General features: G+C 44.5%; 197 protein-coding genes and 4 tRNA genes (1 of these 201 cut by a window edge). 70 read left to right on the top strand and 131 right to left on the bottom strand.

Going from position 1 to position 230686, the window contains the following annotated elements; all coding sequences use genetic code 11:
* The 9 genes from DXX93_RS05100 to murJ form a co-directional block, all read right to left on the bottom strand.
* On the bottom strand, positions 1-377 hold the 5' portion of the coding sequence (locus DXX93_RS05100) for a pilus assembly PilX N-terminal domain-containing protein (protein ID WP_116007126.1). 97 nt of this gene lie to the left of the window's left edge; 377 of the gene's 474 nt are visible here — the first part of the coding sequence; it begins with the start codon at positions 375-377; its stop codon lies beyond the left edge, outside the window.
* The gene (locus DXX93_RS05095) at positions 368-1366 is read right to left on the bottom strand and encodes a PilW family protein (RefSeq protein WP_116007125.1); all 999 of its coding nucleotides are present in this window, start codon (positions 1364-1366) and stop codon (positions 368-370) included. The genes DXX93_RS05100 and DXX93_RS05095 overlap by 10 nt, the downstream gene beginning before the upstream one ends.
* 13 nt (positions 1367-1379) lie before the next feature.
* Complete coding sequence (gene pilV, locus DXX93_RS05090; protein ID WP_116007124.1) at positions 1380-1916, bottom strand: type IV pilus modification protein PilV; 537 nt, start codon at positions 1914-1916, stop codon at positions 1380-1382.
* Positions 1917-2265: 349 nt separating this feature from the next.
* Complete coding sequence (gene ispH, locus DXX93_RS05085; RefSeq protein ID WP_116007123.1) at positions 2266-3195, bottom strand: 4-hydroxy-3-methylbut-2-enyl diphosphate reductase; 930 nt, start codon at positions 3193-3195, stop codon at positions 2266-2268.
* 8 nt (positions 3196-3203) lie between these two features.
* Entirely contained in the window at positions 3204-3632 is a 429-nt protein-coding gene (gene fkpB / locus DXX93_RS05080) for an FKBP-type peptidyl-prolyl cis-trans isomerase (protein WP_116007122.1), read from the bottom strand.
* A 48-nt stretch (positions 3633-3680) separates the two neighbouring features.
* Positions 3681-4196 (bottom strand): signal peptidase II, encoded by a 516-nt coding sequence (gene lspA / locus DXX93_RS05075; RefSeq protein ID WP_258872591.1) that lies wholly within the window; start codon positions 4194-4196, stop codon positions 3681-3683.
* Between the two features lie 78 nt (positions 4197-4274).
* Positions 4275-7091 (bottom strand): isoleucine--tRNA ligase, encoded by a 2817-nt coding sequence (gene ileS / locus DXX93_RS05070; RefSeq protein ID WP_116007120.1) that lies wholly within the window; start codon positions 7089-7091, stop codon positions 4275-4277.
* Positions 7092-7237: 146 nt separating this feature from the next.
* Entirely contained in the window at positions 7238-8185 is a 948-nt protein-coding gene (gene ribF, locus DXX93_RS05065; protein ID WP_116007119.1) for a bifunctional riboflavin kinase/FAD synthetase, read from the bottom strand.
* A 100-nt stretch (positions 8186-8285) separates the two neighbouring features.
* Positions 8286-9875 carry a murein biosynthesis integral membrane protein MurJ gene (gene murJ, locus DXX93_RS05060; protein ID WP_116007118.1) on the bottom strand — a complete coding sequence of 530 codons (1590 nt, stop codon included), beginning with the start codon at positions 9873-9875 and terminating at the stop codon, positions 8286-8288.
* Positions 9876-10224: 349 nt separating this feature from the next.
* Between murJ and rpsT the strand changes: the two genes are divergently transcribed.
* From rpsT to DXX93_RS05040, 4 genes are all read left to right on the top strand, one after another.
* On the top strand, positions 10225-10485 hold the full coding sequence (rpsT, locus tag DXX93_RS05055; protein ID WP_116007117.1) for a 30S ribosomal protein S20: 261 nt from the start codon (positions 10225-10227) through the stop codon (positions 10483-10485).
* A gap of 481 nt (positions 10486-10966) precedes the next feature.
* Positions 10967-12652 carry a dipeptidyl-peptidase 3 family protein gene (locus tag DXX93_RS05050; RefSeq protein WP_116007116.1) on the top strand — a complete coding sequence of 562 codons (1686 nt, stop codon included), beginning with the start codon at positions 10967-10969 and terminating at the stop codon, positions 12650-12652.
* 277 nt (positions 12653-12929) lie between these two features.
* Positions 12930-14531 (top strand): GMC family oxidoreductase, encoded by a 1602-nt coding sequence (locus DXX93_RS05045; RefSeq protein ID WP_116007115.1) that lies wholly within the window; start codon positions 12930-12932, stop codon positions 14529-14531.
* 84 nt (positions 14532-14615) lie between these two features.
* A complete protein-coding gene (locus tag DXX93_RS05040; protein ID WP_116007114.1) occupies positions 14616-15116 on the top strand; it encodes a TlpA family protein disulfide reductase in 501 nt (166 codons plus the stop codon).
* A 28-nt stretch (positions 15117-15144) separates the two neighbouring features.
* Here the strand turns inward: DXX93_RS05040 and DXX93_RS05035 are convergent, their stop codons facing one another.
* On the bottom strand, positions 15145-16332 hold the full coding sequence (locus DXX93_RS05035; protein WP_116007113.1) for a tetratricopeptide repeat protein: 1188 nt from the start codon (positions 16330-16332) through the stop codon (positions 15145-15147).
* A gap of 640 nt (positions 16333-16972) precedes the next feature.
* Between DXX93_RS05035 and DXX93_RS05030 the strand changes: the two genes are divergently transcribed.
* The gene (locus DXX93_RS05030) at positions 16973-19042 is read left to right on the top strand and encodes a methyl-accepting chemotaxis protein (protein WP_116007112.1); all 2070 of its coding nucleotides are present in this window, start codon (positions 16973-16975) and stop codon (positions 19040-19042) included.
* Between the two features lie 200 nt (positions 19043-19242).
* Here the strand turns inward: DXX93_RS05030 and DXX93_RS05025 are convergent, their stop codons facing one another.
* From DXX93_RS05025 to DXX93_RS05015, 3 genes are all read right to left on the bottom strand, one after another.
* Complete coding sequence (locus tag DXX93_RS05025; protein ID WP_116006901.1) at positions 19243-20424, bottom strand: IS4 family transposase; 1182 nt, start codon at positions 20422-20424, stop codon at positions 19243-19245.
* A 315-nt stretch (positions 20425-20739) separates the two neighbouring features.
* Positions 20740-22536 carry an acyl-CoA dehydrogenase C-terminal domain-containing protein gene (locus DXX93_RS05020; protein WP_116007111.1) on the bottom strand — a complete coding sequence of 599 codons (1797 nt, stop codon included), beginning with the start codon at positions 22534-22536 and terminating at the stop codon, positions 20740-20742.
* 215 nt (positions 22537-22751) lie between these two features.
* A complete protein-coding gene (locus DXX93_RS05015; protein WP_116007110.1) occupies positions 22752-23177 on the bottom strand; it encodes a DUF3010 family protein in 426 nt (141 codons plus the stop codon).
* Positions 23178-23464: 287 nt separating this feature from the next.
* Here DXX93_RS05015 and DXX93_RS05010 point away from each other — a divergent pair, with 287 nt between their 5' ends.
* The 5 genes from DXX93_RS05010 to DXX93_RS04990 all read left to right on the top strand — a co-directional run bounded on the left by DXX93_RS05010 (position 23465) and on the right by DXX93_RS04990 (position 26950).
* Positions 23465-24094 carry a TetR/AcrR family transcriptional regulator gene (locus DXX93_RS05010; protein ID WP_116007109.1) on the top strand — a complete coding sequence of 210 codons (630 nt, stop codon included), beginning with the start codon at positions 23465-23467 and terminating at the stop codon, positions 24092-24094.
* A 252-nt stretch (positions 24095-24346) separates the two neighbouring features.
* Positions 24347-25072, top strand: a complete 726-nt coding sequence (locus tag DXX93_RS05005) for an SDR family NAD(P)-dependent oxidoreductase (protein ID WP_116007108.1) — start codon at positions 24347-24349, stop codon at positions 25070-25072.
* The gene (locus DXX93_RS05000; protein WP_258872590.1) at positions 25053-26009 is read left to right on the top strand and encodes an amidohydrolase family protein; all 957 of its coding nucleotides are present in this window, start codon (positions 25053-25055) and stop codon (positions 26007-26009) included. Before DXX93_RS05005 ends, DXX93_RS05000 begins: the two co-directional genes overlap by 20 nt.
* A 136-nt stretch (positions 26010-26145) precedes the next feature.
* The gene (locus DXX93_RS04995) at positions 26146-26697 is read left to right on the top strand and encodes a DinB family protein (protein WP_116007106.1); all 552 of its coding nucleotides are present in this window, start codon (positions 26146-26148) and stop codon (positions 26695-26697) included.
* Positions 26698-26752: 55 nt separating this feature from the next.
* Positions 26753-26950, top strand: coding sequence for a DUF4177 domain-containing protein (locus DXX93_RS04990; protein WP_116007105.1), 198 nt, complete (start codon positions 26753-26755; stop codon positions 26948-26950).
* Positions 26951-26978: 28 nt separating this feature from the next.
* Here the strand turns inward: DXX93_RS04990 and DXX93_RS04985 are convergent, their stop codons facing one another.
* From DXX93_RS04985 to DXX93_RS04920, 14 genes are all read right to left on the bottom strand, one after another.
* Positions 26979-27362, bottom strand: a complete 384-nt coding sequence (locus DXX93_RS04985; RefSeq protein ID WP_116007104.1) for a hypothetical protein — start codon at positions 27360-27362, stop codon at positions 26979-26981.
* A gap of 140 nt (positions 27363-27502) precedes the next feature.
* Positions 27503-28765: an amidohydrolase family protein gene (locus DXX93_RS04980; RefSeq protein ID WP_116007103.1), complete on the bottom strand. Its 1263-nt coding sequence runs from the start codon at positions 28763-28765 to the stop codon at positions 27503-27505.
* A 13-nt stretch (positions 28766-28778) separates the two neighbouring features.
* Positions 28779-30161: an amidohydrolase gene (locus DXX93_RS04975; RefSeq protein WP_116007102.1), complete on the bottom strand. Its 1383-nt coding sequence runs from the start codon at positions 30159-30161 to the stop codon at positions 28779-28781.
* A 255-nt stretch (positions 30162-30416) separates the two neighbouring features.
* Positions 30417-31004 (bottom strand): protein-methionine-sulfoxide reductase heme-binding subunit MsrQ, encoded by a 588-nt coding sequence (gene msrQ, locus DXX93_RS04970; RefSeq protein ID WP_116007101.1) that lies wholly within the window; start codon positions 31002-31004, stop codon positions 30417-30419.
* A gap of 70 nt (positions 31005-31074) precedes the next feature.
* Positions 31075-32091 (bottom strand): protein-methionine-sulfoxide reductase catalytic subunit MsrP, encoded by a 1017-nt coding sequence (msrP, locus tag DXX93_RS04965; protein ID WP_116007100.1) that lies wholly within the window; start codon positions 32089-32091, stop codon positions 31075-31077.
* 198 nt (positions 32092-32289) lie between these two features.
* Positions 32290-32685 (bottom strand): glutaredoxin family protein, encoded by a 396-nt coding sequence (locus DXX93_RS04960; protein ID WP_116007099.1) that lies wholly within the window; start codon positions 32683-32685, stop codon positions 32290-32292.
* Between the two features lie 25 nt (positions 32686-32710).
* A complete protein-coding gene (locus DXX93_RS04955; RefSeq protein WP_116007098.1) occupies positions 32711-33259 on the bottom strand; it encodes a DUF2058 domain-containing protein in 549 nt (182 codons plus the stop codon).
* A gap of 205 nt (positions 33260-33464) precedes the next feature.
* Positions 33465-35759: a xanthine dehydrogenase family protein molybdopterin-binding subunit gene (locus DXX93_RS04950; RefSeq protein WP_116007097.1), complete on the bottom strand. Its 2295-nt coding sequence runs from the start codon at positions 35757-35759 to the stop codon at positions 33465-33467.
* 2 nt (positions 35760-35761) lie between these two features.
* Complete coding sequence (locus DXX93_RS04945) at positions 35762-36277, bottom strand: (2Fe-2S)-binding protein (RefSeq protein WP_116007096.1); 516 nt, start codon at positions 36275-36277, stop codon at positions 35762-35764.
* A gap of 203 nt (positions 36278-36480) precedes the next feature.
* Complete coding sequence (locus DXX93_RS04940; protein WP_116007095.1) at positions 36481-37155, bottom strand: nucleotidyltransferase family protein; 675 nt, start codon at positions 37153-37155, stop codon at positions 36481-36483.
* Positions 37152-38165, bottom strand: coding sequence for an XdhC family protein (locus DXX93_RS04935; protein WP_116007094.1), 1014 nt, complete (start codon positions 38163-38165; stop codon positions 37152-37154). Before DXX93_RS04935 ends, DXX93_RS04940 begins: the two co-directional genes overlap by 4 nt.
* Positions 38166-38241: 76 nt before the next feature.
* Positions 38242-38652: an iron-sulfur cluster assembly scaffold protein gene (locus DXX93_RS04930; RefSeq protein WP_116007093.1), complete on the bottom strand. Its 411-nt coding sequence runs from the start codon at positions 38650-38652 to the stop codon at positions 38242-38244.
* A gap of 43 nt (positions 38653-38695) precedes the next feature.
* Positions 38696-39958 (bottom strand): aminotransferase class V-fold PLP-dependent enzyme, encoded by a 1263-nt coding sequence (locus DXX93_RS04925; RefSeq protein ID WP_147302641.1) that lies wholly within the window; start codon positions 39956-39958, stop codon positions 38696-38698.
* A gap of 554 nt (positions 39959-40512) precedes the next feature.
* Positions 40513-40863, bottom strand: a complete 351-nt coding sequence (locus DXX93_RS04920) for a hypothetical protein (RefSeq protein ID WP_116007091.1) — start codon at positions 40861-40863, stop codon at positions 40513-40515.
* Between the two features lie 351 nt (positions 40864-41214).
* On the opposite strand from DXX93_RS04920, the gene DXX93_RS04915 reads away from it, so the two are divergent.
* The gene (locus DXX93_RS04915) at positions 41215-43584 is read left to right on the top strand and encodes a penicillin acylase family protein (protein WP_116007090.1); all 2370 of its coding nucleotides are present in this window, start codon (positions 41215-41217) and stop codon (positions 43582-43584) included.
* Positions 43585-44053: 469 nt separating this feature from the next.
* Complete coding sequence (gene pheA, locus DXX93_RS04910; RefSeq protein WP_116007089.1) at positions 44054-45229, top strand: prephenate dehydratase; 1176 nt, start codon at positions 44054-44056, stop codon at positions 45227-45229.
* 98 nt (positions 45230-45327) lie between these two features.
* Here pheA and DXX93_RS04905 read toward each other — a convergent pair whose 3' ends face one another.
* Together DXX93_RS04905 and DXX93_RS04900 are read right to left on the bottom strand one after the other, a co-directional pair.
* Entirely contained in the window at positions 45328-48420 is a 3093-nt protein-coding gene (locus DXX93_RS04905; protein WP_116007088.1) for an efflux RND transporter permease subunit, read from the bottom strand.
* A complete protein-coding gene (locus tag DXX93_RS04900; protein ID WP_116007087.1) occupies positions 48421-49491 on the bottom strand; it encodes an efflux RND transporter periplasmic adaptor subunit in 1071 nt (356 codons plus the stop codon).
* Positions 49492-49755: 264 nt separating this feature from the next.
* Here DXX93_RS04900 and DXX93_RS04895 point away from each other — a divergent pair, with 264 nt between their 5' ends.
* Both DXX93_RS04895 and DXX93_RS04890 read left to right on the top strand, forming a co-directional pair.
* Positions 49756-50457, top strand: a complete 702-nt coding sequence (locus DXX93_RS04895; RefSeq protein ID WP_116007086.1) for a hypothetical protein — start codon at positions 49756-49758, stop codon at positions 50455-50457.
* 104 nt (positions 50458-50561) lie between these two features.
* Positions 50562-51188 (top strand): hypothetical protein, encoded by a 627-nt coding sequence (locus DXX93_RS04890; RefSeq protein WP_147302640.1) that lies wholly within the window; start codon positions 50562-50564, stop codon positions 51186-51188.
* Between the two features lie 93 nt (positions 51189-51281).
* Here DXX93_RS04890 and DXX93_RS04885 read toward each other — a convergent pair whose 3' ends face one another.
* The 19 genes from DXX93_RS04885 to DXX93_RS04795 all read right to left on the bottom strand — a co-directional run bounded on the left by DXX93_RS04885 (position 51282) and on the right by DXX93_RS04795 (position 73782).
* Complete coding sequence (locus DXX93_RS04885; protein WP_116007084.1) at positions 51282-51914, bottom strand: thioredoxin family protein; 633 nt, start codon at positions 51912-51914, stop codon at positions 51282-51284.
* 502 nt (positions 51915-52416) lie between these two features.
* Complete coding sequence (locus DXX93_RS04880) at positions 52417-53265, bottom strand: FAD:protein FMN transferase (protein WP_181902146.1); 849 nt, start codon at positions 53263-53265, stop codon at positions 52417-52419.
* A gap of 48 nt (positions 53266-53313) precedes the next feature.
* Complete coding sequence (locus DXX93_RS04875; RefSeq protein ID WP_116007082.1) at positions 53314-54537, bottom strand: DUF3570 domain-containing protein; 1224 nt, start codon at positions 54535-54537, stop codon at positions 53314-53316.
* Positions 54538-54570: 33 nt separating this feature from the next.
* Positions 54571-55326 (bottom strand): DUF4266 domain-containing protein, encoded by a 756-nt coding sequence (locus DXX93_RS04870; RefSeq protein WP_116007081.1) that lies wholly within the window; start codon positions 55324-55326, stop codon positions 54571-54573.
* Positions 55326-55835, bottom strand: coding sequence for a TlpA family protein disulfide reductase (locus DXX93_RS04865; RefSeq protein WP_220347552.1), 510 nt, complete (start codon positions 55833-55835; stop codon positions 55326-55328). Before DXX93_RS04865 ends, DXX93_RS04870 begins: the two co-directional genes overlap by 1 nt.
* Positions 55836-55992: 157 nt before the next feature.
* Positions 55993-57282 (bottom strand): TadE/TadG family type IV pilus assembly protein, encoded by a 1290-nt coding sequence (locus tag DXX93_RS04860; protein ID WP_116007080.1) that lies wholly within the window; start codon positions 57280-57282, stop codon positions 55993-55995.
* 1 nt (position 57283) lies between these two features.
* Positions 57284-57832 carry a tight adherence pilus pseudopilin TadF gene (gene tadF / locus DXX93_RS04855; RefSeq protein WP_116007079.1) on the bottom strand — a complete coding sequence of 183 codons (549 nt, stop codon included), beginning with the start codon at positions 57830-57832 and terminating at the stop codon, positions 57284-57286.
* The gene (locus tag DXX93_RS04850; protein ID WP_116007078.1) at positions 57822-58298 is read right to left on the bottom strand and encodes a TadE/TadG family type IV pilus assembly protein; all 477 of its coding nucleotides are present in this window, start codon (positions 58296-58298) and stop codon (positions 57822-57824) included. The genes tadF and DXX93_RS04850 overlap by 11 nt, the downstream gene beginning before the upstream one ends.
* A complete protein-coding gene (locus tag DXX93_RS04845) occupies positions 58295-59242 on the bottom strand; it encodes a tetratricopeptide repeat protein (RefSeq protein WP_181902145.1) in 948 nt (315 codons plus the stop codon). The genes DXX93_RS04850 and DXX93_RS04845 overlap by 4 nt, the downstream gene beginning before the upstream one ends.
* Positions 59243-59277: 35 nt before the next feature.
* Positions 59278-60186 carry a type II secretion system F family protein gene (locus DXX93_RS04840; protein ID WP_116007076.1) on the bottom strand — a complete coding sequence of 303 codons (909 nt, stop codon included), beginning with the start codon at positions 60184-60186 and terminating at the stop codon, positions 59278-59280.
* 2 nt (positions 60187-60188) lie between these two features.
* Positions 60189-61139, bottom strand: a complete 951-nt coding sequence (locus tag DXX93_RS04835; protein WP_116007075.1) for a type II secretion system F family protein — start codon at positions 61137-61139, stop codon at positions 60189-60191.
* Positions 61140-61142: 3 nt separating this feature from the next.
* A complete protein-coding gene (locus tag DXX93_RS04830) occupies positions 61143-62489 on the bottom strand; it encodes a CpaF family protein (protein ID WP_116007074.1) in 1347 nt (448 codons plus the stop codon).
* On the bottom strand, positions 62489-63745 hold the full coding sequence (locus DXX93_RS04825; protein ID WP_116007073.1) for a MinD/ParA family protein: 1257 nt from the start codon (positions 63743-63745) through the stop codon (positions 62489-62491). Before DXX93_RS04825 ends, DXX93_RS04830 begins: the two co-directional genes overlap by 1 nt.
* 5 nt (positions 63746-63750) lie before the next feature.
* Entirely contained in the window at positions 63751-64431 is a 681-nt protein-coding gene (locus DXX93_RS04820) for a CpaD family pilus assembly lipoprotein (protein ID WP_116007072.1), read from the bottom strand.
* A 9-nt stretch (positions 64432-64440) separates the two neighbouring features.
* Positions 64441-65856: a type II and III secretion system protein family protein gene (locus tag DXX93_RS04815; RefSeq protein ID WP_116007071.1), complete on the bottom strand. Its 1416-nt coding sequence runs from the start codon at positions 65854-65856 to the stop codon at positions 64441-64443.
* Positions 65846-66814 carry a Flp pilus assembly protein CpaB gene (cpaB, locus tag DXX93_RS04810; RefSeq protein ID WP_116007070.1) on the bottom strand — a complete coding sequence of 323 codons (969 nt, stop codon included), beginning with the start codon at positions 66812-66814 and terminating at the stop codon, positions 65846-65848. The genes DXX93_RS04815 and cpaB overlap by 11 nt, the downstream gene beginning before the upstream one ends.
* A 203-nt stretch (positions 66815-67017) precedes the next feature.
* On the bottom strand, positions 67018-67500 hold the full coding sequence (locus DXX93_RS04805) for an A24 family peptidase (protein WP_116007069.1): 483 nt from the start codon (positions 67498-67500) through the stop codon (positions 67018-67020).
* Between the two features lie 179 nt (positions 67501-67679).
* A complete protein-coding gene (locus tag DXX93_RS04800) occupies positions 67680-67880 on the bottom strand; it encodes a Flp family type IVb pilin (RefSeq protein WP_116007068.1) in 201 nt (66 codons plus the stop codon).
* A 133-nt stretch (positions 67881-68013) separates the two neighbouring features.
* Positions 68014-73782 carry a hypothetical protein gene (locus tag DXX93_RS04795; RefSeq protein WP_116007067.1) on the bottom strand — a complete coding sequence of 1923 codons (5769 nt, stop codon included), beginning with the start codon at positions 73780-73782 and terminating at the stop codon, positions 68014-68016.
* A gap of 286 nt (positions 73783-74068) precedes the next feature.
* On the opposite strand from DXX93_RS04795, the gene DXX93_RS04790 reads away from it, so the two are divergent.
* Entirely contained in the window at positions 74069-76282 is a 2214-nt protein-coding gene (locus DXX93_RS04790; protein WP_147302639.1) for an esterase-like activity of phytase family protein, read from the top strand.
* 156 nt (positions 76283-76438) lie between these two features.
* Here the strand turns inward: DXX93_RS04790 and tyrA are convergent, their stop codons facing one another.
* The 8 genes from tyrA to DXX93_RS04750 all read right to left on the bottom strand — a co-directional run bounded on the left by tyrA (position 76439) and on the right by DXX93_RS04750 (position 85614).
* Positions 76439-77566: a bifunctional chorismate mutase/prephenate dehydrogenase gene (gene tyrA / locus DXX93_RS04785; RefSeq protein ID WP_116007065.1), complete on the bottom strand. Its 1128-nt coding sequence runs from the start codon at positions 77564-77566 to the stop codon at positions 76439-76441.
* 179 nt (positions 77567-77745) lie between these two features.
* Positions 77746-78828, bottom strand: a complete 1083-nt coding sequence (locus DXX93_RS04780) for a 3-deoxy-7-phosphoheptulonate synthase (RefSeq protein WP_116007064.1) — start codon at positions 78826-78828, stop codon at positions 77746-77748.
* Positions 78829-79349: 521 nt separating this feature from the next.
* Positions 79350-80606, bottom strand: a complete 1257-nt coding sequence (gene glyA, locus DXX93_RS04775) for a serine hydroxymethyltransferase (RefSeq protein WP_116007063.1) — start codon at positions 80604-80606, stop codon at positions 79350-79352.
* A gap of 277 nt (positions 80607-80883) precedes the next feature.
* On the bottom strand, positions 80884-81504 hold the full coding sequence (locus tag DXX93_RS04770) for a hypothetical protein (protein WP_116007062.1): 621 nt from the start codon (positions 81502-81504) through the stop codon (positions 80884-80886).
* A complete protein-coding gene (locus DXX93_RS04765; protein ID WP_258872589.1) occupies positions 81504-82118 on the bottom strand; it encodes an RNA polymerase sigma factor in 615 nt (204 codons plus the stop codon). Before DXX93_RS04765 ends, DXX93_RS04770 begins: the two co-directional genes overlap by 1 nt.
* A 77-nt stretch (positions 82119-82195) precedes the next feature.
* Complete coding sequence (locus DXX93_RS04760; RefSeq protein WP_116007060.1) at positions 82196-83371, bottom strand: ABC transporter permease; 1176 nt, start codon at positions 83369-83371, stop codon at positions 82196-82198.
* Entirely contained in the window at positions 83371-84108 is a 738-nt protein-coding gene (locus DXX93_RS04755; protein ID WP_116007059.1) for an ABC transporter ATP-binding protein, read from the bottom strand. Before DXX93_RS04755 ends, DXX93_RS04760 begins: the two co-directional genes overlap by 1 nt.
* A gap of 9 nt (positions 84109-84117) precedes the next feature.
* Positions 84118-85614, bottom strand: a complete 1497-nt coding sequence (locus tag DXX93_RS04750; RefSeq protein ID WP_116007058.1) for an alpha/beta hydrolase — start codon at positions 85612-85614, stop codon at positions 84118-84120.
* A gap of 225 nt (positions 85615-85839) precedes the next feature.
* On the opposite strand from DXX93_RS04750, the gene DXX93_RS04745 reads away from it, so the two are divergent.
* Positions 85840-86280, top strand: a complete 441-nt coding sequence (locus DXX93_RS04745) for a hypothetical protein (protein ID WP_116007057.1) — start codon at positions 85840-85842, stop codon at positions 86278-86280.
* Positions 86281-86408: 128 nt separating this feature from the next.
* A complete protein-coding gene (locus tag DXX93_RS04740; RefSeq protein ID WP_116007056.1) occupies positions 86409-86627 on the top strand; it encodes an EF-hand domain-containing protein in 219 nt (72 codons plus the stop codon).
* Positions 86628-86845: 218 nt separating this feature from the next.
* On the opposite strand, the gene DXX93_RS04735 is transcribed toward DXX93_RS04740, so the two are convergent.
* Positions 86846-88282, bottom strand: a complete 1437-nt coding sequence (locus tag DXX93_RS04735; protein WP_116007055.1) for an NAD-dependent succinate-semialdehyde dehydrogenase — start codon at positions 88280-88282, stop codon at positions 86846-86848.
* A 356-nt stretch (positions 88283-88638) separates the two neighbouring features.
* Here DXX93_RS04735 and DXX93_RS04730 point away from each other — a divergent pair, with 356 nt between their 5' ends.
* Positions 88639-89181: a cytochrome b gene (locus DXX93_RS04730; protein ID WP_116007054.1), complete on the top strand. Its 543-nt coding sequence runs from the start codon at positions 88639-88641 to the stop codon at positions 89179-89181.
* Between the two features lie 98 nt (positions 89182-89279).
* Positions 89280-89837: a YceI family protein gene (locus DXX93_RS04725; RefSeq protein ID WP_116007053.1), complete on the top strand. Its 558-nt coding sequence runs from the start codon at positions 89280-89282 to the stop codon at positions 89835-89837.
* A 282-nt stretch (positions 89838-90119) separates the two neighbouring features.
* Here the strand turns inward: DXX93_RS04725 and DXX93_RS04720 are convergent, their stop codons facing one another.
* From DXX93_RS04720 to DXX93_RS04705, 4 genes are all read right to left on the bottom strand, one after another.
* Complete coding sequence (locus tag DXX93_RS04720) at positions 90120-90476, bottom strand: DUF1289 domain-containing protein (RefSeq protein WP_116007052.1); 357 nt, start codon at positions 90474-90476, stop codon at positions 90120-90122.
* A 206-nt stretch (positions 90477-90682) separates the two neighbouring features.
* Entirely contained in the window at positions 90683-92239 is a 1557-nt protein-coding gene (locus DXX93_RS04715; protein ID WP_116007051.1) for a SulP family inorganic anion transporter, read from the bottom strand.
* Between the two features lie 254 nt (positions 92240-92493).
* A complete protein-coding gene (locus DXX93_RS04710; protein WP_116007050.1) occupies positions 92494-93162 on the bottom strand; it encodes a GntR family transcriptional regulator in 669 nt (222 codons plus the stop codon).
* Positions 93163-93711: 549 nt separating this feature from the next.
* Complete coding sequence (locus DXX93_RS04705) at positions 93712-95298, bottom strand: sensor histidine kinase (RefSeq protein WP_181902144.1); 1587 nt, start codon at positions 95296-95298, stop codon at positions 93712-93714.
* A 323-nt stretch (positions 95299-95621) separates the two neighbouring features.
* Here DXX93_RS04705 and DXX93_RS04700 point away from each other — a divergent pair, with 323 nt between their 5' ends.
* The 4 genes from DXX93_RS04700 to DXX93_RS04685 all read left to right on the top strand — a co-directional run bounded on the left by DXX93_RS04700 (position 95622) and on the right by DXX93_RS04685 (position 99565).
* Positions 95622-97142, top strand: coding sequence for a DNA-3-methyladenine glycosylase 2 family protein (locus DXX93_RS04700; RefSeq protein WP_116007048.1), 1521 nt, complete (start codon positions 95622-95624; stop codon positions 97140-97142).
* 17 nt (positions 97143-97159) lie between these two features.
* Positions 97160-97639, top strand: a complete 480-nt coding sequence (locus DXX93_RS04695; RefSeq protein ID WP_116007047.1) for a methylated-DNA--[protein]-cysteine S-methyltransferase — start codon at positions 97160-97162, stop codon at positions 97637-97639.
* 180 nt (positions 97640-97819) lie between these two features.
* On the top strand, positions 97820-99058 hold the full coding sequence (locus tag DXX93_RS04690; protein ID WP_116007046.1) for an NADH:flavin oxidoreductase/NADH oxidase family protein: 1239 nt from the start codon (positions 97820-97822) through the stop codon (positions 99056-99058).
* A 108-nt stretch (positions 99059-99166) separates the two neighbouring features.
* Entirely contained in the window at positions 99167-99565 is a 399-nt protein-coding gene (locus tag DXX93_RS04685; protein ID WP_181902143.1) for a hypothetical protein, read from the top strand.
* A gap of 101 nt (positions 99566-99666) precedes the next feature.
* Here DXX93_RS04685 and trmB read toward each other — a convergent pair whose 3' ends face one another.
* The 3 genes from trmB to DXX93_RS04670 all read right to left on the bottom strand — a co-directional run bounded on the left by trmB (position 99667) and on the right by DXX93_RS04670 (position 101476).
* The gene (gene trmB, locus DXX93_RS04680; protein ID WP_116007045.1) at positions 99667-100389 is read right to left on the bottom strand and encodes a tRNA (guanosine(46)-N7)-methyltransferase TrmB; all 723 of its coding nucleotides are present in this window, start codon (positions 100387-100389) and stop codon (positions 99667-99669) included.
* 130 nt (positions 100390-100519) lie between these two features.
* A complete protein-coding gene (locus tag DXX93_RS04675; protein ID WP_116007044.1) occupies positions 100520-101062 on the bottom strand; it encodes a GNAT family N-acetyltransferase in 543 nt (180 codons plus the stop codon).
* A gap of 78 nt (positions 101063-101140) precedes the next feature.
* Positions 101141-101476 carry a 50S ribosome-binding protein YggL gene (locus tag DXX93_RS04670; RefSeq protein ID WP_116007043.1) on the bottom strand — a complete coding sequence of 112 codons (336 nt, stop codon included), beginning with the start codon at positions 101474-101476 and terminating at the stop codon, positions 101141-101143.
* 176 nt (positions 101477-101652) lie between these two features.
* Between DXX93_RS04670 and mutY the strand changes: the two genes are divergently transcribed.
* From mutY to DXX93_RS04655, 3 genes are all read left to right on the top strand, one after another.
* On the top strand, positions 101653-102744 hold the full coding sequence (mutY, locus tag DXX93_RS04665) for an A/G-specific adenine glycosylase (RefSeq protein ID WP_116007042.1): 1092 nt from the start codon (positions 101653-101655) through the stop codon (positions 102742-102744).
* Between the two features lie 114 nt (positions 102745-102858).
* Complete coding sequence (locus tag DXX93_RS04660; protein WP_181902142.1) at positions 102859-103731, top strand: substrate-binding periplasmic protein; 873 nt, start codon at positions 102859-102861, stop codon at positions 103729-103731.
* Between the two features lie 380 nt (positions 103732-104111).
* Positions 104112-105080 carry an IS30 family transposase gene (locus tag DXX93_RS04655; protein ID WP_116006822.1) on the top strand — a complete coding sequence of 323 codons (969 nt, stop codon included), beginning with the start codon at positions 104112-104114 and terminating at the stop codon, positions 105078-105080.
* Positions 105081-105093: 13 nt separating this feature from the next.
* Here the strand turns inward: DXX93_RS04655 and DXX93_RS04650 are convergent, their stop codons facing one another.
* On the bottom strand, positions 105094-106260 hold the full coding sequence (locus tag DXX93_RS04650) for an IS4 family transposase (protein ID WP_181902141.1): 1167 nt from the start codon (positions 106258-106260) through the stop codon (positions 105094-105096).
* Positions 106261-106571: 311 nt separating this feature from the next.
* On the opposite strand from DXX93_RS04650, the gene DXX93_RS04645 reads away from it, so the two are divergent.
* The 8 genes from DXX93_RS04645 to DXX93_RS04610 all read left to right on the top strand — a co-directional run bounded on the left by DXX93_RS04645 (position 106572) and on the right by DXX93_RS04610 (position 110768).
* Positions 106572-107165, top strand: a complete 594-nt coding sequence (locus DXX93_RS04645; RefSeq protein WP_116007039.1) for an HD domain-containing protein — start codon at positions 106572-106574, stop codon at positions 107163-107165.
* A 97-nt stretch (positions 107166-107262) separates the two neighbouring features.
* Positions 107263-107538 carry an oxidative damage protection protein gene (locus tag DXX93_RS04640; RefSeq protein ID WP_116007038.1) on the top strand — a complete coding sequence of 92 codons (276 nt, stop codon included), beginning with the start codon at positions 107263-107265 and terminating at the stop codon, positions 107536-107538.
* Positions 107539-107565: 27 nt separating this feature from the next.
* Positions 107566-107856, top strand: a complete 291-nt coding sequence (locus DXX93_RS04635) for a TMEM165/GDT1 family protein (RefSeq protein ID WP_220347551.1) — start codon at positions 107566-107568, stop codon at positions 107854-107856.
* 252 nt (positions 107857-108108) lie between these two features.
* Positions 108109-108184 (top strand) — tRNA-Phe (locus tag DXX93_RS04630).
* Between the two features lie 87 nt (positions 108185-108271).
* Positions 108272-108347, top strand: a tRNA-Thr gene (locus DXX93_RS04625).
* A gap of 136 nt (positions 108348-108483) precedes the next feature.
* Positions 108484-108559: transfer RNA gene (locus DXX93_RS04620), tRNA-Phe, on the top strand.
* Positions 108560-108646: 87 nt separating this feature from the next.
* Positions 108647-108722 (top strand) — tRNA-Thr (locus DXX93_RS04615).
* Positions 108723-109196: 474 nt separating this feature from the next.
* The gene (locus DXX93_RS04610; RefSeq protein WP_258872588.1) at positions 109197-110768 is read left to right on the top strand and encodes an ATP-binding cassette domain-containing protein; all 1572 of its coding nucleotides are present in this window, start codon (positions 109197-109199) and stop codon (positions 110766-110768) included.
* 79 nt (positions 110769-110847) lie between these two features.
* Here DXX93_RS04610 and DXX93_RS04605 read toward each other — a convergent pair whose 3' ends face one another.
* Positions 110848-111765 carry a LysR substrate-binding domain-containing protein gene (locus DXX93_RS04605; RefSeq protein WP_116009836.1) on the bottom strand — a complete coding sequence of 306 codons (918 nt, stop codon included), beginning with the start codon at positions 111763-111765 and terminating at the stop codon, positions 110848-110850.
* Between the two features lie 463 nt (positions 111766-112228).
* Here DXX93_RS04605 and DXX93_RS04600 point away from each other — a divergent pair, with 463 nt between their 5' ends.
* The 4 genes from DXX93_RS04600 to DXX93_RS04585 all read left to right on the top strand — a co-directional run bounded on the left by DXX93_RS04600 (position 112229) and on the right by DXX93_RS04585 (position 117014).
* On the top strand, positions 112229-114640 hold the full coding sequence (locus DXX93_RS04600) for a TonB-dependent receptor (RefSeq protein WP_116009835.1): 2412 nt from the start codon (positions 112229-112231) through the stop codon (positions 114638-114640).
* A gap of 84 nt (positions 114641-114724) precedes the next feature.
* Positions 114725-115114: a hypothetical protein gene (locus DXX93_RS04595; protein WP_116007036.1), complete on the top strand. Its 390-nt coding sequence runs from the start codon at positions 114725-114727 to the stop codon at positions 115112-115114.
* 1 nt (position 115115) lies between these two features.
* Positions 115116-116720 (top strand): PepSY-associated TM helix domain-containing protein, encoded by a 1605-nt coding sequence (locus DXX93_RS04590; RefSeq protein WP_116007035.1) that lies wholly within the window; start codon positions 115116-115118, stop codon positions 116718-116720.
* Positions 116721-116723: 3 nt separating this feature from the next.
* A complete protein-coding gene (locus DXX93_RS04585; protein WP_116007034.1) occupies positions 116724-117014 on the top strand; it encodes a DUF3325 domain-containing protein in 291 nt (96 codons plus the stop codon).
* Between the two features lie 159 nt (positions 117015-117173).
* On the opposite strand, the gene DXX93_RS04580 is transcribed toward DXX93_RS04585, so the two are convergent.
* Together DXX93_RS04580 and DXX93_RS04575 are read right to left on the bottom strand one after the other, a co-directional pair.
* The gene (locus DXX93_RS04580; RefSeq protein ID WP_116007033.1) at positions 117174-117716 is read right to left on the bottom strand and encodes a nuclear transport factor 2 family protein; all 543 of its coding nucleotides are present in this window, start codon (positions 117714-117716) and stop codon (positions 117174-117176) included.
* A gap of 381 nt (positions 117717-118097) precedes the next feature.
* Positions 118098-118607: an acyloxyacyl hydrolase gene (locus DXX93_RS04575; RefSeq protein ID WP_116007032.1), complete on the bottom strand. Its 510-nt coding sequence runs from the start codon at positions 118605-118607 to the stop codon at positions 118098-118100.
* 376 nt (positions 118608-118983) lie between these two features.
* On the opposite strand from DXX93_RS04575, the gene DXX93_RS04570 reads away from it, so the two are divergent.
* Positions 118984-119976 (top strand): septation protein IspZ, encoded by a 993-nt coding sequence (locus tag DXX93_RS04570; RefSeq protein WP_116007031.1) that lies wholly within the window; start codon positions 118984-118986, stop codon positions 119974-119976.
* 66 nt (positions 119977-120042) lie between these two features.
* Here DXX93_RS04570 and DXX93_RS04565 read toward each other — a convergent pair whose 3' ends face one another.
* Positions 120043-120936 (bottom strand): LysR family transcriptional regulator, encoded by an 894-nt coding sequence (locus DXX93_RS04565; protein WP_116007030.1) that lies wholly within the window; start codon positions 120934-120936, stop codon positions 120043-120045.
* Positions 120937-121148: 212 nt separating this feature from the next.
* Here DXX93_RS04565 and DXX93_RS04560 point away from each other — a divergent pair, with 212 nt between their 5' ends.
* On the top strand, positions 121149-122138 hold the full coding sequence (locus DXX93_RS04560; protein WP_116009834.1) for a zinc-dependent alcohol dehydrogenase family protein: 990 nt from the start codon (positions 121149-121151) through the stop codon (positions 122136-122138).
* A gap of 284 nt (positions 122139-122422) precedes the next feature.
* Here DXX93_RS04560 and DXX93_RS04555 read toward each other — a convergent pair whose 3' ends face one another.
* The gene (locus tag DXX93_RS04555; RefSeq protein ID WP_116007029.1) at positions 122423-127069 is read right to left on the bottom strand and encodes a hypothetical protein; all 4647 of its coding nucleotides are present in this window, start codon (positions 127067-127069) and stop codon (positions 122423-122425) included.
* A gap of 1328 nt (positions 127070-128397) precedes the next feature.
* On the opposite strand from DXX93_RS04555, the gene DXX93_RS04545 reads away from it, so the two are divergent.
* The 3 genes from DXX93_RS04545 to DXX93_RS04535 all read left to right on the top strand — a co-directional run bounded on the left by DXX93_RS04545 (position 128398) and on the right by DXX93_RS04535 (position 131174).
* Positions 128398-129270 (top strand): LysR family transcriptional regulator, encoded by an 873-nt coding sequence (locus DXX93_RS04545; RefSeq protein ID WP_116009833.1) that lies wholly within the window; start codon positions 128398-128400, stop codon positions 129268-129270.
* A 283-nt stretch (positions 129271-129553) separates the two neighbouring features.
* Positions 129554-130102, top strand: a complete 549-nt coding sequence (locus tag DXX93_RS04540; RefSeq protein WP_116007027.1) for a hypothetical protein — start codon at positions 129554-129556, stop codon at positions 130100-130102.
* A gap of 343 nt (positions 130103-130445) precedes the next feature.
* Complete coding sequence (locus DXX93_RS04535; protein WP_116007026.1) at positions 130446-131174, top strand: YebC/PmpR family DNA-binding transcriptional regulator; 729 nt, start codon at positions 130446-130448, stop codon at positions 131172-131174.
* A gap of 189 nt (positions 131175-131363) precedes the next feature.
* Here DXX93_RS04535 and DXX93_RS04530 read toward each other — a convergent pair whose 3' ends face one another.
* Positions 131364-131900 (bottom strand): nuclear transport factor 2 family protein, encoded by a 537-nt coding sequence (locus tag DXX93_RS04530; protein WP_116009832.1) that lies wholly within the window; start codon positions 131898-131900, stop codon positions 131364-131366.
* Positions 131901-132089: 189 nt separating this feature from the next.
* Entirely contained in the window at positions 132090-132977 is an 888-nt protein-coding gene (locus DXX93_RS04525; RefSeq protein ID WP_258872587.1) for an alpha/beta hydrolase, read from the bottom strand.
* 380 nt (positions 132978-133357) lie between these two features.
* Between DXX93_RS04525 and DXX93_RS04520 the strand changes: the two genes are divergently transcribed.
* Entirely contained in the window at positions 133358-134260 is a 903-nt protein-coding gene (locus tag DXX93_RS04520; RefSeq protein WP_116007024.1) for a helix-turn-helix transcriptional regulator, read from the top strand.
* Between the two features lie 50 nt (positions 134261-134310).
* On the opposite strand, the gene DXX93_RS04515 is transcribed toward DXX93_RS04520, so the two are convergent.
* Positions 134311-136884 carry an EAL domain-containing protein gene (locus DXX93_RS04515; protein WP_181902140.1) on the bottom strand — a complete coding sequence of 858 codons (2574 nt, stop codon included), beginning with the start codon at positions 136882-136884 and terminating at the stop codon, positions 134311-134313.
* 247 nt (positions 136885-137131) lie between these two features.
* Here DXX93_RS04515 and DXX93_RS04510 point away from each other — a divergent pair, with 247 nt between their 5' ends.
* The 3 genes from DXX93_RS04510 (at position 137132) to DXX93_RS04500 (ending at position 142037) form a co-directional block, all read left to right on the top strand.
* Positions 137132-138154 (top strand): LacI family DNA-binding transcriptional regulator, encoded by a 1023-nt coding sequence (locus tag DXX93_RS04510; protein ID WP_116009831.1) that lies wholly within the window; start codon positions 137132-137134, stop codon positions 138152-138154.
* Positions 138155-138490: 336 nt separating this feature from the next.
* Positions 138491-140830, top strand: coding sequence for a TonB-dependent receptor (locus DXX93_RS04505; protein WP_116007022.1), 2340 nt, complete (start codon positions 138491-138493; stop codon positions 140828-140830).
* Between the two features lie 112 nt (positions 140831-140942).
* Entirely contained in the window at positions 140943-142037 is a 1095-nt protein-coding gene (locus DXX93_RS04500) for an alkaline phosphatase D family protein (protein WP_116007021.1), read from the top strand.
* A 98-nt stretch (positions 142038-142135) separates the two neighbouring features.
* Here the strand turns inward: DXX93_RS04500 and DXX93_RS04495 are convergent, their stop codons facing one another.
* The 8 genes from DXX93_RS04495 to DXX93_RS04460 form a co-directional block, all read right to left on the bottom strand.
* Complete coding sequence (locus DXX93_RS04495; protein WP_116007020.1) at positions 142136-143596, bottom strand: MFS transporter; 1461 nt, start codon at positions 143594-143596, stop codon at positions 142136-142138.
* 200 nt (positions 143597-143796) lie between these two features.
* Complete coding sequence (parC, locus tag DXX93_RS04490) at positions 143797-146094, bottom strand: DNA topoisomerase IV subunit A (RefSeq protein WP_116007019.1); 2298 nt, start codon at positions 146092-146094, stop codon at positions 143797-143799.
* 215 nt (positions 146095-146309) lie between these two features.
* Complete coding sequence (locus DXX93_RS04485) at positions 146310-147671, bottom strand: GGDEF domain-containing protein (protein ID WP_116007018.1); 1362 nt, start codon at positions 147669-147671, stop codon at positions 146310-146312.
* Complete coding sequence (locus tag DXX93_RS04480) at positions 147662-149512, bottom strand: tetratricopeptide repeat-containing diguanylate cyclase (RefSeq protein WP_181902139.1); 1851 nt, start codon at positions 149510-149512, stop codon at positions 147662-147664. Before DXX93_RS04480 ends, DXX93_RS04485 begins: the two co-directional genes overlap by 10 nt.
* Positions 149513-149951: 439 nt before the next feature.
* Positions 149952-150401, bottom strand: a complete 450-nt coding sequence (locus tag DXX93_RS04475) for a VOC family protein (protein ID WP_116007016.1) — start codon at positions 150399-150401, stop codon at positions 149952-149954.
* Between the two features lie 104 nt (positions 150402-150505).
* Positions 150506-151732 carry an organoarsenical effux MFS transporter ArsJ gene (arsJ, locus tag DXX93_RS04470; protein ID WP_116007015.1) on the bottom strand — a complete coding sequence of 409 codons (1227 nt, stop codon included), beginning with the start codon at positions 151730-151732 and terminating at the stop codon, positions 150506-150508.
* The gene (locus tag DXX93_RS04465; RefSeq protein ID WP_116007014.1) at positions 151722-152729 is read right to left on the bottom strand and encodes an ArsJ-associated glyceraldehyde-3-phosphate dehydrogenase; all 1008 of its coding nucleotides are present in this window, start codon (positions 152727-152729) and stop codon (positions 151722-151724) included. Before DXX93_RS04465 ends, arsJ begins: the two co-directional genes overlap by 11 nt.
* A 190-nt stretch (positions 152730-152919) precedes the next feature.
* Positions 152920-153576 carry a CPBP family intramembrane glutamic endopeptidase gene (locus tag DXX93_RS04460; RefSeq protein WP_116007013.1) on the bottom strand — a complete coding sequence of 219 codons (657 nt, stop codon included), beginning with the start codon at positions 153574-153576 and terminating at the stop codon, positions 152920-152922.
* Between the two features lie 159 nt (positions 153577-153735).
* On the opposite strand from DXX93_RS04460, the gene DXX93_RS04455 reads away from it, so the two are divergent.
* The 4 genes from DXX93_RS04455 to DXX93_RS04440 all read left to right on the top strand — a co-directional run bounded on the left by DXX93_RS04455 (position 153736) and on the right by DXX93_RS04440 (position 157842).
* The gene (locus tag DXX93_RS04455) at positions 153736-154254 is read left to right on the top strand and encodes a PepSY-associated TM helix domain-containing protein (protein WP_116007012.1); all 519 of its coding nucleotides are present in this window, start codon (positions 153736-153738) and stop codon (positions 154252-154254) included.
* Positions 154255-154458: 204 nt separating this feature from the next.
* Entirely contained in the window at positions 154459-155991 is a 1533-nt protein-coding gene (locus tag DXX93_RS04450) for a cryptochrome/deoxyribodipyrimidine photo-lyase family protein (protein WP_116007011.1), read from the top strand.
* Positions 155992-156158: 167 nt separating this feature from the next.
* On the top strand, positions 156159-156755 hold the full coding sequence (locus DXX93_RS21100; protein WP_116007010.1) for a type IV pilin protein: 597 nt from the start codon (positions 156159-156161) through the stop codon (positions 156753-156755).
* 322 nt (positions 156756-157077) lie between these two features.
* The gene (locus DXX93_RS04440) at positions 157078-157842 is read left to right on the top strand and encodes a substrate-binding periplasmic protein (RefSeq protein ID WP_116007009.1); all 765 of its coding nucleotides are present in this window, start codon (positions 157078-157080) and stop codon (positions 157840-157842) included.
* Positions 157843-158049: 207 nt separating this feature from the next.
* Here DXX93_RS04440 and DXX93_RS04435 read toward each other — a convergent pair whose 3' ends face one another.
* The 11 genes from DXX93_RS04435 to rpsP form a co-directional block, all read right to left on the bottom strand.
* Complete coding sequence (locus DXX93_RS04435) at positions 158050-158868, bottom strand: SDR family oxidoreductase (protein ID WP_116007008.1); 819 nt, start codon at positions 158866-158868, stop codon at positions 158050-158052.
* Between the two features lie 26 nt (positions 158869-158894).
* Positions 158895-159611 carry an enoyl-CoA hydratase/isomerase family protein gene (locus DXX93_RS04430; RefSeq protein WP_116009830.1) on the bottom strand — a complete coding sequence of 239 codons (717 nt, stop codon included), beginning with the start codon at positions 159609-159611 and terminating at the stop codon, positions 158895-158897.
* A gap of 221 nt (positions 159612-159832) precedes the next feature.
* Entirely contained in the window at positions 159833-160804 is a 972-nt protein-coding gene (locus DXX93_RS04425) for a fumarylacetoacetate hydrolase family protein (protein WP_116007007.1), read from the bottom strand.
* A gap of 94 nt (positions 160805-160898) precedes the next feature.
* Complete coding sequence (locus tag DXX93_RS04420; protein WP_116007006.1) at positions 160899-161948, bottom strand: AraC family transcriptional regulator; 1050 nt, start codon at positions 161946-161948, stop codon at positions 160899-160901.
* Between the two features lie 332 nt (positions 161949-162280).
* Positions 162281-162565: an SCP2 sterol-binding domain-containing protein gene (locus DXX93_RS04415; protein ID WP_116007005.1), complete on the bottom strand. Its 285-nt coding sequence runs from the start codon at positions 162563-162565 to the stop codon at positions 162281-162283.
* Positions 162566-162598: 33 nt separating this feature from the next.
* Positions 162599-163462: a TauD/TfdA dioxygenase family protein gene (locus DXX93_RS04410; RefSeq protein WP_116007004.1), complete on the bottom strand. Its 864-nt coding sequence runs from the start codon at positions 163460-163462 to the stop codon at positions 162599-162601.
* 407 nt (positions 163463-163869) lie between these two features.
* Positions 163870-164592, bottom strand: coding sequence for a VWA domain-containing protein (locus DXX93_RS04405; RefSeq protein WP_116007003.1), 723 nt, complete (start codon positions 164590-164592; stop codon positions 163870-163872).
* 350 nt (positions 164593-164942) lie between these two features.
* Positions 164943-165296 (bottom strand): 50S ribosomal protein L19, encoded by a 354-nt coding sequence (rplS, locus tag DXX93_RS04400; protein ID WP_116007002.1) that lies wholly within the window; start codon positions 165294-165296, stop codon positions 164943-164945.
* A gap of 12 nt (positions 165297-165308) precedes the next feature.
* Positions 165309-166082 (bottom strand): tRNA (guanosine(37)-N1)-methyltransferase TrmD, encoded by a 774-nt coding sequence (trmD, locus tag DXX93_RS04395; RefSeq protein WP_116007001.1) that lies wholly within the window; start codon positions 166080-166082, stop codon positions 165309-165311.
* Positions 166083-166100: 18 nt separating this feature from the next.
* Entirely contained in the window at positions 166101-166622 is a 522-nt protein-coding gene (gene rimM / locus DXX93_RS04390; RefSeq protein WP_116002289.1) for a ribosome maturation factor RimM, read from the bottom strand.
* A 37-nt stretch (positions 166623-166659) separates the two neighbouring features.
* Complete coding sequence (gene rpsP, locus DXX93_RS04385) at positions 166660-166908, bottom strand: 30S ribosomal protein S16 (RefSeq protein ID WP_044835858.1); 249 nt, start codon at positions 166906-166908, stop codon at positions 166660-166662.
* A gap of 549 nt (positions 166909-167457) precedes the next feature.
* Here rpsP and DXX93_RS04380 point away from each other — a divergent pair.
* From DXX93_RS04380 to DXX93_RS04370, 3 genes are read left to right on the top strand one after another with little or no spacing between them, the layout of a single operon-like run.
* Positions 167458-168837: an OprO/OprP family phosphate-selective porin gene (locus tag DXX93_RS04380; protein ID WP_181902138.1), complete on the top strand. Its 1380-nt coding sequence runs from the start codon at positions 167458-167460 to the stop codon at positions 168835-168837.
* 28 nt (positions 168838-168865) lie between these two features.
* A complete protein-coding gene (locus DXX93_RS04375; RefSeq protein ID WP_116006999.1) occupies positions 168866-169774 on the top strand; it encodes a phosphate/phosphite/phosphonate ABC transporter substrate-binding protein in 909 nt (302 codons plus the stop codon).
* Positions 169774-171984: an EAL domain-containing protein gene (locus DXX93_RS04370; protein ID WP_116006998.1), complete on the top strand. Its 2211-nt coding sequence runs from the start codon at positions 169774-169776 to the stop codon at positions 171982-171984. Before DXX93_RS04375 ends, DXX93_RS04370 begins: the two co-directional genes overlap by 1 nt.
* 18 nt (positions 171985-172002) lie before the next feature.
* Here DXX93_RS04370 and ffh read toward each other — a convergent pair whose 3' ends face one another.
* On the bottom strand, positions 172003-173379 hold the full coding sequence (ffh, locus tag DXX93_RS04365) for a signal recognition particle protein (protein WP_116006997.1): 1377 nt from the start codon (positions 173377-173379) through the stop codon (positions 172003-172005).
* 138 nt (positions 173380-173517) lie between these two features.
* Between ffh and DXX93_RS04360 the strand changes: the two genes are divergently transcribed.
* From DXX93_RS04360 to DXX93_RS04350, 3 genes are all read left to right on the top strand, one after another.
* Positions 173518-174624 carry an SO_0444 family Cu/Zn efflux transporter gene (locus tag DXX93_RS04360; protein WP_116006996.1) on the top strand — a complete coding sequence of 369 codons (1107 nt, stop codon included), beginning with the start codon at positions 173518-173520 and terminating at the stop codon, positions 174622-174624.
* A gap of 101 nt (positions 174625-174725) precedes the next feature.
* The gene (locus DXX93_RS04355) at positions 174726-175526 is read left to right on the top strand and encodes a cytochrome C assembly family protein (protein ID WP_116006995.1); all 801 of its coding nucleotides are present in this window, start codon (positions 174726-174728) and stop codon (positions 175524-175526) included.
* Between the two features lie 89 nt (positions 175527-175615).
* Positions 175616-176899, top strand: coding sequence for an HlyC/CorC family transporter (locus DXX93_RS04350; protein ID WP_116006994.1), 1284 nt, complete (start codon positions 175616-175618; stop codon positions 176897-176899).
* 1098 nt (positions 176900-177997) lie between these two features.
* On the opposite strand, the gene DXX93_RS04345 is transcribed toward DXX93_RS04350, so the two are convergent.
* Entirely contained in the window at positions 177998-178435 is a 438-nt protein-coding gene (locus DXX93_RS04345; RefSeq protein WP_116006993.1) for a hypothetical protein, read from the bottom strand.
* Between the two features lie 543 nt (positions 178436-178978).
* On the opposite strand from DXX93_RS04345, the gene DXX93_RS04340 reads away from it, so the two are divergent.
* Positions 178979-179857, top strand: a complete 879-nt coding sequence (locus DXX93_RS04340) for a hypothetical protein (protein ID WP_116006992.1) — start codon at positions 178979-178981, stop codon at positions 179855-179857.
* A 103-nt stretch (positions 179858-179960) separates the two neighbouring features.
* Here DXX93_RS04340 and DXX93_RS04335 read toward each other — a convergent pair whose 3' ends face one another.
* From DXX93_RS04335 to DXX93_RS04310, 6 genes are all read right to left on the bottom strand, one after another.
* Entirely contained in the window at positions 179961-181280 is a 1320-nt protein-coding gene (locus tag DXX93_RS04335; RefSeq protein WP_116006991.1) for a tetratricopeptide repeat protein, read from the bottom strand.
* A 9-nt stretch (positions 181281-181289) separates the two neighbouring features.
* Positions 181290-181835 (bottom strand): energy transducer TonB, encoded by a 546-nt coding sequence (locus DXX93_RS04330; RefSeq protein ID WP_374188938.1) that lies wholly within the window; start codon positions 181833-181835, stop codon positions 181290-181292.
* 123 nt (positions 181836-181958) lie between these two features.
* On the bottom strand, positions 181959-182372 hold the full coding sequence (locus DXX93_RS04325) for an ExbD/TolR family protein (RefSeq protein WP_115999293.1): 414 nt from the start codon (positions 182370-182372) through the stop codon (positions 181959-181961).
* 27 nt (positions 182373-182399) lie between these two features.
* Positions 182400-182927 carry a MotA/TolQ/ExbB proton channel family protein gene (locus tag DXX93_RS04320; protein WP_116006989.1) on the bottom strand — a complete coding sequence of 176 codons (528 nt, stop codon included), beginning with the start codon at positions 182925-182927 and terminating at the stop codon, positions 182400-182402.
* 2 nt (positions 182928-182929) lie between these two features.
* Positions 182930-184321: a MotA/TolQ/ExbB proton channel family protein gene (locus DXX93_RS04315; RefSeq protein WP_116006988.1), complete on the bottom strand. Its 1392-nt coding sequence runs from the start codon at positions 184319-184321 to the stop codon at positions 182930-182932.
* A 17-nt stretch (positions 184322-184338) separates the two neighbouring features.
* Positions 184339-185139: a DUF3450 domain-containing protein gene (locus DXX93_RS04310; RefSeq protein WP_116006987.1), complete on the bottom strand. Its 801-nt coding sequence runs from the start codon at positions 185137-185139 to the stop codon at positions 184339-184341.
* 383 nt (positions 185140-185522) lie between these two features.
* On the opposite strand from DXX93_RS04310, the gene DXX93_RS04305 reads away from it, so the two are divergent.
* Together DXX93_RS04305 and DXX93_RS20920 are read left to right on the top strand one after the other, a co-directional pair.
* Positions 185523-185999: a hypothetical protein gene (locus DXX93_RS04305; RefSeq protein ID WP_116006986.1), complete on the top strand. Its 477-nt coding sequence runs from the start codon at positions 185523-185525 to the stop codon at positions 185997-185999.
* Between the two features lie 316 nt (positions 186000-186315).
* On the top strand, positions 186316-186441 hold the full coding sequence (locus DXX93_RS20920; protein ID WP_258872586.1) for a hypothetical protein: 126 nt from the start codon (positions 186316-186318) through the stop codon (positions 186439-186441).
* A 97-nt stretch (positions 186442-186538) separates the two neighbouring features.
* Here DXX93_RS20920 and DXX93_RS04300 read toward each other — a convergent pair whose 3' ends face one another.
* The 7 genes from DXX93_RS04300 to DXX93_RS04270 form a co-directional block, all read right to left on the bottom strand.
* Positions 186539-187552: an MBL fold metallo-hydrolase gene (locus DXX93_RS04300; protein WP_116006985.1), complete on the bottom strand. Its 1014-nt coding sequence runs from the start codon at positions 187550-187552 to the stop codon at positions 186539-186541.
* A 163-nt stretch (positions 187553-187715) separates the two neighbouring features.
* Positions 187716-188759, bottom strand: a complete 1044-nt coding sequence (locus DXX93_RS04295; protein WP_181902137.1) for an MBL fold metallo-hydrolase — start codon at positions 188757-188759, stop codon at positions 187716-187718.
* Positions 188760-189072: 313 nt separating this feature from the next.
* Positions 189073-190029 (bottom strand): SDR family NAD(P)-dependent oxidoreductase, encoded by a 957-nt coding sequence (locus DXX93_RS04290; protein ID WP_116006984.1) that lies wholly within the window; start codon positions 190027-190029, stop codon positions 189073-189075.
* A gap of 289 nt (positions 190030-190318) precedes the next feature.
* Entirely contained in the window at positions 190319-191173 is an 855-nt protein-coding gene (locus tag DXX93_RS04285; RefSeq protein ID WP_116006983.1) for an AraC family transcriptional regulator, read from the bottom strand.
* Between the two features lie 21 nt (positions 191174-191194).
* A complete protein-coding gene (locus DXX93_RS04280; protein WP_116006982.1) occupies positions 191195-191692 on the bottom strand; it encodes an SRPBCC family protein in 498 nt (165 codons plus the stop codon).
* 185 nt (positions 191693-191877) lie between these two features.
* Positions 191878-194556, bottom strand: coding sequence for a TonB-dependent receptor domain-containing protein (locus DXX93_RS04275; RefSeq protein WP_116006981.1), 2679 nt, complete (start codon positions 194554-194556; stop codon positions 191878-191880).
* A 159-nt stretch (positions 194557-194715) separates the two neighbouring features.
* Entirely contained in the window at positions 194716-197448 is a 2733-nt protein-coding gene (locus DXX93_RS04270; protein ID WP_116006980.1) for a hypothetical protein, read from the bottom strand.
* 723 nt (positions 197449-198171) lie between these two features.
* Between DXX93_RS04270 and DXX93_RS04265 the strand changes: the two genes are divergently transcribed.
* Both DXX93_RS04265 and DXX93_RS04260 read left to right on the top strand, forming a co-directional pair.
* Positions 198172-198603 carry a cytochrome b562 gene (locus tag DXX93_RS04265; protein WP_116006979.1) on the top strand — a complete coding sequence of 144 codons (432 nt, stop codon included), beginning with the start codon at positions 198172-198174 and terminating at the stop codon, positions 198601-198603.
* A 26-nt stretch (positions 198604-198629) separates the two neighbouring features.
* On the top strand, positions 198630-199280 hold the full coding sequence (locus tag DXX93_RS04260; RefSeq protein ID WP_116006978.1) for a cytochrome b/b6 domain-containing protein: 651 nt from the start codon (positions 198630-198632) through the stop codon (positions 199278-199280).
* Positions 199281-199490: 210 nt separating this feature from the next.
* On the opposite strand, the gene rpoS is transcribed toward DXX93_RS04260, so the two are convergent.
* From rpoS to DXX93_RS04210, 10 genes are all read right to left on the bottom strand, one after another.
* Positions 199491-200417, bottom strand: coding sequence for an RNA polymerase sigma factor RpoS (gene rpoS / locus DXX93_RS04255; protein WP_116006977.1), 927 nt, complete (start codon positions 200415-200417; stop codon positions 199491-199493).
* 74 nt (positions 200418-200491) lie between these two features.
* A complete protein-coding gene (locus DXX93_RS04250) occupies positions 200492-201331 on the bottom strand; it encodes a peptidoglycan DD-metalloendopeptidase family protein (RefSeq protein WP_116006976.1) in 840 nt (279 codons plus the stop codon).
* Positions 201332-201392: 61 nt separating this feature from the next.
* Positions 201393-201974: a YqaA family protein gene (locus tag DXX93_RS04245; protein ID WP_116006975.1), complete on the bottom strand. Its 582-nt coding sequence runs from the start codon at positions 201972-201974 to the stop codon at positions 201393-201395.
* Positions 201971-202633, bottom strand: coding sequence for a protein-L-isoaspartate(D-aspartate) O-methyltransferase (locus DXX93_RS04240; protein ID WP_116006974.1), 663 nt, complete (start codon positions 202631-202633; stop codon positions 201971-201973). Before DXX93_RS04240 ends, DXX93_RS04245 begins: the two co-directional genes overlap by 4 nt.
* A complete protein-coding gene (surE, locus tag DXX93_RS04235; protein ID WP_116006973.1) occupies positions 202630-203382 on the bottom strand; it encodes a 5'/3'-nucleotidase SurE in 753 nt (250 codons plus the stop codon). Before surE ends, DXX93_RS04240 begins: the two co-directional genes overlap by 4 nt.
* A 30-nt stretch (positions 203383-203412) precedes the next feature.
* A complete protein-coding gene (gene truD, locus DXX93_RS04230) occupies positions 203413-204498 on the bottom strand; it encodes a tRNA pseudouridine(13) synthase TruD (protein WP_116006972.1) in 1086 nt (361 codons plus the stop codon).
* Between the two features lie 22 nt (positions 204499-204520).
* A complete protein-coding gene (gene ispF / locus DXX93_RS04225; protein ID WP_116006971.1) occupies positions 204521-205012 on the bottom strand; it encodes a 2-C-methyl-D-erythritol 2,4-cyclodiphosphate synthase in 492 nt (163 codons plus the stop codon).
* Entirely contained in the window at positions 205012-205785 is a 774-nt protein-coding gene (gene ispD, locus DXX93_RS04220) for a 2-C-methyl-D-erythritol 4-phosphate cytidylyltransferase (RefSeq protein WP_116006970.1), read from the bottom strand. The genes ispF and ispD overlap by 1 nt, the downstream gene beginning before the upstream one ends.
* A gap of 15 nt (positions 205786-205800) precedes the next feature.
* Complete coding sequence (gene ftsB / locus DXX93_RS04215; protein WP_116006969.1) at positions 205801-206097, bottom strand: cell division protein FtsB; 297 nt, start codon at positions 206095-206097, stop codon at positions 205801-205803.
* Between the two features lie 105 nt (positions 206098-206202).
* Positions 206203-206859 carry a hypothetical protein gene (locus DXX93_RS04210; RefSeq protein ID WP_116006968.1) on the bottom strand — a complete coding sequence of 219 codons (657 nt, stop codon included), beginning with the start codon at positions 206857-206859 and terminating at the stop codon, positions 206203-206205.
* A gap of 207 nt (positions 206860-207066) precedes the next feature.
* Here DXX93_RS04210 and DXX93_RS04205 point away from each other — a divergent pair, with 207 nt between their 5' ends.
* The 3 genes from DXX93_RS04205 (at position 207067) to DXX93_RS04195 (ending at position 208632) form a co-directional block, all read left to right on the top strand.
* A complete protein-coding gene (locus DXX93_RS04205) occupies positions 207067-207444 on the top strand; it encodes a GntR family transcriptional regulator (RefSeq protein ID WP_116006967.1) in 378 nt (125 codons plus the stop codon).
* Positions 207445-207455: 11 nt separating this feature from the next.
* Positions 207456-208331, top strand: coding sequence for a hypothetical protein (locus DXX93_RS04200; protein WP_116006966.1), 876 nt, complete (start codon positions 207456-207458; stop codon positions 208329-208331).
* 100 nt (positions 208332-208431) lie between these two features.
* Positions 208432-208632, top strand: coding sequence for a hypothetical protein (locus tag DXX93_RS04195; RefSeq protein WP_116006965.1), 201 nt, complete (start codon positions 208432-208434; stop codon positions 208630-208632).
* Positions 208633-208755: 123 nt separating this feature from the next.
* Here DXX93_RS04195 and guaA read toward each other — a convergent pair whose 3' ends face one another.
* Both guaA and guaB read right to left on the bottom strand, forming a co-directional pair.
* Positions 208756-210333, bottom strand: coding sequence for a glutamine-hydrolyzing GMP synthase (gene guaA, locus DXX93_RS04190; RefSeq protein WP_116006964.1), 1578 nt, complete (start codon positions 210331-210333; stop codon positions 208756-208758).
* A gap of 208 nt (positions 210334-210541) precedes the next feature.
* The gene (gene guaB, locus DXX93_RS04185; RefSeq protein ID WP_116006963.1) at positions 210542-212014 is read right to left on the bottom strand and encodes an IMP dehydrogenase; all 1473 of its coding nucleotides are present in this window, start codon (positions 212012-212014) and stop codon (positions 210542-210544) included.
* Between the two features lie 173 nt (positions 212015-212187).
* Here guaB and xseA point away from each other — a divergent pair, with 173 nt between their 5' ends.
* On the top strand, positions 212188-213540 hold the full coding sequence (xseA, locus tag DXX93_RS04180; protein ID WP_116006962.1) for an exodeoxyribonuclease VII large subunit: 1353 nt from the start codon (positions 212188-212190) through the stop codon (positions 213538-213540).
* A 68-nt stretch (positions 213541-213608) separates the two neighbouring features.
* Here the strand turns inward: xseA and DXX93_RS04175 are convergent, their stop codons facing one another.
* The 12 genes from DXX93_RS04175 to iscX form a co-directional block, all read right to left on the bottom strand.
* Positions 213609-214289, bottom strand: a complete 681-nt coding sequence (locus DXX93_RS04175; protein WP_116006961.1) for a PilZ domain-containing protein — start codon at positions 214287-214289, stop codon at positions 213609-213611.
* Positions 214290-214518: 229 nt separating this feature from the next.
* On the bottom strand, positions 214519-215982 hold the full coding sequence (gene der / locus DXX93_RS04170; protein ID WP_116006960.1) for a ribosome biogenesis GTPase Der: 1464 nt from the start codon (positions 215980-215982) through the stop codon (positions 214519-214521).
* A 440-nt stretch (positions 215983-216422) separates the two neighbouring features.
* Positions 216423-217625 carry an outer membrane protein assembly factor BamB gene (bamB, locus tag DXX93_RS04165; RefSeq protein ID WP_116009828.1) on the bottom strand — a complete coding sequence of 401 codons (1203 nt, stop codon included), beginning with the start codon at positions 217623-217625 and terminating at the stop codon, positions 216423-216425.
* A 24-nt stretch (positions 217626-217649) separates the two neighbouring features.
* Entirely contained in the window at positions 217650-218297 is a 648-nt protein-coding gene (locus DXX93_RS04160; RefSeq protein WP_116006959.1) for a YfgM family protein, read from the bottom strand.
* A gap of 9 nt (positions 218298-218306) precedes the next feature.
* Entirely contained in the window at positions 218307-219581 is a 1275-nt protein-coding gene (gene hisS, locus DXX93_RS04155) for a histidine--tRNA ligase (RefSeq protein ID WP_116006958.1), read from the bottom strand.
* 110 nt (positions 219582-219691) lie between these two features.
* Entirely contained in the window at positions 219692-220816 is a 1125-nt protein-coding gene (gene ispG / locus DXX93_RS04150; protein WP_181902136.1) for a flavodoxin-dependent (E)-4-hydroxy-3-methylbut-2-enyl-diphosphate synthase, read from the bottom strand.
* Positions 220817-220840: 24 nt separating this feature from the next.
* On the bottom strand, positions 220841-221821 hold the full coding sequence (locus tag DXX93_RS04145; RefSeq protein WP_116006956.1) for a RodZ domain-containing protein: 981 nt from the start codon (positions 221819-221821) through the stop codon (positions 220841-220843).
* A 6-nt stretch (positions 221822-221827) separates the two neighbouring features.
* Positions 221828-223471, bottom strand: a complete 1644-nt coding sequence (pilW, locus tag DXX93_RS04140; protein WP_116006955.1) for a type IV pilus biogenesis/stability protein PilW — start codon at positions 223469-223471, stop codon at positions 221828-221830.
* A 278-nt stretch (positions 223472-223749) separates the two neighbouring features.
* Positions 223750-224907 carry a bifunctional tRNA (adenosine(37)-C2)-methyltransferase TrmG/ribosomal RNA large subunit methyltransferase RlmN gene (locus DXX93_RS04135; protein WP_116006954.1) on the bottom strand — a complete coding sequence of 386 codons (1158 nt, stop codon included), beginning with the start codon at positions 224905-224907 and terminating at the stop codon, positions 223750-223752.
* Between the two features lie 400 nt (positions 224908-225307).
* The gene (gene ndk / locus DXX93_RS04130) at positions 225308-225739 is read right to left on the bottom strand and encodes a nucleoside-diphosphate kinase (RefSeq protein WP_116006953.1); all 432 of its coding nucleotides are present in this window, start codon (positions 225737-225739) and stop codon (positions 225308-225310) included.
* A gap of 226 nt (positions 225740-225965) precedes the next feature.
* Complete coding sequence (locus DXX93_RS04125) at positions 225966-227657, bottom strand: NAD-dependent malic enzyme (protein WP_116006952.1); 1692 nt, start codon at positions 227655-227657, stop codon at positions 225966-225968.
* Positions 227658-228089: 432 nt separating this feature from the next.
* Positions 228090-228290, bottom strand: coding sequence for a Fe-S cluster assembly protein IscX (iscX, locus tag DXX93_RS04120; RefSeq protein ID WP_116006951.1), 201 nt, complete (start codon positions 228288-228290; stop codon positions 228090-228092).
* Between the two features lie 265 nt (positions 228291-228555).
* On the opposite strand from iscX, the gene DXX93_RS04115 reads away from it, so the two are divergent.
* The 4 genes from DXX93_RS04115 (at position 228556) to DXX93_RS04100 (ending at position 230654) form a co-directional block, all read left to right on the top strand.
* Positions 228556-228798: a DUF2164 domain-containing protein gene (locus tag DXX93_RS04115; RefSeq protein WP_116009827.1), complete on the top strand. Its 243-nt coding sequence runs from the start codon at positions 228556-228558 to the stop codon at positions 228796-228798.
* A 147-nt stretch (positions 228799-228945) separates the two neighbouring features.
* Positions 228946-229428 (top strand): DUF3429 domain-containing protein, encoded by a 483-nt coding sequence (locus DXX93_RS04110; protein WP_181902135.1) that lies wholly within the window; start codon positions 228946-228948, stop codon positions 229426-229428.
* A gap of 2 nt (positions 229429-229430) precedes the next feature.
* Positions 229431-229871 carry a thiol-disulfide oxidoreductase DCC family protein gene (locus DXX93_RS04105; protein WP_116006949.1) on the top strand — a complete coding sequence of 147 codons (441 nt, stop codon included), beginning with the start codon at positions 229431-229433 and terminating at the stop codon, positions 229869-229871.
* Between the two features lie 33 nt (positions 229872-229904).
* A complete protein-coding gene (locus tag DXX93_RS04100; protein ID WP_258872584.1) occupies positions 229905-230654 on the top strand; it encodes an SDR family NAD(P)-dependent oxidoreductase in 750 nt (249 codons plus the stop codon).
* Positions 230655-230686: the final 32 nt, after the last annotated feature.

Raw genomic sequence — 230686 nt, 5'->3', positions numbered from 1 at the left:
AAGTTACATTTCACTATTTCTGTTGATGAGGCCAGCTTGCTATGTGGGCAATCAGGTAAGGAGTTATTAAAGTTGCGATTCGTTATTTGCAGCGAGTCAACCGTTACCGACTTCACTGAGCTAACAGGCAAAGGAATGGGAAAACTTTGCCGTGTGAATAAATTGGTACCACTGGTAATTTGGTTGGCAATCACCTCATCGGTGGCACTAATCGCTTCTTGATTGGCGATTAATTTTTCTTGGCTAGCGCCCGACATTTTTATGTCAGCCGTTGAGTTAAGCATCAATGCAGAAGCAACGGCAGTGAGTGAAATTAAAAATACTAAAGCAACAATTAGCACTACGCCTGCTTGCTGTTGCAAACGGTTTAGTCCCATACTTTTACCCCTTTGTTATATAAGCTAATCGTTGAGCTAAATAACATTCGCCTAAAGTTATCACCTGGAGCCGTGTATTTGCCATCAGTATCATTGCCCATGTGATAAACCACATTGTTGGTATAATCATTGTCTGGCTTTAAGTCTCGAACGAGGACATAAATTTTTACCGCCAGAATTTCAACACTTCCGTCATCCCATAAACGGCCAGTACCTGAGCCGCTGTCATTCATATCATTTGCTGAAACAAACGCATTAACCGCGCCATCTAGGTCAGTATCAACACCAAACATAAAACGTATCTTTTCAACACCATCAAGCAAGGGCTGATTAACCATTTTGGCAGGAGAAAGCGAGATGGCTTTTAAGGTGGGAATAGTGACCGAGCCTTGTTTTTGGTCGGCAACGTAATAAATGTGATGTTGGTATTCATGAATTTGCGCATCGCTAATTGCTGGCGCAGGAATCGCCGTTTGCCCCGTAACAATGTGGGCTTCGGTGTAGTTACTCACCAGATAAAAACTTTGTGCATTACGCTGCGCATTAGTAACACTGTTCGTTAATGTGCGTTTGATTTGTAATATGTCTGACTCTTGAGTATTGCGCGTAGCATCGTTAATACAGCCTAAATTATTCGCATCACTGGTTGTTGTGCTCCACAGTGTTCTAAAATGACCATTCGCCGTAGGAAAAGTACCGTTATTTAGCCCTTCGCCAGTGCATTCTAGTGTTGGAGGCATAGGGATTGTCCTCAAATTACTGGTGCTAGGCGATGTCATTAACTGACCAAAATAACCTTGCCTCATTAAATCATCGCTCAACAGGCTAATCGCAAAGCGACCAGTTTCCTGTAATATCCCATAGCGAGAGGTTTCATCGGACGTGGTTCTCATACCAACAAATACCGATAACACCCCTGAAAAAATAACCAAGCCAATGACTAGGGTGATCATCACCTCGACAATATTAAATCCTTTGTGCTTATGCATATATGCTAACTATTTAAAATAAATAAGTTGTTAATTGAATCTGACGTCGGCTGCTATTGACTGTTGAACCACCGCAGCTGCCACCTGCATCTGATGTCTTCGTTTTACCGTCCCACACAATTGTCACTGTGACTTGCTGATTATTGTGCACTATGCACCCGACCGCATTTATCAGGCCACCAACATTTTTGTTACTTTCGACGGCTTCAGCGCCTCTGATCATCTCTGTCCATTCGTAAAGGTCGTACGTACGTAATTCGGCAGGTGTGCATGATGTCGCTTGAGTTTGACAAGACGGACTGGGCTTAGTTAACGAAGCTGCACCGTAAACCCCCTCATAACCTTCGAGAATTAATCCGTCGGCATTATTGTTGCGCATTCGTTCGATAATATCTTGTGCCAGCGCAGAGGCTAATGAACGTTGCATCGCATCAAAGCTGCCTTGCTTGGCGTTTGTTTGTAAGGCAATCGCCCCCAAAACGCCAGTGACAAGAATAAACAATGCAACTAGCACCTCGATTAAGGTCATACCTTTTGATTTAGTAATCATCTAGTCCCCTTGCTTGGAGAACACTCAAGAAATCGACTAACGAGTTAGAAAGGGGAGCGAAGAGATTTCTTCGCAAAAGAAGATACTGGCGATTTATTGCAGCAATAAATACCAGAGAAAAGCCAACATATGTGTTAAATATCACCTTAGTGAACATCATTAACCCATACCTATTTCCATATAATGGGTAGAGGTGACGTTCGCATGTCACTGCACAGTTACTACCCACGGTTGCGTTTAAAGTTATCGCAAATCCGAAACTGCGATCGAATTGTGTAACTTGTTAGATTAAGTTTTTATTATAGCTTAACCTCGTACAATGCTGATTAACTTTTATCCAACCCGAAGATTAACGCAATTCAACGGGAACGGCAAACACTATGTTTTCTTCACGGCCAGGATGTTCGATAACCTCATGACCGCCATAGGATTTTAATTGCTCGATAACTTGTTTCACTAGCACTTCTGGCGCAGAAGCACCGGCCGTTACCCCTACTTTACGTGTACCTTTTAGCCAGTTTTCATCAATGTCTTTGGCGGTATCGATGAGGTAAGAAGTGGTACCGATCTTTTCTGCCAATTCTCGTAAGCGATTTGAATTCGAGCTGTTTTTGGCACCAACCACTAGCAGTAAATCAACCTGCTCCGCAATTGACCTGACGGCGTCTTGGCGATTTTGTGTGGCATAGCAGATGTCATCTTTGCGCGGCCCTTCAATAGCGGGATATTTAGCCTTCAACGCATCAATGACATCGCTGGTATCATCAACCGATAAAGTGGTTTGGCTACAGTAGTGCAAAGCATCGGGGTTCTTTACTTCCAAAGCGGAAACATCTTCCGGTGATTCCACGAGATAAATACCGCCTTCTGCACTGTCATACTGCCCCATAGTCCCTTCAACTTCAGGGTGACCAGCATGCCCAATGAGTACACACTCAACTCCCTTGCGGCTAGCGCGAGAAACTTCCATATGTACTTTAGTGACCAGCGGACAAGTCGCGTCGAATACTTTCAAACCGCGATCTTTCGCTTCTTTGCGAACCGCTTTCGACACGCCATGGGCACTAAAGATAACGGTGGCATCGTCAGGTACTTCGTGAAGTTCATCGACAAAAACTGCGCCGCGATCTTTTAAGCCATTGACAACAAATTTGTTGTGAACGACTTCGTGACGCACGTAAATCGGTGCATCAAATAAATCGAGCGCGCGGTCGACAATGCTGATAGCGCGATCTACACCGGCACAAAAGCCACGCGGGTTTGCTAAGATAATTTCCATCAAAATACCTATTTAATTTCGACCACGTCAATGACGAAAGTAACGTCTTGCCCAGCCAAAGGGTGATTAAAATCAACCGTGACAGATGCGCCAGATACTTCGGTGACCATACCAGGCACTTCACCGCCTGGCGTTGTAAAAGTAATGATACTGCCAACTTTGGCTGGAGTATCGGCATCAAATTTATTGATATCTACATAATGTACATTGTCAGGGTTCTTTTCGCCAAACGCGTCTTTGGCGGCAAGCGTGAATTCTTTACTTTCACCTGCTTGCATCCCCAGTAATTGCGCTTCAAAGGCAGGAGAAATACTTTGATCACCCATGTTAATAATCGCAGGTTTATTATTCACTTTAGTACTATCTGCGGCAGAGCCATCTGATAACTTCATCGTGATATGAGCCACTAGGCTAGAGTCTGCGGTAATTTGTGTCATTTGCTACTTCTTTTGTATTAACTATTTCTGATTGCTTGCTGTGATGTTCTACTTGCTGCTTTCTTCTTTGCTGGTTTGACCAAAAAAGGAGTCATAAATCATCAAAGCTGCGCCAACGAATATCACTGAGTCGGCAATGTTAAATGCAGGCCAGTGAGATTTTCCTACGTAAAAATCAAGAAAATCGATGACATAGCCAAACAATACACGGTCAATTAAGTTACCAAGCGCACCGCTGAGCATTAATGCAAAGCCAACGCCTAAAATACGATTTGACGCAGGCGTTTTGGATAACCAATAGATGAATAACCCACTTGCCAAAGCGGCTATTGCTGTGAAGAACCATCGCTGCCAACCACCTTGATCGGCTAAGAAGCTAAATGCCGCCCCTTCGTTATGCACGTAGGTCAAATTAAAATACGGCATCACCGCAATGCTTTCGTACAAATTAAAAGTGCCAGCAACCCAGTGTTTGGTCACTTGATCAATAATGAGAAAGAGTACAGTAAGCCACAGCCATTTGAGCCCTGTCGACGAAAAAGGTGATGATGAAGAAAAACTCACTACAATATTCCTTGAACGAATAAATCTATCGATAGAAGAAAATAAACCGCTGAAATTCAGCGGTTTATTATGGAAGTGTTACGCGAACTGTCGCTGCTCACCATCGCCATCAACGTTAGTGACACAACGTCCACATAGCTCAGGGTGTGCTTCAACCGCGCCAACATCGTCAGTAAAGTGCCAACAGCGATCACACTTAGTACCTGCTGATTGCGCAACGGCTACTGATAAGCCTTCCAGCTCAGTGGCAACCGCTTCGCCAGGCGCGGCGTCAGTTGAAATTGTCGCGCCAGAGGTGATTAGTACAAAGCGCAGCTCGTCACCTAACTTCGCAAGCTTGTCGGCAAGTTCAGCTTGTGCATATAAAGTCACTTGCGCTTCAAGTGCTTTACCCACTTTCTTATCTTTACGAGCGGCTTCCAATGCTTTGTTAACTTCTGCACGTACTAATAAAATGTCGTTCCAGTAATCGTCACTAAGCTCGCCATCATTAGTGATGCCAGCAATATCTTCGAACCATACATCAGTGAATACAAACTCATCACGCTCACCAGCAGCTGGAGCAGGCAATGCTTGCCAAATTTCTTGTGCAGTGAATGACAAAATAGGTGCCATCCAACGCGTCATCGCTTCAGCAATTAGGTACATTGCGGTTTGACATGAACGACGTGCATGGCTGTCAGATTTTGCCGTGTATTGACGATCTTTAATGATGTCTAAGTAGAAACCGCCGAGTTCGGTTGTACAGAAATTCATTAACTTATGTACCACTTGGTGGAACTCGTATTCATCATACGCATTGACGATTTCTGCTTGCAGTGCTGCGGCTTTAGCTACCACCCAACGATCCAACGCCACCATATCTTCAACGGCAACTGAATGCTGAGCGGGTTCGAAACCATTAATGTTGGCTAACAAGAAGCGTGACGTGTTACGAATACGACGATAAGCATCCGCTTGGCGCTTAAATATTTCGTCCGATACGGTAATTTCTTGCGTGTAGTTAACCGAAGCCACCCACAAGCGAAGAATATCTGCGCCTAGCTTATTGGTGATCTCTGATGGCGTGATCACATTGCCTAATGACTTAGACATTTTCTTGCCGTCAGCATCTACGGTAAAACCATGGGTTAACACGGTTTTGTATGGCGCAGTGCCATTAATGGCCATCGCAGTTTTTAATGACGACTGGAACCAACCACGGTGCTGATCAGAGCCTTCTAAATATAAGTCTGCTGGGTAACCTAACTCTTCGCGTTGTGCCATAACAGAGTAGTGAGTCACACCAGAATCGAACCAAACGTCTAAGGTGTCTGTTACTTTGCTATAAGCATCAGCGTCATCGCCTAATAAGTCACTAACTTCTAGGTCGAACCATGCATCCATACCCTGCTTTTCAACAAGCTTGGCCACTTCCTCAATCAAACGCGGCGTGTCTGGGTGTAAGGCTTGTGTTTCTTTGTGAACAAACAAGGCAATTGGCACACCCCAAGTACGTTGGCGAGAGATACACCAGTCAGGGCTCGACTCTAACATTGAATCAATGCGTGCACGGCCCCAGTCAGGGATCCACTGCACGCCTTCCACCGCACCTTGAACTTCTTCACGCAGACTGTTCTTAGTCATGCTCACAAACCACTGAGGCGTCGCACGGAAAATTAGTGGTGTTTTCGTTCGCCAACAATGTGGATAACTGTGAGTAAACTTGTCTTTAACAAGCAAGTTGCCATGCTCAGCAACCACATCAATTACTTTCTCATCCACTTTGTAGACGTGCTCACCCGCAAATAACTCGACATTACTGCGGTAAATACCGTTATCGTCTAAGTAATTTAACGTTTCGATGTTATATTGTTTGCCAACATTGAAATCTTCGACACCGTGATCTGGTGAGGTATGCACACAGCCAGTACCCGCATCAGTCGTAACATGATCACCTAAAATAACAGGCAATTTGCGCTCGTAGAACGGATGGTTCACTTGCAAGTGTTCTAGTGCAGCGCCACTTACGCGACCAACAATGGCGAAATTTTCAACGCCTGCGCGTTCCATCACGCTTTCATGTAATGCTTCAGCGACTAACAAACGTTCTTCGCCTGCTTGCACAATAACGTAATCTAACTCAGCATTAACGCTCACGGCTTGGCTAGATGGTAATGTCCACGGCGTTGTTGTCCAAATGACAACAGAAATTTTGCCGCTACCTGATAGATCTGACACAAGCTCTGCTAGCGCAGATTCATCAGCAACTGGATATTTAACATCGATAGAGAAAGACACTTTGTCAGCGTACTCAACTTCCGCTTCGGCAAGCGCTGAGCCGCCAACAACGCTCCAATAAACGGGTTTAAAGCCCTGTTGTAAGTGACCATTTTCCGTGATTTTGCCGAGCGCGCGAATAATGTTGGCTTCGGTTTCAAAATCCATTGTTAGGTACGGATTTTCCCAATCACCGAACACACCTAAGCGCTTAAAGCTCTCGCGCTGACCATCAACTTGTTTTGCCGCGTATTCACGACATTTCTTGCGAAATTCCGCAGCTGAAAGTTTGTGACCTGGTTTGCCAAATTTCTTTTCTACGACTAATTCAATCGGTAAACCGTGGCAATCCCAGCCAGGTACGTATGGCGAGTCGAAGTCAGATAAGGTTTTTGCCTTAACAATAATATCTTTAAGAATTTTGTTTACCGAGTGACCCAAGTGAATGTCACCATTGGCGTAGGGAGGGCCGTCGTGCAAAATAAATGACTTCTTACCTTTTTTCGCCGCTCTAATTTTGCTGTAAAGGCCTTTGTCAGCCCAGTCTTTCAGCATTTGTGGTTCACGATTTGCCATGTTTCCACGCATTGGGAAACTGGTATCTGGCAAATTTAAGGTATGTTTGTAATCACTCATTTATGTCGATATCCGTTAATTCAAATCTGGTCAATCTAACTATGTTGTTCAATGTGCTTAGCCTTAATTGTTACCCTAGCTCAGTGATTTGTTGGGTAATAAGCACTAAGTCTCTGTTTGAGACGCTAACTTAGCCTTGTACTCGGTTAGCTTTTTACTCGTTTAGCTATGTACTCAGTTACATAGCGACGTGCCTGCTGGCTGTCTTTGTCTATCTGTTCGGTTAGCTCCGGCAAAGAGTTAAACTTGCGCTCAGCGCGCAGTTTTTCCAGCAACACGACTTCAAGAATCTGGCCATACACATCTTGGTTAAAATCAAAAATATGCACTTCAAGTTGCTGCCTAATACCCGCGACTGTTGGTCTTGAGCCAATATTGGCGACACCAAAATGTTTGTCTGTTGCCGTATTTACTTGCACCGCATATACGCCTGATACTGGTGACACGCGGCGCTTGAGCTTGATATTCGCCGTTGGAAAACCTAATTCTCGGCCGCGTTTATCACCGTGAAACACTCGACCATGAATTGAGTAAGCACGCCCTAGCATCACTTGCGCATCAGCCAATCTGTCTTGCTCAAGTGCTTGGCGAATTTCTGTGCTACTGATGCGGCAGTCGTCTAACTTAAAGCTGGCGGTATCGGAAACGCCAAAGCCAAATTTTTCACCGGCTTTCGTTAACATGGCAAAATCACCCGTGCGATTTTTACCAAAGCGAAAATCATCGCCAATAATCAAATGCTTGATACCAAGCTTGTCAACAAGTAACTGCTCGATAAAGTATTCAGCTGTTTGACTGGCAAACGCGCGATTGAAATTGACGCAAATTAATCGTTCAACGCCAAGCTCTGCGAGCAAAGCGTATTTGTCTCTTAATCGAGTGAGTCGTGCGGGTGCCGTAACTGGGCTAAATAACTCTTGCGGCTGCGGTTCAAACACCATCACAGCAGGCACGCAATTTAACGCCTTGGCCTGCTTAATTAAAGCTTTGATAACGCGTTGGTGCCCTAAATGAACACCATCGAAATTACCTATGGTTAATACACAGCCGTGATCAGCTGCTTTAATGTTGTGAATTCCGCGAATTAACTGCATTGAGCGATTCAATCTTTTTGCTAAAGAGTTATCAGCAACTTAGCCTATCTAACCTAAAAAACCGACGAATTATATATTAGTCTTAGTAAAGAATCAGCATTTAACGTGCAGAAATCGGGCTATTTTTCTCAACCTTAAAATCACTGAGTTTGACGCGCATTGCCCACAGTAAAGCGAAGTAGACAATAACTCCTGCGGCAATTAAGCCACTCACCTGCCCCAATTGCTGTAAAAAAGTCATGGCAAACCAGTGGTTTTGGCTCGGCTGCAAGTAAACAATAACGCCAGCCATGAGCGCAGAAGCCAGTATTAACTTGCTGAAAAACCACTTAGTTGCCACTGGAATGTTAAACACACCACTCTTTTTCAATCCCCGGTACAGTAAAAATGCATTCAGTGTAGCGGACAAGGTGGTCGCCATTGCCAAGCCAACATAACCAAAAAATGGCGCCAGCATCAAATTGAAAGCCATGTTGGCCACCATAGCAATAATGCCTATTTTAACGGGAGTCTTAGTGTCCTGACGCGAATAAAAGCCCGGTGCAAGCACTTTAATAAACATAAAGCTCACTAAGCCTGACAAGTACGCATAAAGGGCATAAGACACTTGCAAGACATCATTTTGGCTAAATTCACCGCGCATAAACAGCAGCATAATAATTGGCTGAGCAAGCACCATAAGCCCTGCCAATGCGGGCATCCCCATCAAGCAAACCACACGCAGTCCCCAATCTATCGTGGCTGCGAATTCTGCTTTATTCTCTCTGGCGTGAAGACCAGAAAGGCTCGGCAAAATAACCGTGGCAATGCCAATGCCGAAGAGCCCAAGCGGAAATTCTAGTAAGCGATCGGCGTAATAAAGCCAACTAATAGAGCCAGTCACTAAGAAACTGGCAATCAAGGTGTCTAACAATAGGTTAATTTGTGTGACAGACACGCCAAACAAAGCCGGCACTATCAGTTTGCGAATTTTAGCAACGCCTGGCGCATGCCACGCCCATTTGGGTTTAACCAGTACCCCGGCGCGATATAAAAACGGTAATTGAAATAAAAACTGAACTAAGCCACCTAAGAATACCCCCCAAGCTAGGGCGTAAGCTGGCAGCTCAAAATAAGACCCCAAGAAAATTGCACTGGCGATAATACAAACGTTAAGCAAAACTGGTGTAAATGCAGCAGCAGCAAATTTCCCTAGCGTATTGAGCACCGCCCCAGCTAACGCCGTTAGGGTGATAAACCACAAATAAGGGAAAGTGATTTTTAGTAATGCCGCAGCCAATTCAAACTTTGCGCCTTGCTCGCCACCTTGCCACCAATCTAAGAACCACCCAAACCCGAACAAAGCAACAATCACTGGCGACGCTATCATGCCGAATAACGTCACTAGGGAAACAACAACGCCGAGTGTACCTGACACCTGAGCGATAAGTTTACGGGTCTCGTCAGTGCCATTTTTCTCATCAATTGCTTGATATTCACTGAGCACAGGCACAAAAGCTTGAGCAAACGCACCCTCGGCAAACAAACGCCTTAGAAAATTTGGAATCTTATTGGCAAAGAAGAATACGTCAGCGCCTGCACCTGTCCCCATAAAGTTAGCAATAACCACATCGCGCACTAACCCTAGCACTCGGGAGATCATGGTCATCGCACTGACAATAATGCCTGACTTAATTAGTTTTTTACTCAAACTGTTTGCTCGAAAAAAGAAGTGACAAAAAAGAAATATTATGACGGTAACGCAAAGTGTTAAACAAGCAGAGAATCTTTTGTTTATTGCTAGCGTGCTAATTAAGCTATTTCAGCCCAGCTAAGCGCAACAGCGCTAAAAGCAGCGCAATTAACGAAACTATTCCACGTAAACCACTATGATCAAACCGATAAATAAATGGTGTCTTAATTGAAGTGAGTATTTAATTTAACGGTAATTAATAAACCTGATAATATTTATCGCTAAATTAATTGACAATTCCTCAGAAAAAAGGCATATTTTGCCGCCTTAAATTTAGGCTATATTTTATCACATTTAGGAGTTCACCTTGGCTAACTCAAAGCAAGCTAAGAAACGCGCGGTACAATCTGAAAAGCGCCGTCAACACAATGCAAGCCGTCGTTCAATGATGCGTACTTTAGTTAAAAAAGTAATCGCTGCAATTGAAGCCGGTGACAAAGAATTGGCAACAAAAGAATTCGCAGCTGCGCAACCGATCTTAGATCGTTACGCAACTAAAGGTCTTATCCACAAAAACAAAGCTGCTCGTAGCAAGAGCCGTTTAAGCGCTGCTATCAAAGCACTTTAATTTGTTTTTGTAGACGCTTTCTTATCTTATAAAGATAAAGCGATTTAAAAAACCGGCAACTCAGCCGGTTTTTTTATAACTGTACTTTTCTAACTCTGCACACATTAATACCAATTGAATTAATTAATTGATCAATTCAGAGCGCTGTCAGCGGTGGGAGAACAAGCCAAATTTTTGTTGATATAGTTGTTCTACATCTCATCAATTTGGCGCAGTTATCGCGACGCTGACACGCTCCCAAAGGGCGAGTTTAAAAGGCTCATATGCGGCGTTATTGATTTTGACAAGGGAATAACCATTCTCTGCAATCAATGCCTTGCCTCTAAGCCTTTTAATTCTCGCTGAATGATTAAGTAGTTATTTCAATTGGTATAAGAGTTAGCGACAGCGGTATAACAAGTAACGCTTCATTCAGAATAGTTGCACCCGACACTATTTTTTCCTACTCTTTTTGCCGTTAATGATCATGAGAATTTCCCAAATGAATCCACATTCAAAAACACGAAACAAAGCTAAACTCAGCAAACTCGCAGCGGTTGTCCTAATGGCCACCTCAGCACTTACCGCCTGTGGTGACAACACCGCCAACACTGAACAAACGCCAGCGTTAGTTGACAATTACGAGAACCGATTAGACATCTATAAAACGGTTACGCTAAATGCTGATTTAAACCACTTGTCTGACAATCAAAAACACATGCTGTCACTACTGATTGATGCTTCTAAAATTATGGACGATCTGTTTTGGAAACAAGCCTTTGGTCAAGACAAAACCGCTTTTCTCGCTTCATTGAGCGATCCAAAGGTTCGTGCTTTTGCCGACATTAACTACGGCCCTTGGGATAGATTAGCTGGCGATAAAGTGTTCTTAACAGGCTTTGAAACCAAGTCTCATGGCGCACAATTCTATCCTGCCGATATGACTAAGGCAGAGTTTGAACAAGCAGAATTTTCGGACAAAAATGGCCTGTACTCTATTGTTGAGCGCGATGCTAATGGCAAGTTAACGTCAACAGCTTACTCAGAAATTTACAGCGATGAGATCAACCGTGCAGCAGCTATTCTTGAAAAAGCAGCTGGCTTTGCCGACAACAAAGAGTTTGCCAACTATCTTACGATGCGCGCCAATGCACTGCGCAGCGATGACTATCAAGCATCAGACTTCGCTTGGATGGACATGAAAACCAATCCAATTGACGTCGTCATTGGGCCAATTGAAACCTATGAAGATCAGCTCTTTGGTTACCGCGCTGCGTTTGAGTCTTATGTCCTTGTGAAAGACCTTTCTTGGAGCGAGCGCCTAGCCAAATACGCCGCTTTCTTGCCTGAGCTACAACGCGAATTGCCCGTGGCGAAAAAATACAAGCAAGAAACACCGGGCTCAGATGCCGATTTAAATGCCTATGATGTGATTTACTATGCGGGCCACTCAAACGCAGGTAGTAAAACCATCGCGATTAACCTGCCTAACGATGAAGAAGTACAGTTAGCCAAAGGTACACGCCGCCTACAACTTAAAAACGCAATGCGCGCTAAGTTTGACGCCATTATGCTCCCTATCGCTGACGAGCTAATCGTGCCAGCGCAGCGCAAACACCTTACCTTTAATGGTTTCTTCGCCAATACCATGTTCCACGAAGTAGCACATGGTTTAGGGATTAAAAACACCATTAATGACCAAGGTACGGTTCGCCAAGCATTAAAAGAGCACGCATCTGCACTGGAGGAAGGCAAGGCAGACGTACTAGGTCTTTATATGGTTAAGCAGTTACTGGCTAAAGGTGCAATTACTCAAGGTACGCTAGAAGACTACTATGTTACCTTTATGGCGGGTATTTTCCGCTCAGTGCGTTTTGGCGCGAGTTCCGCTCACGGTAAAGCAAACATGGTGCGCTTCAACTACTTCCAAGAGCAAGGCGCATTTAGCCGCAATGCACAAGGACAGTACAGTGTTGATATGGCCAAGATGACAAAAGCCGTAGATTCTTTGTCGGAGCTGATACTCACGTTACAAGGTAATGGCGACTACGCAGGCGTTGATCAGTTAGTCAAAGAAAAAGGCCTGATTAAAGAAGATTTGGCAGCCAGCCTAGCGAAGCTTGAAGCGGCAAATATTCCAGTAGATATCGTGTTTGAGCAAGGTAAACAGGTACTGGGTTTAAATTAGCCATAACATGTTAGCTAACACCTTGGTTAACTTTCTAACCTTACCAGGTAATGGTTAACAGCTGACAACAGTAAGTCCTATCAAGCCGAAGCCTAGCTTCGGCTTTTTATTTCTCTTTTTACTTTTCCCTCAAGCGCTCTACTAGTGATTTTCGCTTTCAATCAAACGAACGCAGAATAGTGCTCGCAATATCCCCATAAATTCTGTATATAAAAAGCACAATAAGAAGAAAAAACAAAAGAACCTTAAATTACAACGAAAATACAACAGGTGAACAATGGAAAGTTACGATTTCGTCATCGTTGGGGGAGGCTCTGCTGGCTGTGTGCTGGCCGATAAGTTATCTGCATGCGGGCAATTTCAAGTATGTTTAGTAGAGGCTGGCCCAAAAGACAACTCGCCGTTAATTCATGTGCCGCTCGGAACAATTGGCCTGATGCGCAGCAGCAAATACAACTGGCTATATGATTCCGCACCGGAAGCAACGCAGAACCAACGACAGATATTTAACCCAAGAGGCAAAACACTCGGCGGTAGTAGTTCAATTAACGCTATGCTCTATGTTCGCGGTCAAAAAGAAGACTATGATGCATGGCGAGATATGGGTAATGAAGGTTGGGGCTATGATGACGTGCTGCCTTATTTCAAAGCGACTCAGCACCAAGAGCGTGGCGCAGATGAGTATCATGGTGTAGATGGCCCGCTTAATGTTGCAGAATCAAGGTGTAAATTACACGTATTTGATAAATTTATTAGCTCTGCTGCTAATGCTGGCTACCCCGTTAACAACGATTTTAATGGTCAGTCGCAAGAAGGTGTTGGTTACTACCAAGTGACCCAAAAAGATGGCCAACGCTGTAGCTCTGCCAAAGCATTTTTAACGCCAAATCTTGCTCGCCCTAACCTAACGGTGTTAACCGATGCTATGGTTGAAAAAGTGCTGTTTGAAGAGAAAATTGCGGTTGGCATCCGCGTAAAACATCAGCAAAAGTGGCAAGAAATTGTCGCCCATAAAGAAGTGATTCTTAGTGCTGGCGCATATAACTCGCCTCAGTTACTGATGCTCTCTGGTGTTGGCCCCAAAGCAGAGTTAGCAAAACACAATATTCCGTTAGTGCATGAATTGGCAGGAGTTGGCCAAAACTTACAAGAGCATGTCGACGCTATTGTACTCAATGAGTATCAAGACACCGATGGCATTGCCTTTCGCCCAACAGCAATGGCAAAGCTTGCCCCCAGTGCCCTGCAATATTTCACCAAGCGAGAGGGGGTACTGACCAGTGCGGCAGCCGAAGCAGGGGGATTTATCAAAACCGATGAAACACTCGAACGGCCAGATATTCAATTGCACTTTATGCCCTTTGCCATGGACGATCATGGACGAAATTTGAAAATGTTGTGCCGCTATGGCGTAGCCATGCATGTTTGCTTGTTAAGGCCAAACAGCCGAGGACAAGTGACCTTATTTGGCAATGCCCCGCACTTACACCCCAAAATTGAAATTAACATGCTTGCTGATCCTGATGATCAGGCGATTATGGTCGCTGGGGTACGAAAAGTTCGTGAAATTTTCGCCCAACATCCACTTGCAGGGCTACTTGGCAGCGAGATTTATCCGGGAGCAAGCGCTACTTCAGATGAAGATATCCTGAGTTTTCTCAGAGAAAGAGCCAATACCATTTATCACCCAGTCGGTACCTGTAAAATGGGTCAGGATGAGATGGCGGTAGTAGATAGTTCGCTGAAAGTGCACGGTTTAGCATCGCTGCGCGTGATTGACGCTTCCATTATGCCGACGCTAATCAGCGGTAATACCAATGCGCCCACCATAATGATCGCCGCAAAGGTTGCTGACACTATACTCGCACAATACCAATAAATTTATTGACTGGGATTGAATGAATAATGTCACTTGCATGGTCTAGTGACATTATTACTACATTACGTCAATTTCAGGATAGCTATGAAACTCCACTCTCTCTGGTTTGCAGCCAGCCTTTTTTTGCTAACGCTTAATAACGCGTTTGCAGAGCAAAAAACGTCGTCAAATACACCGTCAAATATTGTGCCTGACTGGCAATTAACCATGCAAAATGGTGAGCCAATCAATTGGCAAATGTTTGAAGGCAAGCCCGTCATTTTGCACTTTTGGGCAACCTGGTGTCCTTACTGCAAGCGACTGCAGCCCAAATTGGTCGAATTAGTCGAAAAACATCCTAACGTGATATTGGTCGGCATTAGCTTTAATGAAGACAGTGACGCGACGCCACAAGATGTATTGGAAGAACGCGGTTACACATTTAAAACCGCCGTAAATGGTGAAAAAGTTGCACAGCAGTACGGTGTTGCCGGCACGCCAACGACTTTCTTTATCAAACCCAATGGCGAAGCCATTTTTAAGTACGTTAATTCAGACATCAACGACCCTCGTCTATTAAAAGCGACACAAGTGATTGCCGAATAATAGCTATTAATCTTATCAGCCAATAATTTTATTGGCTGATATCTACTTTATCTGGCAACGTATTTCGGCCGTACAGTTTATATTTCAACTGACGTCGTTCCGACGGCTTGTAGGTCCAATCCAGTGCTTTCGCAATGACGTTTTTTGCTCTTGTTTCCTGACCTTTCGCCATGTAAACCTGATACAAGCCAATGTAAGCCTCATTGACATATGGCGCCAGTTCAATCGTGCGATTAAAAAATTCGATGGCTTGGCGATAGTTACCTTGCTGCTGCGCTAAATACGCCTGATTCAGCCAGCTATATGGGTTGGGATCTTCAAGTTTCGCCATTTTTGCTTGTAGCCCATTGGCTTCTTCACCGCGATGCTGCATAGCCAGCAAAGTTGCATAATTACTCAGTAAAGAAAGATTGTTTGGTGCGAGTTTCATGGCAAAATCATAAATTTGCTCTGCTGTGCGCTCATCTCCTTGACGGCGATGAATAACGGCAAGAAGATTCATGACTTCGACACTAGTGTCGTCATATTGATAAGCCGTAATAGCGTTAGCAAAGGCGCGTTCAAGATCACCTACCACTAGTGCATCAGAAGCAATATTTTTGTAGTACATAGCAACAAACTGATGATATGTAAGGTAACGACTCTTAATGTTGCTTGATGCAGGAAAGTAATCAATAACGACACCAGCATTTGAAAAAATAGCACTCAGTCCTCCTTGGCTAGGTGCGGCAAATAACTTGGTTTGCACATGGATTGATGAAAACACCAAATTATTCTGCTTTTCAAATACCGGTAAGGTCAGTACTTCACGAAACGCTAAATCGACATCCACTAAACGCGCCAATGCTGTGGTAAGAATAGCTAAGCTCATGCAGTTACCCTGCAAACTATTCATCGCTTGCGATGCGGTGTAGGTTTCTCCGTAATAGGTAAAGTTAGCGACCTTATTAAGAAGGTAATCACTAATGATTTGGTGCTTATCTTCACCTTGCGCTAGCGCTTTGTTGTAATAAGCCAGAAATTGCTGCTGTTGCTCAGTGCTAAGACTAAACAGCTCTTGTTCGGAAGTGATGTCAACCGTTTGGTAGTTAAACAGGTGATAGGCTATCGGCAACGCTTGCCCTGTGTTTGCCTGGCTGGCTTGATTGGTCTGATAAGCCTGATGACTACAGCCATAACTCCATATAATCAGTATCAGTACAATTAAACAACGCATTATCACTCCTTAGATGCCAACCGCAAATTAACCATACTGGTTAGCGGCAAAGAGATCTACTAAATCTTTCGTTGCTCTATTAATGAGTTGCTCTATTAATGGATAGCTCCTTGGTGCTGTTTTCTTAACCCCAAGAAAAAGAGAATGAAAAATAGCAAGGGGCGATAGGGGCATTTCTTACCGTAAAAAAGGGAAAGGAAAAGAAAGTCAATCGTTCAGTATGAAAAATAGCCGCAACAAGAAGCCAAAAACCTGTTCTATATCAAACTAGCGATGATTTCATCCGAAATTGATGGATTTATTATGAAGATCATTGGTTTATTTAGGTTATATTCGTGTTAACGGATTGTTAATTTTAGATCTAGCTAAAGTTGTTTCCACCAGCCTTAGCAATTACATAATTAGATAGGAGTTAATTATGATCTACCATTGCCTCAGTACAGATATCTATATAACCAAGCACAACTTAGGCTTAGACACGTTTTCAAACTCAATAACGATTGAGTAATCGGCTATCGAAAAGCGCTTCGTTAGCCTTCTAGCGCTAAGTAAGTCTGCTATCAACGTAAATTACCGTTTAGCACTAGCAGCATATCACCTAGCCATCATCTCTCGAAAATACAAGGAATAGGAAATTACTATGAATCTCAGTATCAAAGCAAAATTAATGCTACTAGCTGGTGCCGCTATGCTTACCATGGGAGTTATTTTTATCGTTGAAGTCATCTCGACGAAAAACACTGTCTTGCAAAAAGAATATGAAAATGTGGGTCAGTCGGTCAGACACAGTTTGCAAAGAGGCCTGCAGGCGCAAGCGGATACTGCCACCCAATCTGCCCATATTTTCTATCAACAGGCACAACTTGATCAGCTCAAACAAGAGCTTGGCGACGAAATCAAGCTACTCCACCAAACACTTCTCTCGATTTATCAGGCCAGTGAGTCTAAAACATTAGCCAAAGATCGGGTTTACGCATTTCTTAACCATTATCGCTGGGGTGATAATCGTTATGCTTATAGTTTCGACGTGGACTCCATTGTTTACCAAACTCACGCGCTTGACCCTTTATTAATTGGTGAAAGCGCCAAAGATTTAACAGACAATAACGGTATGTATTTCGGTCGTGATATTGTCAATTCCGCATTAACCCATGACATTGGCTTCACCCGATATGCTGACCTTAATCCTAAGAGTAAGCAAGTAGAAGATAAGCTTGCCGTTGCTATGCTGGTTAAACCATTGAATATAGTGATCAGCACTGATGAATATATTTCCAACCTACAGGCTGACAAGCAAGCAAGTGCTTTGGCGATGATACTGCAAGCACGGTATGGCGAAAGCGGCTATTTTTGGGTTCAGGATAGCCAAGGGGTGTTCTTAACTCACCCCAATAAAGCACTGATCGGCACGAGCATCGCCAATACCCAAAAAATCGCCGAACAGATAAAAAATAAACAAGAAACCTTTATCGACATGCCGTTCACCAACCCGGCAACAAACCAGCCTGAAAATAAAATTTCTTATGCCCGTAAAATATTTCCAGACTGGGGCTGGGTGATTGCCACTGGTACTTATGAAACCGAGATCAAGTCGGCACAAACCCAGTTAACGCAAGCAACAAAAACCGTTTTTGCCGAGAAAACCCAGCAGAGCATTATCATGATGGTGTTCGTAACCTTGCTAACCTTTGCTTCATTGATTTGGTTTATTAACAAAACCATTACTAAGTTAGCCTTGTTAAATGACCGCATCAAAAGTTTATCAAGTGGTGAGGCCGATTTAACCTCGCGCATAGCGATAACCAATAAAGACGAAATTGGTGCTATCGCCTCATCGATTAATGACTTTATTGTCTACTTGCAAAATATGCTACGCGAGCTTAGTGCATCCTCTAACCATATCACCCAAAACATAGATGAACTGTCTGAACAATCTGAGCGCAATCACCAAGCGCTAAACCTGCACGCAAATGAAACAGAGCAAGTCGTTACAGCGATTACTGAAATGAGCGCCACCGCCAATAGTGTCGCCGAGAATGCCTCGCAATCGGCTCACAATACGAATTACGCCGAGCAGGAGGCGACAGAAGCCAAACACTTAGTAAACTCGACAACGGCGAGCGTTGAGCAGTTGATGATGGAAATCGAACAAGCAGCTGTGAATATCAACACCATGAATGACAACACCCAAGAAATAGTCAACGTTTTGGGTGTTATTGGTGATATTGCCGCTCAAACTAACCTATTAGCTCTTAATGCCGCAATCGAGGCCGCTCGTGCTGGTGAGCAAGGCCGAGGCTTTGCTGTCGTAGCCGATGAAGTGCGCGCCCTCGCCTCGCGCACGCAAGCCAGTACCGAAGAGATCGGTCAGATCCTTACTAAAGTGCAAACAGACGCCAGCAATGCCGTTAGCGCAATGCAAGCCACTCAAGCGAGCTGTCAATTAGCCTCTGACAATACCGCTAAAGTCTCGTCAAGTTTATCGACCATGACCAGCGCTATTGTTGAAATTAATGACTTGAATAGCCAAATTGCGACAGCTGCTGAGCAGCAAAGTGTCGCAACGGAAGAAGTCAGTCAAAATATGAGTAATATTCGATTGGTTGTTACCGATTTAACACAAAGTGGTAAGCAAACAGTTACGAACAGCCAAGCCTTAGCGGCAAGCAATCAACAGCTGGCTGGCTCAATCAGCCAATTTAGGGTTTAAACTGGTGAAAGATGGTCAAGCTAGCTTTGGGCACTAACACGAATAATACCAATTGAAATAACTACTTAATCATTCAGCGAGAATTAAAAGGCTTAGAGGCAAGGCATTGATTGCAGAGAATGGTCGTTCCCTTGTCAAAATCAATAACGCAGCATATGAGCCTTTTAAACTCGCCCTTTGGGCTGAGGGATCCCCATTTATCATACAATGATTATCTTGTTGTAGTCGTTAATGAAATTTAACCAACTCCTTTTGATAAACCTCTTTGTTAACTGGTGAGGGCATTGTTTGACAATATTTTTGGCGAGTGACAGAAATGAAAGCACGCGCCGCTTTCTCACGGTATTTGCTTGGAACCTAAAGTGCCATTTTCTTCTTTCTGCTTCAAAGCCAATAAGCCAGAGTACCAAGCTTGCTACACAAGCGATAAGGCACAGTATGCTCATCCGTTTAATGCCCATCGTTCGACTAAACCGCCAAGAAAAACCATACTGCTCACTTTTGTCATCTCTAAAGTTTTGCTCTATTTGCATACGTTTAGCGTACAAATTGATTACTTCGCGACTTGTTAGCTCGGCATCAGATGTCGCGATGAGCCAAGGTTCATGAGCAAGGTTGCGGTACATTTTATCATCCTTAGTAAAGCGGCTTTTCCCGCGTCGGCCTCTGTGCTCACCTTGATAAAGGTGCAGGCTCGCTTGGCACCCCGTTTTGCTGTGTTGCGTTAACCTTGCGCTCCCTAAATTTTTAGGTGTACAACTGGCGTCCTTTCTTAACTGCGCTAAGGTTTGCCATTGCGTTGGCTGCTGTTTCAATTGGCACTTCATTGTACCTCGCAGTCGACCAATAAAATCCCATCCGTGGGCAAGTACTTCGGCATACCAAGGTGTTAAAAAGCCGCCGTCAGATGTGATATACACTTTCGCATGCCCCGCCAATATGTGACTTAATCGTGAGAGAAACAATTGATGAGTGGTACGGGTTTCCTTATCCTTTTCTTCAACAACCATGTTGTAGAGCGTCATTGAGCGACCATCGACCAATAAACTAGCGCGTAACAAATGATAATTTGAGCCACAGCACCCACTCCAGTCGACAGCAATGACTAGGTATGGCAATTGGCTTATAACGGGCTTGGCAAGCGCACGGTAAATGTCAATAAGCTCTCGTTGTAAGTGGTCATTGTTTAAAAATCTGTCGATTCGTTTAATTTTGTTTTTACTGAACGCTTTTCCTTCGAGGTGTCGACCTATATCAGTGAGAGTTAACCGATTCGAGTCAATTAACGCATCGGCACTGAGCATTAAGGTTTTCATGCGTGCGCGATTGAAGGAAGATAGCGTATTTTTAAAGTAGTTGTGGCATAGTGATTTTACAGGCATAACAGTTGTCCTTATTGTGTTTGGCGATTCAATAAGATCACAAATTGTTATGCCTGTCACTTTTTGGGGATTCCTCAGCCCTTTGGGAGCGTGTCAGCGTCGCGATAACTGCGCCAAATTGATGAGATGTAGAATAACTATATCAACAAAAATTTGGCTTGTTCTCCCACCGCTGACAGCGCTCTGAATTGATCAATTAATTAATTCAATTGGTATAATTTAAGCACCCAACATATGTAAGGTAAAAATGATAAGAGTATAAGAAAGGCCAGCGAGATGCTGGCCTTTTAGATCGTATTTAACGCTTACAACGCATTAGAATAAAAATTCTTCTTCGTCGTGTGCCATCATGCTCGCCGCACCGTTTTCGATACATGCTGCATGGCCTTGTGCACGAGGCAGGATACGTGCGAAGTAGAAGCGAGCAGTTTTGATTTTCGCTTCGTAAAACGCTTTGTCTTCTGTACCTTCAGCTAACTGAGTGAACGCAACCTTAGCCATTTTCGCCCAGAAGTAGGCAAGTGTTAGGTAACCTGAGTACATTAAGTAATCAACTGATGCTGCGCCAATTTCATCTGGGTTTTGCATCGCTTTCATACCAATTTCTTGGGTCATTTTCTGCCAGTTAGGTGCAATGGTAATCATTGGCTTAACAAACTCACTCATTTGCTCATCTGTTACATTCTCTGTACAGAACTGAGTCACTTCAGCAGCGAATGGCTTAATCATTTCGCCTTTTGAGCCTAAGATCTTACGCGCAAGTAAATCTAGTGCTTGAATACCAGTGGTGCCTTCGTATAAACAGCTGATCTTAGTATCACGCATCAACTGCTCCATGCCCCATTCCTTGATGAAGCCATGACCACCAAATACTTGTACACCGTGGCTGGTACACTCTAAACCTAACTCAGTTAAGAATGCTTTGGCGATTGGTGTTAATAATGCTAGCTTGCTTTCTGCTTCGGCACGCTTTGCAGGATCTTTTTCAGCTTCAACAATATCAACGAGCTGAGCTAAGTAACCATTTAACGCTCGGCCACCTTCTGCAATTGATTTTTGCGTTAACAGCATACGACGAACGTCTGGGTGAACGATAATCGGGTCAGCTGGGCCATTCGGGTTCTTAGCACCAGTTAGTGAGCGCATTTGTAAGCGATCTTGTGCGTAAGCTAATGAGCCTTGGAATGCAGCATCAGCTGCCGCAACACCTTCATTAGCAACACCTAAACGCGCAGCGTTCATAAAGGTGAACATACAGTTCAAACCACGGTTGACTTCGCCAATTAAGTAACCTTTGGCGCCATCGAAGTTAATAACACAAGTTGCATTCGCGTGAATACCCATCTTGTGCTCAATTGAGCCACAGTTTACGCCGTTGCGATCAGCTACTTCACCGTCAGCAGTGACATTGAACTTAGGTACAACAAATAATGAGATACCTTTGGTACCTTCTGGAGAACCTGGCACACGTGCAATTACGATATGTACAATGTTGTCTGATAAATCGTGCTCACCGGCAGAGATAAAAATCTTGGTGCCCGTAAGTGAGTATGAACCATCGTCATTTAACTCAGCTTTAGTGCGTAACATACCTAAGTCGGTACCACAGTGTGGTTCAGTTAAACACATGGTACCAGTCCAAGTCCCGTCAACTAGCTTAGGCATGAACATCGCTTTTTGCTCATCAGAACCGTGCGCTTCTAAAGTTGCTAACGCACCGTGACTTAACCCCGGGTACATTGCGAAACTGTGGTTTGCAGCAGAAAGGAACTCACCAATTGCCGTGTTAATGGAATGAGGTAAACCTTGACCACCGTGCTCAACTGGTTGAGATAGTGTCGGCCAGCCACCTTCTACGTATTGTTGATAAGCTTCTTTAAAGCCATCAGGTGTTGTAACAACACCGTCTTCCCACTTACAACCTTGCTCGTCGCCTGATTGGTTAATAGGTGCAATGACTTCTTCTGTAAATTTACCAGCTTCAGCCATGATTGCGCTAACCATATCTGGTGTTGCGTCTTCATAACCCAAGTTTTGGTAATGAGTTTCACAATCTAACAACTCTTGCATCACGAACTGCATATCACGCAGTGGAGCTTTATATTCTGGCATTGTCGTTTCCTCAATTTGAATCCCAACACTAACTGGTCGGACTTGTTAAACCCTAACATTTTAACAAGGTTCGTAGCCAATTTAAAAGCACAAACTCAACTTCTATTTCCAATATAACCGCGGTTTATAAATGGCTATTGGAGCGGTTTATATAGTTGCTCGTCGTTTACTTCGTTGCTGCTGCGAAACTCGCTTTTGTGCTAATGCACTGAATGTTATTTCCCTTCAAAAAACGCAAACACAGTTTCAAAAGCCGTTTGTTGGAACTTTTTCAATCCTGTATCGCGAAAATCAATACCCACTTGGCTTTTTGCCAACGTGTTTTTCACAAAACTACCTGAAACTATATCAACCTTGAGCGTGTCAATTAGTTGAATCGCGGCTTCAAGTTTAAAGCCAACAGGCCCGCCTGCGAACTTGCCTTTTAGCGCGCGCCCTTTAATCACCACTTGTTCAACTTGGTAGTCTTCCATCAACTTCTTAAACGCAAATTGAAATTTTTGTACTTGCTCAGCATCGCCTGCGTCATCAATAGAAACCTTTGCAACCCGCAACTGCGGTAAGTCGTACAGTCCATCTGCCAACGACATTACGCATACAATTGCATCATTACCTTTAAGCTCAACACCACATACTTTCATTGTCTTTATCCCCATGCATTAAACGGCGCTATTATGCTCTTGTCTTAGTGGGAAGGACAGTAATTTCATAGATTACGTACAATATCGAACAATGGTTTGAAGTATTTGCACTAAATATGTACAAACATCCTCTTTAGTCGCTCGACTTAGCCAAATAGTTGCCTTAGACTGCTAGCACAAGTAAGAGTACAGTACTCTGCTAAGCCTTAATTTTTAAGATCAAGTAGCCGAAAGAAATAGCAGTAATCTAATGCCTAAGACAGGCTAAATTCCCCGAGAGAGAAAGTATGCAAGCAGATTCAATTATTGAAGCCAAACAAGTACGAAGTCAGCAAACTCAAAAGAAGCTACTCGACGCGCTCAATAGTTGTCTAAAACAAGACTTTTTTGAGCATATTAGTATTGCACAAATCACTGAAAATGCAGGGGTCTCTGTAGGGACATTTTATCGTCGCTTTAAAAACAAAGAGGCGTTGTTGCCCTATTTATATCAAGACTTCGGTACTCAACAACGGGACTGGGTACTGGCACTAACAACAGAGAAACAGGCGACACTAGCACAGCAAATTACCTATATTGTCGAAAATTGTTGCCATTTTTTATCCAACAATGCCGGTGTACTGAGAACCTTACACCTGAATGCACGCTTATACCCAGAAATATTGCCCACCAGCCAACTCAATGAACGTTCGCAGGAATATCGCGAAATTGCAGCGATGTTAATGCAACATGCACAAGAGATAACGCATCGTTCACCGCAAATGGCTTGTGATATGGCAACGTTTATGATGATCAACGGCCTAATCGAAAAAATACTATATGGCGATCTAACACCCGCAATCGCTTCGCCATTGGCAATGGAAGAACATTGCCAACAGCTCAGCGCGATGCTCCTCAGCTACTTAACTCAGCAGTAGTTTGGGCAACAGCTGACAATAAGCCGGTAACTCTTCTCACTCTAGGTAAAAGCGCTTTAGTCTAATCCCCTTGGTGAATAAAAAACCAATTACAAGTAGAATACCCCTGCTTAGTTAGCCATAAATCAAGCTGATAGAGACTAGCTAGGCTAGCGAGCCGACAATGCTGAATTTAATGACACTAGCATAAGACAATTTCTTGACTTGGCCATATATAGACACAAACAAAATAGACACAAACGAGATATTAACGTGAAGAAAACTTGTATTATTACTGGCGGTAGCTCAGGCATTGGCTTGAGCATTGCGAAAACCTTTGTCAAGGAAGGTTACCAAGTCTTTAACCTTGATATTCAAGCAAGTGAATATGGTCACTTTATTGAGTGCGATGTCACTGATATCGCGGCAGTAAAGGATGCGGTCGATAAGTTGGGACGCCAACACGGCATTGATGCACTGGTTTCCAACGCTGGCATTCATTTCTCAGCCAATATCGAAGATACCAGCGAAGCTGACTTAACGCGTGTTTTCAATATCAATGTCAAAGGCGCCTATGCTGCCACACAGGCATGTTTACCCTTTATGCGTGAGCAACAAAGTGGCTCAATTATTTATATTGCCAGTGATCAAGCGGTTGTTGGCAAGCGCAACTCATTTGCCTATAACTTGTCAAAATCTGCACTCGCGTCAATGGCGCGCACAACCGCGCTTGATTATGCCCAATACAATATCCGTGCTAATGCCGTTTGCCCTGGCACGATAGAAACGCCGCTCTATCACAACGCGATTAATCGCTATGTCGAACAATCTGGCGCCGATATCAACCAAGTCCATCAAGAAGAGGCAGCCCTGCAACCACTTGGCCGCTTGGGACAGCCTCAAGAAGTTGCCGAGTTAACGCTATTTTTAGCATCGGATAAAGCCAAATTTATTACTGGCAGCTTGCAAGTCATTGACGGTGGCTACACCGCGCAATAAGCCAAGTCATTCATTAAACATTATGCGTATTATCGACCCTCACCTGCACTTATTTGACCTAGATTGCGGTGATTACTCTTGGCTAAAACCTGAAAACCCGCCATATTGGCCAGATAAACAAATAATTACCCGCAATTTTGACTGCTCGGCACTCACACTAGAGCAGCCGTTTTCACTCGCGGGCTTTGTCCACATCGAAGCAGGGTTTGATAATAATCAGCCTTGGCGCGAGATCGCCTGGCTTGAAAAGACGGTATCCTTGCCATTTAAGTCAGTAGCAACGATCGATTTGAGCGCTGAGTTACCGTCTTATTGTGAAACACTAGCTAAACTCAATACATTTAGCTCTGTGGTTGGGGTTAGACACATTCTTGATGAAAGCGCAGAAGCTATTCTTGAGCAGGCTAACATAATCGAAAAGTTCAACATGTTAGCTAACCTAGGCCTGCATTTTGAGCTACAACTGTCATTGGCGGACTCGGCAGCCCAGAGCCTACTCTCTGCTATCTTAGATCGCGTGCCCAATCTGCGCATTATGATTAATCACGCAGGTTGGCCCAGCCTAGATATTACTCAAGATACCAGCTGGCAAGCAGGTGTTCAGCGCCTTGCTCGCTATGACAATATCGCCATTAAATGCTCTGGCTGGGAAATGACAGCGCGTGACTACTGTGCACATTGGCAACAGCAAGTCATTGATTACGCCATTGCTTGCTTTGGCCGCCATCGTGTGATGCTGGCAAGTAACTTTCCGCTTTCATTATTCTCAAATTCATACCAAGCGCTATGGCAAGGTTATTGTGACATACTCAAGCAAAGCCATCTGTCTAATGAAGTGCCTAATAAAGTGTCGAATAACGTGCCGAGTGAAGTCGTAAATCAACTGTGTTTTGAAAATGCTTATACTTGGTATGGGTTCAATTCACAAAAACGCTAAACTGCCGCACAATAGTGCAAACAAGGAACTAGAAACACGACAAATTCTGGCAATGCAACATCAAGGGTAATGACCTCAATTCGAGCTTTTTCAAGCGAACTCGAACATTAATTTAACAAGGATATTTGTCATAACCATGAGTCTACCGAAAAATTTTCAAATGATGGCGCACTATAATCAACGCATTAACCGCCAGCTATTAACGATTTGCCGCCAGCAACCGGGCGCACTCCTCAATCAACCGACAGGCTCATTTTTCGAGACGATTATCGACTATTGGAACCACTTGCTTTTTGGCGATTTGATTCTCCTCGGTCGCTTGGCTGACAACCGCATTGCCAACTTTTCTCCGGAAATACTTGCAGGGCTCCCGACTCCTCAGTCGCCGACAGACCGTTATTTTGAGTCACTCGATGAACTCATAGATGCAAGACAACAGCTAGATCAACTCATCATCACCTTCTGCCAACAGCTGACTGAGCAAGACTGTACAACCCATATTCGCTATACAACGACAGAAGGCGATGAGATCAGTAAACTTGCTGGTGACGTTATTCAGCACCTTTTTAATCACCAAACACACCACCGTGGTCAGCTCACTTGTGTGATGAGCCAATTTGGTATTGACTATGCTTGTATGGACTTACCCGTTGTGGTCAGTGAAGGTAGCGCTGTTAGTGCTAATTAAACGATTAGTTAAACTAACCCAATACAGAACAAGGTCATAAAAAAGGAAATAAGCGATGCAACTGTACGAGTACAAAATCATAGATTCGAGTGATGTCAAAAGCGCGGGGATGTTTAAAGGCAAAAAACGAGAAGATCTTGAAGCATACCTCAACGAGCTTGGCTTGCAGGGATGGGAGCTTGTTAATGTCGATTTTCGCGAGCTAGAAGGTGAATTCGGCTTTTCAGGAATAATGAAAAAGGCGATTACTTAGCGGTACTGACTGAGCCGGCCTAACACACTTAATCGACACTAAGTAGGGCTTGAGCTTGAGTTAGCGCCTCTTCCATCGTGTATAAGTACTTCATATTGGCATATGTCGCCTGATGCTGGTCTAGAATTGCTTTGTTCAAGGGTCGAGGCGCGACAATGATCAAGTGCTTGCATTTATGCGCGAGGCTCCATTCTTGAATATCCTTGAGTGCATCCATCAGTGCTAAACCACCGCCTTCAAACTCTGTCGTATCGACAATACGAATCCATGGAGAATCCAATATTGGCTCGGCATGTCGCTGAATATCATCAAAGTACTGCCAAACACCTTCAACATTCCACACGCCTCTCATCGTGCAGTGCATGATGTTGTCGGTAACAGAGATTTGATAATCACAATGAGGCTTAAACATAACGACTAGTTCACAGCTTGGACACTTGTGTGTCAAATGTTATAAAAAATGGCGATAAAAAGAAATCGACAAGAAACAAAACCCTCATGATTAAATTAATGAGGGTTTTACGTTTCATTTAACTATCGTGTTACTCAGCGTTACTTAGTGTATGCTCTTGGCATTTCACTGGTTGCCATGTAACGATCACGCAGTTTGTCTTGGCGGCTTTCAAGCACTTGCTGCTCACCGTCAATCCAAATTTGCTCTGCACTTGTGCTTAGCTCAAATGGGTCTGCACTCCACAGGACAATATCGGCAGGTTTACCAACGGCAATTCGACCTGTATCTAAGTTAAACGCATCAGCGACATTAGCGGTTACCGCAGCCAGCGCCGCGTCGTAGTCCATACCATTAGCAACCGCATTACCCGCGTCAAAACGCAGTTGGTGCGCGTTGTGCGAATCACCACTAACGGTCAACACAACGTTAACGCCAGCTTTGTGTAGCAAGCCTGCATTTGCTAAACCTACGTGTAATGAATCAAAACTCCCCGGCAGGTTCCGCAGTGCGCCCATAACAACTGGCACTTTAGCGCTAGCAAGTTGCTCAACCACTAATGGCGCATCTGCTGCACCAAGTAACACTAGATCCAAATTAAAGCGCTGTTTAAGCTCAAGTACCGCCAAAATATCGGTGGCACGATCAACGTGCACTAGTAATGGTTTGTCACCATTAAGCACGGCATTAATGGCTTGCTCGCTGCGCTTAGGCGCTTTTTTATCTTTGTCTTTAGCGTTTTTCTTGGCCATTTTTTCCGCTTTATCTAGCGCTTTTTGAGCATCTTCTAACTTATTGGTAAGTGCTTGTAAGTTAGTCGCTCGTGAGCCCTTTGACTCACTGCCAAGCTCGACTAACACGCCATTTTTCGGGCTGTAAACACTATCAAACTCACCATTTAACTTAGCGGCAAAGGTTTGACCTTTAAACATGTCATCACCGCCATTTGGCGCGCTAACATTGCTGGTAATGCCTGCTTTGCGCGTAAACGCAATTAAGCTAGATTTTGGATTAAAGGCAAGGCTTGGATCAAAAGTAATATCCGCTTTTTTCGCATCTGCATCGCGGCTGCGCGCGACAGCACTCACTTCAACCAAGCCAATTTGGTTCATTGAGCTAATCAAACCAGGCGTTACCACCTTACCTTGAGCATCAATAATGTGGTCGGCATCCAATGTTGCAGGGTTAATAGCCGCAATAACGCCGTTGTCGATAACCAGCGTCGCGTTTTCCAATACACCTGCGTCGGTTACAGTGTGAACTTTTGCATTGGTAATCGCGATACTTGCTGCATTCACCGATGATGCCGCTGCTAACGCTAAGGCAATGAATGATGTTTTAAATGATGTATTTCGTAATTTCATAATCTTGCCTCCCTTATTCCTGACCCAGCATAAAATCACTTTGCGCTTGATACTTGTCATCGAAGCGATCGTAAACTTTAGCACCGTCAACAAATACTTGCTCAGCCAATGCGTAGACACTAAATGGGTTGGTATTCCAAATCACGACATCAGCGTTTTTACCTTGTTCAAGGCTACCGGTTTTATCGTCGATACCCAGCGATTTAGCGGCATTGCTCGTGATCCAGCGAATGGCATCCGCTTCCGTTAACGCGAAGCCGTTTTCGTTTGCGCGGTACAACACTTTCGCTGCTTCCTGGTTCAAGCGCTGAATAGTCGTGCCTGAATCTGAGTGAACAACGGCACAAGAGTTCATCGCCGCATCAACCATAGCAACGTTTTCCTCAACCATATCATAGGCTTCCATCTTAAAGCCCCACCAATCTGGCCACATGGCTGCACAGTTACCGTTTTCTCCCAGAATATCGGCAATCTTGTATGCTTCAACAGCATGATGGAAAGTACCTGAGTGGTAGTTAAATTCTTTACCTAAATCTACCATCATCGCCATTTCTTCGGCTTTGTAGCAGTGATTGTGAATTAAGATATCGCCATCAAGCACGCCTTTTAACGTATCTAGCTCAATATCGCGAACTGGGGCTTGTGGGTTTTTACCGGCGGCATAGTCTGCTTCATATTTTTCCCAAGCGCGCTTGTACTCTGTTGCCTCAGCCCAAGCCATACGGTAGCCCGCCATGTTCCCCATGCGCGTACCCGGTGCTTCTTTACGGCCACCATAAACACGCTTAGGGTTTTCACCACACGCCATTTTCAAACCATAGGGCGCTTCTGGGAACTTCATGCCTTGCATCGTATGGCTCGGCACGTTTTTCAAGGTAACACCTCGGCCGCCGAAGAGGTTAGCGGAGCCAGGTAAAATTTGCAGTGTCGTAACACCACCAGCGCGGGCTGCGTGAAACCCTGGGTCTTGCGGCCAAACACTGTGCTCAGCCCACACTTCTGACGTATTGGGCGCAGTCATTTCGTTGCCGTCGGCATGTGACTCAACCGAAGGGCTTGGATAAACACCGTAGTGAGAGTGCACATCAATTACCCCTGGTGTTACCCATTTTCCTTGCGCATCGACCACAGCAGCACCATCGGCAGCTAGGTTTTGCCCAACTTGGCTAACTGTACCATCCACCAATAACACATCGGCATTGTCTAAACGCTCGCCATTACCAATAAGGACGGTTGCATTTTTAATCAAGGTAGTTTGCTGTGGTAACACTTGGTAAGTGCTTGGGTATGGGTTCTTATCGAAGGTGACCTTGGCGTCTTGTTGCTCAGACTGCATACAGCCACTAAGCGCAATAGAAACCGCTGCCATCACCAATGAGGGCATCAATTTTTTCATGGTTATTCCTGAGTTTTGCTCTTTTTTGCGCGCTTTTTACTAAGTCGCAAAGAGCCTATTATTTTGATAATGGATCAACGCACAACAGTATATTGAAAAAATGTTAACAACAAGGGATGTGCGACGAGTTTTAGTAATATTTGCGACCAGTTGCGCTTTTCTTCGACAATCGCAGCGCTTAACCAGAAAACAGGGGAAACCAGCAGTTTGAAGTGTTGCTTTAATAGCTCGCAACTATGCTTAGCTAAAATGAGCTTAGCTACGCTTAAACAACCAGCGACGAATGCGATCTTTACGCAGCGATAGCAACCAAACTAACGCGATAGCATAAAGCCCAGGTTCGTAGATATCTGATTTGATTGACCAGTAAAAGTGCACCCAAATCGCAACTGCAGCAATGTAAACCCAGTTGTGGAGCTGCTGCCAGCTTTTGCCCATTTTACGCTTGATTTTACCCAGTGATGTAACTGCAAGTGGCAACAAAATAGCGAAAGCAAACATACCCACAGTAATATATGGACGGTCTATCACTTCATCGATGAACAAACGCCAGTCAAACTGTAATTCAAAAAATAAGAAGTTCAATAAATGCAACGCGGCATAGGTAAATGCCCACAAACCTAGTAAGCGTCTAAATTTAAGCAGCACAGGCTGTTTAAAGCGCTTTGCTAAAGGAGTGATCGCGAGCGAAATTAACAAAATATTAAGGGCACCAATACCGGTAAAGTGAATCACCCGCTCAACGGGATCAGCGCCTATCGCATCAGTTATCGCGCCATAATAAAGCCATACAAGTGGCAACGCTGCGGCTAAATGAACAAGGGTTTTAACTACTGCAATCATCTAAAACACTCTGGTGCTTAACGTGTTGAAACGTTGAAGTTTTGAATCGACTAAAAATGTAAAAAGCGCATTAGTAATAACGCGCTAAATCCATGTTTTTATACAGGTGGGCAACTTCTTCGCCGTAACCATTAAACGGTAAGGTCGCAATGCGATTGCGTGCAAACAAGCCGCCCGTGGTGATTCGGCGCTCACTCGCTTGGCTCCAACGAGGGTGTGATACTTCTGGGTTAACATTGGCGTAAAAACCATATTCATTCGGTGCCAGAATATTCCAAGTCGTTGGCGGCATTTTTTCAACTAACCTAATGGACACAATTGATTTAATACTCTTGAAGCCGTATTTCCATGGCACAACAAGGCGAATTGGCGCCCCATTTTGTGGCGGTAGGGTTTTACCATACAAACCAACACTCAGCATGGTCAGTGAATTCATCGCTTCGTCTAACCGCAGACCTTCCACATAAGGGTAATCAATACCACCACCAATACGGCGGCTGCGTTGCCCGGGCATTTGCTCGGGATCATACAAGGTTTCAAAGGCAACATATTTAGCCTTGGCGGTTGGCTCGGCCTGTTTAATCAAATCCGCCAGCGAGAAGCCAATCCACGGCACAACCATCGACCAAGCTTCAACGCAGCGCAAACGGTAAATACGCTCTTCTAGTGGGAATTTTTTGAATAAATCATCATAGTCTAACGTGATAGGTTTGCTCACTTCACCACTCACCGTTAGCTGCCAAGGGTTTACTCTTAGCCCTTGTGAATTTCGTGCAGGATCACTTTTATCGAGACCAAACTCATAGAAGTTGTTGTGACTGGTCACTTTAGCTTCTGGTGTGAGTAGCTCTTCTGTTGGCTGTGCTTTTTTAAAATTGAGCGCTTGTTGGCTAAAGGCTTTATCATCTGAAGAGCCCCAAAAATCCAATGGCGCAGCGCTTGCTGAACGCGCAACCGACTGGCTTAATAACGTACCTGCGCCAATATAGCCCATCGACTTTAAGAGTTGGCGACGATTAACGTAAACCTGCTCGTTGGTCACATCATTTTCGGTTAATTGATAAGACTTTTTAGATTTGATCAGCATACAACCTCCAGATACAACAATGCTGACATTAGCCAGCACTGTTAACTTGACTCGACCTAAAATTTAGGTGCTTATGGCAATTGTAGACCGCACATTATCGAATTAATTTTCATTTGCTTAAATTAATTCGTATGGCAACGCTGAGGTAACTCAAGCGTTGCTTCAAACCAATCATGGTTTTGCCGACAACAGGGCTATCTATGCCGCGGTTGCCGTTGACGCACTACCTTGTTTCACTAGATTTTCAAGGTACGCGATGATGTCGTTCGATTCGTACATCCATTCAACCTTATTGTCGGCATGCGTGATTTTCAAACACGGTACGGTTGGCTTACCACCGCCGTTAACCAACTCTTCGCGCACGGCGTAGTTATTATCTTTGATGTTCATCAGCGGTAGCTCAATACCTTCACGCTTCATGGCGCGACGTACTTTGACACAGAACGGACAAGTAGGTAGATGATATAAGCTTAAATTTTTCGTTAGCTCGGCAATTTCTTGTTGACGCTCAGCGCTTAATTTCGGTGACTTAGGTTGAGTGAGAAAATTCACTAAAATCACCACTCGGCCAATCAACCAGCGTAATAGTTTCATATATTTACCTTAATTTAGATTTCGTTTACCACATTAAATCATCTGGAATTTGATAAGCGGCATAGGGATCGTCTTCATCGACGGCAGCTTCCACTTTGTCGTTACTCAGCAAGACAACAGCATCATCGAGGGTAGCAAGTTTATCTGCGGTTTCTTTCGTCACGACATAAGTGATGTCGTCTAAGCCACAAATGGATAAACGGCCATTGACCAGCGCCTTTTGCGTTAACGCATTAACCAAGAGCTTTTTCACTGTCGTACCAAAGGTATAGTTGTATTCAACCTCGCCTTCGATACCTTTGACTTGATGATGCGTTAATATTTGCAATATGCGCTGGTGTAGCTCTTTAGCCGCTAGCTGCTGTTGTTTTTCAGCGTTTAAGGCTGCGTCTTTCGCTAACTTTTGCTCTTTTTGCTTGGCAATGTCCTGTTTCACTTGCTCTTGCATCGTCGCTTCAACTTGCGCACCACTGCGTTTTTGCTTGTTCTTTTTGCGCTTGTCACTGTTCGCTTGTCGCGCTTTTTGCTTGGTTGTTAAACCAGCTTTAAGTAGCTGATCTTGCAATGAGGCCATAACCTATCTTTACCTTGTCAATCCGAATAAATGATTCATTTCAAAATGCTGGGGCTAAGTGTACAAAATTCGAATCTTCTGTGCGACAAGTGCCGTGTAAAATTTGGTTATAATCAATTTGCAGACAAAAAAGCCAGCGTAGTTGCTGGCTTAATTATTTGAACGTTGATCAGGTGATTGAGTCAGGCGCTCAAGTCACGTGAGCTTACACAATGCCTTGTTTCGCCAGTGGTAGTTCTCGATGGCGCTTGCCCGTCAGTGCAAAAATAGCATTGGCTATCGCAGGCGCTACCGGAGGTACACCTGGCTCACCAACACCGCCCGGAGGCGCATCGTTCTCAACAATGTCAATTTCAGTCACTGGCGTATCTGCCATACGTGCAACCGGGTAATCGTGGAAGTTAGTTTGCTTAATCACACCATCTTTGGCAGTAAGTTCGCCATAAAAAGCAAGTGAAATACCAAACACGGCGGCGCCTTCCATTTGTGAACGAATACGCTCAGGGTTAACCGCTGTTCCGCAATCGACGCTAAACCACATATTGTCAACTTTGATTTTACCGTTTTGCTCGCTCACTTCTGCCACACACGCAACATACGTAGCAAAACTGCGATGTACAGCAATGCCCAAAGCTTTGCCTGGTTTACGTGGTTTATCCCAGTGGGCCATTTTGGCAACGCGATTGACGACATTTTTGTAGCGCGCAGTATCAATCGGGTATTGCTTGATATCTGAGCCGTAGTTGCCGTACTCGGCATTTTGCGCAGCGAGATCGATATGGCGATCATCGCCTAGCAAGCTAAGTAAGTAATCTTTCGGGTCTTTTTGAGCCTCGTGAGCAAGCTCATCCGCAAATGAGCATACCGCGAATGCTTGGTTAATATTAGTGACCGAGCGCAGCCAACCAATACGGGTATGGGCGGTAGCTTTGCCTGCTCCACATTGCACATTAGCAATATCGTAAGGCATGTCAATTAAGCCCAAGTCCGCTTCAAAGGCAATAACATCAGCACCTTTTGCAAAGGTTGAACTGATCGTTGGCAATGCGACATTGTGCTGCCAAGCTGTGACTTGATGATTAGCATCAACACCGGCTTTAAGTTTCTGATAGCTTACTGCGTGGTAATAACCGTTTTGAATTTCATCTTCACGGGTCCAGCATACTTTCACTGGCTTGCCTCGCAGTTTTGACATCATCGCAGCTTCAACAATAAAGTCAGGTTTTGACTTACGACCAAAACCACCACCGAGCAAGGTCACGTTAATATTTACCTTCTCTGGTGGCACGTTGAGCAACTGGGCCACTGTACCTTGTGCTGACTGCGGCGTTTGTGTACACGCCCAAATATCGAATACGCCTTCGTGATAGTGTGCTGTCGCCGCAGGAGGCTCCATCGGCACATGAATTAGCTCAGGTACGTAATAATCAGCAGCGAACACTTTATCTGCACTTGCTAGTGCGGCCTCGACATCACCGGCTTTTCGCAATATCGCACTAGGCGCATCACAACTGGCAGCGAGTGCTTTTTTATAAGCCTCAGACTCATAATTGGCGTGCTCACTATTCTCCCACTCTATGACTAACGCTTCGCGACCTTGCATGGCGGCCCAAGTGTTTTTAGCAACCACAGCCACACCGCCCAGAGGCTTGAACAGTGGCGGCTCCTCCAAGTTCTCAAGCGCAATGACATCAATCACACCCGGTACTTTTTTCGCCTTACTTGCGTCGAACTTGACGAGTTTAGAAGCCAATACGGGTGGACGTGCGATGACCACATATTCCATATCTGGCAGCTGTACGTCATAACCATAGGTAGTATTGCCCGTCGCGATATCATAACCGTCAACCAATGGGATGTCGGATTTGCCAATAAAGTTAAACTCGGCTTTGCTTTTAAGCTTCAACGAGATTGGATCTGGCACTGGCAACGTGGCTGCAACCGCCACTAAAGAACCAAAACTAGCGGTTTTGCCCGTCGGTTTGTGAACTATTTTATTGGCTTTGGCATAACACTCTGCCACAGGCACTTGCCATTGATTTGCCGCTGCTTGCTCAAGCATAGTACGCGCGGTGGCACCAGCTTCTCGCAGTGGCTGGTAGAAGTTGCGAATTGAGCGCGAACCATCGGTGTTTTGGCTACCGTACTTTTTGTCACCTAAGCCTTGAATAACTTCAATTTTTTGCCAGTCAGCTTCAAGTTCATCAGCCACTACCATAGGGATACTGGTGCGAATGCCCTGCCCCATTTCTGAACGATGAACAATAATACCAACGGTGTCATCAGCGTTAATATGCACATAGACACTTGGCTCAAATTTAGTGGCAGCAGGTGCGGCGAATGCCTTAGGCAAGCCACTGACTTGAGGAAAGTTTACCGCTAACACCAAGGCGCCAGAGCCTAAGCCTAAACTTTTTAGAAATGAGCGACGACTGACATTTTCAACATGATTGTTGCTTGCTCGGTTAGTTGCTTGATTCTTTACCTTATTCTCAGCCATGGTTACGCTCCTTTTTTGCCAGTAGCGCCAACATCAACGGCTAGATCAGCCGCATTAGCTGTAGTAGTAGATAAGTCCGCTGCTAAGTGAATCGCCTTTTTGATACGTTCATACGTGCCACAGCGACAAATATTACCGCTCATCGCTTGTTCTATTTGCTCGTCATTCGGCGTTGGGTTATTCGCTAACAAAGCGGCGGCTGACATCATTTGCCCTGATTGGCAGTAACCACACTGCGGCACATTAAGCGTTTGCCAAGCCTGTTGAACAGGATGCTCGCCATCATTAGAAAGCCCTTCAATTGTGGTAATTTTTTGCCCGTTAACCGCTGCAACAGGTGTGGCGCAAGAGCGCACGGGTTGGCCGTTTAAGTGAACGGTACAAGCACCGCACAAGCCTTTACCACAGCCGTATTTAGTGCCTGTATAGTTGAGGATATCGCGTAGCGCCCACAATAGCGGCATATTTTCATCATCGCTATATTGGTGTGCGCGACCGTTTACGTTTAAGGTGATCATGTGTGCCTCCTAGATACCTTGATACCAATCCGCATAAATAGCTCTGAGCTGAACATATTATTATGCGGATTGGTATTACTACTCAGTCAATCAATATGACTTTGTTTTTATGTAATTGTTTTTATTTCTATTATTTAATTTTTTAGACTAACGACAAGCCTACTTTGACTGTCATAACTATACGCCAAAATAAGCAAAAGTGTTTACGCTTTGCGTTGAGTCTGCAATTTTTTCAGTTGTTCCGGCGTGTCTACGTCTGCTTTCGCGTTAGGCATTGCTATTTTTTTAACGGCTGATGGGGTGTGCGCATGCAGCTTAGCCACAACAAATTTTGCACCTTGCTTAGCTTGCAATAGTTTCAACTCACTAAAAACGGATGATGAGAAAACCACGGGTGGGCCAAATTCAGTCTTGGTTTGCATAGGTTGCTTGGGCTGCGAAATGTCTTGCGACAATTCTTGCTCTGCTTCTGGCCAGCAACTCACTGTTACAGCCTGCTCACCCACTCGGTGGGCAGCCCATAATTTAACAAGATCCTGTTTGCTTAGCTGCCACTGATCAACCAATAAGATCATTGCATTGTCTGCACCTTCAACCGCGCTGACACCACAGGCAATGGATGTTCCCATTCCCAAGTGCCAGTGCGTATTTTCCACCACATTTACAGGCCAAGCGCCAAGCATTTCCCGGTATCGATGCGCTTCACAGCCGATAACCACAGTAACGTGTTGAGCCATTGAAAGCGCCAGCTTTAGTTGGCGTATCAATAAAATATCGCCCCCTAGTTCGATAAGTTGCTTAGGTTGGCCTAAACGCGAAGAACTTCCGGCGGCTAAAATGACTATAGCTAGCTCATTGTTGTCGTGCTTTGAGGTCATTGTTTTCGAAAAGTACTCGGTAATTCACAGGCATTCAGTAGATTTCTTTTGGCTAAGCTAGCTGCGTTTTGTTGCTGGATCTCACTAACAATCGACAAAGCAATCGCTTGCGGACTGCGACCGCCAATTGGCAACCCAACGGGGCCAAAAACACGACCCGCAACATCAGCAGCTTTCATATCAAGTGCCGACAACAATTTATCTCGACGTCCGACAGGGCCTAATAAGCCAATATATGGAACAGCCGTTTGCAACAAGCAAGCGAGATAGTTTTGATCAAATGCTAAGTTATGGGTCATCACCACGGCAGCGTCAATGCCTTGGAAATCTGTTTCGCTGGCTTTTTCCGCTCTTAATTTCACTTGCCTGATATCTGCAGAAAAGTTCATTCGAGATAGAGCATTATCACGATGGTCAAAAACCGTGACATGCCAGCCCATTTGCAGTGCCATCTGTGCAACTGGTACAGCGTCTGGTCCCGCTCCAACAATTGCTATGGATACTGGAGGTGTGACGGGGATGGATAGCCAGCGCTCATTTAAACGCTCCGGCGATGCTTGGTGATCAGCAAGGTAGCGGCCAATAGGGAAATCACTTGGCTGGTCGTAGGGTGGTATCGCCAATAAATAACGGCCGGCTTTGTGCGCTTTTACATCGCCGAGTAGCTCAACGAAGCCTAGGTAGTTATTTTCAGCGGTAAGCGGCAACAAGGCGATATCAATGGCGCCTTCGCAGCCTAGCCCTAACCCCCAGAGTAAATCGGCGTCAGCCATTAAGTCATACTGAATCAACTTTGGTGCTAGATCGTTAAAAACGGATTTTGAATGTAAAACGATATCCGCTTCCAAGCAGCCACCACTGAGCAGCCCAGTGCACTGACCCTGCTCATCAATCAGCATCATAGTGCCCGCTTTGCGATAAGTTGCCCCTTGTGTTTTGACAATAACCGCCAAAACACAGCGGTTATCAGGGTGAAAGTTATTGATCAGGTCTTGCCAGTTTTCTTGCATAATCTTTATATTCAGGGCTTAGCGGTTATCGTCAAGCATTTAGTTTAGGTTTTAGGTGCTATTGGGGGTAATAAGGTTAGTCGCAGGAAGCCAAGCAAACTTGCGCAGTTTGCCATGGTAACAAAGCGCACTGTAAACGAATGGGAAACGCATAAACGGAGTTAAGCGGTTCAAGCAAACCGACTAACGGTTTTTGCTCCGCCAAATCGCTATGCTTTTCATCAAGTAATCGCTTGGCTTCTGTTAGCGAGCAATTAGCCAGTGTTTGACACATGATAGAGGCGGAGGCACGGCAAATAGCGCAGCTATCGCCTGAAAAATTGAGGTTATCGAGCATGTTATTGGATATTTCAAAGGCGACGGTAATTTCATCGCCACAAGCAGGGTTATAACCTTCTTGCTGATGCGTTGGCTTAATATCAGTCTCAAACCCGTAAGGGTTTTGATGATGCGCTAACATGGCTTGTTGATATAACGCTGAACTCATTCGCTGCTCATTCTCATGCACTTTTTCATGTTTAAATACTTTATTAATTATCTATACCAAACAGGGTAATCGCTTTTTTTATCGCTTTAATCAGCGCATCAATATCGCGCTGATCATTGTAAAGTCCTAATGATACTCTTACGCAGGAATTCACGCCAAGGTTTCGCAGTAAAGGCTGTGCGCAGTGGTGTCCTGCTCTGACAGCAACATGACACTCAGACAGTACTGTTGCTAAATCGTGACTATGGATTCCACAGACATTAAATGCCACGATTGGAGTGGCGTTAGGCGTTAGTAATTGCACTGCATCTATTTGATTAAGCTGGCGATATAATTCATTGCTCAGCGCTTCAAGGTAGGCTTCGCTGCCATCACACCGTGCTTGTTCGAGATAGTTTATCGCTGCTGATAATGCCAACAGTGCTTGACTGTTGAGACTGCCCGCTTCCAGCTTGCGCGCGCCATCTAGCCAAGTTGCGCTATTTTCTGTCACTTTTTGAACAATGCCACCGCCGAGCACAACGGGCACCATCGCTTTTAACGCATCGTCAGCGACATACAAGACCCCCGCGCCGTATCCCGCATAAAGTTTATGACCGGAAAACGCGTAGAAATCGCAACCTAGCGCGTCAACATTCAATGTGTGGTGAGCAACGTACTGGGCTCCATCAACTAAAAGCTTGGCACCAAAGGTTTTAGTCAAAGCTGCAATCTGAGCAATGTCGTTAACTGTGCCTAACACATTTGACATGTGATTAAGCGCAACTAGCTTAGTATTATTGTCTAACTGTTTTGCAAGCTCAGTTAGGTCTACCCGAGCGTTTTCACATAGTGGAACAACGCGTAACTGCGCCCCTAACGCTGCTGCTAATTGTTGCCAAGGCAAAAAGTTTGCGTGATGCTCAGCAACCGAAATCACAACATTGTCGCCCGCTTTCATTACATGTCGCAAATACCCTTGCGCTGCCAAGTGTATTGCTTGCGTCGTATTACTCGTAAACACGATATTATCGCGACTCCCGGCACCGATAAAATTAGCAACCTTGTCTCTGACCTGTTCAACCCCAGCTGTTAAATTCGCACTCAGTGAATAAAACCCGCGATGGCTATTGGCGTGCTGGAATTGTTGGAAGTGTAAAGTCGACTCAACGACTGTTTGGGGTATCAAACAAGTTGCTGCACTATCTAGGTAGTGCAGTGGTTGTTCGGCCTGAGGTAGCTGTTGCTGATAGCCAGCACACAGTTTTGCGTTCTTTTGACCGTGAGTAAACATGGCAAAATCGCTGCGCCACCTATTATTAGGCATAGCTGTTGCCGTGCTCGATGAGCGAGTTTGATCAGTTTGCTTGTCCACAAAATCCGCTTACTAGTGATGCAAAAAATTATTTAGACCGATCAGTATACCTAACTTTCGATCCTGATAAACAATTGATTGCGATAATGAGGGTTGTCGGGAGCTTCGCATGAGCTAAAAACGTTATCCACGATGAATGAGTGTAAAGGGCGTTTATAACAACTAGCTATGCAGGGAATTAAAACATCACCTCATCCAAACGACAGGTAACGAATGCTAGAGCACAAGCAGCAATAGCTGGTAATACAGTTTACGCCAGCTGAGCCAACTTAACGTTGATAGCAGCGCCAAAACATTTACATCCCCTTACCTCTGCTCGTCACCCTAGTCATAACAGCATGTAATTGCCACTACTTGGGTAATAACGCACTTATGTAGTAAGGAGTGAGTAAAGTTTATGTCGCCTTTATCTAATCCGAGTAACTATATTCTTTTTCACAGTATTTCTACTAGTGCCTAGAGATAACTGTACTCTTTACCACTGAAAAATTGTCACCGAAAAATTGTCACTGAACAAGCTTGATATAGTTAGGATCTTGTTGCGCTGCTTTGCGCTTTTTCGGTTTCTTGACTTTTACTTCACGAGTTACTGAGTTGCCTTCTTGGTATCTATGATAAGAAAAATTATCTAGTCCAAGCATTTCAGTAAAGCGATAGAAAGTCATAAAATCGTCTTTGGTAAACTCTTCGCCATCTTTGGTAACCAAGCCATCAATATACATAGAATCGCCATTGATATTACAGTTGGCAATAGCACCATACGGCTTACCGTACTCTTCGACCTTGAGTGCTCTTACCATCTTTAGTTCGAAACACCAGTCACCTAATTGAATGTAGCGGTTAACATTGTCTGACATGCAAACTCCCGTTATTGTTATTTTCTTTGCGTTAAAAGTGTTAGCGTTTAGCTACTAGCTAAAGAGCTCCTTTCTACAAACAACCCATCCGTGAATACTCAAGTTACATAGAAACAATATGCAACCTAGCAATTGCGCACTACATTTACGTGACAGTGGGTCACATTATGACATTTGCCTTGCCATTAGTCCCACTGAAACTTTGATTATTTTTTAAACTAAGCAAAAACACCAACTTATGTCAATTTTTTGTAAGAAAAATTGATGCTTTTAATGATTTTTCCGTGCATATCGCGACCAGTCACAGTAATCTAAATTCAAGTTGATCTTCCAAAATAACAATAATTACTAATGAACAAACTCAAACCTTATTTGTTGGGCACGGCCATATTATTGGTGTTTATTCTCGCTACGGCTTCCGCGTGGATTTACAGCAAAATATACAATGCCTTGCCTCAACTTGAAGGAAAGACTGCGCTGTATGGATTAACTAATAAGGTTGAAGTGGAGCGCGATGATTATGGCATAGCGACTATCAAAGCAAAGAGCCGCATCGACGCAGCAATGGCATTGGGTTTTGTCCATGCGCAAGAGCGTTTCTTTCAGATGGACTTACTGCGCCGCAACTCGGCTGGTGAACTTTCCAGCCTGTTTGGGGAAATTGCTCTAGATTATGATAAAAAAATTCGCGTTCACCGCTTTCGCGAGCGAGCTCGAACCATTATTAACACGCTTCCAAAAACAGAATTCGAACTGATTAAAGCCTACACTCGCGGGGTAAACCAAGGTCTTGAGCGCCTTGGTGCCAGCCCATTTGAATATCTACTGTTGCGCCAGTCACCTGTGCTTTGGCAAGAAGAGGACACAGTGCTTAGTGTCTTTAGCATGTACTTAGACTTGCAGTACCCAGATGGCGCACGCGAATTGAGTTTATCGGTGATGAGTAAGGCGTTACCAGCTGCGCTTTTTCATTTTCTAACCCCAAAGGGTACGCAATGGGATGCCGCAATTGATGGCACTCAATTCCCACAAGCCCCCATGCCCGCTAGTTTTCCATCATTGGCCTCGGTTGACACAGGGTTTAAGCAACACAATACCAGCGAGCAACACTTTGTGGGCTCAAACAACTGGGCGGTTTCGGGAGCGCTAACCCAAACAGGCAGTGCCATTGTCGCTAACGATATGCACTTGGGAATTCGCGTGCCAAATACTTGGTATCGCGCTTCGCTCGAATACCGCACCGATAAAGGCAAAGCGATTAAGGTGACAGGCGCAACACTACCCGGTACCCCCAATATCGTTGTTGGTAGTAATGACCACATTGCTTGGGGCTTTACCAATAGTTATGGCGACTGGAGCGATGTGATTACGCTAAAAACAAATCAGGACAAAAGCCAGTATTTAACCCCTGATGGTTATCAAGCCTTTAGCGAACACCGCCATATGATTGCTATCAAAGACAAAAAATCGATTGAAATACAAACCCAAGAAACCATTTGGGGGCCGATAATAGGTGAAGATGCAGACGGTAACTTGTTGGCTTACCGCTGGGTTGCCCACGATAACAATGCCGTCAATTTAGCCCATATCAAGCTTGAATCGGCAACTAACGTATCGCAGGCTATCGCCATAGCAGCCACAGCAGGTATACCCGCCCAGAATTTAATGGTCGCCGATCGTCATGGCGACATTGGTTGGACGATTATGGGGCAAATTCCAGTTAAACAAGGTGCGATGGGCTCATTACCTAAAGATTGGTCAACCGGCGTCTACCACTGGAGCGGCTATTTAGCAGCGAGTGACTACCCGAAAGTGATTTCTCCTGCAGAGCAACGTTTGTGGACCGCCAACTCTCGTGTCGTTGGCGGCGATATGTATCAGCATATTGGTAATGGCGGTTATGCACTTGGCGCTCGCGCCCAGCAAATCCAAAAACGCCTGTTTGAGCAGCAAGAATTCGACGAGCAAACATTGTTAAATATTGCGCTTGATACTCAAGCCATCTACCTCATTCGCTGGCAAACACTCCTGCTCGACCAAGTAATAACCGAGCGCGAAGTAACTAACAATCCGTTGTGGCAAGAAGCCAAGTCTTTCATCGCACAAAAGCCTTTGCAGGCCAGTGTTGATTCAGTTGGCTACCGCATTGTCAAAACATTCAAAACAGCTGTAAAAACCCGGGTTTTCTCAACGTTAATAGACCATTTATCAAAGCAAGACCCTAACTTTTCAGCCAAGACAATACGCAATTCGCTTGAAGAGCCGCTATGGCAACTGGTAACGAAACAACCCGCGGGTTTCTTAGCGCCAAATATCAGCTGGCAGGCACTATTTAAAGAGTCGTTAAACCAAACACTTGCTGAAATGACTCAAGAACAGGCGCTCGCTGATGCCACATGGGGGCAATTGAATGCAGCAGAGATCAAACATCCACTGGCAAGCGCGATCCCAGTATTTGGTAAAATGCTAAACATGCCTGCCGAGCCGCTGGCTGGCGATGGCTTTATGCCTCGTGTTGATGGCGGCAGCTTTGGCGCTTCTGAGCGTATGATTGTATCACCGGGGCATGAGGAAAACGGTATATTTCACATGCCAACCAGCCAAGCGGGTCACCCGTGGAGTCCTTATTTTGGCAAGGGTCACAGCGATTGGGTTGAAGGCCGACCTAGCCCATTTTTACCTGGGCAAAGCCAATATCAGCTGAGCTTAGTACCATATTAACTGTGAGGTAAAGAGTGTTAAGCAAAGTGTTAACTAAAATGCTTAGCTAGACGTTTTCTGCTTGTTTTTCGGAACGTTTTCCAGAGCGCTTTTCTGAACAGCCAAGTATATAAACATTTAAATGCTGACTGAAACAAGAGCAAAACAAGCCAATTAACCGCGATAATGATGTAGCAACGGTCATCAAGGGCATAAAGGTTCTCATCAAAAATAGTGCTTGAACTCTACAACCAGTGCCGATACATTAAAGCGATGAACACAACAAACGTTATAAAAAACTCATCTCTTGGCTTTTCGTTTTTTAGCCTGTTTTTTATCCTCTCTCGTTGAGGAGCGTTTTTTGTGGCAAAAATAACCCGAAAAACCTCCACTACGGAGGTTTTTTTTTACCTGTTTTCAAGTCAATTTATTTAACGTTAAACAGTAATCAGTCAAACCACAATCAGTAAGTAAAGGTAAAGGAGTCAACGTGGCGCAATCATTAGACCTAAACGAAATTAGAGCACAAATCACAGAAACCGATCAGCAGCTGCTCGAGCTCTTTGCCAAACGTCGTGCCCTGACCCTCAATGTAGCCAAAAGCAAAGCTCACCAAGTGCGCCCAGTACGAGATCAACAGCGCGAGCAAGAATTACTTATCCGTTTGATCAAGCAAGGTAAAGCACTAGGCTTAGATGCCCACTACGTCACCAGTGTCTTTCAAACCATTATTGAAGACTCGGTACTCAATCAACAAGCATACCTACAAACGCTGACGAACCCGAACTTACAAGTGCCTATGGTCAGTGTTGCGTTCTTAGGTAACAAAGGCTCTTACAGTTATTTAGCCAGCCACCGTTACTTTTCGCGTCGAGCGGAAAAAATTATCGAATCGGGTTGTCAAAGCTTTGCCGATATTATGCAGCAAGTCGAAGCAGGACATGTTGATTACGGCATGCTGCCGATTGAAAACACGAGCTCAGGCAGTATCAATGAAGTGTATGACCTGCTGCAACACACGAATTTAGCCGTTGTGGGTGAAATCACTCAGCCAATCGAGCATTGTCTGCTTACTGCGGTTAACACCCGACTTGAAAATATTAAAACCATCTACGCTCATGGTCAGCCGTTTACGCAATGCAGTAACTTCCTTGATAAACAGCACGAAATGCGTATTGAATATTGTGATAGCACCGCCGATGCCATGGCAAAGGTTTACGAACTACAAGATGAAACAGTGGCGGTCATTGGCAGTGAGGAAGGTGGTCATTTGTACCAGTTACACGCGCTGGAAAAATCGATCGCCAATCAAAAAGAAAATCACAGTCGCTTTATTCTAGTTGCGCGTAAACCTGTGGACGTCGCCGAGCAGATTCCAGCAAAAACAACCTTTATTCTTGCCACAGGTCAAAAGCCCGGTGCACTGGTAGAGTGTTTATTAGTGCTTAAAGAAAAAGGCATTAACATGTGTAAACTGGAATCTCGCCCAATTCAAGGGCGTCCATGGGAAGAAATGTTCTATATCGATGTTGAAGCCAACTTAAAGTCTGCGGCAATGCAAGAAGCCATCACAGAGTTAAACGAGCTCACTAAATTTATTAAAGTACTGGGCTGTTATCCAATTGAGCATATTTCGCCCACCAGTGTTCCAGCCGCTGCTATTTAATACTCAATAACGCTTCTTGCGTATAAAAACAAAGGCACGCTAATTAGCGTGCCTTTTCGTTTCTAGTCGATTGAACTGTTAACGCAGGTTATTACCGCTTAACTTTGCTCTTGCTGTTTTAACTGATCTAGCTCTTGTGCAATAGCCTCTGGCGAGCCTGTGTTACGGCACAACCAATAATAAGCACTTGGCACAACGAATAAGGTAAATAAACTCGCCAGCGATACCCCAGCAAAGATCACCACGCCAATAACCATGCGACTTTCATGGCCTGGGCCTTCCGCCAGTACGAGCGGAATTGCACTTGTCACTGTGGTAAATGTGGTCATCACAATAGGACGTAACCGTTGCTGTGAGGCATGAATAAGCGCTTGCTCAAATGCCTCCCCCTTGTCGCGTAACTGGTTGGCAAACTCAACAATCAAAATGCCGTTTTTCGCGGCCAAACCAATTAACATCACAATCCCAATTTGGCTGTAAATATTCAGGCTCATCCCCATATATTCCAAACCAGCTAAGGCACCAACCAGCGCAAGTGGCACAGTTAACAGGATCACAAATGGGTGTACGAAGCTTTCAAACTGGGCTGATAAGACAAAGTAAGTGATCAACAATGCCAATGCGAAAATAAACAAAATTGACGTGCCAGACTCTTTTAACAGTAGCGACTGCCCTTTGTAGTCTACTTGGGCTTCATCAGGCAATTCGTCGCGCACCACTTGATTTAAAAAGTCCAGCGCATCACCTAATAAGTAGCCATCAGCCAAGTTTGCCGTAATCGTCACACTGCGCAATCGGTTATAGCGATTCAAGCGTGACGAAGTGGCATTTTCTTTGATGGTAATTAAATTAGACAATGGAATAAGCTCGTTGGTTTCGCGCGAGCGCACATAGACATTATTGATGTCTGTTGGGCTAGCAAAATCAGCTTCGTCCCCTTCCAAAATAACATCATACTCTTCACCACGATCAACAAAGGTCGTGACTCGGCGCTGGCCCAGCATGGTTTCCAAGGTTTTTCCAATATCACCAATAGGTACGCCTAAGTCGTAGGCACGATTGTGATCTATTTCAACCAATAACTGAGGGAAGGTTTCTTTATAATCACTTTGCACACTTTGCAGATTCGGGTTTTCTTGCGCACGAGCGACCACAATATCACGCCACTTTGCCAGCTCTTCATAGGTATTGCCCTGGATCACAAATTCCACTGGCTGGCTATTGCCCGAGCCACGTAAGCCTTGTCGCATAATGGCAAAGGCACGTACATCGGTTACATCTGACAATTCACCGTTCATGCGGCCAGCAAACTCTACTGTCGAAAACGCTCGCTCATCCCACTTAGGCAAACCAACAATCGCAATCCCGCTAGAGCCGCCAAAGCCAGGAACACGTACTAACACGCGATCAAGCTCGCCGCGTTCTTTATATGCCAGCAACTTGCTTTCGATTTGCTGCATATTCTTGACATTGCTTTCGTAGCTAGCGCCTTCAGCGCTATTCATAATAATGAATAAATCACCGCGATCTTCTTTCGGCGTATACTCATTGGGTAGCTGTAAAAACAGGCTATATACAGCGTAGAGCGAAGCAGCGACAATCGCGATAAGTAGCAAAGGCTGTTTAATAGAGCTTTTAAGCGCATTGGCATAACTTGCTTCTAGCTTGCCAAATCCCTTATCTAATAGCTGACCAAACGAGGAACTGCGCTGGCGGTGTTTTAGCATTTTTGAACACAGCATAGGGGTTAGCGATAAGGCGGTGATACTAGAGAAGACAACCGCAGCAGCAATGGCTAACGCGAACTCCGTAAATAAGCGTCCCATATTGCCGGAAATAAATATCAAAGGAACAAATACCGCAACCAATACGAGCGTGGTTGCCACCACCGCAAACGCAACTTCACGGCCACCTTCATAGGCTGCCATTAGTGGCGTTTGCCCTTGTTCAATACGGCGATAAATATTCTCTAAAACAACAATTGCGTCATCGACCACTAAGCCAATGGCCAACACTAAGGCAAGTAGGGTGAGCAAGTTGATTGAGAAACCCAAAGCCGAAAGTGCCATCATCGAGCCAATTAAGGCAACTGGTACAGTCAGCGCTGGAATAATCGTGGCACGAATATTACCGAGGAATAAGAAGATCACCAAAATCACCATGAGCATAGCGATAAACAAGGTGTTGTAGACTTCGTCAATCGAGCCTTGAATGAAAACCGACGAGTCGTAACTGTTTCTAATGGTGGTGCCAATAGGCAAAGACTCGCGAATTTTCGCCATCTCTGCACGTGCAGCGTTGACCACATCAAGCGTGTTGGCTTTCGACTGTTTAATAATCCCTAAGCCGACCATGTTCTTACCATTGCCGCGGAACATGTTTTCATCGTCTTCCGCTGCAACTTCAACACGAGCCACGTCAGCTAATCGCACTAATTCGCCATCGCTACCTTTGGCAACGACCATACGCGCAAAATCATTTTCTGAACGATAGCTGCGCTCGACCCGAATAGAAAAATCACGGTCAACCGACTCAATTTCGCCCGCTGGTAGCTCTACGTTTTGCGCGCGCAAGGTGGTTTCAATATCGTCAACGGTAACGCCCCGTGCCGCCATCGCCACGCGGTCGAGAAAAACTTTCATTGCATATGTGCGGCCACCGCCAACGCGTACTTGGGCAACCCCATCAACAACGGCAAAACGGTCAACAATATAACGCTCTGCATAGTCAGTAAGCTGCAAGGTACTCATAGTGTCACTTTGCATGACAAACCAAACAATGACGTTCGCATCGCTGTCTGATTTAAACACTTCTGGCGGATCAGCTTGCTCTGGCAGTTGCCTTAGGGCGCGAGAAATACGGTCGCGCACATCATTGGTCGCGGCATCAATATCGCGATCAAGTTCAAACTCAATGCTAATGCTAGAGCGCCCTACCCGACTGGTTGAAGTGATATTTTTCACCCCTTCAACACCACTGATACGATCTTCGAGTAGCTGGGTTATTTTCGTTTCAATAATGGCCGCAGAAGCGCCGGGATAAGAGGTATTGATACTGACTACGGGCGGGTCAATATCTGGGTATTCACGCAGCGGCAATAAGAAAAACGCAACAACACCGAAGGTAACAATCAGTAAATTGACAACAGTTGCAAAGACCGGACGCTTAACCGATAAATCAGATAAAATCATCTACGATGGCTCCTGTGTTTTCGGCTCAATCACCTTCACATTAGTGCCATCTCTCAGTTTTAGCGCACCCTCGACAACAACTGATTCATTTTCGTTTAAGCCACGGGTGATCTCGACTAGGCCAGGTTTGCGGCGGCCGACGCCAACTTGTTTGCGCACCGCTTTGCCATCAGCAATGACAAAGACAAAATGATCGTCCTCAATCGGAATAATGGCACTTTCTGGCACTTGCAGCACTTGCTCGACACTGCGCTCAACATTAATCGTCAGTAACATCCCCGCACGCAGGGCGTAGTCGGCATTTGGAATTTCAGCACGTACTTTCACCATGCGCGTGGCATTGTCAATACGTGGGTCAACCGAGATAATCTTACCAGCAAAGACCTTATCATCATAAGCAGTATTGGTTGCTTCAATCATCTGCCCTGTGGCGATCGTGGTGTAGAAACGCTCTGGTACCGAAAAATCAACTTTCACAGTACTCAGATCATCTAAAGAGGTGATGACATCGCCTGACTGCACATAAGCGCCTACACTAATTTCGCGAAAACCAAGTACCCCATCAAATGGCGCGGTAATGGTTAACTCGTTGAGCTTGGTGCGCGCACTTAACAGTTGTGCCGCAATCGCTTTGGTTTGCGCTTCTTGCTGGTCAACTTGCGATTTAGAGGTCGCGCGTTTTGTTAACAAGTCTTGAAAGCGATTAAGCTGAGCAACAGACTCTGCAAGGTTCGCTTCTAGCTCGCGCACTTTGGCCGCTTCCTCTTGATTGTTTAAGCGCACCAAAATATCACCTTTGCGCACAATCGCGCCGTCTTGAAATGAAACCTCGTCCACCAAATCAGAATAATTTGAAGTGATCAGCACTTGCTCGTTTGCACGAGCATTGCCTAGGGCTTCAATGACATCTTTAAACTCAGCCGTTTGAGCAACTGCGGTTTTAACAGGCACCACACGCTGACGAGGCTTTTGCTGACCTTGCTCTTGTGGCCAATTAATGTAAACAATGAGCGCAACAAGCAAGCCAAGGATAAAAATAAAAGGTAAACGACTTTTTATAGAGCTAGACATAACAACATAAACATGAAAACTTAATCGTGAAAATATACCGGAGTTCAAGTTCGGCAACGATGTTATTCATCTGAAAATATAGGACGTTAAGCGTAAAACCGTTAATCGCCCGCGATGAATGGGTAGCAACAAGCCAATACAAACGCTTTGCGAGTCAATACCTGCCATGCTAGACCAGACAAGTTACGCGCTAATTTCAACTCGCTTATAAATCGGGCTTAGGTTTATAATTCAACTACTTGTTATTTGATTTAAGTTAAGAACGTGAATAAACCAGCCGCTTTAGCCTTAGCTGCATTTGCCATTTTAGGCACCCTGATGTGGTACGCTGCCAGCAATTCAATGGCGCAATACCTTGCTGAATACCAAGCAAAAATAACGATGCAATTGCCAGTTGGCAGTCACTTCTCGCTAGGCGATTTAGCGGTTAATGCCAGTGAAGACTCCGGCGCGCTAACAAGTCTTAACCTGCGACTTCCCCTCGACACTAATAACCAGAGCAATGCCCAAAACCATCAAGTAAAAAGTACCGCTATTGAGGACGAAGCGCTCACATTCGCTATTAGTCATATTGGTTGGCAATACGAAAAGCGCAGTCTGAAAAAAGCCGTGGTACAAGTGACACATATGACCATCGACAGCGTGTCAATGACCCTGCCGCAAGCGCATGCTGACGCTTGGCTAACTCAGTTATCAACGCAACTAGAGCAACTAATTACGACAGCAGTCGCTCAGCAAGTGGGGTTAATGGGGCGTCAAGAATTTAAACTTAACATCAATCAGCTTACATTAGACAAGCTCTTCATCACCTTAACGACTGATGGCGAGCCCAGCCAAGAAGTTATCGGACAGCAATTAGCGTTGAATCACCAACAATTGGCCGATGAACAACAAATGAGTATCACTGTCGCTTATGCGTTACAGGCAATTGCCAAAGAAGCCAAACAGCAAGTGCTAAGTCATTAATTGATGTGACCAAGGCTTGTAATCAAGCCGTTGCAATGCAATGCTAACTGACCTAACCGCTGACGATGATAAGAACTAAAAGGACGAGTTGGATGCACAAGAGTATGAACACACGTAAGTTAACAACAGGCTTATTCTCGCGAATGCTCTGCTTCATTGTGGTCGCCATCAGCATTAATGCTCACGCCCAGCGCATTGGCACAATCAATGGCAATGAAATTACCCCTTACCTTGGCTATATGTTTGGCTCAGATATCGGCGCAAGTGACGGCAGTGACATTGCAATGTCAGACGACGCCCACCTAGGTATTGCGTTTTCGTGGCATGATTCGCCCAATGGCCAAGGACAAGTGCTTATCAACTACGTCAAACACGATTTTGCCAACCAGCTTGACAATAGCACCGAAGACTTTACCTTGCTTTACGCCCATTTTAGCGGCGTTGCCCTATTTCGCCAGCAAAACTATGTCACGACCTTTTCATTAGGGCTCGGGGGGACGTACATGGATAGCGATTATGAAAGTGGCCTTTACCCGTCAGCAACCATAGCGATTGGTACTCGCTATGAGTTTTCACCAACATTTGCCTTGGTTACTGAGCTTAGAACATATGCAACATTGACAGATGACGATGATGACTTCTTCTGTGAAGGGGCAATTTGCGCGGCAGAGTTTGATGACACCTTGTACATTGACAGCTCTATTTCTATTGGTATAGCGTTTGCGTTCTAGATCTAAACGACGTCAACAAACAACTTGTTCAAAAAGGCCAATCTTGCGATTGGCTTTTTGCTTATTGAGTCTTGGATTACCTACCGCCAATGTCTATTTCACTAAAGCCACGATATCAGAGATAAGGTCTGCTTTGGGTCGCTCAATTATGCGACCTAGCTCTTTGCCGTTGCGCTTAACAATAATGGTTGGTGTGTATTTTACGCCATGGCTCGCAGCTCTGCCCTGCGGCTCTTGCTTTCGAATATCAAGAGCAATCAAAGCAACAGCGACATTTGCATTAGCGCTCATTGCTTTCAGTAGCCGAGGGACTTCTCGCTGGCTGTCGTGGCACCAAGCGCCAAAATAGACATCAAGGCTAATATCGCTCGACAAACTTTTAACTTGCGCTACTTGCGCTTGGCTTAGCTGGAAGGCGTCATAGCCCTTGGCAAAATATGGGTGTTTGTCGAATAACTCACTTTGGGTTAAATCCCCAACGGCATATGGGCTTGGGTTACCCGAAGATTCGCTGCCGTGCCCAGAGCCTACTTGAATATTAGATGACTCGGTATTTGTGCTATTACACCCGCCCAGCACACCAAGCGTTAATGTCGCCGTCAATGCTACAGCTAATGTCGACCAAATGGGGTTAACGGATTTATTGGGTTTTGTGGATTTACTCAGTTTTGTAGGTTTGGTAAATTTTTTGGAAAGTAGATTGTTATCATATTGAATCGGCAGCATAAAAACTCTTTATTATTTCTTTATTATTGTTACTGGCTTATGCTGCCATTGTAGCGTTATTTTATTTCGTTTGCCTTAACTAACATGCCTTTACTTTCCGCTAAGAAGATGTCGGCATAATCACCAAACCAGTCGGCAACCTGAGCAAACATAGTAACAAACGCTTCCTTGTCGCCCTATTCAACACCTTCAAACAACTCAAATAAGCGATAAGCAAAACGTGGCTCGCCTTAACGTAATTAGCTACTTAACCTCAGGTTTGGATAATAAATAGTGAATAACAAATCAATTCAAATACTTATCTTCATCGTTATCTTCTAGCGAGAAATTTTTGCTGATATTAAGGCAAATTTGCGCGTCAATAGCGAGTCTCGGCTTAGGTTCCAACGTCGCTCTATCTCCCCCATCCTTGGGGTCGTCTTGCAAGTAAATTCAACGCTGGTAGCAGTAAAAATAGCCGCTCGAAGCACATTGGTTATCCAGAGCCGAGGTTATTTAATCGTCAACAAATAAAGTCAGCCCCCTGGCGCACTTGTAGTTCTTGATCAACAAACAAACTGGCAATGGTTCTAGGTATTACTAGCATTGGCTCAATCGCTAAAGCGGTACTATAAATGCCACTTAACAAGACACTATGGCTCAATACAGAGGCACTTAACACTTGGCGACTGACGCCGTCTCTAGCCAAGATATGCGAGCGGCTTTGTTGGCCACAGAAAAACGCCCGTTCACTATGGCCTGAGGTGGTAAACGCCTGATTATACAAAGGCAGTGTACAAACAATTTGCCCTTGCTCAACAGGGTTAGCTAGGGCGATGCGAAATTGATTACCATCACTTTTTAGCCCCCAACTAATAATATCCCCGCCAAAGTTGATCAACCCGCCCTCAACACCTTGTTGACGGCAAATCAAAGCGGCTTGATCGACGGCATATTCTTTAATCACACCACCTAAATCAAGCTGGGTATCTGCACAGCAAAAGGTTAATAAAGGCCCATCGAGTGACCAAACCTCAATGCCCATCGCTGGCTGGCAACGGCTAAATAAAGCTTGATAAGACAGTTCAGGCGCTTGTTGCGCTAAAGCCTTAACTGTGCCAACGGTAATATCGAACAAACTATTCGTCGCTTGTGACAGTTGGTGAACTTGTGACAATACCTGCGCCGTTTCTTTATCAAGATTCACACTCGACATTTTGCGCTGATTAATCGTTTGATTGAGCCAAGAGTCTGCTTGATAAAAGTTATACTTTTTCGCCAAACGTTGGGTGTTAGCCTCTACCAACTTCGCAACACGTTCAAGTTGCTGTTGACACTTGCCAACTAAGGTGAGTTGGCAAGGCACAGTCATGGAGTGAAACCTATATGAATACATTTTTAACTAACATTTGTCTTACAGCTAAAACGAATAGGTCATTCCTGCAACATACCACTTGGCGCCAAACTGATTGGTTTGTTCATAGTCGGTTGCCGAGATATCAAACTGCCAGTGCTGAGAAACTTGGTAGCTCACTGCCAATGAATAAGTTTGTGCATTATAGTCCCCCAAACGCACATCATTGCTAGCAAAACCCGTTGGCGCAAAGGCTGGCAATTCTTGATTAGGGTTACGATAAAAATCGGCAGGCGTTTGCTGATACCAGGTCACTTTGGGGTTAATAAAGAAGCCATCAAATACTTCATAAGCAATTGACGCTTCAACCGTGTGAGAATCAATTCCCCAAGTATCATTATAATAACGGTAACTAAACTGACTGGTTAACCAAGGTTGGTATTGATACGCGCCACTAATTTTGGTGCCGTAAGCGTTACGTGTATCTGGTCGACTATCAGCAGCGACAAACACTTCATTCGCTTCGAAATTGTCATTCGTGTTGATATCCACGTAACGCAATACGGTTTGGTAATGATTACTTAGATAACCATCATCTCGGTTCGCAAACACTTTGATATCAAGCGTTGCCGTTGGGGAAATCACTTGGGTAAAACCAATTTCAATACTTGCTAAGTTAAGCTTCTCTTCGGTACGTGTGCGATAGCCAGTACCAAACACTAAGCTTTCATCATCTAAATATGAAATGCCGAAGTTCATTGAACGATTCTTAAATTTATCTAAATAGACGAGATAAGAAAAAGAGCCACCAAGGCTTTGGTAATCATCTTCATCCGAATAAGAGAGTCCCCACGTCCATTCATTGCGGTACTCATCACGCACCGTCAAAGCAGCATTGGTAGACTTGCGTGTATCTTCTAGTTCAACCCGAGTCACACGATAACGATCTGGCTGAAAGGCATAACCCAATAAGGTTTGATCTGTGAGTGCTTGCCCTGCGGTTAAGGTTTCTTGACGTAAAATTAACTCTTCGTTAGTGACCCCGCTTGCATCATTAATTTGCCAAGCTGGCGATGCCCCAGAAACCGAATCATAGCCAAGCGATAAATCTAAGCTGTAATCAACGCCAAAGTCGACTTTAATGGCAAGCACAGTATCAGCAACATCAACACGCTCATCTTTTTCGCTATAATCCATATGGTGCAAAGAAATACTCTGCTCTGCTTGCACTGCGGCTGATGCTAGCGCACTACAACCTATCACACCTAAATGCTTTTTAGCATTATTCATTTATAACCTCTTATTATCCTAAAATTTCAACAACTACTTACAACCGCAGCCACCACCAGCAACACCATCACCACCTGAACTTCCCTCTTTGGAGAGAAAAACTTTCTTGGTAAATTTTGTATGTTCTGGGCTTATACCTGTTGGGCTCATCACAGGCTCAGCTAAACGTGCCTTTTGCCATGGTTTGACGGCTTCAATATCAAAAAGGGTATCTAACCAGCTAAAGGCACCAGCCAAGAGCTCTCCTAGAGGGCTAACATCTCGTGGCTCATTATCAGCGAACGGCTGTGGTGTTTTAGGTTGAGCTGGAGTATCTGTCACTAACGGAGCAAGAGGCCTAAACGGGTTAAGCGGCGCAGCAGCGATTGAATTTCTCGTACTGTTTACCGTACTGCCTTGCGCATTAGCAGTTTTCTGGTCAGTATGAGTCGCACTAATAGCTGTTTGGCGACTTGGTTGTCGAGTTGCTTGCAAATCAGTTTGCTGATGAACTTGGTTAATCACATCGCGAACAACGTTCGTAACTCTAGGCAGTTGCACACTACTCCCTGTCGTTACAGCGCTTTTACCGACAGCACTTTTACCGAGAGTAATGACCTTAACGACTTTGCCTGTCGACTGCACAGCGGTTTCATCTTGTTGGTGAATAATAATGGGCTGCGCCATTGAATAGCCGCTGATTGACCATAAACTCGCCAATACCAAACTAGTCGCCAGCGGTTTCATTCCGTGTTGCTTGAATTGGCTCACTCGCACTTTGTTGGAAAAAGTATTTATCGCTATCAACATTATTGGCCTCGTAACGTCGCTAAATCATTGATCACCACTTGACCAATATCAGGAATCGCCCCAAAACGTACGCCAAGTATTTGATTGTTATAAACATAATAAAGTGCAGGCATGCCAAGTGGTTCAAAGGCTGATATCACCTGTTGGTTTTGATCCATCACCACAGGAAATTTAAGCTGCATTTGTGCTAAAAACTGCTCTGCTAAGACCAATTCTTCATCCACTTCAACGCCGACAAAGGCCACTTGTGGATCGTTTAAGTGTTGCGATAATTCGTTAATTTCAGGTAACTCAATACGGCATGAAACACACCATGAGGCAAAAAAATCAACCACAGTAATTTTATTTGGATCAAGCGCCATTTGCTCAGCAATGTGTTCAGGGACTTTATCGCCACGTTCAAGTGCCTGTACGGGAAAAACCGCCATACAGCAGAGTAAAAAACAAGCAGTTAAGCGTTGCCCGTACTGATGAATAAATTGATTAATTAATGGAGTAATTACGTTCATTTTTCTCTCTAATGTTTCTTAAAAGTAAGTTCTATCTGGGTTCATGAGGGCATTTTCTAGGTTCACTTTCTGGGCATACTGCTCAGGCACAAGAGCTCGCTGATAGCTAATGATTTACTTTAGCTAAAGGCTTACTAAGGCCTCACTAAACATTGCGCTAGCGCACTAACTTCACGCGCTGCTGACCATTAGTAACCCCTGCATCTGCGAGTATTTCCGTCATTAGTGTTGGGAAATCAGCTAAATCCCGTATATGACTATTATCGTTAATACATCTGTCCAAATTTGCGCCATGTTCATAATCACCGATGCGTAAGCTATACATGGCAATGCCTTGTCGTTTGATCGTCTCGCAAAAATCAAAAAGCATTAACCTGGAAAAGTCGCCAGAAGGGCTTTCATTGGTACCTGGAATGCCAGAAGAATCTGATGCATCGCCGATAAAAACCATCGCTTTACGGCTACCTTCGCGCACCTCAGTACCCGCTTGCCACGCGGCTAACCAATTATCTGCTAACATACGCGCGCCAAAAACAACGCTGTGGTGAATAGCGGTATAGTGGCTATCTGCTCTTTGGTGTTGATTAATTCGGTCTCTAATTTTATTCAGATCCGTGGTTAACGGCACAGCAGCTATATCTGGGCATTCCCCTAAATAAGCATTAGCCTTATCAATATTTTCGATATGTAGTAGTGTTTGATAATCACGAAATATATCGTCAGGAATATCGGGTAAATGAGGCTGTAACTGGCCATTAGCATCACGGTAATAACTCATTGCACTGACACAGCGAATGCGATTTTGTGATGCTGGCAACCAGTCGACATTTTCGACCGCAACATAAGCGCTAAATGGCAATAAGCCCAAGCGCACATTACCACTAGAAAAGTTTTTCTGGATCTCTGAAACCACTTGATTTATCTGATATTTAGTATAACCAGTACTTCCAGCTTGAGAGCCCGACAAGTCAACAATTAAGGCAATATCAAAGCGACCGCTCTTTTGGCCTGTCGCTGCTCCTTGATTGCTCACCTGGAGGTTTTTAGCTAATGCTTGATTGCCAAAACTTGGCATTGTTTGGCTGGTTAATAAGCGATAATCGCCATCAGCACGAGTTAAATTAAGTTGTGATAAATTGGTTGGTCGCAAACCATTAAATTGGCGAATCACCGCTTGCGCGCTAGGTAAATCTCGTTGATTATCAGTCGCCTGCCGCTGTGCCAAAAATATCGCCGCAGATTCGGCCGCGTTACCTAGCTGGCTTTGCTGAATTAACGCGTAGCTATATGTTAGCGCCAGTCCGATAAACAACACCAATACTGGTAAGACAATCGCTGTTGCGATCGCCACAACACCTTGTTGTGGTGCTAAACGAACTTGGCTATTTAACCGCTTGGCTTGCTTAGCTTGCTTAAACTGGTTTGTTTCATTAGGAAATAACGACATGCTAACGTTCCACCATCACACTGCTGGCATATAAGCGAGTAAACGCTTGTGAGCCTGAAAAACGGGCAAAAAAGCTGAAACCGGTTAACGGTTGGCATAGTTCGATCAGATATAACACTTGTTCTTGATCTTCGTTGGGATCATCAAGCGTCTGGTACAATGCGCGTAGCTCATCCGGTGTTTTTTGTTGGCAGCCACTGCCTGAGGAAAACCCTTGATAACCATTGTTGGCTGAGCCAACTCGTGCCACTTCATGCACACTGACGCCGAGTTGCGGATCGCCCACTAAGCGCTTAGCAATCGTTAACAGCTCGTCTAGCTGGCTTTGCGCAAGCGCTTGTTTTTGGCCAGCTTGATCCACATAAAACGCTTGGCGATGAGCAATCATATTAACCAAACTATAACTTGTGCGGTTTAACTGTCCTTGCAGTATTAAGTAACGACTTAAATCGAAAAACACTAAGATAACCGCAATAACAACAGGTAACACAATGGCAAATTCAAGCGCAGCAGCACCGCGCTGACGGCAAGGATTAACGCTAGTTTTCATGTTTTACCACCACTTGCGAGCGAAAGCTGACTTGTCGTAACCAAGGCGAGATTGCTTGAAATTGATAGTCCAGTTGATAGCTGACTAAAGGCGCACTTATCGCACCGCTAGGCTGGTTATTGGCCAGTGCGGTCGGCGAACTATAAGCCCCTAGCTGAGTCACCGTTAACTTGCTCTTGGTGAAGGAAATAACTTGCTTATTCGTCATTGCACTGACAAGTAACTGCTGAAAATTACTCGCACTAGCCGCCGTTAACTTGACCTCACGACTCGCCTCTGCCAACGCATGATCTAGGCTCACTCTGATCAGCAGTCCTCGAACAAAATCAAAGCAGCTGATCACCACAAACAGCAACAGCGGCAAAACGATGGCAACTTCAATAGCTACACTGCCTTGTTGCTGCCTTTGCTGCTGGCATATCGTGAAGCCTTGCTTACCTCGTTGTTGAAACTTCCAAGCCGTCACTCGTTGAGTTCCTCAACAGGCGTTACTAGCCTTGGTACTAGCGCGTTAGTATTAGTGCTAGCACCTGCTTTCACTTGCTCAAAGTATTTGATGTTCTGTGCGATTTCATCTGGCGTTAAATCAACGGCTAAAACCTGCTGCGCTTGTCCCACTTTATCGAGCTTAACTAATGCCAAAGCCAAGTGTTGACGCATTTTAGCGCTACTTTGTCCTTGCCGATAAAGCGGATAAAGTAAATTAGCCCCCTGCTGGTATTGCTGCTGTAACATATGGTTTAACGCCAAGTTACTGATATAACCCGGTTGATTTGGCGTTAACTGTAACGCCTGTCGAAACTGCTGCTCGGCAACGTCATACCCTTGTAACCAACTGGCAGCAACGCCAAGGCCATTGTAACTTTGCGCTAACTGCTGTTTTTGTGCAGGTGATTGAGTTGCAACGCTTTCGGCTAAATTAACCGCTTGCTGTAACGCCTGTTGCGCCGCTGGGTATGCTTGCAGATCTAAATAAGCGAGTCCTAAAGTTTGCCACAGTAATTGCGACTCGTGATGACTTAACTCGCTTTTGCGCTCTGCTTGTGCTTTATCATCACTCGATATGTCAGCTTGCTCTGGTGCAGGAGATAACTCAGGTAATAGCCTAGGCGAGAGCTCAACGTTAACAAATGGCGTTAACACATTGATCGCCAATTGCGCCTGTTTAGCTTGTCGATAAGTTTGCGCCAAGGCTAACGCATATTCAGCATTAGTTGGCTCACTGGCCAGTAACTTACTGAACAATCTCGCACTCGTTTTCAAATCACCACTTTGTCGTGCAATTTCCGCTAACCGTTGATCCGATAATGCGTTCATCGGCACGCTATTGGTTGCCTGTTGGTGCTTATCACGAGATGGTTCGAGCGGTGTTATTTTGCAGCCAGTTAACAGCACGAATGTCGTTATCATTAAGCCGCTCTTGGCTCTTTTTGCGCTTAGTAACATTAATTAAGCTCCTTTAATGCCACCAACAACTGGAAACCAATTGGCGCTAAAATAATGATCAACAAGGGCAAAAATACTAACAGCAACATAGGTAAGGTAATTTTGGCGGATAGCTTACCGACTTTTTCTTCTAACGTGAGTTTGTTCAATTGGCGCATTTCTGTGGCGAAATTTTTGAATGTTTGTGCGAGCGGGCTACCAAACTTTTCAGCCTGTTTAACGGCAGCAATTAATGAGGTCATCTCAGCAGAGGGACAACGTTTGGCAAGATCGTCAAACGCCACTTCGCGATCTGGGTTAACCTTTAATTGCTCTAAAGTTTGTTGCCATTCTTGTGTTAATACAGGATAAACATCGTCAAGATGCTCACTTACCATCGCAAGGCTACGTTCAAAAGTAGCCCCTGATTCAAGACAAATCGAAATTAAATCCAAGCTATCAGGTAACGCCTTTAAAATTTCTTTCTGGCGATTTAACGCCACTTGTTTAAGGTAGTGATCAGGTAATAAATTGGCGACAAAAGCTAGGCTCGCAATCACAAACCAACTTGAATTATTCGGATCGTTACTACTCATTGCTAGCCAAGTAATAGTGGCAACAAGGGCTGCTAAACCCAGCTTACTTGCAATTAAATAGCGTACCGCCTGCTTTTGATAAAAGCCAGCCTCACTGAGTAAGGCGCTTAACTTGGCAATTTCTTGGTTGTCATTTTGCTGGTTATTAAACAGCGCGCCTTGCTCAAAGCTACTGCTTTCTTGCTCGAGGTACTCACTAAAACGTTGATTGAGCTTAAGCTTACTGCGATGGCGCAGTAAAAATAGCCAAGAGCCTGCCAAGCCAGCAAGAAATAAGCATAAACTCAGCCACCATAATTGGCTTTGCCAAACCGGATGTGAAAATAGTGCCATGCTTAATCAACCTTAGTCATACGATTAATTAGCCACAGACCAAATACTATGCTTGCTAACGCGTAGCCAGCAATCCATTGGCCCGTTTGGTGGTAACGTAAGTAATCAAACGCCGATGGCATTTGGTAGTAAAAAAACAATAAAAAAAGCACAGGTAAACAAGCTATCACCTTTGCCGACACTCTCGGCTCAGCAGTCATCGCTAGCACACGTTTATGATGGCTTTTACGTTCGTGAATATTGGCCATCAACTGATGTAGCACTTGCGCTAACTGGCCACCTGATTGCTGGTTAAGCAGCAAACACACGCTAAAAAATTTAAAGCTGGGCTGTTGTACCTTAATGCCAGCTTGGCTTAATGCCTGATCTAATGTTGCCCCAATGGCTAACAAATCAGTAATTTCAGCAAACACTTGCTGTACTCGGTGTTGACTTTGCTCTTTCGCTTGCAGCAGAGCCGCGTTAACCGACAAGCCAGCACTAACCGCACGGCTCACGGTCGCAACCGCATGTGGAAAGTCTTGCTCAAAATCACTATTTAAGCGCTTTAATTGCCATTGATATAAGCCGTTAAACAGCAATACATTGACACTGATCAGTAAGCTTAATTGCGCTAGCCAAGGCCATGCTTGCCCTAATTTAAGCACGGTAAAAACGGTGATCAGCATTAACACCATAAAGGTCAGTATCAACTTAGGATGAAATACATCACCAAGGCGAACCCATAACCGGTATAACCAAGCTTTTATCCCCGTTTCCTGCAGTGAGGTCTTAAATAATGCTTGTGCATCACTGGTGGCCAAGGCACTTTGTCCAGCGCTTAAATAGTGTGATAAGCGCTGTTGTTGACGGTTAACTAACTTGTGTTGATAGAGCAGATAAGCGAGCAAGCTCACCAAAACCACGATGAGCAAGAGTAAGCAAAACAATAAACTCGACGTGCTTAATAACATAATTTAAGCCGCCTCCAAGAGCTTCATCACCACGTGCTCAAGCCCGAAATAGCGGATCTTATCTAGGCAACGGGGCAAGTGTTGATGACTAATATAGCGGCCATTGAGTTTACCGTTATGCAGCTCGCCCTGAGCTTGGTAGCTAAATAACGGGTGTAACTGAATTTGATCCCCTTCAATACCAACAATTTCATCAATACTAACAATACGGCGAACACCGTCTCGCATACGCTCGACATGGACAATCAAATCAATTGCGGCGTTAATTTGGCGTTTTAAGGCAACGGCAGGCAAATTCGACTGCGCCATCAATAACATGTTTTCCAAGCGCACTAAGGCATCAACGGCGGAGTTAGCATGCAGCGTCGACATTGAACCATCATGGCCAGTATTCATCGCTTGCATCATATCAAAGGCTTCGTTGCCACGAACCTCACCGACAATAATGCGATCAGGTCGCATCCGCAGCGCATTTTTCAGCAGTTGACGCAAACTCACTTCTGCCGTTGCTTCGATACTTTTCGGGCGCGATTCTAAGGTCACCACATGACTTTGCTGTAAGCGTAATTCAGCCGCATCTTCAATGGTGATCACCCGCTCGTTATTATCAATTTGTTGCGATAAGGCGTTAAGCAGCGTAGTTTTACCTGCCCCTGTCCCGCCTGAGACCAAAATATTCAGACGACAATGGCTAGCCACTTCTAAAAACGTGGCCATCTCAGCAGATAAGCTGCCGCTGTCCGCTAAATCGCTTAACCCTAAACTTTGCTTACTGAATTTACGGATCGAAATACAAGTACCAGATAAGCTCAGTGGCGGAATGATAATGTTCACTCGGCTACCATCTGCCAAGCGCGCGTCAACCATAGGATTCGTTTCGTCAACACGGCGCCCAATACTCGACGCAATGCGACGCGCAACATGCAATAAATGGTTTTCATCACGAAATTTCAGGCTGCTTAAACTCAGCTTACCTTCACGCTCGACATATATTTGTTGATAACCATTGATCAACACATCATTAACCGATTCATCTTCAAGCAAGCCCTGCAGTGGCCCAAGTCCCAACATATCCGCCAGAATGAGTTCTGCTACTTGTTGCTGTGCTTGATAATTCAACGGTAAGCGTTGCTGATTAGCAATGCTGGTGACCGCTTCTAAAATGCGCTCAGCCAACTGCTCAGCGCTTAGTTTAGTGGCAACGCCTGCTTCAATAGTGGTAAAAATATGATTGCGAACAATATCGTAACTGGCTTCATCGACAATGTTTTGCGGTTGTTCACTGCCAGCAATTACACTGTCTTGTGGCTGTTGCTGCGCATTAACGAGCTGTTTTTTTTGACCAAACATTAGAAACGCTTCCTCAATCTCGCCAGTAGTGAAGGTTTGGCAACTTGCCCTTGCCCCCAAATATCGGCTAACAGCTCTGCTAAGGCACGACTAAACGGGTTATTGGCGGTTAACAATGAACTCCCTAAGTCGGCCGCTTGAGTAACCGCTTTTGGCGCGTATGGCAAGATATGATCAAAGGGTTGGCCTAATTGACGCGTCATTTCTTCAACCGACAACATGATCTCTTTGTGTGGGTGAATATAATTGAGCACTAAGATCAAACGTTGCCCGTATTGGCGATCACTCGTGAGGTTTAAGATCGCTTTCGCTTGCCTTAACCCCGCTAAACTTGGTTGGCACACTAACACTTTGGTGTCGGCCGCAAGCCAAACATCAAGCATGCCCGGCACGGCAAATAACTGGCTGGCCAGATCCCATACTAAATAGTTATAGTGTTGGCCAAGTTGCTTTGCTAGGCGCTGATAGCTGCTGGCATCGAAGGTTTGCTGTTGGCTGAGTGATTTGAGCAGAAATAACCGTTCTGCGACTTGGCTACAACTGCGTTCAATAAAGAGTTTGTCCACTTGCTGTTGACCGCTTAGCAAGTTCATTAAACCAAAGCCTGCATTGGCACCTAACAGCAAGTCTAAATCACCACCGTAACTGTTAAGATCAGCGGCCAGCGTTTGCGCACCTTTAGCCGCTAAACCACGACTGATATTGGCCACTAGGGTGGATACGCCAACCCCGCCACCACAGCCAGTGAACACTAATTGTTGTGCACTGCGCTCTTTGCTACTTGCTTGGCCAAATGCTTGGCCAATCACATCCGCTAATTGCTGATGATTAATCGGCTTGGTCAGGTAATCATCAATTCCTAAGTTTTTAAAAGCTCGGTATAAGTCAATGCTATTATCTGTGCCCAATAAAATCACTCGTGTATCTGGCTGACAGACATTGGCAAGCTCAGACATGCGCGTTAATGGATCGCGTTCAGCACTAATATCCACTAACAGCACTTGCGGTGATGCTTGCTGGCTTAAATACTGAACCGCTGAATTTAAATTACCGGCTAATACTTTGCTTTTGTCACTTGCCAGTAACGCATAAGAAGCTAACAGTTTTTCAATTGCCAGCAAGCTCGTTTGATCATCAATAAAGGCAAGCAATTCAATATTACTAGCCATTGCTTGCTCTTTACTGGCGACGCTTTGCTCTGCGGTGCTTGCCGACTCTTGAGCCACATGGGTAAATGTTTGATGGGTGACGCTCATGTTATTTACCTCTCAAAAAAATCAGTCGTGTTAGTATCTGCCGCAGCTGTCTCACCCGTGCGGTACTTTTGTATTGCGTTAATCGCCTTCACACCATCGGCGCCAGCAAGCTGGCGACCGCGAATAAGCTGCACGGGATCGGGTAAACTAAGCGCCAAATTGTGCTGTGTTGCGCAACCAATGCGCACCTTTTGCTGTGTTTGGCAGGGCTGGCTCGCCACTTGAAAATACTCACTCACCATCTTTACCTGCTGACTCGGCAGTTGCTCATTGGCCAAAAAGCGGCGATTGTCAGCAGTAATGCCTTGCATCGACAGCAGTTTATCAAGCTCATCGGCAATAGGTTGTAGGCTCGCTACATTGGCTGAAACAGCGATCCGTTGCTTGTAACGACCACCTTGTTGCTGGATAAAACGATTGATTTGATAGCGCTGTTGTTCCGTTAATTGGCGATCCTTTAATTGACGATCATTGAGAGTTAACTGCAACTCGCTATTAACCAGCTCTAGTTGTTGTTCGCTCGCGCCTGGTTGGGCTGAGGTTTGAGCCGAGCTTTGTGCATAAGCTCGGTAGCTATCAAGCGCTGGCGACACCGTATCTGGTAAATAACTACAACCCGACGTCATGGCTAATGCTGCACAGGCCAAAACAGCTTTTGTATCAAAAGAAAATAACACGTGTTTCATCACCGTCTCCTAGTAGTAAAAGCCGCTATCGCCAAATAGCTTAGGTTTATCTTGTTCAATCAACACTTTATGCTGCTGCGTTGGTGAAGCGCTTGACCATGACAAGTTTAATAGTCGCTCTAAATCACTGTACGGCTGGTAATTATCGGTCGGTAGGTTGAAGTGATTTTCTTGGCTTGGCTCAACAATAAACGCCTCAGCAATAATCACTAACTCGGTTTCTTGTTGCTCAAATGCCGTTGATCTAAATAAGCTACCAATCACAGGTAAATCCCCTAGAAATGGAAATTTACGCACCGAATTACTTTCATCATTCATTAATAACCCCGCCAGCATAAAGCTCTCACCACTGGCCAATTCAACGGTCGTTTCCGCTTCACGTGTGCTAATGCCGGGAATGGTAATATTATTGAAAGTAAAGCCGTTATTAGCGTCTAAGCTGCTTACTGTTGGTGCCAAACGCAAACTAATGCGTTGATCGCTTAACACGGTTGGCGTGACCTCTAAGGCAACACCAAATTTTTTAAATTCAATGATCACATCGCCGTTGCGGGTTTGACTGATCGGTACTGGGTACTCACCACCGGCTAAAAATGACGCGGTTTCCCCTGATACTGCCGTTAAGTTTGGCTCTGCCAATAGCTTAGCGGCGCCTTCTGTGGCTAACGCATCTAACATCACAGAGTTAGTATTGAGCTTGATGCCGGTAATATCTTGAATAAAATCGTTAACATTCAAGCTGGCCACATCGTCGGCGCCATTGGACCACACCGCCCCCTGCGCTGGCGTAAGTCCCCAAAATTCACTGCCGGGGCGTAGCCCCAAACGGGTCGTTACTTGGCGTGATACTTCCGCTAAGCGCACGCGAATATTCACTTGATTAGGCGAGGTTACCGTTAATTGATTAATCACTAAGCTCGATGCTTGCTGATCGCCGTTACTGGTTTGAATACCTGCGCCTTCGTTGCCATTACTAACTAAATAACTGTTCGTCAGTTCAATGATATCTTGTGCCATCATCGCCGAAGGTACTTGACCACGAACAATTAACTGTTGGTTATTCCCCACCACCTCGACACTGGCTTGCGGGTAAAGCTGAGTAATTTGCTGGTTTAAACTGGCGGTATCATAACCGACAACGATGTCATCTTGATAAATCACTTGGCCGTCATTGCCAAGTGCATAAAGGCTGGTTTTGCCGGGACTTAGTGCGAAAACAAACAATTTATCAGCACTGGGCACCTGATAACTGGCGACCTTATCATCGGCGATAAACACAGTTTTTGCTTTGCTCGGTAATTCAATTAACTGGCCTTCACTGACGTGTAAGTCGAGTGCCATTGAGGCGGTTGACAATAGCGCACTGGCTAGACCTATAGGCAAAGCTAAAGCGTTAGCAATTAACTTCATTGCATTAGAAGACATTATCGTCACCACCGGTTTGTTCTAGTTTTGTTGATAACATTAAAGATTCGTTTTTGACTAAAGTTTCTGAGTGATCGCCTTTGAGTAAGTTAACAATCTCGGTGCGCTCACCTAACTCAGGGATCATTTGTTCAAAGGCAACAGGCGTATCAAGCGCTGCCATTGTTTGTTGCTCGCTTGGGCTCTGGCTTAGCTGCTGGCTTAAGTGCTTACTGACGAGCGCTAAGCTAAGTTGGCCAAGTTGCTGGGCAATTAACAGCTGGCCCGCTTGTTCACTGCTCACTTCAACCGTGACCGTGCTGTGTTCATTAAACCTATTTTGATGACTTGCTTGGCTTGAATTGCTTGCGTGGCTCTTATCGTCTTCATCAACAACGGCAAGCGTGCTAACGGTGCGGTCAACCGCTAACAGTTTCACGTTCGACACTAGCTTACGTGCCGACGCTGACACTTGATAACTAAAGTCTTTTTTACTGCGACCCAGCTTGTGATAAAACAACACATCAACGTGATCACCGGGGTTGACTAGGCCAGCAATGGCTGACTGCGCATCCACTTTTAAGGCAATACCGCGCTTATTCGGCGCTAAGGTCAGGGCTAAATATTCACTGTCACTGGGCAAGACGATAGCGTCACTGCGCAAAAATTCACCTTTGGCAAGCGGGTAAGCAGCTAACGCATTGTCGATAGCTGCCGAGTTAAAGGTACTTTGGCTAAAAACGCCGACCAAAGTAGCGGCCTGCTCAGCAGATATCGGTTGCCAGCTCAGCTGATTTGATTGAATAGCTTGCCCGGCGGGGATGTGCTCACTAACCGTTAACACTGACACTTGCGGCTGCGCTTGTACGACAGGCTTAGCGGGTTGGCTTTGGCTGACTAAGCTTAATTGCCAATAAATGCCAACAATACCTAACGCAGTAAGCAGTAAAGTAAAATAAATAATTCGACGATTTAACATGATTGATATATCACTAATAGTTATGGCAACAGTGGGCGCAGCGCTTTAGGCAGTAGCAAGGGCTAAGGCCAACGCCAGACCAACTGAAGACATGTAATAATTTGTTCTCGGTAAACAGAAAACCCACATTGACCTGATAAGCGCGGCGACTCGGTCTTAACCGTTAACCCGCTATGTTTGCCAAAGCAGTTTATAAAAAGCCGTTAACCGCAGGCCATTAATAAAAGGCCAGCACTGGCAATCGCAACGCCATAAGGCAAGGTGTTGATAACACGCAGTTGTTGCCTGCGGGCATAGCCGTTATAAACCAGCACCGAGACCGCTAACACACCGCCTAACAAGTTAAACGCCACAACAAAGTCAACCAGCTGCTCAGGGCTAAACCCAAGGCTTAACGCCACAATCAGCTTGACATCACCAGCGCCAAGCCAGCCGAGTGCAAATACAGCTACCCCAATCATCAGTAATAACGCGGTTAATAACAGCGTGATAGTGGCACTGGCAAATGAACTGACTAAGGCTAATTTTGTTAAGCTAACCAGCAACACACTTAACGATAAGCCATTAGGTATGCGCCGATAACGCAAGTCAAAATAACCGGCACTGACTAACAAAACGCTAAGTGCTATGGCTAAAAACCCTATGGCTAAAGAACCTGTGGCTAACAACCCTGAAGTTAACAACATAGTGTTAAAAGCGCTGAGGTTTGCAGCATAGAGTTAGTAACAACATCTTTAAAACCAACAGCATTAAAAATAAAAGCGCTAACGCTTATCATTTATTTCAAATACGAAAAAGCTAACAATCACAGGGTACTCACTTGCGGAGCAGTTACCGAATACTAGCGTAGCGCTTAGCAGCCGAACTAGTTACCACTGCTGCTATCATTATTAAGCCCTTCTAAAGCCGTTTTCATGGCATTGAAAGTTTGCTCAATAACGGATGAAATACCGTCGTTACCAGTAAATACTGTGACCAGTAAACCAATAATGATGGCCGCTAACACGGCGTATTCAATGGCAGAAATGCCATCTTCTTGAGAGAGGAATTGTTTAAGAAAATTCATATAACTACAACCTTAAAAATAACAATGCGAATGATAACACTTACCATTAACACAAAAAAGAATAAATACTTGTAAAATGACGTTTAATTAAGGTTGCCAAGGGTACTTGGCAACCTTAGTTAATTGGTTTTATCTATAGCTTACACACAGCCCGGGCAAACGAGATTGGACGTCCTCTGTCTTCGGCTTGCCAGCGTCCATATTTCTCATTCAGCAAGAAATTGGGTTCTTTTAAGTAAAAGTAATGTCCAAGGGTCGGGTCAACCCCCATAGCGCTGACGAAAGCCCGTATTGAACTATGGTTGGCTAGTAGAGGATCATCTTTACTCAGCAGCGTACAATCACTTTCACTTGGGCGACTGTCATAATCACGAGAGTCATAACACCCGCCTTGATATTTAATATTCGGCGCGCTACAGACCAATACGGTATAGGCTTTAGCCGAGGCTAACGCCCCCCCCGCTGGCACGAGATCCGTTGCTTTAACCCGCACTTTGACATCGCCAGCATCAATGGCGTTATTACCGACATCAATCGGCTTAGCACTAGCGTCTTGCCAGCTTCCTCCATCATTAGTGCTGTACTCATAATCAGTGGCTTGAGTAAAGTTAGCAACATAGGTCCAGTCAAAGGTATTGGCGCCATCATCTTCCACCGGATTAGTCGGCGCGGCGGGTGCCGTGACAGTTACCATACGGGTTTGCGCGGTATGAGTACTGTCAGCAATGGCGGTCTTGGCGTAAGCCTGCCCTGACGTTTTAAAGCTGACCGCATAAGGGTCATTGCTGCTGTCTTGACTTGATGACCAATATTGGTAGCGGTTTGCGGCATCATCAAAGGCGGCTTGTTGTCCTTGGTGCTTGGGAAAGTTCGCCGCACTTTCGATATTGGCTTCACCAGTCAGCACTTGTTGATTAGTTAACTGGGCATAGGCAATTAAGAAGACAGTATAGCCATGGCCGCTCTGTTCAATTCGCCAACCTGAATTTTTAATATTAATGGCGTAATAACCACGACCAAACGTTTCTTTATTGACCCAATAAATATTACGCAAGTCATTACGGGCATTCGCGTCACCTAAGCTCGTTAAAAACGAAGCAGCTTTAGCATCATTAAATAACCCCTGCCAAGTACTTTCATCGGGCAATTGCCAAGTAATATTACCAAGGTTTGAGAGGCTACTCGGTAACCCTGGTAAGGTCTTAGCGGTCGCCCAATCGATCTTGGCACTACCATCACGACCACGATGTGCCGTCCAAAGACGGTTATTGGCTTTATCGTACCAGTAATGGAAGTCACTGGCGCTATCGGCTAAGGCATTACCTTGGCTATCAAGTTTAGCAAAGTCACTAATCGTTACGGGTTTTAAGGTCGCCAATTGTGGCTCGCTCGGTAGCTGCCAAGCCGTGTTGCCACAGATTTCTTGGCCGTTATAGTAAGCTTTGATATCACCGCTACTGGTGCCATTGGCAACGGCTAAGGTGACATCGTCTTTACCATCAGCCGCGCCGTCTTGTAATAGCGCCCAAACGGTACGGGTTTTCGCTTTGGTATCAAGCAAACAACGCCAGCCTTGGTTAGCCGCCGTCGCACTGTCAATAAAGTGACCGGCCCAGTCTAGTTTGGCAAATCGGCTATTAGTGATAGTGGCATCCGCTTGGCTGATTAACACGCCGTTAGCACCAGTACTGGCATTAGTAAACGCGGTTTTTAGCTGTGCTGGTGCGCCGTTAATTAACCCTTCAAGCGCGCTAATTTGGCTGGTTAAGCTGTTAACCGCATTTTGTACCGTGGTTTTATTGGCCGAGCTATCGGAGCTATTATCGACAATGGCTTTAGCCAGTGCAGCTTTAGTTTGCTCGGCAAGCGTTAGCAGGCCATCAAGTAACGCTGCTTGCTCGGCAAGTAGCTTGGCTTTGGCTCGTAGCGCCGCACCTTCCAAACTCGCTAAGGCGGTTACAGCATTATTGTAAGCGGTAATACCTTGCGTGACTTGGGTGATCTTGCTTTGCTGCGCGGTTAATACGTCCAATAAGGCTGAGCTTACCGCTGTGTATTGCTTGGTATTGGCTGCCTCTTGGCCGGCCAGACGACCGTTGCTCGCATTCGCTTTGACCCTAACTTTCACATCACCTACTGCAATCGCGACATTACCCACTATGGTCGGGTTGGCCGTTGCCGTTTGCCAAGCGTTGCTATTGATTTTTACCTCGTAATCACTAGCCGCGCTAAAGCCGCTGACAATTTGCCAACCAAACTGGTTTTTGTCGTCATCCTGAACATTTACCGTTGGCGCAGCAGGTTGTGGTGGTTTCACCGTATATGCTTTAGTGTTTTTGGCAATCACACCGGCCGGTCTTCGCTTGGCGGTGTCTTCTTTGACGCGCACCTGAATAGCACCAATGGCATAGGCTTTGTCCGTTAAGGTAATGGTAGTACTGCTCGCCTGCGCCCAATCCGCCGTCTCAATTTTCACTTCGTAATCGGCAATATTATTAATGCTGGATACTTTGCTAAACGTCAGCGTATTGGCGGCATCGTCTTGACCTGTGATGCTTGGCGCACTTGGCTGCGCCTGTGCTGGGGTATTGGTAAAGGCTTGATCTATCACCAGTGACGCACCAGCGTTATTCTTATTGGTACGCGCTTTGACACGAATGTGAATTTTGTTCGCGCTGAGATCAATATTGCCAATCTCAATACGGCGATTGCTCACCGCCTGCCAGTTGCTACCTCCGTCTTTACTGTATTCATAAAGGCTGGCTTGGTCATAACCTGAGACGTAGGCAAATTCAACATAGTCTTTACCCCAGCTATCATCAATCCCGGTGCGATTTGGCGCTGATACGGCATTGTCAAACTTATTAAAGGCTTGCGTGCTACTTAATATCGCCCCAGCCGGACGACCACTGCTGCTGTCAGCTTTGACCCTGACTTTCACTGCGCCGCTCTCAATATTGATATTACTCACCGAATGCGGGTTAGCCGATGCCGTTTGCCAACTGCCGCCGCTAATTTGCAGCTCGTAGTCGCTGGCACTGGTAAAGCCTTGGACATTGGTCCAGCCAAAGGTATTGGCAGTGTCATTAACCACGCCATTGGTTGGCGCTACTGGCACAGCCACTTTGGTATAGGCAGTGGTATTTTTTAGCACATCACTTGCGGGTCGGCCATTGGTGGTATCTTGTTTGACGCGCACTTGCACTTGATCTTTGGCGTAAACTTTATTTTCAAGCGCCAATGGCTTAGCCGTTACCGCACTAAAGTTAGCCCCAGCATCGACTGAGTATTCATAGTCGCTGCTGTTGGTAAAGCCGCTTGTAAAGGTCCAATCAAAGGTATTGGCCGCGTCGCTGACCACACCACTGGTCGGCGCTGCCGGCTTAGCTGGCGTTACCGTATACTCCTTGGTGCTAGCTAACACCTGCCCAGCCGGACGACGGGTTGATGAGTCAGCGCTAACACGCACTTGAATTTTGCCACTGGCATAGTTGAGATCTTGCAGCACAATAGGCACTGCTGTGACTGGCTGCCAGTTGCTACCGCCATCCACTGAGTATTGATAATTACCTGCGGCGCTATAACCGGATACTAAGGTGAAGCTAAAGGTGTTATCCGCATCGTTAACCACCCCATTAGTTGGCGCAGCCGGTGCTGCAGGCGTTGGCGCTGGTGTCGGTGCTGGCGTTGATGGCGCAGGCGTTGGTGCTGGCGCAGGGGTTTGGGTAAAGGCACTAGTACTGGCCAAGGCATTACCGGCCGGACGATTGTTACTGCTGTCTGCTTTTACGCGCACTCGCACTGCCCCGCTCGCGGCATTAATATCGCCGACACTGTATGGATTCGCGCTCGCCGTTTGCCAGCTGCCGCCGTTGATCTGCACTTCATAATCACTGGCGCGGGTAAAGCCGGTGACATTGCTCCAGCCGAACGTATTGTTGGTATCATTGACGACACCATTGCTTGGTGCAGCTGGCGCACCGAGTTTTTTGGTAAACGCCGTTTGGTTAGCAAGTATGCCACCGGCTGGGCGACCAAGGCTGCTATCCGCTTTAACGCGCACTTTTAGGGCACCGGCGGCGATATCGATATTGCCAACGACATAGGGATTGCTGTTCGCCGTTTGCCAGTTGCCGCCATTGAGTTGAATTTCATAGTCTGAGGCACGGCTAAAGCCAGACACTGGCGCCCAGCCAAAGGTATTATCATCGTCGTTGACTACGCCGCGGCTCGGCGCCGCTGCAGCTAGTGGTGCTCTGGTATATGGCGCTGGGTTGGTTAATGTTGCGCCTGCTGGTCGGCCAGTGGTGTCGTCAGCTTTGACGCGTACCGCAACCGTACCAATATTGTAGTTTAAATCAGGAATTGCCAGCGGCTTGGCCAGTACATCATTCCAGTTACTGCCGCCGTCAAGCGAGTATTCATAGCTGCTAACCGTGTCAAAACCTGTGACGGCACGCCAGTCAAAAATATTGACTAAGTCATTGACAACTGGATTAGCAGGAGCGGCTGGCGCAGCAGGCGTAACCGTGTAGGCTTGGCCATTCGCCAATACCGCACTGGCCGGGCGACCCGTTGACGGGTTAGCACTCACTCTCACTTGGATATCGCCAGCGGCATAAGCAAGATCGCCTAGCTGTGCGGGGTTAGCCGTTGCTTGTGACCAAGTACTACCGCCATCAACAGAGAGTTGGTAATCTTGAGGTCGCGTAAAACCGTCAACATACTGCCAGCTAAAGGTGTTGATACGGTCATTTATCGCACCTCCTGTTGGCGCATCTGGCGCTGATGGCGTTGGGCTAAAGGCTTGTGCATTACTTAAGGCACTACCAGCACTGCGGTTACCATCTTCACTTGCTTTAACACGCACTTGCACACTACCGACGGCATAATCTTCATCGGCCAGTTGCAGTGGCTTTTCATCAATGTCTAACCAATTAATACCGCCGTTTAATGAGTATTCGTAGTCACTGAGCGATTGATAACCCGGCACGACTTGCCAATCAAAGGTATTGTTTAGGTTGTCGACAACGGCTTGACTTGGCGCTGCTGGTACGATCGGAGCCACTTGCTCATTGGCAATTTCTTCATTGCTAACCGCAATATCTGGCGCGGCTTGTTGAATATTGTCAACAATATCCTCAGTGGATACTGGCTCTTGTGCTGGTGTTGCCGCCATGGTTTTATCGACCTGCTCAACGACCATAGGTAACACTGAGTCGGCCACTTTTGTCAGGAATAAGTCGGTAACTTCCTCCTCATTGCTATCGTCGCCACCGTTCTCTATCGACTCTTTTAAACCAGTTGCCATGACCTGAGTTAACACTTGGTTAACCACCTGAATACGTTCAAATTTCTCTTTTTCTTGCGCTGGTAAGGCATCGTTATTGGCCGCCTCGACAAAGTCGACATAGAGATCGTCTTTGCTCGTAACGTCCAGTAACTCCATCACCTCTTGCTCAGCTTGTTCAAGCGTTTTGCCCGACTTTTGGCGCATTTTCACCATAGTAGTCACAGGTGAAACAACTTCAGGTTTATCAACATCACCTAAGAGATAAAATGAGTCACTGACAAATTCATCTGGGGTATCTAAGTCAATGGTCACGCCGGGAATCGCTTTGACTAAAATTGACGCACTGGTGTCTAGTGAGCCAGGTAGGTCAAGGGTGTAATTGCCTTGTTCGTCAGTGACCGTACGATACTCGTTATCATCACACTGATAGTTTTGGTTAAGATCCAAACACACTTGCGCTGCCGCTAAGTAACCATCAATAGCAAGCCCTGATATTTGCTTATTAGGCTCAGGGGTGGGTGGTTGCACGGGATCTGAACCGTTATCCCCGCCACATGAATACAAACTAACCGAAATAATTGAGGCGAGTAGCCCCTTAGAGAATTTCATTAATGACTCCTACTGCATTAAATCCAGAGTAAAAATACAAGAAAAACTGAACACGAGATGGACATTCATTACTAACCAAGCACCTAATAAATCAGGAAATATCAAGTAGCTGTCCAAATTTTGGTTTGCGATAGTAAATGATAATGATTATCATATCTATCACTTTTTACGATCTCATTATTATTTATTTAAAAAGTTGTTAAAAACGACTGTCATGGTGCTTGCCATTGCTGTCGTTTTTACATTTTTGTTAATGCTCAAGAAAAATTTTGTTAAAGAGAGAGAAATGTCGACGAATAGTTTTAAGGTTTGGAAGTTAATGATTGCTGGCAGTATAACTAGCTCACTAGTTATCGGATGCGGTTCAGATAGCAACGATGCAGAAATTGCAGAGTTAAAGCAACCGCAATACTCATTAGCTCAGCCAAAGTGTTTAGATAGCAACCTAAATGGCCATTGTGATATAGGTGAACAAGAGGTTACGAACGATAATATTGCCAGTATTCAGTCCGCCAGTCCTTTAGTGGCTAATTACCCTGAATTTACCTTAACCGCCCCTACTGGCAGTTCGCTAGTGACCCCATTTACCACACTGATCAACAATGAAGTGATGTTTAACCCAGAAGTGAATGGCAGCATAGACCGAGCAAAGCAATACTTGACGCGGAAACTCGGCATTGACTTTAGCCAGCTTGATACCCTCGACGGGCCGCAAGAGGCAGCAGATGAGATTATTAACTCATTAAAAAGTGCTGAGCGCCAAAGAGCGAAACAACACAATGCTTACGTAGCCATTGCTGGCGCGACCGAGCAAATGGTGTTTGCCAACAGCTTCGCGGTTGAGACAAGCTCAGAGCAGCTGCACAAGTTATATCACTCAGTCTCCATTAAAGATGTATTTGTACTGGCGACAAATCAACAAAATCAGCAAAACAGTATCGCGCAATTTGATTTACACCCAATCACTGGCCGCATTATTCTGGCCACTGCGGACAATAACTTAATCAGTTTAAACGCTAATAATGGCGAATACGCGGCAATTACGCAAAATCAGCAAACAACTCAACCACTGAGTAACTTGGTCGCAAGTCGCGCTAATATCACTAATGGTTTTAATGCTTTTGATGGCGGTGATGACGATGACGACGATTATTGTGATTATCGCTATCAAAGCAGCGCGCGCGCCAACACATCTGGCTTTAACGCTTATGATGGTGGTGATGATGACGATGATGATTGTGATCACATCAATGGCGGCAATAGCGCGCCGAATATCATTAACATCAGACAAATAAAGCAGCACAGAAATGATAATAATTTCTACTTGTTGACGTCACAAGAATTAGCCAGCGCCACAGAGCTTTGTCAAGCGCAAGGGGAATATGGTGCATTTTTATCATCGGTTAATTCAGGCGTTAACTCTGGCGCCAGTAGCGCGACAGCTGCGCCACAAGCAAAGAAACGACCAGCCATTGATGCCTATTCTGGCGCGACTGGTGGCCCGATTGAACCGCAACTTCCGGTGCCGCCAATCGATCAAAGTGATGCTGCCTGCTACAACAATGGTTTAATTGCGATGGCCGTGACACCTGATTCATCAACTTTGGTATTAGCCAATCGTGAACAGACTGGACAAACCCTTTATCGTGTTAATGGTGATACCCTACAACCAACCCAAGACTTTGCCTATGCACTGGAAAACTTTGCGCGAGTTAACCAGTTAACCATCAGCAATGATGGTAAATTAGCAGGCTTTACGGATGTAGCGACTGGCATGTTAACCCTAGTGGATTTAGATAGCATGACCACTAAAGCCACAGCTAAACAAGCAGATGTACAATTGCAGGCTGTTGAATTTATAGGTAATGATAGACTAGCATCTGCCCAATTAGGAACGGAAAAACTCTTTATTTATCAAGTAAATAATGATGAACTAACACTAACGGATACCGTTTCCATTGGCCACAATATTGACAGCTTATCTGTTAACGATAACCAATTTATTGCCGTGGCAGATCAACAGCAGATCTCTGTTGTTAACTTTGAAAACAATGAGTTCACCATTAGCCAGCAATTAACTGGCTTAGGCCCACAAATTCAAAAAGTCGCGGTACTTGACAATAAAGTGGTGTATACCAATGGTCAAAATACATCGAGCTTACAGCCTAGTGCGAATCAGCTTAATTATGTCACCTTTGGTGGTGAAATGGGCTCTCCACTACGTGTCGCGCAAAAGCTACTGACGACAGGGTTAGTCATGGCTGAGCGCATTGGCGCTGATTACTGGCGAACAGGAAATTTAACACTGCCTAAGGATTTGACCAGCTACGGCATTGAGGGGATTAACATTACTTGGTCAACCAACCAACCTACTCATATCAACCTTGATACTGGCCAAGTTAGCGCTAGTTTACCAGCCAATAGTGTTGTTAGCGCAGAGATCACAGGAACGTTCCGTTATGAACCAGTAACCATTGTTAAAGAATTTAATGTGTTTTAATTAAAAAACTCTATCTGAGCTAACGAGCATCAAATTAACACGTTAGCCTAACCCCCTCTCCCTCTAGAGAGAAATAAAAAACAGGTCCGAATAATGGACCTGTTTTTTATTGTATTTACGTTAAAATAACTTGTGATGCGCAAAAAGCTGTGTCTGCTATTTAATCTCGTTTGCCTTAACCAACATGCCTTTACTTTCCGCTAAGAAGATGTCGGCATAATCACCAAACCAGTCGGCAACCTGAGCAAACATAGTAACAAACGCTTCTTTGTCCCCCATTTCAACATCTTCCAATAGCTCGAGAAAGCGATACGCAAAACGTTTCATCATGGCGATATTGTCGCTATTTGAGAAAATAATATCGGAATACAGTTCAGGGTTTTGCGCAAACAAGCGGCCCACCATGATCAGCTCTAATCGATAGATCGGCGAACTCATATCCACTAGCTGCTGCAGGTCGACTCCTTCTGTCATCAAATGATAGCCGTAAGCGATCGTTGAGAAATGGCGCATAACCTGTACCATTGCCATTGCACGGTCGTGTTCATTTGCTGAGACGGGGTAAATGTTAGCGCCCCAAACAGTGAATTGATCCAATAACCACTGATATTGCGCTGCGCTGCGGCCTTCACAAGAAATTATTGTCTGCTTGATCAAGCTACCAACATCAGGGCCAAACATCGGATGCAAACCAACTACTGGCCCGTTGTGCACTTTAAGCATTTCGTAAAGCGGAGACTCTTTGACACTGGTCACATCCGCTAAAACACAGGATGCTGGCAAGTTTTTAAGCTGTTGAATAATCATGGCAGTAAAGCGGATCGGCACAGCAACAATCACTAAACTGGCATTGGCTAAGACCTTTTCGCTAAGCTCCCAGTCATCTTTTTCGATCACTCTTACTGCGTATCCAGAGCGGTTAAACAAATCAACAAAAATACTGCCCAGTTGGCCGCGACCACCGATAACAACTACGTCACCACAATCAGGATTAACACAGCGATAGCCGCTTTCATCTTGGCTTGAATATGAATCTTGCATGATACGGCGCAAGATATCTTGCACAAGATCAGGGTTAACACCTTGCTCAGCTGCTTGCAAGCGACGTTGCTCAATTAAGCTGGCTTCGCGATCTGGGGCATAAATTGGCATCCCCACTTCACTTTTTAACGCCCCTACACGGCTGGTGACTTGTCGGCGCTTAGCCAATAATTGCACTAGCTCACTGTCTAACTGATCAATTTCGGCGCGACATTGGGCAAGCGCTTCGGTGATATCTTTCATAGGCTTATCAGTGTTAACTCGTCTGAGTTTTTAGTTTTAGACTTTAGTTTTTCGCTGCTGCGCTTAGTTGTGCATCAGCCTTGTAAATGTACGGCGAAGTCATATTAGCTTAACGTTAATTAAACCCTTAGTAGCACTTCGCCTAATGCAGCGATTTACTGCGAATATTGGCTAACGCTTTACGCAATGCGCGCCTTTAGCACTGAAGCGAGTTTAGCGTCAGCTTGTTCAAACAGCGCTGCAGTGGTTGCAAAATCAATACATGCATCAGTGACCGATACACCGTACTTCAATTCATCTTTCGGTAAGTTGGCGCTTTGGTTACCAGCGTTAATATGGCTCTCCAACATAATACCAATAATTGACTTATTACCTTCGCAAATTTGGTTTACCACGTTGTCAGCAACCAGCGGCTGGCGGCTGTAATCTTTATTTGAATTACCATGGCTGCAGTCAATAACGATTGCAGGTTCCAATTTTTGGCTCACTAGGTCTTGCTCACACAAAGCAACGTTTACTGAGTCGTAGTTTGGCTGCTTACCACCGCGCAAAATGACATGACCGTCAGGGTTACCCGATGTTTTAATCAGCGCCACTTGACCTTGCTTGTTAATGCCCATAAAGCGATGTGAAGAAGCGGCTGAATGCATCGCATTAATTGCCACATCTAAGCTACCATTTGTACCGTTTTTAAAACCGATAGGCATAGATAAGCCACTCGCCATTTCACGGTGTGTTTGTGATTCTGTGGTCCGAGCGCCAATCGCTGACCAGCTAAATAGCTCTGCTAGGTACTGAGGGCTGATTGGGTCTAACGCTTCAGTTGCCAGTGGCAAACCAAGTTCAGTTAAGAACAACAGTAATTCACGTGCTTTGCGCAAACCCGTTTCAACGTCAAATGAACCGTCCATATGAGGGTCGTTGATCAAACCTTTCCAACCAACGGTTGTTCTTGGCTTTTCAAAGTAAACACGCATCACAACAAACAAGCTGTCTTGGTATTTGTCGTGCATCGCTTTTAAATGGCGCGCGTATTCCTTTGCGGCTTCAATATCGTGAATTGAACAAGGCCCGCTGATCACTAATAGACGGTGATCTTTCTTGTGAATAATATTTGAAATGGTGCGGCGTGACGCCTTAACAAATTCGCGACCTTCTTCACTTAAAGGCAAGGCTTCGCGAAGTTGCTCTGGTGTGATCAATACCTCTTCGGCATTAACGTGAATGTCGTTCAAGGTTTTTACATGTGGTTGTGTGCCCATAATCGTGTCCGGTGAAATCGTTATTTTAAATAAATATAGAGTAAAGGGGTCAGTAAGCAACGCGTTAAGCGCCTAAATTAAAGGCTTTGCGTAAGTTGTGCTTACCTGATGAATGAGGTAAAGCAGTAATATCGATAACTGGTAAGCATCTTGTTAATACTCATCTTTTTGCCATAAAAGTAATTGATTCAGGCAGTGTGCTATCAGTGTTAGCGTTGCCAACTTAAAGCGCTCTCGTGCTAATTGAACGGGGGATTTATTGCCTTATTTCAATTAACCTTGCATTTACAGGCTTTTGAGTGATTTTCTACTCTTTATTGCCGCTTTTTGCTTAGTTTGTATTTGGCGATAAAGCTGCCCTAAGCTAAGTTGACGTCATCATAGCCACCACAATTTCAATTGTAAAGTTTTATTTTCACCTAATGTAAACTTATTCTTACACCATAAATCAAGGTCGTAAAATCCACGCATAAAAAAGGTCACCTAAGTGACCTTTTCTAGTTGAAATGTTAGCTAGATGATTATGCGTATACCGGGAAACGAGCACAAATTTCCTGTACTTGCTCACGTACTTTAGCATTGACTTCGTCGTTGTCGATATCGTCAAGAATATCGCAAATCCAACCAGTTAACTGCTTAGTTTCTTCCACGCCAAAACCACGGCGAGTAATTGCTGGTGTACCCAAGCGCAGACCAGATGTCACAAACGGTGAACGAGGATCATTCGGTACAGAGTTTTTATTAACCGTAATGTGTGCACGGCCAAGTGCGGCATCGGCATCTTTACCTGTGATGTCTTTATCGATTAGATCTAACAGTAATAAGTGGTTTTCCGTACCATTAGAGACCACTTTGTAACCGCGCTCTTGTAGCACTGATACCATTGCTTTTGCGTTGTCTAAAACACCTTGTTGGTACGCTTTAAACTCTGGTTGTAATGCTTCTTTAAATGCCACCGCTTTAGCAGCGATTACGTGCATTAATGGGCCACCTTGACCACCAGGGAATACGGCTGAGTTAAGCTTTTTATAAACATCTTCATCACCACAACCAGAGACGATTAAACCGCCGCGTGGGCCAGCTAATGTTTTGTGAGTAGTGGTCGTTACCACATGTGCATGTGGGACAGGGTTTGGATATAAACCTGCGGCAACAAGACCCGCAACGTGTGCCATATCCACCATAAAGTAAGCGCCGACTTTGTCTGCAATTTCACGCATACGCGCCCAATCAACAACACCAGAGAACGCCGAGAAACCGCCGATAATCATTTCCGGCTTGTGCTCTAACGCCAAACGCTCCACTTCTTCGTAATCAATATCGCCGGTTTCAGGATGTAAACCGTATTGGATAGCTTCGTATAACTTACCAGAGAAGTTAACGTGTGAACCGTGCGTTAAGTGACCACCGTGTGCCAAGCTCATACCTAACACTTTTGCACCCGGTGTAACAAGGGCTTGGAATACCGCTGCGTTGGCTTGCGAGCCCGCGTGTGGTTGCACATTGGCGTAGTCTGCACCAAACAATTGCTTGGCACGCTCAATGGCTAATTCTTCTGCTTTGTCGACATACTCACAACCGCCGTAGTAACGCTTACCCGGGTAACCTTCGGCGTATTTGTTGGTTAATTGCGAACCTTGAGCTTCTAGTACGCGTGGGCTGGTGTAGTTCTCTGATGCAATAAGTTCGATGTGTGCTTCTTGGCGCGCCACTTCGTCTTGCATTGACTGCCATAATTCCGCATCGAAATCAGCAATATTCATATCCCGAGTCAGCATGTTTTATCCTCTACAGTGATAACTTTGATAATGATTTTGAGGCAGATTATTCTGCCCGAACTAGGACAATTTGTACACGATAAAGCAGCGAAATTTAACCGCTTATTTATTCCAATATATACGATAACAACAACTTGGTTATATACGATATATGGAGGTAGTTGCGCACTAATGTCCTAAGCTGCATAACTCAGTTAACTATAGTGAATTAATAAACAATAAAAAAGAATTAAATTCAGCCTAAGCAAGAAAAAACAAAATTAAAAACAAACAACAATTATTCATTTAATATTTTATTTATATTCTCAAGTTCTTTGACTCTTTTGCGTTTATAAAGGTAGGCGCCAACAACCATCACCGTAAGCAAGCCGTTAGCAAACAAAAACATTGGTAGCATGTTGTCATCTTGGGTTTTTGATACTTCCCAAAGGTACCAATTCATGACGGGGGCAAGCAGATAACAACTCACAATCCATAGCTTCGCGTATTGTATTGCTCCTTTGACACCACTGATATTTTTCTCAAAAACCTGTTCAGGATCACTGGCGTCCATACGCCAAGTTTTAATGCGAATTTTAAACTCTATAATCGTATAGATAAGCGAGCCAAACGCAGCAAATGCAATGTAAATAATGCTAGGCCAATCGCTTTCTTGCTCGGTAAATAAATGGGCGAGAATGGAAAACAGGCTAACAGTGGCAAGCACATCAAACCCCAAGATAGCTTTAGCCGCTAGCGTCCGCTTTTTGAGCTGTTTAACCAGCTTCGTCATATCAACCTTTTCGTATGGTTGAGACTGCCAGTCTTCAACTAACGTTGACCATTGCTGATCAAGTAGGTCGTTCTCAGCAACTTGCTCACTGCTCATTTGGGCTTGTTCTAGTTGTTCGTCGCTCATTAGCCCTCCAATAATTTCATTAGGGCTGACTTAGCGCGCTGCAGGCGCACACCAACGAGGTTGACACTTATCGATAATATTTCCGCCATTTCTTGATAGCTCATACCTTCTAGCGCCAGAGTCACTATCTGTTGCTGTTCAAAGTTCAATTGTCGAATGGCTTGTCTCAGGCGCTGCTGGCGTTGTGCTTTATCGAGCGATTGATAAGGTGTAGAGCCGTTATCGGCAAGTGGCTGATCATCGAGTTCGCTATCGGCTTTGACCGTGCGAACTGCTTTGGCAACATGGGTGGCAAGAATATTGTGGGCGATTTTGGCGACGAAGGTCTTTACTGCCGCCTGCCCTTTAAATTTCGGTAATGCTTGCCAAATATTTAAGGCGATTTCTTGAAACAACTCTTCTTGAATCGCGGGTTTAGCCTCAAAGCCGATAATCATGTGTTTTAGCATTTTTTCATGCGCATTCATCCATTGCATGAAGGTGTGCTGATGGCTCAAAAGACTTTCCTTATGATGACTATTCGTTTGCTGGCGAGCGCCGTCACTGCCGCTCGACGTCCCCTCAGCCGAAGCTCGGGGCTCATCAAACATAGTGTTAGCAACTAACGGTATCATAAGAAAAATCTCTGAGCTATGCGAAACAAACTAAGCGAAACAAACTAAGCGAAACAAGTTAAGTTAATCCCTAAGGACTAACTTAACGCCATAACCACTTTTTCTGACTTGAGCTTTTGTGCAAGCGTCATCACCAATACTGCAGCGAGTGCAATTGTTGTTACGCTAGTGAAGGCAAATGCCGTCCAGTTAATTGCCAGCCCTTTAAACATGTCTTCAATAATGATGGATTGACCAGCAACTGGCAGCCAATCTAGCCATAAAGGTCGGTCGTCAATAAACATCAAGATAAAAGGAATAAAGGCAGGTAGCATAATCAGCATAGTAACGGTTGATTGTGCCTCTTTAAAACTTTTTGCTTGGAACGAAAAGAATAGCTGTAGCGCCGCCGCCAAAATACAAACAGGAATAAGCAAGGCCAGCAAGGCGATAAACATACCAGCGTCAATGCTAAAGGTTGCGCCTATTTTTGAGAGATCGACAAAGCCAACAGTTATCGAGGTAACTACTAACATCAGGACAATCGATAAAATTGAAATAGACGCAGCGCAAGACAGCTTAGCGAGCACGATTTTGGTGGTACTCACTGGCTGGCAAAGCAACATTTCTAATACGTTACGCTCACGCTCGCCGGCACTAGAGTCGATTGCAATTGATAGGCCCGACATAAAGGCCCCCATCAAGAGGTACAAGCCTAGCATAGTGCTGATCATCATGGCGTTACTACTTGGCTGAGCGCGATCTTGCTCAACCAAATTCAGCGGCTGCAATATACGCACATCAACACCACGCATCACTAAACGCTTGTAACCAATGGTCCTAGCGTGATCTGTGATGACATCTTTAATCCGGCGAATTGGCGCTAAACTCGGTTTATCACTGTAATCAGCGTTGAGTACCACATCAATAATGTTACCTTCAACCATGTCTTGGCCGTAGGTTTCAGGAATGGTGATTTTAATACCGCGCTCTTGCCAGATGCGCAAGTCGTCCTCTTTGGACTCAGACAACGGCAAGATATTTTCATCAGTAAACTCTTTAACGAGTTTAGGGGCGTACTCCGCACCAACAATCTCGGCATAAACGGGTGGCGTTTCAACCAGCTCTTTGATCATAGTTTTCGACAACACCATAATCATCACTGGTGCCAGTAGCGACATACTAAACGCGACCATCATGGCGCGCTTGTCGCGAAACGCTTCTTTAAACTCTTTTACTATCAGGGCCCTCAATTGGCCAAATGCTGCACTCATTAGGCTGCCACTCCTTCGTCTGAACCAATTAATTTAACAAACGCCTCTTCTAGCTGGCTTTCACCGGCTAACTGGCAAAGCTCTTCTGGTGTACCTTCGGCGGCCAGTCGGCCATTAGCCACAATCACCACGCGATCACACAAGGCTGCCACTTCTTGCATCACATGCGATGAAAACAAAATGCAATGTCCTTGCTCTTTAAAACGACGTAAATAATCCCGTAAAATTCGCGTACTCATCACGTCTAAACCACGTGTTGGTTCGTCTAGCACAAAGTTTTTAGGCTGATGTACTAGCGCTTGCGCCAAGGTCACTTTCATGCGTTGACCTTGTGAGAAGCCCTGTGTTTTTCGATGCGCCAACTCTTCCATTTCAAGATCTTTAAGAATTTGCTCAATTGCCATTTTCTTTTTTGCGCCCGATAAACCGTGAATACTGGCAAAATAATCAATTTGCTCATATGCCGTTAAGCGTTCGTATAAACCAAACTTATCAGGGAAAATACCCAGTTGTGCACGCGCTAAAATAGGTTTTTGCAGCGCACTAATACCATCAATGGTGGCAACACCATCATCGGCTTTTAGCAGACCATAAAGGGTGCGTAAACAAGTGGTTTTACCGGCGCCGTTTGGCCCCAGAATACCGGTAATTTCGCCGTCATTGGCGGTAAAAGACAAACCATCTAATGCCTTAACGGTTTTACCAAAGGTTTTGTGTAAATTTTCAACTTTGATCATGCTCGTTCCTTACATATTGCCGTTAAGACTGGTCATAAATGTTTCTGCTGGTAACTCAGCTAAACAGCTTGCGTCCAGGCCTTCTAAATCAAGTTCGTCAATAAACTTGGCGACTAAACCAACCCCACAGTCGTTAACTGCCACAATGTGTGAAAGGTGCTCGGCGACAATATGGCGGCTGTTTGCCAGCATTTGGTCGGCACGTTCACCATTTTCTGGCGGCGTGACCGGATCTAACTTGCCAGAGAGGATCAACGTAGGGATATCGCTGCGAATTGGCTCGTAGAAGCTAGCATCAGGGCGATATTTTGGCCATAACGGACAAACTAAACGTACGCCGCGATGGCTAATATTGCGGGCAAAGCCATTGTTGGCGTCTGCTTGCCAGTCTTGTTCCGCAATTAAGGGGAAGTCTTCATTACAGGCAATATTCATTAGCAAATTAGAATAAACCGAGCCTCGCGGCTGCTTTTCGTCACCTGCTGCCAGCACACCAACAAACGGCATAAAATTTCCTTGTGCCGCTTGGTTAATGACTAAAGGCATAATACTGCGCCCTTCTAAGCTATACAGTTGCAGTTGAATCGTGGTCACAAATTTTTCAACATCAATGACTAATTTGGTTGGTGTACCTAAACGCGGATGTGCAATTGTAAGCTCAACAGGTTTTACTACTAATTGGTTAAAGACTTTTTGATAGTCTTCATCAAGGTTGGGGAACGCTTGCTGACAGCTTTCTTCCGCTTGGCAATTGCTCAATAATAATTCGTAAGAACGGGCACCACTTTGTCCAAACAAACCGATGCGCATGTCAAGCGGTGCAACACTGTCAAGCACGACACTGTTCAGGCTTTGCGGGAACATACGCATATAAATTAATGCCGCACGAGTGCCGTAAGAGCCGCCATAAATATTGATTTTATCGTGACCTAACGCCGCTCGAACGGCATCAAAATCTCGAATCGCATTTTCGGAATTATACTGGCTAAGGTCTTGATTAAATTCAGCAATGCAATCTTGCACTTCACTTACTTCAAAATCAAAAGTCAGTGACTCGTAAACACTTTTTGCGGTGAATGCTTCATCGTGACATTTGAGCTGTGACGATTGGCCAGTACCTCGTTGATCCACCAAAATAATGTCGTGGGTTTTACGCACTTCATAAAAGCGATTACGCAACATTGCAGAAAGCTCCGTCGCCGCTTGTCCCGGTCCACCCGCTAAAAACATCAAAGGAATTTTGTTGTTAGAATTATCGATTGCTGACAGCACGGTAAAGTGCAGATCTATTTGCTGGCCAGACGGTGCTTGATAGTTCTCTGGTACGGTTAGCGTGCCGCATTGAATTTGTTCTTTGATACCATCTATATGGCAGTTTTCCAGCGATAATTTGCTCGACTGGGTGGTAAGTTGCTCGCTATCTGCGGCTAAAGACAACATCGAGCTGGTCAACAGACCAGATGCCAATAAGGCTGAGCACACGGCTTTTCGTTTTGCTTTCCACATTATTGTTATCAATCCCTTTATTAAATTAATTTCGGGTTAGCCTTGCTAGCCCGGCTTAGTAAAAATCGCCTAACTCATTAGAATAATTAAGTGACTGTGCAACTCAGTCTCACTATTTTGAAATTTATTACAAACTTTTTTTATTTTGTATTTTTACCTCAAAAAAACAGTCAACTAATCTTAATGTCATAAGCGTTTAATCGTTGCGATAGCACAGAGCCTGAAATGAAAGTGATTGAAAAAAAAGATTTGCTGATTGTCTCTAGCTACCCCTACAAGGTAGCCGTTACTTGTTTGCTATTTATTTTCGGTACGCTCTATATCAGCCAGTTCCAGCCACTATCTTTTAATGCGTTATCAATTGGCTTCGTTGTTCCCAGTTTGTTGTTATTGGTTTTAGACTTTAAGTTGTCGATTTTTGACCTGACTAACCAACAATTGTTGATTAGCCAATTCTCAATTAAAGGCAAGCGCCGAACATTGCTCGCATTTGACGATATTGTGCAAATTAGGGCGAATAGCGGCAATGGCTATGCAAACCACAACGGCGTGGTCGGTGTGATAGCCCACAACCAATTTTATGCGCTGACAGCGTTAACCGATAGCAACCGTAAACAACAACGAGTATTAGCGAATAAGCTGCAGACTTTAATTGCTAATGGGTAGCTTTTTTAGATTTTTGGCACTTAACTAACTGCTACGACCATTGAGAAAAATTAAAATAATTCATTCCATTATGGATGAAGACACGATAAAGTCTTAACTCTGTTTTTGACTGGCGTTAAGGGAGTGTTATGGAACTTAACCAGTGGGTAGACGAATTATTTGAAGTGTTTGATGAAGACCGCGATGGCGTGATTAATCGCACCGAATTCGTTGAATTAATTGACTGTTTATTACAAGACAAAGGCATTCGCATGTGCGAAAGCATCTTCAAACGATTTGATAAAAATCATGACAACGCGATTTCCAAAGAAGAGTTGCGTGAAATGGTCATTGAACTAGCGTTATAACCCTTTTCCCATATCGCTAATAATGCCCTATTTGTTTTGCTTCGCTAGCGTATCTATCGAAGCAAAATTTACTGAGCATTGCTAAAAAAGCTAGGCGTTACAGCTTTATCCCCCTGCCATATTGTCAATACTCAAGCTTAACGCTCCGAGCTAGACCAACCGCTCATTTGAACAAGTTGGCCAATTCGCAACAACTGCTAGTAAACAAGCACAGACTGTTAAATATTCCCTAAACACATGTACTTGATTGACAGATAATCATCTAGCCCGTATTTAGATCCTTCTCGACCAAAGCCCGATTGCTTAATGCCACCAAATGGCGCAACGGCATTAGAAATAGCGGTTTCATTAATGCCAACCATACCAAACGCTAATTGCTCGGCGACACGCCATACACGGCTAATACTCTCGGTGTAAAAATAAGCGGCAAGTCCAACCTCAACACTGTTCGCACTTGCAATAACCTCGTCTTCGTCATCAAATCCAATAATTGGTGAAATCGGACCAAAGATTTCCTCACTAGCAACCGGCATCTCAGTGGTAACATCAGTTAATACCGTAGGTTCGAAGTAACACTCACCCAATGCAGATACTTTACCACCCGCGGCAACCTTTGCGCCCAAGCCCACACTGGTATCAACTATGTCTTGCATGCGGTTAGCGGCTTGTGGCGAAATCACAGGGCCGATGTTTGTATTTTCTCGCAAGCCATCACCTAGTTTTAGATTGTTCACGGCGTTAACATAAAGCTCAGTAAACTTAGCCATGACACTGTTGTGCACATAAATACGGTTAGTACAAACACACGTCTGACCGGCATTGCGATATTTTGACTGAATGGCGCCTTTTACCGCTAATTCAATATCCGCATCTTCAAAAACAATAAATGGCGCATTGCCACCAAGCTCCATCGACACCTTTTTCACACTTTGGCTACACTGGCTCATTAAAATTTTGCCAACGCGAGTGGAGCCGGTGAAGGTAAACTTGGCAATTTTAGGGTGCGTGGTTAACACCTCACCCACCGCTTGTGCTTGCTCAGAAACAACTACATTAAATATGCCTTCGGGTATGCCCGCTTGTTCAGCTAAAGCAGCTAGCGCCAGCGCAGATAATGGGGTTTGCGGATCGGGTCTAACAACAAATGAACAACCCGCAGCAAGTGCCGCAGCGGCTTTGCGCATGATCATAGCGCTTGGAAAATTCCAAGGGGTGATAGCACTGACCACGCCAACGGGCTGTTTAATCACCATAAGCCTTTGATTGTCGATCGTTTGAGGGATAACGTCACCGTAGACTCGCTTGCCTTCTTCGGCAAACCATTCTAAAAACGAAGCGGCGTATTGAATTTCCCCCTCCGCTTCCGACAATGGCTTGCCCTGTTCGAGCGTTAATAATCTCGCCAAGTCTTTTTGATGGGTGAGAATAAGTTCAAGCCAGGCTTTTAACAGCGTTGCGCGTTGCTGAGCTGTTTTCTTTGACCACGATGAAAGTGCAGCGTGTGCGGCTTCAACAGCATCAATAGCCCCTTGAACACCAGCATCATATACTTGGATAATTTGTTGATTGTTGGCCGGGGTATTGACAGAAAATAACTGCTCACCAGACATCCATTGACCAGCGATGTATGAACATTGACGAATAAGATTATCCATAGAAAGGCTCTTAGTTGAAAAACACGTAAAGAGAAATAATATTGATATTTTATCGTTAGATGGCAAGGGATAACAGCTAGGCACTAATCTAAGTTATAACACGAGCGATATTGATACATTAAACAAGCTGCATAAATATAGCGCCATGGCTAACTTACCGTTCGCAAGTAACACTTTACAATTAATTTACACTTGAGTTCGTGAAACCTATGAAAAAAATCAGATAAGATAATATTGTTTTAATGTAGGACGAGAACCGTCGACTCATTTGAACGAGCCTAGTTGCTCAGCTAAATTACCGTAAATGGTTTTCACCAGCAAGGTGTAGCCATAAGCCCAATAATAATGAGAGTTAGATGCCACAATTAAAAAACAGTAAAGCGCAGTACGGTATTATTGCTAAAGCCTTTCATTGGCTGAGCGCCATTGTCGTTATTGGCTTATTTGGCGTAGGTTGGTGGATGGTCGATTTGAATTACTACAGCCAGTGGTATCAAACTGCCCCGCATTGGCACAAAAGTATCGGTATTTTGTTACTTATTGCCACGCTAACTCGTTTGGTGTGGAAAGCGCTAACACCTTCACCATCGCCATTAGCGACACAGTCCCCTGTCGAACAAAAAGCCGCCAAATTCGCTCACTACTTACTATATGCGCTAATGTTAGTGATTATGCTAAGTGGTTACCTGATCTCAACCGCCGATGGCCGGGCTATTGCAGTGTTTAATTGGTTTGAGGTTGCAGCACTTGGCGAACTGTTTTCAAACCAGGCAGACATCGCTGGCGTAGTACATGAGTATTTGGCTTATACCCTTATTTTACTTGCGCTACTACATGCGCTAGCGGCGTTAAAACATCACTTTGTTGACAAAGATGATACGCTGCGTCGTATGCTCTAGCTGTGCTCGAGATTGCAAGGGCAGTAGTAGAAACATTGCTTGGAATAAATCGCACTTATAATGTGCTAATAAAACACAATTAATAACAGGAAACCCCCATGAAAAAACTCGCTCTAGCGGCACTATTAAGTGCTGCAACGACTCTACCAGCAATGGCTGCTGACTACATTGTTGATACCCAAGGCGCACATGCGTCTATTAACTTTAAGGTAAGCCACTTGGGTTACAGTTATGTCATAGGTCGCTTCAACAAGTTCTCTGGCAATTTTAGCTACGACGCAAATAAAGTGGCTGACAGCAAAATTATGATCAACATCGACACAACTAGCGTTGACTCTAACCATGCTGAGCGCGACAAGCATATCCGTAACGATGACTTTCTTGATGTTAACAAATTTGGCAGCGCTAAATTTGTCAGCAGTAAAGTTGAAGATCTGGGCAATGACAAACTCAAAGTTACTGGCACATTAACCTTGCAAGGTATGGACAAAGAAATTGTTATCGACGCAGTAAAAATTGGTGAAGGTAAAGATCCTTGGGGTGGCTATCGCGTTGGCTTTGAAGGCTCGACCAAAATCGCAATGAAAGACTTTGGCTACAAAATGGATTTTGGTGATATCACGTTTGACTTACATATTGAAGGTAAACGCCAATAGCCTAAGCTAGCGGCCAAATCCCTATTAAGCCTTATCAAATCGATAAGGCTTTTTATTGCTGAACTATTTGCTGAGCTATGAATATTAATTTTCAAGTAATAGTCACTGCGCTAGTTGCTCAAGCGCCTATTCAGCCAATGCGATGAGTAGAGTATATGAAGAAATTAGTATTCGTTGTCACAGACAATGATAAATATCCAATTGGAGCGTAATAAAACACAGGCATCAAATACTTAGCTGTACATTTAACGTTAACCTTAACCTTAACCTTAAATGATAAGGCTATAACTCAAAGTCGCCAAAATCCATATCTTCATTACTTGATAAGGCTTGGCTTGATGTGGATTGCTTAGGTGCAGCATGTTTTGGTTGAGGATCTAACAAGGAAGGTTGAACAATGGTCTCAGTTTGCTCTGTTGATATGGTGTCAGGTGAAGGCTGGATGGGTTGTTTAGCTTTGTCTTTGCGTTTTTTACGCTGAACACAGCGTTTGATGACTTTTTGCTTATCATCAGAGGATAAGCTGATCCACTGCTGGCGCTCTTCACGAGTGCGAAAACAACCTTTGCAGTGCCCTTTATCGTCTGACTGGCATACGCCAACACAAGGGCTTGGGACGTCAAAAAACTCTAATTGCATACGGTATCATTACTTTGCTTTGAGCAGTGGCCTGAGCATTGGTTTGCTATTGGTTTGAGCATTGGTTTGAGCATAGTTTTGAGTATTACCTTGCGCAGCAATCAAGCTGCTATACCCGCCTAACATCTCGTATTTAGGCAAGTATAGCAAGCGAAACATCAATGCTATTCGCTAAGCTAGTAGAAGCTCAGGAAAGCTAGCAAAGTTTAGGCGAGCTTATCGCTAGCAATGTGATAATCAGGGTCTTCAATCACATTGACTTCAACCAGATCGCCAGCTTTTTCCAATAGCTGCTTACACTCAGCACTCAAGTGAACCAAGTGCATTGTTTTGCCGCGTGCAATATAACGCTCGGCCAGCGTATCAATAGCTTCAATCGCTGAGTGGTCGGCAACACGAGAGTTTTTAAATTCAACAATGACATCGTCCGAGTCATTTTCCATATCGAATTGATCAAGGAAGCTTGAAACTGAACCAAAGAACAATGGGCCATTCACTTCGTAAACGGTTGAACCTTTATTGTTCTTAGAGCGAATCACGTTAACGTGTTTCGCGTGTTCCCAGGCAAATACAAGCGCCGAAACAATCACACCAACAATAACCGCAACGGCTAAGTCAGTCGCCACCGTAACACCTGAAACCAGCACGATAACAAAGGCATCGGCTTTGGGTACCTTGCGCATAATACGGAAGCTAGACCACTCAAAGGTACCAATGACAACGATAAACATAACACCTACGAGCGCCGCCAGTGGAATTTGCTCAATCAAGCTTGAAGCGAACAAGATGATACCGAGTAAACCTAGCGCCGCAGTGATACCCGATGCACGGCCACGACCACCAGAGTTTACGTTGATCATTGATTGGCCAATCATGGCACAGCCGCCCATCGCCCCGAAGAAACCATTTACTGTGTTTGACGCACCTTGTGCAATACACTCTTTGTTACCGCGACCACGTGTACCAGTAAGTTCATCAATCAAGGTTAATGTCAGTAGCGATTCAATTAAGCCAATCGCCGCTAGCACTAATGCAAATGGGAAAATAATGCGCAATGTTTCAAACGTGAATGGCACTTCTGGAATGGCAAATTGCGGTAAACCACCTGCAATGGTTGCTGCTGGGTCGTTGGTCATATCGCGCACGTAATCAACAACAGTGCGAGCATCTAAATCCAGGCTTTGCGCCAATAAGGTCACCACGATAATCGCCACCAAAGAAGATGGTACGGCTTTGGTGAGCTTAGGTAAGAAGTGGATAATTGCCATGGTTAAAACAATCAAACCGGCCATGGTTGCCAGCTGATTCCCCTGCATCCACACGAAAATACCTTCTTCATTTGCGACTTTGAACTGGCCAAGTTGGGCAAGGAAAATCACAATCGCAAGGCCGTTAACAAAACCAAGCATAACCGGATGAGGCACTAAGCGAATAAACTTACCGAGTTTAAATATCCCGGCGAGAATTTGTAAAATACCAGTCAAGACGACAGTGGCAAATAAGTACTGAACGCCGTGCAGTGCAACTAGGCTAACCATGACAACAGCCATCGCGCCAGTAGCACCAGAAATCATACCTGGACGACCACCAAAAACTGAAGTGATAAGTCCCACCATAAAGGCGGCATAAAGGCCGACAAGTGGCTCCACACCAGCAACAAAGGCAAATGCAACTGCCTCAGGTACCAATGCCAATGCCACGGTCAAACCTGATAGAACATCATTTTTCAGGCTTGAAACCTTACTCGCATGAATTTCAAACATCGTATTCTCGTGTAAATTAGTTAGTGAAAAGTGAAAAGGCTTGCGAACTCCCTTGTTTGATCAACAAAGGTAGTTAACAACCAGCAAACACACCAGATAGTGCTGAGCAAACAACCGTTGCTTTTAGGCCGTCTAGTCTTGGATGCTGGTCTTTTTAAGGGCGAGAATAGTATAGATTTGTATGAAAAATGTCAATTGCCGCGAACGTTAGTAATTACCAACAAACACAGCTAACAACATGATATTAAAACTTTTTATTTATTTCCTTTTTCCCGAGCGATTAAAAACGCTTTAATTTCATCGCGCGATCCTAAAATGTGCTGTTTCAATAAATCAACAGCCTCGTCAACCTTACGCAATTGACACAAACGCAGTAAATCATTGTGCTCAGATTCCGCCTTAGAAATACCGCCAGCCCACAACAGGTGCATGCGAATATAGCGATCGGCATTCTTGTTTAGCGTATCAACTAAGTCTTGAGTTTGCGGGCGCTGGGCTGCTGAATACAAGCAGTTGTGATAATCAGAATTGAGCTGGCTCCAGGTATTGGCAGCGTTTTCTTTACCAAGGGCATTATCTAATTTCGCCAGTAGCAGCTGTGCTTGCTCTAGGTCTTCGTCAGTTAAGTTAGGTATTGATGCAGCGAGTAAATCAGCTTCTAGCATTGCCCTTAACTCAAATAATTCGTCGACTTGATCAACATTTAGCTCAGTTGCCGTAGCGCCTTTGTGTGGTTCAAATGAGGTTAACCCCTCAGCTTCTAACTGCAGTAGTGCTTCCCGCACAGGAATGCGGCTAACATTTAACTCTTCCGCCAAAGCGGCTTGTCGAAGCGGCTGTCCGGCAGTAATTTCACCACTGAGGATTTTCTCTCGAATGGTTTCAACGACCAGTTGTGTTCGAGTTTTGTATACGATAGCCATGTTAATTTTCCTTAATTATGTTCCATTAGTATAAAGATGGTATTTTGAATACAAAAGTTCCGTAGAACTTTTATATCGTTGTGAAGAAAGTAAGAGAGTCAATATTGGAAGGATTAACCAAAAATCTAGGATAATACCAACTGAAATAACTACTTAATCATTCAGCGAGAATTAAAAGGCTTAGAGGCACAGGTTATATGCTCCATGCATAACCTAAGTACCTACATCCATGTAGGCAAGGCATTAATTGCAGAGAATGGTCGCTCCCCTTTTTTGCATGAAAAGCAAAATTAATAACGCAGCATATGAGCCTTTTAAACTCGCCCTTTGGGAGCGTGGCAGCATCGCGATAACGGCGCCAAATTGATGAGATGTAGAACAACTATATCAACAAAAATTTGGCTTGTTCTCCCACCGCTGACAGCACTCTGAATTGATCAATTAATTAATTCAATTGGTATAACTATGCGCACAATTGTTTTTAACGAGACGAATGCGCCATATACGTCAACAGTGCCAATCACATTATCGCGTCACAGCAAACTTTGGCTACGCAATTGACTCCCGAATAACAGCGCTTTCAACGTACTCAACCGGTACTTTCACTTTAAAGCAACAACCAGTCTCAACGTCAGGGCAGGTAATCGTTCCCCCCAGTTTTGAGTGCACTAAATTAAATACAATATTCAACCCTAGTCCAGAGCCACCTTGTCCACGTTTGGTGGTAACAAAGGGGTCAAAAATAGTTTTTTTCACCTCGGCACTAATACCGTGGCCGTTATCTTGATAAAGCAGCGTAAGGTAACCGTTATTTTCAGTGAACTTAATTGAGATGTTGCCATCATCACGCCCTTCAAAGCCATGAATATGAGAGTTCATTAAAAAGTTGGTCAGAATTTGGTTCCAAGCACTTGGGAAAGTAACAAACTCAAACTGCTCGTCTAGCTCGATATTAATGTTGTACTTCTTGCGTTTGAACATAGTTTTTACTGTGTTCACCACATCATTAACATGCTGAGCTAGGTTAATTCTCAGCTCGGGATCGGTATGCTGCTCAACCGCCACCGACTTAAAGCCGCGGATTAGCTCTACAGACTTGTCTAAACTGCGTTCAATTATTTGCTGATACTCACAGAGCAAATCCAATGTGTCAGACAATTGCGACTTGGTAAGCTCTTGGTCTTCTACCGCTTTTTTCAGCGCATCTACTTTCTCTTTAAGCGCCGTAATTGACGTTACACAAATACCAAGTGGCGTATTTACTTCGTGAGCAACACCCGCAACTAACTGCCCCAGTGACGCCATTTTTTCCGATTGAACCAGCTGATCTTTCGCCAGTGTTAGATCGTCAAGCGACTGCTGTAATTGCGCATTGCTTTCCTGCAACTTGGCAGTGCGGTCAAATACTTTTACTTCCAGTTCACCGTTAAGGCTGAGCAGTGCATTTTCGGCTTCTTCCAATTTAACAATGTCATCCTTGATACGAATTCGCATCTTATTTATCGCATCAACTAAGATATCTAACTCATCTTTGTTTTTACGACGACCGTCTAAGTGCAGACTAACGTCTAAGTTATCCGTGGCAAGTTGTTGAGCATAATCGGTAATGCGGTAGATGTGGCGAGCAACAAGCAAATGGCCAACAAGCATGATGACAAAGATGACAACAAATATTTTCATTGTTTCTGTGGCGATAATAACGCCCGCTTTTTGCCATAAGCGTTGATAGATGTCAGCGTAGTTGGCATAAACTTCCAGCACACCTATTTCATTGTCGCCGTAGTTGATTTGATACTGGCGAAATAGTTGCTGTACCGTGTTGCTCTCGTCACCAACATCGTAAGTGCTACCTAAATCTGTTATTACCTTGACATACACTATGTCAGGCAGATCGGCGATACCTTTGATTTGCTGCTCCATCAATGACTTATTAAAGTCCCATAAACTGGTTGCCATTGAAGGGATATAACTGGTTTCAATATTGTTGAAGCGCTGCTCTAGGCGCAAAAGGGAGTCTTTGTAATCTGAATAGAGCTGAATGCCTGTAGAGACCAGCGACAAAAGCACACTGCACAGTAGAATGTAGCCAAGTACGCGTCGGCTTAGTCTATTGTCATAGTAAAACATGTCATTCATTGGCATTCCATACGCTCGAAAAAGAACCTGTAAAGCAATTAAAAACTGATGATAAAAATTGTTAAACCACACAGGCTAAACACCTTTATAGCGAGTTTCACCTGCTTGTCAATACAATCGCGAGTTTTGCTCAACTAATTAACAATTTAGCAACAAAAAAACGCTTACCTTAACGGCATTTATACATCCATGTTTAGGGTTAACTGGTTAACCAGAAAGCAGTTTTTCCGATAATTAATCTTGAATTGATGGCCGATTATCGCCAGTTGGCTGAGTGTTTTTTGTTACACTAATCGGCATTACCAATCGATAACTGATTGACCATGACGTGTTCAAAAGACAAGCCAATTGAAAAGCAAAATATTGATAAACAAGAACTTGAAAAGTCTCAAGTTATTCAGGCAAATTGGCTAACCCCAGCAATATGCCAGCAGGCAAGGCTAAGTCGAGACGCCAGATTTGATGGCAAATTTTACACAGCAGTGCTGACAACGGGCATATTTTGTCGGCCTATTTGCCCTGCCAGAGCACCCAAAGAAGAAAACGTGCGCTATTTTCAAACGGCAGCGCAGGCACAACATGCCGGGTACGCCCCTTGTAAACGCTGTTTTCCAGAGTTAGCGCCGCAGCAAAAGCTTGCTCCGCCTATTCAAAAACTCGCCGATGCAATAGATGAAGGCTTGTCAGTGGCTGAGCTAGCGACTCGGTTTGCGATATCAGAGCGTCAAGCAAGGCGCTTGTTTTTACAACATTTTGGTTTACCACCGAATAAGTATGCACAGCATCAGAAATTACTCAAAGCGAGGCAGTTGCTGACAGGCACCAACTTACCCATTGCAGAGGTCTGTTTTGCTGCTGGATTTGCCAGTATTCGTCGCTTTAACGAGGCAATAAAAACAACTTACCACGAAACACCAAAACAAGTGCGCAGTCGATTGAGCAAAGTATTTCACAGTAATGAAGTATCGGTATTACTCAACTATCGTCCACCGTTTGACTGGCAAGCAATGCTAACTTTTTTCAAGCTTCGTCAGCTGCCGGGTATTGAGCTAATCGATGGCAATAGTTATCGACGCACTATCACTTTAGGTACAGTTACTGGCTGGATTGAAGTCACTCACATCAAAGACAGGAACGCCCTAAAGCTAACCGTTGCCTTGTCTGAGCTATCAGTGCTTGATCAAGTTATCTCGAGAGTGCGCAAGCTGTTTGATTTAGATGCAGATATGTCGGTTATTCATCAGCATTTAGCGACCGACAAACTGCTTGCTAAACAAATTGAGCAAAACCCGGGCATACGCTTACCCGGTTGCTGGGACATTTTTGAGTTTTCTATTCGGGCCATTTTGGGGCAGCAAATATCCGTCAAGGCAGCAACTACCTATGCAGGCCGTATTGCAGATAAGTATGGGCAAGTGCTGAACCAACAGCATCCTGAACTAAATAAGTGCTTCCCAACCGTTAACGACTTAAAAGCAGCGGACTTCCAACAACTTGGCTTAACGCAATCGCGTATTGATACGTTAAAACGCTGGGTAGCTTTCTACCAAGCGAATCAAACACTTTTTACTCATTATCAATCGCTAAGCGAACTCACTGACAAGCTCGTGGCGATAAAAGGCATTGGTCCATGGACGGTAAACTACCTTGCGATGCGCGGCTTGAGTGATCCCAATGCGTTTCCAGCCAGCGATTTAGGCGTGATCAAGGCGCTTAGCGTTGAAGATAAAAAGCCAAGTGTAAAACAAATACTTGCACGCGCCGATAAATGGCAGCCTTGGCGAGCTTACGCCACATTATATTTGTGGCTATCGCTACAAGAAAAAATAACAGCCACAACTTAAAAACAGGATGAAACAAGATGTATCACACAACTTATCAATCACCACTGGGTGAAATTGCAATTACTGCCAACGATAAGGGTATTACCGCCCTTGCCTTCCAACAAGGAGCTGCGCCGATTGAGTTTACACAAGGTTCAACAGCTGGCGAGCAGCCGTTTATTGAGATAAAACAGCAATTATCTGAGTATTTTGCAGGTACAAGAACACAATTTAATTTAGCGCTTTCCCCGCAAGGTACACCTTTCCAGCAAAGTGTTTGGCAAGCACTAACCGAAATTCCTTATGGTAAAACCGTCAGTTATGGCTGGCTCGCTAAACATATCAACAACGAAAAGGCAGTACGCGCTGTAGGCAGTGCTAATGGCGCGAATCCCATTGCCCTTATCATTCCTTGCCATCGAGTTATTGGCGCCAATAAAAGGCTAACGGGCTATGCGGGCGGGCTGGCATTAAAAGCCAAACTGTTGATGCACGAACAAGCTGATTTTAAACCCTAGCGGCTCAGCGGCAACAAAAAATCGAGACATACAACAAGCATAAGAAGGCAAAATGAAGCAAGAAAAGAGAAACATAAAACTGCTAGGCATTTAGTTCAAACACGGTACTATTTACTTCTCGGCACATATCGGCACAATATTTTACTCATCGGTAAAAATAATAATAACGTAGATAACTATATGAACTCCCCAATTTATTCATCATTAACACTCAGTAGCGGCATTTCCGTAAAAAACCGTTTGGTCAAAGCTGCAATGGAAGAAAACATGGCAACCTCACAGCAATTGCCAAGTACCGAATTGATCCGTCTCTACAGCCAGTGGGCAGCGGGTGGAGTTGGTATGCTAATTACCGGAAATGTCATGGTTGATCACTTAGCGATGACAGGCCCCGGCGGTGTTGCTTTGGAGGCTGACACAGATTTATCCGCGTTTCGCACATGGGCGCAGGCGGCCAAACACGGCGACACAAAAGTTATCATGCAGATCAACCACCCTGGCCGCCAAGTGTTTAAAAATATGGGCGGAAAAGTCTTTTCGCCGTCTGACATCCCATTAGATATGGGCAAACACAGCCATATGTTTCCCAAGCCAACTCCGATGAGCCAAGATGATATTCAAGATGTTATCAATCGCTTCACCATTACCGCCCAGCGCGCGCAACAAGCAGGTTTTGACGGCGTAGAGATTCACGCGGCACACGGCTATTTGCTTAGCCAATTTCTTTCCCCTTTAACCAATAAACGCGATGATCGTTGGGGCGGTAGTATTGAAAATCGCACGCGTATCTTGATTGAGATCGTCAAACAAATTAAAGCCAATGTCGAGCAAGGGTTCATTATTTCCATCAAGCTCAACTCTGCCGACTTCCAGCGCGGCGGTTTTGATATTGACGATGCCGAGCAAGTAGTCAAAATGCTCGCACCATATAATTTGGACTTTATTGAAGTTTCAGGTGGTAGTTATGAAGCACCAGCGATGCAGGGGCGAAGTGCTGACGAACGAACGTTAGCGCGCGAAGCCTACTTCCTGACATTCGCTAGCCAAATAGCGAAAAGTGCCACTATGCCAATCATGGTGACCGGCGGCGTTAAACGCTTAGCCGTTGCCGAGCAAGCATTAGCAGAAAACATTCAATTAGTTGGCATGGGAACAGCACTGGCGATGCGCCCCGACTTGCCAAATAAATGGCAGACACAGCCTGACTATGTTGCTCCACTGCCAGTGGTTAATTGGAAAGACAAAACCTTGAGTGGCCTTGCCACTATGTCTGTCGTTAAACAACAGCTAAAACGCTTGGGTAAAGGGAAGGCTCCAAATACATCGCCTTCTGCGCTGTGCTGTCTGATCAAAGATCAGCTCAACAAAGCGAAACTGACCAAACGCTACCGCAAGCAACATCAACATGAGCTTAGCTAACACCGATAGCTGAGAGCAAATTGAAGTAGCGACTTTCCTTATGTTTTGGCGCGTATGCTGCTAGTATGCGCGCTAGAAGCTTTGCAATATATTGAGTAACAACTTACTGTGGAAATTTTAGCGTTCGCCGCGGCCTCGCTGCTTGTTTGGATGGCATGGCAACTTTATCGCGCTAAGCGTTTTAATCGCTTTAAGCGCGAGATAGTAACCGTGTTAAAGCCTAAGGTACTGGCTCACCTTGAGCAAAAGCTAGTGAGTGAGCGCAGTGAGCTTACACCAAATAACGAAGCACATATTCAAGCTTGCCAATATTACTGGGGGCAATATCCAAGTCGTATTTTACAAGCCGCTATTCATTGGCAGTTAGTTGACGAGGCTTGGTTAGCGCAATCTGGTAATAAGCGTTACCGGCAACATTTGTTTTTTATTGAGCAAGACAAACTCGCTGAATTTAAAGAGCAAATTAGCAATGACGACGCGCTGTCGTCGAGTGAGGCTAGCTTATAACTTTTTAGCTATCACCTTTAAGCTAAAGCAAACATAAAAAAAGCAGCGCCGAATTCACGGCGCTGCTTGTTATTTTAAACATGCTGTATAACGTAAAGTGTTTAAAGTTTCTTAAATTGTAAATCCCATACGCCGTGACCTAAACGCTGACCTCGGTTTTCAAACTTGGTTAATGGGCGACTGTCTGGGCGTGGCACATAATCGTTAGTTGCAGATAAGTTTTCAAAGCCAGGCGCACTTTGCATATCTTCTAACATACATTCTGCGTAGTTTTCCCAATCGGTTGCCATGTGGAAAACACCACCCACTTTTAGCTTCTGACGAATGGTTTCAACAAACTCAGGCTTTACAATACGGCGCTTGTGGTGCTTTTTCTTGTGCCATGGATCTGGGAAAAACAGTTGCACTGTGGTCAAGCTGTTATCTGGAATACAATCCGCTAACACTTCGATGGCGTCATGCTCATACACTTTTAAATTGGTAACGTCCTGTTCAACCGCAAGTGCAATAGAGGCCCCCACACCTGGGCGGTGAACTTCAACACCGATGTAATTTAACTCAGGTGCGTTCTTCGCCATTTCGACCAAAGATTTCCCCATACCAAAACCGATTTCCAGCACAACAGGGTTTTCATTGCCAAATACAGCTGAGTAGTCGAGTAACTCATTTTGATGGTTTAAGCCCATGTCTTGCCAATGGTTTTCCAACGCGTGCGACTGACCTTTGGTTAAGCGTCCTTCGCGTTTCACAAAGCTGCGTACCGTGCGAATGTACTTACCTTCCTGCTTTGCTTGCTCAATGGTTTTGTGGGTTCTTTCTGTCATCGAAAATTGTCTTAGCGGTTAAAATGGCGGCGTATTATCTTATGTTAGCAGTTCAAACTCAAGAAAGAGTGAGCATTCAAAAGCGATAATCTATTAACGCTCAAGCTTACGAAATAAATATCGAATAGGATTAAGCGGATAAAGAAATTTGGTAAGTAAGCAGCGCTTGGGCTTGGCCGTCGATAACCATAGCTTTGGGCTCTACGCTCACCAGCTTACCGCCAGCTTTTTCAGCAACGCGAATACTCACGTTATTTTGCGCTAAACACGCAATCACCAAGTCGCGCACTTGATGCTGTTTTAAAAAAGCCTTTATATAAGTGATAATTTGGCTAATCACCCCTCTACCTTGGGCATTCGTACCTAGCCAATAACCAACTTCAGCCAAGTGTTTATCGCCGTCGATATATTTAATGCCGAACACACCGCAAACCCGCTCGCCATTGATAATGGTAAACCAAGTTGCACTAGGTAAGCCGCTATTAATGCGTTCGTCAATGTAACACTCAGTTGATACCACATCGGTAACACCATCAACCCAATAAAGGTATTTCGCCAATTGCGCTCGGCTCTCACTAATTTCAGCAAAGAGCGCTTGGGCGTCTTCTATTACTAGCGGTTTTAACTTGAGTTGCTCAGACAATTGATGAATAGACTGGAGCGCTTGAATCATTACTGTTTATCCTTGTCTTCCTTGAAAGCATTAAGTTCTCAGCACTGAACTCTGTGACAGCAATTTTGCGTGATGAGCTTATGCCCACCAAACATCATAAAGTTCAGACACAGAAACCGCGGTCGCGCCATTGTCGGTTAACCAGCGCTCAACTGCTTGGCGGTCTTCTTCCGTGCATTTACCGATTTTCATTGTACAAATTAAACCGTGCCACAAGGTGTCGCCTTCTCCCCCAAAGCCAAGGCCGCGTGGCTCAATAACTTGCACGATAAAATCGTCAACAAAACTATCAACCTTATCTTCGCTTGAATCAGCAGGCAATTGCCACGCGATATCAAACCCTAACTCTTGGAATTCATCAACTCGCAGTTTCTTTCTCAATCGACGGCTACGGTTTTTTGCTTGAGCTTTCATTTCACATTTCCAGTTACTTAATTACACAGGCAAGAGCATAGAGCGAACTCGTCGTAACAAACAAGGTTTTTGTGATGATCTTTTTGTTGATCCAATATCAGCGACCAAGAGTAAGCTTTGGTTAATCTTGCAACTCACTTTTTTCCAGTGCTAGTTTTCGCTACACTGTCGCCGCTATGACAGATCAAATCACAATATCCGCCCAGTCAGCCAAAGCCTTTGGCAACGACATACTTATTTGGTATCGCAAAAAAGGGAGAAAGCACTTACCGTGGCAGCAAAATAAAACGCCCTATCGCGTTTGGATTTCTGAAATTATGCTACAGCAAACCCAAGTAGCAACCGTAATCCCTTACTATGAGCGTTTTATGGCAAGCTTTCCCAATGTCAGAGCGTTGGCACAAGCTGATGAAGACAATGTGCTACATCATTGGACAGGGCTTGGCTACTACGCGCGCGCGCGCAACCTTCACAAAGCAGCAAAACAAATTGTCGCTGAGCACGGTGGTGAGTTTCCCAAAGAAATTGAACAAGTCATCGCCCTGCCCGGCATTGGCCGCTCAACAGCAGGTGCCATACTTAGCCTATCGCTTGGTCAGCACCACCCTATTTTAGACGGCAATGTAAAACGTGTTTTGGCGCGCTGCTATTTAGTGGAAGGCCACAACGCCCAAGCTAAGTATGAAAAAGCCCTTTGGCCGATTGCTGAAAAGCTTACCCCGGCTGAGGGGGTAGCGTTTTTCAATCAAGCCATGATGGATATGGGTGCCACTATTTGCACGCGCAGCAAACCAAAATGTGATAGCTGCCCAGTTGAGGAAGTTTGCCTGGCCAATGCTACAGGTGAGCAGGCGAACTTTCCTCAGAAAAAGCCCAAGAAAGAAACACCAGTCAGACAATGTGTGATGATTATTCCGAAAATGGATGACCAAGTGTTACTCGAAAAAAGGCCGCCGTCAGGCATCTGGGGAGGTCTATGGTGTTTTGTTGAAACACAGTGTCAAACGCAAATCCCAGAGGCGATGAATAAACTGGGGTTAACAAGCATAAAAACTACCAAACTGACCGAGTTTCGACACACCTTTAGCCATTTTCATTTAGATATAACGCCAGTGTTAGTGGAGTGTAAGCACAATGATGCAAACACGGTTAACGAGTACAAGGGGCATAAATGGCTGAGTATATCGCAAGAATCCGCCCTTGGCTTTGCGGCATCAACAGTGAAAATATTGAGTGAAATTAAAGAATTGAATGGCAATCATTGGTAAGTTCGGTTAATAATAGCCTATACCTTATTTTTGAATCCCATCTTGCCCTTGATGTTTCGTTGGATTGCTTTTGTTGGGTGCAGTTTTGTTAAGTGCAGTATTGGCTTGAGCCTATTGGCTACCAGCTACTTTGTATCAGCTGGCGCTAACGCTCAATTACATCAATTAGCGCTTGAGGTATTAGCTCCCCCAAAATTACCAGCCCAGCCGCTAGAGCAAAAGCACCTAAAACAAAGGGATTTAAAACAAAAGCCCCCTGAAATTAATGTCGATAGGACGCGCCCCGACCTTAGTCTCAATTTTTATACTGAGGTTTACCCTCCTTCCAGTTTTTACCAGCACGGTAAACTTTCAGGCATTTCAATTGAAGCTTTGCACCTGATTTGGCAAGAGTTAGGGCAGCAAGCGCAACCCATTCAAGTTATTCCGTGGGCAAGAGGTTATCGCTCACTCCAAAATGAAGCCAATGCGGTATTATTTGCCACATCACGCTACCAAGCGCGTGAACATCTCTTCCAATGGGTTGGGCCAATTTTTACGGCTCGCTACATTTTAGTCGCCAACAATACACTTGCTGATACCAGCCTAAGTGATATTAGCGCAGGTGAAGAACTGGCTTATCAACACTCTATTGCGGTAATTCGCGATGACATCACCAAAGTGCTGCTCCATAAAAAAGGCGCCAAACACTTATTTGAAGCTGCTGATATGAAACACGCCGAATCACTTCTAGCTAATCAAAGGGTAGATTTACTGGCAATTTCAGAGTCAGGATTTAACGCTGTATTAAAACAGGCACCGGAGAAAGCCCATCAATATAAGGTCGTTAGTTTACTCGCAGAGATTGGTGACTACTTTGCATTTAACAAGCAAGTACCAAAGGAAATTGTGAGCCAATATCAAAAGGCGTTCGACGCCCTCACCCCTGAGCTCAACCAATTGAGAATTAAATACGGCTTTTTAAAGCAAACATCAGTTGGCAAATAACCAGCACGTCAGTATTTTTCTAACTGCTGACTTGTGTGAGTAACATGGCCAATACAGTGCTACAATCACAGCCAATTAGACTACTGGCCAAGCAAAACACGTTCAATACCAATTGAATTAATTAATTGATCAATTCAGAGCGTTGTCAGCGGTGGGGAATAAGCCAAATTTATGCCGATATAGTTATTCTACATCCAATGAATTTGGTGCAATTATCGCGACGCTGACACGCTCCCAAAGGGCTGAGGGATCCCCATTTATCATACAATGATTATCTTGTTGTAGTCGTTAATCTTAGATTCGCATAATAAGTGCAATTTCTCAGGTTAGGTGGCCAGCTGTTATAGTTCGGCTACTTTCTCGCCAAAGGAAATAGCCTTATGAACTACAAACAGCTGACACAAGCTGAACGATACCAGATTTACGCTTTGTTAAAAGCAAAACATAGTCAAAAAGAGATAGCTGAAATTTTAGAGCGCAGTCCGTCATCCATTTCACGCGAGATACGACGCAATAAAGGATTGAGGGGCTATCGACCAAAACAAGCTCACCAATTGGCTAAACAAAGACGTCAATCGGCTACTAAGTCAGTCAAAATCACAGAGCAGGTCCAAGGTTGGATTAAGTGGTTGCTTGAGCAAGACTTTAGCCCAGAGCAAATTACTGGACGGATTAAATTAGAAGAAAAGCTTTCCCTGCACCATGAGAGTATTTACCGCTATATTTATCAGGATAAAGCCCAAGGTGGTCAACTGTATAAATCTCTCACCAGAGCAGGTAAAAAATACCAAAAACGCTATGGCCGCTATAGTAAGCGTGGCCAACTTGTGAACCGTGTCGGTATTGATGAACGCCCAGCGGTAGTTGACACAAAATCTCGTCTTGGTGATTGGGAAGGTGATACTGTTATAGGAAAAGGGCGCCAACACGCCTTTGTCACACTGGTTGAGCGAAAGACACTTTATACCGTTGTTAGGCGTATTGAGAGCAAACATGCTGATATTACAGCAGACGCTATCATTGATAGTGTTATGCCACTCAAAGAAAAGGTACTGACGATTACCTTCGATAATGGTAAAGAATTTGCTCAACATGAGCGAATTGCTCAAGCGCTAGAAGCGGATGTGTACTTCGCCCACCCTTACGCTTCGTGGGAGCGAGGTATCAATGAGAATACTAACGGTTTACTGCGACGTTACTTTCCCAAAGGCACAGACTTTATGGCGCTTAGTGAAGAAGAAATTCAGGCGGCAGTTGATAAGCTCAATCACCGCCCAAGAAAGACAAGAGGTTATAAAACACCTTATGAATTATTTACCGGTCAGCCAGAGAAATTAGTGGCTGCATAAACGATTGCACTTATTAGTTGAATTCAAGAATGAAATTTAACCAACTCCTTTTGATAAACCTCTTTGTTAACTGGTGAGGGCATTGTTTGACAATATTTTTGGCGAGTGACAGAAATGAAAGCACGCGCCGCTTTCTCACGGTATTTGCTTGGAACCTAAAGTGCCATTTTCTTCTTTCTGCTTCAAAGCCAATAAGCCAGAGTACCAAGCTTGCTACACAAGCGATAAGGCACAGTATGCTCATCCGTTTAATGCCCATCGTTCGACTAAACCGCCAAGAAAAACCATACTGCTCACTTTTGTCATCTCTAAAGTTTTGCTCTATTTGCATACGTTTAGCGTACAAATTGATTACTTCGCGACTTGTTAGCTCGGCATCAGATGTCGCGATGAGCCAAGGTTCATGAGCAAGGTTGCGGTACATTTTATCATCCTTAGTAAAGCGGCTTTTCCCGCGTCGGCCTCTGTGCTCACCTTGATAAAGGTGCAGGCTCGCTTGGCACCCCGTTTTGCTGTGTTGCGTTAACCTTGCGCTCCCTAAATTTTTAGGTGTACAACTGGCGTCCTTTCTTAACTGCGCTAAGGTTTGCCATTGCGTTGGCTGCTGTTTCAATTGGCACTTCATTGTACCTCGCAGTCGACCAATAAAATCCCATCCGTGGGCAAGTACTTCGGCATACCAAGGTGTTAAAAAGCCGCCGTCAGATGTGATATACACTTTCGCATGCCCCGCCAATATGTGACTTAATCGTGAGAGAAACAATTGATGAGTGGTACGGGTTTCCTTATCCTTTTCTTCAACAACCATGTTGTAGAGCGTCATTGAGCGACCATCGACCAATAAACTAGCGCGTAACAAATGATAATTTGAGCCACAGCACCCACTCCAGTCGACAGCAATGACTAGGTATGGCAATTGGCTTATAACGGGCTTGGCAAGCGCACGGTAAATGTCAATAAGCTCTCGTTGTAAGTGGTCATTGTTTAAAAATCTGTCGATTCGTTTAATTTTGTTTTTACTGAACGCTTTTCCTTCGAGGTGTCGACCTATATCAGTGAGAGTTAACCGATTCGAGTCAATTAACGCATCGGCACTGAGCATTAAGGTTTTCATGCGTGCGCGATTGAAGGAAGATAGCGTATTTTTAAAGTAGTTGTGGCATAGTGATTTTACAGGCATAACAGTTGTCCTTATTGTGTTTGGCGATTCAATAAGATCACAAATTGTTATGCCTGTCACTTTTTGGGGATTCCTCAGCCCAAAGGGCGAGTTTAAAAGGCTCATATGCTGCGTTATTGATTTTGACAAGGGAGCGACCATTCTCTGCAATCAATGCCTTGCCTACATGGATGTAGGTACTTAGGTTATGCATGGAGCATATAACCTGTGCCTCTAAGCCTTTTAATTCTCGCTGAATGATTAAGTAGTTATTTCAATTGGTATAAGCACTCATATCAGCTTGGCTTATACCTTTCTTTAGCGGAGTAGTAATGAAAGAACTGTCACAACAACTCGACTTCATTTTAGAGCTAGATAAATTAAAAGCCGTTTATCGCCGCGCCCTGATCAAAACAGACAACAATCGCTTTGAAAACAGTGCCGAGCACAGCTGGCACATCGCCTTAACGGCACACGTACTAGCGCCATATGCGGAAGGTAACGTAGACATCTCACGCGTAACATTGATGTTGCTGCTGCACGATATCGTAGAAATTGATGCCGGCGATACCTTTGCTTTTGACGAAAAAGCGATCCTTGCCGAGCAATCAGACAAAGAGATTGCCGCAGCCAATCGTATTTTCGGCCTACTACCTGCCCCTCAAAAAGAACACTTTACTGCGCTCTGGCACGAATTCGAACAAGCCGAAACACCGGATGCAAGTTTTGCCAAAGCAATGGATCGCATTTTGCCACTGATTCAGAATATGAAGAACTACGGAGGTAGCTGGGCGCAGAACACGGTTTATAAGCAGCAAGTTATTAATCGCAATAAGCATTTGGAATCATCAGCGCCCAAACTATGGGCTTATGTTCTAGAGCAAATAGACATTGCCACGGCTAACGGTTGGTTACTGACGGAGTAATTTATATAGCCAGCATAGCCAATGATTTGTCGAATCATTTTCTAGCGAGCAAGTTTATACGTATAATTAGCACCAATTTTTAAAGACGAGAATAATCATGAGCAGAACGGTATTTTGCCAAAACCTACAAAAAGAAGCAGAAGGATTAGACTTTCAGCTTTACCCTGGTGAAGTTGGCAAGCGTATTTTTGACAACATCAGTAAAGAAGCATGGGGTAACTGGCAGAAAAAGCAAACCATGTTAATCAACGAGAAAAAGATGAACATGATGAACCCAGATGATCGCGCTTTTCTAGAGCAAGCCATGGTGGGTTACCTATTCGAAGGCAAAGAGCCTGAAATTGAAGGTTACGTACCCGAAAATAAGTCCTAGTTAACGGGCAAAAGTGTTAACGAAGTAATGGATAGTTTTTTAAGTATTGACTGGCGCGTATTTTTCACAATATTCGCTTCCGTTTTTATCGCAGAGCTGGGTGATAAAACCCAGCTCGCCACTATGTTATTTGCAGCCGATAAAGAAATCAGTAAATGGATGGTATTTGCCGCCGCATCCGCTGCGTTAATTGTTGCTTCAGCCGTTGGCGTGCTTGCTGGCACATTTTTATCCGCTTATATCAGTGAAAAAGTACTAGCTTACGTTGCTGGTGTTGGCTTTATTGCTATCGGAGTTTGGACTATTTACAGCGCTTAATACCGACATTTGTACACTAAATAGCGACAACGTGTAAAAAAACAACAAACAAATAATTATTTAAAAAAAGTAGTTGACCTTATTTCGCAAAAGAAGTTTAATAGCGCCCGTCTTCAAGGCACGGCCAAAAAGACAAAGTTCTAATAGCTCTTTAAGTAGCTTAAAGAATTTGCCCAGATAGCTCAAATCGGTAGAGCCATTTGGAATAGCATTGAAAATCCCCTTCTATGAGAAAGAGATTTTATTACCGAAGCCCAGATAGCTCAGTCGGTAGAGCAGGGGATTGAAAATCCCCGTGTCGGTGGTTCGATTCCGCCTCTGGGCACCATATTTTGAAATAGTGAATATTTATAAACATAAATTTCGATATTTCGGTGCCAAGATAAACACTTGTTTATCGCACACAGTTTTGTGTGCCGACTTAGCTCAGTTGGTAGAGCAACTGACTTGTAATCAGTAGGTCGCCAGTTCGACTCCGGCAGTCGGCACCATTCTTTCTAGCTCATGCTTTGCATTTGCTAAGTCTAACTAAGTTAGATAATTGCCCAGATAGCTCAATTCGGTAGAGCCATTTGGAATAGTATTGAAAATCCCTATTCTTTGAATAGCTTTTCAAACCCAACCGAAGCCCAGATAGCTCAGTCGGTAGAGCAGGGGATTGAAAATCCCCGTGTCGGTGGTTCGATTCCGCCTCTGGGCACCATCCTTTTGAATAGTGAATATTTACTAACGTAAATGTCGGTTATTCGGTGCCAAGATAAACACCTGTTTATCGCACACAGTTCTGTGTGCCGACTTAGCTCAGTTGGTAGAGCAACTGACTTGTAATCAGTAGGTCGCCAGTTCGACTCCGGCAGTCGGCACCATTTATCAGATAAGCCCAGCTTTTGCTGGGCTTTTTTGTCTGTCCCTTAAAATTTACTCTGCTTGCCTCCCTGCCCCTACCACTGGAACTATAACATCAAAGATACTTGACGAAAAAACAACCAAAGCGTTAACATAGTGCCAACTTTTCTATTGAGGTTACGCCGTCATGAACAACTAAGTCTGTTATCCATATTTCATTTTATTTTTGGATTTACAGGATTAGTCGGCGTAGCTTACTTTCCCATATTCACGGCACTCGTTACCTTTTAGGCTCAGTTCGCCTAAATACAAAAACCAGCAAAGCTAAAACAGCATAGTTTACGCCTAGTTTTTGCTGTGTGTTTTCAGATGGCTTGTCGCTGTGAGCTACTGCATCAATTATCTTTATCACGCACTTTGCTATGTAAATGCGCAATAAGGAGATGCAATAAAACTGTTCGCTAAGCCCGCTATCCTAATTACTTAGGAGGCAGATGATGCCAGAATTACAGGCTTACAATATCTCGTATCGATTTGATAACGGTGAAACCCTTTTTGAAAATCTATCTTGCTCGTTAACCCAGCGGCGTGTTGGCTTAGTCGGCAGAAACGGCATTGGTAAATCGCTATTGGCCTCAATCATTAGTGGCGAGCGACTCCCTTCATCAGGCACAGTAACTCCGCCAAATTCATATGCTGTTTATAGCCAACAAGCAAGCGAATTGCTCGACAGTGAGCTTTCGATTGCAGAATACCTGGGGGTTAGCCAAGTATTAACGGCTATTAATAACATTGAATCAGGTGATTGTGATGGCAAATGGTTTGAAATAGTTGGCGAGCAATGGCATTTACCCGCCCTGCTCGCTCAACAATTACTAAAGTTAGGCCTACCACAAGACCCCAATTTCCCATGTGCAAAGCTCAGTGGCGGTCAACTGGCGCGCATACAGCTGTGGCAATTGCTCAAAAGTGACATGCAATTGCTAATACTGGATGAACCCTCGAATCATCTTGATGAAAGTGCCAAGCAATGGCTAATAAACGCGATTGATAATTTTGCAGGCACTGTTTTATTAATTAGCCACGACCGCACATTACTGCGTGAAATGAATGAAATTTGGGAACTTTCACGCACGGGATTAAATGTTTATGGCGGTAACTATGATTTTTATGCTGAGCAAAAGCAAACTGAGCTGCTCGCCATAGAGCGGCAGTTAGCACAGCTAAACAAAGCCCAGAAAAAGCTCGCAACACAAGCGCAATTAAACCGAGAAAAAGCAGAGCAGCGAGCGGCACAAGGAAACCGCCTGCGAAGAGGCGGCAGCCAGTCCAAAATACTGCTCGACTTCAAGAAAGGCAAGGCCAGTGCAAGTACCGCCAGCCGTAATAAAAGCGCGCAAGCACGACAGCGGCAATTACAATCGCAAACACAGGAGCTAAGCCAAAAGCACGAGCAAAACAGCCCTCAAAAACTGCATATTGCAACGCAGCAAAGTAGTTCGCACAAAGCCATTTCAATACTTGATGGCGTATTACCATTTGGTAATCAACAATCTATTGCGTTACAGGTGTTTGCCAATAATAAGTTTCACCTTAAAGGCTGCAATGGCTCAGGCAAGTCGACATTATTAAAGGTTATATTAGGAGAAGTGCCCTTAACCCAAGGGGAGCTGATGGTGAATACCCCGGTTTACTACTTAGACCAACACTTTGGCGTTATCCAAGATGAGCTTTCGATGCTAACGAACATAATGACGCTGTGCGAGGGGATGACGGAAACCGATGCTAGAACCTTGCTCGCAGGTATAGGATTTCGTCGTGATACTGTATATCGCATCGGTAGAGAACTGAGTGGCGGTGAAAAAATGAAGCTTGCGGTGCTCGTGATTAGCCATCAAGCCCATCAACCATTTTTACTGCTTGATGAGCCTGATAATCACCTCGATCTAGCGTCAAAAAAAATGCTCGCGAAAGCCCTCTGCGATTACAATGGTGGCTTTGTCTTGATCAGTCACGACAGTGATTTTGCCAAAGAGTCAGGTGTTAGCTGTGAATATAGGTTATGAGTAAAGTTGGTATACGCCCTACTCTCGCCGTCTGGCATTTGGCGCTTGGCGAATTTACGCTCTGGTGTATTGAAAAGTACTAATTTTCCATATCACCAAAATAAAGTTTTAGCGCTGCCAGTGCCGCTTGCACTTTATAAGCGTACTTCTTATCGCGAGTAAGCGCGTAAACATTGTATTTGTCAGTTTGCCAATCGGGTAATAAGGGAACCAGCTCGCCATTATCAAGTAAATGCTGAATTTCTAAGGTCGGCAGCTGGGCAACCCCTAATCCTTCCTGCACATGGCTGATCAGTGCATTGAGATCATTAAACTCGTAACGCAGTGACGGTTTAAAGTTGGCGCTCGCTGACTTTGCATGATGTAAGCTAACGTGATTGAGCACACCTTTTGCTTCAACATCACCAAGGCCAAGCCAAGTATGATCGCCCAGCTCTCTGGGGGTAACAGGGTTGCCATGCTGTTGCAGGTATTTAGGGCTAGCGCAGATAACTTTGGTCGCTTTGCCAAGTAAGTGATAAATATAGCTAGAGTCGATCGCTTCGCCACAATCAATCACGATATCGATACGCTCGTCGATCAGATCAATGCTTTCATCACTGGCAAACAAGGTTAACTTTAACTCTTTGTGCTCTTTAAATAATGGGGCGAGCGCTCGTGCTGCGGGTTTGGCTGCCAAGCCGACTGGCAGAGCGATACGAAGCTCACCGCTTATTGCGCTTCGACTCTGGTGAATCACTTCTTCGGCCTGCTCGGCTGCGGCAAGCATTTTCTTGCTTTGTAGATAGAACTTCTCACCAGCTTCTGACACGTTGATACGGCGAGTAGATCGATAAAGCAAAGTAACATCTAATTCGCTTTCCAGTTGGTTGATAAATTGACTAACCGCGGGCGGGCTTATACCCAGTTTAGCGGCCGCTTCACGCATAGAGCCAGCTTCAACCACATGGCAGAAGACCCCCATTAACTTCAAACGACTTAGCAATTGAGAATTCATATCATTTTTAATTACAATTAAGTTTAACTTAACAATGATATAAGGAATCATTGACTATTTAAACCCTTAGCTTACTTCTATAATGCCCGCGATTTTTTCCTACCTCATATCACTAAGGCCTTTAGCCAAGTGAATAAGCTCAACAGAAGCTATTCAACTTCTAATTTTTGATTAATTAACCATATGGTTAAATGATTACACATGACTTATGCAGGTAGATACAAATCATTTGCATCTACATTTTTACAAGCAATAGTGTTTTATTAAATTAAAACCAACTTATTACTGGTAAGTAAGAGGAATCTACTAGCGCAAAGTCTCCCTCAACTGTTTGCTCAAGCCGCCTTATGTCAGTGCTCGCGACACATTAGTAGATGTGAAAAACATTACAAATATTAAAAACACGATTGAACTCTTTATTAGAAATTCAATTGAACTCTCTATTGAAGACATGGGAATACACATGAACCGTTTTAAGTTATCGCCATTAGTTATCGCGACGATGGCACTTGGCACAAACGCCAATGCCGAAGCGCCAGCCGACAACAATATCGAACGCATTAGCGTATATGGTCAGCACAATGAGCTTATCCTCAACTCAGGTACCGCGACAAAGTCAGATATGGACTTAATCGAAATTCCAGCGGCAATTGTGGTGGTAAGCAAGGAGCTTATCGATCAACAAGGTGCAACCGACCTACAAGAAATACTAAATAATATCAGCGGCTTAAACCAAGCCGGCAACAACTATGGTATCGGTGATAACTTAGTGATTCGCGGTTTAGGCGTTAGCTACACTTACGACGGCATGTACGCAGGCGGCGGTTTAGGCAATAGCTACAACCCTACTCGCTCAATGACAAACGTAGAAAGCATCGAAGTATTAAAAGGCCCTGCAACTGGCCTTTACGGTATTGGCGCAGCTGGCGGTATTATCAACTTAGTTGAGAAAAAACCACAGCGTGAAGCGGCATACCACCTTCGCGCCAGTGCTGCTAGCTGGGACAGCCAACAAGTGATGTTTGATGCAACAGGGCCAGTCACTGAGCACTTAGCTTATCGTTTAGTCGGTAACTACGAAAAAAGTGATGGCTACCGAGGTTTAAGTGACGAGCGTACTGAACTGTATTCAACTTTCTTATTAGACAACATCGACAATCACGCACTAACGTTATCAGCCGCGTACATTGATGACAGCGTACAGATTGATTCAATTGGTCACCCGGTCAGAATTTTAAACCACGACAGCATCAAGGGTAGTCCAAACGATTGGACTGCATTAGTCAACGACAGCGATGCAGATGGCGATGGTGTGCTTGGTATTCAGTTAACTGACGCCCAGCGCCAACAATTGGCAGATTCAATTGTGGCAACTGACGGCTTCCAGCCATTCGATTTAGGCAACGGTGCGTTAATTTCGCCATTATCGTCACCAAACAAAGGTGAAGAGCTGCGCATTAAGTTAAAGTCAGAGTGGCAAATCAACGACGAGACAAGCTTAACGCAACAGTTGCAATACCGTGATTACGAGTCGCAGTTTGTTCGTCAAACGGGTGCGTTTAACTATGTTTACTGGAACCGCAGAGGTGAAATCAATGCTAATCCTCGCGCGCCGCTAGTGATTGATGACGTGTTATACCCATATGCTGCGCGTCGCCAAGAATACCGTCGCCAATATTCAGACGAGCAATCATTACAGTACTTTGCTGATTTACAAATTAAATGGCAATGGCAAGGCATGGACGGTGAGCACTTAGTCAGTGCCAACTATGAAGATCGCGACATGAGCGTGAAATCATGGTCAATTTACGATGCCGATGGCGCATCAGCTGAAAACGCTGTGCCTTACATTCTAGATATCAGAAACCCTAATTGGCCAACAGGTTCATTCGATGACTACGCGCCAACGTTGCGTTCAAACTACGACAAAAACGTAAAAGCCGCAGGCATTAGCATCCAGGAAGTTATTTACTTTACTGGCAGCCTAACGGGTCGCTTTGGCGGTGCTTACACAAAACTTGAGCAAACATACCAACACAAAGGTACGGATCGCTCACCACTGGCAACCGAAGAAGCGGATACAGACGACAAAGGCTTCACCTATAACTTGGGTTTGAACTATCGTATCACGCCTGATATCGCAGTGTTTGCTAACGCGTCAAAAGGTCGTACGGCGTACAGCATTTTAGGCAGCATTTCGAGCTCTGAAACCGATAACCGCCCAGACTCTGAATCTGAGTCAATTGACTTAGGTGTTCGCTTTACTGCGCTTAACGAAGAGTTAATCGGCTCTGTTGTTTGGTTCGATACACGTCGTACTAATTTGCGTTACAACAACCCGTTGTTTAACGACAATCCGAACGATGCAGAATTTAACATTGACGTGCCACAGTACTTCTACAACGACGAAGACAAAACACGTGGTGTTGAGTTCGACTTAAACTTGGCGATTAGCGAAACCTTCTCAATGAATGCTAACGCAACATATCAAGATGCTGAGTTAATTCGCAACAGCAACCGTGGTACGAGCACGCCAGTATCTGGCCCAGTGAAAGGTATTCCTGAAAAGCTTGCCAGCGTATGGGCGAATTACCGTGATCAATTATTCGGTTTACCGGGCGAGTTAAACGCCAGCCTTGGCTTAACGTATGAAGATGAGCGCAGTGTTAATTCAACTGGCTTTGGTTTACCAGTATCGGCGCTAAGTAGCTATAGTGTTTGGGATGCCGCATTCGGTTACGAACACAAAAACTGGCAAGTAAAAGTTAACCTAAATAACATTTTCGACAAAACTTACTACTCGAAAGCCATGTTCTTAGGCGGTCTGCCAGGTGAAGGTCGCAACGCGAAAGTCACCTTCGACTACAACTTCTAACACTCGTTTTTAGCAAACGTTTCTTGTATTCGTTTCTACAAGCAAAAGAGCCAGTGCCTGCCACTGGCTCTTTTCAGTTTTACTATGTCAAATACTCTCACTCTTACACTTCGCCTAATCGCCGCCACACTTGGCGCATACGCAATGGCTGTTGCCAGCAGCTTGGCGATGGTGCCCTTGTTCATCAAATTACTCAACAGCTTGCTCGCCGATGCCGTGTATGCTGCGACCATGTGGTCATATGTGGTGTTTTTCGCCGTGTTTATTTGCGCTTTTTCCGTAAGTTCCATCAGGCGTTTGTATCTGGGTTTACTGGTTAGCGGTGCACTATGTTTAGCGATTCATTTTGCTTTTGTTAGCGAGTCAGCTAATTCATCGACCACTGGCTCATCGAACACTGGCAAAAAAGCCGAATCGGTGCATACACCAACCAAGAAAATAGTGCAGCTAACTCACGCCAAAGCAGGTAAATAAGATGAAAACGACCTTTCGCAAATCAATGATTTGGCTACACACTTATGTTGGCCTGCTCGGTGGCTGGCTGCTGTTTGCTATTTTCCTAACCGGTACACTCAGTTACTACAATCACGAAATTACGCACTGGCTGAGCAATGGCAAACACTCGCCACATTCCCAGCAAGTGTTACTCGACAATGCCTTGAGCAAACTTCACCATGAGGCACCCAACACTACACGTTGGCAGATCAGCCTGCCCGACGAGCGAGGCAGTAGCTATCGCGTTTCGTATCGCGAACCTAATGGCGAAAGAAGCAAGCGCGTTTCTCGCTATATCGACCCTATTACCCTGAAGTTTACCGAGCGCCTAGAAATACAGGGCGGTAATTTCTTTCGCACCTTTCACTACACACTATCACTCAGGCAATGGGGCGGTCGCTACCTAACAGGTGCTGCGGCAATGGCTATGCTGATTGCACTGTTTACGGGGATTTATACGCACCGCCGTTTTTTTAAAGACTTCTTCACCATTCGCCGCAGTGAGCCGAAAAAATTCACTATCGACTTACACGCTGTTTTGGGCGTCGTAACCATCCCATTTTGCTTTGTCATTTGCGCTAGCGTGATGCTGATTTATATCAGCATGTATCAACCGTTTGCCATTGGCCATTACTTCGATAGCTATCGCGCGCTCGACAAGCAGGTTTCTACTAGCCACAAGCCGCTAAAGCCAGCCAAACAAATTGCCGATAAGCCAATTGAAATTCAGGCTTATCAATCACAACTTAATGAATTACTGGGTCAGCACTGGCAAACGCAGCACATGCTAGCTGGTTTAACCATCAATAACCCAATGGATAACAACGCCCAGCTTATTTTTACAAAAGCCAAGCATGAGCTGTTATCGAACAAAGCCGAAACTATCGCTTTAACGCGCAGTGGTGAGTTACTGCCAGAGATTGAAGCAGAGCGAACACCGCGTATGGTCAGGCGCATTTTTTACGGCTTGCACGAAGCACACTTTGCGTCGCCAGCACTTAGAGCGACACTATTTATTTTAGGAATGATGGCGACTGTGCTCATTGCCACCGGTATGGTGATTTGGCTGCAAAAGCGCCAAGCCAAGCAAGCTAATCAAGCAAAGGCGAGTTATCTATTCGTGGAAAAAACGAATAATGGTATGTTTTATGGTTTATCGCTTGCTGTTGGTATGTATTTTTTATGCACTAAATTAATACTTGCTGCTAGCTTCAAGGGGACTTTTAACTCGCTAGACAGTTTGGCAAGTATTGATACCAACGCTTTTTTTATCACTTGGCTAGTTGCGGTTTTATTGTCTTGGCTGCATAGCATCAAACAAGGTAAAAAATGGTTACTGATGCTGAATTTCATTACCTTCTCAACCTTACTGGCGATTGAGTTGGGTTCTTCGAATCTAATCAATGTGTTTTCATTGAGTGAGGAAAACGCCTCAGCCTTTGACTTAGCCAAAGCCACGGTTAACTTTTGGCTGCTACTGACCTGCGGCTACTTTTTTACGGCACTGAAAAACTCGCTAACTTTTGGCAAGTTAGCCAACCCTTCATTTCCATCACACCAATCACTAAAAAAGGTAAGGAGATAAAGCATGACCAGTATTTTAAGTGTTATCGCCCTGCTCTTCGCGATGGTTTGCTTATCTTTAGCGATGCAAAAGCATTACAAAGCTTGCTTTGGTGGGCGTTTAAGTGACAACAAAGAAAAATTATTTAAAGTCACAGGCTGGCTGTCAATAACAGTTTCGATAGGTCTGGTCGAGCCAAAAGGCATTAGCTATGTGGTTTGGATTTGCCAGCTTGCACTCATGATTTTTTTACAGGCTTGGCTGCTAAGTGCCATAGCTGAACGAAAAACTAATCGAAAGCGAAGCAAGCGATAGCCGAAGTAATTATTAACATAAGTAAAAACAGACTGCATTATGCAGCCAATATTGCTCTGAGTACGCGCCAAATAATACTGAGGTATCGACCACAGTATTATTTGGTAAACGTTAAACAATGTGTTTTATGCCAGTAAACTAGGTAACTAAACTGGGGAGCTAGAATACACCGTTTTCATTGCGAATATTGCCGCCACTGATTAGCGAGTAAAATCGCATAAAGCCATCCAACGCTTGAATTGAGTCCCAGTGCTCGACAATTCTGCCATTCTCTAATCGCCATGTATCAATAATATTCATGCCCTTTTGATCATTACCGCGATGTTCTTTTTTCAGCGTCGCATGCGAGTGAAATATCACATAATCACCGTCTACATAAATGTGTTTTACGTCATAGTTATAGTCAGGGTAGTCTTCAACAAATTCTTGTAAAAAACTTACCAGACCGGTGACTTTATCCGGCAAGTTACGGTTGTGCTGCGTGTAAGCACTATCGTTATAGCGCTGTAACACATAATCGAAGTTGTGGTTGTTCATTAGGTTTTGCACAAAATCCGTAATAACTTTGGCGTTCTCTAGCTCTTTGGCCGTCCAGTTAGGCTTTTGTAATGCTTGTAAATCTATCGCTAACTCATCTTGGGCTTGCGCGATAGCCAAAAGACTTAATAGCAGTAATATTAGTGTTGTCATTATTTTGTACATAAGTTTTTCCTCTTGAATATTTCAGCTTAATAGTTACTTATGTATACCAACATAAACAAAATACACTTAACAAACAAGAACGCACCGAAACATGCCTTAGTTACCTTTTGGTGCCTATCCATATGGTATCCACTGAGGAAAATTAATATGTTTTATGGTTTGGTATACAGGAGTCCTCTTACAACAAACAATTGATTAAATTACATTTATTATGAAATCAGCGCTATAGATGCTGGTGAAATTGGGGTAATAACTTGCTTTAATATTAGCGGGTCTAGGGACTAACTGACTTGAACCGTCACAAGAAGTGACTGGTGAATAAAAAGGCAGATAATTGCTTATCTACCTTAGATGGAAATAAGGATGGCAAAAGTATTAGGCCTAAAAGCTCCACTCATAACTTAACGCCACATTTTCGGAGCCAGGATTGATATCACCAAAGCCCGCATTAGAAATATGACCAAATTCAAATTTAACTGCTTGCTCGGCATTAAAGTGATAACGAGCAATAAAACGGCTGTAGAATTCAATATTGTCACCTAACTCCTCAGTATGTTTTAAATACCCAGCAGAAAAGCCAAAGCCAGCGGTAATATTGGGGGTCACTTGCCAATAACGATTAGCACCAAGCGCATAATACTGGTTGCCATCAACATCCGACATAAACATCAATGTTGGTTTGACGTCATATAACGTTGCAAGCGTATGGTAGTCATACTGAACAAAAAAAGCTTCGGTTGTGCTAGAGTCAAAAATTCCCCAGTTTGATACACCGATACTGGCTGTTTGGCCAGTAAAAGTGTCAGCAATGCTCAGTGGGCTCATTACTGAGCTGATAACACTCATTGCAAGTAATGTTGAAGGAAGCGCTAAACGTTTACTATTTTTCATGTATTTACCTTACTCCTACTAGACTACTAAATTAGGTTTTATTGCTGAGTACTACTGTGCGTTGATTAAAACAGCGAGAAATTAACAATGCTGGCAAGGATAATAAGTTGTTCATCAAAATACCGTTACTGAATGTAAACTTTCTGTTAATAATATTTTTGCGCCAAAACGGATAAACATGAATAGATAAACCAGCTACTGCATCGCGCTGTTCTCATGTTGTCGCGAGTGTTATGGTTGAATACCTGTGCCTAAGCGGAAACTTAGGCTAAACACACCATCTGACGACAGAAGCGTCACTTAAAACGCAACCTTGTCGTCAGCAAAAAATCTAAAGCAGTAGCATTACCAGAAATCGTATCAAGGAGTTCACCCAATGCGTTTATGGACATACAAGCGCCCTTTTCAATACGAAAACGACAATTATGAAGTCAAATTTAGCTTCACACTGAGTACCTACACTTCACAAGTGTTTTGCAATAACACCTTAATTGACCAAGTCACTGGCACTTTTGTTGAAGGCTTACCTGTGATCACACACAAAGTTAAGCTACCGACTAATCAAGATGTCAGCGCAAGCAGTGGCTCAACCCACAGCCGTTTAGAAAAGGCTATTACAGTATCTGTGGGTTATTTCAGCCTTTGGAATGTCGGTATTGAAGTTAGCGCTGATAACAAAAACGGTAACGGACTGATCTACGCCAGTCATCCCGGCAAAGACATCTACTACGGGGAAAAGAAAGTTGCCAAACTCAATAACCCTTATGCTTCACCGCACGCACACGCAAAAATGGAAACACAACGCCAAAAATGGCAACAAAACAAACACTCAATATTTGCCGATATCGGTCTTGGTTTAGCGTTTTTTGTCGTTGCCAAAATCACAGGAGACCTAACGCTCGCTGCGCTGACTGGCGTAACATTAGGGCTGGCACTAGTCGTAATTCAACGGTTTGTTAAAGTAGACCTGCTCGGTGGTTTTGCTGTGTTTGGCACGGTTATGCTGATGATTTCAGGTATTTTTTCGCTGCTATTTCAAAGTGAGTATCTGGTGCAACTCAAGGGTACCTTTATGGGGATAATAAGTGCGTCAGTACTGTTAACTGATGGCTTATTCAGAAAAGGGAGCTACTTTGGCGCGCGCTTTGAGCGCTACCTTAACTCCCCAGTTGAGCACCAATTTTTTGTGATTGGTCTTGCCGTTATAGGTCTTATTATGGCGGGAGTAAATTACCTAGTCGCCAACTATATGAGTGAAGATTTTTGGCTGAACTACGACACATTTTTTGAAATGCCGCTGTACTTTGTGCTGTTTTTTACTTTAGTTTGGCGAGCAGGAATGAAACATCAAACAGCAAATTCGATATAACTCGAAAAAAGGAGCTAAGCTCAGTAAAGAGAGATAAGCTCCTTAGCAAGCCATTGGACTTTTCAGCTATTTCTCCCAGTAGGGCACCTCACCGTAGTACTCAATAAAGTAATCGATAAAGGCACGTACTTTCGGCGCGAGTAAACGCGAGCTTGGGTAAACGGCCCAAATTGCCGTATCTGTTGTTAGTGGATAGTCTTTTAACACTTGCACAAGCTGACCTTTTGCCAGTGCTTTGTAGGCGCACCAAATCGAGGTAATAGTCAATCCTGCACCATCAATACAAGCATCGCGAATTGACTCGCCATTATCAATGCGAATTGCCCCTTTGACTTTGATTTTTTCAATACCATTGGGAGTTTGAAAGTCCCAATGATCGATGCCAATTAAGTTAATACACTCATGATTAGCTAGATCGGCGGGCGAGCTTGGTTCACCATACTTGGCAATATAGTCAGGTGAGGCGCAAATAATACGCCTGTCAGCAGCCAGTTTTCGAGCAACTAAAGTCGAGTCGTTTAACGCGGCGTTGCGAATGGCAATATCAAAGCCGCCTTCAACCATATCAACAATGCTATCACTTTGCCTGAGGTCAACTTTGAGTTCAGGGTGTGCTTTCACAAACTCTTTTAACGCAGGCACTATGTGCATTCGGCCAAATGATGAAGGGGCGGTAACGCGAATTGTCCCTTGTGGGGTAAAGCTGCCTGCACCAACCGATGCCTTGGCGCTATCAACCGCGTTAAGCACTTCTTCAGCATGAGGAAGAAACTCACGCCCCTCCTCAGTCAACGACACCTTGCGCGTTGTACGATGAATAAGTTTCACACCCAGTGACTCTTCGAGCTTGTTGATATGCATACTCGCCACGGGCGGCGATAAGTTCAGTTCGCTGCCTGCTTTACTAATATTCTGTGTCGCGGCAACACGGACAAAAAGTCTGAGGTGATCGTTATTCATTATTTATTGCTCATGATTTGTTGCTCGTTATTAACAACCAATTATTAAATAAATCTTAAAATAGATTACATATTAGAGTCTATTATCAAGATTTAATTATGCAAATATACTTTCCTCCGTAATTTAACCAAGCCTATGCACAGGCTCATTTAAAAGCTCAACAGAGGTAAGACAAAATGACAGCATCAAAGACAACCCCAAAGACAACCCAAATGAAGGCCATGGTAATTAACGAGTTTGGCGATAGCGATGTATTTACTGCAACGGAACTCGCAAAACCTCAAGCTACCGCTGACCATGTTGTGATAAAGGTTAAAGCAACCAGCGTTAATACCGTTGACACCATGATTCGGCAAATGGGTGAAGACTTAGCACCTTTATCACCAGCACTACCTGGGGTATTGGGGATGGACTTTGCAGGTGTAGTCGAATCTGTTGGCGAAGGGGTAACTGGCTTTGCCATTGGCGACGAAGTATATGGCTGTGCTGGCGGTTTAGCTGATTTACCGGGCGCATTGGCCGAGTACATGTTAGCCGATGCGAAACTTATCGCTCACAAGCCAAAATCACTTTCCATGCGCGAAGCCGCTGCCATTCCACTAGTAGGGATTACCGCTTATGAAGGGTTAACGCGTGCGGGTTTTGGCGAAGGTCAAAAAGTACTCATCCACGGTGGTGCTGGCGGTGTTGGCAATATCGCGGTACAGCTGGCCAATTACTTTGGCAGTGATGTGTATGCAACCGGTGGTGACGATACGCAATCTGCAGTGATTGAAAAACTTGGAGCAACCGCAATCAACTTCAAAACGGAAAGTGTCACCGATTATATAAGCAAGTACACAGATGGCGCTGGCTTTGACGCGATTTTTGATTCGGTAGGTGGGCCAAACTTATTGAACTCATTTGAAGCAGCCGCGCTTAATGCCAATGTAGCAACAACAGTATCACTCGTTGAATTAGATCTGACAGCAGCTCACTTCAAAGGTTTATCGCTGCACGTGGTATTTATGCTAATTCCAATGCTACACAATCACAAGCGTGAGCAGCACGGTGAAATTTTGGCAAAATTAGCTGAAATTGCTGATGCAGGTAAGCTAAAGCCTATCGTCGATGAAACAGAATTTTTTCTTGAAGAAGTTGGCAAGGCACACGATCGCTTAGCTAGTGGTCAAGCCATTGGTAAAGTGGTAATTTCGGTTTAATTGGCACGTAACACTGCCAGCCTTGGCAGTACCCTTTGTGGCTGTCTTGGCGACGATTGAAACAACAGCTCAAGCGGCAAGTTAATATAACAACTCAACCAATCAATACATCAACAACCACGACAGCAACAGCAAGAATTAAACAGCGAAGCGCAATTTTTCTCGCCAAGCTGTTTAACTCGACTAGGTCAACAAGTATTGCCATTTATCGTCAATTTAAGGGCTGAGATAACGGGTAATGCTTGCTCGCAGTTTAGCAAACCACCTGTTCCTCTCGCTCATTGCTAGTTGTCGGTGTCTCCGCTACTGTCGCCATTATTTCCCGTGTCGCCGGAGTCATTGTCACTGCTTTGCTCTTTTTCACCTTTAGTCACTTTAATGGATTCGGTTTCGCCATCCGCTTTGGTTTTACTGTAAACAACATCTTTAGCATCAGCGTTTAAGCCAGATTCCACGACCTTATTGGCAATTTTATCAGCTGCTGATTCTTTACCTTCTTCTTTACTTTGCGTAACGTTTTTCGCCGCCGCATTAAAGGATTTCAGCACTTCTTTAATTTGCTCTGTGGCATCGGCATCGTTTAAATAGCCCTCTTTGTGCAGTTTTTTGATCTGATCTATTTGCTTAGCACCATCGCGTTTTTGATTAGCCATAACAGACAAACTAGCAAAGTCTTTAGAAATTGAGGCCATATCGGTTGCCTGTTTTGCTGTGGTATTAAGCGCGCCCAGCGCATTTTTCTGCGTACCTTCAAGCCCGGTAATATCACTAAAGACATCCCCTTGTCCCAGTAATTTATAGGCTTCAGATAAACTTGTTGGCGCAGGTGCCTCAGCGGCGGTTTGAATATTAATCAGATTTTCCGGCAGGTCTTTCGCTTGCAAATTACCCGGCTCAGCGCGGCGACTGCCCGTGTCGAGCGCGCCAATCTCTGGCGCATCGCCGCAGCAAGGCACTTCGTCGAAGCGCCAGTGGCGGCTTTCATCGATAGTTTCACAGCTATTGCATTGCCCCATCACTGATTCAGCGTAAACGCCTTTGGTTGGTACGCTAATGCGATACGGGTCAAGCGGCGTAGTTGGCTGATAATAAGCCAGCAAGTCTTGGACACCGCGAAAAACCGGATCAAGCCGCTCGCCGGGGATCACTTTCAGCACTAAGTTATTACCCACAATCCCCATCACTTTGTTTTCCACAACACTGGCAACACTGCGACCACTGCTATTGGGGGCAAGGTAACCGTCGAGCAAACCAAATAAACGGCTCGCGTCAATATTGCTCCAAATGACCTTGTGCGCTAGCTCCATATGTTCATTTAAATACTGAATTAAGGCGCTCGCGGCGTCTTGATCTTCCTTGCGCGGATTCGACAATTCGCGATTGCTTAACGGGGTATAAATTTGCGCGGCATCAGAAGTTGGTCCCATATTGAGCAATTCCGCGATGTACGGGGGAACAAACGGCCCCAGCGGCCCTTGATTGTAGAGAATATCGTTATTGATACGGTGATTGCGAGTAATGTAATCGCGCAGATATTTGGTTTGATACCCCAAATGCATTGAGCGCAGAATAATTTTCGATGTTGATTTAACCGACGTACTGGCCGCCACGACAAGGTGCTGAATTTGTCGTCGCGTTACTGTACCTGTGCCAGCACTAGCAAAACCAATGCGCAGCGGTACGCCTTTGCGATAGGTGGACAGCAAGGTTAAGTCAATATTTAGCAACTGTAAGGTACCTAAGTCACTCACCGCATAAAGCGATAAAGTATCAACAAACTGACGGACGATATCCGGGGCGTATTGCTCTTCAAAAATAGCGTCTTTCTCTTGATCTGTCAGTGGTACTGGGCGCTCTAGGCTAATGATCATTTTCTTGTTAAACCAAGGAAAATCTATGGTTAGATCGTATTCTTCCATTTTCAGCGCAGTGTCGATGGCCGGTGTAAAAGGCCGTGCCAGTTCAAAAGATAGTGTCATGTAGCCGGAAAACGCCTGAATCACTTCGTCGGCATGACTGCCCGCAGGTAAGTCAACATTAACATAGTTAGTTTCAATACGGTCAATCGCATCAAAACCTTTTAGCAACTTGCGACCATACATAAAGCGCTGCAAGGTATGCCGCCAGCGCAGGACTTTTTGATGATCAAAATGGCTCATCGGCATAGGTACAAACAAACACTCCTGTACATCCACCAAGTTTTGCTCAACTGCGTAATGCTTGAGCACTTCAAAATATTCAACCGTCATGGCGTGGCAGTGATTATTGTTTTTCACTACTTCGGTTTGCGCGCGCACATCTTCTTGTTGCCCGACAGTTTGGACGACCGTATTACGCTGACTTCTGAGGCTGGATGCCGATTGTGAGGTGCTATCTTGCAAGCGATTGAGCGCGCTGGAGGCTAAGTTGCGCGACGATGACTGTGAGGCACTTGAGCTGGAATTTGCCCCTGAGTGAGCAACCCCACCAGCGACACCAAAAACAATCCCTTTGAAAAATCCGCCGATACCGCCGCCAATGCCACCAGAGCTAGACTTAGTGCGGTTAGAGGATGATGCCTGCATATTTTCGTTAAGGTTCGCGCTCATAATTTCGGTGATATCGCGGTCACGCTCAATATTGGCGGTTAAGCTTTCCGTGGCGAGTGTTGATTCTTCACGGCTCGCCTGCTCGCTTCTGTCCCAGTCCAAAATCGAAATGCGCTTTTCCTGACAAGGCGCCAGTGGCAAGCTGTAAAGTAGATCGCCAAGCGAATAACCGTCGGCTTTCCACTGCTGTTTAAAATGCAGAATATGGCCGTGGGCTATGGTGGTATTTTCATAAATAGTGGGGGTTTCATCCCAATCAATACTGGTTTCTACACTTAATTCCTGGCGCCCCGGATGATTGCGAATATAGGCGCGCTCTAGCGCCAGCACATAGCGGTGGCTCGATTGGATCTCGCGCACTAAATGCGTCAAGGTTGACTTTATTTCGTCGTAGTTGTCATAAAAGTATTTGTCGATCAGCTCCATACCAAAGCTAACGCCAGAGTTATAGAAGTGGTAATACTCATCAAGTAGGCGGACAAAGCCGTTTATGCTGTCGATAAAGACTTGGTAATATGCTTTGATCTCTACAATTTCTGGTAGCGACAAAATGCGAGTATTGGCGAGGAGATTACGTATGTCTTGATACTTTTGCATCAAGCAGATAATCCCCATCGTTTCACGCACGGGTTTGAGTGGGCAGGGTTCAAAAGGTAAGCTTTGGTTGTTAAGGTTATTCGCCAGTTCAAGCGCCATTCTGCGTAGGTTGGCCAGCAAAATTTCTTTACCATCACCATCTGGCACTTGCTTTTCCACTAAGGTAACTACTTTGTCGAGCTGCGCGCCAATCTGCTTGATTTGCTTACTGTCGACTGTGGTGCCATTGGCAAGCGCTTCAATATCGATCATCACTTTGCGCAGGTGCCTTGCGGTATCGGCGTCAAGGCGAACGCGCTGAACGTCTTTAGTCACTTGGGCTAATAAGGCATTGAGCTTTTCGCCTTCGATGCTAGTATGCACGGCTAGCTTTTGACAAAACGATTGCTCTTCTTGCACACCATTTTTACCGCAATAGGCAGCTGCCAGCTTCATTTCCAGCTCTTTTAGTTTTTGCTTACGCTTGTTTTGGGCAATGATCAGCTGAATGATATCTTGGTAATCAAAACGCATATCTGGCGCGGTAATATCTAGGCTGTTCAGTACGAGTGGCGTGCGCTGCCCGATATCTAAGTTCAACACGTAGTTGCGGCGTGTGTTTATCGGGATTTTGCTAACGCGCTGCGCCATTTTTGCTGAAATGCCATGCCCCTTGCTATCGCCTTCGGCACGACTTTTAATGGCATTGCCATCTTCAATCGGCTCGGCCGGTTTCGCCGTACCATTGTCTTCCTGGTCTTCCTGCACCGAAAATGCGAGCAATGACATCGAGCTAAATGAAGCGTTGAGCTTAGCCACTAAATCAAAGGCGTGCTCTGAATGTAACGCTAGCTGATCTCGTACTTTATCAGTTTCACTGGCTGTTATGGTTAAGCCGCGAATTTCCGGCTCTGTCGTGCGTACTGTTTGGTAAAAACTAAACTCTTCCAAGGTGCGGTTAGGCACGGTAAAGTCGATGCACTTGCCGCCGACATCTTGAGAAAAAGCGCTAGAATTGACTAAATCCGCGTTATCCGGCTGGCTTTCCACCTCAGTATCACAACCGCAGCCTTTGTCTTCGTCAAAAGTAGCAAGATCAGCCACCAAAATCACACTGCTTGGCACGCGACTGTCTTCAAGTGGAATGGCAATGGGCTCGCTTTCCATACCAGCAATAACGCCGTAGGCACTGCTCACCACTTGGTTGGCTAACGAGCAGTAAAAATAACCGCTTTTATCTGTTTTCGCCGATGCTACCGCTTGAAAGCTGCCGATGCTAAATGCGCTTTCGCTGCCTTGCGTGGTAAAAATAAGCACCTGTAATCCGACATTTTTGCCATTCCCAGAGACATCAACCACCCGCCCTTTCACTTTTATCACTTGCTCGGCAACTGGGCTAATATCACCAACACTAATCAGTTTAGGGTCAACTTTAATTTCAAATGCTTGGCTGTTATCGGCGGCAGTGAGCTTGATATCGGCGGCATTGAGGCTACCATGACTGACATAAAGTTTGGCCAGTAATTCGCCACTTGGTGCGTACACTTCGATAGTCACCGCTTGATCAACGACTAAGCTCGCAGGTGGAACAAAAAACCTGAATTCGCCGTTGGCGTTAACCTCGGCCCTGTCTTTGCTAAACACTGCTTGCCCGGAGATTTCTCGGCTAAAGGCAATTTTGACAAAGTGCCCTTGGTAACTGTTTGCGAGTTCATTACTATTGCTGCTTATTGGCGATAATTGACCATTCACACTTAACATATCCATAACTCGTCCTTTTAGTTTCTCAGCATTAAAGCTACTAACAATACGGCTGACAGAAATACCGACAGAAAAACACGGTTACCCAGCGCCATGGCTGGTTTGACAATGGATAGGAAAAACTCTGAATGGGCTGCCTATATTAAGCTAAGCTTGCTTATGCGCTACTCGCTTACGCTTGGCAGACGCTCCCCAACAACTTCAAACAACGAAACGACTCCGTCCAGTACTGCTGCTTTAGAAACTGGGTAACTCTTTTACAACTAGTGACATTGTGATTTTGTTGCACTTGCCAATAAGTTTAGGCGGTGCAATGCCCATGCTCAATTCCAAACTTGGTTAGTCCCACAGACTCACGTACTAGTGATTGATTTTGCACAGGTTAAATTTATCTATCGAAGCGCCTGACAGCAGCAGCTTTTACTTGCTCAACAGTACGACTTTATTCAAGGCTCTTTGCTCTGTCGGCCGTTGCCTTTTAATGAACTTTGCCAGCTACTCGCGCACTAGCAATGCACTCGCCAAACTAGCCTGCAATTGAGGTTATCGACCTAACCTAGGTCAAATACTATACTGAAAGTACGACTGCAATTTTGGAGCGACCGAATGGAGTCAAGGTTAAAAAAACTAAGCGGAGACGATAGGCGACAATCTCGCGCGAGCGAAAGCGAGCGATTGAGTAATATGACGATGTCGCAAAAGTTTTCTGTGAATAGCTTAATACAATACGGCTATCATTTTGCCTTCACGCGTGACTCAGAGCATGGTTTGATAGCGGTGCTTTTGTGTGGCAATAGTGTTGCTACGGTTGATCCACAGGGAGAAATCAATACTTCGCCCGGGCTTACTATGCGCCCACATAATTGAGCTGTGTCATTGTCTCAGTAAGAAACAAAGGCCTCAGCAAGAGACAAAGACTTCAGCAAGAGACAAAGGTAAACACAGCATGGTCAAAAGCATAGATATTCAATGAAATGATGTTCAAAAGTCATACGTGAAATAATTTAATGCGTTAAGTGATTTCTTCTCAATTGTCATTATCCTGTAGTGCATTTATTCTAATCTTGTTTTCGAAATCTCCCCCGATTTCTAAATCATTAGACACTTACTTTATTTGTCAGGGCGCTTGTTAAGCGCCCTTTTTTTCGACCTCACTTTATTTTGCACCACTTTAGAGCGCCCGCTTCACAATGGCGCACTGGGAAGCGCCAAAAAACAGCAAGAACTCACTAACCTCCTGTTTTAATTATACAAATAGCCATGGTCTAGCGTTTGCTTAAATTAACTTGATTTTCAAGCAAGGACTCTTCGTAGCGTTATTTTTCATCATGAGCATTCAAACCCCAATTCGTGGACTCAGATCTTTTTGCATTGCTGCTAAATGTTTAAGTTTTAAGCATGCTGCATCCCAGTTGTTTTTGACGCCCTCGGCGGTCAGTCACCAAATTAAACAACTAGAAGATCAGCTGGGTACCCAACTTTTCAAACGCCAAACTCGCTCAATTGAGCTAACCAGTGCAGGTAAACAATTTTATAAATCTGTCTACCCTATTATCACCAACTTAGAGCAAACCATCGCTGACTTTACGAATAACCAGCAAAATAAAACCATCACCATTAGTTTACCGGAATTTTTTGCCAGTGAGCTTTTCGTCCCAAAGCTCAGTGAGTGGGCTGAGCTGAATCCTGATATTAACTTACAATTGGAAACAGTAAAGTCTGCTAGCCAAACGCCCGCAAGCGCAGATCTATCGATAGTTTTAGCCAATGGCAAGCCAAATGGCAGCGTCGTGCATGAACTATTCCCTATTCGCTATGTGCCAGCGTGCAACAAAAAGCTCTACCGTAAATGGGCGGCGCACGGGGAAGAGGCATTGAGTTCGGTACCTTTGATCCTCCATCAAGCGCGTCCGTGGTCTTGGCACCAATGGGCCGACAAAAACGATGTACCGAATTTCGACCCCAAGCAAATTATTCAATTTGACAGCATGTTTGGTGTCGCCCGCGCAGCACAGCAAGGTATGGGGATAGCGTTAGTGCCCATGCCAATTAGCAAGGCATGGTTTAGTGAGCAATTACTGGTGAAATTATTCGACCAAGAACTGGTCACTAACGATAAATACTTCCTGATCCAACATGAGGATATCGAAAGTGCCGCTGAACTCACGACTTTTGCCAATTGGGTGAAGGACAACTTTGCAGATTAACTCAATGCTAACTAAATAAACGCAAATATACTCAGCTGTTCAGCCCAGTAGTCAGCAACTAGACTCGCTATGAGTTTTTTGACATCGCGATAATAGGCGAAATTTATTCACCTAATACGTGTGTTTTTATCGTTTGTCAGTTCGCCGCACTCCTCTCTACAGTTAAGGTGTCACTACAGATATCCCCCTCTGTGAGTGACACTTTGACTGAGCACATTTCAGTTAAGCACTAACTCTAGTAGGCATTTACTTGAGTAAGCATAAATTGAAGAAGGAGAGCATCATGAATAAACAACTGAGTAAGATTTCAGCACTTGTATTACTCCTCGGCACAACGGCCAGCGCTGTTGCTGTCGCCGCTAAAAATGTCACCACCGACGCGAAATTAAACGGCCTTAAACTAGCCATTGTCAAAAATGCCCCTGGCTCTGATGAAATTATTGCCGGTGATTACCAGCTTGGCCTTGATAAATTAGCGTCGGCAAAGCAAGACCCGATTTCCAGCTATAACCAAGCAATGGGCATGTGTGTCGCCAATATTAAGCTAAACGATTTATCGCTAGCCGATAAGGCTTGCAGTTTTGCCGTCGAACAAATTGACAAGGTGACAGGGCCAAGCGCTCAGAAGCTATTTTTAAAATCAATGGCCTACAGTAACCGAGGGATAGTGCGTTATTTAGCAGACGATAATGTCGGCGCACTTGAAGACTTTACCAGCGCCTTATTGGTTGACAACAACACCATTGTTAAAAATAACTTGTTAACACTAAAGCGCATCAGCTATGGCGACAACAAGGGAGCTAGGTATCAAACAGCGAGTGTAGGAGAGTAAGATGCAAACTGTATCCGCGGTTAGCAACAAGCTTGCCATCGCCAAAAAGTCACCAAAACAAGGTTCTATTTGTTCAGATAAGGCTGTGTATTTTCGACAGCGATAGCCTCAATAAGCGATGCGAAAGTTAAATGTCGAATAAATATTACAGCGTCCCATTAAGAGGCTGTTATGTTAACAACTCAATAAACTGTGGTTATCTGTTTTTGATAGCCACATTGCTCTTTTGATACCAATTGCTAGCGTAAATCAAACATTCAATCGTATCTGCCCCTAGCAAAAAGGCTTCACTCACTGTTAAAATCTAGCCATTGAATCATTGTAAACAAGAAGCATAGATAAGATGGGTAGAGCGTTTCAAAACCGAAAAGAGTCTATGGCCAAAACCGCCGGCCAAAAAACTAAAGTTTATTCAAAATACGGTAAAGCAATTTACGCAATTGCGAAAAGTGGCGGTGTCGACCCTGATGGCAACCTTGCACTGCGTAGCTTGATTGACAAAGCGAAGAAAGATCAAGTGCCAACACACGTTATCGACAAAGCCATCGACAAAGCCAGTGGTGCTGGCGGTGAAGATTACGCCGAGGCGCGCTATGAAGGCTTTGGCCCAGGTAACTGCATGGTCATTATCGATTGTTTAACAGATAACGGTAACCGTACGATCAAAGATGTACGCCAGTGCTTTACCAAAACCAACTCAAAAATTGGTTCAACGGGTACTGTTTCTCATATGTTTGACCATCAAGCCGTTTTCGCTTTCAAAGGTGAAGATGACGAGACTGTGCTAGAAAACCTAATGATGGCTGATATTGACGTGACTGACGTTGAGTTAGAAGACGGCATTATTACCGTTTATGCACCACACACTGAGTTTTTCAAAATCAAAACAGAATTTGCTAACAGCATGCCTGAATTTGATTTAGAAGTTGAAGAAATCACTTGGGTACCGCAAACGTACACGGATATTGAAGGCGAAGAAGATATCGCCAATTTCGACAAGTTTATTGCGATGCTAGAAGATTGTGATGATGTACAAAACATCTATCACAACGCGGATGTAAAAAGATCGTAACGCTTTCAGCTTGGCATTGAAATTTATATCCGTTTTTTGCGAATAAAAGCCAAGAAGAAGACTTAAAAATGCCAGCTTTCTGAAAGGAGCTGGCATTTTTTTATTGTCTAGCTTCTAACTGGGCTTAAAATCTAGCGCCAAGCTCTACTCCAAACCTCCCAGCAGTAGAGTTGGTCAATTCCAACATGATTAATCAATGTTAACGAGTAGTTGGCGTTTCGCAGCTAACTTTTTTGCAGCCAAGGTATCGACTTTGGCGAGGACTTCCCTGCTGCCCGATTCATTTTTGGCAAACAACTTCACATGGCTAATCGCCCAGTGTCCGTCTACTTTGCTCAGCGTAAACTGATACACGCCTGATATCGCCCAAAAGCCTGAATCACCAAGCCAGTGGCTGGCGGTGAAATCTACGGTCACTTGAGCGCTATGCCAATCAGTTTCACCTTGTTCCATCACAACACGCATATTGCTTAGTTCATGGAATGTAGTATCAAACCCCGGTAAAAAGCCAGCCCACTGTTGCATTAGCGCTTGATTACTGATTGTGTGCACCTCACCACCAAACAATTCGGTGTAATCAAGGCTCACCTGATTGGCAAATAATGTACCTAGGTACTCAAAAGCACTTTGGTCAGCAAGCGCAGAAAAGCTGTAAATCGCACTTCTTACTTGCGCTTCGTCTTGACTTAATGGCGCATTAGCCGCATGGGTTGAATTGGTTGTCATGATCACGCTCCACAGTATCAATAAACAGAGTATTTTTTGCATTGCATCACCTTTTACTTTTGCTAATGAAGTGGCGATTAAGTGGCAAAGCCAGTAGCTAGGTGCCTTACTAGTCCGCCACTTAAATTACGATTAAGCTAAGTTATATGAGCTACTTTACTGGTGCTAAGTAAAGTAGCAGTGCCCAGCTTATAGGTGTTTACTAAAATGAGTGTCAATTGCCTGCAAGGCTTGTGTAACGGCACTCGGCTGATCGTAAAAGTCGAATTGGGAAATACCGTCTAACCAAATTGCTTGCACATTAGCGCCAGCTTTATCTAGGTATTGCTTTGTACCAGCCGGCAGTGCCATAGCGTCAGACGCCACCATCAACACTGGCTTGTCCTGAGCCTCAGCATTTTGCAGCGCATCGTAGTTCAACCACCCTTGCCACGAAGCCACATTGAATAAATTGTCGTATGCAGGAATTAACCCGCGATCAGTTTCGGTGTAATAAGGGGCTTGATACATCAAGGCACTTTGATTCGTTAGGCTCGCGGCTTCAATAGTAACCAATAGTTCACTTTGCTCAGCGTTTTGAGCGGCAGCCAGCAAAGCGTTAACGTTTTCTTCACCACCGTATATGGCAGTGGCGAGGGTTTTGTCATGAAGCCAAGGGGCAACGACAGCCACGGTTTTTATGCCTTCGTTGGCTAACACCGCATCCAGCATGTAACCCGCAGATGCACAAATACCCAAGCCAGCAATGCGCTTTGTATCAACGAATGTAAATTCGTCTCCCACTTCCTGAACAGCATCAATCACGGCTTGAATATCTGCAATTTTACGTTGCGGGTCTTCGAGGTATTGAGTCTTGTCAGTAGATTCGCCCCAGCCACGAAAATCGAAGGTTAATGCTGCATAACCTTGCTCAGCTAATGCCCTTGCATACACCGCAGGCATTTGTTCTTTAACTGTCGTCCAAGCACCAGTGACGATAACAACCGGTAACTTTTCACTGCCTTGGTTTGCGTTTTGTGGCAGGCATAAGTTTGCCGCTAGTTCGCCAACCTTAGTTTTCAGTTGAATGTTTTGCATAACGTTTTCCTCACTTACACTTGATGATTTAATGACTGTAGCGCTTGCTTGTATTGATAGTGCGGCCAGCAGACCAATGAATAATGGCTTAACCATGAGCTTTCCTCTTGCGATGTTGGGAACAAGTGTAATGACGTGGATTAGCGCTATATTGAAGATTCGTGCTTAATTTTTTGTAATTTATTGCCAGGCTCAGCACTAAGTAAATAGTCACATCCGTGAATACGGCAAAGTGTTGTCGACTGCTGTTTGGCTGGTTATAGTTTTTGGCAAGGGAGCTTTTGGTTAGGAAGCTTTGACTAGGAAGTTTTGGCTAGGAAACATTAGCCAGACATAGTTAACTAGGTACGTATAACCTGAGAAGGTGCAGAACAAGCAAAATGAAATCGCAATTACAGTTTATTCAAGCCGACACCGAACAAACGTCTGACTGCGGCAATGTATTAGACATTGAGTTATCAAGCCACCAGCTTGAGTGGTCTGGCGTTATCTTAGAAAAAGGCACTTCTCCTCATTTTTATCCACAAAATGTCTATACCCCCTATTTCTACTTTGCGTTAGCACTCGATGAGGACTTGCACTGGCAGGCTGGCGAGAAAAGCAGTGTGATAACACTAAAAACAGCGCCCGGTAATATTTGGATAAACCCGCCTAACACCCCATTTACTCACACTATCGCTGAGCCTTGCTATTTTGTTATTTTGGCGGTTGAGGCCTCGGTATTTTTTGCTCATTGTCCACTGAATTTAGACCAAGAAAAACTCAGTTTTTTAAACAATTACAATGTACTTGATGACACAATTAAAGGCATAATGGAGCTGTTTTTGCTGGAAGTGTCAGCGCAAGGGCGCAATGGCAAAGTGTACCTAAAACAACTACTTGCTTTACTAAGCACACACTATATTCAGCACTATTCTAACTATCTCGATTTACAAAACACTCAGCAGCAACAGTCAAAATTCGACCAATCCCATGTCGACAAAGTGACTGATTACATTAACGCACACATGGGAGAGCATATTAGCGTTGATGACCTAGCAGAGCTGCTAAAATGCAGTAAGTTTTACTTTCTTCGAGAGTTTAAGAAGTGTACTGGATTAACGCCATATCAATACCTGATGAACCTAAGACTAACGAAGTCGAAAGACTTACTGAGTCATGCTCAGGCTAATATTGCCGATGTTGCCCAGCGACTTGGGTTTACTGATCAGGCTCATTTTACCCGCGCATTTAAAAGCCACTTTGCCCTTACTCCAGGTCAGTTTTTAAAAACTGTGAAATAAAGCTAAATGGCTACACAGCGGAGTCATTCACTAAATACAACGGTCGGTAATTAGACCGAATGTTTAGAGATAAACTCACCTTCAAGTGGCGCCGGTGAACGCCCATTCACCTCTTCGGTTAACCAGTGTAAGTAATCATCAAATGCCATCGGCTTCGCATAAAAGTAGCCTTGCCCAATATCGCAGCCGAACTTTCTTAACAGGTCTTCGTCTTGCTGGCTATTAATGCCCTCGGCAACCACTTCTAGCCCCAAACCTTTTGCCATTCTAACAGTCGTTTCAGCGATGGTTTTACGTTTTTTATCATCGCCGACATTTTGCACAAACTGGCGATCAACCTTGAGTTCTTTAAATGGCAGTTCACTGACATACGCCATTGACGCATAGCCAGTTCCAAAATCGTCAATACTAATGGTGACACCTAGCTCAGTGAGCTGTTCAATCGCAGCTAACGCTTGTGCGTTGTTAGTAATCGTGGCCGATTCCGTTAATTCAAACACAACTTTGTTAGCAGCAATTTCAGCCGCTTCAATTGCTTCGGCAACATACTCATAAAATCCCTCGGCAGAAATGTCTTTGCCGCTAATATTGATGGAAATCATGTGATGCTTATAACCTTGAGCCAACAAAATACTGTGTTGTGCTATCGCTTGCTTGATAACCCAACGAGTCAACTTGTTAATTAAGCCCATGTCTTCAGCGACAGGAATAAATAACGTTGGCGGCACAAAGCCAGCCTCGGTTTCTTCGTCACCATCGCGATACCATCGGATCAAACACTCACTACCACACACTCGCATGGTTTTTAAATCAACTTGCGGTTGGTGATACAACTCAAATTGCCCCTGTTCAATCGCCGCGTGAATATCTGCGGCAAGTTTTAAGCGATAACCACTGGTATCTGATTGGTGCTCAGCGAAAATCGCCCACTTACTGGTGTTATTTTCCGCATCAGGCAGCGCCAGCAGTGCTTTGTTAACGAGTACAAAAGGCAAATGACCATGCTCAGGATAATTGGCAACACCGACATTCGCCTGCAAGGGAATTTGCAAATCTGCTATGCGATATGCCTCTTCAACTAATGTATTGATAGAAGAAACAAGCGTTGTTAACGATTGCTGATTGGTGTGTTGGTTGACGACAATGGCGAGCGAGTTGCCTGACACTAAGGCAATTTTCTCCCCTTTCATACCTATGGGTTCAATCGCATCATTGTATGCAAATAACGGCGTTAACTTTTGGTACAAGCGCTTAAACAGCTCAGTATTCATCGCATCATTGACGTACAACGCCACGCGCTCAATGTGCTCAGGCTTTATCACTAGCACGCTGAGTTTTGCTTGAGGTGAGGTCATTAAACGCGATAACGCCCGCTCAAGCGTACTTTTGCGCGGAATGCCTGAACTAGGATGGTAGCTAATTTCAATCATGCGCTCTGCTTCGTGACGACGCATACGCTCAGCAAGCGCAAACGACATTAAGGTGACTTCACACATCACGGCAATTAAAAATGCATTGCGCAGCACAAATGAATATTCAATAACATTGAGTAAAACTAGCGGCTGAATAGCAGCACCAATGAGCAAAGGCACCCAAGAAATCACGTAAAACCTCGCCCAACCAAATTCTTTACGTAACTTTATTACGACCAAAGTAATTGAATAAGCATAGAAAATAGGCACTAAACTAAAAAAAATATTAGCTCGCAGGCCATGCGGTAAAGCAAAGCCTGCAAAACTCAGTACTAACAAAGCCCATACACTGTAGTGCCCAATGGTTAACAGCTTACTTTTGTCTTTATCAAACTTTAAAAAGTACAAGGTAAACAATACCAAGAAGCCCAATAGGCAGTAGTGAAAGAAAAGTGAGTAGTAATTTAAAACATTTTGAATTTGGGCACTAAAAAGCAGGTAGCCGTAGCCATTAACCGTTGCCAAAACAAAAAAAGCAGCAATTAAATAGCCAATATAAATCAAGTAAACTTTGTCGCGAATCGCCGTAAAAATAACTAAGTTATACAGCGCAATGACCGTGAGCACGCCAATAGCTGCGCCGAATAATAGCCGAGTCAGTGACTGCTTAGTCTCAAATTGCGCGGCTTGATACCAAATAAGAGGAATATCAGGTGGGCCTCCGGCTTTCAGTTTGATTAATAACTGGCGACTTGCTCTTGCTGGCAATTCAATTTTCAAATGTGGAAACGCTGTCGCTATCAAGGTACTTTGATTCAGTGCCTTTAACGACTGGCCAGCCTGATCGTTTATTTGAAACACATTAACTTGCGACAACATAGCGTTATCAATATGCAGCACTAGTGAAGCGTCTTGATTGCGCTGATTATTCAACGAGAATTTCACCCAATAAGCACTTTCTCCCAGCGCAAAGGGAATATCGTTAGGTTGAGCATGGATAAAGGCCGCCTCGCCATTAACCACCTCGCCAGCGGTTAGCGTATTATTTTTATCGATAAAGTAACTTGAATTAACCTTGATTGCAGGCAACGTTTGGTTCATTGAGCGAGTATCTAAACTCATTAGGTGCTGCATCGCGGCAAAGCCAGTTGCAAGCATAATCAAAAGTAATGAACCAATCAGTGAATAACGTAACCAAACAGACTTAGACAACTTAACGCCAACCATTTTCAAACATTTTTAGGCATGAACTCAGATTATACCGATATCGTAAACAAATTACTGCGCAGATGTGTAATTAGGGGATTTACGGCATCAAATTTGTGATGAATTGCTGTGCGCTAAAGTAAAGTTCAAAGTACAGCTAACGTCTAATGCACTTTGTGAAAAAAGAGAAAATCTATACTTAACATTCGGTAAACGTTACTATTTTACTATTGATCGTTCGTTGGTTCTTACTTTGAAATCAAAACCCACTTCTTTTGACATTGCTTATCGCGCGGGAGTCTCGCAGTCAACCGTATCGCGCGCACTGAGAAATAGCCCACTGGTAAACGAAGAAACCCGTTTAAAAGTGCAAGCGATTGCTCGTGAACTCAATTACAAAGTGGATAAAAACGCCAGCAATTTGCGCTCGCAACAAAGCAGTACGTTAGCCCTGCTGCTATTTGAAGATCCCACCAATGACGATTCATTAATTAATCCGTTTTTCTTATCTATGCTGGGCAGTATCACCAAAGCCTGTTCAGACAAGGGCTATGATCTGCTGGTGTCTTTTCAACAAATGAATGACGACTGGCATGCGGAATTTGAAGATTCCAACAAAGCCGATGGTATCATTTTGTTAGGCTATGGTGACTTTGTCGATTACGAAGAAAAGCTTGAGCAACTGATTGAACAAGACACGCGCTTTGTTCGCTGGGGAGCTCAAGTTGAGTCGCTGCCGATTGTCTCCATCGGGTGTGATAATTTTCACGGCGGTTATCAGCTCACGGAGCACGTCATCATGAACGGCAGAAAAGACTTTGCCTTTTTTGGGGAAGCCTCAAGCCATGCCCCTGAATTTTTTGATCGTTACAAAGGCCACTGCAAAGCTTTAACCGATAACAAACTAGGGATAAACGCCGCCAGACAACTAGATGCCATATCAACAGAAGATTCTGGTTATCAAGCTGCACTGAAATTAATCGCCAGCGGCGAACCTTTCGATGCTGTGTTTGGTGCCAGTGACCTGATTGCCATAGGTGCAATGCGCGCTTTACAAGACAATGGCTATCAAGTGCCTGAGCAAGTTGCAGTGATTGGCTTTGACGATATCCCCATGGCGAGCTTTACCTTTCCATCTCTCACCACCGCTAAGCAAAACACTAAGCTAGCAGGCGAATTACTGGTCGATAGCTTGATCAAGTTAATTCACGGTGAACCAGTAAAAACCACCTTGATGCCAACCAGTTTAATTGTGCGAAAATCTTGTGGTAGCTAACACTGCATTATTTGCATCAGTCCAAACTAAGGTTATTTGCCTTTTTAGCCCGATGGCACTGGTACAACAGCTCGATAACAGTGCAACCGATTGACACTAAAAGCAAAACCTAAATGCAGCGAGTCTCCTCACCATGGTCACCCTGCCCATTTGCCTTTGTCATCGAGCCTTAATAAGTCGTTAACTTAACGTTCAACAAAGCTAAACCGAATTGTCATAAACCACTCGTAGACTGCTGCCCCGTTAATTTTGAACTAACGCACAGCGCTTTTAACACGGCTAACGCTAAGTCACAAAGCGACACGTGCATAAAAATAAAAAACTAATGGGGCTCTCATGTCTACGCTTACAAATAACAAGTCACTACTCGCTACAGCGATTGCTTTCGCACTTGCTGCACCTTTGGCAATGGCAGATGAAACTAACGAAGAACAGCTAATTGAAGAAATTACGGTCGTTGGTCAAAGTGTTTCATACGCGAACAATGAAACACCGGAAGAAATGTTCAAACAACAATCAGCCATGACAAGTGCACTAGCCGTTATTGATAACCTACCGGGTGTATTAATCAACGAAGGTGACACATTCGGCTCTGACGATTGGTCAACTACCGTGTCTATTCGCGGCTTCCAATTAAGCCTAGACGAACAGCAGATCGGTATTACCATCGACGGCATTGCTAATGGTAACTCTAACTACGGCGGTGGTGCGAAAGCGAACCGTTACATTGACACTGAAAACTTAGGTGTTGTGCAAGTGTCTCAAGGGACTGCAGATGTCGCGTCGCGCTCACATGAAGCACTGGGTGGTACACTTAACTTTACGATATCAGATCCTGAAACAGAAGAGAAGGCAACAGTTAGCTTAACGTTGGCAGACTTTGATGGCCAAAAGTACTTCGCCCGTTACGATACCGGTGAAATTTTTAAAGACACTTACGCTTGGTTCAGCTTATCTAGCACACAGAGCAGTGACTGGATTCAACAAGCGGCAGAAAATGAGCGCGACCACTACGCAGCTAAGGTCATCAGCGTTGTTAATGGCGTAGATTTAACGGCTTACGTTTCGTATGACGATACACATGAAGATAACTACCAACGTGTTAGCCTTGCAGGTTTTGAACAAAACCCTGAGTCTGACGGCTTAACCCAAGACTGGACGGGTATTCCCTATGTTGACCAAACATACCGCCGCGGCTGGTCAACACTGCGTGAAAACATCTTTGGCTACTTAAAAGCCGCATACACCACTGACGCTTACGAGTTATCGGGTAATGTTTACTACCACGACAACTCAGGTCGCGGTGACTGGGTACCACCTTACTTGGTTGACATAAAAAATGACGGCGCCGAAGGCCACTCAGAACTTGTTTCTGGTAACACAGTATTCGGTGGCGCGCCACTAGGTCGTATTTACTTTGTTGATGCCGCAGGCAACAGCTTAGCGCCTGCTGCGGGATGTGTGAGTTCAATTCTTGCGCCATACGGCGGCTCTGGCCCAGAAGCAGACCCAGCATGTTACGATCGCAGCGCAATTCCTGTCGGCTCATATCGTCACACGCATTACAACAAAGAGCGCTTTGGCTTTAACGGTGACTTCGCCCTCTATACTGATTTTGACAACATGAGCAACACCTTACGCGGTGGTGTTTGGTATGAAGATTACGAGCGCGACGAATCACGTGATTGGCACAAAATTATTGATTCACGCACCAGCTTCCAATTTGACCATAACCCATACTGGGTACAGTACGACCGTAGCTTCACTGTTGACACTATGATGTTCTACCTTGAAGACGAATTGGATATGGGTTGGGGTAAAGTGCGCGTTGGTGCGAAAAAGTTCTTAGTTGAATTAGAAGCTGACGATAACTTCAACCGCGGCGCAGACAAGGTAAAAGTTGATTCAGATTCTGACGTACTTTTCTCGGCTGGTGTTGTGTTGGACACAGGCATTGACGGTATGGAAGTGTTTGCTGGCTTCGCCGAAAACTTCGCTGCGATTAAAGACTCAGTACTTGAGCGCGATGCGTCACAATTAGACAATATTGAGCCAGAAACTGCTGACAACATTGACTTAGGCATTCGTTACAGCTCAGATGCTATTGAAGCGAGCTTAACTTACTACGACATCAGCTTCGACAACCGCTTGGTATTCATCGCACCTGATTCACCAGACGGTATTGACTTCCTCGTTGGCAACAACGGCTCATACGTTAACGTAGGTGGTATTGACTCAACGGGCTTTGAAGCATCATTAACTTGGTACATTTCAAACGAATGGACAGCTTACACGTCATATACATCAAACGAATCTGAGTATACAGAGGGCACTTCTGCTTTCCCTACCGGTAACACAGTATTTGGCTCTGCTGAAGACTTAGCGGTGGTTTCATTCGATTGGTTACGCGATGAAAAATTTGCTGGTGTGTCAACTAAGTGGGTTGGTAAGCGCTGGTTAGATGCAGCCAATACACAGCGTATCGACGACTACATAGTGTCAGACGTCTATGCTGGTGTAACACTTGAGCGCCCAGTCGAAGGTATTGAATCGTTAGAAGTACGCCTAACCATCAACAATATTACTGATGAAAGCTACTTAGGTGGCGTTGCGGGTCAAGCGGCATGGATTGGCGCTCCGCGCACAGCGGCGCTAAACATAAAAGCGGCTTTCTAAATCAGATAAGCTTGTGAGTATGCACAAAATCCGGCACGTCTTTGTGCCGGATTTTTTGTGTTTAACCTAAGTGCAGCAGCACCAATGGCAGCACTCATACTGAGAAAACAAAATGAATAATATCAGCCACATCATTACCAGAACGCTAACCGCAGCGCTACTGGGCGTATTCCTTTCACATCACGCAATTGCGCAACAAGTTGCTCATGCCAGCCAAGCAAAGCCCCTATCCAAAATTTACTTTGGCTCGTGTGGCAAGCAATACAAGCCAATGCCTATTTTTGACGCGATTGTTGCCGACCAACCTGAACTGTTCGTTTTTCTTGGCGACAATATTTATGGTGATACCGAAGACATGAGCGAATTGCAGGCAAAATACGACACGCTTGGCAACCACCCGGGCTTTAAAAAGCTGCAAGCCTCAACACCGTTAATTGCCATTTGGGACGACCATGACTACGGCGAGAACGATGCGGGTAAAGCCTACCCACAAAAAGAAGCGTCACGTAAAATCATGCTCGACTTTTGGCAAGAGCCAAAAGACTCAGCGCGTTATCAGCGCGATGGGATCTACACTTCGTACCTGTATGGCGAAGGTGACAAAACGGTTCATATCATACTGCCAGATTTACGGTGGAATCGAGATGAATTGCACCAAGTAAGCAAATTCAATTATGTGACTAAACGCATGCCAAATAATATGGGGCCATACCAAGTTAGCCCTGTTGCAGGTGCTTCAATGCTAGGTGAGCGCCAATGGCAATGGTTGGAAGCGGAACTTAAAAAGCCTGCGACCATTAAAATTATTGCCTCTAGTTTGCAACTATTACCTGAATTTACCGGCTGGGAGTCGTGGGCGAACTTCCCGAGCGACCGCAACCGATTACTCAACCTTATCAAACAGGAAAATATTGCTGGTGTCATGATGATCAGTGGTGATACGCACTGGGGGGAAATATCCAAAGTGAGCACGCAAGGTATGTACCCGCTTTGGGAAGTGACCAGCTCTGGGCTGAGCGAGAAATGGAAAGACGTTAGCCCGAACAAACACCGTCAAGGTCAGTACACTCATGATGTTAACTATGGCTTTATAGAAATAGATTGGGAACAAGCAGATCCGACGATTCAATTCGGCTTAAAACAAATAGACGGCAAAGTATTTAGCCAGCACCAAGTGCAGTTATCTGAGTTGACGTTTAATAACTAAGCTTTAGCCACTAGTAGTACTAGAGTAGCCAGTAACACCAGCAATGAAAAAGGAGCATAAAGCTCCTTTTTCATTTGATTTTCAATAAATTGAATGTACTAGTCTTGTGTTTCGGTATCTTTAACAAAAATCACTGAAAACGCGGCTAAGAACATGGCCACACCAGCGAGCATAATAATGTTAATCGCTTGGTTATCGAATATATGACTTAGAATCCAACCTGATGCGATACCTGAAACAATTTGCGGTGCCGCGATGGTAAAGTTGAAAATCCCCATATAAACCCCCGTTTTATCGGCGGGTAATGCACCAGCAAGAATGGCATATGGCATGGCGAGAATTGCCGCCCAAGCAATACCAACCCCAGCCATTGACCAAACTAACCCCAACGCACCTTGAGGGATTTCCACTTCCGTGATAAATAAATCCACATGGGTGAGGGTTGGGTCTTGGAACAGTACAAAGCTCAAATAACCTAAGCCGCCAGTAATAAGGCTTAGCGAATAGGTCAGCTTACGACCAAAAGTATTTGCCAGCTTAGTCATGACAATGGCAAATAAGACCGAAAATAACGCCTGTGCAGCGTATAAAATACCGACCCAATCCCCCGCAGAGCCTTTTGCTTTAGCAATGTCCGTTGGCAAGCCACCAGCCGCTTGAATGTGGGCAGGGTCAAACCATTCTATCGCCACGCCCCAAGTGTGTTGAGTAATAGCGGCAGGCGTATATGTCCACATGATAAAAAGCGCAAACCAAGAGAAAAACTGCACTAAGGCCAGTTGCTTCATGATCACAGGCATATCTTTAAATAGCGCCCAAAAACCTGCCAAACGCTCACCTAAGCTGCGCTGCGTTTGTTGCTCTTTTGCAACAGCGGCTGCGTCCATGTCTTTAAACGCGTAATACTGCTCTGGTGGGTACTCTTTGGTGCGCAATACTGTCCATAGCACGGAGCCAAGCAATACCGTTGCCCCGATATAGAAAGACCAAATCACTGATGGCGCCACCTCACCTTGCGCAGAAATATTATCTAGCCCAATCACGTTGGTAAGGAAAAACGGTAGTATCGAGCCAACAACCGCACCAATGTTAATCAGTAGCGTTTGAATGGAATAGCCCAAATTTCGCTGGTTATCCGGCACCATGTCGGACACCAGTGAGCGAAACGGTTGAAACGTTACATTAAAAGCAGCATCTTTGATGGCAAAGATAAATAAGCCAAAGATCATCGGCGGAATAAAGGCAACCACCATAGACGCATTGGGCAGCAGTGCCATCGCCATTGCTGCAACAATTGCACCACCTAAAATGAAAGGTAGCCTGCGACCCAGGCCATTCCATGTTTTATCAGAAGCCGCACCAACAATTGGCTGGACAATTAAGCCCATAATGGGCGCTGCCAGCCAAAATAGTGAAAGTGATGAAAGGTCTGCCCCTAAGTCCGACAAAATACGGCTAACGTTACCGTTTTGCAGTGCAAAACCAATTTGCACGCCAAGAAAGCCAAAACTGACATTCCAAATCTGCCAAAAGCTCAGGTTTGGTTTAGTGTTATTCATTTATCTCCCCCAAACTGCGTTTTAGTATTATGTTGTGCGCAGTGGTCACCGTCATTTTTTGAAGTTGTAAAAAAAGCACACTGCGCAGGCAAGTGTGCTTTATGACTTATCCTAACTGCCTTTTCCATTACTCGGCAATTAACTGCATACGTATTCAGCTTTATCCAGTGCCATTGATATAAGGCTGCTAAGTTAACAACTTAGCTTTCATCGTTTGGAATATCCTCTTCAACCACATCACTGACAGCCGTTTCCACTTCGATACGGTCAACACGCTGTAGGCCGCGCGGTAGTTTATTACCGCGACGACCGCGTTCACCGCGATAATGCTCAATATCCACCGCTTTTAGCGTCAGCTTTCGGCGACCCGCATGCAGCGTGACCGAATCAGTAGGCAAAATAACCGCCATTAGCGTGACAAACTCTTCTCGAGCTTTGGCGCGCGCCGAGGCGATATTAATGATTTTATTCCCTTTACCTTTACTCAGCACGGGCAAATCTTTTACCGGGAACACTAACATGCGCCCTTCGCTGGTAATGGTTAGACACAGGTTTTCATCTAAATGACCAATTGGCATCGGCGCCAGCACTTTGGCATTCGCCGGTAGGCTCAATAGCGCTTTACCGTTTTTGTTGCGGCTGACCATATCACTAAAGGCACCAACGAAACCGTAACCAGCATCCGAGCTTAGTAAGTATTTACTTTCATCATCAGCCATTACAGCTTGTGTAAAAGACTCACCTGCGGCAATGTTAAAGCGCCCAGTTAATGGCTCACCTTGGCTACGTGCGGTTGGCAAACCGTGGGCATCCGTTGCATAAGCTCGACCACTGGTATCAATAAATACCACAGGGCGATTACTACGCCCCTTAGCCGAGCATAAATACGTGTCGCCGGCTTTATAACTCATTTGTGCTGGGTCAATGTCGTGCCCTTTGGCGCAGCGCGCCCATCCTTTTTCAGAAACCACTACGGTAACTGGCTCACTTGGCACTAGGTCTTTCTCAGAGAGCGCTTTAGCTTCGCCACGCTCAACAATTTGCGAGCGGCGATCGTCACCGTAAAGCTCTGCGGCGGCTAAAATCTCTTTTTTCAATAAGGTATTCATACGCGCTTTTGAGCCAAGAATTTTTTCTAACTTGTCTCGTTCTTGGTTGAGCTCATTTTGCTCGGCGCGGATCTTAATTTCTTCCAGCTTAGCCAATTGGCGTAGCTTGATTTCTAAAATGGCATTGGCTTGAATTTCTGACAAATTAAAGCGCGACATCAATTCTTGTTTGGGTTCGTCGTAGTTGCGAATAATCTCAATGACTTCGTCAATATTGAGATAGGCAACCAGTAAACCATCGAGAATATGCAAGCGCGCTAACACTTTATCTAAGCGATATTGCAAGCGTTTACGCGTGGTTTCACGGCGAAACTCCAGCCACTCCGCCAAAATATCGCGCAAGTTTTTCACCGCAGGCTTGCCATCAAGGCCAATCATGTTGAGGTTAACGCGATAGTTTTTCTCTAAATCCGTGGTCGCAAATAAGTGCTGCATTAGCTGCTCGGTATCAACGCGATTCGAGCGCGGCACAACCACTAAGCGAATGGGGTTTTCATGATCAGACTCATCACGTAAATCCACCACCATCGGCAGCTTCTTCGCCTGCATTTGGCTGGCAATTTGCTCAAGTACTTTCGCGCCTGATGCTTGGTGCGGCAACGAGGTAATGACAATTTCACCGTGTTCAATGTCATACACGGCGCGCATTTTTATGCTGCCACGACCAGTTTGGTAAAGCTTTTCGATATCCGCTTTCGGCGTAATGATTTCGGCATCTGTGGGGTAGTCAGGACCTTGTACGTGCTCTAGTACATCGGCTAGTTCACTTTTCGGCTGCTCAATTAGGTGTACACAGGCATTAGCAATTTCACGCACATTGTGTGGCGGAATATCGGTGGCCATACCGACCGCGATTCCCGTGATGCCGTTCAGCAGGATATGGGGCAAACGCGCGGGTAGTGTTTTCGGCTCTTTCATAGTGCCATCAAAGTTCGGCACCCAATCTACTGTGCCTTGACCTAACTCCGACAGTAGCACTTCACTGAACTTTGATAAACGCGCTTCGGTATAACGCATCGCGGCAAACGATTTAGGATCGTCAGGCGCCCCCCAGTTTCCTTGACCGTCAACAAGTGGGTAGCGATACGAAAATGGCTGCGCCATTAACACCATAGCCTCATAACACGCCGAATCGCCGTGCGGATGGAACTTACCTAACACGTCACCAACTGTACGAGCCGACTTTTTGTATTTCGCAACCGCGGAAAGACCAAGCTCAGACATTGCATAAACAATGCGGCGTTGTACTGGCTTTAAGCCATCACCGATATGTGGCAATGCGCGATCCATGATCACATACATGGAATAATTGAGGTACGCTTCCTCAGTAAACTTGCGCAAAGGGACTTGTTCGATACCTTCAAGGCTATATTCGAGTGTGTCAGACATGAATTTATTTTTCCTAACTACTGACGATTCTACAGGGTAAACTTCGACCTACAATGAGGTGTTGGCGCGGGTCATCATTTTACCTTGATTTTAATTATTGTTGTTGTCAATTTGCAGGTGCTACGAGCCAAATGATGATGTTGGTTAGCTTAGCGGATTCTTAGCTGAGAAAAAACTGTTAAACGCTTTTATCCTAGTATTTGGGTATTTAAGCTTTAGCTATTGGTCGCAACAATCGACGAGGGTGCATTAAAACTCATCACCTGACCGCTTCCCGCTTGTTTGGCAAGGTACATCGCATCGTCAGCTGACTTGATTAAGCTATCCACACTGTCAATTTGCTCCGTTAGACTGGCAATACCAATTGACACTGATATCGCGATGGTACGCTCTGCGATCTGCAATGGCTGAGCGGCAATCTTAGCAGCAAAATTATTGGCAATCGCTTGGGCGGCAACAGCGTCAGCTTCCGGCAAAACAGCAATAAACTCCTCAGCTTCAAAATGGGCAAAAATATCACGAGAGCGCATCACCTCCTGACCAAGCCTTGACACTTCTTGCAAAACAGCATTGCCACAGTCGTATCCACACTCACTGTTAATCTGTTTTAGTTGATCAACATCGATAACGAGTGCGCTTAATGGCTGTCGGTGACGCTTCGCTCGCTTGATCATTTTACGAGCAACTTTATATAAGTGAGCGCGATTACTTAACCCCGTCAGCGCATCCGTTTTTGCCAGCCATTTGAGCTTTCTCCGTATTTGAAGTTGACGAATAATCATCAACACGAACACAATACAAATGCACAACAAGATAATGGCATAGCGCTCTTGCTCTTGCTTTTTCAGTTCAATGCCAGCAACTTCCGCCTGCTTGAGTTTGCTTTGCTCAGCCAATAGCAAATTCACTTGCTCACGCTGGTTTATTTGATATTTTTCTTCTAACTGCGCCAACTGTTGCTGTTCATTGCGCTCAAACTCTTCAGCAAACTTTATCAAATACGTGCGACGATGATGGTAGCCTTGCTGGTAATTGTCTAATCCGACATAAGCATCCGATAACGCTTGGTGATAATGATAGAAAGGTGCAGAATTCTGCATACTTTCCGGTAGGCTGGTCGACAGCGCATTCGCTTGTTCGAGCGCTTTAACGCTATTTTCAAAGCGCTTATTTTGCAGGGCAACAACCCCTCGTACGTAGTGCAAAAGCAAACGTTCAGCATCATTAATGGTGGCAATAGGTTTGATAGACTGGACTAGCGCGGCATCGTCTTTGACCTGTTTTGCTTCAACCGCCCTCACTAAGGTAAGTAATTGCTCTGACACTGGCATCTCTGACACTTGCTCTTGGGGAATTGGCATGGCTTGGCTGTGCGGAGCGTAAAATGCAGACAAGAGCACAGACAAGAGCACAGACAAAAGCAAAAATACGAATACCGGCGCACAGCTTGCCATTTTTGGCAACCAAGGACGACAAGCATGATTAAGCTTACTTGCTAACCTTGCTAAAGCTCTCGCCAGTTGCACTCTTTTAGTCGGCATAACTTGCACGTTTAACGCTTGCGTCACTAGTAACATATGCGCTCCCTACCACTGTGCCTAGTGCGATGTAACAAGCTGTCAACGTGCTCAAATAGCTTGGGTAATTGATAAGAGTTGATCGATGCGGTCGTCGCAACGCCAATACTCACGGTAAGTTCTGCATCAACACTAAGCTGCTGGTTGGCATCAGCCACCGCTTGACGAAATTCTGCTGCTTGGTGCTTGGCCTGCGTCAAATCGGTATTGGGCAGAATAACGACAAACTTCTCTCCCCCATAGCGTCCAAATACGTTCGGCTTGGCAAAGACCCTCTGCCCGACTTGCCCAAGTAACACTAAGGCTTCGTCACCTGCACGGTGGCCGTATTGATCGTTAACCGCTTTGAAAAAATCACAATCAACCAGTAATAAGGCGACGCTTTGTTGTCGCTTTTTCGCTTGTTTTAATTCCCTAATTGCCAATTCAATAAAACGGCTGCGATTGAGAACTTTGGTTAAAATATCAGTGCGAGATGCTTTTAATAGCTGCTTTTGCCCTTTCATTAAGGTGTTGAGCAACACCGCAAAAATAAGTGCCAACAATGTGGCTGCGTATATGTAAAGTTGTTTGTATTGCGCGCTTCCCTTGACATCAGCAAGTGCTAGCGACTCCAATCTATGACGACTTTCGAGCAAACTTTTTTCAATATCAACGCGCTGACTTTCGTATTGCAAGCGCAGCTCTGCTTCTGCTTGGGCAGTACTATTTTCAATAGTTGCCATGTTCAGGTCGTAAACGCGCTGATAGGTGTCGTATGCCTTTTTATGCGCCCCCATTAATCGATAAGTTTCTGAGCGCAAGACCAAAAGCACCGCCTCATCCATCGGCGCGGCATTGATATTGTTGCTGTGAAACATGGTAAGGGCTTGAGATATGGTCGACAGCGCTTGCTCGTATTGCGCCATTTCTTTAAGAATCATCGCCTTGTTGATGAGAAACTGGAAGGGCAAGTAATGGTGCTCTACATCTGCCAGCAACAATTCAGTAATTGCCAAGTGTTCAAGTGCTAAATCGTATTGTTTGGTCGCTTCATCAGCGTATATATTGGCTAGACCCATATGACCACTAAACAGCATTTCGGTGTTGTTTAGTGGCGCTAGCTCAGTTAACAAGCGCTGATAAGTGGCGATCGCCTGCTGTTTTTTGTCATCTAAGGCATAGCTACTGGCAATGTTGTGCAAATTGTTAATGGCTAGTAGTGGCTTTTTAGCGGCCATATAGTATTGATAGGAAGATCGATAATACTCGCGAGATTGCTCGCCTTTTTTCAAATTGTCATAGAGAATGCCGAGCTCACTGTATACCAAGCCTTTGAGCTCTAAATCAGATAACCGCTCTGCAATAGTGGCCGCGTCATTGATCGCCACAATCGCTTCTGACAATTTGCCCGTTTGGTAGTAAATCGCCCCGATGTTAATTAACCCTGTGGCAATTTCTTTTTGATCTAGCAATGACTCGGCGACTTCAAGCCCAGACAAGTACTGCTCCATCGCCTGCTCAGGTTTGCCTAAGATTTCTAACGCAAAGCCCAAGTCATAGGCCAGTTGAGCAATAATAATTCGGGGAGAAATAAGGCTCGACGCCAATATAAGCGCTTGTTCGGCTGTTGCTCTGGCAAGTCGATACTTGCCTTGCAGTGAATAAACTTCTGCGAGTAAATGATAGTATTCAAGCTGTTCAATCAGTGGGGATTGGGCTAAGGACGCTTTCAGTGTTTTTAACTGATCAATGGCTGTGGCGGGGTCACTGTCTGCCAATCGTTTAATTGGCGCTAGCTGTGTGATTAAGGAAGGAGCCGTTCTAGGTGCGTCATTGTCGTTGGGGTGCCAAGGTGTCATTCCATAACCAGTAAAAGAGAGCATGGACATACAGGAAAAACACACATAGCACCACATGCTGATTTTTTTGTTTTGATTAGTAAACCTTAGATTCGAGCGGCTAGCACGCCTTAAACAGTCATTTGCTCGACCTGGTATTTCCCTATCTTTCGCCGCCAAGTCTCTTGAAGAAAGCGAAGTTGACACTAACAACAGTATCAGATCGCAGACTCTTTGAGTGCCCTCGAGCCAACCGCTGAGCACACGCTCGAAAAAAAGGAGACAGAAACACTTGATGGTGAACACTGAGTTTGGGCGCCTTATTTTGTAAAAATATTGTTAACGCTTTTTTTTCAGTATAACGACAATTCCCGAGCAATCAAAGTGTAAAAAGTATCATTACCCAGCGTTTAAAAATAACAACATAACACGCCAAAACAGCAAGTTACACAACCATCCATTAGGGTGTAACCGTGTAGTTGAAATCCCAAAAGCTGGCTTCAATTTTGTTGCCTTCGGGGTCTATGACAAAACAGCCGTAATAAGGCTCACCATATTCAGGGCGAGAGCCAGGCTCACCGTTGCAAATAGCACCAAGTGCGATGGCTTGTTGGTAAAATTGCTCCACCTGCTGACGAGACTTCGCGACAAAGCCAAAGTGCACACCATTGCCGCTACTCATTGGCTGTTTATCAAACGGGATTTGCACCCAAAACTCAGGGTAACCTTTGCCAAATGCAAGTGCGTGTTCGTACTCGCTCACCAAATCAATGCCTAATGTTGCCAGCACAGGTTGATAAAATGCTTTGGCTTTAACCAAATCATTTGTCCCGATGGAGGCATGGCAAATTGTGCGACTGTTATTGCGCTCGCTGTCTGCCGTCAATTGTGTGTTCTGGTTTTTAGTCATAGGAAAGCTACCTGAGCATTGTAAATTTTATTTAGTTTGTAGTGATTTGGTTTATCGTGGCTTTGTTTTTCTTTTCACCGCACTTTTTCACACTATGGCAAAAGCTAATGAGCCGATGCCACTTCGTTAGTGACCTTAACCTTAGCAACCAAAATAGCAGCCAGCGCTGCCAGTACACTTGAGGCCAACAGACAGGCAAACAAGCCATATTGCTGATATACCACGCCAGAGAATACGGTACCAATTAATCGCCCCATGGCATTGGCCATATAATAAAAACCCACATCCATCGAAACACCGTCTTCCTTGGCGATAGCGACAACGGCATAACTATGCACAGCAGAGTTTACTGCAAAGACCGCCCCAAAGATCAGTAAACCAACAACGAGTACTGTCGAGATAGGTAATGCGCTGTGAAGGGCAAAGATTAGGCACAATGTTGTTAACGTAAGTATTGCGCCCCATTTACTCGCAATGGCGTGAACAGGCTTATCGCTCAATTTAACCCATTTGGGGGTTATCGCTTGTACTATGCCATAACCAATGACCCAAAGTGCCATAAACAGCCCTACTTCGTGGTGCTGCCAATTCAGCTGACTCACGAAAAATACCGGGATCGCGACAACAAACCAAACATCACGCGCAGCGAACAAGCACAAACGGGCAGCAGACAAATAGTTTAGCGCGGCAGATTTGGAAAAAATATCGTTGAATTTAGGCTTGTACTTCGCTTTGCCTAAGTCTTTTTTCAGTAATAGCTGGCTAGCAATCACTACCACGAATAACACACTTGCCATTGCTATCATTGCCGATTGAAAACCAAGTACAGAAAGTAAGGCTCCGCCCATAAAAAAACCGACGCCTTTAAGGGTGTTTTTAGAACCCGTAAGGATTGCCACCCACTTAAACAGCGCACCTTGCTGGCCTTTAGGCACAAGTGTTTTGATACTGCTTTTGGCACTCATTTTATTGAGATCTTTAGCAATCCCAGATAAGGCTTGTGCCGCCATGACCCAAGCGGCGGTAAGGTAGTGATCAGGCAAAGCCAACATCGCCAATGCCAGCACTTGCATCACTAACCCTGCTTGCATCGTCCGGTTTAGCCCTATCCTAGCGCCCAACCAGCCGCCAATAAGATTGGTCACAACGCCAAAAAACTCATAAAACAAAAAGAGCATGGCAATTGCGAGTGGTGAGTACCCAAGCTGATGGAAATACAGTACCACCAGCATACGCAATGCACCGTCAGTTAATGTAAACGCCCAATAGTTACCCGTGATCAGCAAATACTGTTTCACCTCATTAGGCAGGGCAGCGAGCTTAGCTAACACTTAAACCCACCATTTTTGCCAGCTCTGCTGTACGATTGGCATAACCCCACTCATTGTCGTACCACAGGTACATTTTCAAGTGAGTATCGTTAACGACCATGGTTGATAAGGCATCAACGATGCTCGAACGCGGATCGGTTTTGTAATCCACCGACACTAACGGCTTTTCTTCATAACCTAATATGCCTTTTAGCTCGTGCTCGGCAGCCTTTGACATTAACTCATTAATTTCTTCAACCGTCACCGGGCGCTCCATTTCAAAAGCACAGTCGGTAATTGAAGCATTCGCCAGCGGCACGCGCACAGCATGGCCGTTTAAACGCCCTGTTAACTCAGGGAAAATATGGGTGATCGCAGTTGCTGAACCTGTCGTTGTCGGGATCAAACTTTGCCCGCATGCACGAGCGCGGCGCAAGTCTTTGTGTGGCGCATCTAAAATGGTTTGCGTGTTCGTAATATCGTGAATGGTGGTCATACTACCGTGCTTGATACCAATATTTTCTTGTAGCACTTTCACCACAGGAGCGAGGCAGTTAGTGGTACAAGAGGCTGCGGTAACAATTGGGTGTTCATCAACATGGTAAAGATTGTCATTTACGCCCATGACAATATTTAACACGCCCTCTTCTTTAACTGGCGCGGTCACAACAACACGCTTAACTCCTTGGTCTAAGTAGGCTTGTAGCTTCTCTTGGGTTTTCATTTTACCCGAAGCTTCAATCACAATATCGCACCCCGACCAATCAGTATCGGCAATATGAGTATTGGCGGTGACAGTAATCTGTTGCTCGCCAATCTTCATGATATTGCCCTTCGCACTTGCCTCGTATTGCCAAGTGCCATGCACTGAGTCGTAATTCATGAGGTGCGCTAGCGTGGCGGCATCACCGGCGGGATCGTTAATTTGTACAAAACTAAGTTCTGGCCACTGCCATGCAGCACGCATGACTAATCGCCCCATACGGCCAAAACCGTTAATACCTACTTTAATTGCCATGACGAATCTCTCTATCCAATTCTCTCGTTAGTTCTTTGCTGTTCTTTGCCCAGTCTTTACCAAACCAAGATACATACAAAATTTCATATATTTAAATTTTCACATATTAAAATAATAACCGCAACCTATAACTTGCCATCATTCAACACTGCATAAATCAATTTTTCCAGGATATAGCTCGCACTCGTTATCAAGCTTGTAATTCGAAATAGTGCCCTAGGCCAAGGGTAAATAACCATACGCCCCATAAACTATGTTCTAGTGCGACCAATAATGTTGAACGCGACACCGCGTAGGTTTGACTAAAACAATAACCGGCCACAGTGGAAAGCAATACGGCTACCCAATTCCCGTAGATGATATGCGCAAAACCAAAACTTGTTGAACTAAGCCATATACGGTGTTGCTTACGCGGCAATATGGTTTTATAGCGATGAAATAAAAACGTGCGAAAGATAACTTCTTGCGGCAATGCTGAAAACAGCGGATAGAGTAAAAGCAATAGCAACCAAGTATCAGGCCAGTTTAGTGGTAATTGAAATAGTGATTCGGGTGCCAATATCGCAACAGCTAATGTGCTGCTCAGCATTAAACCAAAGAAAAATACCATAGTTGCGCCAAAGCGACGATTAAACCCCAACCTATTGGTTAAGCGAAAGCGCTTGAAACGCCGATCTTTAATGAGTAACCAAAGGCAAATAGCGCCAACAAGGCTTAAAATCGGCAATACCAAGGCGCTAATGAAATGATTAAATTGCCAGAGCAATAGTGGTAGTAAAACAAATAAGCAAGTGAGTTCAAGCCAGTATTTAAGCGATGAATGTCGGTTTAGGCTAGACGGTTTCACTGGCGAAGCCTCGATGTTATTCGTTAGAATGGGGGATTATTTAACTTTAGTTCAAGCCCTGTGCGGTGTCCTGTGGTCTCGCAAGTTGCAGAGATAAATACCGGGTCACGCCATCAACAATCACTCAAGTTAAGCTGATTACCTAAACAAAAGTACTAGATGAAATTTGCAACATTAAACCGTACCATTCACAAATGGGCGAGCCTAGTTATTGCCTTGCCTTTGCTGCTCGTTATCGTGACGGGGATTTTACTACTCGTCAGAAAAGAGTTTGCGATTCTCCAGCCGCCGACTCAGCATGGAATCGCTAAAGTACCGACGATTGATTTTGCCACTATATTAGCCAATACCAAGACAGTTGACGTTGCCAACGTGAATAGCTGGCAAGATATCGACCGCTTAGATGTACGCCCTAGCAAAGGGGTGATCAAAGTGCGCACCAAAAGCTCATGGGAAGTGCAACTCGACAGCGAAACAGGCAAAGTGCTGCAAGTGGCTTACCGGAATTCAGAATTTATTGAAAGTTTGCACGATGGCACCTTCTTTCAAAAGCAAGCCAATTTATGGCTTATGCTGCCAGTTGCCATTGTTTTGCTATTACTGTGGCTAACAGGCTTGTACCTGTTCTGCTTGCCTTATTACAAAAAATGGCGAAGAAAGCATAACGCTCTCGACTAACCCGCTGCCTAAATCCTTTAAACAAGCACATCAAACGCCAGCACAGCTAGGACAAGCAAACTAAAGTTTGCTTGTCCTCGTAATACCCGTACAACACAGATTTTTCAATCAGTTATACATGAGATTACGCCCTTTTGCCGGTATACACTTTTGACCACCTAAATCACCGCTTAACTGTGCTTTATTTATTCAAGGTAAGTCACAATGATTAGCGGCTCTCAACAAAACCATCACCTTCATCATTCGACTTTAACGGCAAAGCAGGACATTGCCGTGGTGTGGTTGAAACGAGATCTTCGACTAAGCGATCACCTGCCGCTGGCGCTTGCCGCACAAACTAAGCTGCCAGTGCTGCTTGTCTATATTGTTGAAGACATTATGCTTGCCGACGAGCATATGTCATTGCGCCATTGGCGCTTTATTTTCCAATCTTGGCAAAGTATTGATCAGTCACTCACGCAGCTAAACGTTCACGCTAACTTACTTGTGCTTAAAGGCGATGCTATTGAGTGCCTAACTCAACTCACGCAGCTCTTTAATCTTCGATACCTGTTTAGCCACCAAGAGACGGGGCTAGATCACACCTTTACCCGCGACAAACAAGTCAAACACTGGTGCCAGACAAACCACCTTGTGTGGCAAGAATGTCAAGCAGGTGCCGTTGTTCGCGGCTTACGTCATCGGCTTGATTGGGATAAACGTTGGCAGCAATATATGCGAGCGCCGCAGGTCAGTGTCGACTTAGCTAGCGTCAATTGGTTAATGATGCCTCAAGCACAACTCAGTCAGCTTGATATCTTTGAAGTGCCAGACAGTTGGCAACAACTTGATGATAACTTTCAACATGGCGGAGAACAGCAAGCACTGGCAACAATAGCATCCTTCTTTATTCAACGCGGCCAGCGTTACCATTATTCAATCTCCAGCCCCAGTGCTAGTCGCGAAGCTTGCTCTCGGCTTTCGCCTTACCTAGCGTGGGGCAATATAAGTCTGCGCTATGCCTACCAAACCTTGTTAAGCCACTGGCAACGGCCAGGCTGGCGCAGAGCCTTGTCAGCACTCTCGTCACGACTCCATTGGCATTGCCATTTTATTCAAAAATTCGAAGCTGAGCCTGAGCTTGAGTTTCAGCATTTAAACCCTGGTTATAATGATTTTCCTTACCAAAGCGGCGCCCAGGCCAAGCAAGCATTAACGGCCTGGCAAGACGGTAAAACCGGCTATCCACTCGTTGATGCTTGCATGCGCTGTCTAGCGCAAACGGGTTATATCAACTTTCGCATGCGCGCCATGCTGGTGAGTTTTCTTTGTCACCATCTGCTCCTCGATTGGCGTTTAGGCGTGAAGCACCTTGCCCGTTATTTTCTCGACTACGAGCCAGGCATTCATTACACGCAATTTCAAATGCAAGCGGGTGTGACAGGCATTAACACCATCCGCGTCTATAACCCGATCAAACAATCTCAAGAGCAAGATCCTGAGGGTATTTTTATTAAGCAATGGCTACCTGAGCTATCTCAAGTGCCAGCGCCGCTTATCCATAAGCCATGGGAATTAACTCCTATGGAGCAACAAATGTATGATGTTCAGCTGGGTCAAGATTACCCAGAGCCTATTGTTGATATCACCGCCACAGGCAAACAATCCAGAGATTTATTGTGGCGCTGGCGAAAGCAGCCTGGCGTGGTAGTGCATATTAATGCCATTCTTGCCAAACACGTGCGTCCCAACCAATAGCGACTGTTAGCTCAAGCAAATAAGACTGGCAGATAGCACAGCACGCGCATTTTACCATGACTACATCTTGTTACAGGCATGTTGTTGATGAACAAACAAGCGATCTGATACGCTCGCCATCGAAGGAAAGACCCTAGACAACACCTGAGCAGTAGAAAGGAAAAATCATGGAGTTACACCAGTATCGTCGTTTTCGTGGATTCACATTAATAGAGCTTGTTACCGTTATTCTGATACTCGGAATTTTAGCCGCAGTTGCCCTACCAAGGTTCATTGACCTACAGACTGATGCTCGCAACAGCACGTTAATGGCGGTCAAGGGGCAAATCGAGTCGCAAGCGAATGTCGTGTTTGCAAAGTTGGCAGTCGTTGGCCTCGCTGATCGTAACCCTGCTCGAACTGACCCAGTGACAGGTGGCGGCTACTTTGGAAATGAGCCAGCGAATAACCCATTCAATAATATTTGTGGACAAGATTGCTACTTTATTTACGGCACGCCTTCGGCCTCAGCGACAACGATTCCTTCGCTTATTGAGTCCATAGGCCAAGATCAAGAGTTTGTCTTTGCGGGCTACCACAGCAACGATTGGGTAGCGCAGGGGGTGACAGGTACCAATGTGGTGGCAACCTTTTCTTTTCGAGACAATGTGAATATTGCCGCTCAACCTGGTCAAAACAGCCTTAAATCCGATAATTGCTATATCTGGTACTCAGGCGCGAGAGCCGATCGCACTTACAAGGCCGGCGTAGTTCCTTGTCAGTAAAAAAACTCACTGCATAACTGCACCTAGTGCTTTTCTAATTCACTTTTTATCGCAACGCCAATGTGAATGTTGTTGGCATACTGCAAATTTAAGGCTCTCCTACGCGCGTTTAACAAGTTAGGCACTCATTTACCCCTCTAAAAGTCAGAGGGGGTAAATTCAATAGAATTTGACAGTGAGAAAGTTTCGACTAACTTGCTATATAGGGAATATTAATAACCTTAATACGTTTATTCGTTCGTCACCCACCTCTTCACATCTTTTCATGACAAGAATGCGTATCACAAGGTATCCAACTAAACCTGTGTTTTAGGGGCGCTAAGTGGTTAATAAAATTTTGCTAGTAGCGGCATTAGTGCTTTTTTGTGGTAGCGCTAGCGCCGACGAAAAGCTTGTGCTTCGCAGTGCCGTATCACCAGACTTTATTGATGGCTTACATGCAAAATATCTCAATTACATTGCTGAAAATCTAATGATGGATATCGACATTAAACCTCTGTCATTTTCACGCAGGCTACGCGCTTTGCAAAAAGGTGAGCTGGATATTTTAGTCGGCTTGCAAGATGCCGCTGAACAACAAGAAAACCTTATTTACATCGATCCGCCCTACCAAGTGTTAGCCTCCACGTTTTTTGTTCGCGCCCCAGAAAAGTCAGCCCTGACAAATTACCAAGATCTTGCTGCTAAACGTATTGCCATCACCGCTCAAGTCGCGTATTTCGATGAATTTGATAATGACGACTCACTCGCCAAAGTCGTAGTAGACTCTTTAGAGCAGAAGATAAAATTACTGATCAATCATCGTGTTGACACATTTATTCACAATTACGAGAGCACCTTAGTCAACTTAAAATTGTCAGCGCTGAGCGATAAGGTAACACCAGCCATTTACCAACCGAGTGATAAACGAAAATACTATTTTTCGATTAGTCGACGTTCACAATTAATGCCGCATTTGGAGCTGCTCAGGCGCGTGATAGAGCAAGGCGTAGCGAATGGTGCATTTATCGAAATTCGCGAGCAACATTACCGAGACTTGTCACGTCGAGCTCAGCCAATAGATTCACTGGCAATTGCTTTCAAATAGCAAGGTTAATTTACTCAGTTAGGTATCAAGATTAACCGCAGATCTTGGCTTTATTTTTGATTCTCTTGTCACGCTTCCCGCTGCGAAGCCGCTCAAAGTAACAAAGAGATGGTTATAAAAATGAGGGAAATGAAATAAAAAATGGAAACTAGCCACAACATTCACTAGTTTCCACTATTTTATGTCACCTTTAGCTAAATAAAACGCTTAGCTCGCGTTCTGATCGAGCATATCTGAAAGGTTAGCCATCAACCAAGTAGCGCCAGACTGACTCCAGCCACCATCAACAGGTAAAATAGCACCTGAAATATAGCCTGCCTGATCACTGCCTAACATACCCGCCGCATTAGCGATATCATCAGGTGTCCCTTGGCGGCCTAGTGGTACAGATTTATCACACATGGCTTTGAGTTCTGGTGTTGGTGTTAAGCGCTCCATCCCTTCTGTGCCAGCGATTGGCCCCGGTACAATAGAGTTAATACGGATGCCATCTTGTCCCCACTCCATCGCTAAACTACGAGTCACCATATCAACACCGGCTTTTGCCGAGCAAACATGGGTTTGGTGCATCATAGGGAGGAAAGCTTGTGGTGCGGAAATATTTATCACGCTTGCCCCGGGCTTACGTAAATATTGATGACTTGCTTTCATCACATGAAAGGTGCCCATTAAATCAATTTCAACCACAGAGCGCACCGCATTAACTGACATATCGTTAACACGAGCAGGGAAATTACCCGCCGCACCAGAAACCAGCACATCGATGTCGCCGCCGAAGAAATCAACAACCTGACTAAAGCCGGCACTCACGTCATCTGCGTTGCGCACATCAAACGTCACGCCAAACGCTTCTGCGCCTAGCGCTTTTAATTGCTCAACTGCCGCATCTACTTTTTCCTGCTTACGTGAGGCGACCGCGATTTTTGCTCCCCAACGCGCAAAAGCTAGTGCAACTCCTAGGTTGATACCACTGGTACCACCAACAACAAATACATTTTTACCTTGATAGTTAAATTCGATACTCATTTTATTATCCTTTTGAAAAACTGGTGTTAAACCATCAACTGAAGGTTATCAATCAAGGGTTTATTTTCTTCGTCAATAATCGCAATTATCTCTTTATGTAAACGCTTTTTGTGCTCACCAAATATTGCGCGTTTTTTGTCAAAACCTTGTGCGAACGCTAACGCTTTGGCCTGTAGATCTTCATCGTCATCACAGGCTTGCTCAATCACATGGTCGTTAGCCAACTCTGATGCGCCAACGCGGCGACCTGTTAGTTTCATTTCATTAAAACGGTAGTACGGCATGGCCTTTTTCACAAAGGCAATCATGCCGGGCAAAAATGGAATTGACAGATCGACCTCAGGGAAGCAGAAAAACCCACGATCTGAGCGCATAAAACGGAAGTCACAAGCGCACGATAAAATTGCGCCATTACCAAAGGCATGACCGTTAATCGCAGCAATCACAGGGATTGGAAACAGCAGTAAGGTTTTAAACACTTCATCCATGTCGTACATAAACGCTTGGATTTGCGCGTATTGCTGTTGCTGCATTGCTGGCATTAGCCAGTCAGTATCAATGCCTAAGCTCCAGCTTTTCTCATCGCTTGACGTGATAATCAACGCCTTGTGATTTTCATTGCCTAGCACCGCACCCAACTGTGCCTTGAGCTCAGCAACAAATGCCGGATTGTGACGATTCTCATCATTAGTCATGGTAAGAATCGCAACGCTACCGTTAGTTTCTAATGTTGTTAAACTCATGGGGTTCACTGTGTTATAGGTTTATAAAATTATGATTTGCTTATCATTCTAACGAGTTAAGCAAGCGACGCAAACATTGGCGGGCATGCAATACTAATCCAATTGAATACATGCCTAAGTACACAGTCAGTTGTAGTGGATAGGCTCTGGAGCATTTGATGTGTCAAGCCAAGAAGAATGAAAATTTGGGGGAAGTCACACCCTTCCCCGCTCAATATAGTTTATTGGTCAACAATCGTATTGCGCTGAATACCTAAATCAATTTTACCGTCATCACTGACAATACTCGCTTCAATATAATCTCCCGCTTTGAGGTATTCTGGATTTTTTGCTTGCTTGCCAACAAACGCTTTCCATTTAACCGCTTCCGGTAACAAGCCGAGCAGTTTCACTACGGCCTTGGGTGGCACAGAGAGCGCACAGCCACCTGGTGAGCCAGTAAAAATCATATCCCCCGGTGCTAAGTCTTCTATTTGTGAAAGCTCGCTTAATGTTTCATGAGGCTTGTAGATCATGTTACTGCTGTGATCTTGCTGTTTGAGTTCGCCATTCACACTGAGCTTCAAATTCAGCTGCTCAAGGTACTGAGTTTCTTGAGCACTGAGCAAACATAAATATGGCCCTGTTGGGCAAAAAGTGCGATAGCTTTTGCCTTTATAAAATTGAACTTGTGGAATTTGAATATCTCGCGCGGTAACGTCATGCACCATCACCACACCAGCGATATATTCATGAATATTGTCGCGTGTTACTGTCACCGACTGGTTAATATCAGCGCCAATGACAACAGCTAATTCAACCTCATAGTCAAGCAATTTGACATGACCCGGCTTAACAATATCTGATTCAGGCCCGGTAATGCTGGCATCTGACTTGTGAAATAGTGTGTTGTATTCTTTCGCGTGCGGATCCATCCCGGTTTCAATACGGGCAGCTGGATAATTAGAGCCTTGGCATAAAATTCGACATGGCTTAGTGATCGGCGACAGCACCTCAATTTCCTCAGCATTAAGCAGCATATCTTGATAGTCCGCTAAATTACGCTGCATTTTAAAGGCCAGCTCTCGACCGTGTCGCAGAAATGACGGTGTATCGGGGCTGTCTATCTTAATATCGTAAAAGCCATTATCCCAAACGGCCCAACCGAGTTTTCCTGAAGTGGTATTTTTGTATCTGGCAATATGACAGGGCATAGTGTTTCTCTTTTATTTTAGTGTTTGTCGATAGTTGTTGTTATCGCTTGCTATGGTTACCAATAAATAGTGTTTTGAAGGCATGCACTGCTGGTTAGTGTTGGACTTCGCTATCTTTGGCTAACGGCTGAGATTGTGCGGCGCGCATTTGCGCAGGCGATACGCCCCACCACTTTTTAAAGGCTCTTAAAAAGCTTGCAGATTCAGAATAATCGAGTCTGGTTGCAACCACTTTGACGGGTAACGAGGCAGCGAGTAATAGCTCTCTGGCTAGCGTCATCTTAGTATCCATCACCACTGCCTTGAAGTTATGATTTTCTTCCTGCAATCGCCTTTTTAATGTGCGATCACTGATAAACAAGGAATTCGCTACGTCAGTTAACTTAGGCGAAAAATTCTTTTCTTGTAGAATGTAATTGCGAACTTTTTGTGCGAAGCCAGCAAATTTGTTGGTTTCATTAAGAATGCGTTGACACTCACTGAGAAAATGATTGTGGGCAATGGGATCGGTATTGGTAACAGGTAAATCAAGTAGTTCTTTAGACGCGATTAAGGCATAAAACGGTTGATTACTTCTGACTTTTAAACCAGAGATTTCAGCCAATTCTTGTTCATAATGAGGGTCTGAAAATGGCAACTGTAATTCGAAGTCTGACGCGTCGTAATCCGGACTCATTTCGCGTAAAAAGCGCAGCGTCATATAAAAATAGCGTTCAAAGGTAAATCGATGAATCGCAACAGGCAGGTGCTCCATATCTAATATAAAGGCAACACGGCCAAGGCTTTCTCGAAAACTCACCCGTGAAAGTAGAATAGACACTTCAGAAAAGCTCGCCATTGCCTCTAACGCCGAGCGCACCGTTGGGCTTGTTAATATCGCTAACCCCAAAACACCAAAGTTGGTGACATCCAGCGCCTGTGCAGCTTTTACCCCATACCCCGCCTGTTTTGGCAATACTTCGACGGCTCTCTCGATAACTTCAATTTCAGTTTGATTAGGAATATCAACATCTGCATTTAGTATTTGTTTGATATCTATTGCGGTGTCACCAAAGCACTCTGTGAGGTCTATGCCATTGGTGTCTAGTATATTGGCGATAGCTTGAATGGTTAGGTTTGCTCGTCTGTTGTCCTTCCACGACATAACTGTTCTGATTACCTCTATGTCAACTTAGGCTCTTTCAACCGCCTTAAAGCCAAATTTAAATATGATAAGACTGACAATGCATACAAGCATTTAGCGTAACGAGGGGAATACCTAAAATCTAATGAATATTTACGGTAAATGTCAGGCGCAAATATTAAGTAATAATGGCTGTGTAATTTTGATTGAAGATAAATATCGCCTTCATCAAGGTACTAGTAGATTTGAGCGTTAGACATTAGCCCAATAAACTTGGACGAGCCACGCTCAAACCTTACGCAGAGCTCATTTAGTCTAATAACAAATGTGGTGCCTATGACACCACAATCAAATTAGAATAAACCTTGGACGCTAACAGCGACTGAGGTATCACCTTCAACTTCAACATCGCCTTCCATTACTGCACTCATGGCATCTATTTCACCAGCCATGATCTCTTTCATAGTATCTAACGACATGGTGATTGTGCATGATGCATCTTTGTCTTCTGCAACCACTTCTTTGTTGTGAACATGAATCACGCTCGCATCACCAATTTTAAATTTAACTGATGAAGGGAAACCGCCAAATTTGTCAACCGCTGGGATTATAGCGTCAATTAATTCTTGTGTAGTCATTGTTGTAACCTTAATTCTTTTTTCTATTTAATCTTATGATAACGAGAATGGACGACCGTCTTTCTCTGAAATTGTGGTGCGATGCAATTCACGGCGGTAACCTTCGTAACCACCTGTCGCTTTATGTAAAACACTGCGATTGTCCCACATGACCAGCATGTCTTTTTCCCACTTGTGAGCATAAACGAATTGCTCTTGCACTTGCCAGCGTTGCAACTCCATTATCAAATTCATTGCTTCTTTTTGCGGCATATCTGACACACCAATAATATAGGCGATTGCTGAGCCGTATATTGATTCTTTGCCACTGACAGGGTGTTTTAGGATAAATGGATGTGTTTCTTGCTCTAACGCTTCATCAGAGGCAACCACTTCCATACTCTTGCTCTTGTACTTATCGCCGTATGAGCCTTTTTTCGAATAGCCCATTTTCGCGGAGTGGATTGCTAATTGGCCTTCTAAACGACTGCGCAGCTCTTGCGGCATCTCCTCCAGTGCGAGCACTTGGTTAGCAAACAAGGTATCGCCGCCAACTGGTGGAATTTCGATACTGTATAAGCAAGTCGCAAATGGAGGGGTAGATTTAAACGTCCAATCGGCATGCCAGATTTCAGCAAAAATTGCCGCGGTTTCGTCAGCTTCGCGCTGAATCGCGATCATATGTTCACGACCTGGCAAAGACTTAACAAAGGGGTCTATCGCCAGATCACCAAATGATGCTGATACACGCTCTAAGTCATCATCTGATAATTTTTGATCACGGAAAATAATCACGTGGTGTTCGCCCCAAGCTTGGCGAATTTCTTCAATCTGCTCATCACTCAAAGGCTGAGTTAAATCGACGCCCCCTATGTATGCGCCACAAGCTTCTCCCGTAGGGGTAACTGTAATGCCCATAATGCACTCCTGTTGTTTACTTTTTATAATAGTTGCTTAATTACCATAATAGAAAGTCAAACCACGAGACATGACACATTAGGCCAGGTAATTAACACAAGAGGCCACAATGGATGTATTTCAAACAAAAAATAATACGAACTGACTGAGCATTTATGCCTTTAATTTTTAGTAGCGAGCCTATCAATAACCACCCTGCTTCTTTTTGGTGGAAGGTATTTTGGAAGATCTTCGTCTAATTTTAACTGACAGATGGTTTGTAAGCACATTAAGAAATTTAAAACGGTGATAGCTAAAATAGAAAAACAAATGGTGAGCAGAGAAGCTAGGTATAAGATGTTGCTAAAAAAAGTGGTCACTAAAAAAGACCACTTCAAACGATAGTTTATAGATTGGCTATGCTATAACTAAACCTTACGACCACCTAACAAACGCAAGCAGAATAAGCTTAAACCTAAAAGTAAAATAGAATTTGGTGTTGGAATCGTTGCAGGATTATTAATCTCAGTTGCAATTTTAATACGAAGTGCAGCTTCAAGCTCAGCAAAAGTACTGGCCGCGAAGTCTAAGCCCGCTTCGTTCCATGAACAATCAGCGCTAGAACCTATGCCAAGACAATTCACTTCTGTATAACCATCAGCAAGAGCTTGATTTGTCGCCGCGTTACCAGATCCGGCAAAGCCCTCTCCATCAGTAGAAACATCAATCAATTTTCTAAAATTAGTATCAAACTCGCCCATATCAATTGTTGCTAGATAAGCATCCATGTCGGTTTGCACAGCACTAACACCAGCATCAATATTCGTTCCGCCACCACTAAAGGTCATGGCATTGATGGAATTTATAAGCGTAGTCCTGTCAGCTTCGTCATTTAACCTAATAGCGGTTTGCACAAGCTCAGTGCCACTAGAAAAGGTAAAAACATTGATCACCACACTGCCATCTGCTGGCACAATACTGGGATCACCTAGTACCGCAGCATAAGCTGCTGTTTGTGTGGCAAAGTTGGTGCTACCAATACTACCCGATTCATCTATCGCAATCCCCAATGCAGTGCGGATAAGAGCCGCTTGCGAACTGCTAACCATTGCGATAAAAAGTATAAAGATTACTGCTATTTTTTTTAACATAACTCTTTTCCTTCATCATTTACGTGTAATTCTTGTTGTCAAATAAGTACGACATCCTATACAGCTTTTAGTACTAGTAAGTCACACAACACCAGTACTGTAACGTTTATCAGCAATAACTTAGCCAAAATTATAAATAACAGTTTTTCAATACGTTAGATATTAGCGTAGAAGGTTAGCGCAGGTGTTTTAGAAGGGATGTAAACTATACTGACATTGCAAAAGTTAAGGGTATGCTAATTGATAAGAAGTACAAAACTACCTTAATTACCTTTTCAAATGGCAATAAAAAACCCGAGCAGTGCTCGGGTTTTTTCTGGGGTATAAAAGTAATACTTTTAAGGTAAAAGTTACTTCTTCGCCAACTTCTCTTTGATACGCGCTGAACGACCAGAGCGCTCGCGTAGGTAGTAAAGTTTAGATTGACGAACATCACCGCGGCGTTTAACTGCAATAGAGTCAACTAATGGGCTATGTGTCTGGAATACACGCTCAACGCCTACACCGTTCGAAATTTTGCGAACAGTGAAAGCTGAATGTAAACCACGGTTTTTAATCGCGATAACAACACCTTCAAACGCTTGAAGACGCTCTTTATCACCTTCTTTAACTTTTACTTGTACAACAACTGTGTCACCTTGCGCGAACGCAGGTACGTCAGTTTTCATTTGCTCTTGTTCAAGAGCTTTAATAATGTTACTCATAATTACCTCTTCCTAGGATTCACGGTCAGTGGCTTCACACTTGATTTGCTTGAGCATTTCAGCCTGCTCTGCCGTCAGAGCTAGGTCAGTTAAAAGTTCTGGTCGCCTGTGCCAAGTTCTTTCCAGTGACTGAAACTGTCGCCATTGTCGAATATGTTCGTGATTACCACTTAACAACACCTTAGGTACTGCTTTCTCATGTTCAGAGCCAGCGTCTAATACTTCTGGTCTTGTATAGTGTGGGCAATCTAATAAACCATCAGAAAACGAGTCTTGCTCGGCTGATAGCTCATGCCCTAGCACGCCGGGAACAAACCTTGCGACTGCGTCAATTACATTCATTGCCGGCAGTTCACCGCCACTTAAAATGTAATCACCGACTGACCATTCTTCGTCAATATCTGACTCGATGATCCGCTCGTCAATTCCTTCGTAACGCCCTGCCACAAAAATCAGGCAGTCGTCTTGTGCTAATTCACTCACGCCAACTTGGTCTAGTTTCCGGCCTTGCGGTGATAAATAAATCACCTTAGCGTTGCGGCCATCTGCTTGAGCTTTTGCCCTAGCAGCGTGAATCGCATCGCGTAGCGGTTGTACCATCATTAACATGCCCGGTCCGCCGCCATAAGGTCGGTCGTCCACAGTGCGATGTTTATCATGGGTAAAGTCTCTTGGATTCCACGAATGAAATTCAATTAAGCCTTTACGAATCGCTCGGCCTGTCACCCCATACTGTGTTATGGCATCAAACATCTCTGGAAAAAGGCTAATCACCCCAATCCACATTTTGCTGCTTGTCACAGTTTAAAAACCTGGGTCCCAGTCAACACAAATTTGTTTCGTTTCATTGCTTACCGAGACAATGACTTGGTCAAAAATATACGGAATTAACCGCTCTTTTTTACCGAAGCCGTCGTTGCGGTTCGCTTTAACAACCAGTACGTCGTTAGCGCCAGTTTCCATAATATCGGTGACTTCGCCTAGGTTATAACCTTTGTCGGTCACGACACTCATACCAATTAAATCACGCCAGTAAAACTCGCCTTCCGGCAACTCTGGTAATAGTGACTCATCAACAAATATTTCCGAATGTACTAAGCTTTGCGCTTGGTCGCGATCTTCCACATCTGCTAACTTGGCAATTAAGCCGTTATTATGTTTGCGCCAATCAACAATTTCCGCTGATTGTTCTTTACCACCTAATTTTAATGACCAAGGTGAATAGTCAAAAATAGCTTGAGGATCTTCAGTAAAGCTGTGAACTTTTACCCAGCCCTTGATACCGTAAACTGCGCCTACTTTACCCAGGAGGATTTTTTCACTCATATTACTCACCAATACATCCTAAAACTTACTAACTTAATTAAGCAGCTGCTTGAGCGTCTTTAACTAACTTAGCCACACGATCAGATAGACCAGCACCTTGACCAACCCAGTGGTTGATACGATCTAGGTCTAAGCGTAATTTTTCAGCTTGACCTTGTGCTGTTGGGTTGAAGAAACCTACTTTCTCGATGAAACGACCATCGCGAGAGTTACGGCTATCTGCAACAACAACCTGATAGAATGGACGCTTCTTCGCGCCACCACGAGCTAAACGAATGGTAACCATACCGTCCTCTATATATTTAATGTTAAACGAATTTTCCAGACACTTTCTGTACAACCAATTTTTCAGGCAGACAGAAAAGCTCGCGTATTCTACGCTTTTTGACTAAAAATGCAAGGAGATAATGAACTGGGGATTTGACGCCTTAGGTTGCCTGAAAGCCAATTTAATATAGTAGCGCTCAATGGCTTACAAAATGCTGGCAGCTAAACACTTATCGCTTAACCAATGCTCATGTCGATTTTCAAACGCACTTGAGCGGTGAGTAACAGCTGTTCACATTAAGTACAGTCGCGATAAACCGTGGCATAAACACAGTGCTAGCGTGCAACTCAAGCCAAAAACCCGTATACAATTATTTTACATTAATGTAACATGATTTTGGTTTTTTATCTGATGATGCTTAGATTGCTCGCCCTTAAACAGCGCAATTATCAATTAGATATAAAACAAAAAAGAAAAGCTAGAAGTTCAGTTTTAGTGAGTTTTAGTGGATAAAAACCTTACTTACTCGTAGTAAGCTTTCTTACAGAAATAATGGAAGAAATTGGAATGTTTCTATTATCAAAAATACCGGGGAAAATAGCACCCGGCCCTCTCATCTTATCGATGACAACAATTGTCAGCTCAATATTGTTAACTTCGCCAAGCGTTTTCGCTAACCAGTTAGCCGAAGAGTCTACTAGCTTTTTACAGCTAATCAAAACTTTAAAAGACAACAACACCATCTCTGAATCGCAATATCAGGCGCTAAAGCAGCAAGCTGAACATCAAGCAGAAGACGCTGCAGAGCTTATTGATGACAGTGATGAAAATGCATTAGCGATAGCAACGCAAGGCGGCTTGGAAGTGTCAACCTTTGACGGCCGATACGCGTTCGAAATTAGCGGTCGCTTAATGTATGACCTGACGGCATTCGATGAAGATAACGTTGAGCTGGGCAACGATTCCAGTATCCGCCGTGCTTATTTAGGTGTTGAAGGTAAGGTCGATTACGACTGGGGTTATAAATTAACCCTCGATTTTGCCGATGGCGATGTCGATATCAAAGACGCCTACTTGAGCTATCAAGGGCAAACGGGGTGGCTTTGGAAACTTGGCCATGCTAAAGAGCCTTTTAGCCTTGCCGAGCAAACTAGCAGTAAATATATCACCTTTTTAGAGCGCCCGTTGGCAACTGAGTTTGCGCCGGGTCGCAGCTTAGGTATTCACGCTAACACTTACGGTAATCAGTGGACATTTGCCGCCAGTTTAACTGCCGAGACCTGGGATGAAGATCCAGATGATGAAGGTGATGAAGGCTGGGGCGCTACAACGCGCGCTACCTATGCCCCTTGGCACAGTGATACCCAAGCGTTGCACTTTGGTGCCGCAATGTCATACCGTCAGACAAGTGACGACAATAGCGTCAAATTTGATATTCGCCCAGAAACCAAGAACACAGATATCAAGTACTTAAACACTGGCAAGATTAAACAAGCCAATAACATTAACCGTTATGGTATCGAGGCGGCTTGGGTTGAGGGGCCATTCTCAGTGCAATCTGAATATATCTTAACGGAAGTTGACGGTGACTTTGGTTCAAATCTTGCGTTTTCTGGTTGGTATATCACCAGCAGCTGGATGCTAACGGGCGAATCGCGAAACTACAAGTTTAAGAAAGGAGCCTTTGGCCGCATTAAACCTTATGCACCAGGCGGTGCCTGGGAGCTGGCAATTCGCCATAGCGCATTGGATTTGAACGATCAAGATGTCACCGGCGGTGATAGCAGCATTACTACCCTAGGGGTCAATTGGTATATCAATGATCGCATCCGTACCATGTTGAATTACGCTATGGTAAATAATGACGAGACTGCCGATGACAACGGTGATGTACAGCCCTCTGATGGCCCAAATTATTTTCAGTTAAGACTGCAAATGGACTTTTAAACAAGCTTAATAACAGGGAGGGGTTCTAATGTTACGCTTAGCAATGATTGCCATTTTGGTGGTTTCGCCATTGTTGTTTTTCGCTTCTGAGGCTGCGGCCAAGCCATTTGTCATCAGCAAAGTCAGCGACAACCCGAAAAAGCACTACGCTTATTTAAAACCTATGGCGGATTATCTGGCCAAACACTTGTCTGAATTCGGTTACACCGAAGGCCAAGTGTTAATGGCCAAAAACAACAAACAGATGATCCGCTATCTCAGGAAGAAAAAAGTCGATCTAGTCACGGAAACCATCTTTTCCAGCGTTGTCTTTCAAGATAAAGCCGGAGCAGAATTTCTGGTAAAGAAATGGAAAAAAGGCCAACGTGACTACGAAGCGATTATTTTCGCGCGCAAAGACAGCAATATTAATACCTTTGACGACTTCAAAGGCAAAGTGATTGCCTTTGAAGACCCCGGCTCTACCAGTGCGTTTTTTGTGCCTGCCGCCATGTTATTAACGCAAGGTCTCAAGCTGGAAAAACTTGAGTCAATTAGAGAGCAACCCTATCCGGACTCAGTTGGCTATGTATTTTCCAATGAAGAAATTAATACCTCCACTTGGGTTCATAAAAACTTAGTGCAAATAGGAGCACTTAACGACCACGACTGGCACAAAAGCGATCATTTACCGAAAAGCTATCGCGATGATTTTAAAATTATCGCTAAAAGCCAGCGGCTACCACGAGCGATTGAGTTAGTCAGGCCGGGCATGAGCGACGCCCTGAAAGACAAGCTTAAAGCGCTATTATTGAATATGCACAACGACCCTAGCGCCGCTACCATACTGGCCGGCTATCAACGGACAACAAAATTTGAAGAATTTGACGACAGTATTACTGACACCATAGCGTACGCACGTAATGTTGTTAATTTATTGAAAACTAAGCTGGACTAATGAAAAAAAAGTTACAGGTTCGCGTTGCCCGAACCATTATATTTTTCATTTTAACCATTATCACTGCCATGGGGGCTTATCTCACATGGCAGTCTGAGCTTGCCTCTCAACAGCTGCATCAGGTCAGTGAGTCGACCTTAGGTGATGCGCTAATGGAGCAGCTCAACAAAAAAGGCAAAGATACCGCTATTTATATGGCAGAAACGCTTACCAATGCACTGTACTCTTACGATCTGGAAGATATTAACCAATTAATCACTGCCATCACCAAACAACATGACATTATTTATGCCTATGTCTACGATGAACAAGATAAACTGTTGCACGATGGCTCGGCGCTCATTGACAGTTATGGCGAGCTGATCCCTACGAGTATCTCCACAGGTTTAGCGAAAGCACCCCATAGCGTTTTGGTTATCGAGCGAACCAATCAACTGCAATTCGCACGCAATGTCTTTATCGGTGAAGAAAAAATCGGCGGTGTGGTCATCGTGTTTTCACTTGATGGTATACGCACTGATATTAGCCAGTTAAATCAATCAATGGCCGAAATAGACAGCTCTCGGCTACGTGCTAATATCTACAGTATTGCCAGTGTTGCCATCATACTCACCGTATTTGGCTCTCTCGCCGCCTGGAAAATTACGCGCCGCTTAGTCATGCCAATTACCCAGCTTTCGCAATACGCCACCTACATAGGTGATGGCAATTATGATTTCAACATTGAGATATCCGATAACCAAGACGAAATAACCGAGTTAGCGGTTTCATTTAATCAGATGAAGGATAATCTGAAAACCTCATCTGAGCAGATTTACCAACTAGCCTATCAAGACGCGCTGACCAAACTCCCCAATCGGCGCTTATTCAAAGAAAAGCTGGAAGCGGCGATCCATCAAGAACAGGCTAAGTTTGCGGTACTGTTTATAGATATCGACAATTTTAAACACGTAAACGATAACTTAGGCCACGACGTTGGCGATGCTCTACTGGTTGAAGTTGCTGAACGACTCAAACAATCTGTGCGTTGTAGTGACGATATTTTTACCGCAGAGGAAAGTGAATTATCAGAGCTACCACAAAGCCATGCCATTATCGCGCGTATCGGGGGCGACGAGTTTACGGTGATTTTGCTTGATATCGACGATCCTGAGCTGATTTCTCCTATCACCCAAAGGATCATCAAAAACATTTGTCAACCTTATGTTATTAATGGCCAAAAAGCCTTTGTTGGCGCGAGTATTGGGGTTGCTACCTACCCTCAAGATGGCACAACAGCATCAAGTTTGATGAAAAATGCTGATATCGCTATGTACCACGCCAAGTTTAATGGCAAGAATCAATGTCAGTTTTATTCTTCAGACATCAATCAAGCGATAAGAAATGAATTAGCGATTGAAAATGATATTGCGTCAGCGCTAGAAGAAGAGCAGTTCCTATTACATTACCAGCCTAAAATTGACTTGCAGCGAGGTGGCTTATGCTCAGTTGAAGCATTGATCCGCTGGCATCACCCAGAGCGAGGTCGTGTCAGCCCAGCTGAGTTTATTCCTGTTGCCGAAAACACCGGGCTAATTCTGCCGATGGGCGAGTGGATCATTGAAACCGCTTGTCGACAGCTAAAAGACTGGCAATCAACGCAAGCTAATCAGGTTGCCATCGCCATCAATATTTCAGCCATCCAGTTTAAACAGGCGGAGCTGGACGATGTGATTTTAAGTATGCTGGATAAATATCAGCTCCCTTACCACTTGCTTGAAATTGAAGTCACCGAAACCGTTGTTATCGAAAATGAAGAAGAGGCGATTAGAATACTTACGCGATTGAGCCAGGCCGGTATTCACATTTGGATAGATGACTTTGGCACAGGCTATTCATCACTCGGTTATCTGCGTAAACTGCCCATATACGGCGTTAAGATTGACTACTCATTTATCCGCGATATTGATAAAAACGAGGGGGCTCAAAAGCTATGTCAGGCAATCATCGCCATGGCCAATAGTTTAAACTTAAAAGTGGTTGCAGAAGGGATAGAGCAAATCAGCCAAGAGAGCATCGTTAAACGCTTGCATTGTGACTACGCTCAGGGTTTTCTCTATGGTAAGGCGCAACCAGGTGACGTGCTATTAGAAAACTTTTTTGAGCAAAAAGAAAATGAAAATGCTGTCAACTCAGTGCGGGAAGTTGACAGCTCAATTCTAAAAAACTAAACAGCCAAAAAATCAGTATTAACGGCCGAACATACCACCGCCCATACCTGGCGGCATCATACCTTTCATACCGCGCATCATTTTCTGCATGCCGCCTTTACCCGACATTTTCTTCATCATTTTCTGCATCAGGGTAAATTGTTTTAATAGCTTATTCACGTCTTGAATTTGCGTACCAGAGCCGGCAGCAATGCGACGTTTACGAGAGCCTTTGATGATATCAGGGCGAGCGCGCTCTGCTGGTGTCATGGAGTTAATAATGGCTTCCATTTGCACGGTAATTTTATCATCCATCTGACCTTTCACTTGCTCAGATAAATTGCCCATGCCCGGCAGCTTGTCCATCAAGCCCATCATACCGCCCATGTTTTTCATTTGTACCAGCTGCTCACGGAAGTCTTCTAAGTCAAAGCCTTTGCCTGCTTTTACCTTCTTCGCAAGCTTCTCAGCTTTCTTCTTATCGACTTTTTGCTCGACTTCTTCGATAAGCGATAAGACATCACCCATACCAAGAATACGTGAGGCAATACGATCTGGGTGGAAAGGCTCTAACGCATCAGTTTTCTCACCAACACCAATAAACTTGATTGGCTTGCCAGTGATATGACGAATTGACAACGCCGCACCACCACGGGCATCACCATCGGTTTTGGTTAATACCACACCGGTTAATGGCAGCGCATCGTTGAACGCCTTTGCCGTATTCGCCGCATCTTGACCTGTCATAGCATCAACGGTGAATAAGGTTTCAACAGGCTTAATCGCGGCGTGTAGTGCTTGAATCTCACCCATCATGTCTTCATCAACATGTAAGCGACCGGCTGTATCAACAATCAATACATCAAAAAATTGGCGTTTGGCATGATCAATCGCCGCATTGGCAATATCGACAGGCTTTTGCTTGATATCACTTGGGAAGAATTCGACACCGACTTCACTTGCTAAGGTTTCAAGCTGCTTAATTGCCGCCGGGCGGTAAACGTCCGCACTAACAACCAGTACCTTTTTCTTTTCACGCTCTTTTAAGAATTTTGAAAGCTTAGCCACCGAGGTTGTTTTACCTGCACCTTGTAAGCCGGCCATCAAGACCACAGCTGGTGGCGCCGCTTTTAAATCGAGCGCTTCGTTCACTTCACCCATGGCTGTTTCCAGCTCAGTGCGAACAATTTTAACGAATACTTGGCCCGGTGTTAGGCTTTTCGAAACTTCCTGACCGACCGCACGCTCTTTCACTTTTTTAATAAAATCGCGGATAACTGGTAAAGCGACATCCGCTTCTAATAATGCCATACGCACTTCGCGCAGGGTGTCTTTGATATTATCTTCGGTCAGGCGACCACGACCACTGATGTTTTTAAGCGTTTTGGTTAAACGATCGGAAAGATTCTCAAACATGGAAGTCTCAACAAGTGAATTAGGTGAAAAAATCTGCCGCTATTATACGCGTTCAACAGGCAATTAAAATAATTCCCTACGGGTTTTGCGGAAAATAGCTAACGGGAAAGTGTTTGTGATACGCTTGCAAGCGATAGCATGAATATTGGGGCAGATGTGGAAACTGCAAGCTTACTCGTATCAAATTTTATTGCTTTAACGCTAGATGCCAGCCCTTGGCTGCTGTTGGGTTTGTTAATTGCTGGGTTAATGAAAGCTTGGCTACCAAGCCAATTACTGGCTAAACACTTAGGCCAAGGCAATAGCGCGATTGTTAAGGCCGCGTTAGTCGGTGCCCCTTTGCCCTTGTGTTCATGTGGCGTTATTCCCGTTGCGACTGAGCTAAAACGCAGCGGCGCATCATCGCCGGCAACCTCATCGTTTCTCGTCGCAACTCCTGAAACCGGGGTTGATTCAATTACGGTATCTTATGCCATGCTTGGGCCATTTTTCGCGTTATTCAGGCCTGTTTCCGCCGTTGTTTCAGCCATTGCAACTGGTTTTTTGGTAAAAACAGCAAAGCCACTGACAGAACCTCAAAGTAAGTCTGCACAAGCTAAAGGCAGTTGCTGCCATAGCAAAACGCAAGTAGAGGAAGTGCATACCACTGAAACTGCCACCAGCTGCTGTGCATCAACACACGACAAGGCCACAGAAAAAAGTGCTGGTCAGAAAACGCTACAAGGGGTGAGGTATGCCCTTACCCAATTAATTGACGATATCATTAAGTGGCTGTTGGTCGGTTTACTCTTCGCCACCTTAGTCAAAACGTTTGTGCCGACGGAATTACTGACCACTTATGGCAGCGGCATTCCTGCCATGCTGCTGATGATTTTAATTTCAATTCCCATGTATATCTGCGCAACGGCTTCAACGCCTATCGCGGCGGGCTTTATTTTTGCCGGCATTTCGCCTGGAACGGCTCTGGTATTTATGATGGCAGGCCCTGCCACCAATATTTCAACCTTAGGTGTAATTAAAAATGAAATGGGCGCTTCGGTTTTATCGCGCTATCTAGCTGGCATTTCCGTGTCTGCCATTGCTTTTGGTTTATTGCTCGATGAACTCGTGAAAATACTGAATATCGATATTAATCAGCAAATGCAGCACAGTCATGAATTATTGCCGCTATGGCTAAGCGCAGGTAGTGCACTGCTAATATTCACCGCAGCGATTAAACCTATTCGCCGCAAAATACTGAATTAATTAAAGTCAAACATGGCGTTAGGTTATCAATCTGATAAACTGGCGCTGATTTTATAATAAACAGTTGATCAACACTAAATATCAACACGCTAGGACAAATAGTGGATTTTATCGACATTAGCACTTTATTTGCGGCCTTTTGTTATTTACTCGCAACCGCTTCTATTCTCACTAAGTTATTTGACAGCAAAGGCCCTAACCCTATTTGGGTAATGCTTTGTGCTTGCCTTGCCATAGTGCCACACACGCTGCTAACGACAGATTTACTCATGTCTGGCAGTAGCATCAATTTTAGTCTGCCGAATGTGGTTACCTTGGTCAGTGTGATCATCACTCTCTCAATTACAGCGACCGCAATTAAGTACCGCTTGAACTTGTTACAGCCTGCGGCCTATGGCTTTGCAGGTATATGGCTATTGTCGAGCTATTTTCTGCCCGATGCCGCCCACAAACCTTTAACCATCTCAGAAATGGCCGTGATCAGCCATATCACCTTGTCTTTAATTGCCTATTGCGTGTTGGTTATTGCTTGCTTGTATAGCTTTCAGGTGGCCTACATCAATATGAAACTCAAGTCGAAAAACCTAGCTGCGGTTAATCACCTACCGCCACTTATGCTGGTGGAAAGGCAACTCTTTGGGGTTTTAGCGGTGGGCACCATTGCACTGGCGGCGACAAACTTAACCGGTTTTGTTTTTCTAGACGGGCTGTTCAGTGGTGACAATGCTCACAAAACCGTGCTCTCAATCAGTGCACTCGTGATTTACGCAGTCATTTTATGGGGGCATTATCAAAAAGGATGGCGTGGCCATCGGGTGTTAACCTTAACCATAGTCGCAACAGTACTACTGACTCTGTCATACTTCGGTAGCCGATTTGTGAAAGAATTTATTATCCGCTAGTGTCTTGAACAAGAGTTTAAGGTATAACGGTAAACTGATTTTGGCGTCGCGCTTAAAATCAAGGTGTTTGGCAACATAGGACCCCCTTTTTGGACAACATTTCAACGAGTATGCTTTTTATTTTGTTGGGCATACTGCTATTTATTTCAGCCTATTTCTCAGGCTCAGAAACTGGCATGATGTCGATTAACCGATATCGACTCAGACATTTAGAAAAACAAAAACATCGCGGTGCAAAACGCGTTAGCGCTCTGCTAGATAGGCCCGATCGCCTAATTGGCTTGATCCTTATTGGCAATAACCTAGTGAACATTGCCGCCTCTGCCATAGCAACCATCTTAGGTATTCGTTTATTTGGCGATGTCGGTGTCGTTTACGCAACATTTGCGCTCACACTTGTCGTGCTCATTTTCGCTGAAGTGACACCCAAAACCCTCGCAGCGCTATACCCAGAAAAAGTAGCCTTCCCGAGTTCGATTATTCTTACAATACTGCTAAAGATACTTTACCCGCTCGTCGTGCTCGTAAATGCGATTACTAATGGCTTTTTAAGCTTATTAAGAATTAGCTCTGAGCAACGTGAGCAGCACAGTTTAAGTACTGAAGAACTAAGAACTGTGGTGAATGAATCGAGCGCGCTATTACCTGAGCGTGATCAAAATATGCTAGTGGGCATTTTAGATTTAGAAAAGGTCACCGTTGAAGATATTATGATACCGCGCAATGAGCTTGTGGGTATCGACATCAACGAAGACTGGAAGAAAATTCAAAAGCAGTTAACGCAATCAAATCACACCCGTGTGCTCTTGTATCGAGACAACATTGACGATGTTGTTGGCTACGTGCATATGCGTGATGCACTGCGCTTATTATCGAAAAACCAATTTACCAAAGCGACATTGCTGCGCGCTGTACGGGAATTGTATTTTATTCCTGAGGGCACCCCGCTCAATGTTCAACTCCTTAAATTTCAGCACGCGAAAGAACGTTTGGGCTTAGTTGTTGACGAGTATGGTGACATTCAAGGCTTAGTGACGCTTGAGGACATCCTAGAAGAGATTGTTGGCGACTTTACGACAACAGCAGCACCAGCACCTTCTGAAGAAGTTCATCATCAGCCTGATGGCTCCTATTTAATTGATGGCAGTGCCTCAATTCGCGACATCAATAAGGAAATGTCTTGGCATTTACCCACAGACGGGCCGAAAACGCTTAACGGCTTAATCATTGAGTATTTGGAAGATATTCCACAAGCGAAATTAAGCGTAAGGATCGCCGGCTACCCTGTAGAGATCGTTGACGTAAGCGACAACATGATCAAAACCGTGCGCATCATCCCTGAACACTTTTCAGGCGAAACCCCAGAAGAATAAAGGGATACGAGCAATAGTACAAATTTTGCTACTATTGCTCAATTAACCTACTACGCCTGTAAAAACCCAAAGGATCTAAATTTCCACCGAATTGATTCTTTGATCGACACCCTACTGATCATTTTTACAGATATTATTACCCATTCGAGCAAACACCTAGACCACAGAATGTTAGCCACAAACTTATCCACAGGCTAAGCAGTTATTCAACTTTCCACATTTTCTGTGGATAACAAATGCGACCCCGTAAAAATATTGGCCTTGGCTTTTGCAATGTTTTTTTCATAAAAATATCATATTTTTTCACAGGATTTTTTCGCTCAAATTAGCGCCACTGGTAGACCAGAATTGATGATTAGAAGGTAAACACCTTTGGTGCAATAACCCTGCAAGCAGCGTATAAATTTTCTCAACGGTGGGGGAATAAATGTGGTGATAACAAACCAGTTAAGTCAATACCTAACTAAATTGCATTACAGCTAGGTTAAGAGAGAGCTAAAAGAAAGCTGATAGAAGGCTATGAACTAGCCAACAGCATTTGCACCTTATAATCATCACAACAGACAGGTTTCACAACGCGCGGTAATCTCCCCTTTCCCCTCTCCCTTTTCTTTGAAGGTATTACGCAATAGAGAGGCATAAAAAGCCAATTAACTAGATGCATATATAAAGTCATTTCAGTAATGCTCAAACAGGCTATAGAGTTTGCCTGAGCCATCAATACCAAAAGCGCCAATTGATAGCTAATTGATAGCTCACTAGTGACACGAGTGCATGCTGCATTACTCCTATTCCCAGCCAGACCCAAATAGAGAAAAGTTCACACTGCTTAATGGCAATTATTAACACTAATTGCTAGTGGGGAGTATGAGAGCCCTTATATACGCCGACAGGATGCTAGATGACTAGAAGCAAGCTGAGTTGGTTGAACGAATCAGATAGTTTAGGGGGCTAGCTAGCTTCATTTCTCAAAAGCCAAAAAAAAGCCCCGCATAACATGCGAGGCACAAAAAGCTCAATTTATATGCTTTAGGGGGAGAGCTTTAAATAGCAATTGTATTAACTATAGCCCTTGTCTAGCTTTAGTTCGAATTTAGTTTAGCTTTTGTGCTTGCGAACAAAGCGACTGATAATTTCACCATTGCAGTAAATCGCATCGATATTCTTATACTGCGCTTCTGCAGCTTCTAAGCCATTAACGACTGCATCACGGCAGATTTGTGAGGCGAGCGCTTCATCTGCTGCAACAAATTTGAAAACCACATCTTTTACTGACAATACAGCCTGCTCGTCATACTTTGCAGCAAAGCGGCTTAACGATGTTTCGTTACAGTATGTTTTGCGTTTTACTTCGCTGTACTTCATGCCAAGCGAGCGTGCTACCGCTTTTGCTTGGGCGATACCACCTTGCGCAGCGGCCATGCAAAGTTGCGTTTCTGCCGTTTGATCTAAGGCTCTAAACTCAACCTGACTAACTTTTGCAGACGCCGCAAAAGAAACAGCTAATGTTAATACAGCAACTAATAATGATTTCATGGCACACCTCATATACAACGTTTCAATAAAGACGAGTTGTTTAACTCAATTGCTGATTAGTTTATAGACTCTTTACTCTAATGTAAATTAATTATGTAATTTTATTTCATTTTAGGTAAATAAATATCAAAAACGCTTGGTTATATGTAATAAAACAACACAAAACACCAAGCAGCAATAAAAACCTTTAAAATATGACAATTAAGACAGGTAAATAAATTTCACCCATTCTTATAAAAGAGCTAAAACCGCAAACAAAAGAGTATTTTTCGTACAAAGCGAGACATAACGATTACTTTATGATGTTTTTTGGAAGAATATTACAGAATAACGGTATTGTGATAACAAGAGTTCTTAACTGACATATGGCACACTTGACTGCCTCTTACTACCCATCAAGGCTCCCTGCTCTATTCATTACCTCAGAAAGCTATAGGCGTTAATTCCGTATGAGACTGGAATAAGTATGTTAGAGTAAACACACTAGTAGTACGCCAATTCGATTTACGTTGCTGCCCTACTCCCCTCAAAAAGATAATGGAAATGGCAGTAAGCCAAAGGGTTAATGGAATAATGCTGTCCAAGCTAAATTACACAAATGAAGACTATGCTATTCAATCCAGACTTAACGAGTTATTCATTGAGTTGCTAGAGTGTGCAAAAGATAAAGTATTTCCTTATGGAAGAACGTCAAAGGATATTGTACTCGATGGCATATACCCCAACTTTTCCCACCAAAAATGCAAAATATTGTATATAGGCCGGGAGTCTTTAGGGTTAACTGGAGAAAATTATATAGATTTGATGCATCACGCATACAAAGTCGACAAGAGGATAGGAACGCAATCTCTAAATCAACACCAGCTACACTCGCTTAAACTCTCAATAGCATATGGACTCAACCAGAATTGCTGCTCATGGCAAGAGATCCCCCAAGCTACGGAAATTGCAAAAACTTTCGCTAGCGAGCAAGGTGTTAGCTATGCCTTTATGAACTTGTCAAAATTAAGCAATGAGTCTGACGATTGGGCTGTTGATTGGCAATTAGTTGATGGATTTATTGACGCTTTCAAAAATTCAGAGATTAACTTTTTCTCAAAGCAAATTGATATTATTCAACCAGATATCATTATAACGATGAATTTAGAGCAAAGATTGCAAGTTCTTGGTCAAATTACGCCTCTTGAGTACGGTAGCAAAGCTAGCTACTACCTACTAAAAACACCGGAGCGAGAGTATAAATTATTCGATTTATTCCACTTCTCAGCCATTGGAAAATCGCGAAATGAATGTTTTTATACGCCAGTAGTGCAAGGAATTAAGAGATTCACTAGTAACTACATTGAAACTATCAGCAACGATCGATTAGGTCTTTTGCCTAAAATAAACTGCGCTCTTCTTAGTTGGAATGACAGAAACTAAAAAGCCGCTAGTGCGGCTTTTGTTTTATCTTTGAGTCGTTAGCGCCTTACCTTAATTTAACTTAGTATGACCATACTCATTAAGCATATTGGGCAAAATTAAACTAGTTCATTGCCAAGCGCTGTTGATAATCACGCTCTTTTTCAACGTACTTAGTCCACTGCTTGGCAGTTTTGGCAACATCTTTAAAGTTTTGAGCATTAGCAAATGAGGCGATCGCATCATCATAATTGCCCAAGTTAAAGCTTGCCATGCCTAGTGCTAAGTGCATATTACCTTCATTGTCTAAATCACCGCGTTTAAGTGCCGTTTTTGCGGAATCAATCGACTGTTGCCATTTTTCCGTGTTTAAGTAGGCTTGCGCTAGTTGCTCATCAAACTTGCCGTTTTCAGCAATTTCAGCGCCTTTGATCAAGGCCGGAATTGCTTTGTCGTCTTCCTTGGCCATCACATAGGCTTGTGCCATTAGCTGAATGCGTTTTTCATCGGCAATGACAATACCTTTAGCAATCGAGTCATCCAACAGTTTTGCCGCTTTGTACGGTAGCTGATTAAACAAATACAATTGGGCGAGCATGATAATATCGCTAGATTTACTGATATAGCCTGCCTGCCATGCGGTTTCCATCGCACCAAGTTGTTTCTTCTCTTTGCCAATTTCACCGTACATGCCCGCTAATTGGATCCAGTACTGTGGCTTTTGGTATAAACGCACTAGCTCTTCCATCACTTGAGTCACCTTTTCAGGCTGTTTCAGCTCGTAGTAAGCTGCACGTTGCAGAATTAACCAGTTTTCCTTCGGTGTTTCGTCTTTCGCTTTAACCAACTCAATGGCGGCATTGATGTGATTAAGTGCGTCCGCATATTTTTTGTCTTGATAATAGACCTGAGCGAACAAAATATGCTGGGCTGATTGTAGTTCTTTTGCATTATTCATTTGCCACTGCTGTAAGAAGCCAAGCGCCTTACCATAGTCTTGTTGCTGCATTGCTAATTGAGCAAGCGAGTAAACGGTTGATAGGTAAAGCGACTCTGGGATGGCTTCTTGAGCGATAACATTCTCGAAACTAGTGATTGCATTGGCGATATCGTCATTACCGTAATGCATAAAGCCATAGAAATTCCACATCATGGCTTTTTCATAGCTGTTAAGCTGGTTAATGCGCGCTTTTACATCGTCCAATACACCAAAACCAGCCGCTTTGTCGCCACCATCAGCCAATTGCTGAGCGCGGGCGAGTTGGGTGTATACGCGATTTCGCATCGCTGGCACTTTCTTAGAAACGCGCTTGGCTGGCGCTGCCTTTTGTTCAGCGGTATTAGCCGCCTTAGCAACTCCGCCCAACAAGTTGTCGCTTACCACTGGTGCACCGTAAAGTACACCAGCGGCTACTAAGGACATGATTAGCTTTGATTTGTTCATGAGCTGCTCCTATCCGTCAATTTGGAATGTAATTTTGTTTTGTACGCCAGCCACTTCTACTGCAGTACCGTCGACGACTCGAGGTTTGTACTTAAACTTGAGTGCTGCGTCGACTGCCGCGCGGTTGAAGATATCTGCTGGCTGAGCTTCGACGACTTTCGGGTCGCGTACTGAGCCATTCGTGGTTACGGTAAATTCAACAATCACGTAACCTTCAATACCACGAGACTGCGCACGACGAGGATAAATTGGCGCCACTTTTACAATCGGTAAGTAATCGCCATCACCGCTGTCTAAGCTCAAACCACCTGCTAGGCCAGTATCAGCGCTCACATCAGCGGTAAACGCTGTGCTGATTGCATCTGCGTTCGGGTTTGCCTGCTGCATTTGCGGTTGCTGCATTGGTGGCGGTGGAGTTTGCGGCTTAGGTGGCTTTTGAGGTTTACGCTCTTTCTTTTGTACCGTTTCTTCTTTCTTTAAACGAATAAAGTCGAGCACGTTACCACGTGGTGGTTCAGTTAACGCGTCTTTACCACCAGTGATCAAGGTTTGCATACCCCAAAGCAAGACAAAGGTCACGCTAACAGCAAGCGCTAACGCGATGCCGTAACGTGGTAAAGCGCTTGGTGCTAATGAGTTTGTAGCGCTGCTATTTGACGTTACACTAGTGCTCATCGATTATGCCTCTTGAGCAGCAATTGATACATCAAACACACCAGCGGCGCGAGCAGAGTCCATAACTTTGATCAGCACATCCGTGGTTGCTTTTTTATCAGCTTGAATGACCACTGTCCCTTGTGGGTTTTCTGCTTTTAAGCGTTCAATGTTCGCTTGTACGGCACGCACATCAACACGACGTTTGTTGATCCAAATTTCGCCCTTGTCACTAATCGCAACAAGAATGTTAGCGCGCTCTTTTTTGACTGCTGTCGCAGCTTCTGGACGGTTAACTTCAATACCCGCTTCTTTAACGAATGATGCGGTAACGATGAAGAAAATAAGTAGGATAAATACCACGTCCAGCATCGGCGTCATATTAATTTCTTCTTGTTCTTCCTGTTCTTGTAAAACTTTTGCTAATTGAGAACGCATAGTTCTAACCCTTATTTTGGCTCCAGCTTAATGCTGAAGCACAAGTGAATCTTCTAATTGCTCGGTTCTGCGTTTGGTTTTGCGTTGTAACCAAGTCACCACAAAAACACCCGATAATGAACCGACCATACCAGCCATGGTTGGAATAGTGGCGCGAGATACCCCTGACGCCATTGAGCGCGCATTGCCGCTACCAGAAATTGCCATTACGTCGAATACTTGAATCATACCCGTTACGGTTCCCAGTAGACCTAGCAGTGGACATAGCACGACTAGGCTCTGAATCAAGGCTACATTCTGATTAAGCATTTCCGTTAAGCGCGATACTTGCGCAATTCGGATTTGCTCAGCATGCCAGGAGCTTTTATCGGCTCTTGCTTGCCAGTTGGCAATGACTGATTTTTTAATGCCGTTGTACGTTTTTAAGAAAAAAAACAAACGTTCGAAAATCAGTAACCACATAAGGCAGATAACGCCGGCGATCACGGTCAATACCTGACCACCGGTATCAAGAAACGCGCTGATACTATTCATCATTTCGATGAATATAATCATGTTTACGCTCCTTTCTCTGCACGCTCTGCAACAATGCCAGCGCTTTGCTGCTGAAGAATATTGATAATGCCACGGCTACGTGTGGTTAAGATGGTTGAAATAAATACCATAGGAATCGCTACAACTAAGCCAAGTACTGTGGTAACAAGCGCTTGTGAGATACCGCCAGCCATTAATTTCGGGTCACCTGTACCAAACAAGGTAATTGCTTGGAAGGTATTGATCATACCGGTTACTGTACCTAGTAGACCGATAAGCGGTGCGACCACTGAGATGATCTTGATCATGGTTAAGCGTGAGGTAAGCTGGGGCACTTCTTTTAAAATACGTTCAGAAAGTTTTAACTCTAAGGTTTCTACATCAACGTCTTTGTACTCTTCTTTTGCCATTAGCACACGGCCTAGCGGGTTATCGTTAGAAGGCGTTGCCGTTTTAAGCTGACGGTTAACTTTGTTGCCCACTAGGAATAATGCGATGAAGCGCTCTAGCGCAATAAGTAAACCAATCGCACCAATCGCCAAAATCACGTAACCGACAGGGCCACCTTGGTCAACACGCTCTTGCGTATCAGGCGCCTGTACTAACAGGCTTAAAATTGAACCACCTGTTGGGTCTAACGCAAATGCTACTTGTTGCGTGCCTTGTGAAGGGTTAGCTGCAGTCATATCAGCCGCAGTACCTAAGTAACGACCAGAAGGCTGACGAATGAGCTCAGCAACACTGCCTGTCTCACTGATAAATTCTAGGTACTTGTTGTTCGCCACTAAGTTGAAGTTACCAATACGCGTCACGGTTGCTGTTTGTTTTGAACCGTCAGCTAACACTACTTCGCGATCGAAACGCACTACTTTTGCACTTTCCGTCATTTCACGTTGTAATTCGAACCAGATCTTTTCAATTTCTTCAATTGATGCAAGCTTTGACGAAGAACCCATAGACTGAGCAAACTCATCTAAGAACGCTTCACGGCCAGGGATTTGTGCAGAAATAACTGAGTTTTGGAATTTGCTTTTGGTATCGCCAGCCACTTGCTGGAGTACACCGAATAGCTCTTTTAACTCACCTAAACGCTTGTTTAACGCGTCTTGGCGATTGGCTAATTCAATTTCGTTGTTTTGGAAGCTAGCTTCTAGCTCAGTACTTAGCTTGATTTGGTTGTCACGCTCGTTAGTCGCATTTGCTAGTAACTGGTCTTGCTCAGATTTACGGGCCATAAAGTCAGCTTCACGCTGTTTATTTTGCTGAGTTTGTGCAACTTTACCTTGCGCTAATTGCTCAAGTAATTGGTCTAGGCTAGTAGCTTCTTGAGCGTTAGCAGCAAAAGCAGCAGAAGTTAGGGTTACTGCTGCCAAGAAAGTTGAAACGTGCTGTTTAACACGGTTTAAAGATTTCATTTTCAGAGTAACTCCCATTAATTCAAGGTATGAGCTTTTGCGGCTGAAGGCTTACTTACGTTAACCGGCACAACGACGAGATCCGGTGCTAATTGTTTGCGGGCAATGCGTAATGCCTTGTTAATGTCTGTGCGGTAGCCAGCGTCTAGGTCGTCCCAGCTTTTGGTGTCTGTGTTCCAAGCGCCCATGCGTGAACCGTCGCGCGTTTGATAAATGTATGCAACGCGGCCAATGCGTAAGAAATCAACATCCATTTCTCTGCCATCTAGCTCAAGTAAATCGCTGTACGCTTCAATCGTGCGGCCGTAATCTACTTCTACTTGATAGGCTTCCATCACACGGCGGAATTTTTCAGAAGCAGAGATATCAGCGCGCTCCATCATTGCTTTTAAGTTAGCAACGCGGGTACTGCGCTCTTCTGCCAGGAAAGGTACATCTAATGAAATAAAGGCTTCTAGCGTATCAATCATACGCGCCATAAGCGGTGATACTTGACGCTCAATAATGCTTACTTGCTCCATTGAACTTGCTAAGTCTGCTAATTCCGTTAGCTGGTTATCAATTTGCTTTTGCATTTGACCGTTATAAACGTTCAAACCATCAATTTCTTTGTTAACCGCTTTAAACTGCTGAAGCTTGCTTTGAATTTGATCGGCAATTTTATCGATTTTTTGTTGTGATTTGCCGGCAGATTGGTTGATTTCCTGGCCTGCTTGCACCGCTCGATCTAGCTGCTCAGACTGAGCAGCAATAGCAGATGATGCCATGCTTGCCATACCCACAAACAACCCAGCTTGCGCCAGTTTTGACAATTTCATAAGAATAAACCTTAGAGTATTTAATAAAATGCGTTACTTGTGTGGTGAAGCACACGACTAACGAATAAAGCTATAAAAATAGATGGTACGAATTTTAAGTTTGCAATGTGACGTTTGTGTTTCGGCAATGTTTCACCTTTATTAAATTACAGTAAGGTGACGTTTTTCTTACCATTTTCAAAATACCGTAATAAAAGTCTTCAACAGGCATTGGCTAGCATAAATCCCGCTTATTCAATGAGTTTTAGGAACTATTAATTTTTCTTTAGGTCGGATAACTTAGTGAAATGGCGGTAGATTAAGTGGTACTGAGTCAAACAGCTTTACTCGATGCTGCTACTTGCTGCTCGCATAACAAATTGAGAGGGAGAAAATAACAACCAATGGAAGTTAAGAAATCATTATTCAAAGGCTTATTGGTTTGCTGCCTGCTAACCAGCCTGATCGCTTGTTCATCTATGTCGTTTGTTGGCATGTATAAAATGAGTCAAATGGATCCTATGACCATAGATCCTGCGCAAATTCGCGTTGCGCTAAAAACTGACCAGACTGTTGAAGTGAAAAAGGGCGCCGCTACCATCACTTTTCAATATCAGAGCGAAGATCAATCGATCAATATTGATAAAGTATTTGAAGTGGTAATAGACCATCAAAACGAAGCGGCGTATGCCCTGTTTGGTAAACTCAAACCGACAGAAATTGTTACGTCACTTTCATTAACGCCCGAAGACGCAAAACTGTTCCGCCAGTTCCAACAAACCATAGCTAATCACAAAGCTAACGATGGCAAGGGCACTGGCTCTTTTGGTTTAGGGCTCACGGACTTTTGTTTACCTGATCCCATGCCTAATACCAATTGAAATAACTACTTAATCATTCAGCGAGAATTAAAAGGCTTAGAGGCACAGGTTATATGCTCCATGCATAACCTAAGTACCTACATCCATGTAGGCAAGGCATTAATTGCAGAGAATGGTCGCTCCCTTGTCAAAATTAATAACGCAGCATATGAGCCTTTTAAACTCGCCCTTTGGGAGCGTGGCAGCGTCGCGATAACTACGCCAAATTGATGAGATGTAGAACAACTATATCAACAAAAATTTGGCTTGTTCTCCCACCGCTGACAGCGCTCTGAATTGATCAATTAATTAATTCAATTGGTATAAACGGGAGCTTTTGGTAGATGTCTACCTGCAAACCGATCAGCAAGACGGCTTCTTTAAATTCCTAAGTGATGTAGATATAAAAGAACAGGCAAAAGCGTTGGAAGAAAAAGGTAATTCGTTAAAGTGTCGCGCATAACTGGTTAACGGGCACTTTGGCTAGTATTTAATTAAGCAGTGAAGCAGCTTGGTATTAATTCGCTCAAAGCTGGCTTCACTATTTTTATCTGCGTTAGCTATTTTAGCGAGCGCCACCAGCGCTCACTTGATATGACATTATCTGTGGCGCTGTCTGTGTCGCTATCTGTGGCATTAGCTTTAAAATAAATTAGCGCAAAAAATTCACCAAAAACAGGAGTTGAAAGCTCAACACTATTTTCTTCTGCCAGTTTAGCGATGCGCTCTAATGGTTCATCCCAGTCGTGTAGCGCTAAATCAAAGGTGGCATTATGAATGGGCATCATAACTTTGCCTTGTAAATCCAAATGAGTTTGCAAGCTCTCTTCCGGGATCATATGCACCCCTTGCCACGCTTCGTTGTAAGCGCCCGTTTCAACAAAAGTTAAATCAAACGGACCATACTTTTCGCCAATTTCCTTAAAACCTGAGAAATAACCGCTATCGCCACTAAAAAAGACGTTAGTTTCTGGCGCGCGAATCACAAAGCTTGCCCACAGCGACTGATCGCGATCAAATAAACTGCGACCTGAAAAGTGCTGGGTTGGCGCGGCGATAAATTCGATACCTTGGTAAGTGAACGACTGCCACCAATCCAGTTCAACGATTTTACTGGCATCAACGCCCCATTTGATCAGCTGGTCACCAACCTTGAGCGTAGTAATAAATTGCTTGGTTTTATTTTTCAGCTGAGCAATTGAGTCTTTATCGAGATGGTCGTAATGATTATGGCTGATCAGTACGATATCAACGTACGGAATGTCAGCTAATTCAATTGGCGACTCATGGAAACGCTTAGGCCCTGCCCACTGCACAGGTGACGCCCGTTCACTAAACACGGGGTCAACCAAGATAACTTGCCCGTTAACTTTCAGTAACAGCGATGAATGGCCAAGCTTAACGCCAGTATTATCTGGTGCAGCGAGCACCTCATCAAAAGAGAACTTAGTGACAGGCAAAGCAACCGATGGCATAGCCGCACTTCGCTTACCACCAAAGTGCTTTTTTAAAAAGGTTGCGATGGTTTTTGAGTCAACAATGTACTCAAATTCGGTATTTTCAAACTTTGCCATGAACTTGCTTTGCCCGCATTAATACTTTCGACACTTTCAACACTCTCGCCGTTTATTCACTAGCTCGCTGCTAGTCTTTGGTTAGACAGGCTATTCTAACATTGACTAGGCGTATGCAAATAACACCAAACATAATAAATTATGCGACTGAGTTAATACTCCGCTACAACTCTCGCCACCAGCGGTTGTTTGCTTGTGGATTAGCTAAATCAAAAAACTCACCAAAAATCGGCGTTGCAATCGTTACCTGATTCGACTCTGACAACTGGGTGACGCGCTCAAGTGGTTCGTCCCAGTCATGTAGCGCCAAGTCAAAGGTGGCATTGTGAATCGGCATCATCACCTTACCTTTAAGATCAATATGCGCCTGCAAACTCTCTTCTGGCAGCATATGAATCTCCGACCAAAGCTTGTTATAAGCACCAGTTTCAACAAAGGTTAAGTCAAATGGCCCGTATTTCTCACCAATCTCAGCAAAGCCACTAAAGTAACCACTATCACCGCTAAAGTAGACATTAATATCAGACGTTCTGATCACCCAACTTGCCCAAAGCGTCAAATCACGGTCCATTAAACCACGACCTGAAAAGTGCTGTGTTGGCGTCGCAATATATTCAACGCCATTAACCTGCGTTTTCTGCCACCATTCAAGCTCGGTAATTTTCTCTGCTGCTACGCCCCATTCACGCAAGTAGTCTCCCACTCGCAGTGGCACAACAAACTGACCTACTTTTTCTTTAAGCTGCTTTATCGCGCCTTTATCTAAATGATCATAATGATCATGGCTAATGACCACGACATCAACCTGCTCAATATCAGCCAGTTTGATTGGTGGCTGGTGAAAGCGCTTTGGCCCAGCCCACTGCACTGGCGAAACACGTTCACTGAAGACAGGATCGAGCAAAATAACCTGCTCGTTTACTTTCATTAGCACTGAAGAGTGTCCTAACTTAACCGCACTGTTATCGCGCACGGCACGAATTTCTTCAAATGTTAGCGGTTTAATCGGTAAAGTTGATGGTGGTACAGGTGCAGCACGCTTGGTGGTGACATACGACTTGATGATTTCCCAGAACACACCGAAATGCGTTTCATATTGCGTTTCGGTATTGTGAAATTTTTGCTTTGGTGTTTCAGCTTGGTTAAACCAAGAGAAAATAGACAATGCCATCACTAGACCTCCAATCCAAACTAATTTTGATTTCACTAACTTTGACTCTTTAGCGGCGCTCACAGAACAACCCTTTAAGTAAACTATTCGGTGTAGTTTAATTATCACTCAACCAAAAGTAAACTAAAGAGTGTAAAAAAGAATTGAATTAGTTGTTATAACTAAGAAGTGAAATGACATACACCATTCCCTCAACGCGAAACAAAATAAAAGATTTCATGAGCCCTATATACTCAAACTAATGCCTGGGTAACGCACTTCAAGCGTTTATTCGCGTCACTTTTGTTACATATGAAAAGGTTACATATGAAAAGTTTAGTAAATCGAAAGTCTAGCCTCAAAAAGCGAGTTATTTACTCGGTAAAGTTAAATTAGGGGAGCTAATTAACTGCTGTACAGCTTGATAGGCATTGTCTTGAAAGTCTCGGTTGTCAATATCCGAAAATAGCCTGCCTTGCTCACCAATAACTCCTGTTAACCCGCGTAAACTTGCATAAAACCCACCGCTTCGGAACTCGCTATTGAATAAGCCATCGACATAGCGCTTAGCGCCAGTTTCGATACCGTGCACCTTGCCCAATAACAGCATAAATCGCATCATGGTTTTCATCACTAGCTGCTTAACGAAAGGTAAGGTATTAAAACCGTCAGTCCCAACAGTTGCCCCTGGACTCATGGTAATAAATCTAAGGTTTGGGTGCTGACGTGCCATTGCTGACATCCACATAGCTGCCATATACTTGATTGAACCATAGTGATCTGTAGCATCTTTGTTACCTTTAAACTGGCTGCCCTCAAATAAACTACCATTGGCAATCGCGGCAAATTCATCAACCGATGAAGTTGCCAAATTTGGCCGTTTCATGCCCATTTCTTCAACCCCACGAGCGGCCTCAGAGCCTGCATATAAGGCTGCATATTTAAGCTTTCCTGCTTCAATAAGCTGCTCAGTTAGCAGCGCATGGCCAAGTAAATTCACCGCGAAAATATTAGTCACACCGTCGCTGGTTAGTTGATCGTATTGACGACCACCAGTGCCTCCGGCATTCATAACCAAGGCATCAATACTTTCTGGTAGTCGCTTAACTGCCTGACGAACAGAGTTAAGATCGCTGACATCGATAAGTAAGATTTCGAAAATATTCCTGCCAGTTGACGCCGCTAACTCGGTTTGCGCGGCCTTTGCTTTTTCTTTATTTCGACAGCCTAGATAAATTTTTTCAATGTCTGGCTTGGCAGCGAGTTGTTTCGCTGCTTCTTTACCTAAGCCGGCATTTGCACCAGTTATAAGTACACTTTTAATCATGTTGAATCTCCAAAGCTTTATCTAAATATAAAAACTAAAAAGCGAGGTGCTTTAATGGCAATAAGATTAATCAATCGTCGATTGTGTTTTTTGATATTTCTTGCGGTCTTTAAATTTGCCTTGATAAAACGACCACAAAATTTAAGTGCAACTGAGCGATTAGGTTGGCTTAATACGAGAAGACGAGATACTGAGATGAAGGTCAGAGGCTTAAGTTAAGAGGCGTAAACCTAGTGACGAAAACGATTATTTCAGGTCAGCCACTAGGGATAGCTTTTAGGTTTCACCATTAGGCTTTGGGCACAATGGGAATATTTAAATAAATTTTATTGTTAGGATCTGCATCATTAAAGCTCGCGGGCAATAATTCAAAGTCTGGTTTTTCTGCATACTCATAGTCACTTTTTGGTAACCAGCTTCCCCAAATATACCTCAGGGTATCCTCAAGCTTAGCCAGTGGCCCGATATGAGTGAATCTTGCGTATCGCTGCGCGCTCAATTCACGGGTGATCATGCCCTCTGGCACTTCGCCAAAATTAGCCACTTGCGCCGCGCAAATATAGACAAACGTCGTGTTATCTTCAGTTTCTTCATAGGCTTCGTAAATGCCAAAAAAATCAGTACCGACCCGGTTAGGAATGCTGTTGCGATAAGGGGCAAATGCCGACCAAAGTTTAGGTAAACTCAAGGCGCCATCATCATACTGGCTAGCAATGCCGACAATTTTCATCGCCGGCTGGTCAATAATTTCCGGCGCCATAGTGAGGTTGTTTTGCAGATAATCTAATTCGCTTTCACTAAACGGCTGCTTGTACAAAAGACGAAACGGCTCATTGATTTTGCGATACTGGGCTGGCGTGATGTTAAATTGTGCTTTAAAGGCGCGTGTAAATGCTTCTTGTGAGTCAAACTGACAATCTAACGCTAACTCCAATATGCCAACTTCTTCGGTGAGTAATCGGCGCGCCGCCATTGTTAATCGGCGCTTGCGCAAATACTCTTTCGGTGTGTCTCCAACCAATGCTTTAAATACCCTGCTGTAATGATAGGTGGAATAGTGCGCAGCAGCAGCGATCTGATGAACACTGATTTTCTCATCTAAGTGCTGCTCGATATAGTCGATACTGTTAAAAAATCGCTGCATAACCTTGTCCTGTTGTTCGTGTTAAACCAAAAGCGCGTCATTGTCGGCTAACTCATTTTCGGCGTAATCTTTTAGACCCGCCAGTAGTTTGCCAAAAGCGACAGGAAAGATCAGTCTTAGCAGCGGATAAAACGGGTAAGCCAATATTTTAAGTTGTGGCGATGCTGTCCAAATTACTTGGCAACTAGTGCTGTTAACTGCACGCACTGACATTTGCACATGGTTTTGTTTAAGCGGCACAATTGCAGGGTTGTTTACCGGTAACACGTCAAATGAAATGGTTTTGTTTTGCTCACTAAACTGGGTAATCACCTCTTTCACTTTGGCACCATTTGGGTTCTTACTCAGATCACACATTCGCCCTTGCATTGGTGCGCCTAGCTCACTGTCGCCCGCCCCAATAGCGGCTGAATGAGGAATTGGTCCCATCCATAAGTGTGCTTTATCAAACTGATGGGCAACCAAGTGCCACACTTGTTCAGCCGACTTGTTGATGGTAACTGATTTGGTAATCTTCATAGTAACTCCTTACGCGTTAAATAAAATCTAACTAGCCTTAGCTAATAGCGTTACTGTAAAGATTCTTCGGACTTAATTTTTGATATTTCTTGCGGTATTGATATGAGCAGACAATTTGCATTATTTACAACACATAAAAAAGGCGACCTATGGTCGCCTTTAGAAAATGGATTGGGTTGAGAAGGCTAATCGAATTCCCACTTAAATTGAACATCAAAACCAATACCACGAGTTTCGCTGCGCAATAAGGTGTTATCAAATTCAATTTCTTTTTCTTCATCAAGCAGGTTTTGCACTTTAAATTTCAACTGTGTTGAGAAGGTTGGATAGAAAGTGTAAACCAAGTCTAACGAGTGGAATGGTTGCTCATATGAGTCATCTTTATCATCAATACCAGGGATGATAATACGCTCACCAAACACGTTGTACGCTAAGTTAACTGTGTGGTTACCATTTGGATGATCGTAACCAAGATTAAGGTTAACCACGTATTCAGAATGACCCGTCATACGGCGTGTTGGGTTGGTAATTGATGTCGAAACACCGGTTTGCTCAACCACTTTTTGTGTATCGATTTGAATCTCTGAATCAGATAGCGTTACGTTACCTGACAAGAAAATATCGTTACCAATACCGCCCATAAAGTCGCCCCACAAATTGTGAATGAAGGCAAAGTCTTTCATGAACTCAACCTCAACACCATATACTTCCCCCTCTTCCGCATTGGCGATACGAATAAGCGGAGGACCATCTTGCGCTGGTGATTGCACAGACTCAATCGGGTCAGTCATATCTTTGTAGAATAAACCTACCGATAGGTTTTCACCTGTGTCTAAGTACCATTCCCAGCGTAAATCGTAGTTTTTCACCTTTGTGCTGCGTACCGAAGGTGTACCACCGATAGGGAACTCTGTTAGCGGGTCAATATAGGTTGCTGGTGCGACTTCACGAATATCAGGGCGAATAGTTGTTTCACCGTAAGATGCGCGGAATTGCATGGTTTCATCAAGAATATAGGTTAACGCTAGTGCGCCAAACACATCATCTTCTTGGAATGCTAAAGCTGCTAAATCTTCTACCGTAGGCTCAGCTGGTAAATCAAACTGACCCGTTGCAGGGTCAAGTGGCGCAACCACTTGGCGGAAGTCTTCCCAACGCACACCGCCGCTTAAACGCCATGTGTTGTCAAAGAATACATCTGCTTCAAAGTAGTAAGCATCAATCTTCTGCGCTGATAAGTAATCATCACCCGCCACCGAGGTGTCACGAATAATTTGCTCCGTACCATTTAACGGCTGATTTAAAACAACATCGTCAGTTAAGATCTCGTTCATCTCAAAACCGGATAAATCAAGGCCGTTAAACGCTAGTGTATTGACATCAATACGACGGGCAAATGCTTGACGCGTTTTCTCGATGTAATTTGCACCCGCCTTTAGTTCAACCTCAGTTGTGTCGAACGTTAGCGGTAGCGACACATTAACGAATACGTTTTCAGCATCATCATCTAGGTTTTGGAAAGTATAACGAGAGGCAGTTGTCGCATTACGCAATGAACTTTCGTTTTCTAAATCGAAGACACCGTCTTCATTTTCGTCCGCTAAAATATAGCGAGTTGAAATATTACCCGGTGCATAACGATTTGAGCGTGAGTCTGAATACATCCAGTCAATGCCCAAGAAGTTCAGCTCAGGGAAAGTATGGGTACCGCGCAATTGGTTAACAATCAGCTCACGCTCTTCGTAAGTGACTTCTGAATCGCGAACACGTAATCCGTCAGTCAACAATACATTGTTGGTGTTACCTAGCTTGTCTTTGATTTGGTCTTTAGTGTCATGCAAGATGATTGAGCTAAAATCTAACTTGTGATCACGCAAGTATTCAATACCTAAGTTGAACATGCCTGACCATTTAACCGAGTGCTCAGTTGACACCACATCGTCAAAACCACGCACTAAATCGAATGAGCCGTCAGGGCGAAGTACGAAATCTTGACCTTCATATTCCTCCGATACTTGCCACTCATTGTCGTAAGATAGCGCTGTTAAGAAACCGTAGCGGAAATCACCCGCATCGAAACGGTTACCTAAGGTCAAATCTAAGCCGACATCAGGATCTGGATCTTCTGATTGCGGGTCATAGTCTTTATACAAATCAGCAGCAATCGCGCGATTATCAGCTTGTGATAACTCGCCTAGCGCATCAAAGTTACTCCATAATTGGCGCAGTGCTGCTGGTGCTTCACGAGTACCATCGTCAATACCGTACCAATCGTCGCCACCGCCCTCGTAGGTTAAACCATTTGAACTGTTATCTGTATTGCCACCAATGTTGCCAGCAATATTGAAAACCAATTGCGAAGGAATCGACTTTAAGCGGATATCAACGTTACCACCACCGAAATGCGCTTGCATTGATGGTGAGTAAGATTTTTGCACCGATAATGATTCGATAATTGATGACGGGAATAAATCCAGCGGAATAACAGTACGTGTTGGATCCGGCGATGGTACAGAAGCACCGTTTAAGGTGGTGCTTGAGTAGCGTTCACCTAAACCGCGAACATAGATGAATTTGCCATCGACTAGCGTTAAGCCAGTAACACGTCGAAGAGCTGCGGCAGCGTCGCTGTCACCTGTTCGTGAAATTTGCTCGGCACCTAAGATGTCGGCGACGAACGCTTGGTTTTTACGTTCTTCTATTACCGCACTGGCGGTACCTTTTAAACGACTGACTTTGACAACGACTTCCTCTATTGCCGCTGCTTCGTCAGCTTCCTGTGCCGTCGCTTGAACACCAGCTAAGCCAGACAATACCGCCACAGCTAAACTTGATAATCCAAAGCGCTTAATATTCGTGTTCATTTCAAACCTCTTTAGAATGGCTGACCTGCTAATGCTTGTTGGTCAGTTGCTAAATGGATACTGAGAGTAGAGAGTTCAGGCTAAGATAAAATGCCGCCAACTGAGCGCTGGCGGCAATCACTTATCTCATCAAATCGTTATTCATTGATGGGGCTCAGATTACTCTAGACCAACAGTCCATCCTGCAGTCCAATCGTTGTCTTCTGATACCGCGCCGATGTGGTTAGCGTTGTCGAAGAACGGGTGTGAACCGAAGCTGTATGGTGTGGTTGTGTCGATAGTGTAGATACCGTTAACAACGTCTGCTACGCCAGCTTCTGTGCTGTTATCAGCGTTAACATTTAATACCCAATCCATTAGGTCAAATGCACCTGATGAGCTGTCTTGGCTCTTGAAGTTTTCGCTACAAGCAAATACTGAGTTAGTAATTACTGTGTCGCCAGCGATTGCTTGGTCAACCGTTGTACCTGCTTCTAGCTCTAAACACTCACCTGCTGCGTTAGTGACAACAAAGTTGTGAAGTTGAGCGCGAGTACCTTCACGTAAGTAAATACCTTCAGAGTCTTTGTCAGCAGTATCAAAGCTGTTACCAATAATGGTCATGTTAGCAATCGTTGGATTTGACTGAGGTTGCTTGCTTGGGTTTGAACCATCGTTGTCAGCTTCGATTGCACGGTTAGCTTCGCCGCCGTTTTCATCGTGCTTAACAAGAACGTACTGCATGTTACCGCGGTAACCGTTGTCCCAGTCAACTGAGTCATCTTTGTTTGATGTTAGTACCACGTATTTCGCGTTAACTGCACCACCGAAGAATTCAACACCGTCATCTGCATTTTCGTGTACTTGGATGTACTCAACGGTTGTACCTGAACCTACACCGCCGAAGGTAATACCGTTTAACTCGTTATCTGGTGCGATTTCAAAACCAGCGTGCTTAACTACAACGTAGCGTAAGGTACCTGAGTTATCTTCCCAGTTCTCAGTAGTATCAGCACCACCGAATACAGCACCTTCTTCGACACCTTCTACTTGCAGTGCACAGTCAGAGCCGTCAGATGGACACTTGTTTGAAGGCGCGTTACCCAAGATAACCATACCGCCCCATTGGCCAGAGCCAGTCGCTTCGCCATTAACGTCTTGGCTAGAAGTAAAGGTAATTGGATTTGCTGCTGAGCCTAGTGCTTCAATTTTTGAATCACGGCTAACCACAATGTAGTCACCACCAGAGCGGCCAAAAACGGTTGTACCAGCTTCAATTGTTAAAGTTGCTGAATCAGCTTTGTCGTTGCCCACGAATACCGGGCCGTCTAATGCGTATAAGTTGCCAGACGTTAGCGTTAAGTCAGAAGTGATAGTGCCTGAAATTTCACAGGTTGTGTTACCTGCAACCGGTGCAATCGCCGTAGTACCTGTAGGACAACCTTCTTGCTCAGCTGGTGCAGTAATAACACCACCACCGAAGCCGAATGCCCAACCTTGACGCCAGTCGTTAGTACCGTCGAAAGCACCTTGGTAATCGGTTGAATCAAACCAAGTATCAATTGCCGCTGGATCTTGACCTGCACCCAATAGCGGAGACTGCGCACTAGGTACACCGTTTTCATCAACTAAAATTGATGAACTTACAGCGTTTGAAGGCTCCGCAGTAAACCAAGCAGCTAGATCAAAATCACCTGCGTTTTTGAAGTTTTCGCCGTTAGTACATGCCATGGTGCTGTTTTGCATGACAATGGCACCAGACTCGGCATTAGTCACAGTTTGACCTGCTTCAAATTCTAAACACTCACCCATCTCAGACGGGCCTGTTACTACTGCGTTGTAAATTTTTGCTGAAGTACCTTCGCGTAAGTAGATACCTTCAGAATCTTTATCAGCCGTGTCGAAGTTGTTACCCATAATTGTCATGTTAGCAATAGTTGGGTTAGACATTGGCTCTTTGTCTGGCGTTGAACCGTCGTTATCTGCTTCGATTGCGCGGTTAGCTTCGCCTGCATTCGCTGCGTGCTGTACGAAAATGTGCTGCATGCGACCACGGAAACCGTTATCCCAGTCGATGCTGTCGTCGCGGTTACCGGTTAACACTAAGTGTTTAACATCTACCGCACCACCGAAGAACTCAACACCGTCATCTGCATTCGCGTGAACTTGTAAGAAATCAACGGTAGTACCTGAACCAACACCACCGAATGTCACACCATTTAGCTCGTTATCAGGTGCAATTTCAAAACCAGCGAACTTAACAACAACGTACTTAAGTACACCTGAATTATCTTCCCAGTCAGTACCACCAAATACTGCACCCTCAGCAACACCTTCAACTTGCAGAGCACAGTCAGAACCGTCTGAAGGACACTTGTTAGATGGCGCATTACCTAGAATAACAATACCGCCCCATTGGCCAGCAGTAGCTTCTTCACCTTTAACATCTTGTAAAGAAGTGAAGATAATCGGCTCTTGGCGCGTACCTTCCGCCATGATTTGTGCATCACGATGAACGACAACGTAATCATTACCTGATTGGCCAAATAATACTGTACCTTCTTCAATCGTTAAGGTTGCGCCTGCTTCAACTTCTAACGCACCACTAATGGCGTAAAATACTGGCTTGCTGCCGTCTGATTTAGCTAGTGTCGTATTTTCAGACACTTGACCATCAATCACTTGTACTTGAACGTCAAAACCTACTGCTGCACTTACTTCAGCTGATAATGAAGAAGAAGGGATACCCGGTAAATCAACACCAGTGTCAGGGTTAGTTGGTGCTGGGTTGGTGATGTTAGTGTCACCTACTGAGTTATCAACATTTGAAGAAAGTTCAATATCACCGCCACAACCGGCTAGTACCAAGGCAGCTGAAACTGCACTTATTTTAAATAGGTTTGTTAATTGCATTTTGTTACCTGCTCCGCAGAAATTAGTGTTTACATTTGCATGTTTTAATTAGAATTGCGGCTAATGCTACGAGTGAAAAATGACAGAAATGTTTTGGAAATATGTACTTTTTATTGACGAAAAGTTACAGACAGATGACAGAAATCCAGCAACTTGAGGTATTTAGGCCGTTGCAGACAGTTACACCAGAGATGATTTACCGATGAGTGCAAGCTCAGTGAAACAGTATTAAAGTCTAATATTTCACGATTAGTACAGTTTCATGACAACACGATAAATACAGACTCGCGATTTACATCGCATTATTTATTTACTTACAAGCTCGTCGCTTTTTAGTATCTTACGGACTTATACCAATTGAATTAATTAATTGAGCAATTCAGAGCGCTGTCAGCGGTGGGAGAACAAGCCAAATTTTTGTTGATATAGTTATTCTACATCTCATCAATTTGGCGCCGTTATCGCGACGCTGACACGCTCCCAAAGGGCGAGTTTAAAAGGCTTATATGCTGCGTTATTAATTTTGCTTTGCATGCAAAAAGGAGAATAACCATTCTCTGCAATCAATGCCTTGCCTACATGGATGTAGGTACTTAGGTTATGCATGGAGCATATAACCTGTGCCACTAAGCCTTTTAATTCTCGCTGAATGATTAAGTACTTATTTCAATTGGTATAATAGTAATTTTCTAATCACTTTCTCATCATATCAAAGGGCTAAATATGAAAAAATTGATTGTACCTGTTATGCTATCGGCACTTGCATTTTCCACGCCGAGTTTTGCGAGTCATCCGATGTGCGGTAAAACCGAGCTGGCTGAATTAATGGGCGATATGAAAGACAGCATGAAGGCTGTGAAAAAAGCAGTAAAGTCAGGCAATATTGGTGAAGTATCAAACATTGCAAACAATTTGCTAACCGCCGTAAACCAGTCAACTGATCTAGTGCCTTTAGCGATTAGCGATCAAAAAAGTCTGTCAGCAGAGCAGCAAGCTGATTTCAAAAAATACCAAAAAGGCATGGAGTATTTAAAGTCGGCGGTAACTGAGCTAGCTTCAGCACAAGATTTACCAGCGATTAAAGCTGCCTTAGGTAAAATTGGCAAGGCCAGTAAAAAAGGTCACAAAGCATTTAAAATGGATTGTGACGATTAGCCCAAGCTAGTGAGTTAAATTGTTCAATGACAGTGATAACCAAATTCAAAGTTTGGGATAACTTCACCCGTATTTATCATATGAGCCAGCTACTATTGCTGGCTTTACTTTGGTATTCAGGTGAGCAAGGGGATTTCGAACTGCACTTTCTGTGTGGCTACACTATGCTTGCACTTTGGATCAGCCGATTATTTTGGGGCGTACTGGGTAGCCAAAGTGCCAGATTTAGCTACTTTGTAGCATCACCTAAAACAGCCTTAGGCTGGTTAAAGAGACCGCATCAAGCATTTCCTGGGCACAATCCGTTAGCGGCGTATATGATTATCGCCCTGCTACTGAGCTTAGGTGTACAACTTATCACTGGCTTGTTTGCAACTGATGACGTGCTGGCGGAAGGACCACTGCTTTATACCGTCAGCGATTCACTTGCTGAGTCGCTAGATAGCTTACATAACGAAAATTTTGATGTTTTACTGGTACTAATCGCAATACATATTGTCGCAGCACTTATCCATAGCTGGCGCGGCGATAATGTCATTAAGACTATCATTACGGGCTTTACCCATGTACAGCACGCAACACCTCTAGTGTTTCGTTCAAGTATTATTCCGCTGTTATTGTGGTTAGTACTTGCCCTGCTCTTTGGCTATTTGTGGCTTGGCGAAGCGAGCTATTAAGTTCAGTCTAAAAAAATTTTGCGGCGCGCCGTATACTGCAAGGTAAACACTGCATAGTCAGTACCGTAAAGAGAACACAGTAAACCAATAGCGAAAAAACCAGCGTTAATAAGCTGGTTTTTTTATGCTTAGGAGCTCTTAGAAGCTGACTGATGAGCTGAGCTAATGGGTAATCGAGTTATTTCTCAGAAACTCTAGCGTTAACAATGCTTAGTCTTGAAATATTGCTTCAATGGATAAGTTTTGCTGGCTTAGAATATCGCGCAGGCGCTTTAATGCTTCCACTTGAATTTGGCGAACACGCTCGCGCGTTAAACCAATCTCAGTCCCCACATCTTCCAAAGTAGCCGCTTCATAGCCCATTAAACCAAAGCGTCTAGCCAGTACTTCACGTTGCTTGCTATTTAGTTCACCAAGCCATTCAACAATATTGTTGTTAAGGTCATTGCTTTGTAAATCGCGCTCTGGTCCTGCGCCTTTCTCGTCGGGGATAACATCTAACAGTGCTTTATCAGAGTCGCCGCCAAATGGCGTATCGACTGAGGTAATGCGTTCGTTTAAGCGCAGCATTTTGCTGACATCAGCAACAGGCTTGTCGAGCTCTTTAGCAATATCTTCAGCCGTTGGCTCATGATCCAGCTTTTGCACTAATTCACGGGCGGCACGTAAGTAGATATTGAGTTCTTTCACCACATGTATTGGTAAACGTATGGTGCGCGTTTGATTCATGATGGCGCGTTCAATGGTTTGGCGAATCCACCATGTGGCATAAGTTGAAAATCTGAAACCGCGCTCAGGGTCAAATTTCTCAACGGCGCGAATTAAACCGAGATTTCCTTCTTCGATTAAATCTAACAATGGCAGGCCGCGATTGTTGTATCGCCTAGCGATTTTAACCACTAACCTAAGGTTGCTTTCTATCATGCGCTTTCGAGCTTTTTCGTCACCTTTTAACGCTAAACGCGAAAAATAGACTTCTTCTTCGGCTGAAAGCAGGGGGGAAAATCCAATTTCACTCAAATATAACTGCGTCGCATCTAGGCTCGCAGAGACCTCTTCCTGAGATTTAACTGAAGGTTCCGTATCAACTGTGCTTTCTTCAACATTTACAGTGTCGATTTCTTTTTCTAAGCCCATATTACTTCTCCCATCAACTAGCAAAGTGATTTGTTAAATATTCAATTTATCTCCATTATTATTCTTATTTCACACTATCGTTTAGGTAAGTACTTCAAAGGATTCACGGATTTGCCACGAAAGCGAACTTCAAAATGAAGCATGACTCTTTGCGCGTCAGTGTCACCCATCTTAGCTATCACATCGCCAGCTTTAACGCTTTGCTGCTCTTTTACCAACAGCTCGTCGTTGTGCGCATAAGCACTCAAGTAATCGTCGTTGTGTTTTACAATGATGAGCTTACCATAGCCTCTTAATGCACTACCCGCGTATACGACCTTACCATCAGCGGCTGCTTTGATTCGGTCACCGCGTTTACCCGCGATATCTATTCCTTTATTTCCCTGTGGTGCCGTCGAGAATGTTGCGATAAGTTTTCCCTTGGCTGGCCATAACCATCGCTTGATTTTTTGCGAAAAGTTAGTGGTTGGTGCAACGGGCTTTTTGCTTATTTTTTGCCCACTTGCAGCTTTACCATACTCCTGCTTTTTGGTCGTTGCAACAGCTTTTTTATGCCCTTTATTGGTGGTAGTACCAGAGCTTTTAGTCGAATTTTTAGCTGAGCTCTTATTCCTACTGGCTTTGCTTGAATTTTCACTAATTTTGAGCTTCTGGCCGGGGAATATTCGATAGGGAGGCAACAACTTATTGAGTTTTGCTATGGTTCTTATATCACTATTCGCACGCCAAGCGATAGAATAAAGGGTTTCCCCTTTTCTGACCGTATAACTGGCGCTTTTGATACTGGCGGGCGTTTGTTTTTGCAAAGAGACAGTAGAACGCGACTCAACCACTGGCGCAGGGGCTTGCCGAGTACTACACCCAGCAAGCACAAAAATACTAATTATCAGTAGGAGTAAATAACGCAAAAACATCCTGTTGAGTCGATCGTCAGTCTAATTTCATGAATATCAGTAATGCATCACTAATGAATAGTTATGCTATGTATACTACATAGGCGAAAGCTATGATTGCAACTAGGCTCCAGCCAATCACATCGACCCACTGACGCAGCTTTTGTTCCATTTTTTCCCCGCCCCATTGAATCAAGCCAGCCACTAAAAAGAACCTCATACCTCGGCCAATAAAGGAAGCGATCAAAAACGGAATAAATAGCATTTGTAACACGCCAGCACTGAGCGTAAACACTTTATAAGGGATCGGTGTAAAGCCAGCGAGGAAAACGACCCAAATCCCCCATTGCTCGAACCATGCCATGGCGTGATCCATTTTGTCTTGGTAGCCAACCTCAGTAATAATCGGCTGAATCCAAGCATCAAACATAAAATAGCCGAGCAAGTAGCCCACCACCCCACCGATCACAGATGCTGTTGTGGTTAATGTCGCGTAGAACCAAGCTTTCTTGGGCTTGGCAAGTACCATAGGCGCCAATAATACATCTGGCGGGATGGGAAAAAATACTGACTCCGCGAAGGTCAGCATCGCCAACACTCGCGGTGCCAGCTTGTGCTCAGCCCATTTAAGTGTCCACTCGTATAACGCAGAAAAAATCTTCACAGCAGATCTCCTGGCACAAGCGGTACAAAGCGCACCATCTCAATTTGCTGTTCGTTGAAATGGTCACCATCACGGGTGATAAGTTTTAATACTTGTGATTGCTCGCCTACAGGGATCACTAAGCGGCCACCATCCGCTAACTGCTCTAACAGCGCTTGTGGCACACTGCTCGGCGCAGCTGTTACGATAATGGCTTGAAACGGGCCTTTGCTACGCCAACCTTGCCAACCGTCGCCGTGCTTCATGGAAACATTGTGAAGGTCCATTGCTCGCAAGCGACGCTTCGCTTGCCACTGCAGCGCTTTAATACGTTCAACTGAAAAAACTTTACTGACCAATTGCGCAAGGATAGAGGTTTGATAGCCAGAGCCTGTACCAATTTCTAACACATTATCAGGAATACCATCGGCTAAGATAAGCTCAGACATTCTGGCGACAATGTAAGGCTGTGAAATTGTTTGCCCTTGTCCAATTGGCAATGCCGTATTGTCATAAGCTTTGTGCGCCAGTATTTCCGGTACAAAAATATGGCGAGGCGATTGCGCGATTGCGCGTAAAACACGCTGATCTTTAATCCCTTCATTAGCTAATTTTTGCGCTAGAATTTCACCACTACGACTCGATTTTCCGCCAACACTGCTTCCTACATTGACATTCATATTGTTACTTCACTCATCCACTCGGTCATCTGCTGCATACTTTTATACGCTGTCATATCAACGGTTAACGGAGTTACCGACGCATAATTCTTTGCAACCGCATTAAAATCTGTCCCTTCGCCTGCGTCAAGCTCTTTGCCGAGAGAACCATACCAATAAATTGTCCGTCCCCAAGGATCCGCAATACTCTTCATGGTTTCCGCTTTATGGCGATGGCCTAAACGTGTGACCTTGATCCCTTCAATCTCAGACAGTGGGATATCAGGTACATTCACGTTTAAAATTTGATCCGCTGGCAAGGGGTGCGCTTTTAGGCGCTGAATAATATTAGCGGCAATGACTGCCGCCGTTTGGTAATGGTTTTCATCTTTCCCTACCAGCGATACGGCAACGGCGGGCAAGCCCATGTGACGACCTTCTGTTGCCGCAGCAACGGTACCGGAATACAAAGTATCGTCGCCCAAGTTAGCCCCATTGTTGATACCAGCGACGACCAGATCCGGCAACGGCTCCATCAATTGGCTAATCGCCAAATGCACTGAATCGGTCGGCGTGCCATTGACTGAAATAAAACCATTATCTAACGTTTGCGCGCGTAAAGGATTGAGCAAGGTAAGCGAATTACTGGCACCGCTACAATTGCGATCAGGAGCAACTAAGGTCACATCGGCAAATTTGCATAACTCGTCATATAGCACTTTAATGCCTGGCGCATGCACACCATCGTCGTTGCTCAGTAATATTCTCATCTTACTTCCTTTAGTGATTGTTATTGTTTGCTACTTGCTTTTGTCTGCCAAGTTATTGGCTTGCTCGGCCATGTCTTGATAGTCCAGTAGCTCGCGTAATATTGCCGTTGCATAACTACCAGCAGGTAACATAAACGAAAGCTTAACCGTCTTATTATCAAGTAACTCGGCCTTGGGGTTTAACATAGTTAGCCTTGCTCTTCGGCGCTCTTGCTTTAACCCCATGGCAACAAGTCCGTCAGCTAATGTTTGATAGTGGGTTGCAACATTAGTTTCCAAAATATTCGTTTGCTGCTCGCTAAGCAATTCGCCTTTACCCCACATACTGGCGGTAATATCAATATCATGCGTGTCTAAGCGCGCTTGAATATCGGCACTTTCATCTGCGCTCTGACTCGTTGCTTTAAATACCGACTGGCTGCCAGCAAGCATAAACACATCACCCTCAATCGGCGAGAGAAAATGATTATCTAAAATACGCTGACTTAGCATTTGATTAAATAAATAACTGCGCGCCGCCGACAAATACATACTGCGCTTTTTCTTGTCTTTGACCTTTTGCCCAGCGAATAACGTGAGTGCTTTATGTAAGTTATTGCCATTAAAGCCAAAACGTTGCTCACCAAAATAATTAGGCACACCCGTTTTCGCCACTTGCTCAAAACGTTCAATGACCAATTGTGCATCAGTCACTTCACGCAAGATTAATTCAAAACGGTTACCAATTAATGCGCCTGTTTTTAGCTTTTTGTTATGGCGTTGATGAGCAAGAATTTTTACGCCTGCGATATCGACACTGGCAATGTCGTCCACTTGCTTACCGGGTAGATGAATACCAAACCATTGCTCGGTAACCGCATGCCGATCTTTTAATCCAGCGTAGGTTACCTGCATGTCTTTAACACCAAAGTGCTTGGCGAGTTGGCGAGCGACAAAGGTGGTATTTTCACCGGTTTTTTCTACGTGCAATAACAGGTGTTCGCCTTCGCCACTAGGGGCAAAAGGCAATATTTCAAAGACCTTAAAATCACTGTTATGGGTGCGTAATTGTCCCTGCGCATTCGGCTTGCCGTGTAAATAGGCGAGTTCACTGTAGGGCTTAAATGTTTGCTTCACTGGTTAGTTAACTCACTTATTCTCAACTGGCATTGGCAACTGGTATTGGTTCAAGTAACACAACCGCATGTGTTGAAATTCCTTCTTTGCGGCCAACATACCCCAGTTTTTCTGTCGTTGTTGCTTTAACATTCACTTGATCAATATTGGCTTGTAAGTCATCGCTTAATATTTCGCGCATCAATAACAAATGCGGGGCCATTTTAGGTGCTTGCGCAACGATTGTGATATCGGCATTGCCCAATTGATAACCTTTGTCCTTCATCAAGCTGACCACGTGGCGCAGCAAAATACGCGAGTCGATATTTTCAAATCCAGCATCGGTATCGGGAAAGTGATTGCCAATATCGGCTAGGCACAAGGCACCGAGAATCGCATCACACAACGCATGAATTGCTACATCACCATCTGAGTGCGCAACAAATCCCTGCTCAAAAGGGATTTTCACACCAGCCAATACAATTGGCCCTTCGCCACCAAATTTATGGACATCAAAACCATGACCTATTCTCATCACGCTTCCTGTTTATTCGTTGATTTACTTAACGCACCCAATTCGTTGTGCAGTAAAAATTCTGCTAATACGATGTCTTCAGGTTGCGTTATTTTGAGATTATTCGGGCTGGCACTGACTAACATACTCGGCAAGCCAGCCGCTTCAATAGCCGAAGACTCATCGGTGATATGCACGTCATTGGCAAGCCCTAGTTCGATTGCTTGAATAAGCTCATGCGTGCGATACATTTGTGGTGTCAGCGCGTGCCAAAGCTGTTCACGGGCAACGGTCGTTTTGACGTAGTTTTTGCCACTGTGAGGTTCGCCGCTACAGGCTTGCCCAGAGCCGCGCTTCATGGTGTCTTTCACTGGCGCAGCCAGCAGGCCGCCTGTATTTTGTGCTTGGCATGTAAGGATCAAACGATCAATGTCTTGCGTTGAAACGCAGGGTCTCGCTGCGTCATGCACAAGTGACCAAGCCTCACTCGTTGAAGCTTGTTGCTCACTCGCTTTAAGCGCGGCCAGCACTGAATCGACACGCTCTTTGCCACCCGTTACTATCTTTACTTTTGGGTGCTTAGCAATGGGTAATGCGTGAAAGTAGCCGTCTTCTGCGCCAAGCGCGACGACGACTTGCTCAATATGCTCACTAGCCAATAACTTAGCCAAGGTGTGTTCAATAACGGTTTTACCCGCAAGCTTCATGTATTGTTTGGGGTGCTGGCTTTGCATGCGCTTACCAACACCAGCAGCAGGGACAATAGCCGTCACCGCAGCCATAGATTTACTCATTAACAAATTCCAAAACTAATTTCTTCGCTGCTGGGATTTATTGGCAGGAATAATGCGAAAGAATGTTTCGCCATTTTTTATCATGCCCAGCTCATTTCGAGCGCGCTCTTCTACCGCTTCAACGCCCGATTTAAGATCGTCGGTGTCAACGTAGAGCAGTTTATTTCGCTGCCGTAATTTGTCGTTATCGGCTTGTTGGCGCACTACTTCTTCTTTTAACGCAACGTAATCGGCGATGCTGTTTTTGCCAAACCACAAACGGTATTGCAAAAAAACAACGAATATCAGCAGTAGTGCGGTAATAGTGCGCATGAAAGCTTAACGCCTGATTAGATGAGTTAGCGAGGGTTAGCCGATATTATACCCAAGCAAGATCAAGATGCGAGTGCCAGTTTCGCTGTTAGTGCAGATTACTGGCTAATGCGTATCAACAGGCAGAGGTTTTTTCAGGTTTTTCCAATTAATTGCACACGAAAGTAACAGTTCTCTTAACGTAGGTGTTACGGGTCTGCATGGCTTGTTGTTTTGCCATACATGACCTGCGCAACTGGCCATCATGGCTTTCTTGGTGGGTTTTAGCAACTTAGCATGAGACTGATGGACTCGAGTCGCTTGTTGCGAGTGATGTTGATGCGGCGAGGTTTGAGTGAGTTCAAACCAGCCATGCACATTCGTTCTGACACGGCTTTTTTCTTTATCAAAGCGATCAACACAATCGAGTACAAGCCGTTCACCCACTTCGACGGGCACCACTAAGCCAAGTGTAATGTCTTGCGCTAAGTACCACTTGGCAATAGCCTCAGGTTCTTGGCCAGCCGTTGGTAAAGTACGGGTTTGCTTACTCGACCAAGAGGCGTTTTGACTGTCTAGGGTCATTGGGGTATCCGCATTAACCATTGCATGCGCAGCTTTTTGCACATAATAAGATAAGCTTTGTAAACGGCTTTGCAGCACCGCTACTCGCTCTACATTAACACGCGCTAGCAAAGCCACTTCCCGCTCGTAAAGCGCATTGCAAAGTTCAGCAAATTGACTGCTCTGTTGAAGATCTTGCCACAATAACGACTGTGTCATCTAGGTGATAAAACGGCCTATAGTTGAATATTTATCAAGCATACTAAATAACCGTGAAAAGATAAAACCAACCTTGTTTTCCTTACCGACAGAAGCGTAGTGAATATTTTTTAGACAATTCTATTGAAAAACCAAGAAACCACTTGTACCATTAATACAGATGGCACATTAGATTGCTTAGCAAATTTACTTAACAGAAAAGAATAAATGGAAATAGAAATTGATCTCGACGATCCAACGCCAGTTTTCACCCAGTTGATAGCGCAAATAAAGTCGGCAGTCGCCACTGATATGCTCGCGCCCGGCGCGCCCTTGCCTTCGATTAGGCAGCTTGCTAACGAACTGGAGATCAACAGTAAAACAGTGGCAAAAGCCTACAAGTTGTTAGAGCGAGATAAAATAGTGCAAAGCAAGGGCTATCGCGGCAGCTTTATTCATACCGATGCCAAACAATACTGTCACCGCGATTTAAAGCAGTGGGCAACCGACAAGCTCACACATTGCATTGATGAACTAAAGGCGCAGGGAGTTACTGACTCAGAAATTCGCGTTGCATTTGGCAATTTGATGAATAACAAACGTTAAGGAGGCGAAGGATGTTAATAAGCATATTGTTTTATGTGGTGGTTGCCGTGCAACTTTGGTTAGTGTCACATCATTACGCCCGCATGGCGTATCGCGGGCTTGCCTCACTGCAAGCGAGTGACCAAGCCAACACTTACTCGGAAAATAACCAGGCCAGTAATAAGCATTTGAGTAACACTAGCTTAGGTGAACAGGCTTTAGCAAAAGCGTTACAGCGCTTTAAGCTTAGCAACCAATTAGTGCTCGCACTGGGTGTGCTTGGGTTATCGACTATTTTATATCGCGAATGGGCACTAGGTATTCAGCCACCCAATATGTTTGCTGCACTTTTATTTATGGCGCAGCTACTGCCATTTGGTTTGATGGAGCTGGCGGAAAAACGCCATTATCAACTAGTGCGCCAGCATACCCACCAACCCAAGCGCTCAGGCTCAATGACTAAACGCACTTTATCGACATTTGTGCCTGTACCACTCCAATTAAGTGCGCTACTTGGGATTTTCTTAGCTGTTGCATTTGATTTGAATATACACGCACAGCAAGTACCCTTGTGGCTTGGTTTCAACGAGCAAGCAATGCAACGCAGCTTAACCCTAATCGTCACCAATGCCTTGTTGTTTGCTTTGGTGCTAAAGACCATTTACAGCCCTAAAAAAGACCCGCATCAAGCTCAGTTACAGCATTTGAATAGCGTCCAGTTTACTGCGCAATCGCTATTTTATTTAAGCATTGCCATGAGTTGTTACTTCACGCTGAAAAGCATACTGGTGGCCACCTCAGCAGAGCACCTTAGTGCGAGTGCAACAGCATGTTATGCGGTAATTGTGGCCTATGCGTCAGTTGGTTATCGCGTTCGCTGCAAGGGTCAAAAAGACCATGAGCTCTAAAGGCGATGAGTTCTAAAGAAACGGTCCCAACCATAAAAAGCGAAATAAATCACAGAGGTGATTGGATCCTTCAATCATTGTTAACATCAAGGAAAAACAGATGAATATTCAACTATTGAAAAACAAACTTTGTACAAAGGATAAAACGCAAATGGCGATTGCCATTGTCTTTGCCAGCTTGATGATTGCCATCGCATTGCTCACGCAAGGCAATGAACATAGCTTCTTCATTACCATGCTACTAATTGCGGGTTACTTTATTTGCAGTCAATCAGTCAAGGTCAAGCAACCTAGCGATTAGCAAGCTATGGCTAAGAAGTGTCGTTGTCGCATGACCGTAAATAAAAAGCATCTACCAATAAACAAAAACGCCGTATTGAAAATCAACACGGCGTTTTTTAGTTTGTCGCTTAACAAGCGATGATTATTCCCACTCAATCGTCGCTGGCGGCTTACCTGAGATATCGTAAACCACACGAGAAATACCATCGATTTCATTGATAATACGGTTTGATACTAAACCTAAGAAATCATATGGTAAATGCGCCCAATGTGCGGTCATAAAGTCGATGGTTTCCACTGCGCGTAAGCTCACCACCCAATCATATTTGCGACCATCGCCCATTACGCCAACAGAGCGCACAGGTAAGAATACCGTGAATGCTTGGCTCACTTTATTGTAAAGATCATGCTTGTGTAATTCTTCAATAAAGATGGCATCAGCACGGCGCAATAAGTCTGCGTATTCTTTTTGCACTTCACCTAAGATACGAACACCTAAGCCTGGTCCAGGGAATGGATGACGGTAAAGCATGTCGTATGGTAAACCTAACTCTAGGCCGATCTTACGTACTTCATCTTTAAACAATTCACGTAGTGGCTCTACTAGGCCCATTTCCATGTCTTCTGGCAAACCGCCGACATTGTGGTGTGATTTAATCACATGTGCTTTACCTGTCTTTGACGCAGCTGACTCGATGACATCAGGGTAAATTGTGCCTTGTGCTAACCATTTGGCATTTTGGCGCTTATCGGCTTCTTCATCGAACACTTCCACAAAAACGTTACCGATAATTTTGCGTTTAGCTTCTGGGTCGGCCTCACCTTTTAAACGATCTAAGAAACGCTGCTCAGCGTTAACATGCACAATATTAAGACCGAAGTGATCGCCAAACATATCCATCACTTGCTGGCCTTCGTTTAAACGCAGTAAACCGTTATCAACAAACACACACGTTAGCTTATCGCCAATTGCGCGGTGCACTAGCATAGCAACCACAGATGAATCGACACCGCCAGATAAACCAAGGATGACTTCATCATCACCCACTTGCGCTTTAATCTTCGCGATAGCGTCATCAATAATTGAGCTTGGCGTCCATAGCTTTTCACACTGACAGATATCAACCACAAAGTGCTCAAGAATACGCATGCCTTGTTTAGTGTGCGTTACTTCTGGGTGGAACTGAACACCATAAAATTGCTTTTCTTCGTTCGCCATTGCAGCATAAGCGCAGCTAGGCGTCTGTGCTACGGTGACAAAGCCTTCTGGAATAGCAGAAACTTTATCGCCGTGACTCATCCATACGTCTAACAAGGCATTGCCGTTATCACCAATAGAGTCTTCAATATTTTTGAACAACTCAGATTGGCTAATCACTTCAACCGCCGCATAGCCAAATTCTTTGTGTTCAGAGCTTTGTACGCCACCACCAAGCTGTTCAGCCATAGTTTGCATGCCGTAGCAAATACCCAATACAGGTACGCCAGCATTAAAAACGTATTCAGGTGCGCGTGGCGAGCCCGCTTCGGTGACTGACTCTGGGCCGCCCGCTAGGATAATACCAGTTGGGTTGAACTCTTTGATTTGCTCTTGGGTTACATCCCACGCCCATAACTCACAATAAACGCCAATTTCACGCACTCGACGAGCAATTAGCTGAGTATATTGAGAGCCGAAATCTAGAATGAGAACGCGCGATGAGTGGATATCTTTGGTCATATCAAAACCTTATATAAATTTTAAAAATAACAGGCCGACTTCCATTGATGATGGCTGTCAGCCTGTAAAAAATCTTCTAAGTAGTTCAAGAATAGCTGATTTCGAAGCTAATCGACTTGAGAGCAAAGAAGAAGCGCAGAGCTTGGTTCACCAAGTGAGCACTTCTGATGAAGCTATCGAGTCGAGTAGCAATGAAATCGTTATTCGACTAGCCCATACGGTAATTAGGTGCTTCTTTAGTGATGGCCACATCATGAACATGTGACTCGCCCATACCCGCTGCGGTGATCTTCATAAACTGTGGCTTAGTGCGCATCTCTTCAATGGTTGCTGAGCCAGTTAAGCCCATTGATGAACGCAGGCCACCCATTTGCTGATGAACAATCGCCGCGACTGGGCCTTTGTAGGCAACACGACCTTCAATACCTTCTGGCACAAGCTTGTCAGCTTCACCGTCTGTTTTTTGGAAGTAGCGATCTGATGAGCCTTCTTTTTGTGCCATTGCACCAAGTGAACCCATACCGCGGTAAGACTTGTAGTAACGGCCTTGGTATAGTTCAACTTCACCCGGAGATTCTTCTGTACCCGCGAGCATCGAACCAACCATGACACAGTGCGCGCCAGCGACTAAGGCTTTAGCAATATCACCAGAGAAACGAATACCACCATCGGCAATAACTGGAATGCCAGTACCTTTTAGCGCATCAACGGCGTTAGATATCGCCGTTAACTGTGGCACACCAACACCGGTGACAATACGCGTAGTACAAATTGAGCCAGGGCCAATACCTACTTTAACGGCATCTACGCCCGCATCAGCAAGTGCCTTGGCACCTTCAGCCGTTGCAACATTACCGGCAACAATTTGTAAATCAGGATATTTCGCGCGCGTTTCAGCTACGCGATCAATAACACCTTGCGAGTGACCGTGTGAGGTATCAATAAGCAATACATCAACGCCAGCAGCAACGAGTGCATCAATGCGCTCGTCTGTACCTGCGCCGACACCAACGGCAGCACCGACACGCAAACGACCAAATTCATCTTTACAAGCATTTGGCTTGCGCTCTGCTTTTTTGTAATCTTTAACGGTGATCAAGCCTTTTAGTTTAAAGGCATCATCAACCATTAAAATTTTCTCAATGCGGTGCTCGTGCATTAAATGTAAGATTTCTTCTCGCTCAGCCGTTTCGTTAACGGTAACTAAGTCTTCCTTCTTAGTCATTAACTCAGCCACTGTTTTGTTGAGGTCTGTTTCAAAGCGCAAATCACGGCCCGTTACAATACCAACAAGGTTGTTTTCAGCGTCAACAACAGGGAAACCAGAGAATCCCAATTCGTCAGAAAGCTTAGTTACATCGGCAATTGAGATATCAGGGGTAACGGTGACAGGGTCAGAAACAATACCGCTTTCGTATTTCTTTACTTTAGAAACATTGCGTGCCTGTTCTTCAATGGTCATATTTTTGTGAATAAAACCAATACCGCCTTCTTGCGCAAGGGTGATAGCTAAACGCGCTTCTGTCACAGTATCCATAGAGGCAGATACCATAGGCACATTTAATGAAATTTTGCGAGTCAGTTTAGTGGTTAGGTCGGCAGTATGAGGCAGTACCGTAGAATGGGCTGGTACTAATAGAACGTCATCAAAGGTTAACGCTTCTTGGGCTATACGTAGCATTGCAATATCTCACAAGGTTAAAAGGGTGGAAGAAATATTGCGGCAGAATTTTAACCGTTTTGACGCTTGAGGTAAACTTTAATTTTCGTAAATTTAAAATAATTCATCGCATGCCTTCAAATGCGCGATATAATGGCTAAATACATGCTTAACTTCCGATAAATCCCACTTAAATGACCAATAAACAACATATTTTACAAGTCAGTGAACTGACCCGAAAAGTCCGCTTTATGCTGGAAAGCGAAATAAATGTGGTGTGGTTAAGTGGTGAAATCTCTAACTTTATCGCAGCAGGCTCAGGTCATTGGTATTTATCCTTAAAAGATAGCCGTTCTCAGGTTAAATGTGCGATGTTTAAGGGCAATAACCGCTACGTTCGCCTGACGCCTAAAAATGGTCAGCAAGTATTGGTAAAAGCTAAGGTTTCTTTGTATGAACCCCGTGGCGACTTCCAGCTCATTATCGAACAAATGGAGGATGCTGGTGAAGGTTTACTGCGCCAACAATACGAAGCGCTCAAAGCCAAACTTTATGGTGAAGGCTTGTTTGCCGCCAGCAACAAACAGCCCATTTTAACGCATTACAACAAAGTCGGTGTCGTGACCTCGCCAACAGGCGCGGCGATCAAAGATATTATCAGCGTGATGGCAAGGCGCAGCCCGACGACAGAGCTAGTGATCTATCCAGCGCTTGTACAAGGAGAACTTGCTGCTAGCGATATCGTTGCCAGCATAGACATTGCGAATCAACGCCAAGAAGTGGATGTATTAATTGTTGGCCGTGGCGGTGGGTCATTAGAAGATTTGTGGTGTTTTAATGACGAACGCGTCGTGCGGGCAATCAGCGAAAGTCGCTTACCTGTGATCAGTGCTGTTGGCCATGAAATTGACACCACCCTCGCCGATTTTGCCGCTGATGTTAGAGCGCCAACCCCTTCTGCTGCCGCTGAACTTATCTCTGGTGATCAGCAAGAGCAATTAGCTAACATTGCACAGCTTACGCAACGTTGCCAACGCGCTATTGCGCAAAAGCTTGATATCGCAGGGCAGCGCAGTACGTATCTTGCACAACGCATTCAACAATGCGATCCGCAACGCCAGTTGCAAGTGGTCAGCCAACAAGCTGACGAACTAGAGCAACGTCTAACCAAAGCAATGCGTCAGTTACTCGCTAACAAAGGTCAGCAACCCACATTACTTGCCCAGCGATTACATCATCAATCGCCCGCACGAGCGATTGACCAATATCAGCAACAAGTTGCGCAACTTGAGCAACGCATGAAGCACAGTTTTCATCAAGCACTTGAAAAACAGCAACAACGCTTTGCGGCGCTGGCAGAGCAGCTGCACTTAGTCAGCCCACTGGCGACTATTGCTCGCGGTTACAGCATTGCGCGCGACAACGATGGGAAAATAGTTAAGTCGGTAGCAGCCGTGGAATTAGGTGATGTGATATCGGTTCAAGTCAATGATGGGCGATTAGATGCGACCGTGCAGAAGAAAACACAGCAAAAATCGCCAAAGTAAGTCGTTCGCTGCGATATTACATATCAAATTGATACACTAAAACTAAGCCTGAAAACTACTTTCCAAAGCTAGGCCTCAGAAGTTAGTGCAGCATTGAGTAAGTCGATAATTGGCTTACTCGCTTTTGCTTTAAACTGAACCCCAACAGCAATGCTATCAACTTGTGTTTTAACGTTGCATATCACGGCATCTAGCTTAACATTACTCTTGCCTTGAAAGTCTTCAATGACAATCAAAATATCCTGTTCTTTGCTCAGCACCAAAGAGTCGCCATTATTCACCGACAGCTGACACCCTTTAGCGGAAATATCTTGAATACTGGCTTGCCAGTAATCGTCATTGACTTTGACTTTAGCCTTGATGTCGGTGTCAATACGAACCGTTGAGCGCAGATTTTGCAAACTGACGGTTTTCGGAAAATCTAACACCATCAAGCGCGAAGGAATTTGAATGGTTTGCAGTACAGGCGAAACAAACGCAACGATTGAGCCTTCGTGGCCTTCGACCACACCGCGCACGGTAATATTGGCCCCTTGCGTAATATATTGACCAAAACCACCGAGCTTATTGCTGTCCGGGTATTGAATAAGCACGTATTGCTTGGATAAAAAACCAATAAAAGTGGTTCTAAACTTACCGCGTTTGCCAGCGGGTGTGACAATATCAATGGTGACCTGAGAGCCAGCGTTAAACAGCCCAAGATTTCGGTTTAAACGATTGGCAACATCAACTTTAATCGGCTCTGGCATAGGTAGTTTCAAACCCTAATTATTCTTTTCTTACTGCTAGCCGATACCCTAGCCAAAAGTCAGAGTAATTGCAATTGCGCAGCTGTACCTGCTGAGCATGCCAACTTCGCCAAACTAGCTAGCATCGCCAACTAAGGAAAGCGAAAAGCAAAAAAACGCTTGTTAGCGTACTAACAAGCGGTTTTCTCATTCATCAATCTAATGACTTAATTTATCTCTATAGCAAGTGCTAGTCTTTTTTATAGCCTTGTGTTGCACGCGCCAGCTTTTTCTGCTCGGTATAGGTAAGCTTTTTCTTACCAGCAAATGGATTAGAGGTCTCTCTAAACTCAATTTTGATTGGCGTTCCCATTATTTTTAACGACTTACGGTAGTAGTTCATCAAATAGCGCTTGTAAGAAGGTGGCAAGTGCTTAGTCTGGTTACCGTGAATCACAACGATTGGCGGGTTATAGCCACCAGCATGCGCGTATTTAAGCTTGATTCGACGACCATTGTGCATTGGTGGCTGATGGTCGAATACGGCCATATCCAAAATCTTGGTGACCATAGACGTTGAGATACGCTTGGTCGCAGAGACAAAGGCTTCTTCAACCGATTCAAATAAGTGCCCAACACCTGTGCCGTGCAACGCTGAGATAAAGTGCACACGGGCAAAATCAATAAAGCCTAGGCGGCGGTCTAACTCTTTATGAATATTGTCTTTAACTTCTTGATCAATACCATCCCATTTATTCACTGCCAGTACGAGCGAGCGACCCGCTTCAAGAATAAAGCCTAACAAGCTTAGGTCTTGATCGGTAATCCCCTCACGCGCATCAATAATTAACAAACACACATTAGCATCTTCAATCGCACGTAGCGTTTTGATCACTGAGTACTTTTCGACAACATCGTTAACATTTTTACGACGGCGAATACCTGCGGTGTCAATTAAGGTGTATTCACGCTCGTTTCTTTCCATCGGAATGTAAACGCTGTCACGCGTAGTACCTGGCATGTCATAAACCACCACGCGCTCTTCACCTAAAATTCGGTTAGTAAGTGTTGACTTACCCACATTAGGTTTACCGATAATCGCCAATTTGATTTTATCGTCTTGCTCTGGCGCTTCAATTTCAACTTCTTCGCCTTCTGCAAACACTAGCTCATCTTCAAATTCATCCACGTCAGCGTCGAGTTTTTCTTGGCCAAGTTCTTCAATGTGCGGTGAGAGTGCAAGCGTTAAAAGTTGTGTAACACCGCGACCATGCGCTGCGGCAATTTGGTGCACAGTTTCACCTAAACCTAAACTGAAAAATTCTGCGACCGCAGAGTCGGCATCAATACCGTCAATTTTATTAGCGACTAAGAATACTTTCTTGTCTTGCTTACGCAGATAGTCGGCAATGGCTTCATCCGCAGATGTTAACCCTGCACGCGCATCCACCAAGAACAATACCGCGTCAGCTTCTTCAACCGCCATGAGCGATTGCTCAGCCATTAACGCATCAATCCCCTCTTCATTACCGTGAATACCACCGGTATCAATAACAATAAACGGATGTTCTTCAACAGATGCTTGGCCGTACTGACGGTCTCGTGTTAAGCCTGGGTAGTCAGCAACCAACGCATCGCGGGTGCGGGTTAGGCGGTTAAATAAGGTCGATTTCCCCACATTCGGGCGACCCACTAAAGCAACGACTGGTAGCATGTTTACCTCAAACTCTTAACGGGCAGTTTTGCTAACAACTGCCTTTAATTCTTTCTATAAATTGGCAATGCCAATACATACCCAAGCTATCTCAAAATGCTTGTTCAGTTGGAATTAAAAGCGATTTAGGCAAGGCATTGATTGCAAAGAATGGTTATTCCCTTCTTTGCATGGAAAGTAAAATCAATAACACAGCATAAATCGCTTTTAAACCAACCCCTTGGGCGCTTCACAGGAACTTACTCTCATCGTTGCAGCTAATTGAAAGGGAGTACCATTCCTGCTAGCTGCGCCTTGATATTAAGTCCCTGTGACAGCGCTGAATCATGCACCTTGAGGTAGTTTGGGTATAAACAAAGGCTCCAATGCGCGAGCATGGAGCCGTTAAACACTTTTAATAACTATAGCTCACAAGTTAACTTGAGCTATAGCCTAAGCAATTATGGAAGCTTAACTGCTTGTAACGAACCGTCACGTGCTTGTACATAAATAGTACCTTCAGCAACTGTTGGCGTTGCATAAATGCCACTACCATCAACTTTATGGCGTGCGACAAACTCACCTGTTTCTTGGCTCAAGAAGTGTAGGTAGCCTTCAAAATCCCCTACCGCTAGGTAATTGCCAACCACGACAGGGCCAGTCACATTGCGATTGGTAAGAGCAAGGTTACTCCAGCGCTCTAAACCATTGACGCGGTCAACCGCATAAACGTGGCCTTTCAAGTCAGTTAAAAACAAGGTATTACCACTAATGGCTAACTGGCGGTAAGACGAGTATTGGCGTTTCCACAAAATGCGGCCATTGCGAAGGTCAATCGCAACTAAATTACCGCGTGACGAAATAGCGTAAACTTTATCACCAAACACCAGCGGTTGGCTGTCGACGTCAATAACGCGCTCTAATTCAGTTGAACCTGTCGCTTCACCAACAGGTACTGTCCAGCCTTGCTGCCCTTTTTCGAGCATAAATACTGAAAGCTCACCTGCTGAAGTACCAACTAGTACACCGCCAGCCGCAGCTGTCGGCGCACTGATACCACGCAATGTTAACGGTGGTACGTCTAAATCCACTTGCCACAGCTCTTCACCGGTTGACGCATTAAACGCTTTAAGAACACCAGATGCGGTATTCACCACTAAAATACCCGAATCAAGTGCTGGGCGAGCGATAACCTCACCTTTGACTTTACCTTGCCAAGCTAATTCGCCTGTTTCAGCATCAAGCGCGAATACTTCGCCGTTTTCGCTACCGATAAAAACCTTGTTAACACCAGTAATTGGGCCACCAGCAAGTAATGCTGGCTCACGGCTATCAAAGAAACCGCGCTCTTTGTCTACATCGCTTAAATCAACATGCCAAACTTGGTCACCGTTTTGCGCATTAATGGCATAGGCATCGCCTTCGCGGCTAATACTGAACACTTTGTTGTAACCATAGGCAGGTTTAATGCGTGAGAAGTAGTCATCAACGCCATCACCAATGCCTTTTTCCCAAGCTACATCAACTTCAAATTGCTCGTTAATATCTGTTAACTCAGCAATTTTAATCGCTTCATCTTCGTCATCTGTTGATGAACAAGCGGCAAGTGTCGTTGCCAGCGCGAGCGCTGACAACAATCGAATATTCACTATTTTTGTTATCATTTTTTTCACAAAGCAGCTCGCTATTTAGTTAGGCAATTGAGTTAGGTTAGTTGCCTGTGCTAAGTCGTCAATTTTTAACTGCAAGCTCGGGTTGGTCGCCAAACCATCAGCGTCAATAGCCGCTTGATAAGCATTGCGCGCTAACTCCACTTTACCTTGCTTGAGGTAGGCATCACCTTTAATTTCTTCCACCGCCGCTTTAAATGCTTGAGGTTGCTCACCGCCGACAGTCGCTAACGCTTGATCAAACTGACCCAGTTGGATCTGCACACGCGCCAGACGCACATTCGCAATCGCTTTGATACCTGCGTTATTCGCCTTTTCAACCGCTTGCTGTAAATGTGTTGCGGCTTTTTCCCAATCTTGGTGTTCAGCAGCATCTTTGGCTAGGCTAAGCGCAGTTAACGACGCATAGCTAGATTCACCATTGTTTTGAATAAACTGCTCGGCATTGGTTTTAAACGCTTCGTGATCAGCGGTTTGGCTTTCAATAACCGCTTGGTACTGCGATGCCACTGCCATTTCACTTTCTAACTTGCCGTCTTTGTAGAAGTTAAAACCAACAAAACCCGACAAACCAACAACTAAACCACCAATAATGTAGTTACCATATTCTTGCCAAAACTTTTTAATCGCTTCGACTTGTTGTTCTTCTGTTTCAAATGATTCCACAATACTTCCTTACATAATACTTGCTAACAGACCTGCGACTTGCGCTAAGTCAATTTGTTGTTGTTCGTGTTGACCGCGCAGGTATTTGACCGTTACCTGCCCGTTGGCAATTTCATCTTCACCTAAAATCAGCGCGATATGTGCACCTGATTTGTCAGCGCGCTTCATTTGTTTTTTCATGTTACCGCCACCACAGTGGTTTTGGATGCGAATGTTTGGCACTTCATCACGCCATTGTTCAGCAAGTTGCATTGCCTTTAAATCAGCGCCGTCGCCTAACGCAATGACATAAGCTTCCACTTGTGGGCGAATATTATTTAACTTTTCAAGGCTGGTTAGCATCAGTACTAAGCGTTCGATACCAAGGGCAAAACCAACGCCCGGTGTACCTTTACCACCAAGTTGCTCGACTAAGCCATCATATCGACCACCAGCACAGACAGTACCTTGCGCGCCAAGGCTAGACGTAACCCACTCAAAGACCGTGCGATTGTAATAGTCTAAGCCGCGAACCAAACGTTCATTCAATTCATATTTAATGCCAGCGTTATCTAAATAAGTAGTTAGCTGAGCAAAGTGTGTTTGAGTTTCTTCACCGAAGTAATCACTTATTTTCGGCGCGTCAGCTAAAGCCGCTTGTACCTCTGGATTTTTACTGTCCAACACACGTAGCGGATTAGAGTGCAAACGGCGCTTGCTGTCTTCATCTAGCTTATCTTCGTGCTTAGTTAAGTACTCAACCAGCGCATCACAGTAAGCTGCGCGTTCTTCGTTTGAACCTAACGAATTAAGCTCTAATGTTACGTGTTCAGCAATGCCTAGCTCTTTCCAAAGGCGCGCAGACAGCATAATAATTTCAGCGTCAATATCCGGCGTTGCGATACCAAAGGCTTCGATACCAAATTGATGGAATTGACGATAACGCCCTTTTTGCGGACGTTCATGACGAAACATTGGTCCCATGTACCACAGGCGCTGTTCTTGGTTGTACAATAAACCGTGTTGGTTACCGGCGCGTACACAGCTTGCCGTGCCTTCTGGACGAAGTGTTAAGCTGTCACCATTGCGATCGTCGAACGTGTACATTTCTTTTTCGACAATATCGGTCACTTCACCGACAGAGCGCTTGAACAAAGCGGTAGACTCAACGATCGGCATACGAATTTCGGCAAAACCATAATTGCCTGCTACCCTACGTAGGGTGTCTTCCACCATTTGCCACACTTTAGTTTCTGACGGCAAACAGTCATTCATACCACGAATTGCTTGAATCGCTTTACTCACTTACTCAGCTCTCTTCTTTTAACTTAAAAACAATAGTAAAAATCAACGGCGCATTATAGGCGCTAGCGGTTTAAACGTAAACAGCACGCTAGCAGACGCACCATACCAAATTATTCGTCGTCTAATTGCTTCACATCAATTTGGCTACTTTCATCCATCAACCTAGCTTTGGCTCGAATTTTATGCTCAAGCTGGTCAACAATATCGTTATTGTCGATGCGTTCTTTTTGGCGAGCGCCATCGAGATAGAAGCCGCTTTTACGGCTACTGCCTGTCAAACCTAAGTCAGACACAGTGGCTTCACCGGGACCATTAACAATACAACCGATTATCGATACATCCATTGGTGTAACAATGTCTTCTAAGCGTTCTTCGAGCGCATTAACGGTGCCAATTACATCAAATTCTTGGCGAGAGCAGCTTGGACAGGCGATAAAGTTAATACCACGGCTGCGAATTTTGAGCGACTTTAAAATATCAAAACCGACTTTGATTTCTTGCACTGGGTCAGCCGCAAGTGAAACGCGCAAGGTATCACCAATGCCTTCGCTCAGTAACATGCCCAAGCCAATTGCAGACTTCACTGAGCCAGAGCGGAAACCGCCCGCTTCAGTGATCCCCAAGTGCAGCGGATTATCAATTTGCGCAGCGAGCAAGCGATAAGCGCCAACCGCTAAAAAGACATCGGATGCTTTGACACTCACTTTAAAATCGTGGAAGTTCATGCGATCAAGAATATCAACATGGCGCATCGCAGATTCAAGTAAGGCTTCTGGTGTCGGCTCACCGTACTTTTCTTGCAAGTCTTTTTCTAGCGACCCGCCATTAACCCCGATTCGGATTGGAATACCTTTGTCGCGCGCTGATTCAACCACCGCTTTAATGCGATCTTCTTTACCGATATTACCTGGGTTAATACGCAAGCAGTCGGCGCCGTATTCCGCGACTTTCAGCGCGATGCGATAGTCAAAGTGAATGTCGGTCACCAAAGGTACTGACACTTGTTTTTTGATTTCTCTAAACGCCTCGGCGGCGTCCATTGTCGGCACACTAACACGCACGATATCTGCGCCAACCGCTTCAAGCGATTTAATTTGTGCAACCGTCGCCGCAACATCCGTGGTTAAGGTGTTAGTCATTGATTGCACGCTAATGGGTGCATCACCACCTACGGGGACATTACCCACCATGATTTGACGCGATTTGCGTCTGACTATCGGAGATTCATTAAACATAGACATAAACTAAGAAAACTCAGGCTAAGAAGACTCTGGTAAGGAAAATTTTGCAATATTACCGACATTATACTTGCTCATGTCGATAGACTCACCATTAAAATCAATTGCCACTAACTCAGGTTTACCAACGGTGACTTTAAAAGGCGCGGTACCTTTAAGTTGCATCACATAACCAGCTTTTTTTATGCCCCATGCGATGCGCTCGCCAGTGCCATCGTAAATATTAACCCAGCAATCGCCGGCAAACGAGAAAACCGCTGTTGCCGGTATTTGCGCCACCTCTGCATCAGTGGCGGTTACTTGCACGCGCTCATTTGGTTCAATGTTTGCTGGTAGCGTTTCTTGTACTGGAGCGGCAAGCGTTGAAGTGGCATTTAGCTCAGGTTGCGCTTGGCTTGTTTGACTTGCTTGGCTTGCAATAGTCGCCGCTTGCGCCGGCGAGATAAGCTCCTGACTTGAGTCACTTACTCCGGCAACATCGGTTACACCAGCATTACCGCTCTGAGTTTTGGCAACGTCTGACGACTGTGATGAAGTGTTTGTTTGGCTATCGCTAACAGGCGCGATACTTGATGTTGAACTGTCGTTACTCGCATCTTGCAGATAATAGATCACGGTTGACGCTATCAATGCCGCCAAAATAAAGTAGCTTAGCCACATTAAACGACTGTGCTGAGCTTCCTTTTCGGTAATCTTAGAAAAACTTTGCAGCTCTGTGCGCTGCTTGGCCGCAACACCCAACATTTCGTAACTGGCGAGTACGTCATGCTCGTCAACCCCGACCAATTTTGCGTAGTTTTTCAGGTAGCCGCGATTGAAAGTGTCTGGTAGTTTACTGTCAAAAATTTCTTGTTCAATTTTCTCAACTAACGCAGGGCGAAAGTTCAGCTGTTCAGCAACTTGTTGCTGACTCAGGCCCATAGCCATTCTGGCTTCAGCCAGCATTTTCCCAGGACCAATTACTTCAATATCTTCTGATAATTCAGTTGATGTTTTACTCATTTAAATTTATTGCTCTTGCTCGGCTTGCACGCTCGCCGGATCGGCCAAATAGACGGTATCGCCGACCTTCAACAAGGCGGTTTCATCCAACTTATTCCACTGGCGTAACGTGCGTAAATAGATGTTGTAGTGCTTAGAAATCGTAAACAAATTCTCACCTTTGGCGACTTTGTGCTGTGGTAAGTCCGCCAACGTTAAATAAACAGGCGCCTGCGGCTCTGAAATCCCGCTACTTTCTGCTGTCATTTCAGCGAGAGTCTCCTCGCTTGTTAAATTATTTTCACTTATTGAGCTATCTTCACTAGCTAAACTAGCAACTCCTTGCTCAACTATTTGATTGCTATCATTAATGACCGCAGCCGTTGCCGATAGTTCCAAATCTTGAGCAGATGCTTCATCAACAGCTAATTTCTCGGTTACCGCTGACGTGCTCGTTTCAGGCTCGTTTGCATCGGTTGCGATTGGGCTTGGTCTGGCAGGACTGAGCTTAACTACAGGCTTCGATGTTGAGTTTTCTGGTGATTTAGGCGCAGTCAGCACAATCGTTTTTTTCGGCTTAGCTGGCTTATCCGCAGTACTCTCCACACTTTGACGATCAGCGAAGCTGCGCGCAGGTGAACTCAATATCGTTTGGCTGAGCGCTTGTGCCGTCTGGCTTGGGCGGGTTGAAGCCTTACTGCGTTTAATTGCAATGGGCGGCTTATTATTCGGTTTGAGCACCCTAACTTTTTTCGCCAAAGTCGCTGCTGGTAATTGATTGTCTGCTTTACGCTCAACTGTTGTCTGATTGGCTGATAGCTGATTCGCTGATATCTGATTAACTGACAATAAAGTGTATTGCTCTGCCAATTCGTCCGCATCAATACGCTCTAACTCATTGAGCAAGTATTGTTGCGCGTGCCAAGATTCAGGGAACATTTTCACCAGCATAGTGCCATAGTTTTTCGCGATGCGTTGATTCCCCAGAGAGGTGTATATTTTGTAACTTAACGAGAGCGATTCAGGGGTAAATCGACGCGTGGCTTTCTCGTAGCGTTTTGCATATGCCAACGCTTGGTGGTATTGCCCTTTCGCGTATTGCAGGCGCATCATCTGATACAAAATTGAGGCATTGGCCGGACTGTGGTCAACCGCTTTGTTCAGATAAACTTGGGCTTTCTCAAAGTCCAACGCCTTGAGCTGGCATAAAGCTAAGTTTTCATAACTCTTAGAGACCAGCAAATAGGTGGGTACGGCAATCGCTTTTAAAAACTGCTGTTCCGCTTCTACAAGGCGGTCTTTACGACATAAAAACACACCGTAGTTATTCAGCGTGTCAGCATCATCAGGCTTGAGCGAAAGTGCTTTTTCATATGATGAAATGGTTAGCTCGTCTTCGCCAACGGTCTCGTAATAGTGGGCAAACGCCGTGTAAACCTGTACTAAGTTTGGCGAAAAACGCTTTGCTTTTTCAAGGTTTAACTTAGCTTGCGTAGTATTACCCATTTTCAGGTAACCGAGCCCAAGCGAGATGCGGGTCATGGCAATTTCCGTATTGCTCGATTCATTTTGAACGACAGGCGTTTGGGAATTTTCATATTTTTGCGTAACACAGCCAGCAAGGGAGACAAGGGCTGTGGTCAGGGCAAGAAGTTTAAACGCTTTATCCATAATTTGCTGTGTCTGCTCAGTATGCTTAGATTGCTTCGTTGTTATTGTTATTGAACCACGTTGGCTAAGCGGTTGCCAAGGTAAAAACTCATCATACTATACCAGCTAAGACCAACTAAGCTATACCAACCGAGCTATACCTATACCAACTGACCAGTACCAAGCGACAATAAAATCAGCCATATTTAACCGCTTGCTCGATACCGCTGAACCTATGCAGCCTTCACAAATAAACTCAGTGAAAAAGCTTATATCAACGACTTATAAAAGCCGCTTGGCTAAACCACTTTTACGTCAATATCGTTTGCTGGCTCACCGCGTTTGGCAGCGATTGCCGCGGTGCGCTTAGTGCGATCAAGCACGTCGCCAGCCAATTGACCACATGCGGCATCAATATCATCGCCACGCGTACGACGAGTGATCACGGTAAAGCCATAAGACTGCAATACTTTGTCAAAGCGATCGATACGCGAATTACTTGAACGCTTATACGGTGAGCCCGGGTAAGGGTTAAATGGGATCAAGTTGATTTTGCTCGGCGTATCTTTCAATGCGTGGGCAAGTTCGTGAGCTTGCTCGGTGCTGTCATTCACGTGATCAATCATCACGTATTCAACGGTTACCGCCTTTTGTGCTTTTGAGCCATCGATATAGCGGCGAGACGCCGCTAAAAAATCTTCAAGTGGGTACTTTTTGTTGATTGGCACCAGCTCGTCACGTAGCTGATTAGTTGGCGCATGCACTGAAATGGCAAGCGCACAGTCAATTTTCTCTTTCAGCATATCAAGTGCTGGTACAACGCCTGAAGTACTTACCGTGACACGGCGTTTTGACAAGCCATAACCCAAGTCGTTAAGCATAGTATCCAGCGCAGGGATCAAGTTTTTCATGTTCAACAGCGGTTCGCCCATGCCCATCATCACGATGTTGGTAATTGGGCGGGTGCCAGCAATACGGGTGGCGCCAATGTCGTTGGCAACGCGCCATACCTGACCAATGATCTCTGCCATTGATAAGTTGCGGTTAAAGCCTTGCTGCGCCGTTGAGCAAAAACTACATTCCAAAGCACAACCGACTTGTGATGAAACACATAAAGTCGCACGGTTATTTTCCGGAATCCAAACCGTTTCAACTTCTTGGCCACTTTCAAGCTTTAAGGCGTATTTAATCGTGCCATCGTTTGACACTTGCTTTTGTGAGATTTCAGGGGCAACAATCTCACAATTACGCGCTAACTTTTCGCGTAATTTTTTGTTGAGGTTCGTCATTTTCTCGAAATCATCATAACCAAAGTGATACATCCACTTCATCATTTGATCGGCGCGAAACGGCTTTTCACCGATCGATTCAAAGTACTCACGTAGACCTTGATGATCAAAATTTAGTAGATTGACTTTTGAGACTGTGTGTTCAGCCACTTGTACCACTTCAGACATAAATCAGATTCTCTAGCAGACAAAAATTAAAGGCGCAAGATTGTACACTTTTTCACCATAACTCACAACGTGTGATGGGCAGAAGTGACACTATACGATGGTAATGGTAAGGATTTTCTTGTCAGTAATGTGTTAGCTAGGCACTTTTGCCTAGACATGCGGGAAAACCTTTACCATTACCAGCCATTACTAAAACAGCGAATAGACTGTTTTAGCTGACTATTAACGCAAAAGGATTTTACCGATAAATCAGTAAAATCCTTTTTGTAATTCTCTTTTTAAGCTAAGTGTAGCGTTTTCGTTCTAGGAAGAAACGCACAGCGTATGAATATTACGTGAGCCCTTTCTGCCGAGTAATCACGACAACGAACGGGAGCGCTACACAACGCTTAAAATAGAATTAGCGAGTGCGTGGGCAGATTTCTTCGTCAGTGAAGAAGTAAGCAATTTCACGAGCAGCTGATTCTAGTGCGTCAGAGCCGTGAACTGCGTTCTCGTCGATAGAGTTCGCGTAATCAGCACGTAAAGTACCCGCTAGTGCTTCAGCTGGGTTAGTCGCACCCATGATTTCACGGTTTTTAAGAACAGCGCCTTCACCTTCTAATACTTGAACCATTACAGGACCAGAAGTCATGAACTCAACTAAAGCACCGAAGAAAGGACGCTCTTTGTGCTCAGCGTAGAAACCTTCAGCTTGCTCTTGTGATAAGTGAACCATTTTTGAAGCAATGATTTTTAAACCAGCAGTTTCGAAACGGTTGTAGATTTGACCGATTACGTTTTTAGCAACAGCATCTGGTTTAACGATAGAAAAAGTACGTTCGATAGCCATGATTAAGCCTCTTAAATTATCTTTAGGTATAAATTTTGGGCGCGATTATAGACCAAGTACAAGCAAATGCCTAATGATATTGTTGTGACCGGATAATACCCTGTCGCTGGAGCGTCCCAATAAAAAAATCGGCAAACTTTTATCAAGTTTACCGATTTTATTTTTCACTCAAGCGTTTCCGCTTTACTATAGCATCAAACACATAGCGCTATGCGCGGATGAAACACTAAATGCTTATGCGGCGATACTGGCGATAATCAGGTTGCCAAAAGTTGCGCTCAATTTTCGCCGTTAATTGCTCATCAGATATCGCCAGTGCTAAGCCCTGCTCAAAGGCGACTTTGGCAATGGCAAATGCAATGCGTTTACTCAAGTTAGCAATTTCAGTAATGGCTGGCAGTAGCTCACCTTCACCAGTATTTGCCAATGGCGATGCTTGCGCAAGTGTTTCGCTAGCGACCATCAACATTTCGTCGGTAATACGGCTGATATTCGCGGATACCACGCCCAGACCTAGCCCAGGAAAAATATAGCTGTTGTTACATTGTGCAATCGGGAACAACTCGCCTTGATACTCAACTGGCTTAAATGGGCTGCCTGTGGCAACAATAGCTTGACCTTGAGTCCACGTAATAACCTGCTCCGGCGTTGCTTCAACCTGACGAGAAGGGTTGCTCAGTGGAAAGATTATTGGCTGCGCATTGTGGCTATGCATTGCCTTGATCACTTCTTCTGTAAACAAGCCTGCCTGACCGGAAACACCAATGAGAATATCAGGTTTTGCGCCGTGCATTACTTCCAGTAAGCTCGCGAATTCGCCGTCGATCTGCCAGTTACTGATCATCGCCTTAGATTGCACAAGCTTTTGTTGGAAGTCTCTGAGCTCTCCCATGCCTTCGGTTAATAAACCGAAACGGTCGATCATAAACACTTGGCTTCGCGCCTGCGCCGGTGCGGCACCTTCGCTGATCATTTGGCTAATAATTTGCTCGGCAATACCGCAACCTGCTGAACCTGCCCCGACAAATACGACTTTTTGATCAGATAATTTCACACCTTTGGTGCGACATGCCGCCAGTAAAGTGCCTACCGTTACGGATGCCGTACCTTGAATGTCATCATTGAAGCAGCAAATTTCATTTTTGTATTTTTCAAGCAATGGCATGGCATTAGGTTGCGCGAAGTCTTCAAATTGCAACATCACTTTTGGCCAGCGGCGTTTAACCGCTTGAATAAACATATCAACAAATTCGTTGTATTCGTCTTGGCTAATACGCGGATGCCTTGAGCCCATGTACATAGGATCGTTCAGCAGTTTTTCGTTGTTTGTGCCAACATCTAACGTAATAGGTAAGCAGTACGCAGGGCTAATACCGCCACAAGCGGTGTATAAGGCAAGCTTACCAATTGGGATCCCCATACCACCGATACCTTGGTCACCTAAGCCCAAAATACGTTCACCATCGGTGACGACAATCACTTTGACTTTATTTTTAGTGGCATTGCGCAAAATATCGTCGAGCTGGTCACGTTCTTCATAGGCAATAAACAAGCCACGGTTACTGCGGTAGATATCAGAGAAGCGCTCACAAGCATCCCCCACCGTTGGGGTATAAATGATCGGCATCATTTCTTCTAAGTGATCTTGCACTACACGGTGGTACAAGGTTTCGTTTTTATCTTGAATGTTACGCAGATAAATATGTTTATTTAAGTTGGTGTGAAAGCTACTGAACTGCTGATAACAGCGCTCCGCTTGCTCTTCAATGGTTTCGTAACTTGGTGGAATTAAGCCAGTTAAATTAAACATTGCGCGTTCTTCTTTGCTAAACGCACTGCCTTTGTTTAATAACGGGGTTTCTAAAAGCGCTGGCCCAGCGTATGGAATGTATAGTGGGCTTTTCTTACCTGTTGTCATAGTTGCCTTAATGTTAGCTATTTTGTTGGGGCGAAATTGGGCGAGAGTATAAAGGATGAACAGCGAACAAAAAAGCCGACCATTGGGTCAAGTTCAATTTTCTCGCCATGTATCAAACTAAGTACCAAGCTAAGTATCAAATTAAGTATCAAACTAAGCTTTTGCACTAGGGCGTGTTGATCTTTCGAGATTGAATTTTGTTCAATCTAAACGCTTTCTGATCGCGACGCTCGCTTTGTCGCATAGTCGTTCTATGTAAAAAGCGAGCAACAATGAGCAGGAAGCGTTTAGATGAACCCGCAGGGCAGCGCCTGTTTGAATTTTCTACTGTGTTGGCACTTATTTATGGAGAATGACTACACTGCACAAGTGCCGCCTTGTATAAAACCCAAACAGGCTGCTGCAAAAACAACCCTGAAAGATCAACACGCCCTAATCAACTTCATCAATCCACGCCTGCTGAATGGCTTCAAGAATGCGCTCACTACAACGGTTGGGATCATCATCAAACTCGTCTAGCGCAATCACCCACTGCATCAACTGCGGAAAATGAAGCTGTTTAGGATCCACTTCTGGGTGCTCGTCGAGCAGTGCTAAAGCGATATCAAGCGAGTCAACCCACTTCAATGCCATGGCTACCTCCTAAAATATTAATTTAAAAACGAAATAATCAGCGATTAACATGAGTATAAGCCATAACAAGAAATAGCGAGACTTACGGCAAAATTGGCAGTCGGTGTGCCAAAGTTTCTTTAAGTATTTGAGCATGGAACAAGGTGATGAAGATTGTGAAAATTGCATTAAATTTTTTACATTACTTGTGAACTTAGTATAAAGCGATAATTTCACAGTTAATATATAAGTTCTCATTAACTCATTACCCAATATGAAAATAACTATGCAAACTCTTTCTAAAGCACAAAAAGAGCACCTTACTGAACAGCTAAGCACTTACCTACTCGATGAGCTGAGCATTGACATCGGCGGTTTCGACGCTGAGTTTTTATGTGACTTTGTTATCGAACAATTTGCCCCACACTTTTACAATCAAGGACTGGCGGCGGCACAACTTAAAATGCAGCAACAAGTCGACTTAATTAGTGACGCTGTTGATGAGTTGATTATGCCCACGGAACGTTAGTTATAGTAAAGACCTTGAGTCCGGGTAACAATGCTGAGTACGGGTAACAGGGCTAAGCTTTTGCGACAACATCAAGCACTTGTAATCGTGATCGCCACTTGCTTCGTAAGTTGGTCATGATGGATAAACACAAGCATGACAATAACCATGACAGACTTTTTTAATTGGCCATCGCTCGGCTACCTCGGCCTCATTCCTTTTGTTTTCACGCTAATTCTTACCAGTGTAGGGATCACTTTGCCGGCTATTTCACCCGTTCAACTTTTTATCGCTTACAGTGCCTGTATTTTGAGTTTTTTGGCAGGCACGCTTTGGCTTAACGGCGAGGCCATAACTACTGGCGCGACAGCTCAAGGCAAAACACAGGAACTCGCTACGGGGAATCAAGTCACCAATAAATCAGCCAGTATATTTTCTAATGTGATAACCTTGCTTGCGTTCGCTTGCTTGCTACTCCCCACTCCTATTGCAATAGGAGGCTTGGCGATAGGCTTTTGTTTATTGCTCGTACTGGAGTTTAAGTGGCAGTTATTTACTGGTAAACCCGCTGGCTACAAGATGCTAAGGGTGGTGCTTACTGCAGTTGTCGTTTCGTGCCACGTTGCGATGTTTGGGCTTATTGGTCGTTAAGCATGGCAACACTCATTCTTTTTTACGATGGCAATTGCCCGCTTTGTCTTCGCGAAATCAATGCTTTGGCAAAGCGCGACACGCAAGGTAATATTCAATTTGAAGATCTGCATCAAAGCGACTTTGGCAACCGTTTTCCCGACATTAATCGTTTTCACGCCCTGCAAATAATCCACGCAAAACTCGGCGCCGAAGTTATCACAGGGGTTGACGTCATCTATCACGCTTGGCGTCTCGTCGGTAAAGAGCGTTGGGTTAGACCGCTAACTTGGCCCCTAATAAACCCTTTGGCAAAGCTCGGCTACCGTATTTTCGCTAAGTACCGTCATCCTATCTCAAGGTTGTACGCCAAATTGACGCAGCAAAGCGAACAGTGTAACTCGTGCACAAGAGAGACTAAAAGCGATGCCCACCTTACTGAGAGTGACAGCAAGCACAGATAGTTGGTAGGGATAGCTAGTAGAGAGGGGAAAGTGGTGAATAAAACAAGCATACACAAGAAGGCAACATTGGTGATAGGCGCCAGTAGTGCAATTGCACAGGCAACCATTGAACAGCTATTGGCAAGTGACCATCGCGTGATTGCCCTGTCAAGGCAATCACTACCACAAGTATTGCTCCCTTACTTGGCTACTGACAACTTTGAGTGGCATCAAACTGAGTATCACGAAGCAGCAATTCACCGCGTATCAGCGACATTGACTGAAAATGAAGTGTTTGAGCAAATCTTTATTTGCAATGGTGTACTGCACGGCGCTGATTTTATGCCAGAAAAGAAAGTGGAAGCGATAGCGCAGATAAGCCTTCAGCAAGTATTTGATGCCAATACTTTAACACCACTCCTTTGGCTGCAAGCACTTATCCCTGCGCTGGAAAATTACCAGCAGCCTTGTTACATCACGATCCTCAGTGCCCGGATCGGTAGCATTAGCGACAATGCACTTGGTGGCTGGTACAGTTACCGAATGTCAAAAGCAGCCCTTAACATGGCCGTAAAGACGTTAGCGATTGAGTGTAGCCGCCGCGCGAAACAATTAAAATTTATTTTGTTCCATCCCGGCACGACCGATACCCCCTTGTCGAAACCGTTTCAGCGTAACGTTCGCCCTGATAAATTGTTTACCCCGGCGTTTGTTGCATTGCAACTATTGACCGCCAAACACCAGGTTGCTTTTGATGGACAAGCGAGCTACCTCGACTGGCAGCACAAAACCATTCCTTGGTAAATGCGAAGCTCGCTCCATATAAAGCGAGAAAA

Origin of the sequence: Thalassotalea euphylliae, assembly GCF_003390335.1 — a bacterium.
GTDB classification, from domain to species: Bacteria; Pseudomonadota; Gammaproteobacteria; order Enterobacterales; family Alteromonadaceae; genus Thalassotalea_F; species Thalassotalea_F euphylliae_B.
Note: the sequence above shows the minus strand (reverse complement) of the source record. Positions and strands in the feature narration are given on the sequence as shown.

Excerpts from the sequence above, each read along its gene's own strand:
- DXX93_RS05095 (WP_116007125.1), bottom strand. The coding sequence starts at position 1,366 with ATGCATAAGCACAAAGGATTTAATATTGTCGAGGTGATGATCACCCTA.
- pilV (WP_116007124.1), bottom strand. The coding sequence starts at position 1,916 with ATGATTACTAAATCAAAAGGTATGACCTTAATCGAGGTGCTAGTTGCA.
- ispH (WP_116007123.1), bottom strand. The coding sequence starts at position 3,195 with ATGGAAATTATCTTAGCAAACCCGCGTGGCTTTTGTGCCGGTGTAGAT.
- fkpB (WP_116007122.1), bottom strand. The coding sequence starts at position 3,632 with ATGACACAAATTACCGCAGACTCTAGCCTAGTGGCTCATATCACGATG.
- ileS (WP_116007120.1), bottom strand. The coding sequence starts at position 7,091 with ATGAGTGATTACAAACATACCTTAAATTTGCCAGATACCAGTTTCCCA.
- ribF (WP_116007119.1), bottom strand. The coding sequence starts at position 8,185 with ATGCAGTTAATTCGCGGAATTCACAACATTAAAGCAGCTGATCACGGC.
- DXX93_RS05050 (WP_116007116.1), top strand. The coding sequence starts at position 10,967 with ATGAATCCACATTCAAAAACACGAAACAAAGCTAAACTCAGCAAACTC.
- DXX93_RS05045 (WP_116007115.1), top strand. The coding sequence starts at position 12,930 with ATGGAAAGTTACGATTTCGTCATCGTTGGGGGAGGCTCTGCTGGCTGT.
- DXX93_RS05040 (WP_116007114.1), top strand. The coding sequence starts at position 14,616 with ATGAAACTCCACTCTCTCTGGTTTGCAGCCAGCCTTTTTTTGCTAACG.
- DXX93_RS05035 (WP_116007113.1), bottom strand. The coding sequence starts at position 16,332 with ATGCGTTGTTTAATTGTACTGATACTGATTATATGGAGTTATGGCTGT.
- DXX93_RS05030 (WP_116007112.1), top strand. The coding sequence starts at position 16,973 with ATGAATCTCAGTATCAAAGCAAAATTAATGCTACTAGCTGGTGCCGCT.
- DXX93_RS05025 (WP_116006901.1), bottom strand. The coding sequence starts at position 20,424 with ATGCCTGTAAAATCACTATGCCACAACTACTTTAAAAATACGCTATCT.
- DXX93_RS05020 (WP_116007111.1), bottom strand. The coding sequence starts at position 22,536 with ATGCCAGAATATAAAGCTCCACTGCGTGATATGCAGTTCGTGATGCAA.
- DXX93_RS05015 (WP_116007110.1), bottom strand. The coding sequence starts at position 23,177 with ATGAAAGTATGTGGTGTTGAGCTTAAAGGTAATGATGCAATTGTATGC.
- DXX93_RS05010 (WP_116007109.1), top strand. The coding sequence starts at position 23,465 with ATGCAAGCAGATTCAATTATTGAAGCCAAACAAGTACGAAGTCAGCAA.
- DXX93_RS04995 (WP_116007106.1), top strand. The coding sequence starts at position 26,146 with ATGAGTCTACCGAAAAATTTTCAAATGATGGCGCACTATAATCAACGC.
- DXX93_RS04990 (WP_116007105.1), top strand. The coding sequence starts at position 26,753 with ATGCAACTGTACGAGTACAAAATCATAGATTCGAGTGATGTCAAAAGC.
- DXX93_RS04985 (WP_116007104.1), bottom strand. The coding sequence starts at position 27,362 with ATGTTTAAGCCTCATTGTGATTATCAAATCTCTGTTACCGACAACATC.
- DXX93_RS04980 (WP_116007103.1), bottom strand. The coding sequence starts at position 28,765 with ATGAAATTACGAAATACATCATTTAAAACATCATTCATTGCCTTAGCG.
- DXX93_RS04975 (WP_116007102.1), bottom strand. The coding sequence starts at position 30,161 with ATGAAAAAATTGATGCCCTCATTGGTGATGGCAGCGGTTTCTATTGCG.
- msrQ (WP_116007101.1), bottom strand. The coding sequence starts at position 31,004 with ATGATTGCAGTAGTTAAAACCCTTGTTCATTTAGCCGCAGCGTTGCCA.
- msrP (WP_116007100.1), bottom strand. The coding sequence starts at position 32,091 with ATGCTGATCAAATCTAAAAAGTCTTATCAATTAACCGAAAATGATGTG.
- DXX93_RS04960 (WP_116007099.1), bottom strand. The coding sequence starts at position 32,685 with ATGAAACTATTACGCTGGTTGATTGGCCGAGTGGTGATTTTAGTGAAT.
- DXX93_RS04955 (WP_116007098.1), bottom strand. The coding sequence starts at position 33,259 with ATGGCCTCATTGCAAGATCAGCTACTTAAAGCTGGTTTAACAACCAAG.
- DXX93_RS04950 (WP_116007097.1), bottom strand. The coding sequence starts at position 35,759 with ATGGCTGAGAATAAGGTAAAGAATCAAGCAACTAACCGAGCAAGCAAC.
- DXX93_RS04945 (WP_116007096.1), bottom strand. The coding sequence starts at position 36,277 with ATGATCACCTTAAACGTAAACGGTCGCGCACACCAATATAGCGATGAT.
- DXX93_RS04940 (WP_116007095.1), bottom strand. The coding sequence starts at position 37,155 with ATGACCTCAAAGCACGACAACAATGAGCTAGCTATAGTCATTTTAGCC.
- DXX93_RS04935 (WP_116007094.1), bottom strand. The coding sequence starts at position 38,165 with ATGCAAGAAAACTGGCAAGACCTGATCAATAACTTTCACCCTGATAAC.
- DXX93_RS04930 (WP_116007093.1), bottom strand. The coding sequence starts at position 38,652 with ATGAGTTCAGCGTTATATCAACAAGCCATGTTAGCGCATCATCAAAAC.
- DXX93_RS04925 (WP_147302641.1), bottom strand. The coding sequence starts at position 39,958 with ATGCCTAATAATAGGTGGCGCAGCGATTTTGCCATGTTTACTCACGGT.
- DXX93_RS04920 (WP_116007091.1), bottom strand. The coding sequence starts at position 40,863 with ATGTCAGACAATGTTAACCGCTACATTCAATTAGGTGACTGGTGTTTC.
- DXX93_RS04915 (WP_116007090.1), top strand. The coding sequence starts at position 41,215 with ATGAACAAACTCAAACCTTATTTGTTGGGCACGGCCATATTATTGGTG.
- DXX93_RS04905 (WP_116007088.1), bottom strand. The coding sequence starts at position 48,420 with ATGATTTTATCTGATTTATCGGTTAAGCGTCCGGTCTTTGCAACTGTT.
- DXX93_RS04900 (WP_116007087.1), bottom strand. The coding sequence starts at position 49,491 with ATGTCTAGCTCTATAAAAAGTCGTTTACCTTTTATTTTTATCCTTGGC.
- DXX93_RS04890 (WP_147302640.1), top strand. The coding sequence starts at position 50,562 with ATGAACACACGTAAGTTAACAACAGGCTTATTCTCGCGAATGCTCTGC.
- DXX93_RS04885 (WP_116007084.1), bottom strand. The coding sequence starts at position 51,914 with ATGCTGCCGATTCAATATGATAACAATCTACTTTCCAAAAAATTTACC.
- DXX93_RS04880 (WP_181902146.1), bottom strand. The coding sequence starts at position 53,265 with ATGACTGTGCCTTGCCAACTCACCTTAGTTGGCAAGTGTCAACAGCAA.
- DXX93_RS04875 (WP_116007082.1), bottom strand. The coding sequence starts at position 54,537 with ATGAATAATGCTAAAAAGCATTTAGGTGTGATAGGTTGTAGTGCGCTA.
- DXX93_RS04870 (WP_116007081.1), bottom strand. The coding sequence starts at position 55,326 with ATGTTGATAGCGATAAATACTTTTTCCAACAAAGTGCGAGTGAGCCAA.
- DXX93_RS04865 (WP_220347552.1), bottom strand. The coding sequence starts at position 55,835 with ATGAACGTAATTACTCCATTAATTAATCAATTTATTCATCAGTACGGG.
- DXX93_RS04860 (WP_116007080.1), bottom strand. The coding sequence starts at position 57,282 with ATGTCGTTATTTCCTAATGAAACAAACCAGTTTAAGCAAGCTAAGCAA.
- tadF (WP_116007079.1), bottom strand. The coding sequence starts at position 57,832 with ATGAAAACTAGCGTTAATCCTTGCCGTCAGCGCGGTGCTGCTGCGCTT.
- DXX93_RS04845 (WP_181902145.1), bottom strand. The coding sequence starts at position 59,242 with ATGATAACGACATTCGTGCTGTTAACTGGCTGCAAAATAACACCGCTC.
- DXX93_RS04840 (WP_116007076.1), bottom strand. The coding sequence starts at position 60,186 with ATGGCACTATTTTCACATCCGGTTTGGCAAAGCCAATTATGGTGGCTG.
- DXX93_RS04835 (WP_116007075.1), bottom strand. The coding sequence starts at position 61,139 with ATGTTATTAAGCACGTCGAGTTTATTGTTTTGCTTACTCTTGCTCATC.
- DXX93_RS04830 (WP_116007074.1), bottom strand. The coding sequence starts at position 62,489 with ATGTTTGGTCAAAAAAAACAGCTCGTTAATGCGCAGCAACAGCCACAA.
- DXX93_RS04825 (WP_116007073.1), bottom strand. The coding sequence starts at position 63,745 with ATGAGCGTCACCCATCAAACATTTACCCATGTGGCTCAAGAGTCGGCA.
- DXX93_RS04820 (WP_116007072.1), bottom strand. The coding sequence starts at position 64,431 with ATGAAACACGTGTTATTTTCTTTTGATACAAAAGCTGTTTTGGCCTGT.
- DXX93_RS04815 (WP_116007071.1), bottom strand. The coding sequence starts at position 65,856 with ATGTCTTCTAATGCAATGAAGTTAATTGCTAACGCTTTAGCTTTGCCT.
- cpaB (WP_116007070.1), bottom strand. The coding sequence starts at position 66,814 with ATGTTAAATCGTCGAATTATTTATTTTACTTTACTGCTTACTGCGTTA.
- DXX93_RS04805 (WP_116007069.1), bottom strand. The coding sequence starts at position 67,500 with ATGTTGTTAACTTCAGGGTTGTTAGCCACAGGTTCTTTAGCCATAGGG.
- DXX93_RS04800 (WP_116007068.1), bottom strand. The coding sequence starts at position 67,880 with ATGAATTTTCTTAAACAATTCCTCTCTCAAGAAGATGGCATTTCTGCC.
- DXX93_RS04795 (WP_116007067.1), bottom strand. The coding sequence starts at position 73,782 with ATGAAATTCTCTAAGGGGCTACTCGCCTCAATTATTTCGGTTAGTTTG.
- DXX93_RS04790 (WP_147302639.1), top strand. The coding sequence starts at position 74,069 with ATGTCGACGAATAGTTTTAAGGTTTGGAAGTTAATGATTGCTGGCAGT.
- tyrA (WP_116007065.1), bottom strand. The coding sequence starts at position 77,566 with ATGAAAGATATCACCGAAGCGCTTGCCCAATGTCGCGCCGAAATTGAT.
- DXX93_RS04780 (WP_116007064.1), bottom strand. The coding sequence starts at position 78,828 with ATGGGCACACAACCACATGTAAAAACCTTGAACGACATTCACGTTAAT.
- glyA (WP_116007063.1), bottom strand. The coding sequence starts at position 80,606 with ATGCTGACTCGGGATATGAATATTGCTGATTTCGATGCGGAATTATGG.
- DXX93_RS04770 (WP_116007062.1), bottom strand. The coding sequence starts at position 81,504 with ATGAGCGACGAACAACTAGAACAAGCCCAAATGAGCAGTGAGCAAGTT.
- DXX93_RS04765 (WP_258872589.1), bottom strand. The coding sequence starts at position 82,118 with ATGATACCGTTAGTTGCTAACACTATGTTTGATGAGCCCCGAGCTTCG.
- DXX93_RS04760 (WP_116007060.1), bottom strand. The coding sequence starts at position 83,371 with ATGAGTGCAGCATTTGGCCAATTGAGGGCCCTGATAGTAAAAGAGTTT.
- DXX93_RS04755 (WP_116007059.1), bottom strand. The coding sequence starts at position 84,108 with ATGATCAAAGTTGAAAATTTACACAAAACCTTTGGTAAAACCGTTAAG.
- DXX93_RS04750 (WP_116007058.1), bottom strand. The coding sequence starts at position 85,614 with ATGTGGAAAGCAAAACGAAAAGCCGTGTGCTCAGCCTTATTGGCATCT.
- DXX93_RS04745 (WP_116007057.1), top strand. The coding sequence starts at position 85,840 with ATGAAAGTGATTGAAAAAAAAGATTTGCTGATTGTCTCTAGCTACCCC.
- DXX93_RS04740 (WP_116007056.1), top strand. The coding sequence starts at position 86,409 with ATGGAACTTAACCAGTGGGTAGACGAATTATTTGAAGTGTTTGATGAA.
- DXX93_RS04735 (WP_116007055.1), bottom strand. The coding sequence starts at position 88,282 with ATGGATAATCTTATTCGTCAATGTTCATACATCGCTGGTCAATGGATG.
- DXX93_RS04730 (WP_116007054.1), top strand. The coding sequence starts at position 88,639 with ATGCCACAATTAAAAAACAGTAAAGCGCAGTACGGTATTATTGCTAAA.
- DXX93_RS04725 (WP_116007053.1), top strand. The coding sequence starts at position 89,280 with ATGAAAAAACTCGCTCTAGCGGCACTATTAAGTGCTGCAACGACTCTA.
- DXX93_RS04720 (WP_116007052.1), bottom strand. The coding sequence starts at position 90,476 with ATGCAATTAGAGTTTTTTGACGTCCCAAGCCCTTGTGTTGGCGTATGC.
- DXX93_RS04715 (WP_116007051.1), bottom strand. The coding sequence starts at position 92,239 with ATGTTTGAAATTCATGCGAGTAAGGTTTCAAGCCTGAAAAATGATGTT.
- DXX93_RS04710 (WP_116007050.1), bottom strand. The coding sequence starts at position 93,162 with ATGGCTATCGTATACAAAACTCGAACACAACTGGTCGTTGAAACCATT.
- DXX93_RS04705 (WP_181902144.1), bottom strand. The coding sequence starts at position 95,298 with ATGAATGACATGTTTTACTATGACAATAGACTAAGCCGACGCGTACTT.
- DXX93_RS04700 (WP_116007048.1), top strand. The coding sequence starts at position 95,622 with ATGACGTGTTCAAAAGACAAGCCAATTGAAAAGCAAAATATTGATAAA.
- DXX93_RS04695 (WP_116007047.1), top strand. The coding sequence starts at position 97,160 with ATGTATCACACAACTTATCAATCACCACTGGGTGAAATTGCAATTACT.
- DXX93_RS04690 (WP_116007046.1), top strand. The coding sequence starts at position 97,820 with ATGAACTCCCCAATTTATTCATCATTAACACTCAGTAGCGGCATTTCC.
- trmB (WP_116007045.1), bottom strand. The coding sequence starts at position 100,389 with ATGACAGAAAGAACCCACAAAACCATTGAGCAAGCAAAGCAGGAAGGT.
- DXX93_RS04675 (WP_116007044.1), bottom strand. The coding sequence starts at position 101,062 with ATGATTCAAGCGCTCCAGTCTATTCATCAATTGTCTGAGCAACTCAAG.
- DXX93_RS04670 (WP_116007043.1), bottom strand. The coding sequence starts at position 101,476 with ATGAAAGCTCAAGCAAAAAACCGTAGCCGTCGATTGAGAAAGAAACTG.
- mutY (WP_116007042.1), top strand. The coding sequence starts at position 101,653 with ATGACAGATCAAATCACAATATCCGCCCAGTCAGCCAAAGCCTTTGGC.
- DXX93_RS04655 (WP_116006822.1), top strand. The coding sequence starts at position 104,112 with ATGAACTACAAACAGCTGACACAAGCTGAACGATACCAGATTTACGCT.
- DXX93_RS04650 (WP_181902141.1), bottom strand. The coding sequence starts at position 106,260 with ATGCCTGTAAAATCACTATGCCACAACTACTTTAAAAATACGCTATCT.
- DXX93_RS04645 (WP_116007039.1), top strand. The coding sequence starts at position 106,572 with ATGAAAGAACTGTCACAACAACTCGACTTCATTTTAGAGCTAGATAAA.
- DXX93_RS04640 (WP_116007038.1), top strand. The coding sequence starts at position 107,263 with ATGAGCAGAACGGTATTTTGCCAAAACCTACAAAAAGAAGCAGAAGGA.
- DXX93_RS04635 (WP_220347551.1), top strand. The coding sequence starts at position 107,566 with ATGGATAGTTTTTTAAGTATTGACTGGCGCGTATTTTTCACAATATTC.
- DXX93_RS04610 (WP_258872588.1), top strand. The coding sequence starts at position 109,197 with ATGATGCCAGAATTACAGGCTTACAATATCTCGTATCGATTTGATAAC.
- DXX93_RS04605 (WP_116009836.1), bottom strand. The coding sequence starts at position 111,765 with ATGAATTCTCAATTGCTAAGTCGTTTGAAGTTAATGGGGGTCTTCTGC.
- DXX93_RS04600 (WP_116009835.1), top strand. The coding sequence starts at position 112,229 with ATGAACCGTTTTAAGTTATCGCCATTAGTTATCGCGACGATGGCACTT.
- DXX93_RS04595 (WP_116007036.1), top strand. The coding sequence starts at position 114,725 with ATGTCAAATACTCTCACTCTTACACTTCGCCTAATCGCCGCCACACTT.
- DXX93_RS04590 (WP_116007035.1), top strand. The coding sequence starts at position 115,116 with ATGAAAACGACCTTTCGCAAATCAATGATTTGGCTACACACTTATGTT.
- DXX93_RS04585 (WP_116007034.1), top strand. The coding sequence starts at position 116,724 with ATGACCAGTATTTTAAGTGTTATCGCCCTGCTCTTCGCGATGGTTTGC.
- DXX93_RS04580 (WP_116007033.1), bottom strand. The coding sequence starts at position 117,716 with ATGTACAAAATAATGACAACACTAATATTACTGCTATTAAGTCTTTTG.
- DXX93_RS04575 (WP_116007032.1), bottom strand. The coding sequence starts at position 118,607 with ATGAAAAATAGTAAACGTTTAGCGCTTCCTTCAACATTACTTGCAATG.
- DXX93_RS04570 (WP_116007031.1), top strand. The coding sequence starts at position 118,984 with ATGCGTTTATGGACATACAAGCGCCCTTTTCAATACGAAAACGACAAT.
- DXX93_RS04565 (WP_116007030.1), bottom strand. The coding sequence starts at position 120,936 with ATGAATAACGATCACCTCAGACTTTTTGTCCGTGTTGCCGCGACACAG.
- DXX93_RS04560 (WP_116009834.1), top strand. The coding sequence starts at position 121,149 with ATGAAGGCCATGGTAATTAACGAGTTTGGCGATAGCGATGTATTTACT.
- DXX93_RS04555 (WP_116007029.1), bottom strand. The coding sequence starts at position 127,069 with ATGGATATGTTAAGTGTGAATGGTCAATTATCGCCAATAAGCAGCAAT.
- DXX93_RS04540 (WP_116007027.1), top strand. The coding sequence starts at position 129,554 with ATGAATAAACAACTGAGTAAGATTTCAGCACTTGTATTACTCCTCGGC.
- DXX93_RS04535 (WP_116007026.1), top strand. The coding sequence starts at position 130,446 with ATGGGTAGAGCGTTTCAAAACCGAAAAGAGTCTATGGCCAAAACCGCC.
- DXX93_RS04530 (WP_116009832.1), bottom strand. The coding sequence starts at position 131,900 with ATGACAACCAATTCAACCCATGCGGCTAATGCGCCATTAAGTCAAGAC.
- DXX93_RS04525 (WP_258872587.1), bottom strand. The coding sequence starts at position 132,977 with ATGCAAAACATTCAACTGAAAACTAAGGTTGGCGAACTAGCGGCAAAC.
- DXX93_RS04520 (WP_116007024.1), top strand. The coding sequence starts at position 133,358 with ATGAAATCGCAATTACAGTTTATTCAAGCCGACACCGAACAAACGTCT.
- DXX93_RS04505 (WP_116007022.1), top strand. The coding sequence starts at position 138,491 with ATGTCTACGCTTACAAATAACAAGTCACTACTCGCTACAGCGATTGCT.
- DXX93_RS04500 (WP_116007021.1), top strand. The coding sequence starts at position 140,943 with ATGAATAATATCAGCCACATCATTACCAGAACGCTAACCGCAGCGCTA.
- DXX93_RS04495 (WP_116007020.1), bottom strand. The coding sequence starts at position 143,596 with ATGAATAACACTAAACCAAACCTGAGCTTTTGGCAGATTTGGAATGTC.
- parC (WP_116007019.1), bottom strand. The coding sequence starts at position 146,094 with ATGTCTGACACACTCGAATATAGCCTTGAAGGTATCGAACAAGTCCCT.
- DXX93_RS04485 (WP_116007018.1), bottom strand. The coding sequence starts at position 147,671 with ATGTTACTAGTGACGCAAGCGTTAAACGTGCAAGTTATGCCGACTAAA.
- DXX93_RS04480 (WP_181902139.1), bottom strand. The coding sequence starts at position 149,512 with ATGACACCTTGGCACCCCAACGACAATGACGCACCTAGAACGGCTCCT.
- DXX93_RS04475 (WP_116007016.1), bottom strand. The coding sequence starts at position 150,401 with ATGACTAAAAACCAGAACACACAATTGACGGCAGACAGCGAGCGCAAT.
- DXX93_RS04465 (WP_116007014.1), bottom strand. The coding sequence starts at position 152,729 with ATGGCAATTAAAGTAGGTATTAACGGTTTTGGCCGTATGGGGCGATTA.
- DXX93_RS04455 (WP_116007012.1), top strand. The coding sequence starts at position 153,736 with ATGAAATTTGCAACATTAAACCGTACCATTCACAAATGGGCGAGCCTA.
- DXX93_RS04450 (WP_116007011.1), top strand. The coding sequence starts at position 154,459 with ATGATTAGCGGCTCTCAACAAAACCATCACCTTCATCATTCGACTTTA.
- DXX93_RS21100 (WP_116007010.1), top strand. The coding sequence starts at position 156,159 with ATGGAGTTACACCAGTATCGTCGTTTTCGTGGATTCACATTAATAGAG.
- DXX93_RS04435 (WP_116007008.1), bottom strand. The coding sequence starts at position 158,868 with ATGAGTATCGAATTTAACTATCAAGGTAAAAATGTATTTGTTGTTGGT.
- DXX93_RS04430 (WP_116009830.1), bottom strand. The coding sequence starts at position 159,611 with ATGAGTTTAACAACATTAGAAACTAACGGTAGCGTTGCGATTCTTACC.
- DXX93_RS04425 (WP_116007007.1), bottom strand. The coding sequence starts at position 160,804 with ATGCCCTGTCATATTGCCAGATACAAAAATACCACTTCAGGAAAACTC.
- DXX93_RS04420 (WP_116007006.1), bottom strand. The coding sequence starts at position 161,948 with ATGTCGTGGAAGGACAACAGACGAGCAAACCTAACCATTCAAGCTATC.
- DXX93_RS04415 (WP_116007005.1), bottom strand. The coding sequence starts at position 162,565 with ATGACTACACAAGAATTAATTGACGCTATAATCCCAGCGGTTGACAAA.
- DXX93_RS04410 (WP_116007004.1), bottom strand. The coding sequence starts at position 163,462 with ATGGGCATTACAGTTACCCCTACGGGAGAAGCTTGTGGCGCATACATA.
- DXX93_RS04405 (WP_116007003.1), bottom strand. The coding sequence starts at position 164,592 with ATGTTAAAAAAAATAGCAGTAATCTTTATACTTTTTATCGCAATGGTT.
- rplS (WP_116007002.1), bottom strand. The coding sequence starts at position 165,296 with ATGAGTAACATTATTAAAGCTCTTGAACAAGAGCAAATGAAAACTGAC.
- trmD (WP_116007001.1), bottom strand. The coding sequence starts at position 166,082 with ATGTGGATTGGGGTGATTAGCCTTTTTCCAGAGATGTTTGATGCCATA.
- rimM (WP_116002289.1), bottom strand. The coding sequence starts at position 166,622 with ATGAGTGAAAAAATCCTCCTGGGTAAAGTAGGCGCAGTTTACGGTATC.
- rpsP (WP_044835858.1), bottom strand. The coding sequence starts at position 166,908 with ATGGTTACCATTCGTTTAGCTCGTGGTGGCGCGAAGAAGCGTCCATTC.
- DXX93_RS04380 (WP_181902138.1), top strand. The coding sequence starts at position 167,458 with ATGTTTCTATTATCAAAAATACCGGGGAAAATAGCACCCGGCCCTCTC.
- DXX93_RS04375 (WP_116006999.1), top strand. The coding sequence starts at position 168,866 with ATGTTACGCTTAGCAATGATTGCCATTTTGGTGGTTTCGCCATTGTTG.
- DXX93_RS04370 (WP_116006998.1), top strand. The coding sequence starts at position 169,774 with ATGAAAAAAAAGTTACAGGTTCGCGTTGCCCGAACCATTATATTTTTC.
- ffh (WP_116006997.1), bottom strand. The coding sequence starts at position 173,379 with ATGTTTGAGAATCTTTCCGATCGTTTAACCAAAACGCTTAAAAACATC.
- DXX93_RS04360 (WP_116006996.1), top strand. The coding sequence starts at position 173,518 with ATGAATATTGGGGCAGATGTGGAAACTGCAAGCTTACTCGTATCAAAT.
- DXX93_RS04345 (WP_116006993.1), bottom strand. The coding sequence starts at position 178,435 with ATGAAATCATTATTAGTTGCTGTATTAACATTAGCTGTTTCTTTTGCG.
- DXX93_RS04340 (WP_116006992.1), top strand. The coding sequence starts at position 178,979 with ATGGCAGTAAGCCAAAGGGTTAATGGAATAATGCTGTCCAAGCTAAAT.
- DXX93_RS04335 (WP_116006991.1), bottom strand. The coding sequence starts at position 181,280 with ATGAACAAATCAAAGCTAATCATGTCCTTAGTAGCCGCTGGTGTACTT.
- DXX93_RS04330 (WP_374188938.1), bottom strand. The coding sequence starts at position 181,835 with ATGCAAACCTTGATCACTGGTGGTAAAGACGCGTTAACTGAACCACCA.
- DXX93_RS04325 (WP_115999293.1), bottom strand. The coding sequence starts at position 182,372 with ATGCGTTCTCAATTAGCAAAAGTTTTACAAGAACAGGAAGAACAAGAA.
- DXX93_RS04320 (WP_116006989.1), bottom strand. The coding sequence starts at position 182,927 with ATGATTATATTCATCGAAATGATGAATAGTATCAGCGCGTTTCTTGAT.
- DXX93_RS04315 (WP_116006988.1), bottom strand. The coding sequence starts at position 184,321 with ATGAAATCTTTAAACCGTGTTAAACAGCACGTTTCAACTTTCTTGGCA.
- DXX93_RS04310 (WP_116006987.1), bottom strand. The coding sequence starts at position 185,139 with ATGAAATTGTCAAAACTGGCGCAAGCTGGGTTGTTTGTGGGTATGGCA.
- DXX93_RS04305 (WP_116006986.1), top strand. The coding sequence starts at position 185,523 with ATGGAAGTTAAGAAATCATTATTCAAAGGCTTATTGGTTTGCTGCCTG.
- DXX93_RS04300 (WP_116006985.1), bottom strand. The coding sequence starts at position 187,552 with ATGGCAAAGTTTGAAAATACCGAATTTGAGTACATTGTTGACTCAAAA.
- DXX93_RS04290 (WP_116006984.1), bottom strand. The coding sequence starts at position 190,029 with ATGATTAAAAGTGTACTTATAACTGGTGCAAATGCCGGCTTAGGTAAA.
- DXX93_RS04285 (WP_116006983.1), bottom strand. The coding sequence starts at position 191,173 with ATGCAGCGATTTTTTAACAGTATCGACTATATCGAGCAGCACTTAGAT.
- DXX93_RS04280 (WP_116006982.1), bottom strand. The coding sequence starts at position 191,692 with ATGAAGATTACCAAATCAGTTACCATCAACAAGTCGGCTGAACAAGTG.
- DXX93_RS04275 (WP_116006981.1), bottom strand. The coding sequence starts at position 194,556 with ATGAACACGAATATTAAGCGCTTTGGATTATCAAGTTTAGCTGTGGCG.
- DXX93_RS04270 (WP_116006980.1), bottom strand. The coding sequence starts at position 197,448 with ATGCAATTAACAAACCTATTTAAAATAAGTGCAGTTTCAGCTGCCTTG.
- DXX93_RS04265 (WP_116006979.1), top strand. The coding sequence starts at position 198,172 with ATGAAAAAATTGATTGTACCTGTTATGCTATCGGCACTTGCATTTTCC.
- DXX93_RS04260 (WP_116006978.1), top strand. The coding sequence starts at position 198,630 with ATGACAGTGATAACCAAATTCAAAGTTTGGGATAACTTCACCCGTATT.
- rpoS (WP_116006977.1), bottom strand. The coding sequence starts at position 200,417 with ATGGGCTTAGAAAAAGAAATCGACACTGTAAATGTTGAAGAAAGCACA.
- DXX93_RS04250 (WP_116006976.1), bottom strand. The coding sequence starts at position 201,331 with ATGTTTTTGCGTTATTTACTCCTACTGATAATTAGTATTTTTGTGCTT.
- DXX93_RS04240 (WP_116006974.1), bottom strand. The coding sequence starts at position 202,633 with ATGAATGTCAATGTAGGAAGCAGTGTTGGCGGAAAATCGAGTCGTAGT.
- surE (WP_116006973.1), bottom strand. The coding sequence starts at position 203,382 with ATGAGAATATTACTGAGCAACGACGATGGTGTGCATGCGCCAGGCATT.
- ispF (WP_116006971.1), bottom strand. The coding sequence starts at position 205,012 with ATGAGAATAGGTCATGGTTTTGATGTCCATAAATTTGGTGGCGAAGGG.
- ispD (WP_116006970.1), bottom strand. The coding sequence starts at position 205,785 with ATGAGTAAATCTATGGCTGCGGTGACGGCTATTGTCCCTGCTGCTGGT.
- ftsB (WP_116006969.1), bottom strand. The coding sequence starts at position 206,097 with ATGCGCACTATTACCGCACTACTGCTGATATTCGTTGTTTTTTTGCAA.
- DXX93_RS04210 (WP_116006968.1), bottom strand. The coding sequence starts at position 206,859 with ATGACACAGTCGTTATTGTGGCAAGATCTTCAACAGAGCAGTCAATTT.
- DXX93_RS04205 (WP_116006967.1), top strand. The coding sequence starts at position 207,067 with ATGGAAATAGAAATTGATCTCGACGATCCAACGCCAGTTTTCACCCAG.
- DXX93_RS04200 (WP_116006966.1), top strand. The coding sequence starts at position 207,456 with ATGTTAATAAGCATATTGTTTTATGTGGTGGTTGCCGTGCAACTTTGG.
- DXX93_RS04195 (WP_116006965.1), top strand. The coding sequence starts at position 208,432 with ATGAATATTCAACTATTGAAAAACAAACTTTGTACAAAGGATAAAACG.
- guaA (WP_116006964.1), bottom strand. The coding sequence starts at position 210,333 with ATGACCAAAGATATCCACTCATCGCGCGTTCTCATTCTAGATTTCGGC.
- guaB (WP_116006963.1), bottom strand. The coding sequence starts at position 212,014 with ATGCTACGTATAGCCCAAGAAGCGTTAACCTTTGATGACGTTCTATTA.
- xseA (WP_116006962.1), top strand. The coding sequence starts at position 212,188 with ATGACCAATAAACAACATATTTTACAAGTCAGTGAACTGACCCGAAAA.
- DXX93_RS04175 (WP_116006961.1), bottom strand. The coding sequence starts at position 214,289 with ATGCCAGAGCCGATTAAAGTTGATGTTGCCAATCGTTTAAACCGAAAT.
- der (WP_116006960.1), bottom strand. The coding sequence starts at position 215,982 with ATGCTACCAGTCGTTGCTTTAGTGGGTCGCCCGAATGTGGGGAAATCG.
- bamB (WP_116009828.1), bottom strand. The coding sequence starts at position 217,625 with ATGATAACAAAAATAGTGAATATTCGATTGTTGTCAGCGCTCGCGCTG.
- ispG (WP_181902136.1), bottom strand. The coding sequence starts at position 220,816 with ATGTTTAATGAATCTCCGATAGTCAGACGCAAATCGCGTCAAATCATG.
- DXX93_RS04145 (WP_116006956.1), bottom strand. The coding sequence starts at position 221,821 with ATGAGTAAAACATCAACTGAATTATCAGAAGATATTGAAGTAATTGGT.
- pilW (WP_116006955.1), bottom strand. The coding sequence starts at position 223,471 with ATGGATAAAGCGTTTAAACTTCTTGCCCTGACCACAGCCCTTGTCTCC.
- DXX93_RS04135 (WP_116006954.1), bottom strand. The coding sequence starts at position 224,907 with ATGTCTGAAGTGGTACAAGTGGCTGAACACACAGTCTCAAAAGTCAAT.
- ndk (WP_116006953.1), bottom strand. The coding sequence starts at position 225,739 with ATGGCTATCGAACGTACTTTTTCTATCGTTAAACCAGATGCTGTTGCT.
- DXX93_RS04125 (WP_116006952.1), bottom strand. The coding sequence starts at position 227,657 with ATGACAACAGGTAAGAAAAGCCCACTATACATTCCATACGCTGGGCCA.
- iscX (WP_116006951.1), bottom strand. The coding sequence starts at position 228,290 with ATGGCATTGAAGTGGGTTGACTCGCTTGATATCGCTTTAGCACTGCTC.
- DXX93_RS04115 (WP_116009827.1), top strand. The coding sequence starts at position 228,556 with ATGCAAACTCTTTCTAAAGCACAAAAAGAGCACCTTACTGAACAGCTA.
- DXX93_RS04110 (WP_181902135.1), top strand. The coding sequence starts at position 228,946 with ATGACAGACTTTTTTAATTGGCCATCGCTCGGCTACCTCGGCCTCATT.
- DXX93_RS04105 (WP_116006949.1), top strand. The coding sequence starts at position 229,431 with ATGGCAACACTCATTCTTTTTTACGATGGCAATTGCCCGCTTTGTCTT.